The organism is Rhizobium sp. G187 (assembly GCF_051549525.1).
Classification (GTDB): Bacteria; Pseudomonadota; Alphaproteobacteria; order Rhizobiales; family Rhizobiaceae; genus Allorhizobium.
Map to the genome: position 1 here is coordinate 454,230 of NZ_JBPUGM010000003.1, position 224,266 is coordinate 678,495.

The following is a 224,266-nucleotide window of genomic DNA, read 5'->3' on the forward strand; positions in this document are numbered from 1 at the left end:
TGACGCACTTCGAGAAGCGCGTGCGGGATGCCTTTGATCATGCAGTGACGGTACATGGTGTCGCCCTTCAAGGCGCCGTCATAAGGTTCGTTGTCACCCACAAGAAGCTCGCCCGACGCGGACAGCTGGTCGATCAGGGGGCGAACGGCGCGTTCATCGGTGTCCCAGAGAACAGCCGCGTGCCAGGGGCGGGGGATGCCTTTCCAGGCCGGAGTGTAGGAGTGCAGTGACAGCACCAGCGGAGCCTTGCCCGAGGCGTCAGCCGTACGCGCAATCACGTCCGATACAGCTTCATGATAGGGCCGATGATAGGTGGCGATACGGTGCTGCCATTCATCGGCTGTGATCGGGTGGTTGCCGGGAATGATCGCGCCGTCGGAAATCCGCATGATGATCGTCGGATCATCCTCGCCGCGATTCGGATCGATCAGCAGGCGGGAGAAGCGCGACATCACGGCTGGCGCCTGAAGCCGGGCTGAGAGGCGACGCGTGAGGGGCTCGATGCCGATGTCGTAAGCGATATGCCGCGCAAAGGCGCTGTCAGCGAGGCCGAGCCGCGCATAGGCCTCCGGCACGAGATTGGTCGCATGATCGGCCAGCAGCACCAAACCGCTGTCATATCGGCCGTCCAGTATCTCGAAAACGGGTGGGTTATTCATCGTCGGGATGTCATTCCATGCTGCAAAGGCTTGATCGCATGGGGAATGCAGGAGCGCAAGCTTTCAAGGCCGTCACGTTTGTGCCAAGATCAGACACGAAGGTCCCGGGACTGGCCGGGGGCGGAAATTACAATCGATTAGAGTTGCGTTGACATTCTCTGGCCAGCATCGCAAGAAGGCATCCCATGCGTATTTTTGGAGTTCCGGCACCAACCGTGCAGAAGCAAATCCGACAGACTTGCGACCGCGCTGCCGCGCGTTTTCTGAAGCCCATCCTGATCGCGGGCGCATTGTTTGCACCCGTTCTCGCGGCTGATGCTGCTCATGCCGAGTTTCGGGTCTGCAATGGCACCCAGAACCTCGTCGGGGTCGCGATTGGCTACCGGGCGGAAGAGGGCTGGATCACCGAGGGTTGGTGGCAGGTTCCCGCCGGCACCTGCGCCACGTTGATCGAGGGTGAACTCCAATCGCGCTACTACTATCTCTATGCTGAGGATGCTGCCCGCGGTGGGCGTTGGGCCGGCGACATCAACATGTGCGCAGCCGAAAACGAGTTCAAGATCGTGGGCGTGAAGGATTGCTTCGCACGCGGCTATCAGCAGATGGGATTCAAGGAATATGACACCGGCAGGCAGGGGAGCTGGATGGTCCAGCTGTCCGATTCGTCGGGCACCCAGGAAAGCCAGAACTGATGAAGCGCAACCGCAAAGTAAAGATCCTTGCCACGCTTGGTCCCGCCTCCTCCGACGAGGCAATGATCCGCAAGCTCCACGAAGCCGGCGCTGATCTTTTCCGCATCAACATGAGCCATGCGAGCCATGACACGATGCGCACGCTTGTGCAGCGTATCCGCAATGTCGAAGCGGCTTGTGGCCGTCCGATCGGCATCCTCGCCGACCTTCAGGGTCCGAAGCTGCGCGTCGGCAAGTTCGCAGAGACCACGGTGGAACTGAAGCCGGGCCAGACCTTTACCCTCGACAGCAAGGATGAGCCTGGCGACCAGAACCGCGTGTTCCTGCCGCATCCGGAGATCCTCGAATCCGTCAAGCCGGGCGACCGACTGCTGATCGACGACGGCAAGCTGCATCTGAAGGCTGAAAAGTGCGATGGCAAGAGCATCGTCACGACGGTCGTGTCCGGCACCAAGATCTCCGACCGCAAGGGCGTCAGCCTGCCTGACACCATTCTCGCAACTGGCGTTCTGACCGACAAGGACCGCGCCGACCTCGACGCCGTGCTTGCCGTGAACGATGTCGATTGGGTCGCGCTCTCCTTCATCCAGCGTCCGGAAGATCTCTCCGAAGTGCGCAAGATTGCCAAGGGCCGCGTTGGCCTGATGTCGAAGATCGAGAAGCCGCAGGCTATCGAGCGCATCGACGAAATCATCGCTCTGTCTGACGCCCTGATGGTTGCCCGTGGCGACCTCGGCGTGGAAATGCCGCTCGAGCGCGTCCCTGGCATCCAGAAGCAGCTGATCCGTGCCTGCCGCCGCGAAGGCAAGCCTGTCGTCGTGGCTACCCAGATGCTGGAATCGATGATCACGGCGCCAGTTCCGACCCGCGCCGAAGTCTCCGACGTCGCGACCGCCGTCTTCGAAGGCGCCGACGCCATCATGCTCTCGGCCGAATCCGCTTCGGGCCAGTATCCGGTGGAAGCCGTGGCCACCATGGCATCGATCGCGCATACGGTTGAACGCGAGCCGCACTATCCGGGCATCATCTACGCGCAGCGCGCCCAGCCGGAAGCAACGGGTGCCGACGCGATTTCGCTCGCTGCCCGCCAGATTGCCGAGACGCTAAAGCTGCAGGCGATCGTCTGTTATACCTCATCCGGCAATACCGGCCTGCGCGCCTCGCGCGAGCGTCCGGAAGTGCCGATCATCGCATTGTCGCCGGTCATTCAGACGGCACGCCGCCTGTCTGTCGTCTGGGGCCTGCATTGCGTCGTCTCGTCCGAGCCGACCGACCTCGACGAAATGGTCAATGGCGCCTGCCGCATCGTGGTCGACGAAGGCTTTGGCAAGCCTGGCGACCGGATCATCATTTCGGCCGGTGTTCCGCTCGGCACCCCGGGTTCAACGAACATGCTGCGCATCGCCTATATCGGCTCCGACGGCCAGACGGGTATCTGACGCCTTCGTCCATGACGGGGTGATTGAACGTTACGACAAGCCGCCTTCGGGCGGCTTTTTCGTTTTGGCCGTTCGCCTTATTGTCCTGCCTGTAGAGACCCTTATTGGCCTGCCTGTAGAGACATCGTCGAGCCGCTTGATGGAACGCGGTTGGCAGCGAGGCGAGGTTCCGCCGCACGGGCCATGGTCTGAAGGTCGCGTGGGTTGCCTGCGACCTTCTCGATTGCGGCTATCGCAATCTCTGTCACCACATAGTCCGGCTTATGGCCGAGGCCTTCGATCCAGACCAATTCGGAGCCCGCAATATCGCGGGCGAGGCCTTTTGAGTGGATCTCTTCCAGCACGATTTCATCACTGTCTCCGGTGATGACCACCGTCGGACGCGTGATTTCCCTGTATCGTGGCGAAAAGCGGGTGACGTAGTCCAGGAGGCCCGCGACATCGGTTGCATTGGCGCGGAATGTCTGTGGCCGCAGCACAAGCGCAGGGCCGGTGTCTTCGACATAGGTTTGCGGAAGCGGATTGGGTGCGAAGACGTGGTGCGTTGCCGGCTCCAGCCGGGCCATGCCGGCATGGAGTGCAATCGTGTTGCAGAAGATCGGCCCGATGATCGGTGCCGATGCCACATGATAATACCAGTCGACGCCGCCGGGCCAGGGATGAGTGGCCGCGGCCAGGAAGACGAGACCCTCGACCTTGTCGGAATGCAGCACCCCGAAGCTTGCTGCAATCGCGCCACCAAAGGAGTGGCCAACGATGACCGCACGCTTGATCCCCTTCTTCTCCATCAGTCTGGCAATCGCATTGGCCTGGCCGTCCGGCGTATCGTTTTCTGGCCCGCCGCGCTCCGAATAGCCGTGTCCCGGCCGGTCGACAAACAGGAGTTCGGCGCGACCGCGCAGCGGTTCCAGAAAGGCCCCCACCTGGTCACGCAGATTGCCGGAGGCACCGTGGATGAAGACAACAGGCGGAAGGTCAGCATTCTCGCCTGCCGGCAGATGCAGCGCGTTGAGCCCGTAGCCGCCGATATCCGTCAGCGTGCCTGTATTGGGATACCGAGCCTCGATTGCGCGGGCGCGCAGATGGGTGGCAATCGCAAGTGCCACCAGAATGAGGGCGAGCAGTGCTAGAAAACCGAGGAGCACGAGGCCGAGGCGGGAGGCGATGAACAAGAGTGGGATCTTTCAGGCAAGGACTGTCTGCGCCAAGAGATCGTGCTGTGGAGCCATTCGTCAAGGGCCACGAAACGGGTGACCGTTTACGTCCTCTGCCCGGCGATTTCCTCAGACAGCTTTGCCACCAGTTCCTGTGCCTCACGGTCGGCCGGGAAGACCTCGAGGTAGCGTTCCCAGGCGGCAAGGGCCGCATCCTTGCTGCCACGTTCGGTGAGGATGCCGGCAAGGCCTGCAATGGCGCCGAAATGGCGGGGCTCGAGTTTCAGCACACGCTCTATGTCCGAGACGGACATGCGGTAATTGCCCATTGAGAAATGCAGGGTGGCTCGCTGGTTCCAGGCACCGGCGAAATCAGGCTTCAGGACAATCGCCTGGTCAAGGAAATCAAGGGCGGCGGCATTGCGCTTTTCAGCGGCTGCCTTGGCGGACCATTGCATGAGGAGGTCGACGGTCGGGCTGGACGACTCGCTCCAGCGTGCCATGACACTGTTGGCGATCTGGCGTGCGGCGTCCGGATTGCGCTCGCGCTTGAGCTCGACGAGCATCTCATCGATGCTCTTTACTTTCTGCGGCGGTGCCTTGACGGGGATGCGCTCGACCCCGGCTGCCGGTGGTGCTGCTTGAGGTGTTGCGGGCGCAGCAGGCCGCGTTTCCGGCACGATCGTGCCTGGAGCCTCCGGTGGTGCCGGCATGGGCTGATCCGGCGCTTGCGCCAGCGAGGAGCCGGTCATGAGCAAGGCGGAGACAAACAGCGGAGAAAGGGTGAGTCGCAAAGAAAAACGGCGCATTCAGGGAAGGTAGTCCCTCAGCGCCGTCTTTCAAACTCAATTTTTCGAAATCAACACGCCAGTGAATGGCGCGCAGACCAGCAGCGCGTCGGGATCCGGAGATCCCGAAGCATCAGCCCTGGCGGGCCTTGAAGCGCGGGTTCTGCTTGTTGATGATGTAGATACGGCCCTTGCGGCGAACCAGACGGTTGTCGCGATGACGGGCCTTAAGCGCTTTCAGCGAGTTCTTGATCTTCATTTTTCTGGTCCACAACGATTGTCGGGGAATGTGTCATTCACCCACTGTCTGAAACAATCAAAAGCGCGCCGCTGGGCGCGCCCCTGAAGAGTTGGGCGCAATTAGCCCGAGGGAGGCCTGCCTGTCAACCGGTTGGGCGGCATTTGCCCAGCCCAAAAGGCTAAAAAACGGGAGTTATCAGTCCCGGAACGGCAGGATTTGCGTAACATGACCCATCTTGCGACCGGGCCGGGCTTCCGTCTTGCCGTAGAGATGGACGAGCACGTTCGGCTTTGCGAGCCAGGCCGGCACAGAATCGATGTCGTCACCAATCAGATTCGTCATCACGCAATCGGAGTGGCGTACGGGATCGCCAAGAGTGAGGCCCGCAACGGCACGGATGTGCTGCTCGAACTGCGAAACGATGCAGGCGGCTTCCGTCCAGTGCCCGGAATTGTGAACGCGGGGCGCGATCTCATTGGCAATCAGGGAGCCGTCTTCAAGCACGAAGAATTCCATGCCGACCACGCCGACATAGCCGAGGCCATCAAGCAATTTGGTTGCGGCCTCGCGTGCGGCCTGAGCTGTCTCGTTGGCGATCGCGGCCGGCAGTGTCGAGGTGTGCAGGATGCCGTTGCGATGCACGTTTTCCGTCGGATCGTAGCAACGCACGTCGCCGTCGATGCCGCGGGCAGCGATGATCGAGATCTCGCGGACAAAGGGCACGAAGCTTTCGAGGATGAGCGGCACGCCGCCGAGTTCGGCAAAGGCACCGGTGGATGGATCTCCCTTGCGGAAGACCTTCTGGCCCTTGCCGTCGTAACCGAAACGGCGGGTCTTCAAGACACCTTCGCCGCCGAAATCGGCGAGTGCGGCGTCGAGACCCGCCTGGCTGTCGATGGCATGGAAGCGGGCGGTCTCAATCCCTGAGGCATTGAGGAAGCGTTTTTCCGTCACGCGATCCTGGGCGACTTCCAGCGCTTTTGGCGGCGGATAGACTGGAACATTGTGCGCCAGTGTTTCGGCGGCGGAGACGGGCACGTTCTCGAATTCGTAGGTCACGACGTCGCAGATTTTGGCGAGTTCGGCCAGGGCCTCTGCATCGTCGTAGGCAGCTGTGATCTGCCGATTGGCGAGCTGGGCGGCGGGGCTGTTTGCCTGCGGCTCGAGAATCACGGTCTGGAAATTCATGCGGGCGGCTGCCATGGCCAGCATGCGACCGAGTTGGCCGCCGCCGATAATGCCGATCGTACGAACGGTCATGGCGCTTCGTCCACCGGATAATCGGCAACAGAGCCTGTTTGGCGGGCAATCCACTCGTCCAGGCGGTCGGCAAGCTCGTCGTCGTAGATGGCAAGGACACGGGCGGCGAGCAGGCCTGCATTAACGGCGCCTGCCCGGCCGATGGCGAGTGTGCCGACCGGAATGCCGGCGGGCATCTGGACGATGGAATAGAGGCTGTCGAGACCGGACATGGATTTCGACTGGACCGGTACGCCGAAGACCGGAAGCGGGGTGAGTGAAGCCACCATGCCGGGCAGGTGGGCGGCACCGCCGGCGCCGGCGATGATCACCTTGAAGCCCTCGTCGCGGGCGCCTTTGGCGAAGGCCACCATACGGTCAGGCGTTCGGTGTGCCGAAACGATCCGAGCCTCGTAGTCGACGCCGAGTGCGTCCAGGGTGTCGGCGGCATTCTTCATGGTTTCCCAGTCGGACTGGCTTCCCATGATGATGGCGACGGGCGGGCACTCAGCTGTCATCAGGCTATCCTTCTGCCTTCATGCGATGATATCGGGGATGATCTGGTCTTCGATGGAGGTGATCTTGTCCTTGATCGCCAGCTTCTTCTTCTTCATTCGCTGGATTCTCAAGGCGTCGCATCCGGTCGCGATCATGGCGTTGATCGCCGCATCGTAATCCTCGTGCTCCTGGCGAAGCCGTGCCAGCGAGAGCCGAATGTCAGCCTGTTCCTGATCGGCCATCGTTTTTCCCCATTTTTGCGCCTCGAGCCCATCCTATACGAAGGCCCCGGAGATTCGCGCAAGCTCCTATCACCAAATACCGGTAACGGGAAGTTATCCTTCTGCGCGATTATCGACGCCGGAATTTGCCCTTTCGCCTTCGACAAACCGCATTTCTCGTGTCACATTACTTTCGCAAAGCCTGAAACTCCAGCGGATGAGGGCTGGAGGTAGGCGACAAGGAAGGACGTATCAAATGACCATACAGGCTCATCTTGACTCGCTGCAGAAGAAGCATGGCGCTATCGAGGAAAAGCTCCATGATGCGCTCGCATCTCCCTCCACCGACGATCAGCAGATCGCCGAACTTAAGCGCCTGAAATTGCGACTCAAGGATGAAATGGAACGCCTGAGGGCTTCGACACGCCACTGATCCATACCCTTTCCGGGCTGTGCCGGGAGACGATCCTAAGGTCGCTCCCGCCGTACTGATGAAGCAGCCCACATCAACCCGCCCCGGAGTTCCCCCGAGCTTCGGGGCTTTTGTTTGCTTATACGGGGGCTGTGGCTCAGGACCAGAATTGGTCGAGCCAGAGGTTCATCCGGTCAAAGCCGGGGCGTCGGATGAAATATATGCGACGTGTGCCTTCGGCGCGCACATCGACGAGACCGGAATCAAGCAGGGCTTTCAGGTGCTGTGAGACCGCAGGGCGACTGATCGGCATCTGGCTGGCAAGGTCGTTGACGGTTCTCGGTCCGCGACGGAGATCCTCCAGGATCTGCCGGCGGTTGGGATCTGCAATCGCCATGAAAGGATCCACGTTCGTCATGGGCAAACGTTAGGCGAAAGGCCGCTTCCCGGCAAGCGGGAATGTGCGCTGCAGCACTCGTCAAAAAGTCAAAGGCCGAGGGCGCCACTTGCGCCGTCGTAGAAGAGCTTTCCGCCGGCCACCAGCACCATGCCGTACATCAGCGGATAGAAGAGGGAGGGCCTCAGATGATGGACGAGTTTCGCGCCGATCAGCGTGGAAATCAGGGCGACCGGCAGAAGGCCGATCGACAATTTCAGATTTGTCGCATCGAGTTCTCCGAGGGCGAAATATGGGATCACCTTGATGGCGTTCAGGATGGCGAAGAAGCGGGTAGACGCGCCGGTATAGGTCTTGGGGTCGAGTTTCAGCGGCAGTGTGTAAACCTGGAATGGCGGGCCGCCCGCATGGGCGACGAAACTGCCATAACCGGAAAGCAATCCCCAGATCGAGCCTGCAAGTGGGCGCTGGGGGGCCGGCAGTGCCGCCGGACTGTTGCGCGCCGTCCAGATATCGATGAAGTAGCGCAGTGCAAAGACAACCGAAATCCCGCCCAAAACCAGCCGCATGGCGTCAGCCGAGACGTAGCTCGATGTAGCCCAGCCGAGACCGAGGCCTATCAATGCGCCCGGCATCATGGCGGTGAGGGTGCTCGCACTGTTGTACTTGCGCCAGGACCAGAGCGCTGCCGCATCCATGACCAGAAGGATCGGCAAGAAGATTGCCGCTGCCTGCATGGGCGGGACGGCAAAGGCCATCAGTGGTACACCGATCAGCGCAAGCGCTCCGCCAAGGCCGCCTTTGGACAGGCCGACCAGCGCTACTGCGGGGATTGCGACAGCATAGAAGTTCGGGTCGGTCAGCATTGTGCGGTTGATCCTTTCGGTCGAGCGGTCTATCGGATTTAAACAGACATTACGAGGACCATTTCCGCAGGGTGCGGAGCCGTCCCATCACCGGATTGACCCCGCATGACCGAAGATCGCTGCCGTCTCGTTCTCATCGTTCCCGATATTGCCGATCCGGCCGAATGCGCAAGGATCGTTGGCGATGCGCTGCGCGGCGGCGACGTGGCTTCGGTGATTATCCCCTCCTATGGCCGCGACGACGCGACCTTCCAGAAAGCGGCGGAAGCGCTGGTGCCGGTTATCCAGGCCGCGGGTGCCGCGGCACTGGTCGTCGACGACAGCCGGACTGCGGGACGAGTGAAGGCGGATGGCCTGCATGTGACCGGCAATGCCGCAGCGCTTGCGGAAGCCGTCGAAAAGCATGCGCCCAAGCTGATCGTCGGTGGTGGCAATGCCATGGACCGCGATCATGCGCTGCAGATCGGCGAGGCGCAGCCCGACTATGTCTTCTTCGGCAAGCTCGACGGCGACATCAAGCCTGAAGCACATTCGAAGAATGTGGCACTCGGCGAGTGGTGGTCGGCGATGATCGAGATCCCCTGCATCGTCATGGGCGGAACAGACCCGGCCTCTGCCGTCGTCGTGGCAGCGAGCGGGGTGGAATTTGTGGCCCTCGGCAAGGCCGTTTTCGAAGATCCTGCAAACGCCGCTGTGATCGTTGCACGCGTGAATGCGGAACTTGACGAAAAAGCGCCACGGTTTGAAGCTTAGACCGCGTCATGCGCCAAACCTCGCCAATCCTTCGCCTGATTTGTACAGCCCTTGCCGGGGTCGTGCTTTCGTTGTCTGTGGCCCAGGCCCAGGAGGAAGAAGGCCTCGATATCGGTGATGCGCCGGTCATTATGCCCGCAGATCCAGCGGATGCCGGAACCATCGAGCGAGGACTGGATGGCGGCGGACCGGACAATTCGGGCGATGCCAGAGCGCTCGACCGCAATGCGCGTGATTCGGCCCCTCCGGTCGTCAAGGGTGCGAAGGTCTCTCCTGATGGCGGGAAAGAAGAGCTGCAGGGCATCAATATCTTCCTGCGCATGGGAACGCCGTTGCCCGAGCTTCCACTGGAGCGGCCTTTCGCCGACGAACCGGACGAGGCTTATGGCGCGTTCCAGCGCGGCCTGTTCCTGACGGCGGTCGACAAGGCGCTGCCGCGCGCTCAACTCGGCGATCCGGCGGCACAAACGCTGCTGGCTGAAATCATGTCGCGAGGCTTGGGCGTCAAGCGCGATCCGAAGGGAGCCGCTTTCTGGTATGCGCAGGCAGCCCAGGGCGGCGATCCGGCCGCGATGTTCAAATACGCGCTGCTGATGATGGAGGGCCGTGTCGTCGAGCAGGACAAGGCCAAGGCCGACGACTATATGCGCCGTGCCGCCGAAGCCGGAAACGCTTCGGCGCAGTTCAACTGGGCGCAGATCCTGGTCTCTGAAAATCCCGGCGTGCGCGGCCTCACCATGGCCATGCCCTTTTACGAGAAAGCAGCCGAGCAGGGGATCGCCGATGCGCAATATGCGCTGGCTCAGGTCTATTCGGCGCTGAAGGAAATCCCGCAGGAAAAGAAGAACCGCGCCCGCGAATGGATGGAGCGCGCCGCGCGGGCCGGTTTTGATACCGCACAGCTCGATATGGGCCTGTGGCAGGTGAACGGCTATAATGGTCCGCGCGACTACGAGAAGGGCTATCGCTGGCTGAGCATCGCGGCCAAGCGCGGCAATGTCGTTGCGCAGAACCGGCTGGCGCATCTCTATATCAATGCGCTCGGCACGGCACCCAATCCCGTCGAAGCGGCGAAGTGGTATGTGCTGTCGCGCCGCGCGGGTCTCAAGGATGTCGGGCTTGAAGATTTCTATCTTGGCCTGAACGAGGACCAGCAGAAGCAGGCCATTGACCAGGCCAACCGGTTCCGGAGGGGCTAAGGTCACACACCGCCGATCGCCGCCTGGGGGAGGGCGGAAGAGATGGACCTGATTGACCTGTTCCAGAGACTGGGCCTTGCGATTGCAATTGGCGCTGCCATTGGCGTCGAGCGGCACTGGCGCGAGCGCGAGGAGCCAGACGGGGCGCGGATCGCCGGGATCCGGACCTTCACTCTGATTGGCATGACCGGCGGCCTTGCGGGCCTGATCGAGACATCGCTCGGATCATCTGCTTTGCCAGGTCTTGTTGTTGCGGCGTTTCTCATTGCCGTCAGTTCGGCGTTGCTGCGATTTGCTTTGCTGGAAGCGGAGGGGCAGAACCGTTTCAGCGCAACGACCGTGATTGCGGCCATAGCCGCCTTTGCGCTGGGCGTGCTGGCCGTGCTGGGCGACATGGTGATTGCTTCGGCGGCAGGAGCGGCGACGGTTGTCGTGCTTTCCAGTCGCGAGTTCCTGCATCAGTCGATCCGGCGGCTGACCTGGCCCGAGTTGCGTTCCGCTGTCCTGCTGCTCGCCATGGGTTTCCTGCTGCTGCCGCTGATCCCATCGCAGCCTTACGGCCCCTTTGGCGGCGTCTCGCCCCGTAGTCTGGTCGTTCTGGTGATCATCCTCGCATCGATTTCCTTCATCGGCTATGTCGCGGTCCGTTTGCTTGGGCCGGGTCAGGGCAATCTCGTCGCCGGTGCAGTTGGTGGGCTGGTGTCTTCGACAGCAACGACACTCGCTTTCGCCCAGCGCAGCGTCGCAGAAGGGTCAGCCGCGGGGCTCGCAGCCGGTGCCGTGGCTGCAGGTGGCGTATCATTGATCCGCACCGGATTTCTGGTGGTCGCCCTTGCGCCATCGCTTGCCTCCGAACTTCTGCCCTCACTCCTCTTGGCCGGGGTGGCGATGGGTGGTGCAGCTTTGCTGCTTGCCAGGCGTGGCGGGGCGGTGGTCGAGGGGGAGAACAAGGCAGACCCGCCGGCCAATCCGTTCGAACTGGTCCAAGTGGTCCGCATGGCGCTGCTGATTGCGGTGATTGCTTTTCTTGCGCGGGCCGGAAGCAGTGTCTTTGGCGATCGGGGGCTATATGTGGTCTCAGCACTCTCGGCGCTTGCGGATGTCGATGCCGCAACGGTCACCGTGTCTGGCATGCTCGACCGGGTCTCCGGTCCTGTTGCGAGCCATGCCATCGGGATTGCGGTCATCGCCAACATGCTGGCCAAAGCGGGCTATGCTGTCGTGGCTGGCAGCCGGCCCTTCGCCGTGATCGTCTGTGTGGTCTCGGCAATCGCGCTTGGCGTCGGGCTCCTGGCGCCGCTTACGACAGGGCTGCTCTGAGCTCCCGCGTCGTTCGCGAAGGCTTTGCCCCTTGAATTCCGGCGCTATTTGTGGTCTTGAACCCGCCAATCATCGCCGCCCCATGCGCTACAACCCAGCGCCGCTTCCGGCGAGCGTCAGTCTCAAGGATTTCGTTTCATGGCCCGTTCAGCCCTTCTCAATGTCATGGTTCAGGCCGCGCTCAAGGCCGGCAAGTCGCTGTCGCGCGATTTCGGTGAGGTGCAGAACCTCCAGGTGTCGGTGAAGGGGCCCGGCGACTTTGTTTCGCAGGCCGATTTTCGCGCAGAGAAGATCGTGCGCGAGGAGCTTATGAAAGCCCGCCCAACCTATGGCTTCCTCGGTGAAGAGGGCGACGAGATCAAGGGTAGCGATGGTGCGCATCGCTGGATCGTCGATCCGCTCGATGGCACGACCAACTTCCTGCACGGCATTCCACAGTTCGCCGTCTCGATCGCGCTTGAGCGCAATGGCGACATCGTCGCCGGCGTCATCTTCAACCCGGCGACCGACGAGCTCTACACGACCGAAAAGGGCGGCGGTGCCTTCCTTAATGATCGCCGCATTCGTGTCGGCGCCCGCAAGGTGCTGTCGGATTGCGTCATCGGCTGTGGTGTGCCGCATCTCGGCCGCGGCCAGCACGGCAAGTTCCTCGTCGAACTGCGCCACGTGATGGGTGAAGTCTCCGGCGTGCGCCGCATGGGTGCGGCTGCGCTCGACCTCGCCTATGTCGCGGCCGGGCGTCTCGACGGCTTCTGGGAAGCGCAGCTCAATGCCTGGGACATCGCAGCCGGCCTGCTTTTGATCCGCGAAGCCGGCGGCTTTGTCTCCGATATGAAGGGCGGCCAGGATATGTTCGAAAACGGTACCGTGCTTGCCGGCAACGAATATATCCGCAAGGCTCTGGAAGAGGTTGTCAACCGGCCGGTCCCGCAGGCCTGACGCCTGAAAATTCAGGTGAAATTCCCCCGTCTTCTCGGCTTCAATTCGTCTCAATTTTCCACTAGCCTCCGGCTCAAGATTCCAGGAGGTTGAAGACGACATGGTAAAAGTGAAGCTGGAGGACGTGGAAGCGGTCGAGGTCCGGACGGGAGATCACGGCCAGAAGCTCTCCAGCCCGATGCCCTTCTTCACGACGATGGTCATCTTCCTGATCATCGTCGGGTTCATCGCGGCGATCCTCTACAGACAGGCCCAGGCCGCCTTTGTGACCAATCCGGGCCTGAATGGCCTGATCCTTGGCGTTCTCGTCATCGGCATCATCCTGGTGTTCAACCAGGTCTGGGCGCTTCGCCCCGAAGTGCGCTGGTTCAACTCCTTCCGGGCAGCCGGCGACAATGCCGATCGCGTCGGTCGCGATCCGCGCCTTCTGGCGCCGATGCGGGCGCTGATCGGCCGTCGTCGCTCCATGGCGATCTCGACGACGGCGCTCCGTTCGATTCTCGATTCCATCGGTACGCGTCTTGACGAGTCGCGCGACACCACCCGCTATCTGATTGGCCTTCTGGTCTTTCTCGGGCTGCTCGGCACGTTCTGGGGTCTGCTCGGGACGATCGGTTCGATCAACGAGGTGATCCAGGCGCTCAATCCGACGTCCGGTGACAGCAATGACATTCTGCAATCACTGAAATCTGGCCTGACGGCCCCGCTTGCCGGCATGGGGACGGCGTTTTCGTCATCGCTGCTCGGCCTGTCCGGTTCGCTGATCCTCGGCTTTCTCGACCTCCAGGCCGGCCGTGCGCAGAACCGCTTCTACACGGAACTGGAAAACTGGCTCTCCGGTATGACCGATCTTGATTCCGAGCGCGGTCCGATCGACGGGGCGAGCGCTATTGGCGGCGACGAGATGCGGGTGCTGATTGCCGAACTGCAGAAGATCGCCGGTCGCGATGGCAATGGCGGCAATGACCGCTCGATTGCGGCCATTGCCGGACTTGCCGAAAGCATTCAGGGCCTCGTCAAGAACATGCGCAATGAGCAGCAGATGCTGCGCGACTGGATCGAGGCACAGCAGGAAGATGCCCGCGCCATGCGCAAGACGCTGGATCGCCTGAACGACAAGATGAGTGGGAGCAAGTAATGGCGCTCGGCCGTAACCGGCGCAAGGAACGTGCGGTCGACTACTGGCCCGGCTTCGTCGATGCCCTGTCGACGCTGTTGCTTGCCATCATGTTTCTGCTCACGGTCTTCGTGCTGGCCCAGTTCATCCTCAGCCGCGAGATTTCCGGCAAGGACGAGGTGATGAACCGGCTCAACAGCCAGATCGCCGAACTCACGCAGCTGCTCGCCCTTGAAAAGGGCGGAAAGCAGGATCTCGAGGATACGCTTGCGCAACTGCAATCCTCGCTCTCCACCTCGGAGTCCGAGCGGTCACGGCTGCAGATGCTGCTGGAGAGCGGTGCCGGGTCTGCGGGGGAGGCGGCAGTGCGCGTTGGCGAACTGACCTCGGAACTTAATAATGAGCGCCAGGTCAGTGCTCGCGCCATGAGCCAGATCGAGCTTCTGAACCAGCAGATCGCCGCGTTGCGGGCGCAAATTGCTGCCATTGAAGGCGCGTTGCAGGCGTCTGAAGCGAAGGATGAGGCATCGCAGACGCGCATTGCCGATCTCGGTCGCCGTCTCAATGTGGCGCTTGCCCAGCGCGTGCAGGAGCTCAATCGTTATCGCTCTGACTTCTTCGGACGCTTGCGCGAGATTCTCTCTGACCGCGAAAACATCCGTATTGTCGGCGACCGCTTTGTGTTTCAGTCGGAAGTCCTGTTTCCGGTCGGTGGAGCTGACCTGGATGATGCCGGTCGTGCGGAGATGGACAAGCTCGCCAGCGCTATCCTTGAGCTTGCCCGGGAGATCCCCTCGGAGATCAACTGGGTTCTGCGCGTAGACGGGCATACGGATGCCTCGCCACTGTCGGGCACGGGCCGTTACCGCGACAACTGGGAGCTTTCCTCGGCGCGTGCGACCTCGGTCGTCAAGCATCTGATCGGACGCGGTGTTCCGGCCAATCGGCTCGTCGCTGCCGGCTTCGGCGAATACCAGCCGATTACCGAGGGCAATACGCCCGACATTCTGGCACAAAACCGGCGCATCGAATTGAAACTCACAGAGCGCTAACGGAAACGAACGTCCCGCAGGTTGCGGGATGTTTTTATCCGGTTGAGTTACGTGCGCGTAAAGGTAAGATCGATCCCGCTGCGTAACGGAGGAGGGGCCGATGCGAGAGTTTGATATCGTGGTGATCGGCGGCGGGCTTGCGGGCCTTGTGGCCGCAACGGAAGCCGTCGAGCGGGGCCTGTCAGTCGGGCTGATCGATCAGGAGGGCGAGCAGAACCTCGGTGGCCAGGCCTTCTGGTCGCTGGGCGGATTGTTCCTCGTCGACAGCCCTGAACAGCGCCGTATGGGCATTCGCGACAGTCTTGATCTCGCCCGGCAGGACTGGTTCGGGTCAGCTGGTTTCGACCGGCCCGAAGATTTCTGGCCGCGCCAATGGGCGGAGGCCTATCTCCAATTTGCAGCGGGCGAGAAGCGCCAATGGCTCCGGCAAAGAGGCATGCGCTGGTTTCCGGTTGTCGGTTGGGCCGAGCGCGGCGGACTGCTGGCCGATGGACATGGCAATTCGGTGCCACGCTTCCACCTGACCTGGGGCACAGGCCCTGCGGTGATCGAGCCTTTCGTCAAGGCAGCGCAGGCGGGAGAGGAAGCCGGCAGCCTGGTCTTTCTGTTTCGCCATCGCGTTGACCGGTTGATCGTGACCAATGGTGCCGTGGTCGGCGTGTCCGGCTCTGTCCTTGCCCCGGATGCGGTTTCGCGTGGAGCTTCGAGTTCGCGTGCCGTGGTCGGTGAATTCGAGGTGCGGGCGGGTGCCGTGATCGTGGCTTCGGGCGGGATCGGCGGCAATCATGATCTCGTGCGCAAGCATTGGCCGGTGGACCGGCTTGGTGCACCGCCAGGCTCGATGGTATCAGGCGTGCCTGTCCATGTTGACGGACGCATGCTGTCCGTTGCGACGGAGGCCGGCGGAACCGTGATCAATGGTGACCGCATGTGGCACTATGCCGAGGGGCTCAAGAACTGGGACCCGATCTGGCCCAACCACGGTATCCGCATTCTGCCCGGGCCCTCATCCTTCTGGTGCGATGCCGACGGCAATCGGTTTGCGCCACCAGCGCTTCCCGGTTTTGATACGCTTGCCACCGTCAAGGCGATCCGCAGTCGGGGCGATGATTATTCCTGGTTCATCCTCAATCGGGCCATCATCAAGAAGGAGTTCGCGCTTTCCGGTTCGGAGCAGAACCCTGACCTGACGGGCAAGGATATACCGCTTCTGATGAAACGGTTCGGCCGGAATCCGCCGGGGCCGGTGCAAGCGTTCATGGACAAAGGCGAGGATTTCGTCGTTCGCGATACGCTGGAAGACCTGGTCGTTGGCATGAACGAGCTCTCCGGCGAGCACCGCCTTGGCATTCACCATCTGCGCCGGCAAATTGAAGCACGCGACAGGCAACTCGCCAACCCGTTCAGCAAGGACATCCAGGTTACCGCGATCAACGGCGGACGCCGCTATCTCGGCGACCGGTTGCTGCGGACAGCGAAGCCGAAGCCGCTGCTGGATCCTTCCGCCGGGCCGCTGATCGGCGTGCGTCTACATATCCTCACCCGCAAGACGCTAGGCGGTTTACACACGGATCTGCAGAGCAGGGTGCTCGGCGCAGATAATGCGCCGGTGCCGGGGCTCTACGCTGCCGGCGAAGTCTCGGGCTTCGGCGGCGGCGGCATGCATGGTTACAATGCGCTTGAAGGCACGTTCCTTGGTGGCTGCCTGTTCTCAGGTCGCGTTGCCGGGAGACATGCGGGTCTCTAACGCCAGGGTTGAGGCTGGCAGGGCGTGGATGCCCTGCCAATGCATGCGCCGCCGGAGCCGTTACTGCGCCGCTGCCGTAAAGTCCCGGCCGCCGGTTTCGAACTGCAGGCGGGCGAGCTTGGCATAGAGCCCGCCATCGCGGATCAGACTTTGATGTGTGCCTTCCTCAACGATGACACCCTGGTCGAGCACGAGAATGCGGTCGGCCTTCAGCACGGTTGCCAGACGGTGGGCAATGACGATGGTTGTGCGGTCGCGCATCAGGGTTTCCAGTGCCTTCTGCACCAGCGTTTCGCTTTCGGCGTCGAGCGCTGAGGTTGCCTCGTCGAGCAGCAAGAGGGGCGCGTCGCGCAGGATGGCGCGGGCAATGGCGATGCGCTGGCGCTGGCCGCCTGAGAGCGTGATGCCACGTTCGCCGACCATGGTGTCGAAGCCGTGTTCGAGGCGTCCGATGAACTCGCTGGCCTGGGCAGCCTCGGCTGCAGCTTCGACCATGGCGCGGCTGGCATTTGGGCTGCCGAAGGCGATGTTATCGTGGATGGTCGAGGCAAAGATCGTCGTGTCCTGAGGGACGATGGCGATGCGGGCGCGCACGTCCTCAGGGTCTGCGTCGCGCAGGTCGACACCGTCCAGCCGGATGGTGCCGGAAGCGGGGTCGTAGAAGCGCAGGATGAGCGAGAAGATCGTGCTTTTGCCGGCGCCTGAGGGGCCGACGATCGCAATGGTTTCACCCGGGGCGACGGAGAAGGTAAGGCCGTTCAATGCCGATTTACTCGGGCTCGAGGGATAGGCGAACTGCACATTTTCGAAATGGACGGCACCCTTGGCCGGCTTTGGCAGTACCACCGGATTGGCGGGCGCAGAGATTGCCGGATGTTCGGCAAGAAGCTCGGTCAGTCGCTCGGCGGCGCCGGCTGCCTGAGAGAGTTCGCCCCAGACTTCCGAGAGCGTGCCGAGTGAGCCTGCGGCAATCAACGAATAGAGGAGGAATTGGCCAAGCGTTCCCGCGGTCATGGTGCCGGCCAGCACGCTATGGGCGCCGTACCAGAGAACGCCGACCACGCTGCCGAAAACCAGCGTAATTGCAACGCCGGTCAAAAGCGAGCGGGACTTGATCGCGGCACGGGCTGCCTCATAGGCGCTTTCGACGGCGGACATATAGCGGTTGCGGGCTGTCTGCTCGCCGTTGAAGGCCTGAAGCGTGCGGGCGGCACCGATCATTTCGCCGGCGAAGGTGGAGGCCTCTGCCAGCGTGTCCTGCGCTGCGCGGGAGCGGCGGCGCACGGAGCGACCGAAACCGACGAGCGGAAAGACGATGACCGGGATCGCGGCCAGCACCATGACCGAGAGCTTCGGGCTCGTCGCGATCATCATGGCGATGGCACCGAGACACAGGATGGAGTTGCGCAGGGCAAGCGATGCGGTGGCGCCGACGGCAGACTTGAGCTGAGTCGTATCCGCCGTCAGCCGCGACACGATCTCGCCAGACTGGTTGACGTCGAAGAAGGAGGGCGAGAGGCGGGTCACCTGGGCGAAGACATCGCCGCGCAGATCGGCAACGACGCGCTCGCCGATGGTGATGACGAAATAGTAGCGAAGTGCGCTGGCGACGGCGAGAACCAGTGCCATGACGATCATCATGGCGAAGTACTTGTCGACGAAGCCGGTATCGGTGCCGGAAAAGCCATGGTCGAGCATACGGCGGATCGCGATCGGCAAGGCCAGCGTCGTTGCTGCGGCAAGGCCGAGGAAGATCACGGCACCGGCAACGAGGCCGCGATAGCGCTTGAGATAGGGAAGAAGCGAGGCGAGCGGCTTCAGCGAGGCGCGCTTCCTGTCATTGGTCTCGGCTTGCGACGTCACTCTTTAATGCTCCTGCTCATGCTTCCGACAAGGACCCAAGGCTTTCGCGCCATGGTACTTGTTATCCCTGCGCCCTTCATGTATAGGCACGGCATCGAATTGGGAAGCCGTAGCCCATAAGGACTGCGGCTTCATCTATTGAATAGGTCTTGCCGAGACAATTGCGGCAAATGGACCGCACGGCACAGCAGGAATAGAACCATGAAGGCTGATATCCATCCCGACTACCACGTCATCAAGGTCGTCATGACCGATGGCACCGAGTACGAAACCCGCTCGACCTGGGGTTCTGAAGGCGCCGTGATGAACCTCGAAATCGACCCGACTTCGCACCCGGCCTGGACCGGCGGCAACCAGCAGCTGCTGGACCGCGGCGGCCGCGTTTCGAAGTTCAACAAGCGTTTCGGCGGCCTCGGCCTCTGATCTCAGTCGACTTCGTCTGCATGCAAAGCCCGGCCTCGCGCCGGGCTTTTTGCGTTTGGCTTTGTCTCGTCTTCGTTTGATCGATCTCTCGTCGTGCAGACTGACGCGCGGACAGAAAAAAGCCCGGTCCTGCAAAAGCAGGCCGGGCATAAGGTGGTGCTGTCGGCCGGCTGATCAGCCGGCGTTGAATGCGGTACGAAGAAGATTGAGCTGCGCCTGGACGCTGTTCTCATTGTCCGGAAGAAACTCTTCTTCCGACGGACGGTAGATTTCGCGGTCGAGCAGGGCGATGCGGTTCTGCAGGCGCAGCGAGCGCTCAACGAGATCGCGGAAGGCTTCCGGCAGATCGTTCCAGCCGGGGGCCGTGCGGTCGACATTGAAGCCGTCGAGACGAACCTTGCTCTTTTCCGAAAGAACCTGATCGCGGCTCATTTCGCCGTTGTTGACGGCGCGCTGAAGGAGGAGCCAGGAGGCCATCTGCATCAGGCGGGTGGTGAGGCGCATCGACTCGGCTGCGTAGAGCACCGACGCCTGACGCGGAAGAACCTTTGCCGCTGCGCGGCCGGGGCCATCAAGATAGGCTGCCGTTTCTTCAACGAGGCCCATGCCTTCGGCATAAGTCGACTTGAACTGTGTGGAGGCTGCTGCGCGTCCTGCGAAGCTGACCGTATTCACCCCGAGTTCCGACATGAGTGTTTCCCTGTAAAACGCATCGCTGAAGTATGTAACGACAGCGGTGTGGACTTGTTCCTGCCGCTTTTGGTGATCGCAAGATGCTACCATTACCGAAAATCCGCAAGACGTATCTTAAGGAAGGGTTAATTCCCACAAGTTCGGGGTAACAGGGTCGTAATAAGCAAAAAAAGAGCCGCAAATGCGGCTCTGAAGGTAAAACAGGGAGAAAATCAGACCTTAACCCGAGAGGAGAACCGTCTGAATCCAGGAGACTGGATGAACGTAGTTAACAGGAAAAGGATTAATGCCAGGTAAATACGAAAGCCTCTTGTGAATTCTTGTGGATCATTCACAAGCGCTTCACCTGATTTTGACCCCTATAGCTTTTGGTTGAAGAGGCTGTCTGCGGCCTTTCGGCCTGCGTCTTTCCTAAGAATCTCCGCCCGGATTCTGTCTATTTCGCTTTCCAGCAGGGTGATTCGCGCCTGCAGCTCGCCGGCGGAGATGGCGGAAAGGTCACAACCCAGCTCATGGTGAGCCGGTTTCGAGCGCGAGTCTTCTTCGTTCATCAAGCCTTTGCTCCTTCCAGATTGGTTTCATCGCCCGGCTCTTGTGTCTCGTCCAGGGGCGTGGAGCGTGGATCAAGCGTCAGGCTTTCCGGGGTCGAGAGTGGTGAGGCGGAGATCGGCAGGTTTGGCATGTTCTCGCGGTCGGCTGCCGGGATCGCGGCGCGCAGACGGCTGCGGTAGAGCGCATAGGCAAAGATCGACAGATGGGCGAGGGCGGTCACCGCGAAGAGCGCGTAAGGCCCCGCCGCTGTCATGACAGGACCCCCGATGGTGGGGCCAATGATCGTGCCGATCCCGAAGAGCAGCAGCAGGCCGCCGGATACTTTGACGAACTCATCCGCCTTGGCGAAGTCGTTGGCATGGGCGACGGCGATTGGATAGAGCGCGTTGGCCGCCGCGCCATAGATGCCGACCAGGATGAAGATGTGCAGGGGATCGGTCGGGCCGAAGGCGAAAATGACAAAGGCGGCGAGAGCTGCGATCAACGAGAGGGCGGCCAGCACGTAGCGACGGTCGATCCGGTCGGAGAGCTTGCCTGCCGGAAACTGCATGATTGCGCCAAGGAAGATTGTCGTCGACAGGAGGAGCGCGATGGTGCCGGCGTCAAGTCCGGCGCGGGTGCCGAAGACGGCGCCGAGCGTGCCATAGGCGCCATTGGCAATGCCGATCATCAGGATACCGATAAAGGAAACCGGCGAATTCCGGTAAAGCAGCGGCAGGTCGAGCTTCAACGATTTTAGCGGCTGTGGCGACGCTGCCGTCGACATCAGCGTCGGCAGCACGGCAATGCCGTAGACGATGCCGCAGATCATGAAGAGGGTCGCCGTTTCCGGATCAAGCGGACCCACCATCATCTGGCCGCCGACGACACCGATCAGCGTGATCGAGATGTAGAACGAGAAGATCATGCCGCGGCTCTCGTTCGTCGCCCGCTCGTTCAGCCAGCTTTCGATGATCATCGAGGTTCCAGCCGTGCAAAAGCCCGTGACGATGCGGAGCGCCACCCACCAATAGGAATCGACGAAAATCCCGGTGAGGAGTGCGGTGACCGATATCAGTGAGACGAATGTCGAGAAGGCGCGAACATGGCCGACGCGCATGACGAGCTGGGGGGCCACGAAGCAACCGAGCACGAAGCCGGAGGCCCATGAGGTGCCGAGCAGGCCAAGCACCTCGTTGGAATAGCCTTCGGCGGCACCCCGCACAGGCAGGAGAAGACCATGCAGGCCGTTTCCGAGAAACAGGAAGAGAGTGCCCAGCAGAAGGGACATCACAGGAAGAAGATTACGGCTCATGGCATTCGTCATCAATGGAGGTTTGCGGGCCTGCGCAGCGTGGCTGCATCGTCACAGTAGGCGGATCTTCCTACGTTTGTCTGAACAGCAATGCGGGCGGATGATTTTCTCTGAAGTGTAAAAGTGACGCGCGTATGACTTGCATTGCGTTTGATAACGCGGTTCAAGCTCCCCTCAACACCGCGCCCCGCCTACGGGTTCCCTGCGCATGCCACCTGGAAGGGGAAGACGATGAACAAGGCGATCTCCGCCTTCCTGCTGTTGGCTATGGTCATTCAGCTGATCAAGCCTCTCGGGCTACCCGGCTTCAGACGACGGGGTGATTTCTGGAAGATCGCCGTCGTCGCCTTCGTGCTCTGGTCAGCCACGCTGCTTTTGCGGCCTTGAGCCGATCGGTTCAGGGCGCCGTGTTTGCCTGAGCCTGCTGCGCATTTTTCCATTCCGGCAAGGGAAAGAGACGATCGTAGCTCCAGTTGAAGACGAAGGCATAGGCCATATAAAAAAGCGCGAATGCCGCATCCATGACGAAGGCATGCCAGAGGCTGACGCCGAGATACCAGGCGATAAAGGGCATGAGGATCATCAGCAGGCCGACTTCGAACAGGACGGCATGCGCGACGCGCTGCGGCCAGGACTTGAGGGTCGTGCCTTTCCAGGCGGTCAGGGCGTGATCGAAGCCGAGATTGTAGAGATAGTTCCAGGCTGTCGCCAAGGTGGCGCTGACCAGACCAACGATGCCGATATCGGTCATCGGCATGGAGAAGACCCAGGCGCCGAGCGGGGTGATCATGGCAAGCCCGAGGATCTCGAAGCTCACGGCGTGGCGAATGCGGTCTGCGACAGTGCGCATGTTCTTCCCTCCGGGGAAAACAGGCGGGTCGTCCCGCAATTTAGGCATGGGGAGGTCGTCCTCTCGAGCGCTGATATAGGCCGGGCGGATGGAGCGGGCAAGACGCCTTACAAGGTCTTTTGCCCGGTCGAGGCGCTAGAGCCCTTCCGGCTGCCACTGTGTCGCCGAACGTCTCCAGTCTTTGTGTTCATGCAATTGCGCACGCAAAACCGCTGCACAGTTTTGCCAGACTTTCTCTAGACACTCAGACACCCGCGCATGACCTCCACAGAGGCGCCGCTCACCGTGACGTGGTCGAACCCGTTGTCCGCGGCGAAGACATCAAGATGGATGAGGCTGCGGCGTCCCATCTCCACACCCTGCTCGACCAGCAGTTGGCGGTGCGGTTTTGGGTTTGCGAGCGTGGTGAGGAAAGCGCCGAGGGCGGCCGAGGCGCTGCCGGTTGCCGGGTCTTCGGCCACGTTGTCGAAGGGCGCGAAAACGCGGGCCCGCACATGATCCTCGCCGACCCAGGTATAAAGGAAGGTGGCACAGTCGCAATCCTCACTGGCATGGGCGGCACGCAGGGCTCGAAGGGGTTCGATCCGCGATGTCGCCCTTCCAAGCGCATCAAGATCCGTGACCTCAATCAGAATGAATTTGAGGCCAACCGAGGCAAAGACGGGCAGGTGGCGTGCGGTTTCTATATCCTGGGGTGCCAAGCCCAGGCACCGGGCCATCTCATCAGGCGTGACGGTAGCGCCGATTATCAGCGGCCCTGGTGCGCCAATCGTGGTCCGGGAGACCGCACCCGTATCGTCACGCGATACTGCAATCGTCACGAGGCCTGCTTTTTCCTCGAACCGCAGCTCGTCGGTCAACGCCTTGCCGAAAACTGAGCCCTGGGTTGCGAGCACGTGGGCCGTGCCGACATTGGGATGGCCGGCAAAGGGGACTTCCGTGGTCGGGGTAAAGATGCGCAGTGCGATGGTATTGGCGGGATCGCTGGGCGGCAGGACGAAGGTTGTTTCGGAATAGCCGAACTCGGTGGCGATCTTTTGCATCTCCCGATCGCTCAGGCTGCGGGCATCGGTGATGACGGCGAGCGGATTGCCGGAAAAGCGGGTGTCGGTGAAGACGTCGACAGTGACGAAGGGGACGGATGTCATGCTCTGCTCCGATATTACCTTCCTTCCGCATAAACAAAAAACCCGGCGCGAGGCCGGGTTTTCGTGTCACGGTGACAAGCTCGAGGCCGAGGCTTCATGCCATGCCTTCAAGCCAGACGACGCAGGTTTTCGGTGCCGGTCTCAACCTTGTTCACGCTGGCGGCATAGATCTGGTCGATTGTCTCGCCGATGCTGGTATTGAAGTCGGCGTCGCTCATCGAGACCCGCAGCTTTTCCGTCAGGGCGCGCGAGAAGCTCGCGATCATGCCGTGGTTGTGGCTGAGCTTTTCGCAGGCGTCCACGGTGCTGTAACCGCCGGAGAGCGCAACGACGCGGATGACCTTTTCATGTGCGACAAGAGGCGCGTAGAAGTCATCGATTGTCGGGATGGTCAATTTGAGGATCACGGCCTCATCGGCGGTGAGCGTGTCCAGCTGCTCGGCGATGGCGTCGCGCAACATGGCTTCGGCCTCCACCTTGGTCGGGCTGTTGATCGAGACTTCCGGCTCGACAATCGGAACGAGGCCCTGGCCGATGATCTGGCGGGCGACTTCGAACTGTTGGCTGACCACGGCGGCAATGCCGGCCTTGTCGGCATGGGCGATGACCGAGCGCATCTTGGTTCCGAAAATGCCCTTGTTCCGGGCGCGGATCAGGAGGGCGTCAAGATCGGGCATCGGCTTCATCAACTGAACGCCATTTTCCTCGTCCAGAAGGCCCTTGTCGATCTTCAGGAGCGGGACGACGCCGCGCTTTTCCCAGAGATAGGAGGGCACCGGCTGGCCATCGACATCGCCATCCATCGTCCGTTCGAAGAGGATGGCGCCGACAACCTTTTCGCCGGTGAAGGCCGGGGCCTTCATGATGCGGACGCGCATGGCGTGCATCAGGCGAAACATGTCTTCCTCGCCCTCGTAGTCGGTCTCGGAAATGCCATACAGGCTCAACGCTTTCGGTGTCGAACCACCGCTCTGATCCAGTGCCGCAATAAAGCCGGGGGCCGAGCCGATCGTCTTCAACATCTTCGCGTCTACCATATTTCACTCCTATCCCTAAAACATGGCGCGCTACGCGCTCACGTTGTTTTCACGCTCAAGAAACCAAGGTGACTTCGGCGATAACAGAACTTCCATGATGGGAAAATGGCAGCCTAACCTATTGAAACGATTGAAATCATTTCAATCGTTTGAAAATCCAATATTTTTTTAAATGAATTTCAATCGCGCTGGCATCTGCCCGGTTTCAGCTTCTTTTTCACTCCGGCTACAAAGCGCCGAACGCTGTTGGGTTCCCAAGCCTGAGGCTGGCGGTGAGCGATCCCGCATAGAAAAAACCGCGCACCTTTCGGTACGCGGTTCACGTTATGGAGACAGGGCTTGGAGAAAAGGCGGTTTGCGCCTCGGCTCAGCCCTTGGTCAGGACTGCAACGCCTGGCAGTTCCTTGCCTTCCATCCATTCGAGGAAGGCGCCACCTGCGGTCGACACATAGGAGAAGTCGTCTGCAACGCCTGCATGGTTAAGCGCTGAGACTGTGTCGCCACCGCCAGCAACCGAAACCAGCTTGCCAGCGCGTGTCTGCGCAGCGGCATGCTTGGCCGCGGACACGGTTGCCGTGTCGAAGGGTGCTATTTCAAATGCGCCGAGCGGTCCGTTCCAGACGAGCGTCGAGGCCTTCTCGATCCAGCCATTGATCAGTTCAACCGACTTCGGGCCGACATCCAGCATCATGGCATCGGCAGGGATCGCGCCGATATCGACCGTTTCATTGGCGGCATTGGCCTTGAACTCGCGGGCAACGACGCCGTCAACCGGCAGCACGATGGCGCAGCCGGCGGTCTTTGCCGTTTCCATGATCGCGCGGGCGGTGTCTGCGAGGTCGTGCTCGCACAGCGACTTGCCGACATCGATGCCTTGGGCGGCGACGAAGGTGTTGGCCATGCCGCCGCCGATCACGAGTGCATCGACCTTGGTGACGAGGTTGGACAGCAGGTCGATCTTGGTCGAGACCTTGGCGCCACCGACGATGGCTACGACCGGGCGCTCAGGCTGGCCGAGACCCTTCTCCAGGGCTTCGAGCTCGGCCTGCATGGTGCGGCCGGCATAGGCGGGCAGGTGGTGGGCGAGGCCCTCTGTCGAGGCATGGGCGCGGTGTGCAGCCGAGAAGGCGTCGTTGACGTAAAGGTCGCCGTTCTTCGCCAGTTCGGCGGTGAATTCGGGCGTGTTCTTTTCTTCGCCCTTGTGGAAGCGGGTGTTTTCCAGAAGCAGGATGTTACCGTTTGCCATCTTGGCGATGGCGTCGGCAGCCGGGGCGCCGATGCAATCTGCAGCGAAAGCGACGGGCTGTCCGAGCACGGCTTCGACGGATGGCGCAATCAGCGAGAGCGACTGGTCGGCAACCGGCTCACCCTTCGGACGACCGAAATGGGCAAGAAGAATGACCTTTGCGCCCTTTTCCGAGAGTTCCTTGATGGTTGGTGCGACGCGTTCGATGCGGGTTGTGTCCGAGACCTTGCCGTCTGTCATGGGAACATTGAGGTCTACGCGGACAAGGACGCGCTTGCCTGCGATGTCGGTGAGGTCGTCGAGTGTCTTGAAAGCCGGCATGGATATACCCGTCGTGAAAAGCTGTTGAATGGGGCTGACGGGCCGGACCTTACACCGCTGATGTGACGGCGCAAGGCGCGGCTTCTCATTTTTCGGCCTGACGGGCCGCGCGTGCCAGCGCCCGTTTCTGGCGCAGGTGGTCGCGCACCGCATGGGCGAGTTCGCGGATGTTGAGGAAGATCGGCCAGGTGGTTGCCGGTTCCACCGGTTCGAGCGAGACACCAACCGACGAGATGTGGCCGTTCTCGTCGATATCGCGCACGATCAGAACGATGGGGCCAAGACGGACGCGGTCGGCATAGTCTGCCCGTCCCCCGACGCGCTGGGTCATCATTTCCGTCACCGTCTTGCCGCGCTCGGCATCGGAGATCGAGAGCGGGCCATAGGCTTCGTCGAGATTCTTGACCAGAGTGGAGGGTGAGATGGCAAATGTGCCGAAGAATTCGCCGTCGTCTTCTTCCACCGGCACTTCCGAGGCGAAGAGCCGGTCGAGCAGTTTCGAATAGCTCGGCGCGATGAAGAGATAGACCTGGTCATTCTCGCGCAGGCGGCCGGCATATTGGTAGCGCATCGACTTGCCGTCGCGAATAACCAGCGAGGGCATGGCCCAGCGGGGAATGCGCTCACCGCGCAAGACGGGGCTGCCGGCCACGACACGGTAGGCAAGGAGTTCGTGATTTGCGCTGCCGGGCAGATCGAGCTCGACCTTGTCGATGGCACCGATACGGGGTGGGATGATGAGGCCGAGACGCTTGGCCAGCGGCTTGATCGTCCAGCCCTGCAGGACAAGCGAGATCATCACCACGATGAAGGCCGTGTTGAAGAAGACTTCGCCATTTTCCATCTTGCCGATGACCGGCACGATGCCGAGGAGGATCGACACAGCGCCGCGCAGGCCGACCCAGGCGATGAAGCCCGTCTCGCGCTGGGTGAAGTCGTAAGGCAGCAGGCAGAGCCAGATGGCAAGCGGCCGGGCGATGAACATCAGGAAAAGCGCGAGAAGGATCGCCGGCAGAAGGATGGCCGGAAACTGCGATGGTGTCGCCAGCAAGCCGAGCACGAGAAACATGACGATCTGAGCAAGCCAGGTCATGCCATCCTGAAAGCGGCTGATCGCGACGGTGGACGGCAGCTTGCGCGAGCCGGCATAGATGCCCGCGACATAGACGGCGAGAAAGCCACTGCCGCCGATGAGGCCGGTAAAGGAAAAGATCATCAGCGATAGCGCCAGCATGAAGATCGGGGCCAGACCTTGCTCGATATGCATGCGGCGCAGAATGAAGACGATCAGCACGCCACCAGCAAGGCCCATGACCATGCCGATGCCCATATGCTCGACAAAGAGCAGGAGAAGGTTGAGTGACAGGCCTTCCGTGCCGTTGCCGCTGGCAATCAGGTCGACCAGCGCAATGGCGAGGAAGATCGCCATCGGGTCGTTGGTGCCCGATTCGACCTCAAGGGCCGAGCGCACCCGGTCGCGGATATTGATGCCGCCGATGCGCAAGAGGAAGAAGACGGCGGCTGCATCGGTCGAGGCCAGGATCGCGCCCAGCAGAAAGCCTTCCGGATATGTGAAGCCGAACAGCAGCGCAGCTGCGACCCCGACAAGACCGGTCGTCAGTAGAACGCCGAGGGTTGCCATGGTGAGGGCAGGGGCCGCCGAGAGCCGGAAGGACTGCAGTGACGTGCCATAGCCCGAATCGAAAAGAACTACCGCGAGCGCCAGGGAACCGATGACATAGGCAAGGCCGAAATTGTCGAAACGGATGCCAAGACCATCGACGCCGGCACCCAGGCCGATGCTCAGAAAGAGAAGAAGAAGAGGTGCACCGAAGCGAAAAGCAATGAGGCTCGAAAAGGCGGCCAGAAGCACGAGTGCTGTGGCCACTAGTGTGACTGCATAAAACGCATCCAATCCCTTGCCCTCATACCCTGATGCCGAAGAATGGCACCCATGCCTCACCACTCACTCCGGCCGCCGAGCCGGAATACCCACATGCCTCACTGGAGGCGCTACAAGATGGCGGTGTCATTTACCCCTGCCGAATGGCTTGGAGACTATCAGAGACGATCGTGATGATACTTGGGCGAAACTAAAATTTTTAATCGGCGTTTGAAAAATAATAGGGGCGACGCCGGGTCCCGTTTGTTCCGCGACAAGCGCGACGCAGAAACAGAAAAGCCGCCCGGAAGGGCGGCTTTTCGCAGGTCTTGTCGATCGAACCGATCAGATGAGCTTGGCCAGCGCTACTGCCGTGTCCGACATGCGGTTGGAGAAGCCCCACTCGTTGTCATACCAGGTCAGGATGCGGACGAAATTGCCTTCGAGCACCTTGGTCTGGTCGAGGGCGAAGATCGACGAGTGGCTGTCGTGGTTGAAATCACGGGAGACCAGCGGCTCGTCGGTGTAGCCGAGGATGCCCTTCAGAGCGCCGTTCGAGGCAGCGATGATGGCGTCGTTGATTTCCTGTGCGGTGGTGTTCTTCTTGGCGACGAACTTGAAGTCGACAACCGAGACGTTCGGGGTCGGAACGCGGATCGAGGTGCCGTCCAGCTTGCCCTTCAGGTGCGGCAGGACGAGGCCGACGGCCTTGGCGGCACCGGTCGATGTCGGGATCATGGAGAGCGCTGCCGCGCGGGCGCGGTAGAGATCCTTGTGCATGGTGTCGAGCGTCGGCTGATCACCCGTGTAGGAGTGGATCGTGGTCATGAAGCCGTGGTCAATGCCAACGGCATCGTCGAGCGTCTTGACGACCGGAGCCAGGCAGTTCGTCGTGCAGGAGGCGTTGGAGATGACCAGGTGATCCTTGGTCAGCTTGTCGTGGTTGACACCGAAGACGACGGTGAGGTCGGCGCCGTCGGCCGGGGCCGAGACGATGACGCGCTTGGCGCCGGCCGTCAGGTGAGCGGCAGCCTTGTCGCGAGCGGTGAAGATGCCGGTGCATTCCATGGCGATGTCGACTCCGAGTTCGCCATGCGGAAGCGTTGCCGGATCCTTGATCGCGGTGACCTTGATCGGCTTGCCGCCGCCAACGATGATGGTGTCACCGGAGACTTCAACCGATGCCGGGAACTTGCCGTGGATCGAGTCGTAGCGCAGCAGGTGCGCATTGGTCTCGACCGGGCCGAGATCGTTGATCGCGACGACTTCGATGTCGGTGCGGCCGGATTCGACGATGGCGCGCAGAACGTTACGTCCGATACGGCCAAAGCCGTTGATGGCAACTTTCACAGTCATGAATACACTCCCGAATTGAATAGATGGCTAAAGAGGCAGGTCAGGGCGTCCCGGGGGACGCCCTGGCGGGATGGTGTCAGGCGAGCTTCGCTTCGGCTGCCGCAACGACAGCGTCCGAGGTGATGCCGAAATGCTTGTAGAGCTCCTTGGCCGGGCCAGAAGCACCGAAGGACTTCATACCGATGAATGTGCCGGTGGAACCGATGATCGCATCCCAGCCCATGCGGATGCCGGCTTCAACGGCGATCTTGACCGGTGCTTTGCCGATGATCGCTTCTTGATAGGCTGCATCCTGCTCGAAGAAGAGCTCAAAGCAGGGCACGGAAACCACGCGGGCGGAAATACCCTTGGCTTCCAGCTGCTGCTGGGCCTTGATCGCGATTTCCACTTCGGAGCCTGAGGCGAAGATCGAGACCTTGGCGTCGCTGGCCGAGATCAGCTCATAGGCGCCCTTGGCGCAGAGGTTGCTTTCTTCGTATTCCGTGCGGGCCGGGATCAGGTTCTGGCGGGTCAGGGCGATGCCGGATGGGCGATCCTTATGTTCGAGCGCAACCTGCCAGCACTCGACGGTTTCCGTGGCGTCTGCCGGTCGGAACATCATCAGGTTCGGGATGGCACGTAGCGCTGCCATGTGCTCGACCGGCTGGTGGGTCGGGCCGTCTTCGCCAAGACCGATGGAATCATGGGTCAGGACGTGGATGACGCGGATGCCCATGAGGGCCGCCAGACGGATCGACGGACGGCAATAGTCCGAGAAGATCAGGAAGCCGCCGGAATACGGGATCAGACCGCCATGCAGGGCGATGCCGTTCATGGCGGCTGCCATGCCGTGCTCGCGGATCCCGTAATGGAGGTAGCGGCCGGAGAAGTCGGTCGGGGTGATCGACTTGGTCTGGCTCGTCTTGGTGTTGTTCGAGCCGGTCAGGTCGGCAGAACCGCCGAGCGTTTCGGCAACAACGCCGTTGATCACTTCCAGCGCATCCTCGGAGGCCTTGCGGGTGGCGATGTTCGGCTTGGTGTCGGCGAGCTTCTTCTTGTAGGCGTCGATCGCACCGGACAGGGTGCCAGGCAGATCACCGGCGAAGCGGCGGTTGAATTCCGTGCGCTTGTCGGCATCGGCGGCAGCGAGGCGCGCTTCCCAGTCCTTCCGGATCTTGGTGGAGCGCAGACCGGACAGGCGCCAGGCATCGAGCACGTCGGCCGGGATCGAGAAAGCTTCGTCGGCCCAGCCGAGCGCCTTGCGGGTCGCAGCGATTTCATCGGCGCCGAGCGGCGAGCCGTGAACCTTGTGGGTGCCGGCCTTGTTCGGCGAACCGAAGCCGATCACGGTCTTGGCCGCGATCATCGTCGGCTTGTCGGAGGCCTTGGCGGTTTCGATGGCAGCGGCAATGGCCTCCGGATCGTGACCATCGATGGCAATGGTGTTCCAGCCGGCCGAACGGAAGCGGGCATGCTGGTCGGTCGAGTCGGCGAGCGAGACGGCACCGTCGATCGAAATGCCGTTGTCATCCCAGAAGACGATCAGCTTGTTGAGCTTAAGGTGGCCGGCAAGCGTGATCGCTTCCTGGCTGATGCCTTCCATGAGGCAACCGTCACCGGCAAGCACATAGGTGTAATGGTTCTGCAGCTCGGAGCCGAATTCATTGGCGAGCTTCTTTTCTGCGAGGGCCATGCCGACGGCTGTCGCAATGCCCTGGCCGAGCGGACCGGTGGTCGTCTCGATGCCGGAGGCGTGACCATATTCCGGGTGGCCGGCGGTCTTGGCGCCCAGCTGGCGGAAGGCCTTGATGTCGTCGATCGTCATGTCCTCATATCCCGTAAGATAGAGGAGCGAATAGATCAGCATCGAACCATGGCCGGCCGACAGCACGAAACGATCGCGGTCAGGCCAGAGCGGGTTCTTCGGGTCGAAGCTCAGATAGCGGGTGAAGAGGACAGTCGCGACATCGGCGCAGCCCATCGGCATGCCGGGGTGACCAGAATTGGCCTTTTCCACTGCATCCATGGCAAGGAAACGGATCGCATTTGCCATCCGCTGATGTTTTTCGGGAGAAATCATGGCTTTTCCGCTTGTTCCGGGGCTGCGAGACACGGCCTGTCATGGCAGGCCGTCTGAACGGGGCTGATCCTTATCAGGTGCATCGCGCAAGTCAACAAAAGCCCCAGCGTGTGGGCATTTGTGAGGCGCAAAAAGCATGAACTGCCTCTTCTCTGTGCATGGCGAGATTTCTTTCACCGATCAGATGATCCACCCAAATATTCCACAGAATTGGCTGGTATCGCAGACGGGCGGTTTATTGACGCACGGCAATCACGGGGCTTACTGTCCCGGCAAGATCGACGCCTGGGGCGACAACGATTCGTCTGGCGCAACAAGAATAACGGGACTGGGGCGAGACAATGCCGACGGACAATCCGGTCGATGCCGCGCTGAACGCGCTTCGTCAGGCGGTGGCCGGGCTAGAGAATGCCGTGGACATGCGTTTCGAAGCCGAGCGCGAGGGCCGCGAAGTCGAGGGTGAAGTGCGCCGGGTGCATGCGGATCGCTCGCAGCTGGCGCATGAGCTGGATGAGTCCCAGTTCCGGGCGAACCGGCTGGAAGAAGTCAATCGCGAGGTTTCGCGCCGTCTCGTGACGGCCATGGAAACGATCCGGGCCGTGTTGGACCGGTGATCCGCGACTGCCATATGTGCGGCAGTCAGTGTTGGAGGGGCGGTGCCACGGTGCCGCTTTTGATTGAAGAGTTGGATTGCCGATGGCCCAGGTAACAGTCACGATAGACGGCAAGGCCTATCGCATGGCCTGTGAAGAGGGGCAGGAAGAGCACCTCACGACACTGGCCGGACAGTTCGATCGTTATGTCAGCCATCTGAAGGGGCAGTTCGGGGAGATCGGTGACCTCAGGCTGACGGTGATGTCCGGCATAATGGTCATGGACGAATTGTCCGAGGTCAATCGGCGGTTGGCAGCGGCTGAGGCCGAGCTTGCCGCTTTCCGCGACGGTCGAGATACCGTGTTGACCGGTGCTGTGCAGCGTGACCAGCAGGTGGCGCGTGCGGTCGCCGAACTTGCGGACAGATTGAACGGCATCACCCGCAAGCTCACCCAGCGTCCTGTCGCGACCGCTCAAGAAAACTGATCAAGGAATTGTCACGCGGGTCTGGCGCGACGCAGGCGAAGCGCCTATATCTCTGAAGCGGTCTGCGCCTCTCGACAGGAACCACAATCCCTGGGGCCATACTCGATCCAAAGGGAGCTGTCCCTGACCAGGCCCGTGGGCTTGGACATATGGCGCCCACCTACGTTTGTAGGCACCCAGGATCGTAAATCTCCATCGGTTGCCGTGGATCGCACTTTTACCTCTTCATCCGAATTCAACGAAAAAGCCGCCGCGATTGCTCGCGACGGCTTTTCGTTTTTCAGGGCCAGAAAGGCTCAGAATTCTTCCCAGCTGTCCGGGCTGCTGGTCGCTGCCGCCGCTCCGCCGCCGCCAAAGGCCTTGGCAAGTGTGCCGACCATCTTGCGGGCAGGGGAGTTGACCGGGCGGGCGGCACTTTCTGCAGCGCGTGGCGCGGACGTGGGGCGAACCGGCTGGCTGACCGGAGTAGGGGCACGGGCCGGAGCCTGCGCTGCCGGCATCTGGCGGAAACCGGCGTCCTGCATGCGGAACTGGGTGACGAGGCCGGAAAGGTTGCGGGCGCTTTCGGCGAGACGATGCGTGACTGCCGTCGCTTCTTCCACCATGGCGGCGTTCTTCTGGGTGAACTGGTCCATGTGGTTCACCGAGCCATTGATCTCGTGCAGCGCCGTCGACTGCTCGCGGGCGGCAGATGCGATGGCCGAGATGTGCTCGTTGATCGAGGCAACCTGACCGGAGATCTCGCTGAGTGCCGAGCCCGTCTGTTGGACGAGCGAAACGCCGCCGGCAACGGCCTCACCGGACTTGGTGATCAGCGTCTTGATGTCCTTTGCGGCATTCGCCGAACGTTGTGCCAGTTCGCGAACTTCCTGGGCAACGACCGCAAAGCCCTTGCCGGCTTCACCGGCGCGTGCGGCCTCAACGCCGGCATTCAGCGCCAGCAGGTTGGTCTGGAAGGCGATTTCATCGATGACGTTGATGATCTTCGAGATTTCGCTCGAAGCCTGCTCGATCCGGCTCATGGCTTCGATCGCGTCGGACACGACCTTGCTCGAGCTTTCGGTGCTCTTGCGGGCCAGCGCGGCGATCTGTGCGGCCTGATCAGCCTTGGTGGACGAGCCACGGACGGTCGAGGTGATCTCTTCGAGTGCTGCTGAGGTCTCTTCCAGCGAGGCGGCCTGCTGCTCGGTGCGCTTGGACAGGTCGTCATTGGCCGAGCGCATTTCCGAAGAACTCGCCTCGATGCCCATGGTCTCCGTGCGGATATCGGAGAGGGTGGTGGACAGTTTTTCGACCGAGTTGTTGAAGTCGAGACGCAGCTTGTCGAGATTGCCGGTAAAGGTCTGGTTGATGCGAACCGTGAGGTCGCCATCGCTCAGTTTGTGCAGGCCGCTGGCCAGCGCTTCAACGGCTTCCTGCAGCAGGCGTGCGTCTTCGGCCTTGGCGCGCTCGCGCTCGATGCGCTCCTGTTCGCCATGGGCTGTCGCTTCAGCGGCGCGACGCTCGATTTCGATCTTCTGGATCGCACTTTCGCGGAACACGTCGATCGAGCGGGCGAGATCACCAATTTCGTTCTTCAGGTTCGTGTCCGGGACAACCGTATCGAGTTGGCCACCGGCCAGGCGATTGGCAACCGCCGTCAGACGCGGGAGAGCGCCGACGATCTGGCGGACAAAGAGCGAGATAAGGACAGCAGCGAAAATCAGAACAATCAGCGCCGTGATGGCGATGGCATTCGTCATCTGGGTCGCAATGCTGTTGATGTCAGCAGAACGGACACCGGCGTAAAGAATGCCGAGGACGTCGCCCTTCGGCGAGAAGATCGGCTGATAGATGGTGTAGTAGGGAACATCGAGGATCACGGCTTCGCCGCGATAGGTCTCGCCCTTGGTGGCAAACGGATAGACCGCGCCGGTCTGGCCAAGCGCCGTGCCGACAGCGCGCTTGCCGTCCGGCTTGATGATGTTCGTGGTCCGGCGCCAGAAGTCCTTGCTGGCAGCGTCCCAGGCAAAGATCGTCGCCGTCTGACCCGTCATGCGGCCGATGGTGTCGATCATCGTGTGATCGGTGAACTCGGCGGGAATGCTGTCCATCACGATGCGCGTGACATTGCCGTCGCTGCCCCAGGTGATCTGGGCGCCGGGCAGGTCACGGCTGATGATGGTGGCTGCCACACGCAGGCTGGTGTCCTGGTTGGCGATTGCATCTTCCTTGATGCGCTGCTGAATATGACCGGAGATGACCCAGGAGACGGCGCCGAGCGATGCGACCAGGATCATCACGGTCGTGACGGCGATCGTCTTGGTGATGCCGAAACGGGAGAATAGTGTCATATGACGTGGTCCTCATGAGGATGAATTCTCCCTTAGTTTAGAGGGGTGCTGTTAATCGTTGGTTTTCAAGAGGCTGCCGGCCAAACTTGATAAACGGCATTTTCTGATATTTTGGTGTTTTGGCCTCCCTAGATATGGGGGTTATGGGGTTTGCGGAGAGAGGAATGAACGAAAAACGTGTTTTGAAGGCTGCCATCCGCAAGGAACGGTTGGCCCTGCGTGACGCAATTGACGCGACATCACGGCTCGAGTTGAGCCTTGGCATGGCAGAACGCGCCGGTGATGCGATCCGGCTTGAACCGGGTCTTGTCGTCTCAGGTTTTTTCCCGATCCGCTCTGAAGCCGACATTCGCCCCCTGATGGCGCGTCTGCAGGCGCGGGGTGCGCGCCTCTGCCTTCCTGTGGTGATTGATAAGGAAACGATTGTCTTCCGCGAACTTGTGGCCGGTGCGGAACTGGTCGATACCGGGTTCGGAACCCGGGGCCCGGGTGCCGAGGCAGCTGTCCTTGACCCGGATCTGCTCTTCGTTCCGCTTTCGGCATTCGATGCCTCGGGGCATCGGATCGGCTATGGCGCGGGACATTATGACCGTGCAATCGCCCGTTTGAGGGAAAAAGGCCGGCATCCGCGGCTGATCGGCATTGCATTCGACTGTCAGGAGGTGGCAGAAGTGCCGGCGGAAGCGCATGACGTCCGGCTTGAGGCCGTGCTGACGGAAAGCGGCCTCAGAACATTCAAGGTGTGATTGGACGAACGATGCGACTGCTTTTTCTCGGTGACATGGTGGGCAAGACCGGACGGACGGCTGTCTGGGAGCGACTGCCAGGCTTGATCTCCGACCTCAAGCTGGATTTCGTCATCGTCAACGGGGAAAATGCCGCCGGCGGGTTCGGCATTACCGAGGACATCTATCTCGAAACGATCAATGCCGGCGCCGATGTGGTGACGACCGGCAATCACGTCTGGGACCAGAAGGAAGCGGTCAGCTTCTGTACGCGCCACGACCAGTTCCTGCGGCCGGCGAACTATCCGGCCGGCACGCCCGGCAAGGGGTCCGGCCTTTTTTATGCGCGCAATGGCGCGCGCGTGCTCGTTGCCAACATCATGGGCCGGGTGTTCATGCATCCCGAACTCGACGATCCCTTCAAGTCGGCGGAGAGCATTCTTGCGGCCGCCCCGCTGAAGGAGCAGGCCGACGTGATCGTCTTCGACTTCCACGCGGAAGCGACCAGTGAGAAGCAGTGTTTTGGCCATTTCGTCGATGGCCGTGCCAGCTTCGTTGTTGGCACGCATACGCATGTGCCGACGGCCGACCACCAGATCCTGAACGGCGGCACGGCCTATATGTCGGATGCCGGCATGTGCGGCGATTACGACTCCTCGCTCGGCATGGAAAAGGAAGAACCACTCAACCGGTTCATCTCCAAGATGCCGAAGGGACGTTTCGAAGCGGCAAGCGGGCCTGCAACCATTTGCGGCGTGGGTGTCGAAATCTCCGACAGCACCGGTCTTGCCGAAAAGATTGCGCCGCTTCGCATTGGGCCGCGGCTGGCTGAAACCATTCCGGATTTCTGGGCCTGATTGGCCCGCACATCCGGCAGAAGACCGTTTCTCAATAACGCCAAAGTGACGACCGCGCGTGCTGCGGGCGGTTTACGCCTTCGTCCGGCTGGCTCATGCTCCATGCCATCGACACAGACGGTTCGGGAGCGGCATGATGCTGAGACTGGTGCTGAGTGGCTTGAGTTTGCTGATGGCGGCGGGTGGCGTCGGGGCGCAGGAGGCGCGGCCTCAGGTCAGCCAGTGTCAATTGATCGCGGAACGCCTACCGTCGGTCCAGTATGCCAATTTCACGCCGCCGCCCTCAGGCAGCCCCGTTTTCGCCACGCCCGTGCAATTGCAGGAAGACGTGGTCATCACCTTCGTCGGTCATTCAACCTTCCAGATCGATACACCGGGCGGCATCTCCATCGCCACAGATTTCAACGGATGGCTTCGAACGTCTCGCACGCCTGATGTCGTGACGATGAACAAGGCGCATTCCAGCCACTACACGATGAACCCCGATCCCGCGATCACGAATGTGCTGCAGGGGTGGAATGAGGCGCAGCCGGGTGAACCGGCTAAACATGCGCTGGTTGTCGGTGATGCCTATGTTCGCAATGTCGCGACGGACATCCGCAGTTGGGGCGGTGCCTTCGAGCCGAATGGCAATTCCATCTTCATCTTCGAAGTGGCGGGGCTCTGCATCGGGCATCTCGGGCATTTGCATCACGAATTGACCGACGCGCATTACGGTGAGATCGGCCGCCTTGATATCGTGATGGTGCCCGTGGATGGCGGGCTCACCATGGGGGCCGAGAGCATGAGCCGGACGATCGAGCGGCTGCGCTCATCGCTTGTGCTGCCTATGCATCGGCGCGGAGCGATCATCGACAGCTTCCTTGGCATGTTCGATGACCGCTACGACAAGCAGGTGTCTCAGAACAGCGGCTTCACGGTATCCATGCGGACCTTGCCGAAGAAGCCGATGATCCTGGTGCTGGCCGGAAACTAAAGAGCGCCCCTGTCGTGGAAGACTATGGGACGCTCTTCTGTCAGACATAGCTGAGGCAACAGGTCTCAGGCGAACCGCAGTTGGCGATGGACGCCCACATCGGGGGTCTTCTCTGGATCGAGATTGGCCTTGGCGATTTCCCATCCGAACTTGAGCGTGCTTCCGGTCGAGGCCCAGATTTCACCATCATCGAGCGAGAGTGCGATCATGGTGAGTGTCGGGTCTGACTTGCCGCCCTCATACCATGCGGCAACGACGGAGTTCCAGTATTCGTCGATCTTGGCCGGATCCTTGATCTCGGTGAGCGTGCCGGACAGGCAGGCGTGGTAATCGTGGTTTTTGCCGACGACGCAGAAATGGGCGCGGCTCCCCGGCTTGAGGGATTGCACAAGGTGGCTATCGGTCTTGGTGTAGAACCAGATCATGTTGCGCTTCCGATCGGCATTCGGGGCCATCGGCTGCATATGCATGTCAGTTCCCATCAAGCCGAGCATGCCGGCATGGATGTGGTCGATTTCGTCCCAGAGCTGTTCTGCAGGGTTTTCGCGAGCGTCGCTGAAGCTGGCCATGTGTTATCTCCTTCACGTCAGTCGGAGAGGCAACGAGTTTTGCCGGGACTTGTTCCGGCCCCTCGATCACGCGCCGTTCGGTTGCACATGGGGCGCGCGAGGTTAGCTTGGTCTTGAACAGGGCTGCTTTCGCCCGTATAAGGCGCCAATTCCAACATAAGACCTGATCAGGGGTGCCATGGCTGGCCATTCACAGTTCAAAAACATCATGCACCGCAAGGGCAAGCAGGACGGCATCCGTTCGAAGATGTTCTCCAAGCTCGCGCGCGAAATCACGGTTGCGGCCAAGTCTGGCTTGCCCGATCCATCCATGAACGCTGCTCTGCGCCTCGCCGTCCAGAACGCCAAGGCGCAGTCGATGCCGAAGGACAATATCGACCGCGCCATCAAGAAGGCCTCTGGCGCCGATGCCGAGAGCTATGACGCGATCCGTTACGAGGGCTATGGTCCGGGCGGCGTTGCCGTGATCGTCGAGACGCTGACCGACAACCGCAATCGTACGGCTTCGGTTGTCCGCTCGACCTTCTCCAAGGCTGGCGGCGCTCTTGGCGAAACGGGATCAGTATCCTTCTCCTTCGATCACGTCGGCGAGATCACCTACAAGGCCTCTGTCGGCAGTGCCGATTCCGTCATGGAAGCCGCGATCGAAGCCGGCGCCGAGGACGTTGTTTCGGATGAAGACGGCCACACCATCTATTGCGCGTTTGAGGACATGAACGACGTGTCCAAGGCGCTGGAAGCGGTGCTTGGCGGGGCGGAATCGGTCAAGGCGATCTGGAAGCCGCAGAACACGGTGCCGGTCGACGAAGACAAGGCGCAGTCGCTGATGAAGCTGATCGATACGCTGGAAGACGATGACGACGTGCAGAACGTCTATTCGAACTTCGAAGTCTCTGACGAAGTCATGGCGAAACTCTCCGCCTGATTTCATCAATCCTGCCTGAAACAAGAAGCCCGGCTGCGTTGAGCGGCCGGGCTTCTTGCATTTCGCCTCATGGATGCGGCGGTGGATTTCGGATCTGTCAGGCGGCGGCGCTGCGGACGCTGCCGATCACGTCGACGAGTTCATTGACGATGCGCTCGACCTGTTCGCGGTCGTCGCCTTCCGCCATGACGCGGATCAGCGGCTCGGTGCCGGAGGGGCGAATGACGAGGCGGCCGGAATTGGCGAGCTCACTCTCGGCATCGGCAATCGCCTGCTTGACGGTCGCGTCTTCGAGCGGCTTGCCGCCGGAGAAGCGGACATTGCGCAGAAGCTGCGGCACGGGTTCAAACCGGTTGCACAATTCGCTGACCGTCTTTCCGGTGCGCTTCACAGCCGCGAGGATCTGCAGGGCAGCAACGAGGCCGTCGCCGGTCGTGCCGTGGTCGGACAGCACGATATGGCCGGACTGTTCGCCGCCAATGTTGAAGTCGTTGTGGCGCATGTGCTCGACGACATAGCGGTCGCCGACCTTGGTGCGGGCCAGCGTCAGGCCCTTGCCGGTGAGGAAGCGCTCGAGGCCGAGATTGGACATGACGGTCGCGACGATGCCGCCGCCGCGCAGCATCTGGTCCTGCGCCCAGGTCTCGGCAATCAGCGCCATCAACTGGTCGCCATCGATCACCTTGCCATTTTCGTCGACGATGATGACGCGGTCGGCGTCGCCGTCGAGGGCGATGCCAATGTCAGCGCGTACTTCATGCACCTTCTTCTGCAGCGCGTCCGGGTGGGTGGAGCCGCATTCGAGATTGATGTTGGTGCCGTTCGGCTCGTTGCCGATGGTAATGACCTCGGCGCCGAGTTCCCAAAGGGCGAGCGGCGCCACCTTGTAGGCCGCGCCGTTGGCGCAGTCGATGGCGACGCGCAGACCCTTGAGTGTGACGTCGCGGGGCAGGGTGCGCTTGGCGAACTCGACATAGCGGTCCTGCACGCCGTCAATACGCTTGGCCCGGCCGATGTCGTTGGGCGCTGCGAGCTGGCCGTAGATATCCTTTTCGAGCATATCCTCGATCTGGAGCTCCAGTTCGTCGGAGAGCTTGTAGCCGTCAGGGCCGAAAAGCTTGATGCCGTTGTCGGCGAAGGGATTGTGGGACGCCGAGATCATCACGCCGATGTCGCAGCGAAGCGACCGGGTGAGCATGGCGACAGCCGGTGTCGGGATCGGGCCCAGAACGAAGGCATCGAGGCCAGCGGCTGTAAAGCCCGCGACCATGGCGTTTTCGAGCATATAGCCGGAGAGGCGCGTGTCCTTGCCGATCACCACCCGATGACGATGGCCCCCGCGGCGGAAAAGGGTGCCGGCGGCGATGCCGACGCGCATGGCAAGATCCGGCGTCATCGGGAAGCGGTTGGACAATCCGCGAATGCCGTCTGTGCCAAAATACCGACGTGTCATGTCAACTCCGTATCAATGCCGTTTCGCGGCGAACCTGTCTCGCGGGGAGGGCTGGCGACCCGAATCGGCTGCCTCGCTGGTGGCTCTTCACCCGCACTTTTCGCTCCCATGCCACGAAATGCGGCGCTGATCACGTAAATTAGCGTCAAACTTGATTACATGTCGTGAGCGGAAGCGAGCCGGCTCGAGATTTCGGCGGCCAGTGTGCGGGCGTTTCGTCCGATGATCATGCTCAGGTGATTGCCCCGGATCGCGACCCATTCCGCCTGGGGCAGATAGGGGCGCCAGAGGGCGCGCGCGTCGCAGTCGACGGGCGAACCTTGCATTGAGAAGAAGAAGGTCACCGGGCCATCATATCTGCGGGGGCGGTATAAACCCTTCATCCGCAGGAGTTCGCAGGCGCGGGCGGTATAGCCCGGTGTGTTGCCGCCGAGCCATTGCGGTGCTCGATACGGATAGTCCGGCTGTTTAGGGTTGAGAAAGCGAAATGCCAGTTGGTGACCGCGCTTGGGCGCGCTCATCCGTTGCAGATCGTCCGGCGTCAGGATTGCCTGAGCTTCGCGCCGGGCTGGCATGCCTGCCAGAACGCCCTTTGCAACTCTCTGCAATTTTGCGGCGAGACGCGCCAGGATGAAGCCCGTCCAGCGATGCAGAGGCCAGACGTGATCGTTTTGCGGCGTATCGATCAATCCGCAAAACGCGACAGACCTGCCTTCAGCGGTCAGCGCGCGCGCAATTTCAAGCGCCAGTACTCCCCCAAAGGAATAACCGAGAAGATGCACCGGCCCTTCGGGCTGATGATGCCGGATCGTATCAAGGGCGTGTTGTACCTCGTCTGCCACCGTCGCCGGGTTGTCGAAAGGGCGGTCCGTCCAGGAGATCGAGACCCCGTAGATAGGGCCCGGCTGTTCGATTGCGCGGGTGAGGTCGTCAAGCTCGAGGAAGACGCTGACGCCCCCGGCGTAGACGAAGAGCGGTGGGCTCTCGTCCTTGCCTTCACGGAGAAGGATTAGCTTGCCATCCGGACCTGTCTTGCCGCAGCCAAGCATTTGCCCGAGGCGTGCGAGGTTTGGGTATTCGAGAAACGCATTGACGTCGAGTTCGATGCCTGTCTGCAGGTAGAACAGCCTGATGATGTTGAGTGCGCGATTGGCGTTGAGGCCCGCATCGACGAAATTATCATCGGGAGAAAGGGGCTTGCGGAGGATCTGCTCGCAGATCGCCTTCAGTCGCTCCATGCTTGCCGCGTTCGTCCCTGCCTGCACGAATTGCCCTTCGCCCGTTGTCCTGGTGCGGCATATTAGAACGAGCGGGGGCAAAATGCGTTAACGGCAGGCCACTCTCGCGTTGAAAGATCAAGTTTGGTTACCGGCTGTCGATCACGCTTCGTGGTCTGCTGTCATGCACTGACGCCACAAACAACAAAGCCCTCCCGAAAGGGGAGGGCTTTGCAATCGTTTGGTCTTTGCGACCGGCGTTCCTTAGTGCGGCTGAGGCTCAAGGCCCGCTTCCGGCTCGCCACCCTTCGGCAGGTCCTTACGGCCGGTCGAGGGAACGGCAGAGCCGCGGCTCGGTGTGCTGTCGTCGCCGCTGTCGCGGGACGGCTTTTCGCCGCGGATCAGCGCCTTGATCTCTTCGCCGGACAGGGTTTCGTATTCCAGCAGACCCTCGGCGATCGCAACAAAGGCGTCGTGATGGTCGGTCAGAATACGGCGGGCTTCGGTATAGGCTTCGTCGATCAGGCGACGCACTTCCGTGTCGATCTTCTGAGCGGTTGATTCCGAAACATTCTTCGACTGCGAAACGGAGTGGCCGAGGAAGACTTCCTGCTGGTTTTCGCCGTAAGCGACCTGGCCGAGCACGTCGGAGAAGCCCCACTGCGTGACCATGGCGCGGGCAAGCTTGGTGGCCTGCTCAATGTCGGAGGAGGCGCCAGAGGTGATGTTCTCCTTGCCGAAGGTCAGCTCTTCCGCAACGCGGCCACCCATCATGATGACGAGGCGCGAGACCATCCACTTGTAGCTCATCGAATAGCGGTCGCCCTCGGGCAACTGCATGACCATGCCAAGTGCGCGGCCGCGCGGGATGATCGTCGCCTTGTGCAAGGGATCAGCAACCGGCACCTGCAGAGCGGTGATGGCGTGGCCGGCTTCGTGATAGGCGGTCAGCTTCTTTTCCGCTTCGGTCATGGCAGACGAGCGGCGTTCCGCGCCCATCATGATCTTGTCCTTGGCGTCCTCGAACTCGGCCATGGTGACGACACGCTTGTTGCGGCGTGCGGCCATCAGGGCAGCTTCGTTCACGAGGTTCATCAGATCCGCACCGGAGAAGCCGGGCGTCCCGCGGGCGAGAACCTTCAGATCGACATTCGGTGCCAGCGGCACGTTGCGGGCGTGAACCTTGAGGATGCGCTCGCGGCCGATGATGTCGGGGTTCGGAACGACGACCTGGCGGTCAAAACGGCCCGGACGCAGAAGGGCGGGATCGAGAACGTCGGGGCGGTTGGTCGCGGCGATCAGGATGATGCCTTCATTGGCTTCGAAGCCGTCCATCTCGACGAGCAACTGGTTGAGCGTCTGCTCGCGTTCGTCATTGCCGCCGCCGAGGCCTGCGCCACGATGGCGACCGACGGCGTCGATTTCGTCGATGAAGATGATGCAGGGTGCGTTCTTCTTGGCCTGCTCAAACATGTCACGGACGCGGCTTGCACCGACGCCGACGAACATTTCAACGAAGTCCGAACCGGAGATGGTGAAGAAGGGCACATTGGCTTCGCCGGCAACCGAGCGAGCGAGCAGCGTCTTACCCGTGCCCGGAGGGCCGACGAGCAGCACGCCGCGCGGGATCTTGCCGCCAAGACGCTGGAACTTCTGCGGGTCACGCAGGAATTCGACGATTTCTTCCAGGTCCTGCTTGGCTTCGTCCACGCCGGCAACATCGTCAAAGGTGACTCGGCCATGCGCTTCGGTCAAAAGTTTGGCCTTGGACTTGCCAAAGCCCATGGCGCCGCCACGACCGCCGCCCTGCATCTGGCGCATGAAGAACAGCCAGACGCCGAGGATCAGCAGCATCGGCAGAAGCGTGCCGATATAGCTCAGGAAGCCGGAGGAACCGTCCGTTTCCGGCCGGGCGACAATCATCACGTTCCGCTGTTCAAGCTTGTTCAGCAGGTTGTCGTCGATCACGGGCGCATAGGTCTGGAAGGCCGTGCCATTCTCGACATAGGTTCCAAGGACGCGGTTTCCGGTGATTGTTGCGTCACGAACGCGACCCGAATCCACTTCCCGGAGGAACTGCGAATAGGGGATCTCGCGCGAGCTCGTCTGAGACGGCGACGTCTGGAACATGCTGAACAATGCGATCAGCAGGAGGGCTATGATTGCCCAGAGCGCGAAATTCCGAAAATTTGGGTTCATTGAACTCCCCGAACACCTGTAGGCGGGCCGAACCCGCAGAATTACCAGATAACATAGGAGCGCTCCGCCCGGTTGCCAAGGCAAACCGACCTTCCCCCGACGTTTTCCGTCAATAACTCCTAAATTGGACAGAAAGGCGTCTCGTCGCGGCCGACCAGGCGATCGATCGCCCGAGCAAGTGGCAGATCGAAATCCGGCAGCATGTGGTCGAGAAGCGCGATGTGGAGATTGGACCGGACCTGACCGGGTTCGGCCAGCGGATTGCCTTGAAAATCATGGAAAAACGGGTGGGTGCCGGCCAATGCGGCCTTAACCGTGCCGGGCAGGCTCGGGTCATTGATCGGGGCGTTGCCGGCTGCGATGTGCAGATCGACCGCGCCCAGATTGTCGAGCTTATACCGGCCGTCCCAGAGGACCGAAGTGCCGGCGGGGAGGGGGAGCGGCAAAAGACCGCGCCTCTCGCGCAGACAAAAGAGGTCGTTTCGGCGTCTGACAAAGAGCGCACCGGCCAGTGTGAGGCGAAAGTCCTGTCCCGCATCCAGCGCTGTCATCAGCCGATCCATGCTGTCGGCCTGTGGACGATGCGAACGTCCGCCGGCGATGGCTGCCAGTGTCGACAGGGCATGGCGGCGGGCTGGGTCGTCAGCGATCCCGGCGGCGGGCGGCGAGGGGAGGCCTATACGAAAGACATAATCGCCGAGCCTCTCGACTGTCTCCTGCAGCCAGTCAGCTGTGGCCCTGCACAGTGCCCGGCGGCTTGCGGCTGCGCTGGCAATGATGGTCTCATCGAAGGGGAGAGCATCGCGCCGGACGCGCACGCGCTCATAGCGGGGATCTTCATTCGTGGGGTCATCCAGCCATTCCGCAGCTTGTTGGCGAAGCGCAACACGGATGGCTTCGCGGCGGACTCCGAGAAGTGGTCTCAGAATCCAGTGTCGGCGGCCGTAGAGGGTGGCCGGTGCCATTCCGGCAAGGCCGAGGCCTGATGTTGCAGCGCGTTCGGCGCGCATGCGCACAGTCTCGATTTGGTCATCCAGGGTATGGCCGGTGAGGATTGCGTCGGCTCCCATCCGCTCGGCGGCTTCCGAAAGCAGGCGATAGCGTGCGTCACGGGCGGCGGCGGGAATGCCTGTTTTCGGCTTGGCACCGGTCCAGTCGAGGATGTCGTGGGGGATGTCGAGGCTTTTGCAGAGATCCGCGACCCAGCGGGCCTCTTCGGTCGAGCCCTGGCGGAGACGATGGTCGACAGTGGCGGCGACGAGGCGGTGGTCTCGATGTGACGTGCGCAGGAGGTTTTTGAGAAGGATCAGCAGCCCGGTCGAGTCACTGCCACCGGAAATGGCGACCAGCAGCGTGGCTGGTGTCTTCAGAGACGAAAGGAAGGCCGAAAGGGCGGCCTCGGGTGAAGATGGTCTGCCGGTCGTGGCCGTCTCTGCGGCCGCGGCAGACATCAGCAGCCGAGCCGCTTCTGCTCGCTCGCGACCTTGGAAACAACGGCACGGGAGGCTTTGGGGTAACGCTTGCTGACCTCGCGAAGCGTGGCGCAGGCGGTTTCATTGTTGTCGAGGGCGGCCAGCGACATGCCGAGCTTGAGCAGCATTTCCGGTGCCTTGGGCGAGGAACTGTAGGTCTGGTGGGCGTTCAGGAAGGTCTTTGCGGCTTCACTGAAATTGCCTTGCGAATACAGGGCTTCGCCGAGCCAGAAGTTTGCGTCTGCAACCTTGGCGCTGCTTGGATAAGCATTGATGAAATCGCGGAATTCGCTTTCGGCCAGCGAGTAATCACCGGAGAGCACGTGGGCATAGGCGACCTGGTAGACGTCGTCTTCTGCGCCGAGCGAGGCTGACTGGGTGTTGCGGGTTGAAGGAGCAACCGTGGTCCCCGAATCAACACCGGGCAAAGCCGCGGAATTGCTGCCGGCATCGCCATTCAGGATTGCCGTCTTCGGCATGCCGTTGGCGTCGAGCTCGATCGAGCCAAGCGTCTGCTCGGCCGGCGCGCCTGTTGATGGGGTGGCGGCGCCGGCGGATGCGCCGGCGTCGGGGGTGTCGGTGATGATTTCAGCGACCGAATCCTGATCGCTGCCCGGATTGACCGGTCGGGTCAGCGAGCCGCTCTTCTTCTCCAGATCCTGGAAGCGGAATTCATTGTCTTCCTGCTGCTTGCGGATCTGTTCCTGCATCTGCAGCAGCTGGAAGCTCATCTCTTCGATGCGGCCGTTGAGGCTGCGGATTTCCTCTTCGAGCTGCTGGACGCGGATCGATGGGTCGGAGACCTGTGCCATCTGGACTTCTGCGCGTGGTGCAGATTTCGGCTCAGCCTTCTGCTCGCCGACGGAGAGACCCGGAAACAGCTGGAACGCGAACGCTCCCCCGCCCGATCCCGCCAAAGCGGCCGACGCGAGCAGTGCGGCCATCACAAGTTTCTTCATATTCCTTTTCCTGTTTTCTCGATCAAGGGCGCCGAACCGGCGCAGACAGGAGTTTTTCCAATTGGCTGCAAAAAGCAACCGAGTTCGGCCAAAGTAAGGTGAAAAGAAAAAGGCGCCGCACGCGGCGACGCCTTTGATTTTGTCGAAGGCTTTAAGCCTTACATTCCGGCGCCACCGAGAACGGTGACCGCGCGACGGTTCTGCGACCAGCACGAGATGTCGTCGCAGACGGCGACCGGGCGTTCCTTGCCGTAGGAGATCGTCTTCAGACGCTGTGCCGGCACGCCGCGCTGAGCGAGATAATCGCGGGTCGCTGCTGCACGGCGAGCACCGAGGGCGAGGTTGTATTCGCGGGTGCCGCGTTCGTCGGCATGGCCTTCGATCGTGATCGCGTAGTTGGGGTAACGAGCCAGCCACTGGGCCTGACGGTCGAGCGTCTGGGCAGCGTCCGCGCGGATCGAAGTCGAGTCGGTGTCGAAGAAGATGCGGTCACCGACATTGACCGTGAAGTCCTGTGCGGAACCCGGGGTCGCGGCACCTGCGCCGCCGGCGCCGAGGCCGAGTTCACCGGCGCTGTTGGGCAGGTTCTTCTTGTTGGCGCAGCCAGCCAGGGCGAGCGTCATCATGAGAGCGACCATCGCAGGATTGGTGGCCAGCTTCTGCAGACGGCTCTTGGCCGGGGTGTCGATACGGCTCATCGCCAGTCTCCTTGAATTCTTGGTTAGGGTTGCCGGACGATAACCAATCGCGGTTAAGCGGCTCCAAACAATCATGGTTAACAAAGCGTGAAATCACTGCAAAGTCAGGTCGATTGAGACCCGTTTAAGGCAAGAAAGAGGCGCAAATGCGCCTCTTTTAGAACTTGCTACTCCATGAGCGGGGACCATGCCGGGTCTGACGCGAAGGAGGGGGTCTTGATCGCCTGCTCGTTGTATCCGGTCAGGTCGATCGAGTAGAGCTGCGGCCCGCCGGCGCCGGCATTCTGCCGGAAGAACATCAACACGCGACCGTTTGGCGCCCAGGTCGGGCCTTCGTTGTGGAAGCCGGTGGTGAGGATACGCTCGCCCGATCCGTCGGTCTTCATCACGCCGATCGAGAACTTGCCGCCCGACTGCTTTGTGAAGGCGATCAAATCACCGCGAGGAGACCAGACCGGGGTCGAATAGGACCCGTCGCCGAAGGAGATGCGGCGCTGCCCGGATCCATCTGCACTCATGACGTAAAGCTGCTGACGTCCGCCGCGGTCGCTTTCAAAGGCGATCTGGCTTCCATCGGGCGAGTAAGAGGGCGAGGTGTCGATGGCGGCGGTCGAGGTCAGGCGGGTGGTCGTGCGCGAGCGCAGGTCCATCGTGTAGATGTTGGCATTGCCGTCCTGCTGCAGACTCATGATGACGCGCTGGCCATCGGGCGAGAAGCGTGGGGCAAAGGTCATGCCGGGGAAATTGCCGACCACTTCACGCGAACCGGTTTCCAGCTGCAGAAGATAGACGCGCGGCTGGTCGCCCTCGAAGGACATGTAGGTGATTTCCTGACGGTTCGGCGAGAAGCGCGGCGTCAGCACCAGATCCTTGGAATTGGTCAGCGGACGCATGTTTTCGCCGTCCTGGTCCATGATCGCAAGCTGACGCTTGCGGTCTGTCTTCGGGCCGCTTTCGGAGACGAAGACGATGCGCGTGTCGAAATAGCCCTTTTCACCGGTGATGCGCTCATAGATCGCATCCGAGATGATGTGGGCAACGCGACGCCAGTTCTTCGGATCCGTATAGAACTGCTGTCCGAGCATCTGCTGGCCGCCAAAAACGTCCCAGAGGCGGACTTCGGCGCGAAGGCGGCCGTCGGCTTCCTTGGTGATGCGGCCGACGACGAGGGCTTCGGTCTTGAGGACCTTCCAGTCCTCGAAGCGCGGCGGCTGGTCGGGATTGGAGATCTTTTCGATGAATGCCGCACGGTTGACCGGCGCAAAGAGGCCCGAACGCTTCAGGTTCGCCTCGATGACCTGCGAGATCTGCGCACCGACGCCGTCATTGGAGACGAAGTCCGATACGGCGATCGGGAGCGGCTGGACATTGCCGCGGTTGATGTTGATTTCGACGGCGGCATAGGCTGGTGCAACGAAGGCACCGGCAAGGCCGGCACAGACCAGCAGAAGTCCGAGTAGATTTTTTTTCATGCTATCCAAGCCTTTTTTCAGCTCTTACATCAATTCGCTGGGATCGAAGTTGACCACAACTTCGGACCAGGCATCGTATTTGTCCCGTGGCAGATTGGAGAACGGGGCAGACTTGCGAACGGCACGCACAGCGCCGCTCATGAGAACCTGTTGTGCCGTCGGCGAGCCGCCGGTGGCTGTCGCTTCCGGTTCGCCGATCAACTCGCCATTCTGATCGAGGCGGAAGGACACGCGAATCTGCACATCCTCAGCATCTGCCATGCCGGGTGTGATCAGCCAGTTTTCCTGGATCACGCCGCGCAGGGCGTCGAGTTCACTCTGGCTCAGCGTCGAGCCGCCGGTGTCCGTCTCGCCGCCGAGTGCGGCCTGATCGGTCGAGCGTTTCGCGCCGCCGCCGGAGGCATCGGTCTTGTTCAGGAGGGCTGCGACTTCGTCGGCATTGAAATCGCTCTCCATCTGCTTCTTGGCAGAGGCGGTTTCCTGCTTCTTGTCAGCCTTCTTGGCGTCAGACTTTGCCGTCTCTTTCTTTTCCGGCTTCTTTTCAGCCGGCTTGGCAAGTTCCGGCTCGGGGCGTGCGGCTGGTACCGGCGCCTTCTCGGGCAGGGGAATTTCTTCCGCAGCGGCCTGTTCGACAGGCACGGGCTCTTCCGGCTTGGGCTCCGGCGGTGGTGTTTCGGCGGGCTTGGCCTCAGGCGTTGGCGGCGGCGCCGTTTCTTCCGGCACCACTTCCTTCACTTCGTTCGGCTTGGCATCATTCGGCGGCACAGGGGCTTCGACGGATTTCGGCGCGGCCGCGACTTCCTTCTCGACGGGACGCTGTGTTGGCGTCGGCGGTGATTTCAGATCAACCTGGTTGTCGCCGAAGTTCTCAGCCGGCTCTGCGATCGGCGGCTTTTCGGTCGGAACCGGTGCCGATTTCTCCGCCATCGGGGCTTCCTTGTCGCCCTTCTGGATCTGGGTGAATTCCTCGATCGGAACGATGCTGACCGGAAGCGTCTCCATGTTCACCATGTCCAGCTTTTCCGGCGAGCCTAGTGTCACCAGCGTCGCTGCGAGCGCCACTCCATGCAGAAAAGTCGATGTGAAGAGACTCGCCTTCATGTCGCCCGATCAGTTCTTCTGTTCCTGCGAAGTGACAAGGCCGATATTGGTGTAACCGGCGGCGGAAATGCGTGCCATGACCTGCATGACGATGCCATAGGTCGCGGCGGTGTCGGCGCGGACGAAGATGCGTTCGCTATAGCCTGTGGTGGCGATGGCCTGCAGTTTCGGCACGACTTCGTCGATGGCGATGGCCGATTCCTGAAGATAGATCTCGCCGGCCGGATTAACCGAAACCGTGATCGGCTGGGTATCTGTATTGAGAGCGCCTGCCTGCGTCTGCGGCAGGTCGATCGGCACGCCGACGGTCATCATCGGGGCAGCAACCATGAAGATGATGAGCAGAACGAGGACGACGTCGACGAAAGGCGTGACGTTGATTTCGCTGACGAGGGCCTTTCGACCGCCGCGGCGTCCGCGGCGTCCGCCGCCCTTGCCCCCTGATCCGACTGACATACCCATGTTAAGTCTCCTGTCGCCGAGCCGTTACTGCGCCGCCTGGCGCGGCTGCAGCTTCTCGTCGATCTGGCGCGAAAGAATGGCAGAGAATTCGTCGGCGAAGCCTTCCATGCGGGCGGTCAGCTTGCCGGCTTCTCCGGAGAACTTGTTGTAGGCGATGACGGCCGGGATAGCGGCAACCAGACCGATGGCGGTGGCGAGCAGCGCTTCGGCAATACCCGGTGCAACAACTGCGAGGCTGGCGCTGTTCGAGCCGGCAATGGCCTGGAAGGAGGTCATGATACCGACAACGGTACCGAAAAGGCCGATGAACGGTGCGGCAGAGCCGATGGTGGCGAGCGAGGACAGACGTGCTTCCAGTGTTTCGGTTTCACGCGCCAGCGTCACATCCATGGCGCGGTCGATACGCATCTGAAGGCCGATCGGCGAGCGGGCGCCGCGTTCGAAGCTCTTCTTCCATTCGCGCATGGCAGCGACGAACATGGAGGCGAGACCGGTATTGCTGCGCTCGGAAAGGGTCCGGTACAGTTCTTCGAGGGACTGGCCGGACCAGAAGATCTGCTCGAACTGGTCGAACTGGCGGCGGGCACGGGCATAGCTCAGATACTTGTCGATGACGATCGCCCAGGTCCAGATAGAGGCCGAAATCAGCCCGAGCATGACAAACTTCACGATCAGGCCAGCCTGCATGAACAGGCCCCACAGGCTCACGTCATGGGCTGCTGCCATTCCAACTTGTTCCATCGCCTTCACTTTCCCGAAATCCAAACGCCCGGTGGGTGAAACCGGGCGGTGACTGAGCTGTTACTGGTGGAAGAACGCGGCAGCCGCCGCCGAAACCCTTTTTCCGCCTTAGCTCCCCAGAATGCCTTCTGAGATGAAAATTTGGTCAAAGGAAGGCGTGCAGCGCACAAACTTCCAGTGCGCGAGTAAGACCCCATTATGGTTAAAACTGTGTTACGAAACGGGAGTTTCAATCCCCGTGCGGAACTGTTCTGCCAGCCCCTCCGGCAAACGTCTCGGTTTGCCATGACGGTTGACAACGGCAATGACCACTTTCGCAGCAATCAGCAGGCGGTCATCGCGCCCGATCTGCTGGGCGAGAATCATCTTCGCGCCGCCGGCCCTTTCGGTTCGTGTCGTGACGGTGATGAGGTCATCCATGCGGGCAGGGGCCTTGAAATCGATCTCCATGCGATGAACCATGAAGGCGAGGCCTTCGTCCGATGTCTCATAGAGTGCTGATTGCTCGACGCCGACGCAGCGGAGATAATCGGTGCGGGCGCGTTCCATGAAATGCAGATAGCGCGCATGATACACCGCACCGGAGAAGTCGGTGTCTTCGTAGTAAACCCGCTGCACCAGATGGTGCACGCCGTTGATGATCTCGCCGGAGAGGGGAAATCTCGGGATTGTCATGGATTTCTCCTGTCGAGGGTTTGCGCGCGGGCGAGGGGCTAACCGATCCGACCCTTACCTGTCCAGCATCATGAGGGTGGTTTCGTCGATACCAAGTCGCTGCATCACGTCCAAACGATTGGCAGCATCATCTGCGACGATGAATTCATCGAGTTGAGGCGGGGCCACCGATGTGCCGGACAGCATGGCATGGGCCTGGCCGCGATGATGAGTCTGATGCTGGAAGAGATGCGACAGGACGTCGTCCAGGCGTTCGATCTGGATACGGTCTGTCCTGTGAATGCGCACAGGCTCTCTCAGATTTGCGGCTCCGAGGGCCAAACAGAAGTCGAGCAGGTGCCGGTCCGACTTCACCTGTGCCGCCCGCAATTCGCCCTGCGTGTTGAACGGGATCTCGTTCGCCCAGGCTTTCGGTCCCAGATCGCCGCCCAGAAGGGCGTCAATATAGAACCAGTCGATGATCAGGATATGATTGAGTGTTGCGCAGAGCGACGGGAAGAAGCCGGTCCTCGGCGCTTCGAAGTCTTCACCGGAGAGCTTGGCGACCGCGTCATGCAGCCTGTCATTGGCGAACAGGTTGTTATAGGCCAGCTTTCTGAAACTCCGGGTCGGATCGGTCATTTCAGGTCAAGATCTCCATCGTGCCAGATGATGTGTTTTGGCGATTGCGGCAGGGTCTCGATTTCGTCGGCAATGAAGTATGGCGGAATATCGAGCCGCTTCAGAGCCTCACCGGTCGCCGGCACCCATTTGAACTCGAGTGCGTTTTTGCCATCCTGGATATGATGCACGATGTCAGTGGGATGGAAAGGAAAACGATCCGGAATTTCCATCAGGTAGTAGAGGCCGAGTTCGTGCCAGGCCTTGCCTTCGTAATCGAAGAAGTTCTCGACGATCCAGAGCAGGCGCTCGATCTTCGCTTCGACCTGCAGTTCTTCCATCATCTCGCGGCGGAGCGTCTCCTGCGAGGTCTCGCCGATCTCGGCCCGACCGCCAGGGAATGTCCAGAAGGCCTCATGGGTTGCGCGATGCACCAGAACATGGCCATCCCGAAAGGCCAGGCCCGCAATGCGGTGATTGAACCGGCGCTTGCCATCCTTGATGGTGATCAGGGTTCGGGAGGTCATGCGGTGTCTCCAAGCTCGATAGCCAAGATCTCCGGCCATGTGCCGACGCGCACCGGAAGGACCGAACATCCGAGGCCGCCCGATACGATCAGGTCACGGCCCTCTTCGCGGAAGTGGCCGCGTGGGTAACGCGCCGACCCCTTCGACGCGGAAATCGGGCGCCAGCCGAAGATGTTGACCTGGCCGTTATGGGTGTGGCCGGACAGGGTGAGGCTGACGCGATCGTCGACCTCCGGGAAAATGTCGGGTTCATGGGCCATCAGGATGACCGGGGCATCGTCGTTGATCGAAGCAAGGGTGGCGGGGAGGTCGTGAATGCCGATGGCCTCAGGGCGCTTGTAGCGGGAGCCCGGTCTGAGTGCGAGCTGATCGCCAAGCCCCGCAAGCCAGAAGCGCTGGCCATCCTTTTCGAGAAAAATGGCGCCGTTGACCAGGACATTGATGCCGACATTTTCCAGAGCGCTTTGCGCAATGGTCTTGCCGGTACCTTCCTTTTGAAAGCGCAAATCCTCCCAGTAATCGTGGTTGCCGAGAACTGCATGCACGCCAAGGGGTGCCTTGAGGCTTGAAAGCGCCCGTGCCCAGTCCCCGGAGTGTACCTCGTCGGTCATCATGTTCATACCACGCGCATAGTCGCCGAGCAGCAGCACGATGTCGGCTTCAAGCGCATTGGCCTGGCTGCAGATGCTCCCGATCCGCTCCGGCGTCATCCAAGGATCGCAGGCATGGAAATCGGCCAGAACCGCTATCTTCAGTCGCAAGCCCTTTGGCCAGCGTGCAGGCGTCAGGCGGTAGGGTGTTACCTTTGGCTTGCCAAAAACCTCGACAAAGGGATAGGCCGCTGTCGCCATCGCTGCGGATAAACCGGCAATGGCGAGCTTGAGAAACATGCGTCGTCCCAGCACTCAATCATCCTCAAGCGTCAGGCGAAACTGGGCGGCTTCGAGATCCTTGGGCGGGGTCATGCCGAGATGCTTCCATGCGGTCGCGGTCAAGACGCGGCCACGCGGCGTGCGCTGGATAAAGCCCTGCTGGATCATGTAGGGCTCGATGATGTCTTCGATGGCATCACGCGGTTCGGAGAGACCGGCGGCAATCGTTTCGATACCAACAGGCCCGCCGCCGAAATTGACGGCGATCATTTTGAGATAGCGCATGTCGAGCTGGTCGAGGCCCATATTGTCGACGTTAAGGCGTGTCAGTGCTTCGTCTGCAATCACCTTTGTGACGGCTTCGGCACGCGCAACTTCGGCGAAATCGCGCACACGCCGCAGAAGGCGGCCGGCGATGCGGGGCGTGCCGCGGGCGCGGCGGGCAACTTCGCGGGCGCCGTCATCGGTCATCGGCAGGTTGAGCAGGCGGGCGCCGCGGCGGACAATCGATTCCAGTTCCTCGACGGTATAGAAATTCAGGCGAACCGGAATGCCGAAACGGTCACGCAGCGGCGTGGTCAGGAGGCCGAGACGGGTGGTGGCAGCCACGAGCGTGAACTTCGACAGGTCGATCTTGACCGATCGCGCAGCCGGGCCTTCGCCAATGATCAGGTCGAGCTGAAAATCTTCCATCGCCGGATAGAGGATTTCCTCGACGGCGGGGCTCAAGCGGTGGATTTCGTCGATGAAGAGCACGTCGCGCTCTTCAAGATTGGTGAGGAGGGCTGCAAGGTCGCCAGCCTTGGCGATAACGGGGCCGGAGGTTGAGCGGAAATTGACTCCGAGTTCCTTGGCCATGATCTGGGCAAGCGTGGTCTTGCCAAGGCCGGGCGGGCCGACAAAGAGCACATGATCCAGCGCCTCGCCGCGGTTCTTCGCCGCCTCGATGAAGATCTTCAGGTTGGCGCGTGCCTCTGCCTGGCCGGTAAAATCGTCGAGCGTTTGCGGGCGCAGTGCCGCATCGAGATCTTCGCCACGCTTTTCTGGCGTCAGGATGGGGTTATTGGTGATCATGCGAGGATTTCCATGCGGATCGAGCCGGACTGCTTCGTTTTCTTATACCGACATTGCTGCCGCAGACCAATTCTCACCGTGAAAGCTCCTTCAGCCCCAACCGGATCAGCTTCGCGCTGTCGGCGCCTTCGCCGCCATTCTTCAATGCAGCCGCTACGGCGTTTGCGGCCTGATCGCGGGAATAGCCAAGATTGGTGAGTGCCGAGACGGCATCGGCGACGGGGGCGGAGGCGACGCCTTCGCCGATCTCCTGCTTGAGGCCAATCGTGCCGGAGGCCTCGCCGGCAAAGGCGGGCGCCTTGTTCTTGAGTTCAGTGACGAGCCGCAACGCAACCTTGGGGCCAACGCCGGGGGCGCGGGAAATGGCAGCCTTGTCCTGCAGGGCAATGGCATTGGCGAGGTCCGACGGGGGAAGGGTGGAGAGGACGGCAAGCGCCACCTTCGCGCCGACGCCCTGCACGCTTTGCAACAGGTTGAACCATTCGCGCTCCAGCGCGCTCATGAAGCCGAAGAGCTTCAACTGATCCTCGCGCACATAGGTCTCGATGAAAAGCACTACGGCCTCACCGGCCGAGCCAATGCGCGAAAGCGTGCGGGCCGAACAATGCGCGACGTAGCAGACGCCATGGACGTCGACGAGCACATAGTCGTCGCCGATTTCGTCAATGGTGCCTTTGAGTTTGCCGATCATGGGAGGTCCGCGTCGAAAGAGTTACAGGGGATGGGTTTCAGGCGAGATGATGTCGAGGTCGGGGAAGTAGGTGCGGTAGCCTTTCGGGTCGCGGGTCAGGACCTTGTGGCCCCGAATGGCTGCATGCGCACCGATCAGAAAATCCGGCAGCACACGATCGCGCCCACCACCGGCCAGTTTGTAGATCCGGAATGCACGACCGGCGGCGAAGGCGGCGGCCCAGGGGAGGTTCTCGCGGCGGAATTCACTTTCGGGCAGCAGTTCGTCGACTTCCTCGCGGTTGGTATAGCGCACGGAAAATTCGGAATAGATGATGGGGTTGATCAGAAGCGGTTCGGCCCGCCCCAGTTTCAAAAGCTGGTTCCTGGACCAGGTCAGCCATGCGGGATCGCGCACCGCTATATCCACCAGCACGTTGGTATCGACCAGAACGGCCATGTCAACGATCCCGGGTCATGTGCATCAGCGTATCTGCGTCGATGTCTGCGGCGCCTGTTCCTTCCAGCGCTTCGAGGGTCTTCAGTAGGCCTGCCAAGCGGACGCGTTCCTGAATAGCCTCCGGGCTGTTCTTGGCGGATAGCATCAGACGCCCGTCTTCCACGGTGAAGACCACTTCCGAATTCGGTTCGATGCCGACGAGCTCGCGCAGGTCGCGGGGAATGGTCACTTGACCCTTGGATGATACGCGCATGGCCTTGCTCCTTCGCAGGTAAGAATAATTCCTACCGGCAGAACAAGTCAAGAACAAATCAGGCGGAGGCCAGCACCTTGCGCATGCGGTCACCGCCGCGATTGTGGGCGTGGCAGATGGCGATGGCGAGCGCGTCGGCGGCGTCATTGCCCTTGAATTCGGCCTTGGGCATCAGGATTTTCAGCATCATGTGGATCTGTTGCTTTTCGCCATGGCCGACGCCAATCACGGCTTTCTTCACCGCATTCGGGGCGTATTCTGCCACCGGCAATCCGGCGCGGGCTGGCACCAGCATTGCGATGCCACGGGCCTGGCCGAGCTTCAGCGTCGCCACTGCATCCTTGTTGACGAAGGTCTGTTCGACAGCGGCCTCATCCGGCTTGTAGGTATGCACGACTTCGGAAAGCCCGTCATGCAGCTGGCAGAGGCGCGATGCGAGATCCATGTCACCGTCCGAGGTCACGGTGCCCGAGCCGACAAAACGGAGCGAGTTGCCGAGCGTCTCGATCACGCCCCAGCCGCAGCGGCGCAGGCCCGGATCGATACCAATGATGCGAATCGTGGAGGTCATGGGCTATCCTAGTGCAATCGTTGCGATCTGTGCCAGCCAAATGTGAACAAACCAAAAACATCCGAAGTGATTATAATTTAATATCATCACCTCTTGGGTGCGGCGTCCGCACTGCCTACATGAGTGGAAACGACACGCAGGACCGATGCCATGATCCCCTTTTCCATTCTCGACCTCTCGCCGATTTCCGAAGGTCACAGCGCTTCCGAAGCGCTCGATGCCTCGCTGAAGCTGGCGCAGACGGCGGAGGCGCGTGGATACAATCGCTTCTGGCTGGCCGAGCATCACGGCATGCCTGGCATTGCCAGTGCGGCGACTGCCGTGGTGATCGGGCATGTCGGTGCGGGCACCAAGACGATCCGGATCGGGTCCGGCGGCATCATGCTGCCCAATCATTCTCCGCTGGTCATCGCAGAGCAGTTCGGCACGCTGGAGGCGCTGTTTCCCGGCCGTGTCGATCTCGGCCTTGGCCGCGCGCCGGGGACCGACATGCGCACGGCGCAGGCGTTGAGGCGCAATCTGGATGCCGGAGCGGAGAGCTTCCCGCATGATATTCTGGAATTGCAAAAGTTGCTGGGCGAGCCGGACGAGGGGCAGGCCCTGCTCGCTGTTCCCGGTATGCGCAGCCATGTCCCGATCTGGCTTCTCGGGTCCAGTCTCTATAGCGCGCATCTCGCTGCCGCATTGGGGCTGCCTTATGCCTTCGCCTCGCATTTTGCGCCCGATCAATTGCTGGATGCCGTTGAGATCTACCGCGAGCGCTTCCAGCCGTCCGCGACGCTTGAAAAGCCGCATGTGATGGTTGGGGTCATGGCAGCCCTTGCCGAAGACGACGAGACGGCCCGTCATTATTTCACCTCGGCGCAGCAGCAATTCGTCAATCTGAGGCGCAATATCCGGCGCGCCTTCCCGCGACCGGTGGACAGTATGGACGGCGTCTGGACGGATATTGAGCGTGTCAATGTGGAGCACACCTTGCGCTATGCGCTCGTTGGCTCGCGCCAGACGGTGGCTGGCAAGCTGGATACGTTCCTGAAGGCGGTGCAGCCGGATGAGTTGATCGTCTCGATGCCGATCCACGATGTCGCAGCGCGGCTGAGATCCGTCGAGTTGCTTGCGGATGTGCGCCAAGGGGTTCAGTTGGCCGCCTGAGGGTGCATTTCGCTGGCGGCATGCCCGAATGAAAAAGCGTCATGGTAAGTAAATCGCCAATGGTCACAGTTAACACGCGTAGTTAAGCGGGACTTAACTTTTCATCTTCATGATCCAGGCAATTCAGAAGGTCGGGCGGGTGCTCGCCTGATGCAACCACGCTGGGATTTTTGGAGTATCCTGCCATGAAGATGAAACTTCTCGCCATTGCTGTGGCTTGCCTTTCGGCCGGCACGGCATCCTATGCCGCAGACCTTTACCAGCCCGAGCCGCAACCGCAGCCCGTCTATGACGCCCCGGAAGTTGAAGTGTCCGAGGCGTCCGGGTGGTATCTGCGTGGCGATCTGGGCTACAATTTCCAGAAGCTTCGCGGCGCGGAATACTTCCAGGGTTCGAATGGCAACCTTGTTGACTTCACCACGGCATCCATCAAGGACAGCTTCTCTGTCGGCGGCGGTGTCGGTTACCAGGTCAACAGATATCTGCGCACCGATCTGACCTTCGACTACATGGCCAAGGCTGACTTCAATGGCTCGACGACCGGTTCCTGCGGTGTCGCCGTCGCTTGTACATCAACGGATGTCGCGGCGATGAGGGCCTATAGCCTGATGGCCAACGCCTACCTGGATCTGGGCTCCTATGCCTATTTCACGCCGTATGTCGGTGCCGGTGTCGGTGGCTCCTACGTGAAGTGGGACAAGCTGAACAACACCTCCTGCGAAACAGCGGATCCGACGAATTGCGACCCGACCGAAGAGCATAGCGGCCGCGGCAGCTGGCGCTTTGCCTATCAGCTGATGGCTGGTGCCTCGATCGACGTCACCTGCAACGTCAAGGCCGATGTCGGTTATCGTTTCCGCCACACGCTGGGCGGCGATATGTTCGGCTTCCAGAACAGCGGCGGTCCTGGCTATGACAAGGGCTTCTACAGCCATGGTCTGCATGCCGGTGCTCGCTACGTCTTCGGCGGCTGCGAAGAGCCGGTGGCCTATGAGCCGCCGCAGCAGCTCGTCTACAAATAATCTCTCGACAACGATCCAGACAAAGGGCTGCCTCCGGGCAGCCCTTTTTCGTTTCAGGCGCTATCGTTCTGATTTTACAGCATTGTCCGACGCGGAAGCGATCCCGCTTCGGCTGGAAATGCTCTAGAGAATGCCTGTTCGCCTGAGAATGAGCCAGGAGAGGAAAATCGATATCAGGATGAAGCCGAAGGCAGAGAGCGTGCCGTGTGCGCCATCCGAGAAGGGAAGGGCCGTGGTGTTCATGCCAAAGAAGCCCGTCACCAGCGACGGCGGCAGCAGCAGGGCGGTCATTAGGGACAGGATATAGAGATGTCGGTTCGTCTCGGCGCTCTGCTTGGAATCGAGTTCTTCATGCAGAAGCCTTGCGCGATCCGCGAGCGCGGAGACGTCCTGATCCACCGTCTCCAGGCGCCCCGCGAGGCGGACGAGACTGTCTTCGACGCCATCTGGCATTTCGTCGTCGTCGGTCGCTGCGGCCCGGCGCATGATCAGCAGCATGGTTCGAAGATGGCGATGCAGCCGCACGATCAGCCGCCGGATCGGGGTCAATCGACGGCGCTCATCGCGCATTTCGCTGCCATAGACATGGTCTTCAATCTGGTTCAGTTCTTCCGTCAGCTCCAGCACCACGGCGATCATTCCGCGTTGGAACTCCGCGACCAGCACCTCAAAGATCTGCAGTGGCGCTGCATAGCGGCTGGTGTTCTTTTCGACCGCCGCACGAACCTTGTCCACCGATCGGATCGGTTGCAGCCGTGTGGTGATGATGAAGGTGTCCGAGAGCGCAAAATGCAGCCAGCCGATGTCGCGGGTCGCTGCGTCGAACTCGCGTTGGAAGTCGATCAGCGTTCCGAAGATCAGCTTTTCGTCCACGGCAAGCGCTGCATGGGTGTCATGGGTCGTCAGTGCGGCGATGGCCTGTGGCGTCAGGCCCGGGAATTGCTCCAGAAATCCGGCAACGCGACCATCTGCTAGGTTGAGGTGGATCCAGACGAAGCCGCCGCCCGTCATGACGTCCGCCATGCGGCATTCGGGCGAAAGTCGCTCTCCTCTTGAGCCAGGTTTGATGCGGTAGGCCCAGACGAGGCCGGGAATGGGGCTGCTCAACGGAAACATCGGTCTATGAACTTTCTACCCGTGCGCGGGCCTCAACAGCACCAGCGTCGAAAATCGCAGATGCGCTTTCCACATGACGGCTTGATGACGCCGGATGCCGCGCTTGGGATGCTGCGTCGCGTCTGGCGCGGACGGGATAAAAATTTTTCTTATCGCGACGCGACCCCGCTTGACTGGGATCGGCGACAAGAGTAGTTCCGACGGCGGGACACCTCTCCCCAACGAGAGGCTAATTACCTGGAAGGGTATCTATATGGCTGATATCGTCGCCCCCGCCGCGCGTCCGGCAAACACGCATTTTTCGTCTGGCCCTTGCTCGAAGCGCCCCGGTTGGTCGCTCGACGCTCTCTCCGATGCCCCGCTCGGTCGTTCGCACCGCGCCAAGGTTGGCAAGGAAAAGCTGAAACTGGCCATCGACCTGACCCGCGAAATTCTGAACGTTCCCGCTGACTACCGCATCGGCATTGTTCCGGCCTCCGACACGGGCGCCGTTGAAATGGCCATGTGGTCGCTGCTCGGCGAGCGTGGCGTGGACATGCTCTCCTGGGAAAGCTTCGGCGCCGGCTGGGTCACCGATGTGGTGAAGCAGCTGAAGCTTGCCGATGTCCGCAAGTTCAACGCCGATTACGGTCTTCTTCCTGATCTCGCCGCCGTCGATTTCGACCGCGACGTCGTCTTCACCTGGAACGGCACGACGTCTGGCGTGCGCGTTCCGAACGCCGACTTCATCCCTGCCGATCGCAAGGGCCTGACCATCTGCGATGCCACCTCGGCAGCCTTCGCACAGGACCTCGACTTCTCCAAGCTCGATGTCACGACCTTCTCCTGGCAGAAGGTTCTGGGCGGCGAGGGCGGTCATGGCGTGATCATCCTCAGCCCCCGCGCTGTCGAGCGTCTGACGACCTATGTTCCGGCCTGGCCGCTGCCGAAGATCTTCCGCATGACTTCGGGCGGCAAGCTGATCGAAGGCATCTTTGTTGGTGAGACGATCAACACCCCGTCGATGCTGTGCGTCGAAGACTATGTCGATGCACTGAAGTGGGCAAAGTCGATCGGTGGCCTCGAAGCCTTGATCGCCCGTGCCGATGCCAATGCCAAGGTGATCTTCGACTTCATCGAGAAGAACGACTGGATTGCCAATCTGGCTGTCGATGATGCGACACGTTCGAACACGTCCGTTTGCGTCAAGATCGTCGATCCCGAGGTGACCGCGCTCGATGCCGATGCCCAGGCAGCCTTTGCCAAGGGCATTGCCAGCATTCTCGAAAAGCAGGGTGTCGCCTTTGACATCGGCGCTTACCGCGATGCGCCGGCCGGCCTTCGCATCTGGGCCGGTGCAACCATCGAGACCGCAGACATGGCGGCGCTGATGCCGTGGCTTTCCTTCGCCTATGAGACGCAGAAGGCGTCTCTGGCCAAGGCTGCCGCCTGATCCATGCCGATACCGGCTCCGCCCTTTTGGCGGAGCCCGCAATTCCCTCATCATTTCTGAAACGAACTCTTTGAAGGAGGCCTCGTCATGGCACCTCGCGTTCTCGTATCCGACGAACTGTCTGAAACCGCCGTCCAGATCTTCCGCGACCGTGGCGTGGAAGTGGATTTCCAGCCGAAGCTCGGCAAGGACAAGGAAAAGCTCGCCGAAATCATCGGCAATTACGATGGTCTGGCCATCCGTTCCGCCACCAAGGCGACGGAAAAGCTGATCGCCGCTGCGACCAACCTGAAGGTCATCGGTCGCGCCGGTATCGGCGTCGACAATGTCGATATCCCGGCTGCCTCCAAGCGCGGTATCATCGTGATGAACACGCCGTTTGGCAATTCGATCACGACGGCTGAACACGCCATTGCCCTGATGTTCGCCGTTGCCCGCCAGCTGCCGCAGGCCGATGCCTCGACCCAGGCCGGCAAGTGGGAAAAGTCGAAGTTCATGGGTGTCGAAATCACCGGCAAGACGCTCGGCGTCATCGGTGCCGGCAATATCGGCGGCATCGTCTGCAAGAAGGCGATCGGCCTTGGCATGCATGTCATCGCTTACGACCCCTTCCTGTCGGTTGAGCGCGCTCAGGAAATGGGCGTTGAGAAGGTCGAACTCGACGACCTGCTCGCCCGCGCTGATTTCATCACGCTGCACGTGCCGATGACCGACAAGACCCGCGGCATTCTTGGCCGTGACAACATCGCCAAGACCAAGAAGGGCGTTCGCATCATCAACTGCGCCCGTGGCGGTCTGGTCGATGAGGCAGCCCTTGCCGACGCCATCAAGTCCGGCCATGTCGCCGGTGCCGGCTTCGACGTCTTCGAAGTCGAGCCAGCAACGGAAAGCCCGCTGTTCGGCCTCGACAATGTTGTCTGCACGCCGCATCTGGGCGCCTCCACCACGGAAGCCCAGGAGAATGTCGCGCTGCAGGTGGCCGAGCAGATGTCGGACTATCTGATCAAGGGTGCCGTTTCGAACGCGATCAACATGCCGTCGATCACGGCTGAAGAGGCCCCGATCCTGAAGCCCTTCATCCGTCTCGCCGACGTGCTGGGTTCGTTCGCCGGCCAGATGACCGAAGACCCGATCAAGGAAATCGAAATCCTTTATGACGGCGTGACCTCGACCATGAACACCAAGGCACTGACGTCGGCGCTGCTGGCCGGCCTCATCCGCCCTCAGGTGTCGGACGTCAACATGGTTTCGGCACCGGTCATGGTGAAGGAAAAGGGCGTCATCGTTGCCGAGGTCAAGCGCGACAAGACGGGTGTCTATGATGGCTACATCAAGCTCACCGTCACCACCGACAAGCAAACGCGTTCGGTCGCCGGTACGGTCTTCTCGGATGGCAAGCCGCGCTTCATCCAGATCAAGGGCATCAACATGGACGCCGATGTCGGCGCCAACATGATCTACATTTCCAACACCGACGTTCCCGGCATGATCGGCTTCATGGGCACGACGCTCGGCAATGCCAAGGTCAACATTGCCAACTTCCAGCTCGGTCGCGACCAAGAAGGTGGCGACGCCATCGCGCTTCTTTACGTCGACGGCCCGGTCGAACAGGCCGTGCTCGACCAGCTGACCGCAAACCCTGCCATCAAGCAGGCGAAGCCGCTGGTGTTCAACGTCGACTGATCTTGTCTCAGGACAGGGAAATTCCAAACGGCGCGGGATCAAACCCGCGCCGTTTGCGTTTGGCTGCCTGAGAGCAAACCGGCCTATCGCCATATCAGAAAACCCATATGCGTTGACTTGCCGCATGGCGGGTTGACGCATGGCGGGTTGTCGCATTGTCTTGGCGCCAGCACGCTATAATTGATCGTTGTCATCTCGGGAGGAAGAAAGGGACTTCGAACCATGTTCGAAAATTTCGATGCACAACTCCTGGCGCGCATTCAGTTCGCCTTCACCGTCTCCTTCCACATCATCTTTCCGGCCTTTTCCATCGGGCTTGCCAGTTATCTGGCTGTGCTCGAAGGCCTTTATCTGTGGAAGAAGGACAAGGTCTATCTGGAGCTTTTCGATTTCTGGAAGACGATCTTTGCCGTGGCCTTCGGCATGGGTGTCGTCTCCGGCATCGTGATGTCCTATCAATTCGGCACCAACTGGTCGGTCTTCTCCGACAAGGCGGGCCCGGTCATCGGTCCCTTGATGGGGTATGAAGTGCTGACCGCCTTCTTCCTGGAGGCCGGCTTCCTCGGCGTCATGCTGTTTGGCCGCCACCGCGTCGGGCCGGGGCTGCATTTCTTTTCGACCCTCATGGTCGCCATCGGTACATTGATCTCGGCCACCTGGATCCTTTCGGTCAATTCGTGGATGCAGACACCGGATGGTTTTGCGATGAACGAGGTCGGCCAGTTCGTGCCGGTCGACTGGTGGAAGATCGTCTTCAATCCGTCCTTCCCCTATCGTCTGACGCATATGGTGATCGCGGCCTATCTCACCACCGCCTTCGTCGTCGGTGCGGTCGGCGCCTGGCATCTGCTGCGCGGCACGGCACCCCGTCGTGCGGGCGTCATGTTCTCCATGGCCATGTGGATGGCGGCGATTGTTGCGCCGATCCAGATCGCAGCCGGCGATGCGCATGGTCTCAACACTCTGGAGTATCAGCCGGTCAAGGTCATGGCCATGGAAGGCCATTTCGATAGTCATCCGGAAGGCGCCCCGCTCATCCTGTTTGGCATTCCGAACACCGAGGAAAAGCGGATCGACTATGCGATCCAGATCCCGAAGCTGTCGAGCCTGATCCTGAAGCATGATCTCAATGCCCCGCTCGACGGCCTCGACACCATTCCCGACGACAAGGAGCCACCGGTTGCCATCGTCTTCTGGTCCTTCCGCGTCATGGTGGCGATCGGCTTTGCCATGCTTGGGGTTGGTGTGTTCAGCCTCTGGTGTCGCTGGAAGGGCTCTCTCTACGAGAACCCCTGGCTGCACCGTGTCGCGCTGATCATGGGCCCCTCAGGTTTTGTCGCGGTGCTTGCCGGCTGGATCACCACGGAGGTCGGCCGCCAGCCCTACACGGTCTATGGCCACCTGCTGACGGCGGACTCGATCTCGCCGATTGCGGCACCGGCCGTCGCGGCTTCGCTGATTGCCTTTATCATCGTCTATTTCATCGTCTTCGGGGCAGGGACCTTCTACATCCTGCGGCTGATGGCACGTTTGCCGCGCGATCCGATGCCGGATCTCGACGACGGCCCGATCCGCACATCCGGCATCACGCCGGCAGCGCAGACCGGACATCATGGAGGCCAGCATGGTCATTGATCTTCCCTTCGTCTGGGCCGGCATCATTGCCTTTGCGGTGCTCGCCTATGTCATCCTTGACGGCTTCGATCTCGGCGTCGGCATTCTCTTCCCGTTCTTCCCGGAGAAGCACGACAAGGATCTGATGATGAACTCGGTCGCCCCGGTCTGGGACGGCAATGAGACCTGGCTGGTGCTGGGGGGCGGCGGGTTGCTTGCCGTCTTTCCGCTTGCCTATGCGACCATCCTGCCGGCGCTTTATGCGCCCCTGATCCTCATGCTGCTCGGGCTGATCTTCCGGGGCGTCGCGTTCGAATACCGCTGGCGGACGCAAAGGGCTGAATATTTGTGGAACTGGGCCTTTGCCGGCGGCTCCATGATCGCGGCCTTCTTTCAAGGCGTGGCGCTCGGTGCCCTGGTGCAGGGCATTCCAGTCACCGACCGTGCCTATTCCGGCGGCTGGTGGGACTGGCTGACGCCTTTCTCGCTGGCGACAGGCGCTGCCCTTCTCGTCGGTTACGGCCTGCTTGGTGCCACCTGGCTGGTGATGAAAACCAGTGGCGAGCTTGCGGAACGGGCCAAGGTCTTTGCCTACTGGCTTGCCTTCGGCACGGTGGGCGCGATGGGGATCTTCAGCCTGTGGACGCCCTTCCTCGAGCCGCTCTATCTGGAGCGCTGGTTCGGCTATCCGACCATGGTCTTCTCGGTCATCGTGCCGGTTCTGGTCCTCGGTTGCCTCTGGATCATCGTCTCCGGCCTTAAGAGCGGGCGCGACATCCAGCCGTTCCTCGCCGCACTCGGCCTGTTCGTGCTCGGTTATCTCGGCATCGGCATCAGCTTCTATCCCTATATCGTGCCGACATCGCTGACGATCTGGGAGGCGGCAGCCCCTGACGAGAGCCTGTCCTTCCTGCTCTATGGCGCGGTGGTGCTGGTGCCGATGATCCTCTGCTACACGGCCTATGCCTATTGGGTTTTCCGCGGCAAGCTCAACCCGGATGAGGGGTATCACTGATGGATCAGAAGCCGCTCGCCAACCGGCTCCTGTGGTTCTTCGGTCTCTGGGTCGCCGGTGTTGCCACGATCACGGTGGTTGGTCTGATCATCAAGTTCTGGCTCGGCGCCTGACCCGGAAATTCTCCGGTCACCGGAAATTCAATGGAAAAGTGACCGCCCTGCCTTCAAAAGAGGCCGGGCGGTTTCCATATGGATACCATCTGCCTTTCAAAGGCACAGACAAAGTCTCGAGGAGGACAACGATCCCAATGCGGCAATACGGCAAGATATTCGCGACACTCGCGCTCGGCATGATGGTCACGCTGACGGCGGTTGATTTCGCCGAAGCGCGGCGCGCCAGCGGCGGTTTCGGCAGCCGCGGTACGCGCACCTTCAACCAGCCGGCCGTGACGCGGACGGCACCGACACCGGCCGCACCAATCGAGCGGACCATGACGCCGCGCACCAACACCAATCAGCCAGGCGCCACCTCGACGGCAGCGAACCAGGCAAGCCGTCCCGGCGGCCTTTTCGGTGGTCTGGCCGGCGGCCTGATGGGCGGCCTTCTCGTCGGCGGCCTCTTCGGCATGCTGATGGGCACCGGCTTTGGCGGCGGCTTCGGCTTCCTGGGTCTGTTGCTGCAGGGCTTGCTGATCTTCTTCCTGATCCGCTTTGCCATGCGCATGTTTGCCAATCGACAGCCGGCCGCTTCCGGGGCCGGCAACGCGCCCGGCATGGGCGGCTTGGGTGGTTTCGGCGGCTTGTCGCGTGACAATCAGGCGGGCGGCACTGGTCGCCCAAGCTTCCAGATCCCCAGGATCGGCGGCGGGTCTGCTGCGTCCGCGTCCACTGCTCGTGCGGGCCAGACCGACGAACTCGGCATCGGCCAGCCGGATCTCGAGCGTTTCGAGCAGTTGCTGAAAGAGATGCAGGCGGCCTATGCGGCGGAAGATTATGCCGGTTTGCGGCGGATCACCACGCCGGAAGCCATGTCCTATCTTGCCGAGGAATTGAGCGAGAATGCCACCAAGGGCGTCAAGAACGTGGTGCGTGATGTGCATCTCGTACAGGGTGACGTTTCGGAAAGCTGGCGCGAGGACAAGGCGGATTATGCGACCGTTGCCATGCGCTACGAGGCGGTGGACTACCTCGTCGATCGGCAGACCAATGCGCTGATCAAGGGGAGCGACCAGACGCCGGGCGAGTCCGTCGAGCTCTGGACCTTTGTTCGCCGTCCGGGCACGCAGTGGCAGATTTCTGCAATCCAGGGTTTGAACGACGCTGAATAAGCGACTGTTTAGCCAAGCATATCAGGCATGAATTGAAGAAGCCGGCCCGCAAGGGCCGGCTTCATCCATTTTCTCAAGAGAGCAGGCAGTGCCTGAGGCGATCAGCCCGGGCACTGCTGCAATTGCTTGGCATAGGTATAGGTGATTTCGTTGAAGCGCTTGGCGCCACGCAGTGCTTCCGGGCGGTTCTTGTAAGCGCCGCGCAGATATCCGGTCAGGCCTGAATGATAGGCCAGATAGAGATTGTAGGGGTCGTTCAGCGGGATCTTCAGCTTGTCCGCCGTCTCGCGGTGATACCAGCCGATGAAGCGGATGGCGTCGGCAAAATCGGTGCGGCGGGCGCTCCAGCGGCCGGTCTCGCGCTGGTAGCGATCCCAGGTGCCATCGAGCGCCTGGGAGTAGCCATAGGCCGACGACTGGCGCTTGCCGGGAATGAAGCCGAGGATCATCTTGCGCGGCGGCTTGGCGTTGTGGCGGAAACTCGATTCCGTATAGATCGTCGCCATCAGGATCGGTACCGGCACGCCATATTCGCGCTCGGCGGCAATGGCGGCTTTGCGCCAGTTGTCGAAGAACCCGTCACGCTGCTCGAAGATCGCGCAGGCATTGCGGGTCTGGGATGGTGGTTTGGCACAGGCCGACAGCATCAGCATGACGCCGAGCGTGGAAACTAGAGCGGTACGCATAACAAAACCTCGCTTCTCGACCGCCATCCTATTCACTAAAATTTAACGAAAGGTTGTCCGATCGGGGGTGATCTTTCATCCCCATGAATGGGGCCTATGAATGGGGCCATGAATGGGGTGACCCCTCGACTTTCACTCCTCCACAATGAGGCGTTGACCTCGCACCGATTTGCACCCAGTCTGCCCGCGATCGATGAGCAGCGAGGAGGGGCGGTTTCGCCTTTGCCCATCGGTCATTCTGGCTCAAAGCCTGGGAGAGAGGTTTTTCATTCATGCAGCGGATTGGCATTGGCATCATTGGATGCGGCAATATTTCAAGCACTTATCTTAAAGGCCTCGCGCATTTTCCGATTCTGAAGATCTGCGGCATCGCCGATCTCAATCCAGACCTGGCACAGGCGCGTGCGGCCGAGTTCGGGGTCCCGGCCTGCTCGATCGACGCGCTTCATGCCGATCCCGACGTCGCCATCATCGTCAACCTGACGGTCCCAAAAGCGCATGTCGAAGTGGGGTTGAAGGCGCTCGACGCGGGCAAACATGTTTATTCGGAAAAGCCGCTGGGCGTCACATTTGGGGAGGGAAAACGCCTGCTTGACCGGGCAAATGCACGCGGGCTTCGCGTTGGTTCCGCGCCGGATACATTTCTCGGTGGGGCGCACCAGACGGCCCGCGCTGTGGTCGATGCAGGGGCCATCGGCCAGCCGATCGGCGGTACGGCCTTCTTCATGTGCCCGGGCCATGAGCGATGGCATCCCAATCCGGATTTCTACTACGAGGCAGGCGGCGGGCCGATGCTCGATATGGGCCCCTATTACATCACCGACCTCGTCAACCTGCTCGGTCCCGTCGAAAAGGTGGCGGGCTTTGCCACGAAGGTGCGCGACACGCGCCGCATCGGCAGCGAGCCGCGCCGGGGCGAGGTGATCCCTGTTGATGTGCCGACCCATGTCACCGGGCTGATGTCCTTCGTCAACGGTGCTGTCGTGCAGATCACGATGAGCTTTGACGTTGCTGGACATCGCCACACGCCGCTCGAAATCTATGGAACGGATGCGACGCTGATCGTGCCCGACCCCAACCACTTTGGCGGTGACCTCTTCCTTTTGCCGCTGGTCGGTGAGGCGCAAGGCAAGCCGGTCACGCTGCCCTATGCCGAGGGCAACTGGCGCTCGCTCGGCGTTGCCGACATGGCCTTCGCCATCGCCAACAATCGTCCGCACCGGGCCAATGGCGATCTGGCGCTGCATGTGCTGGAAGTCATGGAAGCCTTCCAGACGGCCTCCGACCGAGGCGAAACGGTTGCGATGACGACCCGCGTCGAGCGGCCTGCGCCACTTGCCGCATCGCTTGTCGACGGCAGCCTCGGCCGCTGATCCTCATCATGAACAGGGATACACACATGCGTCAGGCTTTGATTTGCTGGGGCGGCTGGGATGGACACCAGCCGCAGGAATGCGCCACCCTCGTTTCCGCCATGCTGGAGGCTGAGGGTTTCTCCGTACGCGTCGAGCCGGGAACGGAAGCCTTTGCCGACCCCGTCATTCGCGACTACAGCCTCATCGTGCCGATGCTGACGATGACCAAGATCGAGAAGGCCGAGATCGAGAACCTCGAACTGGCGATCCGCGGCGGCGTGGGCCTCGGCGGCTTCCACGGCCAGGCCGGAGACAGTTTTCGCGACTGCGTGCAATACCAATACATGATCGGCGGCCAGTGGGTCGCCCATCCCGGCAATATCTATGATTACACGGTCAATATCGTGAAGCCCGACGATCCGCTCGTATCAGGCATTGGCGATTTCCCTTATCGCTCCGAGCAGTATTACATGCATGTCGACCCGAACAACGAGGTGCTGGCGACGACCACCTTTACCGGCGAGCATGATGCCTGGATCGACGGGCATGTGATCCCGGTGGTGTGGAAGCGTCGCCACGGGCAGGGCAGGGTGTTCTACTCCTCGCTCGGTCACCAGGCGGCGGAGTTCGAGGTGCCGCAGATGCGGGAGATTGTGAGGCGGGGATTGGTATGGGCGGCTAGATGAGGGTAGTTCGACGAATTTGACCGCTCACTTCCGTTTGCGTGTCAATCGTGTAGCATCACTGCAACCGAAGAGGGTTGGAGATCATCCATCACAGTATGTATGCTGTGTAGGCAAGCGCTCCACAGGAGCCGCATCAGGGGGCCACTAGCGAGAGCGGCAATGCGCAAATGAAATGGTTGTCCGAGAATCTCTCTCATATCTACGCAGTGGTGTTTGGCTTGATCGCGGTGCTGTTTCTCGGCCTGTTTGCCTACCTTTTGGTGAACGGTCGTGACGGACAGATTTTGTCACTGGTGGCGGCTCTGGTCTGCGTTCTAGCCGCCAGATTCGCCGATATCGTTAGCTTCAGCATTGGAACAGACGGACTGAAGGCTGATCTTACGAAGCGAATTAGGGAGGCCGAGGTTTCACTTGAACAATTTCAGAAATTGTCTGTGACGTGGGCTCGCATCGCTTTGGAGCATCTACACGGCTCACGGTACACGAACAAAATTCGGTACCGCGATATCGCGGGCTTTACCGAAGAAATACGGCAGGCACTGCAGGGCGACGCCGACGGACTTAATCTTGTAAATGAAACGACTTATAGATGGGATTGCTTTCACTACAGCCAAGAACTCATTCAGCCGGCAATAAGGGAGATGGACTCAAATGTTGTCTTTGCCTTCCTCAAGCCGTTTCAAGACGCTGGCAATAACCCCGCATCAAGTGAATGGCAGGAGTTCGTGAGGCAACAAGCGCTCGGTGGCACCGATTTGCTTGAGGCGCTCGAGGACCTGCGATTCTATGAGCAGAACCGGCGCCATCGGCGCGGCGGCATGATGTGGTAACGATCTCAATTCAATGAATGAGGACTAGCTACTTTCACGATGAATTTTGGTAGCGGGAGGCGGACTTGAACCGCCGACCTTGGGGTTATGAATCCCACGCTCTAACCACCTGAGCTATCCCGCCACACATCGGAGCATCTGGGCCCTGAGGCCGTCGCCGTCCGAAGCGATGGGCGGCTTATAAGGCGAGGGTCCGATCAAAGTCAAGCGCGGTTCTGTCAAAATCCGCGCGGGTTTTCGCAGGTTTGCCCAGCAGTCTGGAGGCAGGGCAAAAAGCGTGTGTCTTCAGGCGGCCACCGGGCTCGCGAGAAGGGCCTTCAGCGAGGCCTCGGCTTCGCTTGAGCGCTCGGAGCGCTCGATGAAGCCGCCGCCATAGACGCGGGCGTCGGCACCGGTCGCCGAATAGAGCACGCAGGCCTGGCCAGGTGCGACGCCGGCTTCGCCGATCTCGAGATCGACATAGACGCCGCGCTCATCGGCATGCAGGACGGCAGGCGTTGGCGGGCGGGTGGAACGCACCTTGGCGAAGCAGGGCATGCCGTCGGCGGCATCTTCGGCGAGCGTCCGGTCGCCCAGCCAGTTGATGTCGCGCAGATAGACGCGGTGGGTTTCCAGCGCTTCCTTCGGGCCGACGATGACGCGGCGCGAGCGGGCGTCGAGATAGATGACGTAGAGGGGCTCGCCTGTGGCGACGCCCAATCCCTTCCGCTGGCCGATCGTGTAATGCAGGATGCCTTCGTGGTTGCCGAGAACGCGGCCATCGAGGTGCACGATATCGCCAGCCAGAGCCGCATTCGGCTTCAGCTTGTTGATCACGTCGGCATATTTGCCCTGCGGCACGAAACAGATGTCCTGGCTATCGGCTTTCTGGGCCACGACGAGGCCCATGTCTTCAGCAAGCACGCGGACTTCCGCCTTCGACATGGCGCCGAGCGGAAAGCGCAGATAGTCGATCTGCTCCTGCGTGGTGGCAAAGAGGAAGTAGCTCTGGTCGCGTTCCGAATCGATCGGGCGGAAGAGGGCGCGGTGGCCGGGGTCATTGGCGAGCGGTACGGACTTCGAGCGGATGTAATGGCCGGTTGCCAGCGCATCGGCGCCCAGTTCCCTGGCTGTCGCCAGAAGGTCGGCGAACTTGACCGTCTGGTTGCAGGCAACGCAGGGGATCGGCGTTTCGCCGGCGACATAGCTTTCCATGAACGGGTTGATCACGGTGTCGCGAAAACGCTGTTCGTAATCGAGCACGTAATGGGGAATGCCGAGCGTTTCGCAGACACGGCGGGCATCGTCGATGTCCTGGCCGGCGCAGCAGGAGCCGGCCCGGTGAACGGCGGCGCCATGATCGTAGAGCTGCAAGGTGATGCCGAGGACATCATAGCCCTCGCGCTTCAGAATGCCGGCGACGACAGACGAATCCACGCCGCCCGACATGGCGACGACAACGCGCGTATCTTCCGGTCTCTTGTCAAAATCCAGCGTGTTCAAGGGCTTCGTCTCTGTGCTTCATGTGACCGTTTCGTGATCCCCGAGTGGGAGGGATCTGGGCAAGGTTTCCTGGCGTTTCCGCCTGCTGCCGGTACTGGTCCTGTTGTTGACGGATATAGAAAGGATTGCTTGTTCGTGCAAGAGCAGCGATTCGCGCGGGCACGTGCCGCAAAGGAGGTTTCGATATGCCGGTTGAGATGATTGTCACGCCTGAGAGCTTTCCGATTGCCGGCAGCTTCACCATCTCGCGCGGCTCGAAAAGCGAGGCGAAGGTGGTCACTGTGCGTCTCACGGATGGGGTGCATGTGGGGCAGGGCGAATGCGTGCCCTATGCGCGCTATGGCGAAACCGTGGAGAGCGTCGTCGAGGTGCTCCGGGCGCTGGTGCCGGAGGTGGCGCAGGGGCTGGACCGGGCGGGACTGCAGACGCGGCTGAAACCCGGTGCTGCACGCAATGCGCTCGACTGCGCTTTCCATGATCTCGAAGCCAAGCGGGCGGGTGTGCCGGTCTGGCAACTTCTGAAGTTACAAGAGCCGAAGCCGCTGTCGGTCACCTACACGCTGTCGCTCGGCACGGCTGACAGCATGAAGGCTGCGGCGCAAAAGGAGGCCCATAGACCTCTGTTGAAGGTGAAGCTCGGCGGCGAGGGCGATGTGGATCGGATAAAGGCGGTCCGATCCGGTGCGCCGCGCTCGGCGATCATTGTCGATGCCAATGAGGGCTGGACGCTTGATCAATACAAGGCGCTGGCACCGGTGTTTCTCGATCTTGGCGTGCAGCTGGTCGAGCAGCCGTTCCCGGCAGGCGCGGATGACGCGCTTCTGGGGCTGGACCGCGTGCTGCCCGTCTGTGCCGATGAGAGCTGTCACGACACGGCATCGCTCGCCGCCCTCAAGGGCAAGTATGATGCCGTCAACATCAAGCTCGACAAGACCGGCGGGCTGACGGAAGCGCTTGCCATGCGCGATGCGGCTGTTGAGGCTGGCTTCGAGATCATGGTCGGCTGCATGGTCGGCACATCGCTGGCCATGGCTCCGGCTTTCCTGATTGGCCAGGGGGCGGCTTTCGTTGATCTCGACGGGCCGCTGCTTCTGGCGCGCGACCGCGAGCCGGCGATTGCCTATGACGGCGCGGTGATGCCGCTGCCGCCGCGTGGGTTGTGGGGGTGAGATTACAGCGCTGTCTTGTGCCGTGAAAGCCCCCCTCTGCCCTGCCGGGCATCTCCCCCACAAGGGGGGGAGAGTGGATGAGGCGCCGGCCTGGTGCTCGGCTCTGCGGCTGAAAAGAGGCTACACGCGCGACGCCCGCTCTCCCCCCTTGTGGGGGAGATGTCACGCAGTGACAGAGGGGGTGATGATCAAGCCGCAGCGGGACAACCAGCCGCAACCTCACGCCTTCGCCATCCAGATCATGTGCTTCATGCCGCGTCCGGTTTTTCCCGCACGGGTCGGGATCTCCTCTGTCGTCAATCCGCAGTCCCTGAGGCGTCGGGTGAAGCGCGGATCGGGGCCGGAAGACCAGATGCCGAGTATGCCGCCGCGGGTGAGTGCTGTCTTGGATTTGCGAATCCCGTCATGGGAATAGAGGCTGTCGTTCTCTTCGCGGGTGAGGCCATCAGGGCCATTGTCGACGTCGAGCAGGATGGCGTCGAACTGGCCTTTTGACGTTGCGATCAGGGCGCCGACATCGCCGACATGGACTGTCACCCTTGGATCGTCGAGGCTGCCCTTATGGATCTCGGCCATCGGCCCGCGCGCCCAGTCGACGACGGCGGGCACGAGTTCGGCAATGGTGATCCTGCCGTCAGCGGGGAGGATGGCGAGGGCGGCGCGGAGCGTAAAGCCCATGCCGAGGCCACCGATCAGGATGTGCGGGCGCTTGTGAGTAGAGATCCGCTCGAAGGCCAGCGTGGCCAAGGCCTCTTCCGAGCCGCTCAGGCGGCTGTTCATCAGCTCGTTGGTACCGAGCATGATGGAAAACTCGGTGCCGCGGCTTTTCAGGCGCAGTTCGCCGCCGCCGGGAATGGCGGCCGTGTCGAGCTGGATCCAGGGAAGCATGGCAGACCTCTGAGGGGTGAAAGACGTGTCCCCGTATCACGAGGCCTCATGCCGCTTCAACCAGCGACGACGCGGAGCACGTACCGAAGCGTGACGATCGGGCCTTGCGGGATAGGATACCGGCGGCGCATCTTGCGGGCGACCGAGTCTATGCAAGTCCAAGTCCGTGCAGGAGAGTGCCGATGCCCGCCCCGAAAAACACCTTCAAGTCCGCGCTGAGCGAAACCGATGATCTGCTTGTCGGGTTATGGGTGGCGCTGGCGAGCCCCCATGTGGCGGAAGTCTGTGCCGGTGCAGGTTTCGACTGGATCCTGATCGACGGCGAGCACGGGCCGAATGACATTCCGCTGATTGCCGCACAACTCGCAGCCGTCGCCCGCCAGCCGGCCCATCCGGTCGTGCGGCTTGCCGTTGGCGAAACCTGGCTGATCAAGCAGGCGCTTGATATCGGCGCGCAGACGCTGATGATCCCGATGGTGGAGACGGCGGATCAGGCCGAGCAACTGGTCCGCGCGCTGCGCTATCCGCCCGAGGGTGTGCGGGGCATGGGTGCGAGCCTGGGGCGCGCCTCCGATTTCGGCCGCATTGCTGATTATGCCGAGACGGCCAATGCCGAAGTCTGCCTGATCGCCCAGATCGAAAGTGCACTCGGTATCGAAAACGCCGATGCCATTCTGGCCACGCCCGGTGTCGATGCCGTGCTGATCGGCCCTGCCGATCTTGCCGCCGACATGGGCTATCGCGGGAACCCGACGCATCCGGTTGTCATGGAAGCGGTCGAAGCGCTGATCGGCAAGATCGTGGCCGCGGGCAAGCCTGCCGGCATCATGTCCGGCGATGCTGCCATGCTTGCCATGGCGCGGCGCGCCGGTATCCGTTTCTTTGCCCAGGCGAGCGATGTCGGCCTGCTCGCCAAGGCCGCATCCCAGCTCGCGCAGTCCATGCGCGATTGATTAGGCGCGATTGACGTTTTTCCCGATATTTCAAATGGATTTGCAATGAAGCTCACACTTGATGAAGCCGAGGCCTTGGTTCTCGGCGCCCTTTGCCGTTCCGGCGTGACGGAGACCAATGCCGCCTCCGTTGCCCGTGCACTGATTGCGGCGGAAGCCGCCGGACAAGGCGGGCATGGCTTGCGCCGGGTTGAGGCCTACTCGGCCCAGGCGCGTGCCGGCAAGGTCGATGGCCGCACCGCGCCCGTGGCGCAACGGCCGAGGCCCGGCGTGCTGACCATCGATGCGATGAACGGCTATGCTTATCCGGCGCTTGATCTTGCTGTCGAAATGCTCCCCGCGATTGCCCGCGCTCAGGGGATTGCGATTGCCACCATCCATCGCTCGCACCATGCCGGCGTGATGGGGCTAACCGTCGGGCGGTTTGCCGATCAGGGGCTGGCGGCGATGATGTTTGCCAATGCGCCAGCCTCGATGGCGCCCTGGGGCGGCAACAAGGCGCTTTACGGCACCAACCCGATTGCCTTTGCGGTGCCGGTCGAAGGCGATGATCCAATCGTGGTCGATCTGGCGCTCTCCAAGGTGGCGCGCGGCAAGATCATGGCCGCCCGGCAAAAGGGCGAGGCGATCCCGGATGACTGGGCTTTCGATGTCGATGGTCAGCCGACGACGGATGCGAACCGTGCGATGGATGGCTTCATGGCCCCGCTTGGTGGCGCCAAGGGGGCAGCCCTTGCGATGATGGTCGAGATCCTTTCGGCGGGTCTGATTGGCGCCAACTACGCGTTCGAGGCCTCGTCATTGTTTGATGACAAGGGGCCGCCGGTCGGGCTCGGCCAGACGATCATTGCGATTGATCCGGTGGCGACGGGTGGTTCCGGTGTCTTCGGCCGGCTCGCACTGTTGGCGGAGGAAATCGGTGCGCAGGAGGGTGCGCGCATTCCGGGCCGTCGCGGCCAGGGGCTGGCGAAAACGGCTGAGGCCTCAGGCCTCGAGATCGAGGACGATGTGATCGCAGCGATCAAGGCGATCGGCTGACCCATTGTTTCGGCGCCTGCGCATAAGGCGAGGGCGGGGAGTCCGCCATCAGCCCTGATCGGCATAGTCGTTGCGGGTAATGCCGTGGCGCTGGAGCTTGTCGTAGAAGGTCTTGCGCGGGATGCCCAACGCCTCCAGCGTCCGGCGCACGTCACCGTCATTGTCGCGCAGGGCGTTGCGGATGACGGTGCCTTCAAAGCGCTCCACCCGTTCCGGCAAGGTGCCCTGCTGATCGAGACTTTGCGTGTCGGAGGCGGGCTGCGGTGGCGGGGTGATGCCAAGCACGGTGCGTTCGGCATAATGGGCGAGCTCGCGGACATTGCCCGGCCAGGCATGGTTGTCGAGATGGCGCCGGATTGCATCGGTCAGCGCCGGCGGCTCTCGCTTGAAGCGTTCGGCGGCGCGGGTGGCGAAATGGGCAAAGAGCAGCGGGATATCGGCGCGGCGTTCGCGAAGCGGCGGGATCGAGACCGTCACCACGTTGAGGCGGTAATAGAGATCCTCGCGGAAATCGCCGCGTTCGGCCGGATTGCCGAGATCGATTTTGGCGGCTGCGACGACACGCAGGTCAACCGGGCGGATCTCGTTGGTGCCGAGCGGGCTCACTTCGCGCATTTCCAGAACGCGCAGCATCTTCACCTGGGTGGCGAGCGGCATGCTCTCGATCTCGTCCAGAAACAGCGTGCCGCCGCTTGCATGTTCTATTCTGCCGATGCGCTTCTTCTGGGCGCCGGTAAAGGCGCCGGCCTCATGGCCGAAGAGTTCGCTCTCGATGACTGTCTCGGGCAGCGCCCCGCAATTGAGCGCGACGAAGTTGCCGCTTCGGCGTCGGCTCCATCGATGCAGGAGCGTGGCGACGACTTCCTTGCCGCTGCCGGTCTCGCCCGCGACCAGCACGTCGATATCGGTGTCGGCAATCTGACGCAGCGTCTGGCGCAGATGCTCCATGGCCGGCGTCTGGCCAATCAGCGGCAGGTCGTCCCGGCTTGCCTCGGCCGTCTGGCGCAGGCGGCGGTTCTCGATCACCAGCCGGCGCTTTTCTATGGCGCGGGCGACGCTCTGCACCAACCGGTCGGCGGCAAAAGGCTTGGCGATGAAGTCATAGGCGCCGTCCTGCATGGCGCGAACCGCCATGGTTATGTCGCCATGGCCGGTGATCAGCAGGACGGGTAAGTCCGGGTCGAGGGCACGGATGCGGGCGAAGAGTTCCAGCCCGTCCATGCCGGCCATGCGGATATCGCTGATGACGACCGCTTCGAGATCGGCGGAGAGCACCGCGAGCGCTTCGCCGGCGGAGGCAAAGTCGCGCACCGGAAAGCCGGCGAGTTCCAGTGTCTGGCGCGTGGCGCGGCGAAGGGCGGCATCATCGTCGACGAGGATGATTTCGATGGCATTGCTCATGATAGGGCCCGCTTGAGGGTAACGGTGAAGGTGGTGCCGGCGGGCGAGCTGTCGACCGCGATGCGGCCGCCATAATCACTGACAATGTCCTTGCAGATGACAAGGCCGAGGCCGAGGCCGGCTTCCTTCGATGTGTTGAACGGGGTGAAGAGGTTGTCGAGGATTGTGGGTGGGATGCCGGGGCCGTTGTCCGCGACGATAACCGTCACTTCGTCCGGGCCACCGGTTCCGACCTGGACCGTGATGCGGCCGTCGGCCTGCGGCTCCAGCGCTTCCAGCGCATTCTGCAAAAGGTTGATCAGAACCTGTTCCAGCCGGATCCGGTTGGCCATGACACGGATCTCCGGGGAAATGGCATCGATCGCCAGCATGTCGAGGCTGCCTGAAAAGCGGCTGCGCAGGAGGAGAAGCGCACCGTCGACGGCGGTCTTCAGGTCTACCGGTTCGGCGGCGGCGCGGCCCTTGCGGGCAAAGCCGCGCAACTCATTGGTGATGGCGCCGATGCGATCGGTGAGGTCGCCGATCAAGCCAAGGTTTTCGGCGGCTGGCGCGCTTTGTCCCCGGTCGAGGAAGGTGCGGGCATTGTCGGCATAGGCGCGGATGGTCGCGACGGGTTGGTTGATTTCATGCGCGACGCCGGCCGCGACCTGGCCGAGAATGGCCAGACGATTGGCCTGGACCAGGTCATGCTGCACGGTCTGCAGCCGGGTTTCCGTGGCGCGGTGTTCGCCGATTTCCGTTTGCAGCCGGTCGCGGGCGATGGTCAGTTCGCGCGTCCGGGCCGTCACCTCGCGCTCCAGTTCGTCGCGGGCTGCCTGATCGGCGGCCTGCCGGCGCAGCATGCGGTTTCTGCGATAAAGCAGCAGGGCGGCCAGGGCGAAGAGCGGCAGCATGACCAAGAGTGCGGCCAGGCGGGCCTGCCACATGCCTGTTTCGAGAACGCTGCCGGCTGGCGCCAGCACATGCATCTGCCAGGGTGTTCCCGGCACATCGAGCACCAGGGCGAGATGGGCTTGTGCCGGTACGTCATCCGTGACCTGCGCCAGTGCCATGGACCGGCCGTCACGTTCGGGCAGGGGGCGGATGGGAAGCCGCTCCAGCGAGGCTTCGCCGAATTGCAGGCTTTCGCGGAGGGCGGCGCGCTCCGGCGGCGGAATGTCCGTGGTGCTGAAAAAGCGCCAGGGTGGACGACTGGTGATCAGTACGATGCCGCGCTGATCGGTGACGAAGGTGGTTCTGTCAGACCGTCCCCAGTCCCGCTCCAGCCCGTCGAACTCGACCTTGACGACTACGACGCCAAGGGCCGCGCCGCTGTCGTCAACAACGCGTTGCGACAGATAGAGGCCGGGCCGTTTGCTGACGCTGCCCAGTGCGTAGTGCTCGGCGCTTCCAACCGCCATGCCACGCTTGAAGTATTCGCGGAACGTATAGTCGTTGCCAACAAAGCTGTCCGCTTCGCGCCAGTTGCTGGCGGCAATCGCACTGCCGTTGCGGCCCACGACATAGATGACGGATGTCTTGGTGCCGAGCACCAGTGCTTCAAGTTTCCGGTTCAAGCTATCAAGCGCTTCTGGCGTCGGATTGCCAAGCGTTGCGCTCACCTGCCGGTCGGCAGCGAGCACCAGCGGCAAGGCACGCGGGCGTTCCAGAGTGGCCTGGAGCAGGGCGCGCTTGAGGGCTGCGTCCTCGTCGAGATCGTCGGCCAGCGTCGACAGCGCGTTGCGCATGCCCGCTTCGCCAGCAAGGAACAGGCCGGCCGCCAAAGTGGCGAGGGCAATGACCAGATAGATCAGCCAGGAGACGCCCAGGCCGGTCCGGCGTTTTGCAGTCTGGTCGAAGGCGGGAGAGGGCGAGGTTGCGATCATTTCCTATTGTGCGACTTTTCGCACGAACTTCCAAGGGGCGTGTGCGGATAATTGCACATTCATGATGGATGTGAATTGGAACGCAAGATTTTATTCATTGAGTTCAATCGCTTGTGCCGGTTCGCTGTGTTTGGCACGCAGCTTGCTGATATGCACGTGACGGGGCTTGCTCCGTGTTTCCATTCACAAGCGCTTCAGCCCGGGAGGTCGGAACCATGTTCCGTCAGGGCGAAAACGGAGGAAATCATGCATATCGATACCGCGGGTCACGCGCCCGAGGGCAAGCAGCCCTTCTACAAGCATCTCTATTTCCAGGTTCTGGCCGCGATCATCGCCGGCATCCTGCTTGGCCATTTCTATCCGGAAATCGGCGCGCAGTTGAAGCCACTTGGTGATGCCTTCATCAAACTCGTCAAGATGATCATCGCACCGGTCATCTTCCTGACGGTCGCAACCGGCATTGCCGGCATGACCGACCTGAAGAAGGTCGGCCGTGTTGCCGGCAAGGCGATGCTCTACTTCCTGACCTTCTCGACGCTGGCCCTGGTTGTCGGCCTTATCGTGGCAAACGTCGTGCAGCCCGGTGCCGGCATGCATATCGACCCGGCTACCCTCGATGCCAAGGCTGTCGCGACCTATACCGAAAAGGCGCATGACACGACCATTGTCGGCTTCCTGATGAACATCATCCCGACGACCATTGTCGGTGCCTTTGCAGATGGTGATATCCTCCAGGTTCTGTTCTTCTCGATCCTGTTCGGCATTTCGCTGGCGATGGTCGGTGAGCGTGGCAAGCCGGTCACCGACTTCCTGCAGGCGGTCATTGCCCCGGTTTTCAAGCTCGTTGCCATCCTGATGAAGGCGGCACCGATCGGTGCCTTCGGCGCCATGGCCTTCACCATCGGCAAATATGGCATCGGCTCGGTGACCAATCTCGCCATGCTGATCGGCACGTTCTACCTGACCTCCTTCCTGTTCGTTGTCGTCGTGCTTGGCGCGGTTGCTCGCTATAACGGCTTCTCGATCCTGGCGCTGATCCGCTACATCAAGGAAGAGCTGCTGCTGGTGCTGGGTACCTCGTCATCGGAAGCCGCCCTGCCGGGCCTGATGAACAAGATGGAAAAGGCCGGCTGCAAGCGCTCGGTCGTCGGTCTTGTCATTCCGACGGGCTATTCCTTCAACCTCGACGGCACGAATATCTACATGACGCTGGCAGCGCTGTTCATCGCCCAGGCGACAGACATTCCGCTGTCGCTCGGTGATCAGATCCTGCTGCTCGCCGTTGCCATGCTGAGCTCGAAGGGGGCGGCCGGCATTACCGGTGCGGGCTTCATCACGCTCGCCGCAACGCTCTCGGTCGTGCCCTCGGTGCCGGTGGCCGGCATGGCGCTGATCCTCGGGATCGACCGCTTCATGTCGGAATGCCGGGCGCTCACCAACTTCATCGGCAATGCTGTTGCGACCGTGGTCGTTGCGCGCTGGGAAGGCGAACTCGACGAGAGCCTCTTCCACGCTGCGCTAGGCGGCAAGGTGCTTGAGGACGCCGATATCCAGCCGGAGCTTCAGCCGGCTGAGTGATTTTCCGCGCCGACCCAAGACGGCGATCGGAACAGAAGCGCGGCCCGGTTCTCCTCGGGCCGCGCTTTTTGCATTCTCACCGCAGGAGCGCCCGGTCGCGTCACTCAGCGGCGATGATGTGGAACTCCTGTGGGGCGTTCGGATTTTGAGCCTTGCCCATCAGGTAGATCAGACAGCTCGTTCTGAGCAGTGAAGCGAAGTTCGATACCGATCCGTTAATCTCCAGCGCCTCGTCGTAGAGCGTGGAGAGGAAGCGGGACGTCGAAAAGTTCTGGCTGGCGGCAATCTCGTCGATCAGCACCCAGAAGGCCGCTTCCAGCTGGATGCTGGTTGAATGGCCGGCGATACGGACAGAGCGGTTGACCGCTCGGTAGCGGGCCGGATCCTGTCCTGCGAAGACTTCACACATGGCATATTCCTCCCGATTTCTATTGTTTTCTTTGCACTATGGATCGGCACTTATCGGAGGTCAATTTCCGTATTGGCTAAAGTGCATCTCCTCTGCTGCCATGGTTCGATGGCGGTGCGCGGTTCAAAAAAATCGATGCGGTAGCCGGCTGCTACCCTGCTTTTCACAACTGGAGCATGATCGCAGCATCATGCATGCCCTGAAGACGAGGACGACACATTGGCGAAGATGATCCATTCCATGATCCGGGTGCTGGACGAGGCAAAATCAGTCTCTTTCTATTCCCAAGCTTTCGGCCTTGAGATTGCGGAGCGCCTGGATTTCGAGACCTTCACGCTGATCTACATGAGCAATGCCGAGTGCGAATTTGAGCTGGAACTCACCGTCAACAAGGGACGGGAAGAGGCCTATACTCTCGGTGATGGCTACGGCCATCTTGCGCTCAGCGTATCTGATCTCGATGCCGAGCACAGCCGCATGACAGATCTTGGGCTCTCGCCGAACAAGATCGTCGAATTCAACCGCGATGGCCATCTGCTTGCGCGGTTCTTCTTCATCACCGATCCGGACGGCTACAAGATTGAGGTCCTGCAGCGTCACGGACGTTACAAGTGATCGTGGGGCCGGACGGTTGGAGGACCGTCCGGCCCCATTTGTTTCAGCAGTCGGCAGATGCGGTTTGAGCGTCGGCCATCGCAGACGGCGCATTGCCGTCCGCACCATCACGGGAGGAGATTGACGTGGTTACGATACTCGACAAGACGGGCAACATGTCTCGTCGGCAGCTCCTGAAGACAGGTGCTGCCAGTGCGGTGCTGGTCATTACCGGCACGGCGGTGATCTGTCCGGAGCAGGCCTGGGGGCTTGAAGCAACGACCCTCAAGCCGGACAGCCTTGCAACGCTGATCAAGCTTGCGCGTGACATCTATCCACATGACCAGCTCGCCGACCGCTTCTATGCGGCGGCTGTCAAGGGCCAGGACACGATGGCGGGCAAGGACGAAAAGCACAAGGCGCTGATCGAGGACGGCATTGCCGATCTCGACAAACGCGCCGGTGCCGGCGGTTATCGCGGCCTCGGCTGGGAGGATGACCGGCTCGCAATCCTGCGGGAGATTGAGACGACCCCCTTTTTCCAGGCGGTGCGCGGCGACCTCGTGGTCAGCCTTTATAACCAGAAAGAGATCTGGCCGATCTTCGGCTACGAGGGCGAGTCCTATTCCAAGGGCGGCTATATCGAGCGCGGGTTCAACGACATCGCCTGGCTCTGAGCCTTACCCCCAAGACACGCCATTCATCGTCGCCGGAGGAGGCCCATCGCGGATGGGACGGCGGCGCTTACGCAAATTGACCGATTTCCCGGGAGGAAAACATGGCAGCGCCCTATGATCTCAACGACGACAGTGTGGTCGTCATCATCGGTTCCGGTGCAGGCGGTGGTACACTTGCCAACGAGCTTGCCCAGAAGGGCATCGACGTGGTCGTGCTCGAAGCCGGTGCCCGCATCGAACACGAGGAATTCATCAATGACGAATGGGACAGTTTTGCCCAACTCGCCTGGCTCGACCACCGAACGACCGGCGGCGGCTGGCGGGTGTCGAAGGACTTCCCTAATCTGCCGGCCTGGATCGTCAAGGCTGTTGGCGGCACGACGACCCACTGGGCTGGCGCCTCGCTGCGCTTCCAGGAGCACGAGTTCAAGACGCTGACCCATTACGGCAAGGTTGAGGGTGCCAATCTTCTCGACTGGCCGATCACGCTTGCCGATCTCGAGCCTTACTACGCCAAGGCTGAGGACAAGATGGGCGTTACCCGCACCAATGGCATCGAGGGGCTGCCGGGCAACAACAACTTCAAGATCCTGAAGGCCGGTGCCGACAAGCTCGGCTACAAGGACTGTCACACCGGCAACATGGCAATCAACTCGGCCGAGCGCGACGACCGGATGAGCTGTCAGCAGACAGGCTTCTGTTTCCAGGGCTGTAAATGGGGTGCCAAGTGGTCGACGCTCTACACGGAAATTCCGAAGGGCGAGGCGACCGGCAAACTTGAAGTGCGGCCGCAGTCGCATGTCATCAAGATCGAGCATGATGCCAATGGCAAGGTGAATGCCGTCGTCTATGCCGACAAGGACGGCAACATGAAGAGCCAGAAGGCGCGCATCGTCTGCGTTGCCGGCAATTCCATCGAAAGCCCACGCCTGCTGTTGAACTCCGCTTCCTCAAAGTATCCGGATGGTCTGGCCAACTCCTCCGGTCAGGTGGGCAAGAACTACATGCGCCACACGACCGGCTCGGTCTATGCCGTGTTCGACAAGCCGGTGCATTTCTATCGCGGCACGACCATGGCCGGGATCATCCGCGACGAGGCCCGGCACGATCCGTCACGCGGCTTCGTCGGTGGTTATGAGCTTGAAACGCTCGCACTTGGTCTGCCCTTCATGGCGGCCTTCCTCGATCCGGGTGGTTGGGGCCGTTCGTTCACCTCGGCGCTCGACAACTACGCGAACATGGCGGGGCTGTGGATCGTCGGCGAAGACATGCCGCAGGAGCAGAATGCGGTGAAGCTGCATGCCGAGCTCAAGGATAAATACGGCATGCCGATCCCGGATGTCTGGTTCACCGATCATCCGAATGACGAGGCGATGCGCAATCACGCCTACAAACAGGGTGTGGCGCTCTATGAGGCGGTCGGTGCCAACAGGGCCTTCCCGACACCACCCTATCCGTCGACCCACAATCTCGGCACCAATCGCATGAGCGAGAAAGCGCAGGACGGTGTCGTCAACAAGTGGGGTCAGACCCACGATATCCAGAACCTCTTCGTTTCAGACGGCAGCCAGTTCACCACGGGTGCTGCGGAAAATCCGACCTTGACGATCGTGTCTCTCGCGATCCGACAGGCGGATTACATCGCCGAGCAGATGGGCCAAGGCACGATCTGACCGGCAAGCATACCTCCCTCTTTGCGGGCGGCGTTGTCTAAAGGCAGCTCCGCCCGCCTTTTCGTGGGCGGATGTCAGTGGCTGCGGGCCGCGACCAGAGCACGGGCCTTGTCGCGGGTGCGGGCCACCGCGCGGCGCAGGCGGGCCGGGCGAGGTTCGCCATCGGCCACGGTCATCGCATTGCCGCGCCAGACAAAGCCGTTGCCGAACCAGGCGGAAATGAAGAGGGCCGGCAAGGCGAGGTCGCGCATCACCATCGCCGGCAGCATGCGCCAGCCGGAAGGCCAGCCATAGGCGCGCGCAAGCAGCATTTCTGCTGCATACCACAGACCGAGATAGGCCATGGGGGCTGCGGGATGGATATGGCCTGTTGCGGCCAAAGCCGCGACTGTGATCGCGGGCAGGGCGGCGCCGACCAGGATTTCCGGCAGGAAGCAGAGCGGGAAGGACACGCGCCGCAGCCGGGCCCAGCGCAGCTGGCGTTTCCACACGGCGGCAAGGCTGCGTTTGCCGAGTGGCTGGGCGAAGGGCTGGGGGACGAGGTGAACATTGAGGCCGGCGCCGCGGACAAGGCGGGTTGCGGCCGCGTCTTCAGCCACTTGTTCGCCGAGGCGCTCGAAGCCGCCCATATCGGCCATCAGGTTTCGGTTGAACAGCATGGCCTTGCCCTGAGCAAAGCCAAAACCGGCTTCATCCGCCAGGAGCTGGAAGCGCGCCTGGAAACTGTTGAGCCAGGCACTCTCGACATAGGCGCCGAGGTTGGCCGGTTCCGTGCCGATTGGCGGGGCGCAGACGAGGCCGGTTTCGTCGTCCCAGCGATCCAGCATCCGGGTGATCAGATCCGGTGGCATCAGGACATTGCTGTCGACCATGACGATCCAGTCATGCCGTGCTGAGCGCCAGCCCTTGATGACGTTGTTCATCTTGGGATTGACGCTGAGCCTGTCCTCGCCGACGAGCAATTGGGCCGGGATGGACGGGTGCTCGGTCATGATCCGGCGGGCAACCGCAGCTGCCGGATCGTCTGGATCGGCAATGCAGAGGATGACCTCATAATCCGGCCAGTCGAGCTCGAAAGTGGTGGTGAGGCAGCGCTCGAGATTGTTCTCCAGTCCGCAGAGAGGCCGCAGCACCGTGACAGGCGGGCGAAAGGCAGGTCTGCCAGTCTCTACATTGGTACCATGGCGGTGCCTCAGAGCCAGCAGCAGGCCGACGCTTACGGTCTGGACGGCAAGGGCAGTGGTGGCGAACAATATCGACAGACTCATCCCAGTCCTCGGGCGGATCATTCAACGGTGGCCACCGGATAGCACCGCTGCATGACAGTTCAGCGACTGCGCCTGAGGATGGTGACAATCTTCAAGCCCAGATAGACGGCGAGCCCGCCCGTGACGATCAGGCCGCTGACATTGCCGCTGATTTCGGCGATCTGGGTGACGTTGTCGCTGAAGGTGGCGCCGAGGCCGGTATAGACGCCAACCCACACGCCTTCGCCGGCGATGCCGGCCAGGGTAAAGCGCAGCCAGGAAAACCGCGCAGCCCCTGCAAGCAGATTGAGATAGGGGCCAAGTGGTGACAGGAGCCAGCGCGTCAGGAAGACGGCTGCGGCGCCCCGCGCCGCCATTTGCTGCTCGGCCCTGTCGAGAGCGGCCTTGCGCGCGGGGTTTGCGGCCAGCCATTCGACCAGGCGGCGGCCGCCGGTCTGGCCGATGAGATATCCCATCTGATCGCCGCCGACGGCGGCACCCAGGGCCACGGCCAAAACGGCCCAGAGCGTGAAATCGCCCGCGGCGGCGAAGGCCCCCATCAGCATCATGACAATGGAACCGGGCAAGGGGGCACCCAGACAACTGATGAAGATGACGCCGGCCAGGAGAGGCAGGCCATAGATCGGAAGCGACGCCAGAAGCGTTTCCGTCAAGCTCATCGCTTGTCCTTTTCGGCGCGCAGCCGGGCGATGGCTGCCTCAAGCTCGGTCCTGAAATCGGAGAATGTCTGTCCGCGTTCTTTGGCAAGCCGTTCGAGTGAGGGACGCGGTGCGTTGCGCGGCGGCGGCGCCACATCCAGATCCCTCGCAAGGCGTTCGACCGGCACATGCCAGGAATGGGCCACGTAACCCAGCGTCATCCAGGCTTCGACCGGCTGATTTCGATGCGCAGGATCATTCCAATAACTCACGAACAGGGCGGTGCGGATGGCGAAGAACAGGACCAGCCCGAGAACAAGCACAAAGCCCGAGACAAGCAGTCGGTTCTGCCGCCACAACCGGATCAATCTGTTCACGTCGTTCTCCCGAACCCATATCTTGGTTGACAGACGTTGCCGTCACGCTTCAATCCGTGCCGGCATCTAACGCGACCGGGAGAGTGACGGCAATGGCGGCGGGCGATATCCGACTGGATGATAGCTGGAAAGCGGTGCTGGGCGACGAGTTTTCAAAGTCCTACATGCGCGACTTGAAAGCCTTTCTCAGCCAGGAGAAAGCCGAGGGCAAGCATATCTTCCCGGCCGGATCCGAATATTTCCGGGCGCTGGATCTGACGCCGCTCGATCAGGTGCGGGTCGTCATCCTTGGGCAGGATCCTTATCATGGAGCCGGTCAGGCCCATGGCCTCTGCTTTAGCGTGCGGCCGGGTGTCCGGGTGCCGCCGTCGCTCGTCAATATCTACAAGGAGCTGAAAAGCGATCTCGACGTCGAGCCACCCGGTCATGGATTTCTCGAGCATTGGGCCCGGCAGGGCGTTCTTTTGCTCAACAGCGTGCTGACCGTTGAGGAGGCTCGGGCCGCCTCGCATCAGGGACGCGGTTGGGAGACCTTCACGGATGCCGTCATCCGGTCCGTCAACGAACAATGCGAGCATGTGGTCTTTCTGCTCTGGGGGGCTTATGCGCAGAAGAAGGCCGCCTTCGTGGATCGTAGCCGGCATCTGGTGTTGAAGGCACCACATCCGTCGCCGCTCTCCGCCCATGCCGGATTTCTCGGCTGCCGGCATTTCTCGCAGGCCAACCGCTATCTCGAGGAAAAGGGGCGGGCGCCGATTGACTGGCAATTGCCGTCGCTCGAGCAGGTCTGACCTCAGGACGCCCGATTTGCCCGACATCCTGCATTGACGCGTCTTGCAGTCAAAAATTTGCTGATCGATAGTAGACGCCCCTCAACCGAATCTCTTCCCGGAGCCTGAATGTCCCAGCATCTGAAATTCTACATCGACGGCGCCTGGGTCGACCCCATGGTTCCGGCCCTGCTCGATGTCGAAGATCCGTCGAAGGAAGAACCTTTCGCCACCATCGCGATCGGCAGCAAGGGGGATGTGGATCGTGCCGTCGCGGCGGCAAAGGTGGCGTTTCCGTCTTTCTCAGTCACTGAGCCTGCGGAACGGCTGGCATTGCTGCGCCGAATCCTCGACGCATACAACGCCCGGTTCGACGATATCGCCGATGCTGTCAGCCGCGAAATGGGGGCGCCTCTGCATTTTGCGCGCGATTCTCAGGCCGCAGCCGGCCGTGCTCATCTCGAAGCGACGATTGCGGCGATGGAGCAGTTTTCCTTCAGCGAATTGCGCGGTTCCACCATGATCGTTCGGGAAGCGATCGGTGTCTGCGCGCTGATCACGCCGTGGAACTGGCCGCTCAACCAGATCGTCTGCAAGGTGGCACCGGCGATTGCCGCCGGTTGCACCATGGTTTTGAAACCTTCGGAGATCGCGCCGATCTCCGGGCTCATCTTTGCCGAAGTGATGGAGGCCGCGGGCACGCCGAAGGGCGTGTTCAATCTGGTCAACGGGCGGGGCCCGGATGTCGGCCAGGTCATGGCCTCGCATCCTGACGTCGACATGGTCTCGTTTACCGGTTCGACCCGGGCCGGCGTCATCGTCGCCAAGGTCGCTGCCGACACCGTCAAGCGGGTTGCGCAGGAGCTGGGCGGCAAGTCAGCCAATATCATCCTGGCCGATGCCGATCTCGAATCCGCGGTGCGCGAGGGTGTTGAGGCCTGTTTCGGCAATTCCGGCCAGTCCTGCGATGCACCGACGCGTATGCTCGTGCCGGCGGAATGGCATGACGAGGCGTTGCACATTGCCCGCGAAGCAGCCGAGAGCCTTGCCGTTGGCAATCCGCGCGATCCCGACACCGATCTCGGGCCTGTGGTCAGCCTCACCCAGTTCAACAAGATCCAGCAGCTGATCGAAATGGGGATCGAAGAAGGGGCGCTTCTGGTTGCCGGTGGCCCGGGGCGGCCGGAGGGGCTGACGCGGGGGTATTATGTCCGCCCGACCGTGTTCGGCCATGTGTCGCCCGATATGACCATCGCGCGGGAGGAAATCTTCGGGCCGGTGCTGTCGATCATCCCGTATCAGACGGAAGAAGAGGCGATCGCCATCGCCAATGACACCGTCTACGGGCTCGCCGCCTATATCCAGTCAAATGATATCAATCATGCCCGTCGGGTGGCATCGCGCATGCGGGCAGGTTCCGTCTATCTCAACTACCCCGCATGGGACACCGCCGCCCCCTTTGGCGGATACAAGCAATCCGGCAATGGTCGCGAATATGCCGATTGGGGAATCCACGACTTCCTTGAGGTCAAGGGTATTGTCGGCTGGCAGGGTACGCCCGCCAGCGAATGACCCCCGCATCGCAAGCTTTGTCAGGGTCTGTGGCCATCGCCACGGACCTTTTGCCTTCTTTGCAGGTTCTACCCAACGGTGACTCGAACGGACCCTGACGGCCAGGGTCTCCTGGAGTAATTTTGTCGTCTGAAATATAGAATCGGCAATATCGCCAGACTTTGCGCATGGTTCAGCCCTATTCGAGCTCATTTCTCCCCGTATTAGAATATTTCCCGGTCGATATCTCCTGGTCGACCCCGCTCATGGAACAATTCCGTTTCTCTGGTGTTCTTATCCCCAGTATCAAAGACGGAAAGGACGAAACCATGCGTACGAAGACATTTGTTGTTGCTTCCCTGCTTCTTGGTGCCGCTTGTGCACCTGTCATGGCTCAGGAAGGCACTGTCACTGGCGCTGCCGGCGGTGCCGTCACCGGTGCCATCGTCGGTGGTCCCGTTGGCGCAGCAGTCGGCGGCGTCGTTGGTGCGATCGCCGGTACGGCCGTTGCCCCGCCGCCGGAAACGGTGGTGACTTATGTTCGCCAGCAGCCTGTTGCCACCGCGCCAGTGGTGATCGAGCAGCGTGTGGTCGTCGGTGAAGCCCTGCCGCGGCAGGTCGTACTGACGCCTGTGCCTGACAACCCGACCTATGCCTATGCCATCGTCAATGACCAGCGCGTCATCGTCGACCCTGAGACCTATGTCGTCGTCGGTGTCGTCCAGTAAGACCCGGCGCTTGAATCCACCATAAACAATGGCCGGAAACGACAGTGTTCCGGCCGATAACCTGGAGGTTACACCATGGACCAGAGACCAGATCCGCGCCTCGACCAGCGCCCGCCTGTCACCCCGCCGCTTGCGCCGCATGTGACGCAGCAGAATTCCAGCATGGGCGGAACCGGTTGGGCCGTTGCCATCCTGCTGGTTGTCGTCATCGCCGCCGGTGCCTTCTTCCTCTATGGCGGAAACGGCACAGTGGACACGACGGCACCAGCCACCACTGCAACGGAGTCCGCGACCCCGCCAGCTACCGCGCCGACGCCGCCGGCCGCATCGGATGCTGCCCCGGCCGCTCCTGCTGACCCGGCTCCGGCCGCTCCGGCCCCGGCTGATCCGGCTGCACCTGCTCCGGCTCCTGCCGCGCCCGGTAGCGCTCCGACCACCCCGTAAGGCACAGCGGGCCGGGAGGGCGTCAGAGCCCGCCACCAACAGACAAAAGGCCAGCCTTGAAAAGGGCTGGTCTTTTCGCGTCTGGTGTCTTGGAGGCTGCACGATATCTGGTGCATAAGGTTGTGCATTCCATTCGGAGACTGAAGAACACATGTTCCTCGAACAAGGCAGGATGCCGCGGCTCGAACTGCCGACGGATCGCTACGCTGCCATATACGCCATCGGTGACGTGCATGGCTGTCATGATTCCTTGCTGGCGCTTGAAGAGAAAATCCGGCTCGATGCCGAAGCTCTCGATGGTCGCAAGCTGATTGTCATGCTCGGGGACTATATTGATCGCGGTCCCCGGTCGGCGACCGTGCTTTATCACCTGACGGCCTCTCCACCGGCGGGCTTTGATCGTATCTGCCTGCGCGGCAATCACGACGACGCCTTTCTCGATTATCTGGAGGGCGATCCGGCGGGCGACTGGTTCCTCGATCACGGGGCCATGGAGACCATGGCGTCCTATGGTGTCGAACTTGCCTCGGCGGGGCCTGTCACGGGCTCCAACCACAAGCTGCGCGAACTTGTACGGTCGGCGGTGCCGTCCTCGCATCTCGAATTTCTGCGGGCTTTGCCGGTCATGCTGACAATTGGCGGTGATGTCTTCGTCCATGCCGGCATCCGGCCGGGGCGGCCGCTGGTCGATCAGACCGACGAAGACCTGATGTGGATCCGGCGATCCTTCCTCGATCTCGGCCCCGGATTGCCGGTCAGGGTGGTCCACGGCCATTCGCCGATGCGGCAGGCACATGTCGGAGCTGACCGCGTCAGCCTGGACACGCATTGTCACAAGACCGGGCGCCTGACGGCGGCGCGGTTTCATCAGGGTGACGTTGTCATCTTCGATACAGCAGCCGGCTGATCAGCAGCTCGACTGCCGACGTCTCAGGCCCGGGCTTTTTTCGAAGCTGTCTGCACAGGCTTGCCCCATTCGGCGATTGCTATGCCCCCAAGGACGAGGGCGAGCGCCAGAATGTGGAAGCTTTCAAGCGTCTCGCCAAGCAGGGTGACGGAGAGCAACGTGCCGAAGACGGGCACGAGATTGATGAACAGGCCGGCCCTGTTGGCGCCGATGACTTCTACGCCCTTGATGTAGAGCACCTGCGAAATCAGTGAGGGCAGCAGTCCGGCATAGAGGATCAGCAGCCAGCCGGTGGTGTCGGGCATAATCATCTGGCCTTTGCTCGCCTCCCACCAGACGAGCGGCAGACAGGTCACCGTGGCCGCGAGCGCCGGCACCGCCATGAGGCTCTTCCAGTGGACCTGCGGTTTCCAGCGCAGCGAGATCGTGTAGATCGCATAGGAGAGGCCGGCAAAGACCATCAGCAGGTCGCCAGCATTCAGTGTCAGCGATAGCAGCCGGTGGATGTCGCCATGCGAGGCGGTGACGGCCGCACCAACGAAGCTGATCAGGAAGCCGAGAATCTGGACCGGTGCTACCGGGATGCGGAAGATGGCGAAATTGATGACGAAGATCAGAACCGGGATGGCGCCCTGTTCGATCGTTGCATTGACGGCGGTGGTGTATTTGAGGGCGGTGTAGAGAAAGCCGTTGAAGGCTGCGTAGCCTATGGCCCCGTAGAAGGCGAGGAGCTTCCAGTTGGCCTTCAGCACATCCCAGTCCTTGCGGATCTGTGGCACCGAGATTGCGAAGATGATCAGGCTCGCCAGGCCCCAGCGGCCAAAGCTCAGGATCATCGGGCTGACGTGGCCGAGTGCCAGCTTGCCGGCGACTGCGTTGCCGCCCCAGAGCAAGGTGGTGATGACGAGAAAAGTATAGGCGCGAACCGGCAAAGTATGGCTTCCTTGCATGCGTCGGCCCCGGTCATACCGGCAAAACCTGCCGTCCCGATGGGCGCGATTGCACCGGAAATAGGTCAGGGGTCTCGCTTTGTCACGCAAAAAGCCGATTCAATGGTCAAGACGGGTCGATTTCCCGAAAACAACACAGTATAGATGCGCGGGTTTGAGTAGGCGCAACGACTGCGCGATATACAGGATTTCGAAATGACGAATGTCGTGGTGATCGGTTCGCAATGGGGTGATGAGGGCAAGGGCAAGATTGTCGATTGGCTGTCCGAGCGCGCCGATATCGTCGTGCGCTTCCAGGGTGGGCACAATGCCGGCCATACGCTCGTCATTGACGGCGTTTCCTATAAGCTCTCGCTTCTGCCATCGGGCGTGGTGCGTCCGGGCAAGCGGGCCGTCATTGGCAATGGCGTCGTTGTCGATCCGCATGCGCTGATTGCTGAAATTGGCCGATTGAAGGATCAGGGCGTCGAAGTGACGCCGGACAATCTGCGGATTGCGGAAAACGCAACACTGATCCTGTCCCTGCACCGCGAACTGGACGGCATGCGCGAAGACGCGGCCTCCAACAGCGGCACCAAGATTGGCACCACGCGCCGCGGTATCGGCCCGGCCTATGAAGACAAGGTCGGCCGCCGTGCGATTCGCGTCATGGACCTTGCCGATCTCGATGCGCTTGAAGGCAAGGTCGATCGCATCCTGACGCATCACAATGCGCTTCGTCGTGGTTTTGGCGCGCCGGAAGTCGAGCATCAGGCGATCATGGAAGAACTGACCTCCGTTGCCGATCGCGTGCTGCCTTTCATGGATTCGGTCTGGAGCCTGCTCGACAAGGAGCGCCGCAAGGGCTCGCGTATTCTGTTTGAAGGCGCTCAGGGCTCGCTGCTCGACATCGACCACGGCACCTATCCCTTCGTCACCTCGTCCAATACGGTCGCCGGTCAGGCCGCTGCCGGTTCCGGCATGGGTCCGGGTGCGCTCGGCTATATCCTCGGCATCACCAAGGCCTACACGACCCGCGTTGGCGAAGGTCCGTTTCCGACCGAACTGCATGATGAAATCGGCCAGTTCCTCGGCGAGAAGGGGCATGAATTCGGCACCGTCACGGGACGCAAGCGGCGCTGCGGCTGGTTCGACGCGGCGCTTGTGCGCCAGTCGGTCGCGACCAACGGCATTACTGGTATCGCGCTGACAAAGCTCGACGTTCTTGATGGCCTGGAAGAGTTGAAGATCTGCGTCGGCTACAAGCTCGACGGCCAGGAAATCGACTATCTGCCCGCCGCTCAGGCCGCCCAGGCGCGGGTCGAGCCGATCTATATTACGCTGGAAGGCTGGAAGGAATCGACTGTTGGTGCCCGCAAATGGGCCGATCTTCCGGCGCAGGCCATCAAGTATGTCCGTCAGGTCGAAGAGCTGATCGGCGCACCGGTTGCCCTGTTGTCGACGAGCCCGGAGCGGGACGACACGATACTTGTGACGGACCCTTTCGAGGATTAAGTTAACCATTTACCAGAGTTTTGCCGATTCCATATCGAATCGGCAACGAAGAGAAAGTGCGTATGGCTGACTTTATCGCCGTCATTCGACGGGCCGTGGACGGGCTGTCGAACAACACTCCGGAAATGCGTGTGCGGGTCTATGAAAAGGCCCGCGCTGCCGTCGTGCGGCAGCTTGAGAACATGCAGCCAAGGCCGCCCGAGCACATGTTGCAGCGGCAGTTGGAAAAGCTCGACGCTGCAATCCGCGAGGTGGAGGCAGAACACGCCGAGGCTCTGCCGGCTTATGAGGAAGAAGCGCCAACCCAGGAATGGGCGCCCGAACCGGAACCCATGGCGCCAGAACCGGCGCCTGTGGAAGCCTATGTCGAGCCGGTCCAGGCAGCGCCCGCACCGGCGGTGACCGGTGATGACTGGGCCGATGCGTATATGGCGGAAAACGAGCCACGCGCACCCGTCGAAGCGGCTATACCGGAACGCCAGGCACCTGTCGAACAGTTTGCCCCCTGGGAAACGCCTGCTGCGGCTGAGGTGTTGCCTGCCGAACCGGAATATACGTCACCGGTTCCCGTCGGGAACGATTTCGATGAGGGCCGCCATCCGGCCGAGCCGGACCTGCCCGATCACTACGCCGAGCCTGAACCTGCCGCGCCTGTGGAGACTTGGTCGCCCGTGACGACGCCGGCGGTCCCGCTCTGGGAGCATCGCGAAGCGGCGAACAAGCCGGTCGAGCCGGCGGCTGCCGCGCGCATGGACCTTGTCGATGACTGGCTGCAGGAGCGTCAGGCCGATGCTGCTCCGGCATCCTTGCCCGAAGCGACGTGGGATGTGCCGGCGGCGACTGAGCCTGCTGCGAACCGCGTGCCCGAACTGCCGGAAATCGGCTATGAAACCACACAGGTTTCCCATACGCCGACCGACGAGTTCCCGGCCTTTTCCGAGCCAGCCCGGATTGATACCGCAGCACAGTTCGAGGTTCAGGACGGTTACCGGCTGCCCGCCGAAACGGCTACAGATTACGCGGGTCTTGCCCCGAATCCGGCCCAGTTGCCGACCGAACCGGATGATTTCAGCCGCTGGTTCCAGGAACATGCCGGTGATGTCAGTCCGCAGCCCGATCAGCCCGTGGGGCAGGTGGGTGTCGATCCATACGTGACCGGCGTGTCCGGTGCGATGGTGCTGGACCCGTTTGACGCCGTTCCGAGCGACGCGGTTGCTGTTTCGCCGAAGAAGAACGAGGCCATGGACGCGCTGATGGGCGGCTATGACCAGCCGGCCTATCGTCTGGAACCGCAAAGGCGTCGCAACTACGCGCCGGTTATCCTGGCCGTTGTCGGCTTTACCATTGCGGCTGGTGCTGGCCTTGCCGGCTGGATCTATCGCGACGACATCAGTTCGCTGGTGGCCAATGTTGCCGGCGCACCGGTGCCGGCTGATGAAACAGCGACACAGGCGCCTGCTGCGACCACTCCGCCAGCCAATCCGGCTGAAGATCAAACGGCGGAAGCGGCAAATGGCGGTGCCCCGGCCGAGGCGGCAGGGTCCGAGAAGTTCACACAGCGCTTGCGCGCCGACGGATCCGAGGTTGACGACGGTGCTGCTGCGGCCCCGAGCATCGGAACGCCACCCGAAGGCCGCTCGGTCTCGGCGCAGACCGTTGCGTCCAACATCGAACCCACGGATGGTGCAACACCACCGGCCCAGACGTCGGCACCAGCCGCAGCTGCAGCCGCAGCCGGTGGCGACAAGCTGTTCCTCTATGAAGAGCAGATCGGCCAGGCAACGCCGGTTGCCGTTCCCGGTGGCGTGACCTGGACCGCGCTGCGCGAAAACGGACCGGATGGTCGTCCCGATCCGCAGATCCAGGGTCGTCTGTCAGTTCCGGATCGCGGTCTGACCGCGCTGCTGACGATCAAGCGCAACACCGATGACTCGCTGCCTGCCAGCCATATCATCGAGGTCGTGTTCTCGGTTCCGGCCACCTTTGAAGGTGGTGCAATCGAGAACCTGCAGCGGATCGCGATGAAGCGGACGGAACAGGATCGCGGTGATCCGCTGGTTGCCGTCACCGCCAAGGTGACCGATGACACCTATCTGGTGGCGCTCAATGACTTCGAGGATGTGATTGCCCGCAATCTCGAACTCCTGTCGACACGCGGTTGGATCGACATTCCGGTCATTTATCGCAATGGTCGCCGCGCGCTGATCACCATGGACAAGGGCACTGATGGCGCACGCGTCTTCGAACAGGTGATCAACGAGTGGAAGGCGCTGGGTCCGGGCAACTGACCGGACAAGTCTCCTGGCGCGTTGTGACAACCGCCACGCTTGGTTGCATTCTTGAGATCCGCAGGACTTGCGTCCTGCGGATTTTTCATTTCCGGTGCCAATGCCACACGACAAGATGAACGATCGGGGATCAGAGATGGGATTGGCGAACACGAAAAGAGCCGAGGCGGCTGATGACCGTTCGGGTGAGGCCATCGAGATCGTATCGGTGCACAAGCGCTATGGGCGCGGACCGCGCGCCGTTCAGGCACTTGATGGCCTGTCACTTGCTGTTCCCAGAGGCGAGGTTTTCGGCCTTCTCGGCCCGAATGGCGCCGGCAAGAGTACCTTGCTGCGGATCGTCGCCGGCCTGATCACGCCCGATGCCGGCGAGGTGCGCGTCTTCGGTGCGCCGGCCAGGCCTCAGTCCCGGCAGCGCCTCGGCATGCTGGTCGAGGCGCCCGGTCTCTATCCGTTTCTCACCGCACGTGAGCATCTTGACATGCTGGCCCGTTCGTCCGGCACCATGGCGCTGGTTGAACCCGTGCTGCGCCGCGTTGGCCTGGTCGGGGCTGCCGATAAGGCGGTTTCCGGTTTTTCAATTGGCATGAAGCAAAGGCTCGGAATCGGCTGCGCACTCGTGGGGCAGCCAGAGGCGGTGATCCTTGATGAGCCCACCAACGGGCTCGACCCGGACGGTATTTTGGAAATTCGATCTCTGATCCAGGAGCTTGCCCATCGCGACGGTCTCGCCGTACTGCTGTCGAGCCATCTGCTCGCCGAGGTCGAGCGGGTGTGCAGCCGCGTGGCGATCATCAATCGGGGGCGTCTGGCTGCCGAAGGTGTGGTTGCCGACCTGATCGGGGGTGAGGGGCGGTTCTTCCTCAGGGTGGACGCGCCAGCGGATGTGCTGATCGGGCTTGGCCATGAGGCTGAACTGGTCGATGGTGGCGTCAGTCTGCGGATCGGGGAGGCTGAAGTTCCCGAGTTGATCCGGTCTCTCGTCCTGTCCGGTGCGCGTATCCACGAGGCAAAACGGATCAAGGCGGATCTTGAATCTGTCTTTCTCTCGGAAACGCGGGAGGGCCGCGCATGAAGGCGCTTGTCACAGCCGAGATCGTCAAGCTTGTCCGTCAACCAGCGCTTCTGTTCTTCGGCTTCCTGTCGGTTGCCTTTCTATCGATCCTGCTCAAGTTCGGCATGGAAGGCTTCGTCTATCTTCGCACCGGGCGTCAGTCGGCGGGTGATCTCGACATCTTTCTGTCGGCCGCCAACAGTCTTGGCATTTCTGGAAATTCGATGGGTCACCTGCTGCATGCGATCGGCATCGGGTCCATTTTTTATCTCGACTATCGCTATCAGACCTGGCGGCTGCTTGTGCCACGTCATTCACGCGCTGAGCTCTATGCGGCGAAGTTCTTCGTCTGCATCGGGTTTCTGGCAGCCGGCCTGCTTCTCGCGGTTGCCGGGGATCTCGTCCTGACCGTGATCCGCGCCCTTGCCAGCGAGGCCGGCATGAGCGGGCTTACTGTCTCTGCATCGTCTTTCCTGGTTCTTCTAACTGCTTATTCGGTCGCGCTTCTGGAACTGGCCGTGCTGACGGCGTTCGTGGCGGTGGTCGTGGTCATCACCCGAACCATGGTAACGGCGGCCATCTCCGCCTTTTTGCTCGCCATCGGTTCGTCGATCCTGCAGATCTACTTGGGTCGAGACGCCGACAGTCTGCCGCTGCCGAGCTATGCGGCACAAGCGGCGCGAGATTGGCTGCTTTCGGGCGGATCGACGATGGCAGGTGGATTGGGTGTGATTGTTCTGGTGCTTTGGCTTGCCGTTTTGCTGGCCCTTGGCATGGCGATCTTTTCGCGTCAGCAACTGGCCACGGAATAGGGCTCTCAAACAGAAAAGCCGCCCGGGATCCGGGCAGCTTTCGACTTGTTGGAATGGGCTTTCAGATCAAGCTTCAACGACCCGCAGGGCGCGCGCGCGCTCGAGCGCATCCTTTTGAACGGCTTCCTGAACCTTTTCGAAGGCGCGGACCTCAATCTGGCGGACGCGTTCGCGGCTGATGTCGAACTCGGCAGAGAGGTCCTCCAGCGTGATCGGATCGTCGGCCAGACGGCGGGCTTCAAAGATGCGACGCTCGCGATCATTGAGGACAGCCATGGCGCGCTTCAGCATGCTGCGGCGCGTTTCCAGCTCGTCCTGTTCGATGAGAACGGCTTCCTGACTGTCATGGTCATCGACAAGCCAGTCCTGCCACTGTCCACCTTCGCCTTCGCTGGCGCGCAGCGGGGCGTTCAGGGAGGCGTCGCCGGAGAGGCGGCGGTTCATCGAGATGACTTCTTCCTCGGAGACCTTCAGCTTGGTCGCGATTTCCGTGACCTGGTCTGGCTTAAGGTCGCCTTCCTCGATCGCCTGGATCTTGCCCTTGAGGCGGCGCAGGTTGAAGAACAGACGCTTCTGGTTGGCCGTCGTGCCCATTTTGACCAGCGACCAAGAACGCAGGATGTATTCCTGGATCGAGGCCTTGATCCACCACATGGCATAGGTTGCCAGACGGAAGCCGCGTTCCGGATCGAATTTCTTGACCGCTTGCATCAGGCCGACATTGCCCTCAGACACGACTTCGCCGATCGGCAGGCCGTAGCCGCGATAGCCCATGGCAATCTTGGCCACGAGCCGCAGATGGCTCGTTACCATGCGGTGGGCCGCGTCGCGGTCGCCGTGCTCGGCGTAACGCTTGGCGAGCATGTACTCTTCCTGCGGTTCCAGCATGGGGAACTTGCGGATTTCATCCAGATAACGATTGAGACCGGCCTCGCCGGCTGCAATACTAGGCAAACTGTTGCGGGCCATAATGCACCCCTCTTCTTCCTGGGCTCCCATAGGACGGCGAGCCCGATGTCCGTGGATCTCTCTATCCCACAGAAATCCGATTAGCAGATAAGTATGGCAAAACGCCGATACAAGAGATGCGTTCCGTCACGAGGCCGTGAGAGCCAAAATAATTTGCGCGCAATTGAATTGCGAGCAAGATCTGAAGGGGCTTCCACTCCGATGGGAATTGATGTCTGTTCCTGGAACAATCCTGGCGTGTTCCGATCGAGGGTCACATGAGCCTATCACCCTATTTCCGCGGGCTTGCAGCCGTTACCGTTGCAACTGTTGCATTGAGTACGGCCGGCCTGATGACGCGCCTTGTCAGCATTGATGCTCCAACGCTTCTCTTCCTGCGTGGGACGATTGCGGGAAGCTTCCTCTTCGTTTGTCTGTTCGCGGTTACCCGGGGGCGGGTCGGTGCCGATTTCGCGCGGCTTGGTCGCGCTGGTCTGCTGATCTGTGCGACATCGGCCGTCTGTGCGGTTCTCTTCATCGGCGCGCTCTACACAACGTCGGTTGCGCATGTGGCGATCATCTTTGCGACATGTCCATTTGTTGCGGCGGGACTGGGACGTCTTCTTCTCGGCGAGAAGCCGACACGCTCGGCACTTGTTGCCAGTGGCGTTGCGATGGGGGGAGTGTTGCTGATGATCGGCAGCGGTGAAGAGGGCAGCTTGTTCGGCGATGCGCTCGCCTTTGCCATGACGGTAATGGTGGCCTTCTGGACTGTGCTTTTACGCCGCTTCCCGGATAAGCCGGCGCTACCCTGCACTGTGGTTTCCTGCTTGCTGAGCGCCTTGATCGCCTTGCCCTTTGCCAGCCCACTCGTGGCGTCCATGCATGACCTGCTGGTGGTGCTTGGCTTCGGCGTTCTTGTCTTTTCCGTCGGCTTCCTGCTGCTGACCATCGGTGCGCGGGATGTCCCGCCGGTGGAGGCGGCCCTGATCGGCGCACTGGATGCCCCGCTTGCGCCCTTGTGGGTCCTGATCTTTCTCGGCGATCAGCCGTCTGGCTCAACGGTGATTGGCGGCACAATCGTGCTTGTCGCCGTGTGCCTCCATATTCTGTCGGCTCATCGCATGGCGACGACGTCTGCGGCAAAGAGCTGATGAGGCTGCGGCCTCCTACATGGCTTTCAGCGCGTCGATCACCGTTTGCAGGTCGGCCGGGATCGGCGCTTCGAAGCGCAGTGTCTTGCCGGTCGTCGGGTGCTCGAAGGCCAAGAGATAGGCGTGCAGCGCCTGGCGGTGGAACTTGTTGACGGCGCGCTTGGCGTCTTCCGGCAACAGGTTCGACTTGGTCTTGAATGCGGCGCCATATTCCTGGTCGCCTATCAGCGGATTGCCGATATGGGCCATGTGAACGCGGATCTGGTGGGTGCGGCCCGTTTCCAGGCGGCATTCGACCAGCGAGGCGAGGCATGTGGCGTCCGGCTTTTCGCCGTAACGTTCGAGCACGGTATAGTGGGTGATCGCCTCGCGGGCGTCGTCGGTATCCTCGCGCTTGACGGTGCGCTTGGTGCGATCGGCGCCGGAGCGGCCAAGGGCTGCGTCGATCGTGCCAGCAAGGGTCCGCGGGCGGCCCCACACGACGGCGCGGTAAGCGCGTTCCAGCGGGCCGGTGCGGCCATGGTCGGCGAACTGGTCGGAGAGGTGGCGGTGGGCAATGTCGTTCTTCGCGACGACCATGACACCGGACGTGTCCTTGTCGAGACGGTGCACGATGCCGGGCCGCTTGACGCCGCCAATGCCCGACAGGCTGTCGCCGCAATGGTAGATGAGGGCGTTGACCAGCGTTCCATGCCAGTTGCCGGCACCTGGATGCACAACGAGGCCCGGCGGCTTGGCAATGACGATCAAGTCGGAATCCTCGTAGAGGATCTCGAGCGGAATGTTTTCGCCCTTGGGCTGGGGGTCTTCGGGCGCAGGCAGGTCGATGACGACGTTATCGCCGAGCTTGATTTTGCGATTGGGACTGTCGAGCAGAACCCCATTCAACTGCACGGCGCCCTGTTCGATCAGCGCCTTGACGCGGTTGCGCGAGAACTCCTTGCCGAGGGCGGCCGTCAGCCAGGCATCGATGCGGCCTTCGGCATCGTCGCCGGCAATCAGCTCTTTCCTTGACGCAGCGGCTTCGTTAAAGGGGTCGGTCATCATGTCATCCCGTCTGAAAACGACCGGCGGCGCGGCCTCGTTCTGCAGCCATGTCGCACAGACCGGGGATTTCGACAATCGACAGCCGGGTCTGCCGGCCGATTTTCTCCGATCGTTCGCTTCGGAGAAAGGGTCTTTCAAAGCCTGGCGGACGAGTGAAGGTGAAACTGCTGCCATGACGCATATCGATGACGACCAGGAAGACAAGCCGCTTGATCCGGTGATGGAAGGCGTTCGCCGCAAGATGATCAAGCTGCAGCTGATCTCGGGCGGTATCATGGCGATCCTGTTTCTCGCCGTGCTCGTTGCGATCGTCTACAAACTTACCCGCAGCGACGGCAAGGCACCGCCTGTCGCCGCAACCGGTCAGCAGCCCTTCGTCGTGCCGTCGGACCAGCCGCTCGCACTGACGGCCAACCTGCCGGCCGGTTTCCGTATCCTGTCGATGTCGCTCTCCGGCAGCCAGATCCTGGTGGACGGCGAGAATGCAGCCGGACGCCGCACGGCGCTGGTCTATGATCTCGGGCTCGGACGCTTCATCGCCGAGGTCGGCTTCAGCGGAAACTGATAGAGTGAGCCCGCCTGTCTCCCGGTCCACGCCTGCGATCGAGATCACCGATCCCGGCGATCCGCGCATCGCCGAGTTCACCGGTATTCGCGAACGCGATCTCACTGGCCGGCATGGCCAGTTCATTGCGGAAGGCACGGTGGTGATCTCGATGCTTGCAAAGGCGCATCGTGCAGGTGGACCGGTCCGGGCGGAAAAGCTTCTGATCCTCAAGAACCGGCAGGCCGGGCTTGACGATATCGTCGCCCAGTTTCCCGACGAAGTTCCGCTCTATGTGGCAGAGGGGCCGGTTCTCGATCAGATTGCGGGCTTTCACCTGCATCGTGGTGTCCTGGCGCTCGGCTCGCGCCGTGCGCCGCCGGATGCCCTGGACCTCATCGGAGCCCTGCCGGAAACCTCGCTGGTGCTGGTCGCTTGCGGCATTTCCAACCATGACAATGTCGGTTCGCTGTTTCGCAACGCGGCCGGCTTCCGTGCTGATGCCGTGCTGCTCGATGAAACCTGCTGCGATCCGCTTTACCGCAAGGCGCTCCGGGTCTCGGTCGGTGCTGTGCTGACCACACCCTATGCGCGGGGCGGGGCACCAGATGCGCTACTCTCGTCGCTTGCCGATCAGGGTTTCGAAATCTGGGCGCTGTCGCCGGCCGGAACGGTCGAGATCGGTGAGGTGAAACCCGGTCGCCGTGTCGCGCTGGTGATGGGCACCGAGGGGGAGGGGCTGCCGGCTGATATCCTCAATCGGTTCAACACGGCGCGAATTGCCCAGGCGCCCGAATTGGACAGCCTGAATGTTGGGACAGCGAGCGGGATTGCGCTTCACGCCATTGCGCGCGGCATGGGTCGTCTCGGTTAAGGCTCCGACGCTCTAAGGCCTGGACAGGAAAGCGCTGCAAGCAGGGCACGCCTGTGGTTGACGACGCAAGCTTATTCAGCGGCTGTCTGCAGACCCTCGCGCGAGCGCTCGAGGCTCGGCTGAAGCTCGACAACGCGGTCGACCAGGCTCAGCGAAGGTGCGGCTTGGCGGGTTGGTGCGGAGAGGAGTGACGGGATTGGTGAATTGTTACCTTCCCGAAGCGCCGTCAGCACGACCATGCGCGCTGCGACATCTCCCAAAGCATCGCGCAGGACCCCATCATCTGCTGAAGACGTGGTATTGAGCAGACGTTCAGTGAGCGTCGACTGGCGATGGCGGATCGTCTGTTCCATCTCGGTTGCGGTCAGCGCGGAAGCTTCCTCGTGGTCGTCTGCAGCCATGGCGACCTCCTTGATGGACGGCAGTGCGATATTCGCCTCGCGCAAGGCCCGATGGGCGTGGCGAAGTTCAGTGCTGTTGCGCTTCAGCTTGGCCTTCGTATCGGTGATCTCGCGCAGACGGCGTTCCAGTGCGGAGGCCAAATCGGCCTTCTCCGCAGCATCACGGGCAATGTGATCCTCAAGCCGAAGCACTTTGTGTTCTTCCTGCGTGAGGCGGAACTCTGCGTCCTTCGCCCGCTTGGCAAGCAGCTTGTGCTCGCGGCGCAGGTCCTCGCGCTCGTCGCGCAGGGCATAGAGACGGCTCTTGAGGGATTCGATCTCGGTCTCGCGGTTGCTTGCCTCGATGCGCATGTGATCGATCTCGGTGATCAGGCGACCAATGCGGGACGAGCGCTCATCCAGCTCGACGTCCTTTTCTACGATGGCCACTTCCAGGCGCTTGATCGTTTCGCGTGCCGTGGTGACGTCCACATCGGCCCGGCGCAGGCGAGAGCGCACGTCGGCGGCCTCGGTGCTCATGTCCTCGATCTGCGCCTTCAGTTCCTTGTTTTCGGAGAGAAGGCGGCCTGCTTCGCGACCGGTGGACGCGGTCTGCAAGGTGAGCGCCACAGTCTTTTCCCGCTCGCGGGTCAGATCATGCAGAGTGCGGGCGTTTTCAGCGGCGTAAAGCGCACGAACCATATCCTTCTGCGCCCGGATTTCCTGCGGGCTCAGCGGCATCGTCGCCTTCAGACGGTTCTCGGTGTAGGCGACGACGCGATTATGGATCGCCGGCGCAAGCAACATCACCAGAAGTGCCGCTGCCATAAATCCCATTGCAAAAATAAGGGCATATTCAATCACGACAGGGCCACGGCGTTCGCGTTCAGGTATTAGCGATTATTTAATCATGCGGCGGGGCAGGTCGCAAGGTCGACCATCACACCCAACCCTGATTCACATATTATGCCTAACGACAGAGCAGAGCGAACTTGCGCGAGGCCTGCAACTCATTGGCGCATGCAGGCCCCGGAGGATCAGAAGGGGTTCCAGGTCGGTGTCCGGGTGAGCTTGAGGTAGCCTACATTGACCCCAAGGCGGGCACCGACACCCGTGCGGATCGGCACGAGAAGGACGTCGCGGCTTTTCAGCACGGTCATTCCGACGCCGGCGACGATATAGGCCGAGCCGCTGACGCCGCCGTAGCGGGCATAGAGCGTTTCGACATTTGGCAGGTCGTAGACCAGCATCATGGCGCGGGTTCCGTTGCCGCCATAGTCAATGCCGAGAGACGGGCCCTGCCAGAAGACATCGTGCTGGCCGACATTCTTGGTATAGAGCATGCCTTCGCCATAGGTGAGGCCCGCGATCAGGGCGCCGGAGCCTTCCTGGCCGAGAATGTAGCCATTGGGCAGGCCGTAGCGCTCAAAGGCCTGCTCCAGAACCTTTGCGAGTGCGCCACTCGTTTCGCCGAAGAAACCGTGGCCGGCATCGACGACTTCCTGGACGGTGTATTCACCGGCGGCTTCGGCCGGGCGCTCGGACATGAAGAGGCCGGTGACGAGCAGGGCGGCCGCGATCAACATATGCGGGACCCGGTAAGAGCGGCGTGGCTTCTGGCGCATGGTGCCTCCTTTTGGCGCAGCCGAAGACGTTCGGCATCTCGTTTGGGGGTAATCGACCCTAGCGAAGATCATCTTAATAATCGGTTTACCAAATATGGTGTCATTATGGCCGAAGCGAACTCGCTCCGGCCACGATCATGCGCGACAAAGCCGCCGCTCCGCGTTGCCGGGTAAACTTCTGGAGAAGCCTATGGCGAAGAATCCCACTCTCACACTCGCGGGTCCCGACCTTGCAGCCCTGTTGTGCAGCCGCGTCTGCCATGATGTGATCTCGCCGGTCGGCGCGATCAACAACGGTCTCGAACTGCTGGACGAGGGCGGCGCCGACAGCGACGCCATGGACCTTATCCGAACCAGTGCGATGAATGCCTCGGTCCGGCTGAAATTTGCCCGCCTGGCATTTGGTGCTTCTGGCTCCGTCGGTGCGTCGATCGATACGGGCGAAGCCGAAAAGGCCGCCAAGGACTTTGCCGCAGCAGAAAAGAAGACCGAGGTCACCTGGGAAGGGCCGAGGGCCATCATCCCGAAGAACCGGGTGAAGTTGCTGCTCAATCTCTTCCTTGTCGCCTACGGCGCCATTCCGCGCGGCGGTTCGCTCGATATCACGCTGGAAAACCCTGAGACAGAGGCGAAGTTCAAGATCGTCGCCAAGGGGCGCATGCTGCGCGTCCCGCCGAAATATCAAGAAATTCTGAACGGCCATCTGGAAGAGGCGGTCGATGCGCATTCGATCCAGCCCTATTATACGGTTCTCTTGGCCGATGAATGCGGCATGGAGCTCAAATGCGTCCAAGGCGAAGGTGAAATCGCCTTCACGGCGGATGTCGTCTGATCATCGTGCCATTCCGGGACTGTAAGACCGCGACGCAGGTAACTTTTCCTTAGTTGCGGTGCCTTACACTTGGGGCGCGAAGTTATATTTGAGAATTTTTCCAGGAGGAGCAGATCATGAAGCGCTTGATGATCGCAGATGGTTCCGACATCGTCCGCAAGGTCGGTCGCAAGATCCTGACTGAACTCGGTTTCGACGTGACCGAAGCCTCCTCCGGCCGTGACGCTTTGGGGCGTTGCGAGCGCGAATTGCCAGACATCATTATCGTCGATGCCGGCATGGACGATGCCCTGGACTTGATCAGCAATGTTCGCGCCCTGCCGGGCGGCAAGGAAGTCCTGATCTACTATTGCGTGGTTGAGGCCGAACTGAAGATCATGATGGCGGGCAAGCGTGCTGGCGCCAACGACTTCCTTCTCAAGCCCTTCGACCGGGCCATCCTGACCCGCACCTTTGCCGACAAGGCGATTGCGGCCTGAAGACAGGCGACGAGACGTTCCTAGTTTCAGAAGGGCGGTGCTTCGGCATCGCCCTTTTTCATTGTGAGCGACGCATGTCTCCGGCTTGGGCGGTCTTTCTCGTCTCCTGAAACGGAAAAACCCGCGCAGGGCGCGGGCTATCCAGATCGGCAGGGGAAAATGCGGTCAGGCCGTTTCCATATATTCCGAGCTATCCGGCTCGCGCAGCACGTAACCTCTGCCCCAGACCGTTTCGATGTAGTTTGCGCCGCCGGCTGCGTTTGCGAGCTTCTTGCGAAGCTTACAGATGAAGACGTCGATGATCTTGAGTTCAGGTTCGTCCATGCCACCGTACAGATGGTTCAGGAACATTTCCTTGGTCAGTGTCGTGCCCTTGCGCAGCGAAAGCAGCTCGAGCATCTGGTATTCCTTGCCGGTCAGATGGACCCGCTGGCCACCCACTTCGACGGTCTTGGCGTCGAGGTTGACGATCAGTTCACCGGTGATGATGATCGACTGGGCATGGCCCTTGGAGCGGCGCACGATCGCATGAATGCGGGCTACGAGCTCGTCCTTGTGGAACGGCTTGGTCATGTAGTCGTCAGCGCCGAAGCCCAGGCCGCGAACCTTGTCCTCGATGCCGGCCATGCCGGAGAGGATGAGGATCGGTGTCTTTACCTTCGACAGGCGGAGTGTGCGCAGCACCTCGTAGCCGGACATGTCGGGCAGGTTCAGATCGAGCAGAATAATATCGTAATCGTAGAGCTTTCCGAGATCGACGCCTTCTTCACCAAGGTCGGTCGTATAGACGTTGAAGCTCTCCGACTTCAGCATCAATTCGATGCTCTGAGCCGTCGCGCTATCGTCTTCAATGAGTAGAACCCGCATATTTATCCCCTTTACCGCCGCCAAAAAAGGTCGAGTTGGCCCCCTACGCGATACGGATCCAGTCGTTGCCTGATTTGAAGGCTGCCATCAATTGGTTAACAAATTCTAATTCCCTCTGGCAAGGGCACTGAACTTATTAAGCAAAGATTTTAGCCTCCTGATTCTCAATGTCTTTTGGTCATCGCCACAGCTGAATCAGTGTCTCAGGGAAACCCCGTAACCGATTCATTTGACTCGTCATTGTCATGAGCTCTTTTGGGGCTCTGGCATTTACTGACCCTTAAGTGATCGGCTTTATCATTAACGATGCCCGTAAACGAAAGGTTACCAAAGGTAGGTTTTCGTTAACGCCGCGGACTTTTTTTGGACGAATCGGTTGGCGGGTGTGTTGAGTAGCAAGTGTGGCGGGGGGTCTCGCATCACGGGAGTATTGCGTATGAAGTCGCGTGAGAGCCTGGTACGCCTGAAGGGTTTTCAGGTAACCGAAAAGCGTCGGCAGTTGCAGCAGTTGCAGTCTATGATGGCGGAATTCGAACGGATGGCGGGTGAGCTTGAAGCTCAGATCGGCATCGAGGAGAAAAAATCCGGCATTACCGATCAGAACCATTTCGCCTATCCGACCTTCGCAAAGGCAGCACGCCAGCGCGCAGACAATCTCCAGGTCTCGATCCGGGAATTGAAGGTCCAGCAGGAAGCCGCCGAGCTTGCGCTGGAAGAGGCGGAATCCGAATACCAGAAGGCAGCAGCGCTCGAAGAGCGTGATGGAAACATGCGCGCCCGGGCCTGATCGCCCGGACCTGCAGACTGAAAGTCTATAGAACAAGGTGGTCGCGGAGGTCCTGCGACCACCTTGATTTGTTTTGAGGCAGCCTCTCTTCCCCGATTTATTGGCTCAGCACATCCTGCCAGTCGGCATTGCGAGCCATCTGCGCCTTCATGAAGGGGCAGAGGGGAATGATCTTCCAGCCGCCTTCACGTGCCTTGTCCACCGCGTGCCGGGCCAGGGCCTGGCCGACACCCAGACCGCGCAACGTATCGGGTACGCCGGTGTGGTCGATGATGATAAGGGTGGCAGAGGCGCGGGAATAGGTCATTTCAGCGATCCCATCCTTGCCGTCGACGCTGGCCAGATAACGGCCGCCGGATGGGCCGATTTCTTCGGTGATCTGCATGTGACGTTCTCCTGTTGTCCGCGGGCCTTGCTGTGCTTAGCATTGCCCGAACGCCGACAACAATTCCGCGATCGCATGACAATGCGTCAACGCCGGAGGCGGTAATCCCACGGAGATCCGGTTTGAATATCTGGCTGAAGGCAATCCTTCTCGTTCTCGCGAGCATGTTTCTGGCGCTCGGGATCGTTCTGCCGCTGATGCGTTTTCAAAGTTTCTATGTGTTTTCCACAGATGCGTCGCTGGCCGAGATCATCAGCAGTCTTTGGCGCGACGGGGATCCGGTTCTGGCTTTGGTTGTCGGGCTGGTTTCGGTCGTTTTTCCCCTGATGAAACTGCTGCTTGTCTCGGCAGAGCATCTCGCCGGGCCGGAGCCGGGGAGGGTGCATAGCGCGGGGCTGGCGCGGATTGTGCCGATCCTGTCGCGATGGTCGATGATGGATGTGCTGCTGGTGGCGATCGTTATCTTTGCGGCGAAAACCGGTGGTTTCGCCGAAGCATTCACCCAGCCCGGCTTGTGGTTCTATGCCGCTTCAAGCCTGATCGTCGTGTGGCTTCATCACATGCCGCGCTAATCGTCGGAGCTGGTTCACCTGGAACGGCATAGCCAAAAGAGACCGGCGGACAAAGGTCTGCCGATCCCTCAAAACCTGTGGGTCTTGCTGAAATAATTTGCCGGTGCCCGAGGGCGGCCGTCTATCAATTAATGGCGGTATTGCTGAATTCTGGTGGTGCGCAGGCCGGGCAGGCCGTGATCGTTGATGGAGGACTGCCAGGAGAGGAACTCTTCGACCGTCAACGTGTAGCGTTCGCAGGCTTCTTCCAAGCTCAAAAGGCCACCGCGCACAGCCGCGACAACCTCAGCCTTCCGGCGGATCACCCAGCGGCGCGTATTGGCCGGCGGAAGATCGGCAATCGTAAGGGGGCTGCCATCGGGGCCGATGACATATTTTACTCGGGGTCGGATCATTTCGGTCATTGGACTCTCTATACATACTCAAGACCACACTCCCTCATGCTACCCCCGATGCTTTAAAATTTGCCTAAGCCCATTGTAAGCATTTGATAATACTTTTCCGTTCTAGCACATACGCATATTCGCCCTCAGCCCATGCCACGGCTGCCTTCCTTTGCGTAAAGTTGCGGCATTTGCATAGGAGTTATGCTCGGTTGCAGGCTACTCGCGCCTTTGGTTTTGTGCGATTTGGCGCCCAGCATTTTCGGAGTTGCTGAAGCAAGCGCCGATTTTTTATCCGGGCAGTGGCGTTAACTTGGTCGTGTCGCAAGATCGGCGACAGGCCCGGTTGTTATCTGTCCCGATGTGGAACGATACCGTATTCACGCGAAGCATTGTCCGCCCGGGTGTTAACCCGGTCGAAAGGAGTCCCATGTTCAGGCCGACAGACGTCATTCGTCAGCGCATTCATTCGGATATCGACGAGGCTTCGCTGCCAGAGCGGGCGGCCACTGCCGAGTGGCTGGAAGGCGAGTTGGCAGCGCTCGGACGCCGTTTTGGCTTCGATCACTGTCTTCTGACGCAGTTTCCGCAGGGTGATGGACCCGAGTTTTCGGCAAATCTGATCGCGACCACTTGGCCTGAAGCGTTAAAGCTCGCCTATGCCGAAGCCGAGGTTTTTGCCGTTTCGCATCTGGTAACGACGTTTCGGCAGACGATACTGCCCGTCTTTTTCGCAGCCAATCCTCTCTTCGGCTCTGCCAATGCAGAAACGCGTGGTCAATTGCTGTCGCTGTTCATCGAAAACGGCATTGCCGAGAGTTTCGGGCTTTTGCTGCGCGATCGTCATTTGACGCAGTATATCCTTCTCCTTTCTGGTCGGGTGACCGCGCCAGCGCGCGACGACATCGCGCTGCTGCAGTTGTCGGCGATGGAGCTGATTGAAGCACGGGCCGAATTGCTTGTGCCTCAGCTCGGGCCGAAGGAAAAACTCTCTGCACGCGAACTGGAATGTCTGCGCTGGTCGGCTGCCGGCAAAAGCAGCGATGAAATTGCCATTATCCTCGATATTTCGAGCCATACCGTGATCAGCTATCTGAAGAGCGCGATGCGCAAGCTGGAAGCAGTCAACCGCATGCAGGCCGTCGCGCGCGCCTGCCGCTACAATCTGCTTTGATGGGCGCGTGGAGCCCGTGTTGCTGGACGGGCTCCGATCGTGTCACAGCATGACGATGGCGAGCTCCGTTTTGCCATAGCCGAACTGATACTGTGTGGCGCTTGCATGCCTCAGCGACAGGCTGTCACCAGCGTCGAGCCAGGCGATCCCGCAAGCGCTCGACGTGCCGGCACCCCCGACATGGCTGATGATATCGGTGGTCTGATTGCGGCTGACATGCAGCGTATGGGTCGCGGTGCTCACAGCGGCTGCGCTCAAAGAGATCCAATAGAAACCTGAGACCGGCACAATGACCGGTTTCCCGTAGCCGGAGGCGAGTGTCGCACCAAGCGACAGGTCTCCTTGCGCATGAAGCAGCTGGTCGAATCCGCTGAAGCTTCCACTGCCAGGGGTCAGGGTGACGTCGGTGCGCGCTGCGCGGACAAGGGGCCGATGGTTTTCCCGAACATAGCCTTGCGGCGCAATCGTCAATGCCTGGCGCCAGCCGGTCGTGTTCCCATAAACCTTGATCGAAAACTGGTCCTCGCCGGCAAGGCCGAATTCGGCCAGGCCCTGCCAGTTGGACTGGAAGATCAGGCTTGCGGTTTCAGGTGTGCCCGCTTTGTTGATGGTCAGCCGATGACCGCTCCCCGCATGGTTGAACAGGCTGGCGGGAGAGGCAAGCGCGAGGCGGTTCGTCGCGTCGGCTGAGGTCGAAATGCCGAGCGTTTCGACGCTTGCGTCGGGCGGAAGGTGAGGGATGACCCAGGCCGTACCGTCGAAGACCATTATGCTACCGTTCGAGAGGGTATAGGCGCGCCAACCTGTCCTTGGTGAGATGTAGATCCAGGCGCCGTCTCGCCAGACGGCCAGTTTGCCCGAGCGATTGGCCCAGACGCCTGATGCGCCTGCGGATACGGCATAGACATCACTTTCCGATGGCGTCTCGGGTGGACTTGCCTGGTCCGCAATGATCACGAGTTGAACCACCGCATCGAGACGCTGCAAGGCCTCGTTATGGGTTACGTGTTTCTGCGCCTGGGCAGGCAGGATGAAGGGGAGTTCAAGATGGGCAGTGGTGCTGTCGGGCATATGTGATCTCCTCGCGCTTATTGGCCCACGCCATGCAGGCCAGTTGCGGAAGAGTCTGCTTCAGCATTTCAGAGCGGGGAGGATTCGAAGGGGGATCCGTTGAAAAACCGAGCTATTTTTCCGTTTTCATCCCCGCCTTCTGGCGGTCTCCCCAGGCAATGAAGTCAGGATTTTCAAAGGCACGCAGACCGGGCAGGTGCTTTCCATAGGTCAGCGGCGCGCCGTCTTCGGTCGTCACCATGCCACCTGCGGCCCGCAGGACGGCGTCTCCTGCGGCGGTGTCCCATTCCATGGTGGGGCTGAACCGCGGATAGACGTCTGCCACACCTTCAGCGACCAGGCAGAATTTCAGCGAAGATCCGACCGCCTTGCGCTCCAGGATTTTCGACTTCTTGATGTAGGCGTCTGTGGCGTCGCAATTGTGCGAACGGGACACGAGAGCCGAGGGTGTCGCGTGTTTCGTCCGGACGGCGATCGGGTGACGCGCGCGCACGCGGTCCAGATCATCGATCTCGAGCTTTTCGGCCTTGCCGCCGCCTCCCAGATAGAGAGAGCCAAGGGCCGGGGCGTGGACAACGCCGAGGACGGGTGCACCGTTTTCAATCAGCGCGATGTTGACGGTGAAATCGTCGTGGCCGCCGATGAATTCTCGCGTGCCGTCGAGCGGGTCGACCAGGATGAAGCGGTGACCGGAAACATCTGGAATGCGGCCAGCCGCTGCCTCTTCCTCTGCGACCACCGGAATGTCCGGCAGATGGCGCGACAGTGCCTCGATGATAAGTCGTTCGGCTGCCTCGTCCGCTTCCGTGACCGGTGATTTGTCGCCTTTCAGGCGCACAGACGCACCGGCGCGGTAGATATCCAATATGACGCGGCCGGCCGCGATCGCGCTTTCCTCGAAGAGTTTCAGAATATCTGTCGACTTATGCACCTGACCGGCCTCCCGAGCCTCGCCTTTTCGGTTTACCCGCCGTGCTGGGCTTAGGGAAGCGCCGATTGCCGTAAGGCCTCGAAGCGGCCTGATGTTTCTGTGCTGCACCGCGTTTAAAGCTGTGTTCCATGTCGCGAACAGTATGGTTTTTGTCCTGATCGCGCTTGCTCTTTGTGACGCCTGTGCGAATGTGCGGGGATATTTCAGAGGATGTTCGATGCGTTATTCCGCCCTTTCGATCTTCCGGCAAGCGCTTTCCGGAAACCGGAACTGGACGCCGATGTGGCGTGAGCCGGAGCCCAAGCCCCATTACGATGTGATCATCGTCGGTGGCGGTGGGCATGGGCTTTCAACGGCCTATTACCTCGCCAAGGAATTCGGCATCACCAATGTCGCGGTTCTGGAAAAGGGCTATCTCGGCTCGGGCAATGTCGGGCGCAACACGACGATCGTGCGCTCTAACTACATGCTCGAGGGCAATGAGCCTTTCTATGAGTTCTCGATGAAGCTCTGGGAAGGGCTTGAGCAGGACTTCAACTACAATGCGATGATGTCGCAGCGCGGCGTCCTCAATCTCTTCCATTCCGACGGGCAGCGCGATGCCTATGCTCGGCGTGGCAATGCCATGATGATGCATGGCGTTGCCGCCGAACTTCTCGACCGCGAGCAGGTTCGCGCGATGATGCCCTACCTCAACTTCGATCATGCCCGCTTCCCGATCATGGGCGGCTTGCTGCAAAGGCGCGGCGGCACGGCTCGTCATGACGCTGTGGCCTGGGGTTATGGTCGCGGGGCCGATGAGCGCGGCGTTGATCTCATCCAGCATTGCGAAGTCACCGGTATCCGCCGCGACGAGCTCGGACAGATCACAGGCGTCGAGACGACCAAGGGGTTCATCGGCTGCAACAAGCTGGCGCTGGCGACGGCCGGCCACACCTCGGTGACGGGCAAGATGGCCGGGCTGGATCTGCCGATCGAAACGCATGTGCTGCAGGCCTTCGTGTCGGAAGGCATCAAGCCGGTGATTGACAATGTCATCACCTATGGTGCGGGACACTTCTACATTTCGCAGTCGGACAAGGGCGGCTTGGTTTTCGGGGCCGATATCGATTACTACTCGTCTTATGCCCAGCGCGGCAATCTGGCCACTGTCGAACATACGATCGAGGAGGGCGTCTCGCTTATTCCGGGCCTCTCGCGTGTGCGCGTATTGCGTGCCTGGGGTGGGGCGATGGACATGTCGATGGATGGCTCGCCGATCATCGACCGGACCACAATCGACAATCTCTACCTCAATTGCGGTTGGTGCTATGGCGGCTTCAAGGCGACGCCGGCCTCCGGTTTCTGCTTTGCCCATCTGATTGCCAAGAACGAACCTCATCCCGTGGCCCGCCTCTTGCGCCTCGACCGTTTCGAGCGCGGCTTTGCCGTCGACGAAGGCGGCAAGGGCCCACAACCGAACCTGCATTGAGACATCGCCATGGCCAGTCTGATTACATGTCCGCATTGCGGCGTTCGCCCCAAGGAAGAGTTCAGCATTCGCGGCAGCGCAAGCCCGGTGCGACCGGCCGCCGGTGCCTCCGATGAGGCGTGGCATGCCTATGTCTTTCTGCGCGATAATCCAAAGGGGCGCATTTTCGAGCACTGGCACCACACGTCCGGCTGTCGCCGTTTTCTCGTGGTCGAGCGTGACAATGCGGCAAGCCATGAGGTCTATAGGGTGACCGATGCCCAGGACTTTGTGAGGGAGACGAGCCGATGACCGGTTATCGCCTGTCCTCCGGGGGCCTGATCAACCGGGCCCGCACGCTGTCCTTCACCTTTGACGGCCAGACCTTTACGGGCTTCGAAGGCGATACGCTGGCCTCGGCGCTGATTGCCAATGACCAGATGCTGGTTGGTCGTTCGTTCAAATATCACCGTCCGCGCGGCATCGTCACGGCGGGTTCCGCCGAGCCGAATGCGCTGGTGACCATCGGCACCGAAGGCCGTACAGAGCCAAACACCCGGGCAACCGTGGCCGAACTCTATCACGGGCTGGAAGCCGTCAGCCAGAACCGCTGGCCATCGCTGAAATACGATATCGGTTCGGTCAACAGCCTCTTGTCGCCGTTTCTGTCGGCCGGTTTCTACTACAAGACCTTCATGTGGCCGAAAGCTTTCTGGGAAAAGCTTTACGAGCCGATCATTCGCCATGCGGCGGGGCTCGGAAAGACGCCGTTCCTGCCGGATCCTGATCGCTATGAGAAGGCCTGGGCGCATTGCGACCTGCTGGTCATCGGGGCCGGTCCCGCCGGCTTGATGGCGGCGCGTGCGGCGGCCCGAGCAGGCCTGCGGGTGATCCTCGCGGATGAAGGCTTCCGCATGGGCGGATCGCTGCTCAGCGAGCGCGTGACGGTTGGCGACATGCCGGCTGCGGATTATGCGGCCTCGGTGGTCGAGGAGCTTAAGGGCAATCCGAATGTCACGCTGATGGCCCGAACCACCGTTTTCGGCTGGTATGACGACAATGTCTTCGGCGCCGTCGAAAAGGTGCAGAAGCACGTGGCCCAGCCGACATCCGAACTTCCCGTCGAGCGCGTCTGGCGCATTATTGCCAAGCGGGCGATCCTTGCCTCGGGCGCGGAAGAGCGGCCGCTGGTCTTCGGTGGTAATGACCGGCCGGGTGTCATGACGTCTGGCGCGGTGAGCACCTATCTCAATCGCTACGGCGTGGGCGTAGGTCAGAGCATTGCCATCTTCACCAATGGTGGAGCTGGCTATCGCACGGCAGCCGATCTCGTGGCCGCTGGTGTGGGCGTTGCCGCCATCATTGACGGGCGGACACAGTCTTCTGATGTTGCGCCCGCCGGCATTCGTGTCATTCGCGGTGGTTCCGTCGTTGATACCAAGGGCTATCATCGCATCAAGGGTCTGATTGCAGAGCGCGTCGGCCATCAGGAGGAGATCGCCTGCGATGCGCTGGCGATGAGCGGCGGCTATAGCCCGATCGTGCATCTGGCCTGCCAGCGGGGCGCCAAGCCTTACTGGTCGGAAGAGCATCAGGCCTTTCTGGCGCCTGATGTGGGCGCGGGTCTGCGCATCGCCGGTTCCGCTGCCGGTCTCTCCTCGCTTGTTGCTACCCTGCGCGATGGGGCAGAAAAGGCACATGAGGCGATCGGCGATCTCGGCCGCCTCGTCGGCACGGTCGAGGTGCCCGAGGTCGAGGGCGAACACGATGCTTCCTTCGCTCCGCTCTGGTATGTGCCGGGTGCCAAATCCAAGGCCTTTGTCGATTTCCAGAACGACGTGCATGTGAAGGACCTGAGCCTTGCCCAGCGCGAGGCCATGGGTCATGTCGAGCACACCAAGCGCTACACGACCGGCGGCATGGCGACCGATCAGGGCAAGCTCGGCAATATAGCTACGATCGGCATCATGGCCGGCATGCGTGGCGTCTCGCCGGCCGAAATCGGCACCACGACCTTCCGACCCTTCTACACGCCGGTATCCTTCGGCGCTCTCGCCGGCACGGCGCGGGATGAGCATTCCCGCCCCGTCCGCACCTCGCCGCTGCATGGTTGGGCAAAGAGAAACGGCGCCGTCTTTGTCGAATCCGGGGCCTGGTATCGGTCCTCCTGGTTTCCGCGCGACGGCGAAAAGACCTGGCGCGAGGCAGTCGACCGCGAGGTCTTGAATGTCCGGGCCAATGCTGGCCTTTGCGATGTCTCGACCCTGGGCAAAATCGAGGTTTTCGGTCCGGATGCGGCGGAGTTTCTCAACCGGATCTATTCCAACGCCTTCCTCAAGCTCCCCGTTGGCAAGGCGCGCTATGGCCTGATGCTGCGCGAGGACGGGATGATCTTCGACGACGGCACGACAAGCCGGCTTTCGGACGAACATTTCTTCGTCACCACCACCACCGCCTATGCGGCCGAGGTGATGACCCATATGGAGTTCTGTTCCCAGGTTCTCTGGCCCGATCTCGGCGTGCGTTTCGTCTCTTCCTCCGACCAGTGGGCGCAGATGTCGCTGGCCGGCCCGAAGGCGCGCATCATTCTCGAGCAAATCGTCGACGAGGATATTTCCGACGAGGCGCTGCCCTATCTGTCTGCCCGCGAAGTGCTGTTGAAGGGCGGGTTGAAGGCCCGGCTGTTCCGCATTTCCTTCTCGGGCGAACTGGCCTTCGAAGTGGCGGTGCCGGCGAACCTCGGCGAGGCGGTTGCAGATGCGATCATGGCGGCGGGCAAGCCGCACGGCATCTGCGCCTATGGCGTCGAGGCGCTCAACGTGCTGCGCATCGAGAAGGGCTTCATCACCCATAGCGAGATCGACGGGCGCACAACGCCTGACGATGTGGGCCTCGGCAAGATGTTCTCGACCCAGAAGGCAGATTTCATCGGCAAGCGGCTTTCGACGCGCTTCGGCCTGACCGCTGCCGACCGGCCTCAGCTCGTTGGTCTGAGGCCCGTCGAGCGGGACAAGAGCTTCAAGGCGGGCGCGCACCTGCTGCGCGAGGGCATCAAGCCGTCGACGCTGAACGATCAGGGCTGGGTGTCCTCCGTCTGCCACTCGCCGACGCTTGGGCATACGATCGGGCTTGGCTTCCTGAAATCCGGCCGTGAGCGGCTGGGCGAGAAGATCCTGGTCTGGGATGGTTTGCGCGGCGAGGAGACCCTGGCCGAGGTGGTGAGCCCCGTCTTCTACGATCCCGATAACAAGAAGCTGAAGCTGTGAGGACCCTGCTATGCCGGTGACCTATGCTGCCCGTCACGTGCTCGAGGACCACATTTCCGGTTTCGAGGCGGCTCCCAATCCGCACCATCTGTCCATTCTGCGTTCGCCCGTCGTCTTTTCTGTGCTGGCCCATGCCGGACATGAGGCCGATATCGATGAGGCGCTGACGAATTTTGAGGATGTGCATGTCCGCCTTTGCGGCCCCGGCGAATGGCTGGTGGTCAGCGAGACCGTGGCCGCGGATACGATCGAGCGGCAACTGCTTGATCTCGGCCAAGCTCGCGTATCCTTCGTCGATCAGAGCGATGGACGGGTGGTGCTTTCGATCCGTGGCCCGAGGGTGCGCTCGATCCTGGCCAAATGTACCGCAGTTGATCTCCATCCTGATCTGTTCGAGATCGGCCAGTCTAGCAATTGCCAGATCTGCCATGTCGCCGGCAATCTGGCGCGCACCGGCGAGGATGTCTTCGAGATCGTCGTGATGCGTTCGTTTGCCGGTTACGTCTTCGATGCGATTTCCGAAATGGGCCGTGAATTCGCGCTGACCGCGGGCTTTGCGTGAGGGGCATTGCCTAGCCTGTGACGCCTGACCTTGAGAGGTGCTGGCGACGACACTACACCTCGGACCGGTGAAATACCGGGACGGGGAGGGAATGGTTTTGCAGCAGGTTTCGAAAACAATCGTGCTCGAGACCGACGTCGCCCATCTTGTGCTCTTTCATCCCGACGATCTTATTCACGCCGAGCATTGGCCGATTGCCTGGTATGCCGAGACCTTCATCTATCCCGCCGAGAGCGCTGCCCAGCGGCTGATCGCCTGGTCCACTGGATTTGACGGTGTCTTCAAGCTGCGCCTGACCACGGGTGAGATCACAGCCCAGGAGCAAGCGTTTTCCGGGCCGAGTTGGGTCTTTGCCTATCGCGTTCGTCATGGCCGCGTCCTTGTCGACAATTCTGATGCTTTGCCTGGCGTCGAGCAGATGACGGACCCGTCGGAGCGCCCTGATCTCTGGTTCGAGCTTGCCGATGGTGACTATGCCGTGACAGTGACGGCTGTGGAGTGGGAGGCAGAGCCGGGAGCCCGTGAAGAGGGGCACGAGACCTTGCCCAATTATGTGGTCGCGTTCTCGCCGCTTGACGGTCGCTTGATCGATCCGGCACGACGACCGCCAGATCTGATCGGATCGCGCAGTGCGGTGGCCAACGATCAGCCCTTCGTCTCTCGACCCTATCCGCCTGATCCGATCGATTTTGGCAGGCTCTATCCGGCTTTTGTCGCCGGCGATATCGCCCCCGTTGGTCGTTCATTCGACAGTTGCGGCGAAGCGCCGATCATGGCCGCCGTTCCGCCGGGTGGTGACGATTTCGCGATCTTCGACATTCCCTTCGTCATCGCCTCCGATCTTGTGCCCGGTGCGGCTGCGGTCATCGCCACCTGCCATGGGGTGCGTGGACGTCCGCAGGAGCAAAAACTCTACAGTCTCAAGGCCGAGCACGCAGTCGAAATCGCGGCAGTCGAGGGCTTTTGTCGGGATGGGGCATTCATGTGCGCGCAGACGCAAGACTCCCACGCGCATCTTCCGCAGTCGATGCGGGAGAATGCCCTGGTGGCTGTAAGGATTGCCCCACTTGCCACGGCCAAGGATGGCCCGGCATGCGTCGATCTCCGCGTTTTCAAGGCCGAGATCCTGGCAGACCTTCGTGGTGGCGGCGTTCTCGGTGCGCGGCTTGGCGGGCTTGCGGGCTATGAGGCTCTGCGGCTTTCCGCTTCAGACGCCCCCGCATTCTTTGCCGATTGGCTGCTCGACCATCTTCCGCTGGCCGGCCGTGATCGACTGAGGACCAGCCTACTGCCGGTCAATAATCGGTTCGCGGCGCTGGAGCGGACCTATAGCGCGCTCTGCGGTGGCAAATAGGGCCTGGTAACCCGCAGCGCGGAGTGGACAGGCGACGTCAAAACGGCATCTGCTCTTGTCGTGGGCGCCCAGGCTCCCATATGCGAAAGCCTGCCTCCCTGTGACCAACAGTATCCGGGCCTCCCGGTCCTTCTGATCAATCGCTCCAATCTCCGGTCTCCCTGATGTTTCATCTCATATTGACGCTGCCCTGGCTGGTCGTTGCGACCCGCTTTATTCTGCCGCTGCAATGGCCTTGGCCGGCGAAGCTGGCGCTGGCGCTTGTCCTGCTGGTCGCCTCGCAATATCACTTCTTCAGCCGCCTTTCCTCGGGTTCGGTCTTCGCGCCGGAGTTTCCGCGCGAGCTTGTGATCGCTTTTAACTTGCTGTTCGGTGCTCTGGTATTCCTCGCGGTCATGCAGCTGGTGGCTGATCTCGTCAGCCTTGTGCTGTTTGCCGTGAAGGGTGGCTTTCCGGTGCTGCCAAGTGGCCTGCGCTATGCCATGGGGGTGGCGGCTCTCGGGCTTGCTGGTCTGGGTGTCGCACAGGCGATCATCGTGCCTCCAGTGAAGCGGATCGAGGTTTCGATCCCGGGCCTTGCGGCGGAATTCGATGGCTACCGTATGGTGCAACTGACCGACATGCATATCAGCCGGCTATTTCCGGCCAAGTGGACCGAGGCTGTCGTGGCGCGGACCAATGCGCTTGATGCGGATCTGGTGGTGATCACCGGCGACCTGATCGATGGCGATATCGAGATGCGACGTGACGATGTGCGTCCGCTTGCCGGATTGCGGGCGAGGGACGGCGTGCTCACCGTTCCCGGCAATCACGAATATTTCTTCGATGTCGACCGCTGGATGAACTATTTCGCCGGCCAGAACATGCAGGTGCTCTCGAATGCGCATCAGGTGATCACCCGCGGTGAGGGCCGGCTCGTGATTGCCGGCGTCACGGATCTTTCAGCATCGCAGAGCGGGGCGCCGGCACCTGACGTCGCCGGTGCCATCCGCAATGCACCCGATGGTGTGCCAATCATCCTCCTCGATCATCAGCCGATGATGGCCGATGGCGCTGCAAAGCTTGGTATCGCCCTTCAGCTCTCTGGCCATACGCATGGCGGCATGGTGCGCGGTCTCGACCGGATCGTGGCGAACGCCAATAACGGCTATGTCTCGGGCTTCTACCGGATCGGCGCCATGCAGCTCTATGTCAACAATGGTACCGGCCTGTGGCCCGGCTTTGCGCTGCGCCTTGGCGTTCCGGCGGAGCTCACGGAGTTTACACTCCGGCGGGGGTAAGGGAGCACCCGGCGCAAGCTCCGTGTTCCGGCGCCGGCGTTGTGGACGGCGTCCAGAGAACACTGACTTTGGCTGATGCGACATCTTTCGTCGCAGCATGGTCTTCTGGCTTTCACGTGCGCGATCTAGCTTTGGCAGAAATTCATTTGCTGCCAAGGGAGCGTCTTTCCATGAAAAGCCATGCGCGTGTCGTCGTGATCGGCGGAGGTGTCGTCGGGTGTTCGGTGCTCTATCACCTGACCAAGTTCGGCTGGACCGATGTCGTGCTCATCGAGCGTTCCGAGCTTACCTCTGGTTCCACATGGCATGCGGCGGGCGGGATGCACACGATCAATGGCGACCCGAACGTTGCCAAGCTGCAGAAGTACACGGTCGAGCTCTACAAGGAGATCGAGGAGTATTCCGGCCAGGATATCGGTCTGCACATGACATCGGGCCTGATGCTGGCGGCCACCAAGGAGCGATTCGACTGGATGAAGTCGTTGCTTGCCAAGGGCAAGTATGCCGGCGGCGAGGCGACGCTGATTTCCGCGCAGGAAGCCTATGAAATGATGCCGCTGCTTGATCCCAAGCAGTTTGTCGGCGCGGTCTTTGATCCCCATGAAGGCCATCTTGACCCCTATGGCACCACCCATGCCTATGCGAAGTCGGCCAAGAAGAACGGGGCGGAGATCTATCTGCACACCAAGGTCGAGGATCTGGTGCAGCTGGAAGACGGCACCTGGCGGGTGATCACCGACAAGGGCGAGATCCGCTGCGAACACGTCGTCAACGCCGCCGGCCTCTGGGCGCGCGAGGTGGGGCGCATGGTCGGGCTGGAACTGCCGGTGCTCGCCATGGAGCACATGTATCTGATCACCGAGGACATGCCCGAGGTCATCGAGTTCAACAAGACCACTGGCAAGGAGCTGATGCATTGCGTCGATTTCGATGGCGAGATCTATATCCGTCAGGAGCGCAACGGCATGCTGATGGGGACCTATGAAAAGGACTGCCGTCCCTGGTCGCCGATCGAGACGCCCTGGACCTTTGGCCATGAGCTTCTCGCAGAAGACCTGGAGCGCATCACGGGCGAGCTCGAAGTCGGGTTCCGCCATTTCCCGGCCTTCAACAATGCTGGCATCAAGAAGATCATCAACGGCCCCTTCACCTTCTCGCCGGACGGTAACCCGCTGGTCGGGCCTGTGCGTGGCATGACGAATTTCTGGTCGGCCTGCGCGGTCATGGCGGGCTTCAGCCAAGGCGGTGGCGTTGGTCTGACGCTTGCCAACTGGATCATCGAGGGCGATCCTGGCTTTGATGTCTTTGCCATGGATGTCTGCCGCTACGGCGATTACGCGACACTTGCCTATACCAATGCCAAGGTACGCGAAAACTATTCCCGCCGCTTCTCGATCCGTTATCCCAATGAGGAGCTGCCGGCTGGTCGGCCGCTGCTGACCACGCCGATCTACGACAAGCTGAAATCGGCGGGTGCCGTCTTCGGGGCTTCCTATGGGCTTGAGACGGCGCTGTGGTTTGCGCCAGATGGCGTGGAGGACGCGTTTTCGTGGCGCCGCTCGACCGATTTCGAAGCCGTGGGTCGTGAAGCCAAGGCCGTGCGCGAGAGCGTCGGCCTGATGGAAACCTCGGGCTTTGCCAAATACATGGTGAGCGGGGAGGGATCTCGCGCCTGGCTTGATCAGATGCTCGCCTGCAAGCTGCCGGAAGTGGGCCGCATGGCCCTTGCCCCGATGCTGAACGACGCCGGCAAGCTGATCGGCGACTTCACGGTCGCCAATCTCGACGACGAGGACTTTCTGATCATCGGTTCAGGCATTGCCGAGGACTACCACATGCGCTGGTTCGAGGAGCATCTGCCGGAGGACGGTTCTGTCGATGTCGAAGCGCTTGGCCTCAGCCTTCTCGGCCTCGCCATTGCCGGACCGAAGGCGCGCGACGTGCTGGCAAAGCTGACGCATCTCGATGTCTCCGACGAGGCGATGCCGTTCATGACCATGCGCGAGATGGATCTCGGCATGGCGCCTGTCTTCGTCGGACGCGTCAGTTATACCGGCGATCTCGGCTACGAGATCTGGATGCGGCCGGAATATCAGCGCCATGTCTTCGAGGCGCTGATGGAGGCGGGCGCTGAGTTTGGCATCGCGCTTTTCGGCCTCAGGGCCTTGAATGCACTCCGGCTGGAAAAGGGTTTTGGCAGCTGGTCGCGCGAGTACCGGCCGCTCTACGGGCCGCTCGAAGCGGGGCTGTCGCGTTTCGTGGCCTTGAAGAAGCCGGCTGACTTCATCGGCAAGAAGGCGGCGATGGAGGAGAAGCTGGCGGGCGGTACGCTTCGCCTGCGGACCTTCGTCGTCGATGCCAAGGATGCAGACGTACTGGGCGACGAGCCGATTTCCTACAATGGCGAAGTGCGCGGCTGGGTAACGTCAGGTGGCTATGCGCATGCGAGTGGCGTTTCGGTTGCCCTCGGCTATGTGCCGAAGGAAATCGCGGACGAGATCGAGGGCTGGTCTGTGGAAATCCTCGGGGAAACCCTCTCCGCAAGATTGCAGCCGCAGTCGCTTTTCGACGCGAACGGGTCGCGAATGAGAAACTGAACTGATTTCGGCAAAAGTGGCCTTGCATTCATTCCATTAAGTATTCTGGCGGGCCACCCCTGGTGGCCTGCTGATTTCATAAGCTTTTTCTGCCTCGTTCTCGCCATGGTTGACCGGATTTGCGTCAAACTGTTGGTTAACAGTAACATTTTGTCTCGCTAATGCCTTTTTGGCTTCACATTTTCGGACAAAACGATATGGAATCCCCCAACGCCTACGCCCGCAAGGGACAACAAAAAATGAGACGCGACATACAGGAGCGTCCGGGGGATAATATATGGAGTACTTTATCCAGCAGCTCATCAACGGGCTGACTCTTGGATCCATCTATGGCCTCGTGGCTATCGGCTATACGATGGTTTACGGTATCATCGGCATGATCAACTTCGCCCATGGCGATATATTCATGCTTGGCGGCTTTGCTGCTCTGATCGTCTTCCTCATCCTGACCTCTTTCTTTGCCGGTATCCCGGTGGCACTCGCGCTTCTGATCATGTTGGTCATCGCGATGCTGATGACAGGTTTGTGGAACTGGACGATCGAACGCGTTGCCTATCGTCCGCTGCGCGGCTCGTTCCGCCTTGCGCCGCTGATCACTGCGATCGGCATGTCGATCGTTTTGTCGAACTTCATCCAGATCTCTCAAGGGCCGCGCAACAAGCCGATCCCGCCGCTGGTCAGTGATGTCTTGCATATCGGCAATGTCACGATTGCGCTCAAGCAGGTGATCATCGTCGTCATCACTGCAGTCCTGCTCGCCGCTTTCTGGTACATCGTCAATAAGACTCCGCTTGGACGGGCGCAGCGCGCGACCGAGCAGGATCGCAAGATGGCCGCGTTGCTCGGCGTCGATGTCGACCGCACGATCTCGGTCACCTTCGTCATGGGTGCTGCCCTCGCATCGGTGGCCGGCACCATGTACCTGATGTATTACGGCGTTGCCTCGTTCAACGACGGCTTCATTCCCGGCGTGAAGGCCTTCACGGCTGCGGTTCTGGGTGGCATCGGCTCGCTGCCGGGTGCCGTTCTCGGTGGCCTGCTGATCGGCCTCATCGAGTCGCTCTGGTCGGCTTATTTCAGCATCGCTTACAAGGACGTCGCCACTTTCGGCATCCTGGCTTTCGTGCTGATCTTCAAGCCCACCGGCATCCTCGGACGTCCGGAAGTCGAGAAGGTTTGATCCCATGACCACATCTGCAAACGTCACCGGTGCCGCTTCGTCCGGCACGCTCACGCGCGCCCTCAAGGAAGGCCTGTTCGCCGGCATCCTCTCTCTCGGCCTGTTCGCGCTCTACATCGGCATCAAGACCGATCAGAACATGTCGAACGAACTGATCTGGTATACGCGCTGGGGCCTTCTGGCATCCTTTGTCGCCATCGCCGCTGTCGGCCGCTTTGCCATGGTTGCCTTCGTTGCGCCCTGGTTCCAGGCCCGTAAGGAGAAGAACTCCGCCTCGATGCCGGTTCACGACATCGATGCCAAGCCGAGCTTCTTCAAGACGCATTTTCTGAAGATCGCACTGCTTGCGCTCATCCTCTATCCGCCGGTCATCCTCGCGCTGACGGGTGTGCAGGGGTCGCTGAAATATGTCGACAACTTCGGCATTCAGATCCTGATCTACGTCATGCTCGCCTGGGGTCTGAACATCGTCGTTGGCCTCGCTGGTCTGCTCGATCTCGGTTATGTCGCCTTCTATGCGGTCGGCGCCTATTCCTACGCGCTGCTCGCCCAGAATTTCGGCCTGTCCTTCTGGCTGCTGCTACCGCTTGCCGGCATTCTGGCTGCCTTCTGGGGCATCATCCTCGGCTTCCCGGTCCTGCGCCTGAGAGGCGACTATCTTGCCATCGTGACGCTCGCCTTCGGTGAAATCATCCGACTGGTGCTGATCAACTGGCAGGACGTCACCAAGGGCACGTTCGGCATCTCGAGCATTCCGAAGGCCACTTTCTTCGGCATCGAGTTCAATGCCTCGGCTGACGGTTTTGCCAAGACCTTTGGTCTGCCGATGTCCTCGGCATACTACAAGATCTACCTGTTCTACGTCATCCTGGCGCTCTGCTGCCTGACGGCCTATGTCACAATCCGCTTGCGCAGCATGCCGATCGGCCGTGCCTGGGAAGCCTTGCGTGAGGATGAAATCGCCTGCCGTTCGCTCGGCATCAATACCGTCACGACCAAGCTGACTGCGTTTTCGATCGGTGCGATGTTCGGCGGCTTCGCGGGCTCCTTCTTCGCCGCTCGTCAGGGCTTCGTCTCGCCGGAAAGCTTCGTCTTCCTCGAGTCGGCTGTCATCCTCGCCATCGTCGTTCTCGGCGGCATGGGATCCCTGACCGGTATTGCGATTGCGGCGATCGTGATGATCGGCGGCACGGAAGCGCTCCGCGAGATGGAGTTCCTGAAGCACATCTTCGGTGACGATTTCACGCCGGAACTCTACCGCATGCTGCTCTTCGGCCTGGCCATGGTTGTGGTCATGCTGTTTAAGCCGCGCGGTTTCGTGGGCAGCAGAGAGCCGACGGCCTTCCTCAAGGAGCGCAAGGCCGTCTCGGGCAGCTTTACCAAGGAAGGTCACGGCTGATGATCTCCGGGAACACGACAATGAACCAAGACACGATCCTGAAGGTCGAGCATCTGTCGATGCGTTTTGGTGGCCTCATGGCCATCAACGACTTCTCCTTCGAAGCCAAGCGCGGCGAAATCACCGCGCTGATCGGGCCGAACGGTGCGGGCAAGACCACGGTCTTCAACTGCATCACCGGTTTCTACAAGCCGACGATGGGCATGATCACGATGAACCAGAGGTCGGGCCAGCAGCATCTGCTGGAGCGCCTTCCGGATTTCGAGATCACCAAGAAGGCGAAGGTCGCGCGTACTTTCCAGAATATTCGGCTGTTCTCCGGCCTGACGGTTCTCGAAAACCTGCTGGTTGCCCAGCACAATGCGCTGATGCGGGCCTCGGGTTATACCGTGCTCGGCCTGCTCGGCATGCCGGCCTACAAGAAGGCCGCTGCCGAGGCGATCGAAAAGGCACGTTACTGGCTCGAAAAGGCCGATCTGATCGATCGCGCCGACGATCCGGCCGGCGACCTTTCCTATGGTGCCCAGCGGCGCCTGGAAATCTGCCGTGCCATGTGCACCGGGCCGGAACTGCTTTGCCTGGATGAACCGGCTGCCGGTCTCAACCCCAAGGAATCGCTGGTGCTCAACGCGCTTCTGCGCGGCATCCGCGACGAAGGCGCGTCGCTGCTTCTGATCGAGCATGACATGTCTGTGGTCATGGAGATTTCCGACCATGTCGTCGTTCTGGAATATGGCCAGAAGATTTCCGATGGTACGCCGGATCACGTGAAGAACGACCCGAAGGTCATCGCGGCCTATCTGGGCGTCGAGGATGAAGAATTGGATGAAGCTATCCAGGAAGTCGAAGCAGTTGCCGGGGGAGAAGCCTGATGTCCTCTGAACCGCTTCTGAAAGTCGAAGCCGTCGAAACCTATTACGGCAATATCCGTGCGCTCTCGGGCGTCGACGTCGAAGTCCACAAAGGTGAGATCGTGTCGCTGATCGGTGCCAATGGCGCCGGCAAGTCGACGCTGATGATGACGATCTGCGGCAGCCCGCAGGCGCGCTCCGGCAAGGTGATCTTCGACGGCGAAGACATCACCAGCGTGCCGACGCACCTGATCGCGCGCAAGCGCATCGCGCAGTCGCCGGAAGGGCGCCGGATCTTCCCGCGCATGACCGTGCTTGAAAACCTGCAGATGGGGGCCGGGCTCGACAACCTGAAATACTTCAAGGAAGACGTGGAGAAGGTGTTCGACATGTTCCCGCGCCTGAAGGAGCGTCAGACCCAGCGCGGCGGCACGCTGTCCGGTGGTGAGCAGCAGATGCTGTCGATCGGCCGTGCGCTGATGTCGCGGCCGAAGCTCCTCTTGCTGGACGAGCCGTCACTGGGTCTCGCACCGCTGATCGTCAAGGGCATTTTCGAGCAGATCAAGCGCCTCAACAAGGAAGAAGGTCTGACCGTTTTCCTCGTCGAGCAGAATGCCTTTGCCGCATTGAAACTGTCTGACCGCGCCTATGTCATGGTCAATGGCCGCGTCACCATGAGCGGCACGGGCAAGGAACTGCTCGCCGATCCGTCCGTCCGGGCGGCCTATCTCGAAGGCGGCCATCATTGAGCGCGGGGGAGTACTGACATGCAAGGACTGTTTTTCGAATCTGATACGACCGTGCGCGTCGTTCTGCGCTTCCTCGTGCTGATCCTGGGTTTCTGGACGGCCTGGCGCAGCGGCAAGGCTGTTGCCGAGAACTGGCAGAGCTACGGTACCGTGTTTCTCTACATCCTCGGGTTGGCAGTGGCGATGCGGTTTCTGCATTACTCGCTGTTCGCCGGCCCCTTCATCAGCCCCTTCTACTACGTCATCGACGTGGTGCTGCTGCTGGCCTGGGCAATTGCCGGTTTCCAGTCCCGCAGAACGACCCAGATGGTCGACAACTACTACTGGCTCTATGAGAGAACCTCGTATTTCTCGTGGAAGAACAAAGATTGACAAGCTGTTGTTTTCTGTCACAGATTGGCGACAGAAGGCTCCAGCTTGAGACTTTCAGGGCTCCGGCCTCAACTAAGCAAGGCCTCGGCCTGAAACAAAAAGTGGAACAGCTTTCCGGCGCAGTCTGAGCGGGGATTGCGCAGGGTTTAAAAAACGGACCCGCAATAAAAACTTGGGAGTTACACTATGAAGAAGTCTCTTCTTTCGGCGGTTGCGCTGACGGCCCTGGTTGCCTTCAGCGGCAATGCCTATGCCGAAATCCTGGTCGGCGTTGCCGGCCCGCTGACCGGTCCGAACGCCGCTTTCGGCGCGCAGCTCCAGAAGGGTGCCGAGCAGGCAGCCGCCGACATCAACGCAGCTGGCGGCATCAACGGCGAACAGATCAAGATCGTTCTCGGCGATGACGTTTCCGACGCCAAGCAGGGTGTTTCGGTTGCCAACAAGTTCGTTGCTGATGGCGTCAAGTTCGTCGTCGGTCACTTCAACTCTGGCGTCTCGATCCCGGCTTCTGAAGTTTATGCCGAAAACGGCATCCTGCAGATCACGCCTGCTTCGACCAACCCGAACTTCACCGAGCGCGGCCTGTGGAACACCTTCCGCACCTGCGGCCGTGACGACCAGCAGGGCGAAGTCGCCGGCAAGTACATTGCCGACAACTTCAAGGATGCCAAGGTTGCTGTCGTTCACGACAAGACGCCTTACGGCCAGGGTCTCGCTGACGAAACGAAGAAGGCCATGAATGGTCTCGGCGTTACCGAAGTGATCTACGAAGGCATCACCCCCGGTGAAAAGGACTACTCGGCGCTGATCGCCAAGATGAAGGAAGCCGGCGTTTCCGTCGTCTACTTCGGCGGTCTGCACACCGAAGCCGGCCTCATCCTGCGCCAGATGGCGTCGCAGGGCCTGACCGCAACCATGATGTCGGGCGACGGTATCACCTCGAACGAACTGGCTTCGATCGCTGGCGACGCAGTTAACGGCACGCTGATGACCTTCCCGCCGGATCCGCGCCAGAACCCGAACGCTGCTGACGCTGTGAAGAAGTTCCGCGACGCTGGCTTCGAACCGGAAGCCTACACGCTGTACTCCTACGCTGCCCTGCAGGTTATCGCAGAAGCTGCGAAGGCTGCTGCAACCAATGACTCGGAAGCTGTTGCGACCGCGCTCAAGGAAAAGGGTCCGTACACGACCGTTATCGGCGAACTCGGCTTCGACGCCAAGGGCGACATCACCCGTCCGGACTACGTCATGTACACCTGGAAGAAGGGCGACGACGGCAAGTACTCGTACTTCCAGAACAAGTAATCGATCCGCATCGCGGTTTGATGGAAAGCCCGGCCTCGCGCCGGGCTTTCTGCGTTTCGGGGATGAGGGATTTTGGATTTCACCTATTGGCAGCCGGCATAGAGTTTCGTCGGCGCGCGTGATGGCGGGCCTGCAAATTCCACCTTGCAGGCTCGCATGGGCTGGCGCATTTTCGACGGGCGACGGGCGACGGGCGACGGGCGACGGGCGACGGGCGACGGGCGACGGGCGACGGGCGACGGGCGACGGGCGACGGGCGACGGGCGACGGGCGACGGGCGACGGGCGACGGGCTTACGGCTCCCGGAGTGCATGCGCAGCCTTCACGGCGGCGGAGGCACGGTTTTCGACGCCGAGTTTGGCGTAGATCTGTTCTAGATGCTTGTTCACCGTGCGGGACGACAGTCCGAGGATTTCGCCGATATCGCGATTTGCCTTGCCTTTCGCGATCCAGAGCAGCACTTCGCTCTCGCGCTGTGTGAGGCCGAAATGTTCGCGCAGCAATTCGTCTTCGCTCTGGCGATTGGCCGAGGTCAGGCGGAAGAGATATTCGTCGGCGCCAATCGTGCCGAGGAGGGAGAGCGCGAGCGGCAGGCTATCAGCCTGGAAGGTGAAGCCGTTTTCAGATGAGAGCGCAGACGATGGCGTCGAGCGTCTTTTAGCAAGCCAGGCAGCAGCGGCTTTTGCCACTTCGCCAATCCCATCGGCTGTCGTGGTGGCGGTTTCAATCAGTCGGTTCGCCTGGGGTGTCGTCCAGTGGACCTGCCCGTTGCCTCGGATGGCCAGCAGATGGCGGCCTGCCGCGTCGAGTGCCACGCGTGCGCTCTGGGCGGAGCGGGCATTTGACAGGTGGACCCGGATGCGGGCGCGCAATTCGTCGATGTTGATCGGCTTGGTCAGGTAGTCAACGCCGCCGGATTCGAGCGCCTTCACCACGTGTTCGGTCTCGGTCAGGCCGGTCATGAAAATCACCGGCACCTGCGCCGCCGCCGGATCGGCTTTCAGCGCGCGGCATGTCTCAAAACCATCCATTCCGGGCATCATGGCGTCAAGCAGAACAAGGTCGGGGCTGATGCGGTTGACGATCGAAAGGGCAGCATGGCCGGAGGTGGCGATCAGCACGGAATAGCCTGCCGCCTCCAGCGCTTCCGTGAGGAAGCCGAGTGTGTCGGGGCTGTCATCGATCAGGAGAACGATGTCGCGGCGGGCTGCTTCAGCCATTGATCGTCTCCTTGCCAGTTTCGAACGAGGTCAGGAAACCGCGCAGTCCGGCGAGATCGAAGGCCTGCAGATATGTGCGGGCCGTCTCTAAAAAGGCTGGGTTGCTGCCGGTCTCGCCGAGTTCGGCGAGCTTGGCCTCGATGCCGCGGACATAGCCGATGTCGCAGAGGCTGAGCAACTCCTCGATATGGGCAGGCCCCGGAGAGATCGGTTTTTCCCGCTGATTTATCCGCTGAACTGGTCGTTGGTCGTCAGCATAGATCCAGTCGAGGCCGAGGAAGCGGGCAAGCTTGTCGCGCAGACGCGTGATGTCGACCGGCTTGGTGATCGCATCGTCATGGCCCTCGCCGCCGGGGGCAGGGGCGTCGCCGACATTGGCGGAGAGCATGAGAATCGGCGCCTTCTGGCCGGCATCGCGGAGTTTCTCCACCAGTTGCCAGCCATTCATGCCGGGCATGGAAATGTCGACGAGGAAGAGATCTGGACGCACGCCATCGATCAAGGTGAGGCATTCCGGTCCGCCGGCTGCCGTCAGAACGACGAAGTCAAGCGGTGCCAGAACCTCCCGCATCAGTTCGCGGTGGTCCTCATTGTCATCGACCACGACGATGGTGCGTTGCGGGCCGGTATAAGAAACGATCTTCCGCTCCGGCGCGGGGGCTGTGTTCGGCCGGTCGATCGCCGACAGCATCAGCCGGACCTTGAAACTCGATCCCTTGTCGTGCTCGCTGGTGACGGCGATTTCGCCACCCAGCGTATTGGTCAAGAGTTTGGTGATCGTCAGGCCGAGGCCGAGGCCGGGCAGGGGGCGCACACTCTCGGCCTCCCCGCGCTGGAAGGGTTCGAAGATCCGGTTGATGTCCTTGTCCGCAATTCCACGGCCGGTGTCTGCCACGGTGAAGGTTGCCACCTGGCTGCGATAGGCAACGTCAAAACGGATCGTGCCCTTGTCGGTGAACTTGATCGCGTTGGAGAGGAGGTTCACCAGGATCTGGCGCAAACGGCGCTCGTCGGTGCGCACATAGAGCGGCAGGTTCTTTGACCGCTGATGCTCGAAGAGCAGACCTTTGGCAGCTGCTTGCGGTGCGAACATGTCGGTCAGCTGGTCGAGGAAATCCTGGATGTTGACCTCGTTGGAAAAGACCTGCAGGCGGCCCGCCTCGATCTTTGAAATGTCGAGCAGTCCGTCGATCAGACCGGACAGGTGATCGGCCGAGCGCCGGATGACCTTGATCGCCGACTGCCGTGGTGCAGGGATGGTCTCGTCACGTTCGAGGATCTGGGCGTAGCCGAGCACGGCATTGAGCGGCGTGCGCAGTTCGTGGGAGAGGCCGACGACATAGCGGCTCTTGGCGCGGTTGGCCGATTCGGCCGTTTCCTTTGCATTCTGCAGGGCGGCATCGGTCTTGCGGTGAGCCGCGATCTCCTTCAGCAGCAGCGTGTTCTGGCGCGAGGATTCTTCTTCCGCCACGACCCGGCTGTCATGGGCGAGTACATAGAACCAGGAGACGATGCCGGCAATGATGGCGAAGATGAAGAAGACAACGGTTACCGTCTGGTTCACCACCGTTGCCATTTGTGGTGTTGCCGCATTCACCTGATGGGCAATCAAGGCGAGGATACCGCCGATCACGGAAATCGACAGCATGGCCGTGAAGGCGTAGCGCCCGAGACGTGTCGAGAGCTTTGCCAGGATCGTTTCGGAAAGGAAGGTGCGGGCCACCGCGCCGGCCTGGGCGTTGATTTTGGCCTTGGGCTTGCACATGTCGTGGCAGCGGCTGTCCAGTGTGCAGCATAGCGAGCAGATCGGCGCGGCATAGGCGGGACACCAGGCCATGTCCTCGGGCTCGAACGGATGTTCACAGATCGAACATGTGATCTCGGTCAGGTTCTTCCAGCTCTGGCGCGGCTTGCGGGCAAGGTAGAATTTGCCGCCCGTGCTCCAGGCGATCAGGGGAGAGATGACGAAGGCGACGAGGGTGACATAGGTCGAAAGAGAGGCGGCGAGGGGCCCGAAGGCGCCGAAATGGGCGGCGAGCGACAGTGTTGCCGACAGGGCCATGGTGCCGCAGCCGACCGGATTGATGTCGTAGAGATGGGCGCGCTTGAACTCGATACCTGGCGGCGAGAGGCCGAGCTTCTTGTTGATGAAGAGGTCGGCGGAGATGGCGCAGAGCCAGCTCATGGCGATGATCGAGAAGATGCCGAGTGTCTGCTCCAGCAGGCGGTAGATGCCAAGTTCCATCAGCAGGAGCGCGATGGCAACGTTGAACACCAGCCAGACGACGCGGCCCGGATGGCTGTGGGTGAGGCGCGAGAAGAAGTTCGACCAGGCGAGCGAACCGGCATAGGCGTTCATCACGTTGATCTTCAGCTGCGAGATCACCACGAAACCGGCCATCAGCAGAAGCGCTGCCGTCTCGTTCGGTAGCATGTAGCCGAAGGCCGCCACATACATGTGAGCCGGGTCTGCGGCTTCCCCGATCGGTACGCCGGTTGACAGTGTCAGCACCGCGAGAAAAGAGCCGGCGAGCAGCTTTGGTACGCCAAGCACCACCCAGCCGGCGCCGGCAAGAAAGATCGCAATGCGGTGATGCAGGCGGCGTGCGCCTTCCGGCGGCAGGAAGCGGAGGAAGTCGACTTGTTCGCCGATCTGCGGCATCAAAGCCAGGATCACCGCTGACGCCGCACCGAACTCCAGAAGATCGAAGGGGGCTGCCTGGCCAAGGCCTGCATTGGAGTGATTGACGCCGGCAAAGGCGCGCCAGAGGTCGATCTTTTCCCAGTCGAGAAAGGCGATGAAGATGAAGGGCAGGATATTGAGGATGATCCAGACGGGTTGCGTGATGAGCTGGAACTTTGAGATCATCCGCACGCCATAGGTGACCAGCGGCAGAACGACGACGGCGGAGATGATGTAGCCCAACCAGAGCTGTATGCCGAAGGTCAGCTCCAGCGCCTTGGTCATGATCGAGGCCTCGATGGCAAAGAGCATGAAGGTGAAGCTGGCATAGATCAGCGAGGTGATGGTTGAGCCGATATAGCCAAAGCCGGCACCGCGGGTCAGGAGATCGATGTCGACGCCGTGGCGGATCGCATATTTGCTGATCGGAATGCCAACCAGCAGCATCAGGATGGCGGCAACGATGATGGCGAAGAAGGCGTTGGTGGTGCCATAGGCAATCGTGATCGTGCCGCCGATCGCTTCCAGTGCCAGGAAGGAGATCGCGCCGATGGCTGTCTGTGAAATCCGGCTCGACGAAAACTGCCGCGCGCTCTTTGCCGTGAAGCGCAGCGCATAGTCTTCGAGCGTCTGGTTCGCGACCCAGCGATTGTAGTCACGGCGAACAGGGATGATGCGTTGGCGGGCCGGCATGCCTAAAATCTGGCGCTCTCTATGGAGTGATAGTGATTTAGGCATTGTCATGGGATTGCCCCGAATAGCAAGGGGTGATCAGGGTTTGATGCTGCCGTCGTGGTCGTCCAGTTGATGCGCGAGAACGCCGTCAACGAGGATGCGCTCGACACCGAGGAAGCTTCTGTGGTCGCCGACTGCCTCGTTGGTATCGTCGCCATGCGGATGGGGATCGCTACAGCCGCCGAGGAGGCGACCTTAGGCGTAAAGCACGACGCCGTGCTTACCGCACGCGGGCCGGAGGGGGCGCTTGAGATGTTGAGATATCTCTACAATACCTCGGCACGGCAATTTGCCTCGCCGGTTCACAGAGAGCGGGTCTATGCCGGCTTTGCGTCGCAAGTCGAGCGCAAGTTCGGGGTTCGGTTCATTCCCCCGGAACGTGCGGGCGCCTAGCGGCGCACCGGTCGGGGCCCTTTCAGCGATCTTGCAGACGGTCAGACAGAGCCCGGACGAGTGCTGCCGCATCATAGGGCTTGCGCACGACCGGGACGTCGAGGAATTCCTCGGGCACGATCGAGCGGTCGTCATAGCCGGTGGCGAAGAGGAAGGGGATGCCGAGCCGGGCGAGTTCGATGGCGACCGGGACAGAGGTGTCGCGACCGAGATTGATGTCGAGGATGGCGATTGCCGGCCGGAACGTCTTCAACCTGTTGAGTGCATCGGTGCTGGAACTTGCCGTGACGACGGTGTCGATGCCGGCATCTGCCAGCATCATCTCCGCATCCATGGCGATCAGGACCTGATCCTCGACGAGAAGGACCGGTACGTTGACGTCGCGCAGCGTCATGTCTGTGGGACCCTCGATGTCCATTTCTCTCTGTTCCACCGGTTGTCCTTCCGTGTCCCAATTGAGGAAGCGGCCCGGCAGGCTGAATGTAGCCGTCAGACCCTCGGGTCGATAGTCCAGGTGGCTCGTCCCGCCGAGGTCGTAGGGGATACTACGCTCAATAAGAGCGGTTCCGAAACCCTTGCGGCCGATGTCGCCGAGCCTCGGGCCGCCATTTTCCTGCCAGTGTATCCGGCATTCGCCCTCGTCACCGACGGTCCAGGAGATCGTCAGGCTGCCGCCGGGGCGCGAGAGCGCCCCATATTTTGCGGCATTTGTGCAAAGCTCATGGATCACCAGTGCTGCGACCGCATGGGCGCGCGCGTCCAGTGTCACGGCCGGGCCATTCAGCGAAAAGCGTGTCGCTCCGGCGCGGTAGGGCAGAAGCTCTGCTTCGATCAGATCGGCCAGCGTTCCGCCGCCACCGCCGCGCGTCACCTGGTCATGGGCGTGCGACAGTGCGTGTATGCGGCCCCTGAGGGAGCCGATATAGTCATTGATCCCGATCTCGTCCGTGCTGGGGGCCGCGACCAGCGACTTGATTACGGCGAGGATATTCTTAACGCGGTGGTTCAGTTCCTCGTTCAGCATGCGCTGGCGGACATCAGCCTTGCTGCGCTCCTCCTCCATCACCTCGTTGTGGCGGAGGACGATTTCGACGGTCGCTGCCCTGATTGCCTCGGCAATTTCCAGATCGGTCTCGCGCCAGGGTTCGGCCTGCCGCTGCACGGTTTCCTTCCAGATCGCGAAACTCTTGCGCGGTGTCAGCCGGTCGCCCAAAGGGCCTGTTTCGTATGACTTTTCCGGGTTTCCTGCCCAGTTCAGTGTCTGCAGGCGTTCCTTGCGGAAGAACAGCAGGTAGTCCCGCGGCAATTGTGACAACGGCACGGCCATGACCCCGGAGACATCCTTGTAGTAGGCCTCGGCCGGAAGGAAGAGTTTCGACAAGGTGTCCGTGGCCCAGATCTGGCCGGACGCCACGCTGCCGATGAACTTTACCAGATCAGCCTCCTGGCCAAGTGGTGGTGTCGTGCCGTAGGTCTTCCAGTTGCCGTTCATCCGCAGTCCGACACCATCACAGGCAAACAGCTTCTGGAATTCGGGCAGGGCCTCGGTGAGGATCTCCTCGATATCGATGCGGCTCGATGCGGCCTGCAGGAAGCGATCAAGTGAGCGGCGGGCTTCGGTCGCGATGTCGAGCTTGCGCTTTTGTTTCAGTGCCAGGAGATGGAGGGAAAAGAACTCGCCGAACATTTCGGCGGCGATCCGCTCCGACATGGTCAGGGTCTTCGGCGCATAGTGATGGCAGGCGATCAATCCCCAAAGACGGTCATTCAGAATGATCGAGATCGACATGGAGGCAGAGACCCCCATGTTGCGGAGATATTCGCAGTGGATGGGGGAGACGCTGCGCAGATGGGCGAAGGAGAGGTCCAGCGGCTCGCGCTGCTCTTCCTCGGTCGGGAGGAGCGGCACGCGGGCGCCGCTTGCGTCTGCGATTACCCGGATCGGATTTTGCATGTAAAGCGTTCGGGCCTGGCGCGGAATGTCGGTTGCGGGGAAATACTGCCCGAGGAAGCTTTCAAGATCGGGGCGCTTGGCTTCAGAGGCGACCTTGCCCGAGCCATCATCCTCAAAGCGGTAGACCATCACGCGGTCATAGCCGAGCACGCTGCGCACCAGACGCGCCGAGGCATGGATCAAGGCTTCGATATCGGCGATATCTTTCACCCGGCCGATCATTTCGCGCGCCAGCTGCAGGGGCTGTGTGCGGCGCAGGGACGGTTCGAATTCGAGAATGGCCTCGGCCTTTTGCCGATGGACCGCAATGTCGAAATAATCGCCGTTCGGCAGACGCAGATGCGCAATGACTGCGGGCCGGCTGGCATCGGGCGCCATGGCGATCGCGTTGCGCAGATCGTGCACGGCCTCTTCCCCGATCAGATCGACGAGCAGCGCTCCTCCGATTTCATGATCTGTGCGGAGCATGCTCGCTACGTTGGCGGAGTGGCGCTTGACCCTCGTAATGCCGGGATCGGACGCGATCAGGCAGCCATGCGGCTGGATGGCGCCGGGAATGTGGATGGGTTCGCGGTCACAATTTGACAGATCAACGGTAGCGGAGGGCTGCATCTAGGGACTTTCGAAGGCTCGGCGGGCATAGTCGAAGGCGGTGTTGGCCCATGCCGCAGCTGCCTGCTGGTCATATACGCACACTCTCTCCATACGTGATGAAAACGCGGGCCAGTTCGAAAGGTTCCGTGCCTGGGAAAAAAGATGTCTGGCTGCGAAGCAGTCGGTGTAGCCGAGTTTTTCCGCCCGTTTGGCAAGCAGGCGGGCGCCAAGCGCCGAGCCTTCCAGAACATAGAGCAGTCCGAGCAGGCCGTTGCCGGGCGGCGGTGCAAATGGATGCATCGGTTCCGGAATGTCCAGGTCGAGATCGGCGAGGTCCTGGCGCATTTCCCGGTCATAGATCCCGGGGCGCCAGTCTTCCAGTTCAACCGGCATTGCCTGGGTGCCGAGCCAGGCATCGATTGGCAGGCGAAAACGGGCCATGCCGACGAGATAGCGGCGATAGGCCTGCTCGCTATCGAAATCGCCGATGAGATCGTCAAGCGATTGGTGCGCTGCAGCGGTGGCCTGTTTCAACTGGTTGCGACGAGAAGGGAGGTCCATGGGCGTCCTTGCTTTGGGACGCCATGTTACGCGCTATCGGGCCTGCAATACAACCGTCTCAAAAAGAGGGGAGATCCGAACCCTGGTGCGCCGGGTCGCTTTTACCCCTGCCGCCTACGTCAAACGACGTATACGGTTTTGCGACGCAGCATCCGATAGTCCCCTTCAGCAACGGTTAACTCTCATTAACCGACCGGTTGCAAACAAGAAGAGGGGTTCACGACAATGACTTTGAAGATGAAGCTCACAGGCGCGCTGCTGGGCGCCATGCTGTCGACGACAGCCTTCCACGGCGCGCTTGCCGCTGATGACACGATCAAGATCGGCGTTCTCCACTCGCTGTCCGGCACGATGGCGATTTCCGAGACGACGCTTAAAGACGCCATGCTGATGCTCATTGAAGAGCAGAACAAGAAGGGTGGCGTTCTCGGCAAAAAGCTTGAAGCTGTCGTCGTCGACCCGGCTTCCGACTGGCCGCTCTTTGCCGAAAAGGCGCGCGAGCTGATCGAAAAGGACAAGGTTGCGGCCGTCTTCGGTTGCTGGACCTCGTCTTCGCGCAAGTCCGTTCTGCCGGTGTTCGAAGAGCTGAACTCGATCCTCTTCTACCCGGTCCAGTACGAGGGTGAAGAATCCTCGCGCAACATCTTCTACACGGGTGCCGCTCCGAACCAGCAGGCCATCCCGGCCGTCGACTACCTGGCTGAAAACGAAGGCGTCGAGCGCTGGGTTCTCGCCGGTACCGACTATGTCTACCCGCAGACCACGAACAAGATCCTCAAAGCCTATCTGATGTCCAAGGGCGTTGCCGAAGAAGACATCATGATCAACTACACGCCGTTCGGTCATTCCGACTGGCAGACCATCGTTTCCGACATCAAGAAGTTTGGCTCGGCAGGCAAGAAGACCGCCGTCGTCTCGACCATCAATGGCGACGCGAACGTGCCGTTCTACAAGGAACTCGGCAACCAGGGCATCAAGGCTGAAGACATTCCGGTCGTCGCCTTCTCCGTCGGTGAAGAAGAACTCGCCGGTCTCGACACGGCACCGCTGGTCGGCCATCTCGCTGCCTGGAACTACTTCCAGTCCGTCGATGCCGACGTCAATGCCGAGTTCATCGAAACCTGGCACGCCTTCACCAAGAACGACAAGCGCGTGACCAACGACCCGATGGAAGCCGCCTATATCGGCTTCAACGCCTGGGTTAAGGCCGTAGAAGCTGCCGGCACCACCGACACCGACGCCGTGCTCGACTCGATCATCGGCGTTTCTGTTCCGAACCTCTCGGGCGGCACCTCCACCGTCATGCCGAACCACCACATCACCAAGCCGGTGCTGATCGGTGAAATCCAGGCCGACGGCCAGTTCGAAATCGTCCAGCAGACCCCGGCTGTCGTCGGTGACGAATGGTCGGATTACCTGCCTGACTCGAAGGACCTGATCTCCGATTGGCGCAAGCCGATGGAATGCGGCAACTTCAACGTTGCCACCGGCAAGTGCGGCGGCAAGGGTAGCTGATAATCCCCTTCTCCCTTCAGGGAGAAGGTGGTCCGAAGGACACAGTGCAACACGTTGCGCTCGTGATGAGGGGGAGGCGAAGCCTTACGGCTCCCCCTCATCGCCTTGCATCCGCTCGACACTTCTCCCCGCGAGGGAGAAGAGGGAGCAAGCCGCAATCACCGATTTCCTGGTGGGCGACGGGGGACTGCCATCATGATACATCGAATTCTCACACTGCTTTTCATCCTCCTTGCCTTCGCCGCGCCCTCTATGGCGCAGAGCGACCCGCGCGAACTTCTCAACGCGCTCGGCAAGGCCAATTTCAAGCAGGCCGAAGAGCTGCTCGGGCAGATCGCGGCAACCGCCGATCCGCGAGTCGTGCCAGCCCTTGAGGCCTTTGCCGAGGGCGATCTCTACGCCCGCAAATCCGACGGCGCCGTCTTCATCACCAAGGCTGCCGGTCGCAACCTTTCGGTCATCGATCCGCTCTCGGGCGAAACGGTGGGCGAGGAGCCGAAGGGCGCTCTCACCAAGGTCAAGGTCAACAATACCCTGCGCCGGGCCATCCGTTCTGCGCTCGGCGGTCTGACATTGCTCAGCCCTGACCGCACCGTCCGCTTGACGGCGGCCCAGTCCGTCCTGCAGTCGCCAAGCGCGGAAAATCTCGACCTGGTCGAGGCAGCCCTTGCCAAGGAAACAGACAAGGAAGTGAAGGCACGCATGGAAGAGGCGAGGGCCGTCTCGGTGCTTGCTTCGGATCGCTCGGCAGACGAGAAGCGCGCCGCGATCGAGACGGTTGCTTCGCTCGGCGGTCGGGAAGCGATCGGCATCCTGATGTCGGTATCTGCGACCATCGATGAGAGCCTGAAGCCCGATCTCGATGCGGCCATCGAGGGCATCGAAAGCAGTCTGCTGTTTTGGGATATGGGCCAGAATGTCTGGTATGGCGTCTCGCTCGGCTCCGTCCTTCTGCTCGCCGCCATCGGTCTTGCCATCACCTTTGGTGTGATGGGCATCATCAACATGGCGCATGGCGAGATGGTGATGATCGGGGCCTATTCCACCTTCATGGTGCAGCAGGTGATCCGCACGAACTATCCCGGCCTGTTCGACTGGTCGCTGGCGATTGCACTGCCGGTCGCCTTTCTGGTCACTGCAGCCGTCGGCCTCGTGATCGAACGCGGCGTCATCCGTTTCCTCTATGGCCGGCCACTCGAAACCCTGCTCGCCACCTGGGGGATTTCGCTGATCCTGCAGCAGACGATCCGTTCGATCTTCGGCCCGACCAACCAGGAAGTCGGCAATCCCTCCTGGATGTCCGGTTCCTTTGCGCTTGGTGGCCTCACCATCACCTGGAACCGCATGTGGATCGTGCTGTTCTCGCTCACCATCTTCTTTGCGCTTCTTGCCCTGATGAAAAAGTCGTCCTTCGGTCTGCAGATGCGCGCCGTCACCCAGAACCGGCGGATGGCTTCCTCGATGGGCATCCGCACGCCCTGGGTCGATGCCTTCACCTTCGCGCTCGGCTCAGGCATTGCCGGCATTGCCGGTGTGGCGCTCAGCCAGATCGATAATGTCAGCCCGAACCTTGGTCAGTCCTACATCATCGACAGTTTCATGGTCGTGGTCTTTGGCGGGGTGGGCAATCTCTGGGGTACCTTTGTCGGCGCGCTGTCGCTCGGCATCCTCAACAAGTTCCTCGAACCCTCGGTCGGGGCCGTGCTTGGCAAGATCCTCGTGCTCGTCCTGATCATTCTCTTCATCCAGAAACGTCCGCGCGGCCTGTTCGCGCTCAAGGGAAGGGCGGTGGAAGCATGATTAGCGGTTTCATCCTGCGTGCACTCGAAGGCAAGATCCTCATCGCTGCCGGTCTTCTCCTCGCCTTTGCGCTGCTCGTTCCGGCTCTCAACCTGCTGACGCCGGTCGACAGCCCGCTGCATGTGCCGACCTACATCATGTCGCTGCTTGGCAAGTATCTTTGCTATGCGCTGCTCGCGCTCGCCCTCGATCTTGTCTGGGGCTATTGCGGCATTCTCTCGCTCGGCCACGGCGCCTTCTTCGCGCTCGGCGGTTATGCCATGGGCATGTATCTCATGCGCCAGATCGGTTCGCGCGGCGTCTATGGCGATCCCGTTCTGCCCGACTTCATGGTCTTCCTGAACTGGAAGGAACTGCCGTGGTTCTGGCATGGCATGGACATGTTCCCTGTCGCCATGGCCATGGTCCTGATCGTGCCGGGGCTGCTCGCCTTCGTCTTCGGCTGGTTCGCCTTTCGCTCCCGCGTCAACGGCGTCTATCTCTCGATCATCACCCAGGCGATGACCTATGCGCTGCTTCTTGCCTTCTTCCGCAATGATATGGGTTTCGGCGGCAATAATGGTCTGACCGACTACAAGGAAATCCTCGGCTTCTCCGTCCAGGCGGATGGAACGCGGGCGGTGCTCTTTGCCCTCTCGGCGATCTTCCTCGCGCTTTGCCTGGTCATCGCCTCGGCGATCACCCGGTCCAAGTTCGGCAAGGTGCTGGTCGGGGTGCGCGATGCGGAAAGCCGCGTGCGCTTCCTCGGCTACCGAGTCGAGAACATCAAGCTCTTCACCTTCGTCGTTTCTGCGATGATGGCGGGCATTGCCGGTGCGCTCTTCGTGCCGCAGGTCGGCATCATCAATCCCGGCGAATTTGCGCCGGCAAATTCCATCGAAGTCGTCGTCTGGACGGCCGTCGGCGGGCGCGGGACGCTGATCGGGCCGATCATCGGCGCGATCCTGGTGAATGTTGGCAAAAGCTATTTCACCGGCGCCTTTCCGGATCTCTGGCTGTTTGCGCTCGGCGCCCTCTTCATCGGCGTCACGCTCTTCCTGCCCAAGGGCATCGTCGGCACGGTGCAGCAGTATCTTGCCCGTCGGAAGGATTATGCGGCTGCCGCAAAGGCGGATGCCGCCAATGACGCCGACCCAAAGGCAACCCCGGTAGCGGCGGAGTGATCAGATGAGCGACCAGACCACCACAAGCCTGCTCTATCTCAACGGTGTCTCCGTCTCGTTCGATGGCTTCAAGGCGCTGAATTCGCTGTCCTTCATCGTCGAGCCCGGCGAATTGCGTGCCATCATCGGCCCGAACGGGGCCGGCAAGACGACGATGATGGACATCATCACCGGCAAGACCCGACCCGACAGCGGCGAGGTGTTCTTCGACGGCGGCAAGATCGATCTCACAAGCAAAGACGAGGCGGAGATTGCCCAACTCGGCATTGGCCGGAAGTTCCAGAAGCCGACCGTGTTTGAGAGCCACACTGTCTGGGACAATCTCGAACTCGCGCTCAATCGCAAGCGCGGCGTCTTCGCCACCCTGTTCTACAGCCTGACCGCTGCCGACAAGGCCCGGATCGAGGAAATCCTCGATACGATCCGCCTGACCTCTCGCGCCCAGGATCTCGCTGCCAATCTCAGCCATGGCCAGAAGCAGTGGCTGGAGATCGGCATGCTGCTCGCCCAGGAGCCGAAGCTTCTGCTTGTCGACGAGCCGGTCGCCGGCATGACCGATGCGGAGACGGCCGAGACGGCCATCCTGCTCAAGGAAATCGCCAAGACCCGCTCGGTGGTCGTTGTCGAACACGACATGGGCTTCATCCGCGAACTTGGCGTCAAGGTCACGTGCCTCGCGGAAGGCTCGGTGCTGGCTGAAGGTTCAATCGATTTCGTCTCGAATGACCAGAAGGTCATCGAGAACTATCTGGGGCGGTGATGGCCAAGTGTCCTTTTCCCCTCCCCAACCCCTCCCCACAAGGGGGAGGGGCTGTCTCCGCCTTCGACCTCGGAGATTGGAGCAAGCGCTATCGGTTCGGTCTCTCCCCCCTTGTGGGGGAGATGGCCGGTAGGCCAGAGGGGGTATTTTTCTTGCTCATTCGGGGGACAAACCCATGCTGACAGTCGACACCATCAACCTCCACTACGGCGCGGCGCAAGCTCTCCGCGGGGTCTCGATCAATGCCGAAATGGGCAAGATCACCTGCGTGCTCGGTCGAAACGGCGTCGGCAAGTCGTCGCTGCTCCGCGCCATCACCGGCCAGCATGCGGTGTCGGCGGGCACCATCACCTTCAACGGCACGAAGCTCAATGGCATGGCGCCGTTCAACCGGGCGCGCAACGGCGTTGGTTACGTGCCGCAGGGCCGAGAAATCTTTCCGCTGTTGACGGTGAAGGAAAACCTCGAGACTGGTTATGCGCCGCTCGACCGCAAGGACCGCTATATCCCCGACGACATCTTCAGCCTGTTTCCGGTGCTGGATTCGATGCTGTCGCGGCGCGGCGGGGATCTCTCTGGCGGCCAGCAGCAACAGCTCGCCATCGGTCGTGCCATGGTCACGCGGCCGAAGATCCTTGTGCTCGACGAACCGACCGAGGGTATCCAGCCATCGATCATCAAGGATATCGGCCGGGCGATCCGTTACTTGCGCGACACCACCGGCATGGCGATCCTGCTGGTCGAGCAATATCTCGATTTCTGCCGGGAGCTTGCCGATCACGTCTACATTATGGATCGCGGCGAAATCGTGCATCAGGGGGCGGCCGAAACACTGGATACGCCGGAAGCGCGGCGGCATCTCACAGTGTGATCACAGTGCAAGGCTGTGTTGACCATTTGTTAAGCCTGACGGGTTGAAGCTGAAGGAGGGCGTGATAGTTTTCGCGCATCTGCTAACCGAAGGCACATCCATGACAACCAGCACGGTCTCTCCCAACGTGCGGGCACGCGGCGTCGTTCGCGTGGTCGCGGGTCTCTTTCTTTTCGGCTTGTCCTCTGTCGCAGCACAGGCGTCGACAGGCTGTGGTGTCGCGATCGAACCCGGTCGCCACGCGCTCACTTTCCAGTCCGGCGGGCGCGAGCGTCAGGCCGTCTATGTCATCCCGTCGAGCTATACGGGGAAGAAGAAGCTTCCGCTGGTCTTTGATTTTCACGGCTCAAACAGCAATCCGGATGTGCAACTGAAGCGCAGCCATTGGGATGAGGTGGCCGAGCGTGAAGGTTTTATCGTCATGGCGCTGGCCGGAAGCCTGAAGGGCGAGCTTCCGAACACGTATGCCTGGAACGTGCCCGGTGTGACCCAGGCCGAGGGGGCTGACGACATCGCCTTCATTCGCGATGCGTTGACGCTCGCCAAGGAAAGCTTCTGCGTCGACAATGCCAAGGTCTTTGCCTCGGGTTATTCGGGCGGCGGACGCATGCTGTCGCAGTATATCTGCAACGGCTTTGCCGACTTTGCCGCAGCCGGCTTCGTCATGGGGCTTCGGGCCGGCACGCCGGAGCAGGAAAACGGCGTATGGCGGCCCCGGCGCGAAAGCTGCAAGCCGACCAAGCCTGTGTCGATCATCGCATTTTCCGGCATGAAGGATCACGTCAATCCGTTTGATGGTGGTGGCAAGGACTATTGGCGCTATGGCGGCGAAGTGGCGCTTGCGCGATGGGCGGAACTCAACGGCTGTGACCGCCGTCCGGTCGCGGACGAGGGCGAACAGGTGAATGTGTCGAGTTATGTCGGTTGCCGCGCCGGAACGAGTGTTGTGTCCTATGAGATCGCCAATGCGGATCATGCCTGGCCGGCACGCTCGGTGCTCTTCCGGCTCGCGGCGGCCAGTGGTACGGAAACCATTCGCGAGGTTGATGCGACCGACCTGATGTGGGACTTCTTCCATGGTTCGGGTGGCGAGCTGATGGCCGGCAAGGCCAAGCCGACCGCTTGCGGCAATGACAAGAACACGGCTTCGACGCTTGAAGCCGGACAGGGGAATGCGTGCAGCCAGTCCATCAAACCAGACAACAGCGTGCCCACGGTATCGGGCGCCTTGTGACAAAATCGCTCGGCGGGCGCACGCGCATCGCCGAGCTCTATCAGGAAGGGGCGGCAAAGATCCGCTTGCCTGAGAGCTTTACCGATGAACTTGAGGCGGTGACGATCAACACCGCTGGCGGTATCACCGGCGGTGACCGCTTCGACTGGAGCTTTCGCGCCGGCCCCGGCTGTTTCATGACCGCAGCGACCCAGGCCTGCGAGAAAATCTACAAGGCATCCGCCGGCACCGGCGCCATCACCACCCGGATCGAAGTCGGGGCCGGTGCCAAGTTCCATTGGCTGCCGCAGGAAAGCATTCTCTTCGACAAGGCATCGCTCACCCGTCGACTCGAGGTGGACCTTGCGGCCGATGCCGAGTTCCTCGCCGTCGAGGCGATCCTGCTTGGACGCAAGGCGATGGGCGAGGCGATGGTGGAAGGTTTTGTCGGTGACCGCTGGCGCATTCGCCGCGATGGCCGCCTACTCCATGCCGAAGATCTGAAGCTGTCTGGAGACGTGGCCGCACTCACGGCTGAGGCGGGTGTGCTCGCGGGTCGCGTCGCCTTCGCCACGGTCTTTTATGCGGGTCCTCGGGCTGAAGCGATGCTCTGCCCAATCCGTGATCTGATCGGTGAAAATTTGGGCGGCGTAAGCCATTGGAATGGCAAGCTTGTTGCAAGGTTGAGCGCCGATGACGGCTTTGCATTGCGAAAAATCCTGATCCCGATCATTTCGGTCTTGCGCGGAGGCGCGTCTGTGCCAAAAGTCTGGAATCTCTGACGTCACGTCCATTGGAGCGAACATGAATCTCACCCCGCGGGAAAAGGACAAACTGCTGATCGCCATGGCTGCCATGGTGGCCCGGCGCCGGCTGGAGCGGGGCGTGAAGCTCAACTATCCCGAAGCGATCGCGCTGATCTCCGATTTCGTCGTCGAGGGCGCACGCGACGGTCGCTCGGTTGCCGAGTTGATGTCGGCCGGTGCGGCTGTCATCACGCGTGATCAGGTGATGGAGGGGATCGCCGAAATGATCCACGACGTGCAGGTCGAGGCGACCTTCCCCGATGGCACCAAGCTGGTAACCGTCCACGAACCGATCCGCTGAGGAGCCAATCATGGCGCTGGAGCTTCGACCGAATTGCGAATGTTGCGATACCGATCTGCCGCCGGATAGCGTGGCGATGATCTGCAGCTTCGAATGCACCTATTGCGCCGATTGCGCCTCGACGACACTGGCCGGCATCTGCCCCAATTGCGGTGGAGAACTGGTGCGGCGGCCGGTGCGCCCTGCTGCCAAGCTTGCCAACAATCCGCCATCCACCAAACGTGTGCTGAAGGCGGAAGGCTGCCCGCCTTCGCGCGCCGCCTGAGAAAAGGGAGAGGTCCATGATCCCCGGTGAAATCATTGCCGCCAGTGGCGATATAGAACTCAATGCCGGTCTGCCGACCGTGACGCTTGAGGTCTCGAACAGTGGCGACCGGCCGGTGCAGGTCGGCAGCCACTATCATTTCTATGAATCAAATGGTGGTCTGGTCTTTGATCGCGAGCAGGCGCGCGGCATGCGGCTTGATATTCCGGCGGGAACGGCTGTCCGTTTCGAACCGGGGCAGACGCGGCAGGTGACGCTGATCCCGCTCTCCGGCAAGCGCGAGGTCTATGGCTTCCGTCAGCTGGTCATGGGTGGTCTTTGAACATGCAAGAGGTGGCAGGATGGCCAAGCCGATGACCTGGGGCGCGATCCTCTTTCTGTGCGGCTGCGTGCTCCTCAAGGATGCGCCGGCTTTCAGCGAGGATGTTGCTGATGTCGACTGCAAGAATCCGGTCACGCAGGCGGACATGAACCAGTGTGCTGCCGAAAGCTATCAAAAGGCTGATGCGGCGTTGAACGCGCAGTGGAGCAAGACCCGTGCGGTCATGCTGGGCTGGGACAAGAGCGTGCCACCTGCAGACAAGAATGGTGCGGCCAAGCGCATTCTCGATTCCCAGCGCGCCTGGCTTGCCTATCGCGATGCCAGCTGCGAACTCGAAGCCTATTCGGCGCATGGCGGCAGCATGGAGCCATTGCTCAACATGTCCTGCATGCAGGAGATGACCGAAAAACGTGTCGAGGAATTGAAGTCCCTCGCCGAATTCTTCGCGAATTGAGGCGCTGAATGACACGCGCTCGGCGGATCATGATCGTGGGTAATGGCGATGTCAGGGCCGAGGCTGCCGCTGTCATCGATGCCGGCGACCTCGTGATCCGCTTCAACGGTAGTCGCAATTTTGGCCCTGCCGGCAAGCGTACCGATGTTGTTGCCGTCTGCAATACCGGCAGGCCAGGCGCGCAGATGCTTGCCGATCCGCAGTGGCGCGACAGCGAAGCGGTCAGTGCCGCCAGGGAAATCTGGTCGATCCGCGACCCTGAAAAATTCGCCCGGCTCCAACCGGTTCTTGCCGTGTCGCATCCCGAGCTGGATGACTTTTGCGATGACTACACAATCGGATTTGCGCAGTTTGCGGCGGCTCGGGACAAGCAGCATCGGGTCATTCCCGGTGCTGTTCACGAGGCACTGGATGCGGCGTTGTCCACGTATCGGCCCGCCCCCTATGTCGTGCCGTCCAGTGGCATGCTGGTGATCCAGGCGCTGCTCAGCGATCCCAAGTTTGACGACGCCCTGTTGGTGCTTGCCGGTTTCGGCCATGGCGGCTGGGAATGGCATCCCTTCGATGCAGAACGCCAGTTCGCAGACCATCTCGTTCAGAGCGGCCGGTTGGTCCGGCTCGACACTCTGCTTCAATCCTCCCTTTCCCAAGGAGCCTGATCCCATGTCCTACAAGATGTCCCGCGCGGCCTATGCCTCGATGTTCGGCCCGACCACCGGCGACAAGGTGCGACTTGCCGATACGGAGCTTTTTGTCGAGGTGGAGAAGGATTTCACCACCTATGGCGAAGAGGTGAAGTTCGGCGGCGGCAAGGTCATCCGAGACGGCATGGGGCAGAGCCAGGTCACGCGGGCCAATGGCGCTGTCGACACCGTCATCACCAACGCGCTGATCATCGATCACTGGGGTATCGTCAAGGCCGATATCGGCCTCAAGGACGGCCGCATCGTTGCCATCGGCAAGGCCGGCAATCCGGATACGCAGCCGGGCGTCAACATCATCGTCGGTCCCGGCACGGAAGCGATTGCGGGCGAAGGCAAGATCGTCACTGCCGGCGGCATGGATGCGCATATCCATTTCATCTGCCCGCAGCAGATCGAAGAAGCGCTGATGTCCGGCCTCACCACCATGCTTGGCGGCGGCACAGGACCGGCACATGGCACACTTGCCACCACCTGCACACCGGGCCCCTGGCACATCGCCCGAATGATCGAAGCGGCAGATGCCTTCCCGATGAACCTTGCCTTTGCAGGCAAGGGCAATGCCTCGCTGCCGGGAGCGCTTGAGGAAATGGTGCTTGGCGGAGCGACCTCCCTCAAGCTGCATGAAGACTGGGGTACGACACCAGGCGCCATCGACTGCTGCCTGTCGGTTGCCGATCAATACGACGTGCAGGTCATGATCCATACGGATACGCTGAACGAGAGCGGCTTTGTCGAGGATACAATCGGCGCCATCAGGGGCCGGACCATCCACGCCTTCCACACGGAAGGGGCGGGCGGTGGTCACGCGCCTGACATCATCAAGATCTGCGGCCAACTCAATGTCATCCCGTCCTCGACCAATCCGACACGGCCTTACACGGTCAATACGATTGCGGAGCATCTGGATATGTTGATGGTCTGCCATCACCTGTCCTCGTCGATCCCGGAAGACATTGCCTTTGCCGAAAGCCGCATTCGCAAGGAAACGATTGCGGCGGAAGACATCCTGCATGATATCGGTGCCTTCTCGATCATCTCGTCCGATAGCCAGGCCATGGGCCGCGTCGGCGAAGTGGCGATCCGCACCTGGCAGACGGCGGACAAGATGAAGCGCCAGCGCGGGGCCCTGCCGCAGGAAACCGGCAATAACGACAATTTCCGCGTCAAGCGCTATATCGCCAAATACACGATCAACCCGGCGATTGCCCATGGTCTGTCCCATGAGATCGGCTCCGTCGAAATCGGCAAACGTGCCGACCTCGTCATCTGGAACCCGGCCTTCTTCGGCGTGAAGCCGGATATGGTGCTGCTTGGCGGCATGATTGCAGCGGCCCCGATGGGTGATCCGAATGCCTCGATCCCGACGCCGCAGCCGGTGCATTACCGCCCGATGTTCGGATCCTTCGGCAAGGCCCGCACCAATACCTCCGTTACCTTTGTCAGCCAAGCTGCACTTGATGCGGGGCTTTCCAGTCGCTTGGGCACCGCAAAGCAGATGGTTGCGGTCAAGAACACGCGTGGCGGAATTTCGAAGAAGTCGATGATCCACAATGACTTGACGCCGCATATTGAAGTTGATCCGGAAACCTATGAAGTTCGCGCAGATGGTGAACTGCTGACCTGCGAACCGGCGACAAAGCTGCCGATGGCGCAGCGCTACTTCCTGTTCTGAACGGGTTGGGGCGCGTTCTGCGTTGGATGGCCGGCGGTGTCGCCGGCCTCATGGTTCTGGTTTGCCTCGGCGTGCTCCTGCCGCGCCCATTCTTTGCGCCGGTTGACGATACAGCCCCCCTTTCGCGCAAGATCCTCATTCTTTCCAATCCGATCCATACCGATATCGCGCTTCCGCTTGATGCAGAGGTGCGTGCCGCCTTTGCCGATCTTGCCGGTGATGGTTTTCCGCTGGATGCGCCCGATGCCGCTTATCTCGTGATCGGCTGGGGCGGGCGGTCCTTCTATCTGGAAACGCCGCAATGGGCGGATCTGAAGCCGCTGCCGGTGTTTCGCTCGCTCACCGTCGACCGGGCTGTCATGCATGTCGATATCGCGTCGGCGATCTCGCTCGATCACCCGCAGGTGCGGGCCTTGGAGATCAGCGAGGACGGGCATCGGCGCCTGCTGGCCGCGATCCGGGAGAGTTTCACCCGAAAGGAAGGACTGCCGCTGATGATCGAAGGTGCGGGCTACGGGGCCGTTGATCGATTTTATGAGGCGGAAGGGGCCTTCAATGCGCTGATCGGCTGCAACACGTGGACGGCGGCCATGTTACGCGTTGCAGGCGTCACCACCGGTTTCTGGACGCCGATGCCGCAACTGCTCGACCTGTCTCTCGACCTGCACGATCAATAGATCAACCCGATCGCTCCTGCGGCCCAACCCTCACGGCATGTCCGGTTTCGGTGCCGACCAGCCTATACGTTGTTGCGTTTTATCAAGTCAGGTGAGGTGGTTTGGGGCCAATTTCGGGTGGCTTTAAATCATCTGTGATTCCGACCTCAGTTTAACGAATGCGTTAAGGATTGGCGAAGGCTTGACCCTTAAGCCGGAAGCGCACTCAGGAGAAATTTCGTGGCGTTCGGACGGATTTGGATGGCGCTGAAAGTTGAGCCACGGGCCTTTGACAGCCCGGCGGCGATCTGGCGCGTCGCCCTTAAAGTTGGTTTCCGTGCGGTCATCCTCGGCTGTCTTTCGGCGCTGGTCATCTTGCCGGCGCTCTATTGGGTCGGCCTCCTGCAATCCCCGCTCGTGGAAGTGGTTACGTTGACAGTCGTGCTTTCCTGGCTGTTTGCCGGCGTCATGTCGGGCGCCTGCGCGCTGTCGATGGGCGAAATGATCCGCGATCTTGCCCAGTCGCGCGCTGAATTCGAACGCCTTAGCCGAACGGATACGCTGTCGGGGCTGGCGAATCGGCGAGCCTTTAACGAAGCGCTGGCCGAGGCCTATGAAGATGCGTCGCTGGCGATCCTGGATGTGGACCGCTTCAAGGCGATTAATGATCGCTTCGGACATCAGGCCGGAGACGAGGTTATCCGAGACGTTGCCGGTATTTTGCGCGGCGTCGTGGGCGACCGGGGACTTGTGGCCCGGCTCGGCGGTGAAGAATTTGGTCTCATCCTCACAGGTGGTGGTCTTGCGCAGCGGCTCGCCCTCGTTGAGCGCGCCCGTAACATGGTCTCGGCGCAGAACCTGCGGGCGGCCGGTGTCGGCCTGACGGTCACCGTCTCGGCGGGTGTTGCGGAATTCTATCCGGGTCAGCGATCGGAACTTGTCTATGCACGTGCCGACAGGGCGCTGTACCAGGCCAAGGACGAAGGGCGGAACCGGGTGGTGCATGAGCAAAACCTTCCGCTTTCGGAGCGCGATCTTGCCCGGTCTCCAAAGGGCGACGATCTCGTTTTCGGTGGGATGTAGCCAGCCGGAGCAAGAACGACCTTGCGGCCTGCCTCATCCTTATGCATGGTTTAAAAAAACAGCCATTGCCGGAGAGATCATGCTGCGTGCCACTGCCTTTCATCCTGCCGGGTCGTTCAGCGACCCGCCGCGTGGCACTGTTGTCCTTGCGCATGATGCTCGGCATTTGCGCCGCAAGCTGCTTCATCTTGATGATGGCGAAATGGTCATGCTGGATCTCAAGGAACCAGTCCTTTTTTCCCACGGTGATCGGCTGCTGCTCGAAGACGGGGATACGATCGAAATCCGTGCGGCGGAGGAGCGCCTGTTCGAAGTGTTGGCGAAGAACGGCCTCCATCTGATCGAGCTAGCCTGGCATCTCGGCAACCGCCATCTGCCGGCGCAGATCGAAGAGACTCGCATCCTGATCCTTCGGGACCACGTCATCCGCGACATGCTCACCGGCCTCGGTGCAGACGTGAACGAGGTGGTCGAGCCCTTCCAGCCTGTGCGCGGGGCCTATCACGCCCATGGCAATGGAAGCGGGCATGCCCACGGCCATGGCTGAGAGTGTGATGCCTTCGTCCAGCCAGAGGCAGGCGCTCCTGCGACTGCTGGCCTGGCTGTCGCCGGCCTTCCCGATTGGCGCCTTCAGCTATTCGGCCGGGCTCGAAAGTGCTGTTGTCGAGGGGCACATCGCCGATGGCAATGGGCTTTCGGCCTGGATGCGTCTGCTCTTGCGTGACGGGGGCTTGCGCAATGACGCCATCCTGCTCATCGAGGCTCATCGGCGGCAAAGCGCCGGTGGTGAGCTGACCGACTTGCTGGAAATGGCGTCTGCCCTTGCCGGTTCCATGGAGCGCTATCAGGAAAGCACCCGGCTTGGCGAGGCTTTCGTCAAGGCGGCGTCCGCCTGGCCGCATCCGGTGCTGCAAAGACTGAATGGCCCCGTTGCCTATAGCGTGGTGGTCGGCGCTATCGCGGCCGCCCATGGGGTCGATGCGGGCGACACAGTCTCGGCCTTCCTCCATGCGCAGGTGCAGCAGGCGATCTCTGTTGGCATCCGTCTCGGCTTGATCGGCCAGACGGCGGGCCTCGAGCTTCTGGCGGGGCTCGAAGGCGAGGTGCTTGATATCGCGTTGGAGATGCAGAGCCTCGGCCTCGATGATCTGGGCTCTGCCTCGATCATTGCCGAAACGCTCTCCATGCGTCACGAGGCGCAGTATTCGCGCCTGTTCCAATCCTGAGGCATTTGCCTGGTTCGATAAGAGGAAACACCTGATGAGATCTCAGAACGGGCCCTTGCGGGTCGGCATCGGCGGGCCGGTGGGCTCCGGCAAGACGGCGTTGACGGAAAAGCTCTGCAAGGCGATGCGCGACGACTACTCGATCGCCGTCGTCACCAACGACATCTACACACGGGAGGATGCGGATGCGCTCATTCGCATGCAGGCGCTGTCGTCGGACCGGGTTGTCGGCGTTGAAACCGGCGGCTGCCCCCATACGGCCATTCGGGAAGACGCCTCGATCAATCTGAGGGCCATTGCCGATCTCAATCAGCGCATTCCGGATCTCGACATCGTCTTCATCGAATCGGGTGGAGACAATCTCGCGGCGACCTTCTCGCCTGATCTCGCCGATATCACGCTCTATGTTATCTCGGTCTGCCAGGGCGAGGAAATCCCGCGCAAGGGTGGGCCTGGCATTACGCGCTCCGACTTGCTGGTGATCAACAAGAAGGATCTTGCGCCGCATGTCGGTGTCGATCTTACCGTCATGGAGCGGGATGCGGATCGGATGCGCCAGACGCGCCCCTTTGTCTTCACCGATCTGAAGCGTGGCGATGGCGTGGCAGAGATTGTCGCCTATCTTCAGGAGAGCGGCGGGCTCTGAGGACATGGCGAGTGGCCCAAACCGCTCGCCGATACCTAGATCTGCTTCAGGGCGCTGACATCGGTGACATGGATGCTGCGGCCGCGGACGCTGACGCCGACACGTTTCAACGATGAAAAGGCGCGCGAGAGTGCTTCCGGTGCAAGGCCAAGTTTTCCGGCCAGCAGGCTTTTCTGAAAAGGCAGCCGGATCGAGGCAGGGCCGTCTTGCACATTGCAGGCAGCGAGCAGATAGCTTGCAACCCTTTGTGGTGCGGTCTGCAGACGGTCATTGGCGATGCAGTCCATCGTGTCCAGCAGATGGTTCGACAAGCAGCGGATGACAGCTTTGGCGACATCAGGCTGCACTTCCGCCAGTTGGCGTACGCGCTGAAGGTCGAAACGCGCCAGCGTTACCGGCTCGGCCGCCTGTGCGTTGTAGAGATAGGTATCGCCGAGGGCGAGCAGGCATTCTGCAAAGGTGTCTCCCGGACCGCAAATGCGGATGTCGGCTTCGCGACCGTCCTTGTTCAGGCGGTATAGCCTCACATAGCCAACGAGCACACTGTAGAAAAACTCCGCGTGTTCACCCTCGCGAAACAGCACGTCCCGCGCCTCGAAATTGGCGACGGTGACGATCTCCATCATTGCGGGCATGGCCGTCGGGCCCATCTGGGCCAGAAACGACGAACGCAGCAGTGTGGTCTTGTCTCGCGTGTTCAGTCTCAAGATCTTGTTCACGGTTTCCCGGCTCCCCATCCATGGACGCTGAGTGGTGCGATTGAGCTGTGTCACCAGTCGGTTCGATCCTTTCAGCCCTTGAAGCATAAGATGGGTCAGGCAATGCATGTTTGATCGAAATCAATCGACGCTCAAATGTTTGTCAGCATTTGCTGAAATGGCCAGGCACACATGACAACGGGCACATCGCGTCCGATGTGCCCGTTCAAGATCGCAGATTATGCGTGTGATCAGAACTTGATGCCCAGGCCGACCTTGATCGCGTGCTGGGTCAGATCCGCATCGGCAACTGCACCGCCGAAATTGAGATCCTTGCTGCCAAAGTCGTTGTAGCGATAGTCGAGGCGCCCGAAGATCCGGTCGGTGACCGCATAGTCGACGCCGGCGCCGACGGTGTAACCGTGGAAGGTTTCGGTCGCGCTGCCGACGCCCGCGATGCTGGCCTCGGCATGGGCCGCCGCATAACCGGCAGCAACGTAAATCAGAGCGCGGTCGGCTGCATAGCCGAGGCGTCCGCGAACGGAGCCTTGCCAGTCGGTTTTGCCTTCGACGGCACCCATGGCTGACGTCAGCTGCTCGTCATTCCAGTTGTAATCGAGGTCGCCGTCGAGGCCGAGCACGACATTGTTGGAGAACTGCTTGTTGTAGCCAACGAACAGACCGAGGGCAGGGCCATCGAAGTTTGCGTCGAGAGGGTCAAGGCCAGTCGTTTCGAAATGCCCGTCAAGCCAGCTATGACCAGCCTGGACGCCAACGTAGCCGCCGGTCCAGTCGAATCCGACAGCGGCGGTGTCTGCCGCGACGGGCGGAGCGGGATCTGCGGTGACCGCGTCAGCGGCCATGGCCGTACCGGCGAACAGAAGCGCGGCGACGGCGGTCAGAAGAGTTTTCATCATCGAATCCCTTGGAACAGTTTGGTTCTGCTATCGGGCTCGGGCCTATCAACCTTCATCGCACCCAACCAGTGCGAGCAATCTGCTAAAACTGGGCGAGTCGACTGCTTGTGCCGATCCGCCCAGTTTTAGCTCCTTCAACAGCGGCTGACAGCGAATGAGCGCTGTGCCGCATGGCTTACTCCGCCGCCAGCGGCGGCAGGTTGATCACATTGCCATTGGTGTCGTTCTTGCGGTTCGCCGGCTGGCTGCGCTCCACGGCGGATACGCGTTTTTCCATCGCTTGAAGCGCCTCTACGCTCTGTCGGGTCAGATAGGAGAGATCCTCTGGAGACAGGACCTCCGCTTCCTCTTCCTTCTTGCCGACGAAACGGCTGAAGGCCCAACCAAGCAACCGGGACACATCATCCAGAATGAGGAAGAAGGCCGGCACCACGATGAGGCTGAGCACGGTCGAGACAATGATGCCACCGATCACCGCGATTGCCATCGGCGAGCGGAACGAGCCGCCTTCGCCAACGCCAAGTGCGGATGGCAGCATGCCCGCGGACATGGCGATCGAGGTCATGATGATCGGGCGGGCGCGTTTGCGTCCGGCTTCTACCATTGCCTCAAGGCGGTGCATGCCTTGGCGGCGCATTTCGATGGCGAAATCGACGAGCAGGATGGCGTTCTTGGTGACAATGCCCATCAGCATCAGGATGCCGATCAGGACAGGCATGGACAGTGCATTGTTCGTCACGATCAGGCCGACCGCGACACCGCCGATGGCGAGCGGCAGCGACAGCAGGATCGTGAAGGGCTGGATCACATCCTTGAACAGCAGGATGAGAACCGTCAGCACGAGGAGAAGGCCGAGGATCATCGCGTTGACAAAGCCTTGCTGCATCTCGGCCTGGACCTTGGCGTCACCGCTTTCGGCGAGGCGAACGCTTGCGGGCATATCGACCTCGGCGACAGCCGCGCGGAATGCGCTGGTCGCGGTATCGAGTGCGACGCCTTGTGGCAGACCGGCACCGATGGTGACAACACGGTTGCGGTCGTTGCGCTTGATCGACGACACACCTTCCGAATAGCTGATCTCGGCCACGCTCGACAAAGGCACGGTTGCGCCGCTTGCTGTCCGGATTTTCAGCGCTCCGAGGGCGGCAAAGTCACGGCGCAGATCAAGCGAGGCCTGAACCCGAATCGGGATCTGGCGATTGTCGAGCGAGATTTTCGGCAGGGCCGCGTCGACATCGCCGATGGTGGCGACACGGATCGTCTGGGCGATCTGCTGTGCAGTGATGCCAAGACGAGCAGCTTCATCAGCGCGCGGCCGGATCTGCAGTTCGGGCCGGGGCAGGGCGCCCTCCGAGCTGACATTGGCCAGTTCCGGTACGGTTCTGAGCTTGGCTTCCAGCATGCCGACAGCCGTGTTCAGCTCCGCCTCGTTTGCCGAGAGGAAGTTGAAGGAAATGTCGCGCTCGCCACGGTCATTCAGTTTCAGAACGCGGATATCGGCGATTGGCGCCAGCTTGGCGAAGACTTCCTCTTCGATATCCCATTGCGGCCGTGTACGGCCGTTTTCCGGCATCTTCGGCAGATACTGGCCGATCAGCGGGATGCCGCCGAGACCCTTGTTGACCAAGGTCTTGGTCAGCGAGTGCTCAATGCGGTCGAGGTTCATCGTCACGCTGGCGCGACGAAGCTCGAGATCACCCTTGGGAGATGCGCCGCCGAGAATAAAGATGCTGGCGACATCGGGCACATCCGAAATTGCGGCATAGATTTCATCGGTTTTGCGTTGGGTCTCCGCCAGTGTGGCATTGGGCGGCAGCTCGACGGACAGCACGATACGACCGGCGTCTTCCGGCGGCAGGAAGCTGCCGGGAACCTGCGCGAGGAGCGCAAGCGAACCGATGAGGAAAGCGATAGCCGCAACCATCGTCCCGATACGGGAATACCAGCGGCGCGTGGTGAAGCGCACGATCCGCGTATAGCCCTTGAGGAAAAGGCTGTCATTGTCGTGGTGGTCGTCCATCGCGTCTTCGGCGCGCATCAGGTAGGCGGCCATCATCGGGGTGATGAGGCGAGCGACCAGAAGGGAGAAGAAGACGGAGAAGGCAACCGTCAGCCCGAACTGGATGAAGTACTGTCCCGGAATGCCGGGCATGAACGACACCGGTACAAAGACCGCGATGATGGTGAAGGTCGTTGCAATGACGGCAAGGCCGATTTCGTCGGCGGCCTCGATGGCGGCGCGGTAAGGCGTCTTGCCCATCTTGATGTGGCGGGCAATGTTTTCCACCTCGACGATCGCGTCATCGACCAGGATACCGGTCGCCAGCGTCAGCGCAAGGAAGCTGACCAGATTGAGCGAGAAGCCCATCAGGTCCATGACAAGGAATGTCGGGATGGCCGAGAGCGGCAGGGCAACCGCCGAGATCAGCGTGGCGCGCCAGTTGCGCAGGAAGAGGAAAACCACGACGACGGCCAGCAAAGCGCCTTCGATCAGCGTATGCATCGCTGCTTCGTAGTTGCCGTAGGTAAAGTAGACGGAGTCGTCGATCATCTCGATCGCGACGTCGGGATGGGCCGCGCGCACTTCATCCAACGAAGTGGCGACGGTTTCGGCCACCGTCACTTCGCTCGCACCCTTGGCGCGGAAAACCGCGAAGGACACGACCGGCTTGCCGTCGTGGCGGGCGAAGGATTTCTGCTCCTCATAAGTGTCGGTAACAGTTCCGAGGTCGGAGAGCTTGACGAAGCGTCCGCCATTCAGCGCAATCGCGGTATTGGCAAGGTCCGTGACGTCCCTGTTGTCACCGAGCGTGCGGATCGACTGTTCGGCGCCGGCCACCTGGCCGCGGCCGGAACCGAGATCGACATTGGTGCCCTTCAGCTGGCTCGAGATATCGGAGGCGGTGACACCCAGCGCGTCGAGGCGGTTCGGGTCGAGCTCGACCCGGACTTCGCGGTCGGAGCCGCCGTAACGGTCGACCCGGCCAATTCCCGGCTGGCCCTGAAGCGCGCGCTTGATCGTGTCATCGACGAACCAGGACAGTTCGGCCAGGTTCATGTTGGGCGCGGAGACGGCAAAGCTCTGGATGGCCTGACCCTCGACATCGATCTTCGTGACGATCGGCTCTTCGACAGAGGCTGGAAGATCGCCGCGGATCTGGTCGATCGCGTCCTTGACGTCCTGCACCGCCTGTTCGGTCGGCACTTCCATGCGGAACATGATGACGGTCTGGGACTGGCCATCCGTGACCGTCGAGTTGATTTCATCGACGCCGGTGATCGAGGCGACCGCGTCTTCGACTTCCTTGGTGACCTGGCTTTCCAGTTCCGCCGGGGACGCGCCGCTCTGGCCAACCGTGACCGCCACGAGCGGAACATCGATATTGGGGAAGCGGGTGATCGGCAGCGCGTTGAACGACTGGATGCCCATCACGAGCAGCAGGAAAAAGGCCAGGATCGGCGCAATCGGATTGCGAATGGACCATGCGGAGAAATTCATGGCGCTTGTCTTTCCTCAGTTCGACACGCTGCCGGTGTCTTCCACCGGATTGATCTTGTCACCGTCGCGCACGAAGACACCGGCCTTGGCCACCACGAGGGCACCGTCTTCCAGGCCTTTTGTCACCTGCACATAGGCACCGTCCTGAATGCCCATTTCGATCGTGACCACTTTGACGACATCCTTGTCGACCAGGCGCACGGTGGAGCTGTTGCCTTCGCTCGTCACCGCCGAAAGCGGCAGGGCGATGGCTTCCTCCTCAGAGATCGTGATCGACGCGCTGCCGAACATGCCGGCGCGTGCCGCCTTATCGTCATCGATGGCAATGTGGACCGAGCCCAGACGGGTCTCGGCGTCGATCACCGGGGAAACCAGACGGATGGAACCGGAGAGCGTGGTGCTGCTGCCGGCGACTGTGATCGTGGCTTTCTGGCCTTCCTTGAGACGCAGTATAGCGCCTTCCGGTACATCCGCCACCAATTCGATCTGTCCGTCACGAATGATCGTGAAAAGCGGTGTTCCTGCACCGGAACCGATGGCGCCAATGCGGGCGCTGCGGGCCGAAACGGTGCCGGATACCGGCGATTTGATTTCGGTGCGGGCGAGGCGCAGATCGACATCGGCAATCTGGCTTTCGACGACCTTGATGTCTGACTGGGCCACCGCAATGGCCTGGCGGGCGGTGATCAACCGCGCATCGGCACTTGCAAGCGCGCTTTCGGCCTGCTCGCGCTGGGCGGTGGAGACCGTGCCCGCCTCGGCAAGACGGGTGGAGCGGTCGAACTGGCGTTTCGCCTCGTTCTGTCCTGCCTCGGCTTCGGTTACCTGTGCTTCATACTGGGCCAATGCGGCTTCCGCCTTGGCAAGGTTTGCCACGAGCTGGCTGCGCTGCAGAAGAAGGGTATCGTCGTTAAGACGCGCCATGACGGCGTCAGCGGCAACCGTATCGCCGACATCGGCTTCCAGTGACTTCACCTGAAGCCCGTCCACGAGCGGCTGGACATAGACTTCCTCGACCGGGCGGATGGTGCCGGTTGCGAGAATGCGGTCGACGATGGTTCTGGTTTTGGCAGGGGTGACGACGATGGTCGGGAGTCGCGGTTCGGCCACCGGCTTTGCTGCATCCTGCGCCAGGGCTGTCGTTGCGGCGAGCGCTACGGCTGCTGCCAGGAGCATGGTTTTGTTGCGATGAAAGCCAGGCATGTATTGTTCCCCGATCGACTGTTCGTACGTCATCAACACTACGCAACTGGAGGCGCTTTGGCTCACCGTGCCCGGCGCCTGTTTTGCCCGTCATGCTTCGTCTCGCGACGCCCTCTGCGCATGTGCTGGAAGTTGCGTGGCTAGAGGTGGGGGATAATAAAATGGCTTGCAAGACCCAAGGCCCGGATTCATCGGCGCATTGACGAAAAACAAAGTGCACTGCGGCAGACTGTTGCCAGATTGCCAGTCTACCCCCTCGAAATTGAAGGTGTTGCAAATAAAAAGCGCGGAGGAAACCTCCGCGCTTCTGTTTTTTGTTTCTAATGTTCTTCAGAGAGCGGCGTCGGTGATCTCTGTCGTGAAGGCGCCAGCCGGCTCCTTCGTGATCACAGGATCGGAACCACCGCCGAGCAGCGTCTTCACTGTGCGCTCGTAGTCGGCCTTGTCGAGTGCGCCGTTGGAGCCGGCGGTCAGCTTGGCGACTTCGCTCATCATACGCTTCTGATGGGCTTCGGTCTGGGCGCCGGAGGCATCATTTTCGAGCACGATGTCGGCGGCTTCATCCGGGTTCTGTTCGGCATATTTCCAGCCCTTCATCGAAGCGCGGACGAACTTGACCATCTTGTCCTTGAAGGCTGCGTCCTTGAGCTTGTCTTCGAGGACGTAGAGGCCGTCTTCGAGGGTGGCCACACCTTCATCTTCATATTTGAAGGTGACCAGATCTTCCGCCTTGATGCCGGCGTCGATGACCTGCCAGTATTCGTTGTAGGTCATGGTGGAGATGCAGGCGGCCTGCTTCTGGAGGAGCGGATCGACGTTGAAGCCCTGCTTCAGGACCGTTACGCCGCCTTCCGAACCATCGGTCTTGATGCCGAGCGTCGCCATCCAGGAAAGGAACGGATATTCATTGCCGAAGAACCAGACGCCGAGGGTCTTGCCCTTGAAATCCTCAGGCTTGGTGATGCCGGTTTCCTTGAGGCAGGTCAGCATCATGCCAGACGACTTGAAGGGCTGGGCGATGTTGACGAGTGGCACGCCCTTTTCGCGGGTGGCGAGGGCCGACGGCATCCAGTCGACGATCACGTCAGCGCCACCGCCGGCGAGAACCTGCGGCGGTGCAATGTCAGGGCCGCCCGGCTTGATTTCGACGTCGAGGCCTTCTTCCTCGTAAAAGCCCTTGTCCTTGGCGACGTAATAGCCGGCGAACTGGGCCTGGGTTACCCATTTCAGCTGCAGCGTCACCTTCTCGGCGGCGGCAGCCTGCATCGCAGTCAGCGATACAGCAGCAGCGAGCAACAGGGATGCGATTTTGATAGTCATGTCAGTTCCCTCTTTTTTGTTATGGTCTTGCGTTTACGCCCGTCCACCACGGACGGACGGATGCCAGAAGGTGACCCGGCGTTCTGCCAGTGCCACCAAGCCGTAGAAGACCGAGCCGGCGAGTGCGGCAACCGCAATCTCGGCCCAGACCATGTCGACATTCGAGCGCCCCACTTCGGTTGAAATGCGGAAGCCCATGCCGACAATCGGGGTGCCGAAGAACTCTGCCACGATCGCACCGATAAGCGCGAGCGTGGAGTTGATCTTCAGCGCATTGAAGATGAAAGGCCATGCGGCGGGCAGCCGCAAGCGGACCAGCGTCTGCCACCAGGAGGCGGCGTAGGTGTGCATCAGGTCGCGTTCCATGTGGCTTGCAGCGGCCAGTCCCTGCACCGTGTTCACCAGCATGGGGAAGAAGGTCATGATGACCACCACGGCCACTTTGGACTGCCAGTCGAAGCCGAACCACATGACCATGATCGGAGCCACGCCCACGACAGGGAGGGCGGAGACAAAATTGCCGATTGGCAGCAGGCCTTTTTGCAGAAAGGGTGAGCGGTCAATGAGGATGGCGGCGATGAAGCCCAGACCGCAGCCGGCCACATAACCTGTAATCACCGACTTGAGGAAGGTCTGCTGGAAATCCGCCCAGAGGATATGGGTGGAGGACAGGATGCGGGCCCAGATCATCGACGGGGCGGGCAAGAGGATCGAGGGGATCTGGAAGCCGCGCACCATACATTCCCAGATCACCAGCAGGGTTACGCCGAAGATCAGGGGGACTGCGATGCCGATGGCGCGGCGGGTGGATGGATCCTTCGGACGACGGCGGACAAGCCATTCGTTGAGACCCCAGGCACCAAGCCAGAAGACAAAGGCGAAGACGAGGTAACCGGTCATGGCTTCACCCCCATGCGTGCGAGGACCCGTGTGTGCGCCATGCCCACGATGGTCACGAGGAGGGCGGCGAGGCCTGCCGCCATGAAGAGGGCGGCCCAGATCTGGATGGTCTGGCCGTAGTAGGAGCCCGAGAGCAGGCGGGCGCCGAGACCGGCGACGGCCCCGGTCGGCAGTTCACCGACGATTGCGCCGACGAGCGAGATCGCGATTGCCACCTTCAGCGAGGTGAAGAGATAGGGCATTGATGCCGGCCAGCGCAGTTTCCAGAATGTCTGGGACGGGCTGGCATTATAGGTGTGCATCAGGTCGAGCAGCAGGATGTCAGGGCTGCGCAGGCCCTTCACCATGCCGACGACAATCGGGAAGAACGAAAGATAGGTCGAAATCAGTGCCTTGGGCATCAATCCGGAGATCCCGATCGAATTCAAGACGACGATGATCATCGGCGCAATCGCAAGGATCGGGATCGTCTGGGAGGCGATCACCCATGGCATCAGCGACTTGTCCATGGCGCGATTATGGACAATCGCGATGGCGAGCACCACGCCAAGAACCGTGCCCATGCCAAAGCCCATAAGCGTTGCCGAGAGCGTGATCCAGGCATGGTAGACGAGGCTGCGCTTGGAGGTGACGGCCTTGTTGATCGTGGTGTCCCAGAGTTCGACAACGATCTGGTGTGGTGCGGGCAGGATCGGGCGTTCCTGGGCGAACGTGCGTTCGACCACCTGGGAGAAGGTGATGTCTTCATTGGCACGGGCGGCCTGATCGCGGACGAAGGGCGCATTCAGATAGACGACGAAGACATGCCAGATGACCAGGATCGCCAGGATGACGGTCAGCACAGGGAGAATTCGGTCGCGGAAGACAGAGGGCTGATTCATGGCTCAGACTCCTCCCTTTGCCGGATAGAGCATGAGAGCCATGGAGATCACGCCGAGCGCCACACCAGCCATCTGGATCGAGCTCAGCCTTTCGCCGAAAAGGAAAAAGGCGATGACGTTGATCAGGAGCAGTTGGGCGATAGCGGAGGCCGAGATCGCCAGGCCAAGCCCACCTTCGCGCATTAGCTTCACCATCATCAGATTGCCGAGGCAGTAGAGGGCGAGCGAGGCTGCGAGCACCCAGAGCTTGCCATTGTCGACATAGGCGCGGGAGACAGTTGCGGCACCCAGGAAGGTCGCCATGGCACCCCCGAGCCAGAGGAGGAAGGTGGGGTTCATGGGGTGGATGCCTCCTTCAGAAGATGGGCGATGGAGGCTTCGATCGTCAGGAAAACATGATCAGGATTATCGATCACCAAATCGTTGTCGAAGCGAAGCACGTTGAAGCCCTGTGACGTCATGAAGGCGTCCCGACGGATATCGTGGCTGCGCCCTTCATCCGTTTCGTGGCTGTGTCCATCGACCTCGACTATGACGCGCGCCGCGAGCCAGGCGAAATCAGCAATGTATGGGCCGATAGGTGTTTCCCTGCGGAAGCGTGCACCACGCGGGCGGAAATCACGGAGAATGTCCCACATTTCGCGCTCCGCCTTTGTGAGTTCGAAGCGCAACGTGCGGGCGCGTTTGCGGGTCTTCGGGTCGATGTTGGAATGCGCCATTTTCTGGTGCCTTCCATCGATCATGGAGCGAGCAATTTCCCCTCCCCAACCCCTCCCCACAAGGGGGAGGGGCTTTCCCGCCACCCTCGTGCTGAAAGAGATTCTCCGCTCACGACCGTCATAAGACCGAGGAGATACCAAGCATATTCTGCGCTCGGCTTTGGGCATGATGCGGAGATTTGCAACGCCGTGATGCGTTGCCGACCGGGTGATAGCGGTGCCCCGGGCACCAAAGCCCCTCCCCCTTGTGGGGAGGGGTTGGGGAGGGGCCTTCATCCCAAACGAAGCACTATTCCTCATATGAATGCCCCGCCTTCAGACCCTCGCGCACCCGGTGCGCGATCTCGAGAAACTCTGGAGTTTCGCGGATGTCGAGCGGGCGCTCCTTCGGCAGTGTCGACTCGATGATGTCTGTCACCCGGCCGGGACGTGGGCTCATGACGACGATCTTGGTCGAGAGGTAGACGGCTTCGGGGATCGAATGGGTGACGAAGCAGATGGTCTTGTTGGTGCGGGCCCAGAGCTTCAGGAGTTCCGAATTCAGGTGGTCGCGGACGATTTCGTCCAGCGCGCCGAAGGGTTCGTCCATCAGGAGAAGGTCGGCGTCGAAGGCGAGCGCGCGGGCGATCGAGGCGCGTTGCTGCATGCCACCCGACAGTTGCCAGGGATATTTCTTGGCAAAGCCCGAGAGGTTGACCAGCTCCAGCGTCTGCTCGATCCGCCTCTTCTTTTCCGCCGCGCTGTAACCCATGATTTCGAGCGGGAGCGCGATGTTGTTTTCGATCGTTCGCCAGGGATAAAGAGCCGCCGCCTGGAAGACATAGCCATAGGAGCGCGCCTTTCGCGCCTCTTCCGGCGTCATGCCGTTCACGGTGATCTCGCCGCCCGTGTGCTTCTCAAGATCTGCGATGACGCGCAGAAAGGTGGTCTTGCCGCAGCCGGAGGGGCCGATGAAGGAGACGAAGTCGCCTTTCTTCACCTCGAGGTTCACGTTGGACAGGGCATGGACTGGTCCATCACCTGTCTCGAAGGTGAGGCTCAAGTCCCTGGCCGAGACGACGGAGTAGGGTGCATTCATGCGTTAGGACCAATCGGGTTAGTTGCAAAGACAGTTTGCCTCTTGCACTCTCTTGACATACGGCCGCTCGGGAGCAGCGGACCGGGAAAGGCGCGTTTGCCGCCATACGGATGAGGATCAGACCATGGATGCATCATCGAAGCCCACCTGCCACATCGTCAAGCCGGGGCATGCCTATGATGGCAAGCAGGGGCTGAGCTACTTCCAGGGCATTTCTGCCGAAACAGTCGGGGCGAAGGGCATTTGCATGCATCTTCTGACCATGCCGCCCGGCGCAAAGGCCAAGGCCCATCTGCATGAAAACCATGAGACGGCGATCTATTGCCTCTCGGGCCAGGCGCATACGTGGTACGGCGACAGGCTGGAGCATCACGTCATCCTGCATGCCGGCGAGATGATGTACATTCCGGCGGGCGTGCCGCATCTGCCGGCCAATCTGTCGAACGCGCCGTGTTCGGCGATTATTGCCCGCACCGATCCGAACGAACAGGAAAGCGTGGTCTTGCTGCCGGAGCTGGATGGGTTGGTCGCGGTCTAATATCGAGCGCATCAGGCGGCCACCTCGCTTGAGCGAAAGGCGATCAGCCAATAGACGAGGGCGGAGATCATGCCCGTCGGCATCAGCAACAGCGCGATTGCGGCCTCGTTGTGGTGGAAGAAGCGCCCCCATGTTGCCAATTGCAGCAGGACGATGCCGGTGAGGGGACAGGCGGCGCCAGCGATTGCGAAATGCCACCAGCGGTTCCAGCGCTGTCGGACCAGGATCCAGGTTGCAAGCAGAGTAAAGGGTGCCGCAAGCAGAAGAGCTGCCGGCAGGACATCCAGCGTCAATCGCAGTGTCGTCAGGATGGACTCCGGAAAGACCAGGATAAACAGCGGCAAGCGACCATAGGTCAGGGCATCCGAGATCTCCATGGTCGCCCAGATGCCCATGACACCGGCAAACACGGCAGCTGCATAGCCCACGCCGAAGCGGGCTATCTTCAACAGTGCTGTCGCCTTTGCCAGTCTCACGCTTATACTCCCGTCGCCGGAATACCCGAGCGTTCCACCTTGCGGGGGGCCACGAGTTCCTTCCAGGTCGACAGCGCCTTGGAGACGGCCGGGAAGGGCTCGCGCTTGACGAACTTGCCGTGACCCTCGCGGGTCTTCACCGCGCTTTCTTCGATCGCGACGTATCCGCGGGTGAGCGTGTAGCGCGGCAGGCCCGTCACTTCCTTGCCCTCGAAGACATTGTAGTCGATCGACGACTGCTGGGTCTTGGCGGAGATGGTCTTGGAGCGCTTGGGATCCCAGACCACGAGGTCAGCATCGGCGCCGACGAGGACGGCGCCCTTCTTGGGGTAGATGTTGAGGATCTTGGCGATGTTGGTCGAGGTCACCGCAACGAACTCGTTCATCGTCAGGCGACCGGTCGCGACACCATAGGTCCAGAGCATCGGCATGCGGTCCTCAAGCCCGCCGGTGCCGTTCGGGATCTTGGCGAAGTTGCCGACGCCAAAACGCTTCTGTTCGCTGGTGAAGGCGCAGTGGTCGGTGGCGACGACCGAGAGCGAGCCCGACTGCAGCCCCGCCCAGAGCGAGTCCTGGTGCTGCTTGTTGCGGAAGGGGGGCGACATGACGCGGCGGGCGGCATGGTCCCAGTCCTTGTTGAAATATTCGCTCTCGTCGAGCGTCAGGTGCTGGATCAGCGGCTCGCCATAGACGCGCATGCCCTTCTGGCGGGCGCGGCGGATGGCTTCATGCGCCTGTTCGCAGGAGGTGTGCACGACATAGAGCGGAACGCCCGCCATGTCGGCCAGCATGATGGCGCGGTTGGTGGCCTCGCCCTCGACCTCGGGCGGGCGCGAATAGGCGTGCGCCTCCGGACCGTTATTGCCTTCGGCCAAGAGCTTGGCCGTCATCGAGGCAACGACGTCGCCGTTTTCGGCATGGACCATCGGCAGCGCGCCGAGTTCGGCACAGCGCTGGAAGGAGGCGAACATCTCGTCGTCGTTCACCATCAGGGCGCCCTTGTAGGCCATGAAGTGCTTGAACGAGTTGATGCCCTTGTCCTGCACGACGGTCTTCATCTCGTCAAAGACGCGTTCGTTCCAGCCGGTGATTGCCATGTGGAAGGAGTAGTCGGCCGTGGCGCGCGAGGTCTTGTTGTCCCACATCTGCAGCGCTTCGAGCAGCGACTGGTCGGGGCCGGGCAGGCAGAAATCGACCACCATGGTCGTGCCGCCGGAGAGGCCGGCGCGGGTGCCGCTTTCAAAGTCGTCGGCGGAATAGGTGCCCATGAAGGGCATTTCGAGATGCACATGCGGATCGATACCGCCCGGCATGACATAACAGCCCGCCGCATCCAGCACGGTGTCGCCGGAGAGGTTGGGCCCGATCTCGACGATCACACCGCCCTCGATCTTGACGTCAGCCTTGTAGGTCAGATCGGCGGTGACAATGGTGCCGCCCTTGATGACTGTGGTGGTCATTTGCTCTCTCCCCGTGCCTTGTTCTTGATGGTTTGTGTCCCGATCCGCGCACTATGGCTCGCCATGTAGTGCGCTGCGTTCGCCCGCGGCGCCCCCTCATCCGGCGTTGCGCGCCACCTTCTCCCCGCCGGGGAGAAGAGGTGACGCCCGCGTTGTGCGCCCCGATTCCCTGCTGCTACGTTGCTGCAACCAGAGTTCTTCCTGTGGTACGGCGCGGTCGCGGCGCGCTCCCTCTTCTCCCCAGCGGGGAGAAGGTGGCGCGTAGCGCCGGATGAGGGGGCGCGGAGCGAAAGCCGTATCAGCATGACGGTTACAGGCCCTCTCGAATTGCTGGCGAAAACCGGATCGCGTCGCAACGCTCGACGATCTGGCCCTGAAGAACGGCCAGAATCGTGTCGAGGACTGCGCTGCGCTCCTGCAGGACCTCGGCGTTCCAGAACCGCAGGACCGAATAAGCCTGTTGATTGAGCCATTCGGTTCGACGGTCATCATGCGCGCTCTCCACATGCTGGCTGCCATCGAGCTCGACCACAAGCCGCTGTTCGCGGCAAAGAAAATCAACGATGTAGGGCCCCAGCGGGATCTGGCGGCTGAACTTGAAGCCGTTCAGTTGGCGATTGCGGATGTCGCCCCACAGACGATATTCGGCGTCGGTGTCGTTGGTGCGCAGGCTGCGGGCCTGGACCGTTTTTCCGGGCAGCCGTTTTGTCGGATCGTGTGGGTGTGTCATGGCCGTCCGGCCCCCCTCATCCGGCGCTACGCGCCACCTTCTCCCCGATGGGGAGAAGAGGTCACGCTGACGTCGTGTGCTCCATCCAGCGAATGCTGCGGTTCGGCAAATGGTGATGTCAACCTTGTGCTGTGCGGTCGCAACGCGCTCCCTCTTCTCCCCATCAGGGAGAAGGTGGCGCGTAGCGCCGGATGAGGGGGCGCGGAGCGAGCGTGTCACCCGACAATCTCCGCCGTCTCCAGAACTGCCCTCAGCAGCACGTCGCAGCCGGCGCTGGCCCATTCCTTGGAGATCTCCTCCGCCTCGTTGTGGCTGAGGCCGCCGACGCAGGGGCACATGATCATGGTCGAGGGTGCGACCTTGGCTGTCCAGCAGGCATCGTGGCCGGCGCCGGAGATGATGTTCATGTGGCTGTAGCCGAGATCTTCCGCCGCCTTGCGGACAGAGGCGACGAGCGTCGGGTCGAAAGTGACCGGATCGAAATGGCCGACGGCCTCGATCGAACAGCCGACATCGAGGGCTGCACAGATTTCGGCGGCTTCCTTTTCGATGCGGGCGCGCATGCCGTCGAGCTTGGCCTGTTCCGGCGAGCGAATGTCGACGGTGAAGATCACCGTGCCGGGGAGCACGTTGCGGGAATTCGGCGAGAACTTCACCTGGCCGACACCGCCGACGCAGCCCGGCTGATTATCCATGGCGACCGTCTGCACCATCTCCATGATGCGCGCCATGGCAAGGCCGGCATTGACGCGGTGGTTCATCGGGGTGGAGCCGGTATGGGCTTCCTTGCCGGTCAGCGTGAATTCCAGCCACCACAGGCCCTGACAGTGGGTGACCACACCGATCTGCTTCTCCTCGGCTTCGAGGATCGGGCCCTGTTCGATGTGATATTCGAAATAGGCGTGCATCTTGCGGTCGCCGACCTTTTCGTCACCCACCCAGCCGATGCGCTTCAGTTCCTCGCCGAAACTCTTGCCTTCCATGTCCTTGCGGCCATAGGCGTAATCCTGGGTCAGCACGCCGGCGAAGACGCCGGAGGCGAGCATGGCAGGCGCAAAGCGTGCGCCTTCCTCGTTGGTCCAGTTGGTGACGACAATGGGGTGCTTGGTCTTGATATTGAGGTCGTTCATCGACCTGACAACTTCGAGGCCGGCGAGCACGCCGAGCACGCCGTCATATTTGCCGCCGGTGGGCTGGGTGTCGAGATGGCTGCCGATATAGACGGGCAGGGCGTCCGGATCGGTGCCAGCGCGGGTCATGAACATGTTGCCCATGGTGTCGACGCCCATGGTCAGGCCTGCATCCTCGCACCAGCGCTGGAAGAGGCGACGGCCTTCGGCATCCTCGTCCGTCAGGGTCTGGCGATTATTTCCGCCGGCAATGCCGGGGCCGATCTTCGCCATGTCCATCAGCATGTCCCACAGCCGATCGCCGTTCACGCGCAGGTTCGTGCCGGGTTGAGCCGTCATTTCGAAATCCTCACCTGTTTTGGAAGCCAGATCCTCTGTGACTGGCTTCCCGTTCCCCGGGTCAACGTCAGCGGTTGCTTGTTGCTTTTTTCCGCTGCCGATCGGTAGTTGCCTTTATTTGGCATCTGTCCAATAATTTGACCGACTGGTAAAACATTACAGCTTCCAACGGCACACTCAAGACGTAAAAGGCAAAAATCCGCGACAAAAAACCGGGCAAATGCCCATAAATTGTGCGGTGTTATTTGCGATAGACTTCAATGGCTTAGGGAGAGAGCCGAGACATGGCAATACCAAGAGCGGCGCAGACTCAGAGGCGAACCCGCATTCAGGAAGAGAAAGAGGAGCAGATCCTCGAGGCGGCGCTTGAAGTCTTTTCCCAGCGTGGCTTTCACGGATCGACGATCGATCAGATCGCCGAGGTCGCCGGCATGTCCAAACCCAATCTCCTTTACTATTTCCGCACCAAGGAGGCGATGCATCGGGCGCTGATCGACCGGGTGCTGGAGAACTGGCTCGAACCGCTGCAGGCCTTCGACGCCGAGGGAGATCCGGAAGAGGAGATCCGCTCCTATATTCGCCGCAAACTCGAAATGGCGCGGGACTTTCCGCGTGAAAGCCGGCTCTTCGCCAATGAGATCCTGCAGGGCGCGCCGCATATCATGGCGGTGCTGGAAGGCCCGCTGAAGGAACTGGTCGACGAGAAGGCTGAGGTCATCCGGGTCTGGATTTCGGCAGGCAAAGTGCGGGACTGCGATCCGCATCACATGATCTTCTCGATCTGGTCGACGACTCAGCACTATGCGGACTTCGACGTGCAGGTGAAGGCCGTGCTCGGGCCCCAGCGCGACGGTGCTGACCGTTTCGAGGCCGCAGCGGTTTTCCTCGAGGGGCTGTTCGTCAGCGGCCTGATCTTGCGACCTGCCGGGTCCGCAGTCAGTCCCTGAGCAGGCCCATGACCAAAAGGCCGGCGGCTGTCACGAGGGCGCCCAGAAAGACGGCAGGGCTTGCCCAGCCATGGCCAAGCAGGCCTTCGAGCAGGATGATGAAGGTCGGCGTCAGGTAGCCGTAACCGAGCACTTTCGGGGCAGGCAGGCGCATCGAGGCATATTGCAGCAGCATGAAGGTGAGCGCCGTGGTGATCACCGAGAGATAGGCAATCGTTGCCCAGACGCTTGCCGGCAGGCTGGCAAAATCCGTGGTCGCAAGTGGCACAGCGCCAGTGGGCAGCAGCCACGGGATGGTGAAGACGATAATCCAGAAACCGAAGGCGACTGGGTTTTCGTCCTGATTATACTTGCGGATCAGCGGCACATAGGCGCCGTGGCAGATGACGCCGATGAAGAAGATCAACTCGCCGCGTCCGACATCAAAGGACAGGATAGCGTCCAGATCAGCACGGAAAATCACCCAGATTGCCCCTGATGCGGCAATGACGAGTGCGACGAGAACGTCGGGACGCGTGCGCTGGCCGATGAAGATCAGGGCGAAGCCGGCGCTGATCAGCGGCATCAGTGTGAAAACTGCACCCGTCTGGACGGGGCTGGTGAACTTCAGCGCCGCAAACATGGTCAGCATGTAGATTGCGATCAGTCCGCCGAGCAGGGCATAACGCCAGATGCGCCTTGGCCGACTGAAGGGCACGCGCAGGATGCCGAAGGAGAGTACGCCCATGACGGCCATGGTCATGAGATAGCGCCAGAGTGTCAGCGGTCCGGCGTCCAGATGTCGCGCCGCCATGCCGCCGAAGGAGAAGGAGCCCGCAATCAGCGCCGCAAACAGAAGCATGGCGGCATGGGCGAGAAGTTTTTCCCGTCCGGTGGCATGCTGGCTGTGGCGATTGGCGGACGGGGCGGGCGAGGGGCGGTGTTCTGTCATGGACTTTCCCGCAGGCTTCCGGAGGCGGGTTTGCGCCGAGGCTTTGACTTGACCGGGCCTGCATTCTCATTCATCTGCGGCGGGTCGCGACGATGGTAGTGTGTCGACGACACTCCGGCAGTTAATCGAAAGCGGGCTTGATGACAACGATGATCGGCTTCAATGATACCGAGAAGAGCACCAGTGCTGTGCTCCAGGACGCCATCGATTCGATGGGAGACGATCACGTGACCTTGCGGCAGATCCTGGAGCGCATGGGCGAAAGTGGCCTGCTGCTGCTTTGTGGGCTTCTGTCGTTGCCATTCCTGGTGCCGGTTTCCATTCCGGGCGTGTCGACGGTCTTCGGCGCCGGCATCGTGTTGATCGGGGTTGCGATCACCTTCAACCGTTTTCCCTGGCTGCCTCAGAAGCTGGCGGACCGGAAGCTCGACAGCGGCAAGCTGAAGCCGGTTCTGATGCGCGGCCTGACCATTCTGCGCAAGCTCGATCGCTACGTGCGGCCGCGCATGCCATGGCTGACGACCGGTGGCCTGGTGAACCGTTTCAATGGTGCGATCCTCACCTTTGCGGGCATCCTGCTGATGCTGCCGCTTGGCCTCATTCCGTTTTCCAACACCTTGCCGGGTGTGGCGATCCTGCTCTTGTCGACCGGCATTTCCCAGCGCGACGGCACGGTGGTTGCCGCCGGTCATGCGATGGTGGTGCTCACGCTCGTCTACTTTGCCATCCTCGCCTATCTTGCCTTTGCAGCGGGCCAAAGCCTCAGCCTGATGGGCTGAAAGCCGCGGGCCCTTGCTTCAGGCGCTAAGCTTGAGCAGGCTTTCCCGGCGGGCACGGTGCGCCAACGCAAAGTCCATCAGTGCGTCGGCGGTCATCGGGCGGGCAAGCGCATAGCCTTGCAGCGTCTGGCAGCCGAGATCGCGCAAGATCGACACGTGTTCCATGGTCTCCACGCCTTCCGCCACGATGCCGATGCCGAAAGATCGGCCGATATCGACGATGGACGCGATCAGGCGTCTCTGTGCCGGGGTGTCGACAATCGGCCCGATCAGCTCGCGATCGATCTTCAGACGGCTCGGGGAGAGTTTGAGCAGCGACAGGATCGAGGCATAGCCGGTGCCGAAATCATCGATCTCAATCTCTATCCCAAGGTTGCGAAGACGCGAGAGGCTTGCCGTCACCGCATCGGTCTTGTCGTCGAAGGAGATCGATTCCAGAAGTTCGAAGGAGACGCTGCCGGGCTTGATGTCCAGTTGCTCCAGCCGTCCGACCAGGTTTTCATCGAACAGGCGCTGAGCGGAGATGTTGACCGACACGCGATCGATGCCGAGTGCAGCAGACTGCCAGCGGGAGAGCTGGGACAGTGCCTGTTCGAGGATGCGCGCATCGATCTGGGAAACGACACTCAAGCTGTCGGCGATGTCGAGGAACCTGTCGGGCGTGAGGATGCCCATTTCAGGATGGTTCCACCGTGCGAGCGCCTCGACCCCGCTGATTTCCAGCGTATGGGCATCGAATTGCGGCTGGTAGTAGCCGATAAACTCGTCGGCCGCGAGTGACCGCAGAATGGCGTCCGCCGTCTTCTTGATGTTGAGTGTGCGTGCCTTCAGAAGCTCGGTATAGCGCTCGAAACGATTGCGACCCAGCCGCTTGGCCTCGTAAAGGGCGATGTCGGCGTTGACCAGCAGCTGTGGCGCATCGACGGACGCGTCTGTTCGCGTTGCGATCCCGACAGAGGCGCCGACCCGACATTCGTGGCCGGCATAGGAGGTTGGTGTGTTCACCGCAGCGATCAGGCGCTGGCCCATTTCGCCGAATTGATCATCTGCATCGGCACCGAGGCAGACGACAACGAATTCATCGCCACCGATCCGGGCGACGAAATCTTCACCTCGGACATTGTCGCGCAGCGCCCTTGCGACGTGACGCAGCATGGCGTCGCCGGCGCCATGGCCGAGCGTATCGTTGATTTCCTTGAAGCGGTCGAGGTCAACATGCAGGACTGCCAGCCCCTGACCGGGGGGATCTGCTTCGATGTCGGACAGGTGCTGGTCCAGGTAGCGTCGGTTGGGGAGGCCTGTCAGTGCGTCATGCAGCGCATTGTATTCCATGCGGCGGCGCGCGGTATCCAGTGCCGTGTTCTGCTGCTCGGCGCGTTGGCGAGCCTCGACCAGTTCTTCGTGAAGGCTGACATCTTCCGTGACGTCCCAACTCACACCGAGGACAGAGGCCGTGCCCTTCGCGTTGGGATAGTATGTCCCGAAGCTGCGGAGGTGCCGGTGGCCACCTCCGGGCAAGAGAACCCGGAACTGTGCGGACTGAGACATCTGGGTGCGGATGGCAAGTTTGACCTTGGCGGATACATCGGCCTGATCTTCCGGATGGATAAGAGCGAGCCAGTTATCGCTCGTCATCGCTTGCGCTCCGTCGAGCCCGTACATTTCATACATGCGCGCGTCCCAGGCGTTTTCGCCGCTGTCGACGTCGAGTTCCCAAACGCCGATCTTCGACGCCTCCAGGGCGAGGCCCAGCCGGTGCGACAGCGCTTTCAGCTTTTCCTCACGCTGACGCAGCGCTGCGTCGTGCTTCTGGCGGTCGAGCATCAGCAGGCCGACCCAGATGGAGGCACCTGCTACCGTGGCTGCAACAGATCCGACGACGAGGCGGAATGCCATCGAGGGTGTGCCCGAATTCTCCCACCCTCCGACAGGAATGGCAGCGATGGTCCAGCGATCATTGCCAAAGTCGATCGCCATATGCACCGGATTCTGCTGCATGATGTTGCCGTCACCGTAAATCACGGCGGTACGGCCTGCGTCCTGCACCTTGGAGATGACGACCGATATCGGCAATTCGAATGTCATCAGACCGCTTTGATCATAGAGGCGTGCAAGGTCGATCACGCCGGTCACCGCGCCCCAGAAGACCGGTTCGGCGGTTGCATTGACCGAACGCACCGGCAGGATGATCGACAATCCGTATCCGCCGGAGGAGAGAGGCAGGGGGCCGCGAACGACGGAGCGGCTCTGTTCCCTCAGCTTGCGCGTGAGCGCCAGTTCCTCATCTTCAGTGAATATTCTCGTCCCGATCTGATCGTCGGTGAGATTTTCCGGGTAAGCGAAGGCTGTGACCAGATTGGGTGCCGCCTGGATGGAGCGCAGCTGTGCCTCGTGCAGCAGAAGATTGGCGGCGAGTGCAGAGAAGCGTTCCTGCGTCAGATCCGGTTCGGCGCCGATGACCGATACCAACCCCTGCAAAAGGCGAATATTGGCATTGATCTGGCCCTGGAGCTTGGTGCGCACAAGGTCGAGACGTTCCTCGACCATGTGCCGGTTGTTTTCGTGCGTGATCCGGCTTTGCTGCCAGTCTGCATAGATGACGGCAGCGACGGCGGCGCAGACAATTGCCACCACCGGAATGACGATTGCCCATCGTGACCCCACGCCCAAAAAGCGGATGCTCTTGCCAGTCATGGGTTTGGTCCCGTCGCCGATCGGTCATCGGCGACCGGATGCTTTCCGTGACCGCCGTCTAGAGCGTCAAGGTTGAATTAGAGCTCTGAAAATTTCCTAAATGGAACACAATAAATCATCTGTGCTTTATTAGATAAGCCCACGCTAAAATGCGTGGGCTTATCCCAGGTTTTACTCCGCAGCCTGCACGGCCATCGGGTTGTTCGGATGGGTGGTCCAGTTGGCATAATGCGGGTCTACGGGCTTGCCCGTGCGCTGGTCCAGCGTCCCTGCATCAAGACCAACCATGGTAATGCAGTTCTCGACCGGACAGACGTTAACGCAAAGGTTGCAGCCGACGCATTCGTCTTCCATCACCTCAAACTTCCTGACGCCATCGACCATGCTGGTAATCGCCTGGTGCGAGGTGTCCTCGCAGGCGATGTGACAGCGGCCGCACTTGATGCAGGCATCCTGATCGATGCGGGCCTTGGCGATGTAGTTGAGGTTGAGATACTGCCAGTCGGTGACATTGGGCACCGCGCGACCGCAGATGTCGTCGAGGCTCCGGTGGCCCTTGGCGTCCATCCAGTCGTTGAGGCCGGAGATCATTTCCTGGACGATCTTGAAGCCATAGGTCATGGCCGCCGTACAGACCTGGACATTGCCAGCGCCGAGCACGAGGAATTCGGCCGCATCGCGCCAGGTGGTGACGCCGCCGATGCCCGAGATCGGCAGGCCATAAGTTTCCGGATCGCGGGCGATCTCGGCCACCATGTTAAGCGCGATCGGCTTGACGGCCGGGCCGCAATAGCCGCCATGGGTGCCCTTGCCGCCAACGGTGGGCGAGGGGGCGAAGCTGTCGAGATCCACCGAAACGATCGAGTTGATCGTGTTGATCAGCGAGACCGCATCCGTACCGCCGGCTTTTGCCGCGCGGGCGGGCTTGCGGATGTCGGCGATATTCGGCGTCAGCTTGGTGATCACAGGCATGCGGGTGTATTGCTTGCACCAGCGCACGACCATTTCGATATATTCCGGCACCTGACCGACAGCGGCACCCATGCCACGCTCGGACATGCCGTGCGGACAGCCGAAGTTGAGTTCGATGCCGTCTGCGCCCGTCTCTTCGACGAGCGGCAGGATCGCCTTCCACTCTTCCTCGACGCAAGGGACCATGATCGAGGCGACCAGCGCCCGGTCCGGCCAGTTCATCTTCACCTGCTTCATCTCCTGCAGATTGATCTGCAGGGGACGGTCGGTGATCAGCTCGATGTTGTTCAAGCCGAGGAGGCGGCGGTCAGCGCCCCAGATCGCGCCATAGCGCGGGCCGTTGACGTTCACGACCGGCGGGCCTTCGGAGCCGAGCGTCTTCCAGACGACGCCGCCCCAGCCCGCCTTGAAGGCGCGCTCGACATTGTAGGCCTTGTCGGTCGGCGGGGCCGAGGCCAGCCAGAAGGGGTTGGGCGACTTGATGCCGACGAAGTTATTGCGAAGATCAGCCATTGTTCAAATCCTCTCGAAGCGGGTGCGTCATGCGACGGCGGATGCGCCCGCCGTCATGACGGCGAGAGAGCGGTTGATGCTTTCGGCCGCGTCGCGGCCCATGGCGACGGCAGAGACCGTCAGGTCCTGGCCTCCGAAGGCGCAGTCGCCGCCGGCCCAGACGCCGGGAAGCGAGGTGCGGCCCTCGCCGTCGATGGCGATCTTGCCACCTTCGATCTTGAGGCCGTCCAGACCCTGGGCGTCTAGCTTCTGGCCGATGGCGACCAGAATCTGGTCCGCCTTGATCTCCGTCGTGTGACCGGTGCCCTTCATCATGCCGTTTTCGAGGTGAGTGTATTCAAAGGTAATCGCCGAACAGTGCCCGCTGTGATGGGCCACTTCCTTGGGCTGCAGCCAGTGGCGGATGTGCACACCCTTGGAGGTCGCAAGATCCTGTTCGAACACCGAGGCGTTCATGTGCTCCTTGCCGCGGCGGTAGCAGATGGTGACGTTTTCGGCGCCGAGGAGCTTGGCCTGCACGGCGGCGTCGATCGCAGTCATGCCGCCGCCGATGACGACGACGTCGCGGCCGACTGGTACGTCGGCCTTGCTTTCGGCCTGGCGCAGATTGGCGATGAACTCAACGGCGTCGAGAACTCCGTTGATGCCGGCGCCTGGGATATTCAGCCCGTTGACGTTGCCTAGACCTGCGCCGATGAAAACGGCGTCGTGCTTGGCCTTGAGGTCGGCGAGCTTGAAGTCGACGCCCAGCTCCTGACCGTCCAGCACATCGATATTGCCAAGCGAGAGGATATAGTCGACTTCCTTCTGGGCGAAGTCGTTGGGCGTCTTGTAGGCAGCAATGCCATATTCGTTGAGGCCGCCGGCCTTTTCGCGGGCTTCATAGATGGTGACCTGGTGGCCGTGCATGGCCAGCCGATGGGCGGCTGCAAGACCGGCAGGACCGGCGCCGACGACACCGATCGTTCGACCGGTCGCGGCGGCCGGCCGGTAGAACTGGCGGCCTTCCTCAATTGCGATGTCGGTGGCGTAACGCTGCAGACGGCCGATCTCGACGGGGCGTTCCTCGGCCGTGTTGCGCACGCAGGCCTCTTCGCAGAGCGTTTCGGTGGGACAGACGCGGGCACACATGCCGCCGAGGATGTTCTGGTCGAAGATTGTCTTTGCTGCGCCCAGCGGATTGCCAGTCGATATCTGCCGGATGAACATCGGGATATCGATGGCGGTGGGACAGGCCGTCATGCACGGCGCGTCATAACAGAAGTAGCAGCGGTCGGAGGCGACGAGTGCCTCGTGATCGCCGAAACGTGGGTGGAGATCGGAAAAGTTTTTCGAATAATCGGCAGCGTCAAGCCGCCCGGCTTTAAGGCCCGGTTCCAGTCTTCGCATCGCAGTTCCCTCTTTTATATTCGAAGCGATGGATGGAGCGTAACGCAGCTTCAAACTTTTATCAAACGGTAAAAAAATGAGGGGCAAAGTTCTAGAGGCGCTGCCGCACAAGGCTTTTGCTCATGGATGGAGTTGGGTGCGAGGGCAGATATCGCCGCCCGGATTCTCCCGGTTTCGCCTTAAAGGGACGATGCTTTGCTGCGTCAGCCGTTGCGTGACACTTAATGTTCGGTTATCCTGCTAACATATTGTTAATTCGTTATTTTAGCGGTTTGTTAAAGCTTGATGGCAGCGCGGCGACCAGCGGATGCGCCGCCCTTGCGTCAAGCGCATGATCTATCGTCATGCCAAGCATTCCGCCTGCTGACGACCGCGGCAGCACCTGCCGCGGACCGCCTTCCCGAGACTTTCGATTTCAAGACCAGTTTTTCTATTCATTCTTAAAGGGATTTGACCGCATGAGCGAAGCTTTGGGTAGACGCTCTTTCCCGGCTGATCGGCTTGAGCTTCCGATGGAGGATCGGACCTCCGGGCGAAGCGGGATTGCCGACAACCGGCCCGTCGAAGCAAAAGGGGCGGTGCCGGCGGCACGGGGGCAGGCGGCGACGGTTGCCGGCGCGCAGCCGTCCCGCGGGGATGTGGACATTCGTGAGATTCCAGTTGAGATCGTGGCTGTCCTGGGGCGGACAACCTTGCCACTCGGCAAGCTGATGGGCGCGAGCAAGGGCGAGCGTCTGCGACTCGACAGTCAATTTGGCCAGCCTGTGGAGCTGCAACTCAATGGGCGACTGATCGGTTTTGGCGAGATATTCGCGGATCCCGAAGATGGGGCGATTGGTATTCAGCTTCTATCCATTGCGCCACCTTCCGTTTGATGATGGCGCAGCTCGGCTGCTTGCTCCTGCGGATCCGTCAGTTGCGATCTGTTGAAATATGAGTGTGTCGCTCATATTTAATCTTTACTCCTTTTGTCATGTTTACTAGTGTCGCCTTCGGTTCAGTAGGCGGTTGCATTTCCTGCGGCCCGACCTCAGGAGGGATTATGGCCAAGAAGGGCAAAAAGGCGCAGAAGCAAGTGCAGGAGAAGTCGGGGGGCAAGGGCTCAGCGACAACATCCAAGCGCGACCCGATCCAGAGCTTCCTCTATGTTGGGGGGCGCGACTGTCAGGTTGCGCATCTCCGTCAAATCGCCACCAATTTCGGTGCGGAACTTATTCATCACGATGGGGGACTGCGCGAGGCCGTTTCCCGCATCGACACGGTACTGCCCTCGGTCGACTGTGTCTTCTGCCCCATCGACTGTATCAGCCATGACGCGTGTCTCAGGGTAAAGAGCGGCTGCAAGAAATTCGGCAAGACCTTTATTCCGTTGCGCAACGGTTCGAAGTCGAGCCTCGAGCGGGCCCTGCAGAGCTTGAATGACAGAGGCACTGAGGGATGAGCGAGGAACGGGCGCCAGATGGGGTGGAAATGCGCGAAATGAGTGCCGAAACAGGGCCGGAATTGCCTGAGGTTGCGGCTGTGGAAAACATGAGCACGCATTTGTGTTTCAATAAAGTGACGGTTTGCGAAATCATCACTTTACCGGGCTTGCATAAACGAAAGCATGGAACCATGTATCGAGGATACCTGGGGGCCAGTGCCCTCGTCATCGACTTCCCCGTGCCCCGGTGGCGCAGAAACGCTGAAGGTCGCCGCTAGGCTGCCTTGGTGTTGATCGTTCACCGGCGCGGGAAACAGGAACCCAAGGCATGAACGCTCCCGATACCATTGCCAGACCGACACTGAACGCTGTACCGATCCTTCCCTCGCTCGATTTTTCCCAGACCCGAGACTTTTACGTCGGCAACCTCGGCTTTGAGGAAGTCGCCGCTGCCTGTGACGACTATCTTGTTGTCCAACGGGACGGTCTGGAACTACACTTCTGGTTAAGTGACGACCCCCTGCAATGCGAAAGCACTTCGGTTTTCTTCCGAACCGGCGCGCCGGCGGATTTCTACCGTGATCTCCGCGAGCGCGGGATCGATGCGATCATGCCGCAAAGCGACAAGGAGCATCCCGTCCGCTTCCATGTCCGGGATCCGCATGGCAATCTGCTGATGTTTGCCGATGCCGTTGGCATTTCTCACTGATACGCCTGAGGCTTGAGCCCTCGACCCTCTCTGCCTGGAGCGCGTTAACCGCGCCGGGAGAGCAGGCCGGAGAGTGTCAGGGCAAGCCACGACAAGATAAGGGTGATGCCGCCGGTTGGGGCGGCCATCGGGAACAGGCCGCTGCCGAGAAAATGGCGTGCGACCAGATCACCGGAGAAGAGAAGCGTGCCGGCGGCGATGCCCAGTCCTGCGGCAAATCCGAGCTTCAACCTCAAACCGATCAGCCCGAGCGCCAGGAGTGCCGGCGCATGGGTGAGGCAGATGATCGAGGCGGGCCGGAGCAAGGCTTCGCCACCAGCGTGGCTTGCCAGAGCCGCCAGAGCGACGCCCAGCGCTCCGACCAATCCCGCAAGGCTGACGAGAAGACCCGATCCGCTTTCCTGTTTGCTCTGCATTCTCATTCCTTGTTCTGCATGTGGTGGGCAAGTTTTTCGATGGCCGGCAAGATGAGCTCGCGCAGCTTCGGATGGTGCACCGTTTCTTCCAGTGCCTGACGGAAGCATAGCAGCCACTCGTCGCGCTCAGCCGGACCGATCTCCGCCACGAAATGCCGTCGCCTCAGCATAGGGTGGCCGCGCTTTTCCATGTAGACCGGGGGACCACCCAGATAGCCGGTCATGTAGTCGTAGAATTTCTGCGCGCTGCCGGAGAGGTCCGGTGGATGGATCGCGCGGCATCGTGCGGCTTCCGGCAGTGTGTCCATCAACTCGTAAAAGCGGTCGGTGAGAGCCTTCACCGTCGCGTCGCCGCCGATGGCCTGGTAAAGAGTGATCGTTTCTTCGCTCATGCTCATTTCCGCGCTGTGATCGGGCTTCTTTGGAGCCAACCGAGCTTTCGCGCAATCGGTCATTTTCCCAATGTGGCAATCCGGCGCATGCAGGGGGCGATGTCACCGTGTGCCCACCAAGCCGGCGTAGCATCAGGCCGACGGTGACCAGCTACCGTGTGGCACGCTTACTGATTGCTTTCGGCAACTGCGCCCTATGCAGCAAGACGGCACTCACCTCGGCTTTACTGTTCCACCCAAAATTGGTTGCAGTTGAAATCATCCCATTATGGGTCATGTACTCGGCTTTGCATGTCCTCGCGTCTCCGATCAAAGTTGCTGCGGCCCGCTTCGCGCTATGATCCGGATTTCATCACGAATTCTGAGATTTGACCTTGCCTGAACAATAAAGGAAACGGCGACGCCTCGGCGATTGGCCCATTCTGAACCGTTAATGTCATATGAAGACTGCCCCAGCGGTTTCCTATTATTGGCGATTAAGAAAAAATTATCAAATCAGGCCCTAGATTGCAGCAGATACGAGTGTCGCCTGCTGCTTCGAACGCGGAGGGCGACAGAGACCGGATGGCGGATTGGCTGACGGTCAGGTGAGGGGAGCGGGACCTGGTCCCGCATGCATGATGCGTTCCCGGTTGGGCTCGAGCGAGCCATGTCTTTCTTTCAAAGCTGTGTCCAGCAGTGGGACTGTGCGGCAGAGAGTGCCCCAGTCTGAGCCGTTTACAGGTGCAGGATGCGCCTGAGCCCGTGAAGGTCCTTCGGGATCGCACGCGGCGCACGGCAGGAGAGTCAATCGAAAATTGGTCAACGCTAAAAGGCGGCTTCCTAATGACGACGATCATTCCCTCGCTCTCGGTCAACCAGATCAAGGCCATGTCCACCACCGCGATCACAAATCTCGTCGAGGAGGATGTGAAGGCGCTGTCCGCCGCACAGATCGCCGTCCTCAGCGCGAACCAGATCGGTGCTTTGGAGGCTGATGTTGAGTTTCTCGATGAAACTCAGCTGAAGGCAATTTCCGTAACCGGCATCAAGGGTCTGACGACCACACAGATCGCTGCCATCGATGCGGGCAAGATCGACGATCTGACGACCAAGCAGATCGCAGCTCTCACGGCGACCCAGGTCGGCGCGCTCGACACAGACCAGTTCTCCGCACTCACCGGCGACCAGATCGGCGCGATGACCGCAGCCCAGGTCGCAGTTTTCGATGCCACTGACATTGCAGACCTCGATACGGGTGAAGTCGCGAAGATCAGCGCCAAGGTTATCGGCGCGCTGTCCAATGCTGCGATTCAGGCCCTGAGCGAAGACCAGATCGGCGAACTGACCGTCGCCCAGATCGCCGGTATGAAGACGACCCAGATTGCCGCCTTGACGGCCGACCAGCTCGGTGCATTCACCGCCGATCAGATGGGCGCGCTGACCTCTGCCCAGGTCAAGGTGCTGTCGACCACCCAGATCGCTGGCCTTGATGCAACTCAGATCGGCGCCATTGCCACGAAGGCTGTGGCTGGTCTGACTGCTGCCCAGATCACCGGCATGGACGAAACCCAGACAGCCGGCTTTACGGAAGCTCAGGTTGCTGCCCTGAGCGCCGCCCAGGTTGCCGGCTTCGAGGCCGCCGACATCGCTGATATGGATGCCGCGGTTGTCTCGAAGATCTCCGCCAAGGCCATCAGCGGTCTCACCAACGACGCCGTTGCTGCTCTCACCGATGACCAGATCGACCTCTTGAGCGCTGCCCAGATCGGCGCCATGAAGACCACCCAGATCGCCGTCCTGACGACGACCCAGCTCGAAGGCCTGTCGACCGACCAGATGGCAGGCCTGACGGCGGTCCAGGTCAAGGCGCTGACCACGACGCAGATCGGTGCGCTTGATGGTACGCAGCTTGCCGCCATCAGCCCCAAGGCTGTCACCGGTCTGACCGCTGACCAGATCGGCGCCCTGACCACCGACCAGAGCGACGCACTCCTGCCCACCCAGATCGCGGCACTGACAGCTGTGCAGATCGCCGGCTTCGAAGACGCGAATATTGCGACCTTCAGCGTCGACCAGATCGCCGCCATCAGCCCGAAGTCGATCACCGGCCTGTCCGATGCTGCCATCGCAGCACTTGAGGACGATCAGCTGGGCGCCCTGACCGCAACGCAGATTGCAGCCATGAAGCCCACCCAGGTCGCTGCCCTGACGACAGACCAGGTCAGCAAGCTCACGGATGACCAGATCGGCGCCCTGACCGCTCTGCAGATTAAGGCGATGTCCGTCGCTCAGATTCAGGCGATCCCGGATACGCAGATCGACAAGATCAACGTCAAGTCCATTGCCGGCCTTACGGCAGCGCAGATCACCGGTATGAGCACCGATCAGACCGGCGCGTTTTCGACGGCACAGGTCGCGGCTCTCTCCGCCCTTCAGGTAGCAGGCCTCGAGTCGGGCGACATCGACGCATTCAGCCCGGACCAGATCGCGGCGATCAGTGTCAAGGCGATCGCATCTGTGGTCGATGCAGGCATCGCGGTCCTCGACCAGGACCAGGTCGAAGCCCTGACGGCCAAGCAGATCGCAGCGATGAAGACGACGCAGATCGCGGCCTTCACCACGACGCAGATCCCCTTCCTGTCGGAAGAGCAGATCGGTGCCCTTTCGGCCGTTCAGGTCAAGGCTCTGACCGATGATCAACTCGGTGCCATGACCGCCGACCAGATCGGTGCGATTTCGGTCAAGTCGATCAGCGGCCTGACGGCTGCCCAGATCGGCGTGCTTGCGCCGGAGATTGTTGCGGGCTTTACGGAAGACCAGCTGGGTGCACTTTCGGCAGCACAGGCGGCCGGCTTCGAAGCTGACGATGTTGACGAATTGAGTGCTGACAAAATCGGTGCCATCAGCTCGAAGGCTGTGAGCGGTCTTTCCACCGCATTCATCGCCGATCTTGACGGTGCACAGGTCGCGGCCCTCAAGGTGGCCCAGATTGCCGCTCTGAAGGCAGACCAGATCGCGGCACTTGCGGTCGACACGATTGCTTCGCTGACGAGCGACCAGCTGGGAGCTCTGAGCGCGGCTCAGGTCGGTGCTTTCACCGATGCACAGCTTGCTGAACTGACGGATGTTCAGGTCGGCGAACTCAGCACCAAGGGTGTGACTGGCCTGACGGCCGCCCAGCTCGGGACTTTGGAAGACGACCAGCTCAGTGGCTTGACCGTCGAGCAGGTCGGTGCGCTCAGCAGCGCCCAGGTCGGCGCGCTGACGACCGATGACATCGCACTCTTCACTGATGAGGAAGTGGGGGCCATCAGCGCCAAGGCAATCGCTTCGCTCGATACGGCGGTGATCACGGCCCTGACTGCCGGGCAGCTCGCAGAACTCAAGCCGACCCAGATCGCGGCCATGACCGCGGCACAGGTTGCGGCCTTCGATCCGGACAACATCGACCTTCTCACCACGGATCAGATCGGCGCCCTGACTTCGACCCAGGTTGCTGCTCTGACAGGCCCGCAGATCCAGGCTCTGACGAATGACCAGGTCGGCGCCATCAGCGTCAAGGCCATTCCGGGTCTCACGGCGGCACAGGTAGACACGTTCAATGAGAACATTGAAGGCCTGACAGCTACGCAGTTCGCGGCATTCTCATCCGCTCAGGTCGGTGCCTTGATGGCCGATGACCTCGACTCGATCTTGCCTGCGGAAATTGCCGCGATCAGCCCCAAGGCGATCACTGGCATGGACGATCTGGTTATCGCGGCCCTTGACGAGGACCAGGTAAAGGCCCTGACCCCCGGTCAGATCGGCGCGATGACGGCAGCGCAGGTTGGCAACTTCACCACGACGCAGCTGGAGTTCTTCGACACTGCCCAGATGGGTGCCCTGACCTCGGCCCAGATCGCCGGTATGTCGACGACGCAGACGGACGCATTTGATGCCACACAGATCGCGGCTATCAGCGTCAAGGCGGTAACCGGCCTCACGGCCGCCCAGATCACGGCCTGGGGCGATGACCAGACCGCTGCCCTGACGGAACCGCAGATCGCGGCCTTGAGCACAGCCCAGATCGGGGCGCTTGAAGTGGCAGACATCGAAGCGTTCAGCGACGCACAGGTGACTGCGATCAGCGCCAAGGCGATCGGTGGCCTTGTCACGGGCGCCGTTGCGGCTCTGAGCCAGTCGCAGGTTGAGGCGCTGACGACTGCCCAGGTCGCCGCCCTTACGGGCACGCAGTCTGCCGCATTGACGGAAGATCAGGTTGGCTATCTCAGCGCGGATCAGGTCGGTGTCCTCACGGCAACCCAGATCAAGGCCATGTCGACAGACCAGATCGCGGCAATCGGCGTCGCCAATATCCCGAGCCTCAGCAAGACCGCCGTCGCGGCCTTGTCGGCAGCCCAGATCACGGCCATGTCGGCTGACCAGATCGAGGCCTTCACCGCAGATCAGACGGCCAGCCTGACGGCAGCCCAGATCGATGCGATGGAAGACGAAGACCTGGAGAAGTTCGACACGGACGATATGGCGGCAATCTCCAACTCCGCGCTTGCCGGCCTGTCCGTCAATGACATCACCAGCGTGCTCGTGCAGGCCCAGCTTGAGGCCCTGACGGATCCGCAGGTCCAGGCGCTGAGCCAGGAGCAGGCCGAAGCTCTCATCACGGCCTATCAGAACTTCTGATCGAGCCCGGATCACCATCCACGTGAACGGCGCCCCATGGGGCGCCGTTTTCCTTTGTGTTCGTGTTCGCAGATGCAAAAACCCTGCGACAGATGATGCCAGTCATGACATAAGGGCCGCCGACTTCCATCAGGCGCCGTTCCATGATCCGTATCGAAAACATCAGCAAGCAGCTTAGCCACCGCATCCTCTTCATCGAGGCGTCTGCGGCGCTCAATCGTGGCGAGAAGATCGGTCTCGTTGGTCCGAATGGGGCTGGCAAAACCTCGCTCTTCCGGATGATCATCGGGCAGGAACAGCCGGATGAAGGTCAGGTGTCCGTCGATAAGGGCGTCACCATTGGCTATTTCAATCAGGATGTCGGTGAGATGTCCGGTCGTCCCGCCGTGGCCGAGGTCATGGACGGGGCAGGGCCGGTGAGCGAAATCGCTGCCGAGCTGCGCTCCCTTGAGGCGGCGATGGTCGATCCCGACCGTATGGACGAGATGGATGCGATCATCGAACGTTACGGCGAGGTGCAGGCGCGCTACGAGGAGCTCGACGGCTACGGGCTCGAAGGGCGGGCGCGCGAGGTGCTGGCCGGATTGTCCTTCTCCGAAGCGATGATGGATGGCGACGTCGGCGCGCTTTCGGGTGGCTGGAAGATGCGCGTGGCGCTGGCGCGTATCCTTCTGATGCGGCCAGACGTGATGCTGCTCGACGAACCCTCGAACCACCTTGATCTCGAAAGCCTGATCTGGCTCGAGCAGTTCCTCAAAGGCTATGAGGGCGCCCTGTTGATGACCTCGCATGACCGCGAGTTCATGAACCGTATCGTCACCAAGATCATCGAGATCGATGCCGGTCAGTTGAACAGCTATTCCGGCGACTATGTCTTCTATGAGGGGCAGCGCGCCCTGAACGAGAAGCATCAGCAGTCGCAATTCGAGCGTCAGCAGGCGATGCTGGCCAAGGAAATCAAGTTTATCGAGCGTTTCAAGGCGCGTGCATCCCATGCTTCCCAGGTGCAGAGCCGGGTGAAGAAGCTGGAGAAGATCGACCGTGTCGAGCCGCCGAAGCGCCGCCAGGTTGTTGCCTTCGAATTCCAGCCGGCACCGCGTTCCGGCGATGACGTGATCAACGTCAAGGGTGTGTCCAAGCGTTACGGCGACAAGGTCATCTATGACGGTTTCGACTTCATGGTGAAGCGCCGCGAACGCTGGTGCATCATGGGCATCAACGGGGCGGGAAAATCGACGCTTCTGAAGCTTGTAGCCGGCGATTCGAAGCCGGATACGGGCACGGTTACCATTGGGGCCAGCGTCAAGATGGGCTATTTCGCCCAGCATGCGATGGACGTTCTGGATGGCGATATGACCATCTTCGAAATGCTGGAAACGACCTTCCCGCGCGCGGGCCAGGCGCCGCTTCGCGCGCTTGCAGGCTGCTTCGGCTTTTCCGGTGACGATATCGACAAGCGGGTGCGGGTACTGTCGGGTGGCGAGAAGGCGCGTCTTGTCATGGCCATCATGCTGTTTGATCCGCCAAACCTGCTCGTGCTCGACGAGCCGACCAACCACCTCGACCTCGACACCAAGGAAATGCTGATCAAGGCGCTGTCACAGTATGAGGGCACGATGCTCTTCGTCAGCCACGACCGCCACTTCCTGGCTGCCCTATCGAACCGGGTGCTGGAGCTGACGCCGGAAGGGGTGTTCCAATACGGCGGCGGCTATACGGAATATGTGGAGCGCAGCGGGCACGAGGCCCCCGGTCTCAGAAGCTGAGCGGGGTGCGCGCAGGAACCGGTTCTGTCTTTGCCAGTGATAGGCAGAAGTCAGTTATAGCGTGATTCCTGGGCATGCGGCATCAACAGGCCGCCGAGGCGCACGACGAGCTTGCGGTCAAACAGCTGCGGCCGCTCGAACATCCAGTCGAGCGCCTGCTCGACCGGCCAACCCGCCTTGTAGGGGCGGGCCGAGGTCAGCGCCTCGAAGACGTCGCAGACGGTGCTGATCCGGACCGGTAGCGTCAGCTGCGATGCTTTCAGCCCAAGCGGATAGCCGCTGCCGTCCAGCACTTCGTGATGCAGTCGGCAAATATCGAGCACCAGAGGTGGAATTTCGCCGTACTGGCTGAGCAGCTGGAAGCCGTTTTCCGGATGGTCGCGAATGATCTGCCGCTCTTCGTCTGTCAGTCGGCCGGGTTTGTTCAGGATGTCGCTCGGGATCTGCAGTTTGCCGATGTCATGCAGGAGGCCGGCGACGCCGAGCAAGGTTGCTGTCTCATCGTCGAGGCCGGAAGCGTCTGCAAGCTGGGTCATCATGGTGGCGACCGCCAGCGAATGGACATAGGTCCCTTCGTCCTTGCTTTTAAGCCGGGTCATTTCCAGCGCGACGGTCGGGGTTGCGTGCCAGACATTGGCCATGGACTGAACAAGCGGAGCCAGCTTGTCAAAGTCGGGTCGCTCACCGGCGCCAATGGCGTCGAGATTGCCGCGCAACTCGACGGTGGCCGTTTCCACCTTCTCCTGCACGCGTTCGATCCGGGCGAGTTCGCTCTTTGTGGACGCGCCGGGGACTGGCCTGCCATTCTGGTCGAGGCCCAGGGCCGTATTGACCAGAACCCGTTCGGCTGATGTCGCGGCAATGGCCTTCTGATCGCGGTCGCTGGTCAGCAAGAACCGCCTTTTGCCGAATTCGGAGTGCGGGCATTCCACCAATTCGATGAACATGCCCTTGCGGATGCGATCTTTGGGTACGTGAACGAGCAAGCTCAATGCTCCGATGGTTGTTTCAACCATTCCTACATCGGCCCAGCCTAATAAAGCGGTAAATCTCCTGTTATTCGGTTGCAGAGGCTGTGGGCGTGGTGACGTTTCGACGTTCGTGTGGCGGACAAATTCTTGTGATGAAGAATCTGGACATGACGCTTTTGCAGCCTTTGAGTGTAGCGCGTGGGGGAAACCAGTAGCTTGTTGTTACTCCCCTCCCACGCCTTCAACCAGCATCATCGTTGCATCGACGACTATCTGGCCTCCTACATTCCTCGCGTCGAAAACGCCCGTTCCATGCGTGCCAAACCCAGGCTCAGGAGCGCGCGAGGGCAACCGAAATCGACGCGGATAAAGCCTTCATAGCCGGCACCGAACTTTGCACCGGCGCTGAAGCCGACCTTGGCTTGCGCCGAGAACCAGTGCGGTCTTGCCGGAAATATAAAAAAATTCATAAAATCAATGCCTTATAAGGTTGGCTTGAGAGCTTCGAGCTTGGCTGTCTGGCGCAGGATCAGCCGTTCGACTTCGGCCATCGCACGCGCATTGAGGGAGGCGCCCGGGCGGCGCTGGGCAGCACTTGCAATCGCGCCACGCTTGGCCAGCACATATTTGCGGATGGCGAGGCCCAAGCCCGGTTGCTGCTCGTAGCGCATGAGCGGCAGATAAGCGTCGAACAGGTCCTGCGCGTCATCGTGCCTGTTTGCGTTGGCGAGGCGGCAGACCTCGACCATCATTTCGGGATAGGCAAAGCCGGTCATTGCGCCATCGGCACCGCGCTGCATTTCCTCAGGCAGGAAGACGCCGGCATTGCCGCAGAGGATCGAGACGCGTCGGCGGCCCTTGGCCTCGGCCTCGCGCAGGTCGGTGATCTTCTGCAGGCCCGGCCAGTCTTCATGCTTGAGCATGACGATATTGTCGTGGGCCTCAAAGATGACGCCGAGGGTCTTTGAGGAGATCTGCACGCCAGTTACAAGGGGGAAGTCCTGCAGCACGATTGGAACGTCGGTGCCGACCGTCTCGACGACATTGCGGTAGTAGCCGATGATCTGCTCGTCGGTGCGCAGGCTGGAGGGCGGGGCGACCATGACGCCGGCAGCGCCCATGTCCATCACCGCTTTCGTCAGTTCGCCAATGGCTGCCAGCCCCGGAGCCGAGACGCCGACGATGACCGGCTTGTCACCGGACCGCTTGAGCGTCTGGCGGGTGATTTCGATCGATTCCGCCTGGGTGAGCTTGGGCGCTTCGCCCATCATGCCGAGAATGGTCAGGCCATCGGCGCCTTTTTCGTAGTAGAAGTCGACCATGCTGTCGATGCTTCCGGTATCGACGGCGCCGGTGTCCGTGAAGGGTGTGCAGGCGATGACGTAAACGCCTGACGTGTCGGTCGTGATATGGGCCATGTCATGCTCCTCAGCAATATTTTCAATCAGAACCAAGTGGAATTGCCACGGGCGGCATAACGGCCGTCGCCGGGGGCGTTGACGACGTTGCTGCCGTCAAAAGCAAGCTTGCCGCCGACATAGGTGCGGGCCACGCGGACGGAGAATTCCCGACCGTCAAAGGGGCTCCAGCAGAGGTCGTCATGCGCCCTCGATGAGTCCCAGACCTGCGGCTCGGCCTTCAGGATGGTGATATCGGCATCGGCGCCCACTTGCAGGCTGCCCTTTTGCGGCCAGAGACCGAAGAATTTCGCCGGTCGCTCGCAGAGCTGCTCGACGGTCATCTGCAGGGCATCGAAGCCGCGCATTTCTGCGCCGGTGTAGAAGGCCGGCAGCAGCGTTTCGAGGCCGGGCACGCCGGCACCGGCTTCGAAGATCGAGGGCGTGAACTTGTTGTCGATCGGCCAGCTGGAATGGTCGGAACTGACAAAGGCAACACGCCCGGCGGCGACGTCGTCCCAGAGCGCCTCGATCTGACCTGGGCGGATGGGCGGGTTGACCTTCATCTTTGCGCCGAGTTCCGGACCGTCGATGTCGGGATCGAACCACAGATAATGGACGCAGAGCTCGCCGGTGGCGCGGTATCCGTCGTTTAAGTAATTCTCGACCAAGTCGAAGCCGCGCGTCGTCGTCAGATGAACGATGTGGGCATGGGCGCCCGCTGCGGCCCCGAGTTCCAGGAACTGCGCTGTCGCGGCGTGTTCGGCGGCCGGGGGACGACTTTCCGAATGCGCTTCGATGCCGTCACGCCCGGCAGCTTTTGCGGCTGCGATCCGGGCTCGCACGATTTCCTGGTCCTCATTGTGAACGCCAAGTGGAATGTCCGTTGGCGCAAGCGCATCGAAGACTTCGAGGATCTGGTTGGCGGAAATGCGGGGGAAGCGCGTCGGGCTGCTTTCGAAGGTGGAGATCTTGAAGGCGACGATGCCGGCTGCAATCAGGGGCTCGATATCATCCGTCGACTGGCCGGGCATCACGGTGCCGTAGAGCGCGACATTGGCATGGGCATGTTCCTCGATGGCGGCGATCTTGGCGTCCAGCCGGGCGAGGGTGTTCAGCGGATCGGGATTGTCATAGGGCATATCGACGATGGTGGTGATGCCACCGGCAACCGCCGAGCGCGTCGTCGAGCGGATGCCGGGCAGGCCGCCATAGCTGCAGGCATGGGTCTGGCCATCGATGACGCCCGGAATGATGAGGTCGCTGCCGGCATCGAAGGCTTCGGCGGCGGTGGGGGCCTCGCCTGTGCCGATCGCGGCGATACGGCCGTCGCGGATGGTGATCCAGGCGTGGTCCAACGGGCCGTCGGCAAGAACGAGTGTTCCGCGGATCACTGTGTCATAGGGCGTCATGCGGTTTGTCCCTGAGGTTTGGCGATGGCGTAGCGCAGGTCGAGTGTGGTGCAGGCGAGCGCAGCGCCGGCCTGGACCGGATCGACGACGGGAATGCCGAGCGCCTCCTGCATGGCCTGGCGGTAACCGCCAAGGCCGGCGCAGCCGAGGATGATCACGTCCGCACCGTCTTCGTCGCGCAGCCGTTTTGCCGTGCGCGCCACCGTCTCCACGACGTCGGTTTGCATGAGCTGCACCACCGTCCTGTCGATCGAGCGGTCACCAGCCATGCGGCTGTCGAGACCCAGCGCCTTCAGGTAGCGCAGATGGCGGTCGATGGAGGATTGGCCGAGCGAGACGATGCCGAATTTCGGGCCGAGCCCAAGTGCTGCGAGATAGGCCGCCTCGGCAATGCCGATCACCGGTCGTCGCGTTGCCTTGCGGACTGCTTGAATGCCGGGGTCGGAGAAGCAGGCAAGCACGATGGCGTCGGCCTCGCTTTCCGTCACGGCTTCCAGGATATTGGGGATCACGTCTGCGACATGCGCATCGCTCTCGATGCCCGGCGGCGATTTGGCCAGTTCCGTGCAGCGGATCTCGTGCCGGGTGGCGTCACGCACTGGTTCTAGGCAGGCCTGCATGGACTGGGTGACGGATACCGAACTGTTCGGGTTGATGACGAGGATTTCTGACACGATGACACCTGGACTGTGACAGCTATTTCGAGCGGGCCGCGCCGATTGCATCACTAAAATATATTACGTAGTATATCAGTTGATATGGGCTGTCAAAATCTCTGGTGGCACCCGATCCGGCGATCGGCTGTACGTGTAGAGATAGCTGTTCAATGGGCATAAGCTGGCTAAATTGGGGTGAGGGGCGCATCGGTGAAATGCGAAACTGGAGATCGGCTTTGAACGAGGCAGGCATTGGGGGCATGGCGGATGTGCCGGGCGAAAAGCGTGGAAAATCGCTGACGGAAAAAGCCTATGCGGTTTTGCGCAATCGCATCATCACAGGCGCGATGCCGCCCGGGATGGAGGTCTCCGAGCCGGAGCTGGCCGAGCAACTTGAGGTCAGCAAGACGCCTGTGCGTGAGGCGATGGCGCGGCTTTGCGTCGAAGGGTTTATGGAGGCTTTTCCGCGCCGCGGCTACCGGGTCACGCCTGTCACGGTCAAGGACATGAACGACCTGTTTGCGGTCCGTGGCATGCTGGAAGGCACGGCGGCGGCGCTGGCGGCCAAGAACCTGACGGATGACGAGCTCGACGCGCTCGACCGGTTGGCAGATGTCACCTATGTGATCGGCGAGGAGGTCAGTACCAAGACCTTTGTCGATTCCAACCAGGAATTCCATTCGGCAATCGCCCGTGGCTCGCGCAATCCGCGTCTTTATGCGCTGGTGATGAGCCATCTGGAGGAATGCGCCCGCCTGTTTTATATGGGCGCCAGAGTGCGCGACATCAATCCCGAAACCAATGACGACCATCACCGCATCGTGGCCATGCTGCGGGCCCGTGACCCCGAGGGCGCACGTGATGCGATCTTAACTCACAACGAAAACACGCGGGCCGGCATTCTCGGCGCGCTGGTGGCCAGCGGGCAGGGCTGGTTGACGCTCTGATCTTCCGCCTCCGCGCATCGTCCGGATGATTTTTCTGTCCGCATCCTTCGGGCGGCGGTCGGGTGCCGATTTTTCGAGCCAGGCATGGATGGGCGAGCCGAGCTCTCGTCAGCTGGTGACGCCTATCGGCATGCTAGGGATCGCGATGATTGCTGCGTTGCTGGAAATCTGGGCTATCAAGTTAAGATGGCGCACCCGACAGGATTCGAACCTGTGACCTTTGGAATCGGAATCCAACACTCTATCCAGCTGAGCTACGGGTGCATCCGCGGCGGTATGACTCGCCGTTCCGAGAGCGGTCATAGCGCAGTCGGATGCGGGCTTCAATCGTAAAAACAGGCCGCGGCTGCATATTCGCGAAGGTCTTGCCGAGCTGTTTTGTCGTTCCTTGCGAGCTCGCTGTGAGCGCTGATCGGAAACAGTGGCTTTTATTGGTTGGAAACCAGTCAAATTCTAGGAAATAGACTAAAATCGCAGGCTGCTGTGCGCTCGTACCCTTGAGGTCCGGTTGCAGATCGGTAAGATCAAACTGTATTGGAGGGGAAGGTTTTTCCTTCAGGGGTGAACATAATAAAAGGCGAATAAATGCCTGATACTGGGGCTGACGATTTTACTCCGAATGTGTCGAGACTCGACTTTTCGGTTATGGACGATGCTGTAGGATACCGACTGCGGCGGGCGCAATTGGCGGTTTTTCAGCATTTTAACGAGGCGTTCTCCTCGAAGGGCTTGCGGCCTACCGACTTTGCCGTGCTTCTGCTGCTGACCCGCAATGAGGGATCGAAACAGAGCGAAGTTGCCGAAGCGCTCGGCATTCAGCGGGCGAATTTCGTCGCCATCGTTGATGGCCTGGAAAACAAGGGGTTCATCGAACGCCGCAAGTCCGAATCGGACCGGCGCGTGCAGTCGCTCTACATGACGCCGGCCGGACAAGCCTATCTCGAGGAGCTGATGCCGATCTGGCTCGGGCATGAGCAATGGGTGCTGAACCAGCTGGGCGGTGTCGCCGAGCGCGATATGGTCAACAAGCTTCTTGCCCGCCTTTACGAATGAACCCGTCGGCTGGCCAGCGGAGGCCCGGCTGCGGATCTGATCTATCGGAGTGATCAGCGGCTGGCGCGGCGTAGGGCTTCGTCGACCAGCAAATTGGCCGTCTTCATGCGTATCGTGGCTGCTCGTGCGAACTGTGCGTGGACACGGTCGGGATGGTTGTCTCTGGCGAAGCGCCGCCGCTTGTCCTGAAGTGTTTCCCGGTCATCGTCGGGCAGGATCGCCAGATCGGCGGCAATGTCTTCGGCTGACAGGCGATCGAGCCAAGCGGGTGGCTCGGGTTCGGCGGGCGGCTGGTGAGGGGTGACAGCCAGACGCGCTTCCTCGATCTCGCGCAAATCCTCTATGACGTCCAGATAGGCGCTGCGGCTCACGGTCGCCGTTTCCTGGCCGGTATCGCGTGTGTCCGGCACGAAACCGCTGCCAAGCCCCCGGATGCGGAAGGCGTCAGGCTGTCGTGATTGTGCCGCTGTATCTTCATGGCCAATGGCATCATCGGTGGCCTCGTCGGCCAGTCGGTCGACCACGGACTGGAAGAGTGACTTTCCAAACAACATGCGCTCGGCTCTGATTGCGTTTGTCCGCCAACCCCTGGCAGCCGGGTGAGTTGAGCATCCCAGCATGGTGTCGAGCTTGCGTAGCGTCCGCCCGTTTAATGAGGGCGGGGCGCCTGAATTTGGTCTATGCGTATCGTGTCAGCTCTGGCTCTGGCTCTGGCTTTGTCCCTGCTGCTCTACCACGAGTGTCACTTCCAGATCCTCGCCGGCCAGGCCGATGCGCATGCCGGAAACAGGCGCGACGTCGGCGTAGCAGAGACCCGTGCCGATCCGGACATAGCGTTCGTCGGGGCAGTGATTGTTGGCGGCGTCGAAGCCGACCCAACCGAGGCCGGGAAGATGGACTTCGGCCCAGGCATGGGTCGCCGTCTGCTCTGTCCTGTCATCCATCATCAGGTAGCCGGAGACATAGCGGGCCGGCATGCCCAGGAGGCGAGCTGCCGAAATCATCGCATGGGTGTGGTCCTGGCAGACGCCGCGACCGGCTCCCAGCGCCTGTTCCGCCGTCGTTTCCGTATCGGTGGTGCCTGGCTCATAGGCGATCTGCTCGTTGAGCTTGCCCATGAGGTCATGCATGCGGGCAAGGTCCGATTCGCCGCTCAGGCTCTTTGCCAGTTCTTCGATCAATGGACCGGCTTTGGTGCTCTCCGTCTCGCGCAGATAGAGCCAGAGCGGAACATAGCCCTGATGCGGACCGAAGACGCCGGCGCGATCCTGCGTCACCACCACGCCGGAGGCGACGATGTGGACGCTGTGGCTGTCGCCTTCGGTCGAGACAAGATGCGTCTTGTTGCCGAACTGGTCTGAAAAACCGGCCTCCACCTTTGCGCCGTCGACGACGACGTCCCAGCTTTCGACGGTTTGGCCGGGGCCGCTCAGCGGCGTCAGCCGGAGGCGCTGCAGGGAATACTGCACCGGATCGTCATAGCGGTATTCGGTGGTGTGGGTGATCCGCAAGCGCATGGGCTCGATTTCCTGCTCAGCTGTAGAACCTGTAGCCCTCGGTGATCTCGCTGCCCAGCCTGTTATTCTGGGCAATGAAAGTATCGAGGAATTCGTGCAGTCCCTGGTCCATGATCGTTGCGATGGTCGTCGATTTGAGCGAGGCGAGAACGTCATCGGCCGTTTCGTGGGCGGCCAGGCGTTCGCCGTATTCCTTGCCCAGATAGGTCAGGTTGGAGGCGATCTTCTCGTAACAATAGGCAAGCGATCGCGGCATCTGGCCGTTCAGGATCAGAAAGTCGGCAATGTTCGTCGCCTTGTATTCGCCGTCATAGACCCAGCGATAGGAGCGATGGGCGGAAACGGAGCGCAGGATGGATTCCCACTGCATGTTGTCGAGCGACGAGCCGACGTGGGTGATCGCCGGCAGAAGCACGTAATATTTCACGTCGAGGATGCGGCTGGTATTGTCGGCCCGCTCGATAAAGGTGCCGATGCGGGCGAAATTGTAGATTTCGTTTCGCAGCATCGAGCCGTGGAAGGCGCCGCGGATCAGGCCTGCACGCCGCTTTATCGTGTCGATCACCTCCGGCAGGTCGGCGGATTTCAGCTTGCCGGCCAGCATCTGCTTGAGTTCGATCCAGCATTCGTTGGTTGCTTCCCAGGTCTCGCGGGTCAGCGCCGTGCGCACCATGCGGGCATTGTTGCGGCCAGCCTCGATGCAGGACATCACGCTCGATGGATTGGCCGTGTCGCGCAGCAGGAAGTCGATGGCATCCTGGGATGTCAGCTTGCCAAAGTTTTCCGTGTACAGAGCGCGGACATCCGCGCTCTGCAGCACGGCATCCCAATCGTCATCCGAGGCGCCTGTACGGGTCAGCGACATGCGCAAGCCCGCATCGACGAGGCGGGCAATGTTCTCGGCTCTCTCGATGTAGCGGAACATCCAATAGAGGCCGTTGGCAGTTCTTCCGAGCATGACCATGTCAGTCCTCCAATACCCAGGTGTCCTTGGTGCCGCCGCCCTGGCTGGAATTGACCACGAGCGAGCCCTCCTTCAGGGCCACGCGGGTCAAGCCGCCAGGGATGATCTGCACCTTGTCGGAGACGAGGACATAGGGGCGAAGGTCGACATGGCGCGGCGCGATCCCCTTGTCGACGAGGATCGGGACGGTCGACAGCGAGAGTGTCGGCTGGGCAATGTAGTTGGAGGGCCGGGCTTTGAGCTTTTCGGCGAAGTCGGCGCATTCCTGCTTGGTGGCGGTCGGGCCGACCAGCATGCCGTAGCCGCCCGAGCCATGCACTTCCTTGACCACGAGCTCGTCCAGATGTTCGAGCACATATTTCAGGCTGTCGGCCTCCGAACAGCGCCAGGTGGGCACATTTTCGAGGATCGCCTTGCGGCCGGTGTAGAATTCCACGATCTCCGGCATGTAGCTGTAGATCGCCTTGTCGTCGGAAATGCCGGTGCCGGGGGCATTGGCAATGGTGATGTGGCCGGCGCGGTAGACGTCCATGATGCCGGGAATGCCCAGCGCCGAATCCGGCCGGAAGGTGAGGGGGTCGAGGAAGTCGTCATCGACGCGGCGATAGAGCACATCGATCGCCTCGTAACCGCGCGTCGTGCGCATCTTCACCTTGCCGTCGATCACCCGCAGATCCGAACCCTCAACGAGCTCGACACCCATCATGTCGGCGAGGAAGGAGTGTTCGTAATAAGCGGAATTGTAGATGCCCGGGGTGAGTACGGCGACGCGTGGCTTGCCACTGCAGCCCGGAGGGGCAAGCGAGGCGAGCGACTGGCGCAGCAGATGCGGATAATCCTCGACGCGCTGAACCTTGTTGAGCTGGAAGAGCTCGGGGAACATCTGCATCATGGTTTCCCGGTTTTCCAGCATGTAGCTGACACCGGAGGGCGTGCGGGCATTGTCTTCCAGAACGTAGAACTGGTCCTCGCCGGTGCGCACGATGTCGGTGCCGACGATATGGGTATAGACGCCGCCGGGCGGGCGAAAGCCGATCATTTCCGGAATGAAGGCGACGTTCTTTTCGATCAGCTCGCGCGGGATGCGGCCGGCCTTGATGATTTCCTGCTTGTGATAGATGTCGTCCAGGAAGGCATTGAGGGCCAGGACACGCTGCTCGATGCCCTGGGCGAGCTTGCGCCATTCGCGCGCCGAGATGATGCGCGGGATGATGTCGAAGGGGATCAGCTTTTCCGAGGAATCTTCGTGCCCGTAGACCGCAAAGGTGATGCCGGTCTTGCGGAAGATGTTTTCCGCATCATGCGATTTCGCCAGAAGCCTTGCCGGATCCTGGCTCGAATACCAGTCGTGATAGTTCTTGTAGGGCGCTCGCGGAGTGTTCTCCGCCGTGATCATTTCATCGAATGCCAATGCCGCCATCCCCCTTTTTTCTCATTTGAATACAACCATTTTAGCAATGCAAGCGGGCTGGCTGGCCGTGGTGCAAGAATTTGTAGACGGTACTGTCGCCTTATAATTATGCAAGTGCATTAGTTTAGTGCAGGCAACGCTCCGATAGTTTGAGTTGTATGCCGGAATATCGCCCAGTCGGTGACGAAGTTGGCCCGGTCCAGGGTGCCGATGTCCTGCGCGTTGCCTCATATTTAGGCTTTCTATTTGCGTAAAAAAATATTCCAGTCGGTTTTGGTCCCCTGGCTCAAGCGATTTGATCGTCCCGTGCAGGAAAACTGCTTTGACCTCGTGGCGCATGACGCCTAACGAGCGGGGACGCGGCAAATGGGCCTTTGTCCCCTACCATTTGCCAATCCTTGATTAGCTCGAAAGCCATCATGACCCTGACCCGTCTCGCCCCCGTTCTTTTCGTTCTCCTGTGGTCGACTGGCTGGGTCAGTGCGAAATATGCGGATTTCTATGCAGATCCGCTGACGTTCCTCGTCATTCGCTATGCGTCGGCGATCGTGCTGTTTTACGCCGTCTGTCGGTTTGCCGGGGTGTCATGGCCGAAGGAGCGAAGTGGCTGGCTGCATGCGATCGCTTCGGGCGTGCTGCTACACGGGCTCTATCTCGGCATGGTCTGGTGGGCGATCGGGGAGGGCGTGCCGGCGGCCATGTCCGGGATCATTGCCGGCCTGCAGCCGCTGATGACAGCCGTTGCTGCCGGCTTTCTGGTTGGCGAAGATCTCAGCCTCACGCAGAAGATCGGTCTGGTTCTCGGCTTTTGCGGCATCGCCGTTGCTGTCCTGCCGAACGTGCTGGTGCTCGATGCGTCGGCGATCCCCGCTTATGCGGTGGCGGTCAATGTGCTGGCCATGACAGCCGTGACGGCCGGTACGATCTACCAGAAGCGTTTCCTCAAGCAGGGCGATCTTCGGGCGGTCGCAACCCTTCAATATGTGGGCGCGCTGCTCGTGACCCTGCCGGTGGCCTTTGTGCTGGAGGATATGCATGTCCAATGGGGGCTCGGCTTCTTCGCCGTGCTTGGATGGTCGGTGATCGGCATTTCGATGGGTGCGATCGCGCTCCTCTTGCATCTCATCCGCAAGGGCGATGTGTCGAAAGCCGCTTCGCTGATCTATCTCGTGCCGCCACTTGCGGCGATCGAGGCCGCACTGGTCTTCGGCGAGGCTCTGACGATGCCGATGATGATCGGCACCGTGATCGTCATGCTTGGGGTCTATCTCACCAATCGGGCTGGAGCAAAGCCGCAGGCTTGAGTGGCATGCTGGCCAGCCTGGTTCAGCATCCGGTGGATTACTGGCCGGACTGGGCCACGCGGCGGCGGTCGTTAGCCATCATGGCCAGCGCCTCGCCATAGGTGACGCAGGCGACGTCCGGCAGGTGGCAAACCTCAGACACCAGGCGCTCCATGGCGGTCCAGTAGGCGCCGCCGTTCATCTCGACGAAATGCAGGCCGATCTGGAGCGGAATGCGGTCACCGTCATACTGGTTGTCGAATGCGGCGCGGAAGGCCTTGTAGCTGCGCTCGGCAAACTCGTCGGACTTGCTTGGATGATCCATGCCGGCCGAATGACGGATGAAGAGATTGTAGTCCATGGCGATGATCTTGCGGCCTTTCGGTCCCTCGGGGATCAGTGGCAGGCCAAAGCGCGCGAGGCCCTTCTTGTCCTTCGGCATCAGCGGTGCATCGGTGACCGTGCTTGCATCGTAGCGATAGCCATGGGCCCGCTCGGCTTCGAACAGGCTCTCGGGGGCGGAGAGGTAGGGTGCGCGAAAGCCGGTAATGTCCGTGCGGACGAAATCGGCCCAGCCCTCCGGTTCACGATCAGTCAGGCCATTGTCCTTCCAGGCGTTGAGCATGACACGGTCGAAGCTGTCGAATTCCTTCAGCCAGTCCTCGCGGCTCCAGTCCTTGCCATCGAAATGGCCGCAGGTGTGGCTGGCGATCTCATGACCTTCGTTGTGGGCCGACCAGATGTGGTCAAGGCGGGTCGCGACGTCCTGAACGGTTGGGGCAAAGCCGATATTGGAGCGGGCCGCCTTCTTGCCCGGGGCCTTGTAGTCGCCGGCGCGCTCCCGTGGGATCAGCGTCGTGCAGGAGACGAAATAGGTGAATTTCGCGTCGCTGCGACGGGCAAAATCACGGCTTCGCTGCCAAAGGCGGTTGTCATGGGCGCCATCAAAGGAGACGAGCAGGATCTGTCGCGGCCGTGCCGCCGGCTTGCCGCCATCCGGTGCCGTCGTTTCGGCCAGGGCCGGCAGAGGCGACACGACCATGGGCGACAGGGCGAGAAAGAGGGCGAGGATACGCTTGAACATGAAAGACGGTCCCTACTCGAAATCGCGGCCAGCCCTGTCATTCAAATGCGGCGAAGCTTTGAACGCGCTGGAAATTCCAGTCGTGGGGCAGTAAGGCTTAGGCGCATTTCCACGAAAGGTTTTCGCAATGGCTCTTCTGATCCTCGGACTTATTCTCTTTCTCGCCACGCACCTGATCCGTGTCGTCGCCCCCGGCTTTCGGCTTTCGATGATCGATCGGTTCGGCGAGATGGGCTGGAGGATCATCAACTCGGTTCTCAGCCTGGTTTCGCTGATCGTGTTGATCTGGGGCTATGCCACAGCGCCCGTCGTCAATCTCTGGTTCCCGCCCATGGGCATGAACCATCTGACGACGACGCTGATGCTGTTTGCGATGATCTGTCTCGTGTCCGGTTTTCTGCCGGCCGGCTATATTGCCACCAAGACCAAGCATCCGATCGTGCTGGCGATCAAGATCTGGGCTGCCGCGCATCTGCTGGCCAATGGCGATCTGGCGTCGGTCCTGCTTTTCGTCGCGATCCTCGCTTGGGGCGTGGTCCTGCGCATCAGCTACAAGCGCCGGATGCGGGCTGGTGAAATCACGCCACGGCCCTTTGTTTCGGCTCGCTGGGATGCGATCTCTGTGGTGGTTGGAGTGGCCGTCTGGGCGCTGATCACCTTCTGGCTGCACGAAGTCTTGATCGGGGTTGCACCGCTTGCGATGTGATGGCTTGGCCTTTTGGCGGTTTTCCCCTTACAAGCGGGCAAAAATCGGCTAGAAGGCCGGCAATCACAAGACTGCATGTCAATGAGGGCCGGACGGTCAAGTCCGGGAATATGTATGGTTGACCAGAACGACAGCTTCATCCGCGAAGTGAACGAAGAACTCCGCTCGGACCAGGTGCGCAATGCCTGGAAGCGTTACAGCCGCATCATCATCGGCATTGCCGCACTGATCGTGCTTGGCACGGCCGGCCATCGGCTCTGGGACCATTGGGACACGACACAGGCATCCGGTGCCGGTGACAAGTTCATCGCGGCGCTGACGCTGGCCGAGCAGGGCAAGCGCGACGAAGCCGAGGCGGCCCTCAAGGCGCTGGAGCAGGAGGGTTTCGGAGCCTATGGCATTCTCGCCCGTTTCCGCGTTGCCTCGCTTGAGGCCGAAAAGGGCCAGCCTGCCGAAGCGATTGCCTCGTTCCGGACGATCAGCGACGACGCAAGCGTTCCGGTTGCCGTGCGTGACGCCGCCAAGATGCGTGCTGCATGGCTCTTGATCGACACCGGGTCCTATGCCGACGTTTCGGCCTTGGTCGAAGTGATGGCAACGCCGGCGCATGCCATGCGCAATAGCGCGCGCGAAGCACTCGGACTTGCCGCCTACAAGGCCGATGACATGCCGCGTGCGCGTGAATGGTTTGAACAGATCACTGAAGACGCGGAAGCCCCGCGCAATGTCGCCAACCGCGCCCAGATGTTGCTCGACAACATCAAGGCATCCGGCAAGGCGCCCTGAGACAACAAGGCCTGAAGGGCCGGAAAGCTAAGTTCCATGAGTTTCACAGTCGCCATCGTCGGGCGCCCGAATGTCGGCAAGTCCACGCTCTTCAACCGTCTCGTCGGTAAGAAGCTGGCGCTGGTCGATGACACGCCGGGTGTCACCCGCGACCGTCGCCCCGGCGACGCCAAGCTCGTGGACCTGCGCTTCACCATCATCGATACGGCCGGCCTGGAAGAAGCGGGCCCCGAGACGCTGGAAGGCCGCATGCGCGCCCAGACGGAAGCGGCGATTGACGAGGCGGACCTGTCGCTCTTCGTCGTCGATGCCAAGTTCGGCCTGACGCCGGTCGACAAGACGCTCGGCGAAATGCTGCGCCGTCGTGGCAAGCCCGTGGTGCTCGTCGCCAACAAGTCGGAAGCCAAGGGCTCTGATGGCGGCTTTTATGACGCCTATACGCTGGGTCTCGGCGAACCGGTTCCGATTTCCGCCGAACATGGCCAGGGCATGATCGACCTGCGCAATGCCATCGTTGAGGCGATCGGTGAGGATGTGGCGTTTCCGGAACCGGAAGACGTTGCGGAAACCGACGTGGTTCTGCATCCGACAGACGAGGACGGCGAAGACGACGAAGTCGAGCCCGAATATGACGACACCAAGCCGCTGCGCGTGGCCATTGTCGGTCGTCCGAATGCCGGCAAGTCGACACTGATCAACCGCTTCTTGGGCGAGGACCGGCTTTTGACCGGGCCTGAGGCCGGTATCACCCGCGATTCCATCTCGGTCGAATGGGACTGGCGCGGCCGGACCATCAAGATGTTCGACACGGCCGGCATGCGCCGCAAGGCCCGCGTTCAGGAGAAGCTCGAAAAGCTCTCTGTTGCCGATACGCTGCGCGCCATCCGCTTTGCCGAAACTGTGGTCATCGTCTTCGATGCGACCATTCCCTTCGAAAAGCAGGACATTCAGATCGTCGATCTCTGCCTTCGCGAAGGCCGTGCCGCCGTGCTCGCCTTCAACAAGTGGGATCTCGTCGAGGATCAGCAGGCGGTGCTGGCCGACCTGCGTGAAAAGACCGAGCGGCTCCTGCCGCAGGCTCGCGGCATCCGCGCCGTGCCGATTTCCGGCCAGACCGGTTACGGCCTCGAGAAGCTGATGCAGAACATCATCGACACCGACATGGTGTGGAACAAGCGCATCTCGACGTCGAAGCTCAACCGCTGGCTCGATTCGGTGACGACGCAGCATCCGCCACCGGCCGTGTCCGGTCGCCGTCTGAAGCTGAAATACATGACGCAGGTCAAGGCCCGTCCGCCAGCCTTCATGATCTCCTGCACGCGCCCCGATGCGCTGCCGGAAAGCTATGTGCGCTATCTGACCAATGGTTTGCGCGCCGATTTCCAGATGCCGGGCGTTCCGATCCGTATCCATTTCAAGGCGGGCGAGAACCCGTTCGAGGGACGGAAGAGGAAGCGCTAAAGCCTTCCATGCAACGTGTTGTCGCGGTTTTCCGTTTGGAGATGCGTCTTAACACAAGGTTTGAGATTATCCAGTGAACCCGCCTTCGCCGGATTTTCTTTTGGGTCTCGTCGGCTATTCCGCGGCCGGTGTGCCGCGGATCTCCGCTTCTGCCGGGCGAATGCCGAAGCGTTGCCGAAGGCCCCGCTTGCGGCGCTGCTCCTTGGCCTCCACGACATTGTCGAAGAACTGCTGTGTGGCCGCTTCCCAGGAATAGGTTTCGGCGAGGCGCCGTGCCGCCTGCGGCGAGGCTTCAAGCGCGGCGAGACAGGCCGTCTTCAGGTCGCGGTCCAGCACCCCGGCGGTCGAGCCGGCCGGGATGATGTCGATCGGGCCGGTCACCGGATAGGCGGCAACGGGAACGCCGGAGGCCAGCGCCTCAAGAATGGTATTGCCGAATGTGTCGGTCTTCGACGGAAAGACGAAGACATCGGCCTGTGCATAGGTGTTGGCCAGATCCTCGCCATGTTTGACGCCAGTAAACAGGATATGCGGATAGCGGGCCTGAAGCTCGGCGCGGGCAGGGCCGTCGCCGACCACGACTTTCGAGCCTGGCAGATCGAGATCCAGAAATGCGGGCAGGTTCTTTTCCAGCGCCACGCGGCCGACCGTCATGAAGATTGGCCGAGGCAGGCCAAACGGATTCTCCGCCTTTTCGCGTGGATGAAACAGGCCGGTGTCGATGCCGCGGCTCCACAGGCAGAGATTGTTGATGCCTTTGGCGGAGAGTTCCCGCCGCAGGCTTTCCGTTGCCACCATGCAGGCGCCGCCGCGATTGTGGAACCAGCGGACGAAGGCATAGAGCCAGCGGATCGGCAGGGGCAGGCGGGCGGCGACATATTCGGGAAAACGGGTGTGGTAGCTGGTTGAGAAGGGTTGGCCATTGCGGATGCACCAGCGCCTGGCCATGAGCCCGAGCGGGCCTTCGGTGGCGATATGCACATAGTCGGGCTTCTCAGCCTCGATCATCCGGCCGACCGTGCCCGGCCAGGCGAGCGACAGACGGATTTCCGGATAGGTTGGCATCGGAACGCTGGCAAAGGGCTCGGGCGTGATCATCGACACGTCGACACCCATCGCCTTCAATTCACGATTGGTGGTTTCGATCGATCGCACGACCCCGTTCACCTGCGGGTGCCAGGCATCGGTCACAATGGTCAGCTTCGGCATGACGTCTCCGCCTTCGTCCGAAACGCCGCTTGTGCGGCGATTCTGCCTGAAAATGGCTGTATCCCGCTTATGCGAGGGGAACATTACAGCTTCATGTCAGTCTCCCCGCCGGGCATGTTTGACATTCGTTGCGCAAGGCGCTTGCCTAGGGCGATGTTGGAACATGCCTCCCCGATTCCAGAGGAAGGAACTGCGCATGACGAAGAAATCCACGGTTGCCACCAAGACGAGCAATCCCGACTGGTGGCGCGGTGCCGTGATCTACCAGGTCTATCCGCGCTCGTTCCAGGATACGGATGGCGACGGGATCGGCGACATCAGGGGCATCATCCAGCGGCTCCCCTATATCGCCTCGCTCGGGGTCGACGCGATCTGGCTCTCGCCGTTCTTCACCTCACCCCAGGCCGATATGGGCTATGACGTCTCCGACTACTGCGATGTCGATCCGATGTTCGGCACGCTTGCCGATTTCGACGCGATGATGGCTGAGGCGCACCGGCTCGGTCTGAAGGTGATCATCGACCAGGTGATCTCGCATACCTCCGACCAGCATCCGTGGTTCAAGGAGAGCCGTACCAGTCGCGACAATGCCAAGGCTGACTGGTATGTCTGGGCGGCCGCGAAGCCCGACGGCACGGCGCCGAACAACTGGTTGTCTGTCTTTGGCGGCCCGGCCTGGGAATGGGACGGCGTGCGCAAGCAGTATTACATGCACAATTTCCTCGCCTCCCAGCCGGACCTCAACTTCCACAACAGGGACGTCCAGGATGCCGTTCTGGCGGCGACGAAATTCTGGCTCGACCGGGGCGTTGACGGGTTCCGCCTGGATACGGTGAACTACTATTTCCACGACAAGGAACTGCGGGATAACCCGCCGCATATGCCCGATAGCGAAGACGCCGGCCTCGATGCGCCTGACGTCAATCCTTACGGCATGCAGAGCCATCTCTACGACAAGACGCAGCCGGAAAACGTCGAATTCCTCAAGCGCTTCCGGGCACTGCTCGAGGAATATCCCGACCGCACGACGGTTGGGGAAGTCGGTGACGGCGCGCGTTCGCTGAAGACGGTTGCCGCCTACACATCCGGCGGCGACAAGCTGCACATGTGCTACACCTTCGACCTTCTCGGGCCGGATTTCACGCCAAGCCATATCCGCCACTGCGTCGACAGCTTCCAGAGACAGGTCAAGGACGGATGGGTCTGCTGGGCGTTTTCCAATCATGACGTGACGCGCCATGTCAGCCGCTTTATCGACAAGCCGGAAGAGCGCGGCCCGGTGGCCAAGCTTGCGATCAATGTGCTGGCCAGCCTGCGCGGCTCGATCTGCCTCTATCAGGGCGAGGAGTTGGGTCTACCAGAGGCGGAACTGACTTTCGAGGATCTGCGCGACCCCTATGGCATCCGGTTCTGGCCGGCCTTCAAGGGGCGCGATGGATGCCGGACGCCGATGGTTTGGGCAGCGGGCGAGCCGCAGGCGAGCTTCTCGACAGGAAAGCCCTGGTTGCCGGTGCCGGCAGACCATCTGCCGCTGTCAGCCGAGGCGCAGGAGGGGGACGAGAGCTCGGTTCTGTCGCACTACCGGGCGGTGCTTGCCTTCCGCAAGGCGCATCCGGCGCTGATCCAGGGCGACATCGAATTCCTTGCCACCAATGAGGACGTGCTCGCCTTTACCCGCTGCCTTGGCGAGGAGCGGCTGCTCTTTGTCTTCAACCTGCGCCGTGGCCCGCAGGATATTGCGCTGCCCCTCGGCAATCCGGTCAAGGATCGTATCGCCATGCCGGGACTGGCCGGAACCCTGGTTGACGGCGAAATCCAGCTCGGCCCGCTCGACGGTTTTTGCGCGCGGTTCTGATCGATTCAGGTGGCGGGGGCGGCTCAGGCGCCCTCGTCCGGGATGTTCAAGACATGGCCACAGGCCTTGCAGTGCACGGCGTCGGCGTCGTGCCGCTGGAGCCCGCATTCGGGGCAGGGAAAGGTCACCTTGTAGGGCCGGACGATCGCCTGGGCGAGGCGCACGAAGAGCGAGATGCCGATGATCATGGTGACGATCGAGGTTAGCTTGCCGAATGTGCCGGGAAGCGTGATGTCGCCAAAGCCGGTCGTCGTCACCGTGGCCACCGTGAAGTAGAGCGCATCGATGAAGCCGGTGCCGGCGTCTTCGGCATAGAAGAAGAAGGTGTAGACGAAGCCGGTTACCAGGAAGAGGAAGACGAAGAGGTTGATGAAGGCGGTGACCACGTCTCCCTGTTCGCGAAGGCCGAGCCGCCGCAACATCAGCTTGAAGACCGGCCTTTGCGCCACGGCCCAGATCCGGGCCACCCGCAGGAAGGCGAAGTTGAACAGCCATTGGGGAAACAGCAGCGTGGCAAGCACAAAGATGTCCAGCCAGGTCATGGGCCGGGAGAAATAGCGGCGAACCGAGCCTGAAGCTGCCCCTTGCGCTACCAGCTCAAGCGCGATCCAGGCGGCGATCAGATAATCTAGGACAAGATAGCTTGGCCGATCCCGCAGATAGGGGCCTGCGAGAAAGAAGGCGATGATCGCAAGATCGATTACCATCAAGGCAAACTGGAAGCGGATGGCCGCCAGGCCTTGTCCGTTGTAAAGGCGAGCAAGCCGCAGGCGAAGCGGCAGAGGGCGCGACGTCATGTCTTCTGGCATGGATCCTCTGATCTTGTCGGCATGCGGAATTTCCCCTGTCGGGGACACAGGGACGGTGGGTGATCGCGGGAACGTTTTGGTCTCCTTCAGGTTCCCGCAACCAGAATGATCCGGTCGATGGTGCATGTCCATCGGCCTTCTTTTTGCATCCTGTCCATTCGCCGAACATCAATTAGAGCGCGTAAACGGCGATAGACCCAGATATTGCCGATTGAAAGCGGCGCTGGTGGGCCGCGAAATGGCGCCTCTCCACGTGGACTGACAGGTTCGCCCCAATCCTCAGCCGATCAGGCGAAACTGATCGACATCCACCATGCCCTTGTCGGAAATCTTCAGGTGCGGGATGACCGGCAATGGCAAGAAGGCGACTTGCAGGAAGGGTTCTTCGAGAGTCGTTCCAAGGGCATAGGCCGCTTGTCTCAAGTGATGCAGCGTGTCGCGCACGCTCTCGTAGGGCTCGAGGCTCATCAGGCCTGCGACGGGGAGCGGGATCTCGCCCGTGACCTTGCCGTTTTCGACCACGACGAAGCCGCCCTTGATGTCTCCCAGCCGGTTGGCGGCGAGCGCCATGTCTTCTTCCGAGACCCCGACGACGCAGATGTTGTGGCTGTCATGGCCGACGGTCGAGGCGATTGCGCCCTTCTTCAGGCCGAAACCCTGGACGAAGCCGTTGGCATGATTGCCGTTCTTGCCGTGGCGTTCGATGACGGCGACCTTGATGAGATCGTTGTCCAGATCGACCGAGGTCTGGTTGCCGGAGGTCGGTAGGCGAAAGCGGCGGTGCTCGGTGATGATCTTGCCGGGCATCACGCCGATCACGGGTGTTTCGCCTTCGGCCACCGGCACGGCGAAATCGGCGGCCTTGACGATCCGTGCCTTGACGCTGTCGAGACCAACAGGGGCGACAGACTTGCGGGTCGCGAACAGTGCGTCGGTCACGCGACGCCCGGCCGAGAACACCATCTCGGCCTTGCAGTTTTCAAGGCTATCGATCACGACTAGGTCGGCCCGCCAGCCGGGGGCGACGAGGCCGCGGTCAAGCAGCCCAAATGCCCGGGCGGCAGAAATCGATGCGGCGCGATAGACGGCGAGCGGTTCGACGCCATGTCTGATCGCCTCGCGGATCAGATAGTCGAGATGTCCCTGTTCGGCGATGTCGAGCGGGTTGCGGTCGTCGGTGCAGAGCGCCAGGAAGGGCGAGAGCCGCTCGGTGAGGATGGGCATCAGCGCGTGCAGATCCTTCGAGACCGAGCCCTCGCGCACGAGGATGTGCATGCCCTTGCGGATCTTCTCCAGCGCCTCGGCTGCCGTCGTGCATTCGTGGTCGGTACGGATGCGGGCGGAGAGATAGCCATTCAGGTCGCGGCCCGAGAGCAGCGGCGAATGGCCGTCGATATGTCCGTCCTGGAAGGCTTCGAGTTTCGCCATGCAGATCGGATCCTTGTGGATCACCCCTGGGAAATTCATGAATTCTGCAAGGCCGATCACCTTGGGATGGTGGCGGAAGGGCAGGAGGCGCTCGATGGGCAGATCGGCGCCCGCCGTTTCGAGATGGGTGGCGGGCACGCAGGACGAAAGCTGGACGCGGATGTCCATGATCGTCTGTTCGGCCGAGTCGAGGAAAAACTGGATGCCTTCGGTGCCCAGAACATTGGCGATTTCATGCGGATCGCAGATCACGGTCGTCACGCCATAGGGCAAAACGCAGCGGTCGAATTCATGCGGGGTGACCAGCGAGCTTTCGATATGCAGATGCGTGTCGATGAAGCCGGGCACGACGATCTTGCCGGTGATGTCGATGACTTCGCGGCCTTCGTAACTCTCGACCGTGCCGACAATCGTGTCGCCGCAAATCGCGATGTCGGAGGCAACAAGTTCACCAGTGACCAGGTCGAAGAAGCGGCCGCCTTTCAAGACGATATCAGCCGGTTCGCGGCCTGTGCCCTGGTCGATGCGGCGTTCGAGGTTGGTCATGCGGCTCTCCGATTCTGTTGTTCCGTCCCACTGTAGCGAGTGCCGCCGGCAGAGGGGAAGGGCTGCACTCTCCGGGAGCCCGCCTCTTACACAGAAGACCCCTTCGCCGTAACCTCTGCCTCGAAGCGTTCATCAGTCGGTACGCCGAGGGCGACAGCCAATGCATTGGTCCGGCTTGCCATAGCAATGACCTGCAGGAGTTCGGCATGCATTGCCGGGGTCATGCCCTTGGCCTTGGCCGACGCCGTGTGGGAGTGAACGCAATAGGTACAGCCATTCGTCGCGGAAACTGCAATATAGAGCAGTTCCTTGACCAGCGGATCGAGTGCGCCAGGCGCCATAACGGTTTGCAGTCTGTCCCAGACGCTACGAAGCTCGTCCGGGTCATGGGCCAGCGCCCGCCAGAAGTTGTTGACGTAGTCGGTACCGCGCTTTTCGCGGATGTCGTTGAAGACGGCGAGCGCGTTCGCGCTCGCCTCCTCATCGCTCAGAAGGGGAAGAACGGCCATCGGGCGCCTTCCTTCAAACGAGGGCCAGGACGCGCGCCGGGCCGCCGGTGCCGCCCTTGTGCTTTGGCGCGCCGACAATGATGGTCGCGCCCTTGACCGGCAGTTCTTCGAGGTTGTTCAGGCATTCGATGCCGTAACGCCCCCCCGGAAGCCAGCTGTTATGCACGGCAAAATCTGCCGAATTGCCCGGGTCGAGGGACAGCGTGTCGACGCCGATCGCGGCCACGTCGAGCGTGGCGAGCAGGTCGGTCGCCGACTTGCCGAAGCCGGGGAAGGCGAATTTGCCGGCACTGTCATTGCGGAAGGAGGGATCCGCTACCTTCTTCGCCCAGCCGGAGCGCAAGGCGACGACCGCGCCCTTGGGGATCTCCCCATTGGCGCTGATCCAGGCCTCGACGTCTGCGGCTTCCAGGGTCGTGTTGGCCTCTTCCTTCGCCCGGTCGGTGATATCGATAATGGCAAGGGGGGCCACAAGTTTTTCCGGCTCGATCTCGTCGACGCTCTGGCCGTCGGCGCTGAAGTGGAGCGGCGCGTCGATATGCGTGCCGGTATGTTCGAAGATCGTCAGCTTATGCAGCTGGTAGCCGTTCTTGGCGAATTCCACGGCCCATTCATATTCGATCCCGGGCGTCCCGTCGAAGGTTGGGAAGGCGCCGTCATAGGCATGGGTGAGGTCGATCACCTTGCTCGGGCTCTGCTCGGCGAGCACCGGCTTTGCGATGCCGCCGGCGGTGACTGCGGCGCCGGCAACGGCCATGCCCTTGAACAGCGAGCGACGCGACAGCATGGTCTGCTTTACATTTTCCATCACGCAATGATTGCACATCCGATATTGCCCTCTCCATGTGGTTTGCACTTCAAGAGAGTATCGGATGGCGACGCGCCGACAAGCGGAAAGGTGGTCGCCGGATTGCGGGCGACAGCCGTCCCTCTGCGGCGATCCGCTCAGCGCTTGATTTGAACCGTTAAGCCGAAGCGCATGGCATCGCCCGCCGCCAGCGCCACCGTGTACGGCCGCTCGACGAGTTCCGCCGTGCCGCCGGCATGCGCCGCCATGCCGTGCCAGGGCTCGACGCAGAGGAATGGGGCACCGGGCTTCTGCCAGAGCGCAATATTCGGCAGGTTGTCAAAGGTGAAATGCAGGGTCGGGCCGCCCTCCGCACCGAAGCGCAGGCCGGTGCCGGCACCTTCGGGGAAGATCAGGGCATCCTTGTCGAACAGGGCATGGGTGAGCTCAAGCCTGCCCTTGCTGAAAGGCGAGTTCGGCAGGGTCTGGCCAATCAGGCCATCTTCCAGTTGCACGACACCCGGCTCGGCACCGTTATCCAGAATGATGTGATGCGTCCGGCCGTCGGCGCCCGGCAATGGCCAGAGAAAGGCCGGGTGAAAGCCGATGCCGAAAGGGAGCGGCGTGTCGCCGGTGTTTTCCACCGTCGCCATGACCGTAAGGCTGTCGTTTTCCAGGCGGTGCTCGAGCGTCAGGCGGAAATCGAAGGGATAGACCTCGCGCGTTTCCGCGGAGGAGGAGAGTTCATGGCGGCAGCTGGTCGCGCTCTGTTCCACCAGTTCAAACTCCCGGCGCCGGGCAATTCCGTGCTGCGCCATTGGATATGTCGTGCCGTTCACGGCCAGACGGTCGCCGGGCGCCTTGCCGACGATCGGAAAGAGGATCGGCGAGCGACCCGTCCACCAGGCGGCGTCGCCATTCCACAACCAGTCGCTGCCATCTGCCGACTTCAGTGACTGCATTTCGGCACCCAGTGTCGAGACTTCTACGGCAAGCGTTTCGTTGGCGATGCGAATCGTCTGGGGCATGGAAGATCCTTATTTGTTTGGCGCCATCCTAGTGTGCTTGCGCGTGGATCGCGACGGAAAATGGCAGCAACCTTGCGCTTGCTCCCTTATCCTTTGAGCTTCAACGCTTCCACCGGCAGTCCGGCCTCACGCCAGGCGGTGAAGCCGCCGTCCAGATGGCAGACGTGTTCCAGCCCCATTTCCAGTGCCGTCTTCGTCGCCAGCGCCGAGCGCCAGCCGCTGGCGCAGAAGAAAACGAAGCGCTTGTCTTCGGCAAAGACCGGCTTGTGATAGGGGCTTTCAGGGTCGATCCAGAATTCGAGCATGCCGCGCGGGCAGGCGAAAGCACCGGGGATCGTGCCTTCGCGCTCGCGTTCGCGTGGATCACGCAGGTCAACGAAGACCGTGTCAGCCTCTGCGTGCAGCGGGGCTGCGTCGTGCGGTGCAATGGCCTGCACCAGCGCATTTGCCTCGGCCAGCAAGTCCTTGTAGCCCTTTTTCATTTCGCGCTCCGCAGGTTCCTGTTTGCAGCAAGTCTAGCACGGGCGCCCCACCTGTCACGAAGGGGGGGGCTATCACAGCAGGATCGTTGACAGATCAATAGCTCGCTGGTTATAAGTAATCCATAGCTGTCGGGTTATGGATGTTTGGATGAACTCTTCGCCGGAATTCCTCTTTGTGGCGCTCGCCGATCCGACACGGCGAGCGCTGTTCGAGCGGCTCTGCCGCGACGGTACCCAGACAGTCGGCGTGCTCACCGCCGGTGCCGGAGTGTCGCAGCCAGCTGTCTCGAAGCATCTCGCCGTCCTGAAAAGGGCAGGTCTGGTGGAAGACCGCGTCAGCGGACGTCTGCGTCATTATAGCGTTCGTCATGGGGGACTTGATCCGCTGACCGCCTGGGCTCGCCAGATGGAGGGTTTCTGGACTGCGCGTTTCGATGCCCTTGATGATCTCCTCGACAGGATGGACCAATGAAAAATAGCAACACTGAAAATCTCTCCGTGGTGGTCGAACGTGAGTTTCGCCATGCGCCGGACAAGATCTGGCGGGCCCTAACCCAACCTGATCTGATCGCAGAATGGCTGATGCAGAATGCCTTCGCGCCGGAAGTCGGCCACCGCTTCACACTGGCTGCCGACTGGGGGTCTGTCGATTGCGAGGTGCTTGTGGTCGAACCGGCCCGGTGTCTTGCCTATAGCTGGAACTCTGGAGCGCTGAAGAGCCTTGTGACGTGGACCATCACACCGAGTGGCGCGGGCACGCGTCTGCGAATGGAGCAGACCGGCTTTGGTCGGGATCAACCGCAATATTACGGAGGCGCCAAAATGGGGTGGCCGCGTTATTTCGACGGTCTCGAACTGGTCCTCGACCGGATCACATGAGTGCCATTCATCGGTCTATCAACGCATATAGGCAAAGGGGTCTCGCCATGTCTTTCAGTCATCGCATGCGCCAATGGCATCGGGTCCTGTCACTCGCCTTCACCCTGGCGGTCGTCGCCAATCTGGGGGCAATGATGATCCCTGGGTCGCCACAGTGGATCGGTTTCCTGGCTCTGGCGCCCTTGCTGCCGCTTCTGGCAACGGGGATCTACCTCTTCATCCTTCCCCACCGGCGGCGCGGGCTTGCTGCGCGCGAAACAAAGGATCCCATGACGCAGGAAGGTTTTCAGACGACCGGTCGGTCCAAGAGGAGAGGGGCCATCGGCTCTCGCCGCCCGGGTTGACCTGATGAAGTTCTGTGCAGTCAGGTGGTCAGACCTTGTCGCGCAAAGAAGAAAGGCGACCCGAGGGCCGCCTCCCACAATGGTTTAATCGGAGGCGCCTTACTCAGCCGAAACCGTCTTGCCGCCTTCCCATTTGTAAACGGCAAAGCTCTGCGAGGTCAGGTCGCCCGTCTCGCCATAGGTCAGCTTGCCGATGGCGGTCGGGATTTCCGAGCCGTCCTTGAGGGCTGCGGCCACGGCTTCGGCGTCGTCGGCGCTTCCGGCCTTGGTGATGCCGGCAGCCAGCACTTCAACCGCGGCATAGGCGTTGAGCGTGAAGGCTTCAGCCGGAACGGACTTTGCGGTCAGGGCAGCAACGGCAGCCTTGCTGTCGTCGTTCTTCAGCGCATCGGCAGCATTGGTGAAGATCGTGCCTTCGGCAGCGTCTCCGCCGATCGTCACGAATTCATTGTTCGACAGGCCGTCACCGGCGATCAGCTGGGCGGAAAGACCGGCGTCCTTCATCTGACGGACCATCAGACCGGCTTCCGGGTGGTAGCCACCGAAATAGATGACTTCGACGCCTTCCGCCTTCAGGCGGGTGATAAGCGCGCCGTAATCCTTCTCGCCGGCCGTCAGTGCGTCGTTGAAGACTTCGGTCACGCCGCCCGCGTTGAGGGCAGCCTTGAAGGCATCGGCGAGGCCCTTGCCGTACTGACCCTTGTCATTGATGATGGCGATCTTCTTGTCCTTGAACTTTTCAAGCACGAGCTTGGCAGCCACATCGGCCTGCTGGTCGTCGCGGCCGCAGGTGCGCAGCACGGTTGTGAGGCCGCGTGCGGTGAGGTCAGGGGCGGTGGCCGTCGGGGTGACCATCAGCGTGCCGTTTTCGGCAAGTACGCTGGAGGCAGGCACGGCAACGCCCGACGTGACGGGGCCGACGACGAAGCGTACGCCTTCGCCGACCAGCTGGTTGGCGGCCGAGACGCCCTGCTTCGGTTCGCCGGCATCGTCGGCAACCTTGATGACAAGCTGTTCGCCGTTGACGCCACCCTTCTTGTTGATTTCCTCAACGGCGGTCTCGGCGCCATTCTTGATCTGCGCGCCGACGGCGGCCAGCGGACCTGTGAGCGGTGCCATCAGACCGATGACGATGTCTGCGCGCGCGGCAGGGGCGGCAGCGATCAGGGCCGCAAGGGCGGTCGCTGCGAGTAGGTGAAATTTCATGTCGTGCTCCTTGGGTGGCGCAACCGATCTTTGTCGATTTTAGCGCCGGCTGGGTTCTTTTGTTTCGTTCCCCAGACCAGCTTTAGCCAAAATCGGAAGGAGACAAAAGACCGCGAGCAGCGGTCATCTGTCACGCCCAGGAGTTTACCACGATGATTGTTGTCGTTTGGGCCGATCAGCGGATGGCGATCAGAGGATGGCGACGCGCTGACCGTATGGCGTGTCGCCATCGAAATCGCTGTGTCCGATTGTGTCTGCCTGGGCGAGCATGCCGTTGCCGGCTGCCGCCGCTTCCTGCTGCTTGCGCAGTGCCAGCTCTGCCATTGCGATCTGCTGCAATTCCATCAGGTCATTGGCGATCTGGGCGCGGCGGGCGGCAAGCTGCATTTCTTGCCGCTCGGGAGCGGCGACCGGAGCCTTGACGGTGCTGGCTTCGGAAGAGGGATCCTTGCGGAACATGCGTTTGAAAAGGTCGACCACGGGTTTTCCTGCCGGGACGTGCTCCGGGCCGGTTGCCGGCGACCTGATGTCGATAGCGAGGCGGCTGGATGCTGCTGTACTCGTCGGCTGAACCTTGCGCTGTCATTCGCGTCGGGTTCGGCTGGGCGAATCTCTTGTCGCAGGATAAGGGGCGATTCGCTGTCAGACAAGATGGTCTGCGGTCCAGTCAGGAAAGATCCGTCGTGATCGGGTTTTCAAGGCGAGCGGCGCAAGAAAAAGCGGCCACTCGGACCGCTTTTTCCCAACTTATCGGTGGCTGGTCTCAGATGTTCTTTTCCAGCACCTTGCGGAGCTTGTCGAAGAGTTCGTCGATCTGCTCCCTGGTGATGATCAGCGGCGGCGACAGCGCGATGATATCACCCGTGGTGCGGATCAGCAGACCATCGGCATAGGCGTTGAGGAAGGCGTTGAAGGCGCGCTTGGTCGGCTCGCCGTCAATGGGCTTCAGTTCGATTGCGCCGATCAGGCCGAGATTTCTGATGTCGATGACATTCGGGCAATCGCGGAGAGAATGCAGCTTTTCTTCCCAGTAGGGTGCGATCTCGGCGGCACGGGTGAGCAGGCCCTCGTCACGGTAAGTGTCGAGCGTGCCGAGCGCTGCGGCCGATGCGATCGGATTGCCGGAATAGGTGTAGCCGTGGAAGAACTCGATCATATGCTCGGGGCCGGCCATGAAGGCGTCATGGATTTCGGCGGTGACGAAGACAGCGCCCATCGGAATGACGCCGTTGGTCAGGCCCTTGGCGGTGACCATGATGTCAGGCTTCACGTCGAAATACTGCGAAGCAAAGGGCGTTCCGAGACGACCGAAGCCGGTGATGACTTCGTCGAAGATCAACAGGATGCCGTGCTTGGTGCAGAGTTCGCGCAGGCGCTGCAGATAGCCCTTTGGCGGGATCAGGACGCCCGTCGAGCCGGCGACGGGTTCGACGATGACGGCCGCGATCGTCGAGGCGTCATGCAGGGTGACGATCCGTTCCAGTTCGTCGGCCAGATCGCCGCCATGTTCGGGCATGCCCTTGGTGAAAGCGTTTTTGGCCGGCTGATGGGTGTGGGGCATGTGGTCGACGCCGGTGAGCAGCGTGCCGAACATCTTGCGGTTGGAGACAATGCCGCCGACTGAAATGCCGCCGAAGTTGACGCCGTGATAACCGCGCTCGCGGCCGATCAGACGGGTGCGCGACCCTTGCCCCTTTACGCGCTGATAGGCGAGCGCGACCTTGAGGGCAGTCTCGACCGATTCAGAGCCGGAATTGGTATAGAGCACATGCGCCATGTTGTCGGGCGCGATGTCGATCAGGCGGTTGGCGAGTTCAAAGGCTTTCGGGTGGCCGAGCTGGAAGGCAGGAGCGTAGTCCAGTTCGCCGGCCTGCTCGCGGATCGCTTCGGTGATCAGCGGGCGGCAGTGGCCGGCATTGACGCACCAGAGGCCTGCCGTGCCGTCAAGCACCTGGCGGCCGTCATGGGTGGTGTAGTGCATGTCCTTGGCGCCGACGAAAAGGCGCGGTTCCTTCTTGTACTGGCGGTTCGCAGTGAACGGCATCCAGAAGGCGCGCAGATCGTTGGGCGTGGAATTGAGGCGGTTCGACATCGTGTTCTCCATGGCCTTGTCATCACGGGCGGCCACTGCCCGGCCCCGGTTGATGCGCCGGTGGCTTTGCTTGCGTCGTCACGTTAGCAGTGATCGAAACACCGTCAAGGCGGCATCACGAAAGGTCATGGATCCCTGAATTTAAGTGATGCGCCTCGCGGGTTGCGCGATCGCCCCACCGCCATCGAGAATGGCCTGGGAGGGGGCATCGTTTCCTCCCTGCATGTTTGCAGATGGCGGCGGACATGAAAAAGCCCCGGCCGGTCATTCGGGACGGGGCTCGATCGGTTCCGGATCGTGACCGGATATCTTCAACGCAGTTATCCCACGGGATGGTCGGGCTCTACGCCGCGTTCCATCCGCTTGGGAGCGCTGTCATCAAGCGGCGTTCTTCGCGGCCGCAGGGGCGCAATAGATGCTTTCCAGTGTCGACAGGATCTTAATGACCGATTCCGACGTGGAGGAGTAATAGATGGTCTGGGCGTCGCGGCGGGTCTTAACCAGCTTCTGCGCGCGCAGCTTGGACAGGTGCTGAGACAGTGCCGATTGGCTGAGGCCGACCTGGTTGGCGAGCACGCCGACCGGAACCTCACCTTCAACGAGGCTGCAGAGGATCATCAAGCGCTTCGGGTTCGCCATGGCCGACAGCAGGCTTGCTGCTACGTTGGATTGCTCCGACAAATCTCTTGTTTTCATCTGTTCAACTTTCCTATCTCGATTGCCTGATGGGGGAGGGGCAGTCGTTGAAAATCCGTGCCTTAGCTATGACACGAAATGTAGCAGGGGCTCCAAATTTGTATATGCCTAAATTTAAGGTACTGCGTATACTGAATTAGGTAACTCTAAAATCATATGTGTTTTTGTTCGGATTGGCTCTAAAAACTCATGCCGAATTAATAAGTCCTTGTAAGATATATCGATTCCGGAAGAATCAATACCAGTGAAAGTCCACTCTCCAGGTGGTGCGCCATAGGTAGTGGTGGCGATCTTTTCTGCAAGCCCCGGAAACAGCACCCCCAATTCTAGCAGTAGGTCTGCTTCGCACCCCCAGAAATCACAGTGGGTCGTCTCGATGCGAAAATCCGCTCCCGAGAGGTGATAGGCGCGGCCGAAGCCGCCATTCAGACTGCCACGCTCCGCCACGAGGCGGAAAAAGCGGAAGTCGGGAAAGTCGATATAGAGCTTCGATTTCGGGTGGCGTGCGAGGAAGCGCTCACGCAGCCGCGCATGATCTGAGCTGCCGCGTTCAACCGCCTGCGCGCTGCATTGCAGGCTGAGCCTGGGATAGGCGAGCGGGTCCCCCTTGCCTGGCTCACCGACGAGAAGGCTCGTGCGTGGATCGGTCGTCAGTGCCCTGGTATGGGCGGAGAGCTCAGAGACAAGAATGACGGCAGCGCCATCGCTATCGCTGCCGATAAGGACCCGGCTGACGGCGGGGAAATGCGTGTCCGGATCGATCACGCCGATGGCTGCATAGCGCGCGCCACGCAGGAGGACGCGTGCCTGTCGGCGCGCATCCTCGTCCGTCTCGCGAATCACCTGGGGCCGGTCGGCGGGTTTTTCCGTCGGCTGGCCAGCGGGCTCGCCCGCTGGCTGCTGCCTGGGATCTGTCTCGGGCGTCGTCATCATTCATCCTGTTTCGGACGAGGCGACGCGCCCAAGGTTCAAGCCTTGCGGCGGTGCCGCGTCAGTCCGGTGATCACATCCTGTGCATTGATCGTGCCGATGACGGCGCCGTTGTCAACGACCCCGATTGTGCCTGGTCGCTGCGACAGGGCGTCAAGCACCTCGACCAGCGCCGTTCCGGGCGCTGTGGTGCCGCTGACCATGGCGTCCTGTGGCGAAGCGCCGGGGCGCATGACGTCGGCAGCGGTCAGCATGTTGATCGGGTTCATGTTCTGAACGAAGTCCGCGACATACTGATTCGTCGGGTTCTGGACGATCTCCTGTGGCGTTCCACACTGGATGATCCGCCCGCCTTCCATGATGGCGATCCGATTGCCGATGCGGAAGGCTTCGTCCAGGTCGTGGCTGACGAAGAGAATAGTCTTCTTCAGGCGGGCCTGGAATTCGAGGAGCTCGTCCTGCAGACGGGTGCGGATCAACGGATCGAGTGCCGAGAAGGGCTCGTCCATCAGAAGGATCGGGGCGCCTGTGGCAAAGGCGCGAGCGAGACCAACACGCTGCTGCATGCCGCCCGAGAGTTCATTGACCTTGCGGTGCGCCCATTGGCCGAGATTGACCAGTTCCAGCTGCTGGGCAACAGTCTTCTGGCGCTCGGCATCTGGCACGCCCGCCAGCTCGAGGCCAAAGCCGACATTTTCCGCGACGGTCCGCCAGGGCAGGAGGCCGAACTGCTGGAAGACCATGGAGACGGTGTGCATGCGCAGGTCGCGCAGATGTGCCGCCGGGGTCTTGTAGGGGTCGACATAGCCCTCCGCGGTCTTGACGCCCACGGAGCCGCGGACCACTGGGGCGAGGCCATTGACGGCCCGCAGCAGGGTCGACTTGCCAGAGCCGGAGAGGCCCATCAGCACGAGGATCTCGCCTTCCTTGACCGTGAGCGAGGCCTCGGCGACGCCAAGGACGAGGCCGGTTTCTCGGCCGATTTCGTCGCGGGTCTTGCCTTCGTCGATCATTTCGATGGCGCGGGCCGGATTGTCGCCGAAGACGATGTCGACATTTTTAAAGATGACTGCGTCGGTCATGCGTCTTCTCCTGGAATGCGGAAGATCCGGTCGAGGATGATCGCCAGGATGACGATGCACAGGCCCGCCTCGAAGCCGCGGGCAATATTGACGGTGTTGAGCGCACGCACCACCGGCACGCCGAGGCCGCTTGCACCAACGAGTGCTGCGATCACCACCATCGACAGCGACAGCATGATGGTCTGGGTGAGGCCGGCCATGATCTGCGGCATGGCGAAGGGTAGTTCCACCTTGCGCAGCACCTGCATCGGCGTTGCACCGAAGGCGACAGCCGCTTCGACGAGCGAAGGCGGCGTCGAGATGATGCCAAGGCGCGTCAGGCGGATCGGGGCGGGAATGGCAAAGATGACCGTTGCGATCAGACCGGGCACCATACCAAGTCCGAAGAGGATCAGCGCCGGGATCAGATAGACGAAGGTCGGAATGGTCTGCATCAGGTCGAGCACGGGGCGAACGCCTGCATAGAGCCAGGGGCGACGGGCGCAGGCAATGCCGACGGGCACGCCGATCACCATCGAGACCCCGGTTGCGGCCAGCACCAGAGCCAGCGTTTCCATCGTCTCTTTCCAGTAGCCCTGATTGTAGATGAGGAGCAGGCCGAGGAAAGTGAAGGCGACGACGCCGAGCGAACGGCGTATGGCCCAGGCGACCAGCGAAAAGACGAGGATCATCAGGATCGGATAAAAGCTCTCTGCCGCCGTGCCCTTCACGAAGGTGCCTTGCAGCACAAAGAGCATGGCGTTGATCGACGCGCTCAAAATGGTGGCGATGAAGTCGAAAACGAAATCGACATTGGCGGTGAGCCAGTCGACGAAGCTCTTCGAGCCGGGGCCGATGGGCAGTTTGTAGTCAGTCAGGAAATCCATGCGTGTCCCCGAATAGGCTTATGATCATTGCCTGGAGGCCGCGCGGCAGGGTCCTCCCTCCCGGCCGCGCGGTTCCACATTCGATGAACGAAGATTAGAGGCCGAGGGCCGTCTTCACTGCAGCAAGACCATCGCTGCCGTCCTTGGTCGTGACGCCGGCGAGCCATGGCTCGATTGCTGCCGGGTTGGCCTTCAGCCAGGTGCTGGCGGCGGCTTCCGCATCTTCACCGTCATTCAGGATCTTGCCCATGATCTCGTTTTCCATCTGGAGCGAGAACTTGAGGTTGGTGACGAACTTGCCGACATTCGGGCACTCGGTCGTGTAGCCGGCGCGTGTGTTGGTGAAGATGGTCGCGCCACCGAAGTTCGCGCCGAAGATCTCGTCGCCGCCGGACAGATAGGTCAGCTTGAAGTTGGCGTTCATCGGATGCGGTTCCCAGCCGAGGAAGACGACGGGTTCGCCATCCTTTTCGGCACGAGCAACCTGGGCCAGCATGCCCTGTTCGGAGGATTCAACCACTTCGAACCCGTCGAGGCCGAACTTGCCGCCGTCGATCATGTCGAGGATCAGGCGATTGCCGTCATTGCCGGGCTCGATGCCGTAGATCTTGCCGCCGAGCGCGTCCTTGTTCTTGGCAATATCGGCGAAGTCCTTGATGCCGAGTTCAGCGCCCTTGGCGTTGGTCGCGAGCGTGTATTTTGCGCCTTCAAGGTTCGGTCCGAAGATTTCGACCGATTTGTCGTCGCGATACGGCGCAATATCGGCTTCCATGGTCGGCATCCAGTTGCCGAGGAAGACGTCAATGTCCTTGTTCTTCAGCGACGAGTAAGTGACCGGTACGGAGAGAACAGTGGTCGTCGGCTCGTAGCCGAGCGCCTTCAGGAGCACCGAAGCGGTTGCCGTGGTGGCCGTGATGTCGGTCCAGCCGACATCGGAGAAGCGAACGGTCGAGCAGCTTTCGGCTTCGGCAGCGGAGAGCGGTGCCGCGCTGACGGCGATCAGCGATACGGTGGCTGCGAGAAGGCGACGACAAGTGGTGAGGCTATTCATAGTGAAGACTCCCGGTTCTTTTTTTGAGGTTCCCAACTCAACATTCAATACCCGAAATTGCAAGGAGGCCCGCGCATTTGCGTCGCAGGAGCGGCCCCGTTTGCGACTCTGACAAATTTTGTGTGTGAGATGCGGTGTTCGTCGCCCTGGACGCCGATCTTGCCCGGATTGATCCGCGTCAAAGCGCGGACTTGTGGAACCGGTCCATCATGCTTCTTATCAGCGATGCTGCATCGGCAGCGCGTGAAGGGAATATAGGAGTGTTCATGAAGACGTCGTCCAAATTCGTGTTGCTTTCCGGTGCCATGGCCATGCTGGCCGCGCCGGTGTCGGCGATTGCGGCCGGGGATCCGGTTGCCGGCGCCAAGGCCTTCAAAGTCTGTCAGGCCTGTCATGTCGCCACCGAGGCGAAGAACAAGGTGGGCCCGCATCTCTCTGGCGTCGTTGGCCGCGCCGTGGGTACGGCCGAAGGCTACAAATACTCGCCGGCCATGACTGAATTCGGCCAGGGAAAAGTGTGGGACGAAGCGCTTCTCACCGAATATCTCAAGGCGCCGAAGGCCATGGTCAAAGGGACAAAGATGGCCTTTGCCGGCGTCAAGAAAGACGAGGATATCGCCAACATCATCGCCTATCTCAAGGATCCAGCGGCTGGCGGTCAGTAAGGCCTGTATTTCGACCCTGAATTGCGACGGTGTTGCTCCGCTGTCGCAATTTTCCACCAGAAGATCTTGTAGCGTCATCAACACCCTCCATATCGGTAGGGTGTAACGCATGTGTGCGATGCGATACTTTTTCGTGTCTGGAAACGCGTTATGGTGGCCACGACAAGGGTCCGGCGCTTTGCCGGTGGGACGACAGGGAGACGACATGGCGAGTTTGCAATCCTTCGACAGTGAAATCGAGAAGACGCGGGCGATCGTTGCGGAGATGCGTGGCAAGATCGAGCAGTCGGGCAGTGTGCTCGATACGCTGGCGAAGAGCGACAGCAAGCTCACCGATCCGAATTTCGACATCGAAAACGCCCGGATTTCGGATGTGCTCAATCAGCAGAAGGTGATGGAATCGAACATCGCCGACCTGATCATCGGGCTCGAGGATGCGACCAATGTCTTCGGCTCCGAATTCGAGAGCATGAAGAGCTTCTCCGGCTTTGAAAAATTCATCGGTGTCTTTTCGAGGCAGCGGGCGCAACGGATGCGCACCGAGCGCGTGCGCAACATGTCGCTTGCCGGCAATCTGCAGGAACTGCTGGCCAAGTCGGATAGCATTGTCGGCATCCTGAAGGACCAGAAGGCTGTGCTTGAGCAGCGTTATGCGAGTTCGGAACAGAGCCTGATCCAGGTCATCGAACGGCGCAAGCAGACCATTGCCAATCTGGAGACGACGCAAACCCGGATCGAGCAGCTGAACCCGATGTTGCTCGACATCGAGAACAAGATCGCCGCCTCGACCGACACCGGCCAGCGGACCGATCTGGAGGCCGAGCGTTCCAAGCTTGCGACCGAATACAATCAGGCCCAGGCGCGCGAGCAGGAACTCTTGGCGGAAAGCCAGACGCTGGAGCGCTACACCTCGATGTTCCAGACCTTCGTCGATTCGCTCAACAACCAGATCGCGGCGCAGAACACGCTGATCAACAAGCTGACCATCGATACCGAGCAGCGCATCGTGCTCTACAAGGCGCTTGAGGATTCGTTGAAGACCGCTGCCCAGCAGGAGGTTGCTCACCGGATCAACACGCTCGGTTCCCAGGTCGATACGGCGGCCGAGGAAACCATGGCGGGCATTGGTGCTGCCGCCCAGCGCCATATCGGCGATCTCCTGGAGCTGCACGAGAAGAACATGCTCTCGACCGCGGATATCCAGCGCCGCAAGAAGCTCGCCGACGATGCATTTTCCCGCCGCTTCCAGACGGTGATCGAAAAGCACAATTCGGCCAATTACGTGAAGCCTTGAAGCGGGCCGGAGCCGCCCGCTGTTTCAGGAGAAAGATAGCATGAGTAATAATGCGGTGCCTGCGCAATCCGGCGTGGGCAGCTCGGTTCTGCGTGGCCTCATTCTGGCCGGTGTTGCGGGTATCGCCGTCCTGATGGTCGTCACCGGCAGTTTCTACACGGTTGACGAAGGTGAGCGCGGGGTCATCCTGCGCACCGGCGCCGTGGTCGGGACAGCCGAGCCGGGCCTTGGCTTCAAGCTTCCTTTCCTTGACCGGGTGGTCATGGTGAGCACGCAAAGCCGCGCCCAGATCTATGACGAAGTGGCCACCTATTCCCGCGACCAGCAGGCGGCAAACCTGAAGCTCTCGGTGAACTATCGTCTGCCGCCCGACCAGGTGGAGCGGATCTATGCCGATTACGGCGGCGAGGATGGTCTCGTCAGCCGCCTGGTTGACCGGCGGGTCTATGAGCAGACGAAGACGGTCTTCGGGCGGTTCAATGCGGCGACCGCCATTCAGGAGCGCGCGCGCCTCAATGCCGAGATCGAGCAGGCAATCCGCGAATCGGTCATCGGGCCTGTGATCATCGACAGCGTGCAGGTCGAGAACATCGATTTCTCCGAAGCCTATGAGCAGTCGATCGAAAACCGCATGCTGGCGGAGGTCGAGGTACAGAAACTGCGCCAGAATGCCGAGCGCGAGAAGGTTCAGGCCGAGATCACCGTCACCCAGGCTAATGCCCAGGCGGCATCGATCCGGGCGGAAGCCGAGGCGCGAGCCGAAGCCACCCGTCTTGCCGGCGACGCCGAGGCCGATGCGATCCGCGCCAAGGGTGCGGCCTTGCGCGACAATCCGGAACTGATCAACCTGACCGCTGCCGAGCGTTGGGATGGGCAACTTCCGACGACGATGATCCCGGGAGCGGCCGTGCCCTTTATCGGCACGAAGTAAGGGCGCAGAGAGATAGCGTCGGGGGACGAGGGAGATGACGCGATGATCCATGCAACCGAAACGGCGGTTTCGCCCTATTTCAACGCCATTCGCTCGGCGCTTGGCGGACTGGAGACATTTTTCTCCGGTCCGCAGCCGGCGGACGCGCTGCTTGGGCAATCAGCGCTTCACATGCTTCCCTATCTGGACCGGCTGCGCAATTCCTTCGCCTGCTGGCAGAACCGCATCGACTTTACCGGGCAGTTCCGCATCGCCCGGGCTGAGAGCGGTTTTCCCGTCTTTCAGAACGTTCTGGAACTGGAAAACGATCGGGCAGGTTCAGCCCAGCGGCTCGCCGCCATTCCGGCTGCCGATGCGCTGAAGCAGGACATGGTGGATTTTATCCTGCGCCAGCGTGCCTTTCCGTCAGCCCTGCAGCAGCAGATCGCCGAGCGGCTCTATCTGGAGCGTGTCAGTGCCGGCGAAATTTTCTCGCCTCTGGTCTTGCCGACGACCGTGGGGGTCGCGGTCAATCCGAAGTCGCGTCGGCCGAGCTATCTCGTCAGCTGGGCAGCGTTTGATGGCACGAGCACGCTGCCGATGATCTATCTGGCCACCGTCGAGGACAGTTCCGAGAATGTCGGCCGTATCCTGGTGACGGAGGAAGGCAGGCTGAACGCCGAGGTCGAGATTCCGCTGCCGGTGGGCGGCCTGCTCAATCCGGACCTTGCACGGGCCTTTGATGATTTCTGCGGCAAGAATTCGTCCTATTCGCTGACGCCGGCGACGATCGCCACAAACATGGATCGGGATTTCGAGATGCTGCATCCGAAATCGCTCGGCCGTGTCGTGCTTGGTCCCTTTTATTCCGCCGGGATTACCGAGAATACCGGGCGTGTGAACGACATCCTCAGCCGGGTGCGCAAGCCTGAGAATGCCTGGGTCATGACCTGGACCGTGCAGGAGGTGTTTTCCAAACGCGAGCAGCCGGCGGTGAAGGGCTTCTTTTCCTCGACGCCGGCATCGCAGGAATTCCACATCGAGACCCATGATCTCGAAGCGGCGCGCATGGGCGTCTCGGCTTACGAGAAGCACGCGCTTGTGCCGCATGATGCCTATCAGGCGCTGTATGCAGCCGGCGAGACCAAGGCGGTCTTCGAGAATTTCAAGGTACACGTGATTTCCGGCGACCAGATCGTCAGCGAGGTTTGAGAGATGAGCGAATTGACCGCAGGCCTGACCACGCTGCACGAAGCCGATATTGCCAAACACCTGACCATTGCCCAGGGGCTCGTCACCCGTTTCATCATGCTCGACAGCGGTGATGGCGAGGGTGCAGGCAGCGCCATTGCTGGCACGGGGCGGCGCTTCGTCTCGACCGTTTCGACGGGCGCGGTGCGCAAGACCCGCGAGGTCGAGCTTGTAAAGACCATCCAGGCAACGGGGCAGGGCGATCCGCTGATGACGCCTGCCCAGCATACGGTGCTTTACCGTATCAGGCGCGGCGTTCAGATTGCGCTTGCCGTCGGCGAGGTCTTTGCCCGCCAGACCGAGCTTGAGAGCCTGCAGGCCCGCAATATCACCGCCCCTTTGCAGGGCGAGGAGGCGGCCCGGTTCAAGGGGCTGCTAGCCTCGGCATCCTATGTCTGCGCCTTCGCCTTTTCAGCCTATCTGCTGGCAACGGTTGCGGGCGAGAGCGCGCAGCTTGACGGCTTGCGCGAGCCGGATTTCCTGTTCGATACGCCCCAGGACGGGTTGAAAAGTCTGATCGGCGGACTGGACGCAGCCTTGAAGGGGGCGGGCGACGACACGACGGTGATCGGCCGAAGCCGCGCCTTTGCCGAACTTGCGCTGCAGGGGCTGCTGACGCGCAAGGCCCGCTTCGAGCATCTCGGAGCCTTCGAGAACGCCCATATCCGCGTCGACCAGGATGACTTTACCCTTGATGGCTTCGACGCCGTGCCGAGCGCCAAATCCAAACCGCTGTCGATGAGCTTCAAGAAGCCTGAAGAGATCATCGGCAATCACATCGCCAAGTATCAGGCGCTGAAGCTTGCCAAGATGCTGATGGCCTATGATTTCGACCGGCAGATGAACCCCTTTGTCGAACTCGGCGGCTTTCTCTTCACCTTCATCGGCGATGGCATGCCGGGCACCGGCAAGACGATCCTGATCCAGATGCTGGCGGGTCTCTTGAACGACTATTGCCGGATGGCGGGTTACGCCTTCCATTACGAAAATTTCGGCGTCGATCAGATCTCGTCCTATCAGGGCAAGTCGGGCCAGAATGCCAAGAGTTTCGTCAACAACGTGCTCAACCCGCGCGTCATCGGCTTCGGCACGATCGACGACGTCGACCAGGTCACGGCCAGGCGCTCCGACGATCGGGCATCATCAGGCCAGCATGAGGTAACCGCCGTGCTGATGGAGAGCTTTGCCGGCGCCTCGACCGTCGTGCGCGGCAATGCCACCTTCGGCATGTTCTCCAACTATCCGGAAAATGTCGACGATGCGCTTCGCCAGCGCGCCGGCGCCCGGTGGCTGGTCGATGGACCGCAGACGCGCGAGGATTATATCGACATCTTCTCGCTGCTGGTCGGCAAGAACCACGACATTCCGCTGGGCGAGCATCAGCTCTTTGCCGGTCAGGAGATCCAGAAGGCGGTCAGCCGGTCCTATGGCGAGCACGACAGGCCGAAGGAAGAGGGGCTTGTGGCGGTCTGGGAGCGTCATGAAGCGGCGAACGGCAAGATCGAGACGCTGGCCGATGTCGGCGCCTATCTGCACGCAATCAAGCTTGCCGAGCCTCGCTTCACTGGCCGCGCCATCAAGAACATCACCGACGCCGTGAAGATGCGAGCCATGGATGTCGAGCTGCCCGATGCCTGGTTCGAGAGCCCTGATGTCTTCCTGCACAAGCCCTATGACGAGAAGAAAGCCATGATCTCCGAGCTGCGCGGCCCGGTAACGATGGCGATGATCCTGCAGGAGATCAACCGCTACGCCGACAGCGAATTCCGCTATGCCGACAAGTCGGATGAAGCGGCGGTCAACGAGATCATTCGACGGGAAAGGCAGCGGGAGCGGGCGATTGGCGAGATCGGGAGGCTGAAGGCGGAGGGGACGTGGTGAGCGGCTGATGTTGCGCTTGCCCCTCATCTGCCCTTCGGGCACCTTCTCCCCGTAAA

General features: G+C 61.2%; 216 protein-coding genes, 2 tRNA genes and 1 other RNA gene (1 of these 219 running past the window's edge). 108 read left to right on the plus strand and 111 right to left on the minus strand.

What is annotated here, in order from left to right:
- Window positions 1–659, minus strand: the 5' portion of a protein-coding gene (locus tag ACSV9I_RS11325) for an N-formylglutamate amidohydrolase (protein WP_438328959.1). Its footprint begins 151 nt before the window's first position; only the first 659 of its 810 coding nucleotides appear in the window; its start codon is at window positions 657–659; its stop codon lies off the left edge, out of view.
- A 185-nt stretch (window positions 660–844) separates the two neighbouring features.
- Here ACSV9I_RS11325 and ACSV9I_RS11330 point away from each other — a divergent pair, with 185 nt between their 5' ends.
- Both ACSV9I_RS11330 and pyk read left to right on the plus strand, forming a co-directional pair.
- Window positions 845–1,351, plus strand: coding sequence for a DUF1036 domain-containing protein (locus tag ACSV9I_RS11330; protein ID WP_054157134.1), 507 nt, complete (start codon window positions 845–847; stop codon window positions 1,349–1,351).
- A complete protein-coding gene (gene pyk, locus ACSV9I_RS11335) occupies window positions 1,351–2,790 on the plus strand; it encodes a pyruvate kinase (RefSeq protein ID WP_054157135.1) in 1,440 nt (479 codons plus the stop codon). The genes ACSV9I_RS11330 and pyk overlap by 1 nt, the downstream gene beginning before the upstream one ends.
- Window positions 2,791–2,891: 101 nt before the next feature.
- Here pyk and ACSV9I_RS11340 read toward each other — a convergent pair whose 3' ends face one another.
- From ACSV9I_RS11340 to ACSV9I_RS11365, 6 genes are all read right to left on the minus strand, one after another.
- Window positions 2,892–3,935, minus strand: a complete 1,044-nt coding sequence (locus tag ACSV9I_RS11340; RefSeq protein ID WP_438329141.1) for an alpha/beta fold hydrolase — start codon at window positions 3,933–3,935, stop codon at window positions 2,892–2,894.
- 113 nt (window positions 3,936–4,048) lie between these two features.
- Window positions 4,049–4,753, minus strand: a complete 705-nt coding sequence (locus ACSV9I_RS11345) for a tetratricopeptide repeat protein (RefSeq protein WP_438328960.1) — start codon at window positions 4,751–4,753, stop codon at window positions 4,049–4,051.
- A 112-nt stretch (window positions 4,754–4,865) separates the two neighbouring features.
- A complete protein-coding gene (gene ykgO, locus ACSV9I_RS11350; RefSeq protein ID WP_006726873.1) occupies window positions 4,866–4,991 on the minus strand; it encodes a type B 50S ribosomal protein L36 in 126 nt (41 codons plus the stop codon).
- A 177-nt stretch (window positions 4,992–5,168) separates the two neighbouring features.
- Window positions 5,169–6,233 (minus strand): 5-(carboxyamino)imidazole ribonucleotide synthase, encoded by a 1,065-nt coding sequence (locus tag ACSV9I_RS11355; RefSeq protein ID WP_438328961.1) that lies wholly within the window; start codon window positions 6,231–6,233, stop codon window positions 5,169–5,171.
- On the minus strand, window positions 6,230–6,730 hold the full coding sequence (gene purE / locus ACSV9I_RS11360; RefSeq protein WP_438328962.1) for a 5-(carboxyamino)imidazole ribonucleotide mutase: 501 nt from the start codon (window positions 6,728–6,730) through the stop codon (window positions 6,230–6,232). The genes ACSV9I_RS11355 and purE overlap by 4 nt, the downstream gene beginning before the upstream one ends.
- Window positions 6,731–6,748: 18 nt before the next feature.
- Window positions 6,749–6,952 (minus strand): YdcH family protein, encoded by a 204-nt coding sequence (locus ACSV9I_RS11365; protein WP_054157139.1) that lies wholly within the window; start codon window positions 6,950–6,952, stop codon window positions 6,749–6,751.
- Between the two features lie 235 nt (window positions 6,953–7,187).
- On the opposite strand from ACSV9I_RS11365, the gene ACSV9I_RS11370 reads away from it, so the two are divergent.
- Window positions 7,188–7,364 carry a YdcH family protein gene (locus ACSV9I_RS11370; RefSeq protein ID WP_082352413.1) on the plus strand — a complete coding sequence of 59 codons (177 nt, stop codon included), beginning with the start codon at window positions 7,188–7,190 and terminating at the stop codon, window positions 7,362–7,364.
- Window positions 7,365–7,500: 136 nt separating this feature from the next.
- On the opposite strand, the gene ACSV9I_RS11375 is transcribed toward ACSV9I_RS11370, so the two are convergent.
- A complete protein-coding gene (locus ACSV9I_RS11375) occupies window positions 7,501–7,761 on the minus strand; it encodes an ArsR/SmtB family transcription factor (RefSeq protein WP_054157140.1) in 261 nt (86 codons plus the stop codon).
- 68 nt (window positions 7,762–7,829) lie between these two features.
- A complete protein-coding gene (locus ACSV9I_RS11380; RefSeq protein WP_438328963.1) occupies window positions 7,830–8,606 on the minus strand; it encodes a sulfite exporter TauE/SafE family protein in 777 nt (258 codons plus the stop codon).
- Window positions 8,607–8,711: 105 nt separating this feature from the next.
- Between ACSV9I_RS11380 and ACSV9I_RS11385 the strand changes: the two genes are divergently transcribed.
- The 7 genes from ACSV9I_RS11385 to ACSV9I_RS11415 all read left to right on the plus strand — a co-directional run bounded on the left by ACSV9I_RS11385 (window position 8,712) and on the right by ACSV9I_RS11415 (window position 16,733).
- Entirely contained in the window at window positions 8,712–9,359 is a 648-nt protein-coding gene (locus tag ACSV9I_RS11385) for a thiamine phosphate synthase (RefSeq protein WP_054157142.1), read from the plus strand.
- Window positions 9,360–9,367: 8 nt separating this feature from the next.
- Complete coding sequence (locus ACSV9I_RS11390) at window positions 9,368–10,558, plus strand: tetratricopeptide repeat protein (protein ID WP_438328964.1); 1,191 nt, start codon at window positions 9,368–9,370, stop codon at window positions 10,556–10,558.
- Between the two features lie 42 nt (window positions 10,559–10,600).
- Window positions 10,601–11,878 carry an MgtC/SapB family protein gene (locus tag ACSV9I_RS11395; RefSeq protein WP_438328965.1) on the plus strand — a complete coding sequence of 426 codons (1,278 nt, stop codon included), beginning with the start codon at window positions 10,601–10,603 and terminating at the stop codon, window positions 11,876–11,878.
- Window positions 11,879–12,016: 138 nt separating this feature from the next.
- Window positions 12,017–12,817 carry an inositol monophosphatase family protein gene (locus ACSV9I_RS11400; protein ID WP_438328966.1) on the plus strand — a complete coding sequence of 267 codons (801 nt, stop codon included), beginning with the start codon at window positions 12,017–12,019 and terminating at the stop codon, window positions 12,815–12,817.
- Window positions 12,818–12,917: 100 nt separating this feature from the next.
- Window positions 12,918–13,955 (plus strand): flagellar motor protein MotA, encoded by a 1,038-nt coding sequence (locus ACSV9I_RS11405; protein ID WP_438328967.1) that lies wholly within the window; start codon window positions 12,918–12,920, stop codon window positions 13,953–13,955.
- A complete protein-coding gene (locus ACSV9I_RS11410; RefSeq protein ID WP_438328968.1) occupies window positions 13,955–14,986 on the plus strand; it encodes a peptidoglycan -binding protein in 1,032 nt (343 codons plus the stop codon). The genes ACSV9I_RS11405 and ACSV9I_RS11410 overlap by 1 nt, the downstream gene beginning before the upstream one ends.
- A 100-nt stretch (window positions 14,987–15,086) precedes the next feature.
- The gene (locus ACSV9I_RS11415; protein ID WP_438328969.1) at window positions 15,087–16,733 is read left to right on the plus strand and encodes an FAD-binding dehydrogenase; all 1,647 of its coding nucleotides are present in this window, start codon (window positions 15,087–15,089) and stop codon (window positions 16,731–16,733) included.
- A gap of 60 nt (window positions 16,734–16,793) precedes the next feature.
- Here ACSV9I_RS11415 and ACSV9I_RS11420 read toward each other — a convergent pair whose 3' ends face one another.
- Window positions 16,794–18,596 (minus strand): ABC transporter transmembrane domain-containing protein, encoded by a 1,803-nt coding sequence (locus ACSV9I_RS11420; RefSeq protein ID WP_438328970.1) that lies wholly within the window; start codon window positions 18,594–18,596, stop codon window positions 16,794–16,796.
- A gap of 201 nt (window positions 18,597–18,797) precedes the next feature.
- On the opposite strand from ACSV9I_RS11420, the gene rpmE reads away from it, so the two are divergent.
- On the plus strand, window positions 18,798–19,019 hold the full coding sequence (gene rpmE, locus ACSV9I_RS11425) for a 50S ribosomal protein L31 (protein ID WP_006726858.1): 222 nt from the start codon (window positions 18,798–18,800) through the stop codon (window positions 19,017–19,019).
- A gap of 174 nt (window positions 19,020–19,193) precedes the next feature.
- Here the strand turns inward: rpmE and rcdA are convergent, their stop codons facing one another.
- The 3 genes from rcdA to ACSV9I_RS11440 all read right to left on the minus strand — a co-directional run bounded on the left by rcdA (window position 19,194) and on the right by ACSV9I_RS11440 (window position 21,558).
- The gene (rcdA, locus tag ACSV9I_RS11430; protein ID WP_054157151.1) at window positions 19,194–19,709 is read right to left on the minus strand and encodes a protease adaptor protein RcdA; all 516 of its coding nucleotides are present in this window, start codon (window positions 19,707–19,709) and stop codon (window positions 19,194–19,196) included.
- Between the two features lie 362 nt (window positions 19,710–20,071).
- Window positions 20,072–20,263 carry a DUF1192 domain-containing protein gene (locus tag ACSV9I_RS11435; protein WP_438328971.1) on the minus strand — a complete coding sequence of 64 codons (192 nt, stop codon included), beginning with the start codon at window positions 20,261–20,263 and terminating at the stop codon, window positions 20,072–20,074.
- On the minus strand, window positions 20,263–21,558 hold the full coding sequence (locus ACSV9I_RS11440; protein WP_438328972.1) for an MFS transporter: 1,296 nt from the start codon (window positions 21,556–21,558) through the stop codon (window positions 20,263–20,265). Before ACSV9I_RS11440 ends, ACSV9I_RS11435 begins: the two co-directional genes overlap by 1 nt.
- A gap of 231 nt (window positions 21,559–21,789) precedes the next feature.
- Between ACSV9I_RS11440 and ACSV9I_RS11445 the strand changes: the two genes are divergently transcribed.
- A complete protein-coding gene (locus ACSV9I_RS11445; protein WP_197278307.1) occupies window positions 21,790–21,945 on the plus strand; it encodes a hypothetical protein in 156 nt (51 codons plus the stop codon).
- 10 nt (window positions 21,946–21,955) lie between these two features.
- On the opposite strand, the gene ACSV9I_RS11450 is transcribed toward ACSV9I_RS11445, so the two are convergent.
- The 7 genes from ACSV9I_RS11450 to tkt all read right to left on the minus strand — a co-directional run bounded on the left by ACSV9I_RS11450 (window position 21,956) and on the right by tkt (window position 31,457).
- The gene (locus ACSV9I_RS11450) at window positions 21,956–22,408 is read right to left on the minus strand and encodes a PACE efflux transporter (RefSeq protein WP_438328973.1); all 453 of its coding nucleotides are present in this window, start codon (window positions 22,406–22,408) and stop codon (window positions 21,956–21,958) included.
- Window positions 22,409–22,644: 236 nt separating this feature from the next.
- Window positions 22,645–23,556 carry a PhzF family phenazine biosynthesis protein gene (locus ACSV9I_RS11455; protein WP_438328974.1) on the minus strand — a complete coding sequence of 304 codons (912 nt, stop codon included), beginning with the start codon at window positions 23,554–23,556 and terminating at the stop codon, window positions 22,645–22,647.
- Window positions 23,557–23,663: 107 nt separating this feature from the next.
- On the minus strand, window positions 23,664–24,593 hold the full coding sequence (locus ACSV9I_RS11460) for a fructose bisphosphate aldolase (RefSeq protein WP_438328975.1): 930 nt from the start codon (window positions 24,591–24,593) through the stop codon (window positions 23,664–23,666).
- 367 nt (window positions 24,594–24,960) lie between these two features.
- Complete coding sequence (locus ACSV9I_RS11465; RefSeq protein WP_438328976.1) at window positions 24,961–26,160, minus strand: phosphoglycerate kinase; 1,200 nt, start codon at window positions 26,158–26,160, stop codon at window positions 24,961–24,963.
- Window positions 26,161–26,245: 85 nt separating this feature from the next.
- Window positions 26,246–28,075 carry a potassium/proton antiporter gene (locus ACSV9I_RS11470; RefSeq protein WP_438328977.1) on the minus strand — a complete coding sequence of 610 codons (1,830 nt, stop codon included), beginning with the start codon at window positions 28,073–28,075 and terminating at the stop codon, window positions 26,246–26,248.
- Between the two features lie 312 nt (window positions 28,076–28,387).
- Complete coding sequence (gene gap / locus ACSV9I_RS11475; protein WP_438328978.1) at window positions 28,388–29,398, minus strand: type I glyceraldehyde-3-phosphate dehydrogenase; 1,011 nt, start codon at window positions 29,396–29,398, stop codon at window positions 28,388–28,390.
- 76 nt (window positions 29,399–29,474) lie between these two features.
- Window positions 29,475–31,457, minus strand: a complete 1,983-nt coding sequence (gene tkt / locus ACSV9I_RS11480; RefSeq protein ID WP_438328979.1) for a transketolase — start codon at window positions 31,455–31,457, stop codon at window positions 29,475–29,477.
- A 341-nt stretch (window positions 31,458–31,798) separates the two neighbouring features.
- Here tkt and ACSV9I_RS11485 point away from each other — a divergent pair, with 341 nt between their 5' ends.
- The 3 genes from ACSV9I_RS11485 to ssrS all read left to right on the plus strand — a co-directional run bounded on the left by ACSV9I_RS11485 (window position 31,799) and on the right by ssrS (window position 32,752).
- Window positions 31,799–32,071, plus strand: a complete 273-nt coding sequence (locus ACSV9I_RS11485) for a DUF4164 domain-containing protein (protein WP_054157161.1) — start codon at window positions 31,799–31,801, stop codon at window positions 32,069–32,071.
- Between the two features lie 82 nt (window positions 32,072–32,153).
- Window positions 32,154–32,537, plus strand: coding sequence for a cell division protein ZapA (locus ACSV9I_RS11490; RefSeq protein WP_054157162.1), 384 nt, complete (start codon window positions 32,154–32,156; stop codon window positions 32,535–32,537).
- A 56-nt stretch (window positions 32,538–32,593) separates the two neighbouring features.
- Window positions 32,594–32,752, plus strand: a non-coding RNA gene (gene ssrS / locus ACSV9I_RS11495) — 6S RNA.
- Window positions 32,753–32,833: 81 nt separating this feature from the next.
- Here the strand turns inward: ssrS and ACSV9I_RS11500 are convergent.
- Complete coding sequence (locus ACSV9I_RS11500) at window positions 32,834–34,870, minus strand: methyl-accepting chemotaxis protein (protein WP_438328980.1); 2,037 nt, start codon at window positions 34,868–34,870, stop codon at window positions 32,834–32,836.
- 164 nt (window positions 34,871–35,034) lie between these two features.
- Between ACSV9I_RS11500 and ACSV9I_RS11505 the strand changes: the two genes are divergently transcribed.
- The 3 genes from ACSV9I_RS11505 to ACSV9I_RS11515 all read left to right on the plus strand — a co-directional run bounded on the left by ACSV9I_RS11505 (window position 35,035) and on the right by ACSV9I_RS11515 (window position 37,428).
- Window positions 35,035–35,616, plus strand: a complete 582-nt coding sequence (locus tag ACSV9I_RS11505) for a 5-formyltetrahydrofolate cyclo-ligase (protein ID WP_438328981.1) — start codon at window positions 35,035–35,037, stop codon at window positions 35,614–35,616.
- An 11-nt stretch (window positions 35,617–35,627) separates the two neighbouring features.
- Complete coding sequence (locus tag ACSV9I_RS11510) at window positions 35,628–36,452, plus strand: TIGR00282 family metallophosphoesterase (protein ID WP_054157165.1); 825 nt, start codon at window positions 35,628–35,630, stop codon at window positions 36,450–36,452.
- Window positions 36,453–36,585: 133 nt separating this feature from the next.
- Window positions 36,586–37,428, plus strand: a complete 843-nt coding sequence (locus ACSV9I_RS11515; protein ID WP_438328982.1) for an MBL fold metallo-hydrolase — start codon at window positions 36,586–36,588, stop codon at window positions 37,426–37,428.
- Between the two features lie 65 nt (window positions 37,429–37,493).
- On the opposite strand, the gene ACSV9I_RS11520 is transcribed toward ACSV9I_RS11515, so the two are convergent.
- Window positions 37,494–37,997, minus strand: coding sequence for a pyridoxamine 5'-phosphate oxidase family protein (locus ACSV9I_RS11520; RefSeq protein WP_438328983.1), 504 nt, complete (start codon window positions 37,995–37,997; stop codon window positions 37,494–37,496).
- A 178-nt stretch (window positions 37,998–38,175) separates the two neighbouring features.
- Here ACSV9I_RS11520 and ACSV9I_RS11525 point away from each other — a divergent pair, with 178 nt between their 5' ends.
- Complete coding sequence (locus ACSV9I_RS11525) at window positions 38,176–38,922, plus strand: YebC/PmpR family DNA-binding transcriptional regulator (protein ID WP_054157168.1); 747 nt, start codon at window positions 38,176–38,178, stop codon at window positions 38,920–38,922.
- A gap of 97 nt (window positions 38,923–39,019) precedes the next feature.
- Here the strand turns inward: ACSV9I_RS11525 and glmM are convergent, their stop codons facing one another.
- The 19 genes from glmM to ruvC form a co-directional block, all read right to left on the minus strand.
- Entirely contained in the window at window positions 39,020–40,375 is a 1,356-nt protein-coding gene (gene glmM, locus ACSV9I_RS11530; RefSeq protein ID WP_438328984.1) for a phosphoglucosamine mutase, read from the minus strand.
- Window positions 40,376–40,530: 155 nt separating this feature from the next.
- The gene (locus tag ACSV9I_RS11535; RefSeq protein WP_438328985.1) at window positions 40,531–41,613 is read right to left on the minus strand and encodes a thioesterase domain-containing protein; all 1,083 of its coding nucleotides are present in this window, start codon (window positions 41,611–41,613) and stop codon (window positions 40,531–40,533) included.
- Window positions 41,614–41,856: 243 nt separating this feature from the next.
- Window positions 41,857–43,791 carry an ATP-dependent zinc metalloprotease FtsH gene (ftsH, locus tag ACSV9I_RS11540; protein ID WP_438328986.1) on the minus strand — a complete coding sequence of 645 codons (1,935 nt, stop codon included), beginning with the start codon at window positions 43,789–43,791 and terminating at the stop codon, window positions 41,857–41,859.
- Between the two features lie 119 nt (window positions 43,792–43,910).
- Complete coding sequence (gene tilS, locus ACSV9I_RS11545) at window positions 43,911–45,242, minus strand: tRNA lysidine(34) synthetase TilS (protein ID WP_438328987.1); 1,332 nt, start codon at window positions 45,240–45,242, stop codon at window positions 43,911–43,913.
- Window positions 45,242–46,222, minus strand: a complete 981-nt coding sequence (gene ybgF, locus ACSV9I_RS11550) for a tol-pal system protein YbgF (protein WP_054157173.1) — start codon at window positions 46,220–46,222, stop codon at window positions 45,242–45,244. The genes tilS and ybgF overlap by 1 nt, the downstream gene beginning before the upstream one ends.
- A 158-nt stretch (window positions 46,223–46,380) precedes the next feature.
- Window positions 46,381–46,920, minus strand: a complete 540-nt coding sequence (pal, locus tag ACSV9I_RS11555) for a peptidoglycan-associated lipoprotein Pal (protein WP_054157174.1) — start codon at window positions 46,918–46,920, stop codon at window positions 46,381–46,383.
- Between the two features lie 167 nt (window positions 46,921–47,087).
- Window positions 47,088–48,392 (minus strand): Tol-Pal system beta propeller repeat protein TolB, encoded by a 1,305-nt coding sequence (gene tolB / locus ACSV9I_RS11560; protein WP_438328988.1) that lies wholly within the window; start codon window positions 48,390–48,392, stop codon window positions 47,088–47,090.
- A 24-nt stretch (window positions 48,393–48,416) separates the two neighbouring features.
- A complete protein-coding gene (locus ACSV9I_RS11565; protein ID WP_054157176.1) occupies window positions 48,417–49,493 on the minus strand; it encodes a hypothetical protein in 1,077 nt (358 codons plus the stop codon).
- 9 nt (window positions 49,494–49,502) lie between these two features.
- A complete protein-coding gene (gene tolR, locus ACSV9I_RS11570; protein WP_054157177.1) occupies window positions 49,503–49,955 on the minus strand; it encodes a protein TolR in 453 nt (150 codons plus the stop codon).
- Window positions 49,956–49,979: 24 nt separating this feature from the next.
- Window positions 49,980–50,696, minus strand: coding sequence for a protein TolQ (gene tolQ / locus ACSV9I_RS11575; RefSeq protein WP_054157178.1), 717 nt, complete (start codon window positions 50,694–50,696; stop codon window positions 49,980–49,982).
- Between the two features lie 213 nt (window positions 50,697–50,909).
- Window positions 50,910–51,371 (minus strand): tol-pal system-associated acyl-CoA thioesterase, encoded by a 462-nt coding sequence (ybgC, locus tag ACSV9I_RS11580; RefSeq protein ID WP_438328989.1) that lies wholly within the window; start codon window positions 51,369–51,371, stop codon window positions 50,910–50,912.
- A gap of 54 nt (window positions 51,372–51,425) precedes the next feature.
- A complete protein-coding gene (locus tag ACSV9I_RS11585; protein ID WP_438328990.1) occupies window positions 51,426–51,992 on the minus strand; it encodes a DinB family protein in 567 nt (188 codons plus the stop codon).
- The gene (locus ACSV9I_RS11590) at window positions 51,989–52,498 is read right to left on the minus strand and encodes an NUDIX hydrolase (RefSeq protein ID WP_438328991.1); all 510 of its coding nucleotides are present in this window, start codon (window positions 52,496–52,498) and stop codon (window positions 51,989–51,991) included. The genes ACSV9I_RS11585 and ACSV9I_RS11590 overlap by 4 nt, the downstream gene beginning before the upstream one ends.
- A complete protein-coding gene (locus ACSV9I_RS11595) occupies window positions 52,495–53,403 on the minus strand; it encodes a metallophosphoesterase (RefSeq protein WP_438328992.1) in 909 nt (302 codons plus the stop codon). Before ACSV9I_RS11595 ends, ACSV9I_RS11590 begins: the two co-directional genes overlap by 4 nt.
- On the minus strand, window positions 53,404–54,444 hold the full coding sequence (gene ruvB, locus ACSV9I_RS11600; protein WP_438328993.1) for a Holliday junction branch migration DNA helicase RuvB: 1,041 nt from the start codon (window positions 54,442–54,444) through the stop codon (window positions 53,404–53,406). It lies immediately after the preceding gene.
- Between the two features lie 73 nt (window positions 54,445–54,517).
- A complete protein-coding gene (ruvA, locus tag ACSV9I_RS11605; protein ID WP_054157184.1) occupies window positions 54,518–55,135 on the minus strand; it encodes a Holliday junction branch migration protein RuvA in 618 nt (205 codons plus the stop codon).
- Window positions 55,136–55,156: 21 nt separating this feature from the next.
- Window positions 55,157–55,573: a type II toxin-antitoxin system VapC family toxin gene (locus tag ACSV9I_RS11610; RefSeq protein WP_054157185.1), complete on the minus strand. Its 417-nt coding sequence runs from the start codon at window positions 55,571–55,573 to the stop codon at window positions 55,157–55,159.
- Between the two features lies 1 nt (window position 55,574).
- On the minus strand, window positions 55,575–55,826 hold the full coding sequence (locus tag ACSV9I_RS11615; protein ID WP_438328994.1) for an AbrB/MazE/SpoVT family DNA-binding domain-containing protein: 252 nt from the start codon (window positions 55,824–55,826) through the stop codon (window positions 55,575–55,577).
- A gap of 58 nt (window positions 55,827–55,884) precedes the next feature.
- Window positions 55,885–56,397: a crossover junction endodeoxyribonuclease RuvC gene (gene ruvC / locus ACSV9I_RS11620; protein ID WP_438328995.1), complete on the minus strand. Its 513-nt coding sequence runs from the start codon at window positions 56,395–56,397 to the stop codon at window positions 55,885–55,887.
- Window positions 56,398–56,547: 150 nt separating this feature from the next.
- Between ruvC and ACSV9I_RS11625 the strand changes: the two genes are divergently transcribed.
- The gene (locus ACSV9I_RS11625; RefSeq protein ID WP_438328996.1) at window positions 56,548–57,549 is read left to right on the plus strand and encodes an LLM class flavin-dependent oxidoreductase; all 1,002 of its coding nucleotides are present in this window, start codon (window positions 56,548–56,550) and stop codon (window positions 57,547–57,549) included.
- Between the two features lie 185 nt (window positions 57,550–57,734).
- Entirely contained in the window at window positions 57,735–58,571 is an 837-nt protein-coding gene (locus ACSV9I_RS11630) for an outer membrane protein (protein WP_054157189.1), read from the plus strand.
- A gap of 123 nt (window positions 58,572–58,694) precedes the next feature.
- Here ACSV9I_RS11630 and ACSV9I_RS11635 read toward each other — a convergent pair whose 3' ends face one another.
- Complete coding sequence (locus ACSV9I_RS11635; RefSeq protein WP_438328997.1) at window positions 58,695–59,687, minus strand: transporter; 993 nt, start codon at window positions 59,685–59,687, stop codon at window positions 58,695–58,697.
- Window positions 59,688–59,940: 253 nt separating this feature from the next.
- Here ACSV9I_RS11635 and ACSV9I_RS11640 point away from each other — a divergent pair, with 253 nt between their 5' ends.
- The 5 genes from ACSV9I_RS11640 (at window position 59,941) to ACSV9I_RS11660 (ending at window position 66,701) form a co-directional block, all read left to right on the plus strand.
- Window positions 59,941–61,119, plus strand: coding sequence for a phosphoserine transaminase (locus ACSV9I_RS11640; protein ID WP_438328998.1), 1,179 nt, complete (start codon window positions 59,941–59,943; stop codon window positions 61,117–61,119).
- 87 nt (window positions 61,120–61,206) lie between these two features.
- On the plus strand, window positions 61,207–62,802 hold the full coding sequence (serA, locus tag ACSV9I_RS11645; RefSeq protein WP_054157192.1) for a phosphoglycerate dehydrogenase: 1,596 nt from the start codon (window positions 61,207–61,209) through the stop codon (window positions 62,800–62,802).
- Window positions 62,803–63,024: 222 nt separating this feature from the next.
- Window positions 63,025–64,437 (plus strand): cytochrome ubiquinol oxidase subunit I, encoded by a 1,413-nt coding sequence (locus ACSV9I_RS11650; RefSeq protein WP_438328999.1) that lies wholly within the window; start codon window positions 63,025–63,027, stop codon window positions 64,435–64,437.
- The gene (gene cydB / locus ACSV9I_RS11655) at window positions 64,427–65,431 is read left to right on the plus strand and encodes a cytochrome d ubiquinol oxidase subunit II (RefSeq protein WP_054157402.1); all 1,005 of its coding nucleotides are present in this window, start codon (window positions 64,427–64,429) and stop codon (window positions 65,429–65,431) included. The genes ACSV9I_RS11650 and cydB overlap by 11 nt, the downstream gene beginning before the upstream one ends.
- Before the next feature lie 250 nt (window positions 65,432–65,681).
- Window positions 65,682–66,701: a TIM44-like domain-containing protein gene (locus ACSV9I_RS11660; protein WP_438329000.1), complete on the plus strand. Its 1,020-nt coding sequence runs from the start codon at window positions 65,682–65,684 to the stop codon at window positions 66,699–66,701.
- 101 nt (window positions 66,702–66,802) lie between these two features.
- Here the strand turns inward: ACSV9I_RS11660 and ACSV9I_RS11665 are convergent, their stop codons facing one another.
- Window positions 66,803–67,387, minus strand: coding sequence for a transglycosylase SLT domain-containing protein (locus ACSV9I_RS11665; protein WP_054157195.1), 585 nt, complete (start codon window positions 67,385–67,387; stop codon window positions 66,803–66,805).
- Window positions 67,388–67,659: 272 nt separating this feature from the next.
- On the opposite strand from ACSV9I_RS11665, the gene ACSV9I_RS11670 reads away from it, so the two are divergent.
- The 3 genes from ACSV9I_RS11670 to ACSV9I_RS11680 all read left to right on the plus strand — a co-directional run bounded on the left by ACSV9I_RS11670 (window position 67,660) and on the right by ACSV9I_RS11680 (window position 70,258).
- Complete coding sequence (locus tag ACSV9I_RS11670) at window positions 67,660–68,760, plus strand: Gfo/Idh/MocA family protein (RefSeq protein ID WP_438329001.1); 1,101 nt, start codon at window positions 67,660–67,662, stop codon at window positions 68,758–68,760.
- Between the two features lie 26 nt (window positions 68,761–68,786).
- The gene (locus ACSV9I_RS11675) at window positions 68,787–69,428 is read left to right on the plus strand and encodes a ThuA domain-containing protein (protein WP_438329002.1); all 642 of its coding nucleotides are present in this window, start codon (window positions 68,787–68,789) and stop codon (window positions 69,426–69,428) included.
- Window positions 69,429–69,595: 167 nt separating this feature from the next.
- Window positions 69,596–70,258 carry a hypothetical protein gene (locus tag ACSV9I_RS11680; RefSeq protein ID WP_438329003.1) on the plus strand — a complete coding sequence of 221 codons (663 nt, stop codon included), beginning with the start codon at window positions 69,596–69,598 and terminating at the stop codon, window positions 70,256–70,258.
- Between the two features lie 47 nt (window positions 70,259–70,305).
- Here the strand turns inward: ACSV9I_RS11680 and ACSV9I_RS11685 are convergent.
- Window positions 70,306–70,382: transfer RNA gene (locus ACSV9I_RS11685), tRNA-Met, on the minus strand.
- 161 nt (window positions 70,383–70,543) lie between these two features.
- A complete protein-coding gene (gene mnmA, locus ACSV9I_RS11690; RefSeq protein ID WP_438329004.1) occupies window positions 70,544–71,740 on the minus strand; it encodes a tRNA 2-thiouridine(34) synthase MnmA in 1,197 nt (398 codons plus the stop codon).
- A 185-nt stretch (window positions 71,741–71,925) separates the two neighbouring features.
- Between mnmA and dgcA the strand changes: the two genes are divergently transcribed.
- A complete protein-coding gene (gene dgcA / locus ACSV9I_RS11695) occupies window positions 71,926–72,909 on the plus strand; it encodes an N-acetyl-D-Glu racemase DgcA (protein ID WP_438329005.1) in 984 nt (327 codons plus the stop codon).
- 219 nt (window positions 72,910–73,128) lie between these two features.
- Here dgcA and ACSV9I_RS11700 read toward each other — a convergent pair whose 3' ends face one another.
- Window positions 73,129–73,797, minus strand: a complete 669-nt coding sequence (locus ACSV9I_RS11700; protein ID WP_438329006.1) for a hypothetical protein — start codon at window positions 73,795–73,797, stop codon at window positions 73,129–73,131.
- Window positions 73,798–73,979: 182 nt separating this feature from the next.
- Between ACSV9I_RS11700 and ACSV9I_RS11705 the strand changes: the two genes are divergently transcribed.
- Window positions 73,980–74,750 carry an HpcH/HpaI aldolase family protein gene (locus ACSV9I_RS11705; protein ID WP_438329007.1) on the plus strand — a complete coding sequence of 257 codons (771 nt, stop codon included), beginning with the start codon at window positions 73,980–73,982 and terminating at the stop codon, window positions 74,748–74,750.
- Window positions 74,751–74,795: 45 nt separating this feature from the next.
- Window positions 74,796–75,788: an Ldh family oxidoreductase gene (locus tag ACSV9I_RS11710; RefSeq protein WP_438329008.1), complete on the plus strand. Its 993-nt coding sequence runs from the start codon at window positions 74,796–74,798 to the stop codon at window positions 75,786–75,788.
- Between the two features lie 48 nt (window positions 75,789–75,836).
- Here ACSV9I_RS11710 and ACSV9I_RS11715 read toward each other — a convergent pair whose 3' ends face one another.
- Entirely contained in the window at window positions 75,837–77,189 is a 1,353-nt protein-coding gene (locus ACSV9I_RS11715; protein ID WP_438329009.1) for a sigma-54-dependent transcriptional regulator, read from the minus strand.
- A complete protein-coding gene (locus tag ACSV9I_RS11720) occupies window positions 77,186–79,054 on the minus strand; it encodes a sensor histidine kinase (RefSeq protein ID WP_438329010.1) in 1,869 nt (622 codons plus the stop codon). Before ACSV9I_RS11720 ends, ACSV9I_RS11715 begins: the two co-directional genes overlap by 4 nt.
- 246 nt (window positions 79,055–79,300) lie before the next feature.
- Here ACSV9I_RS11720 and ACSV9I_RS11725 point away from each other — a divergent pair, with 246 nt between their 5' ends.
- Complete coding sequence (locus tag ACSV9I_RS11725; RefSeq protein ID WP_438329011.1) at window positions 79,301–80,632, plus strand: dicarboxylate/amino acid:cation symporter; 1,332 nt, start codon at window positions 79,301–79,303, stop codon at window positions 80,630–80,632.
- Between the two features lie 100 nt (window positions 80,633–80,732).
- Here ACSV9I_RS11725 and ACSV9I_RS11730 read toward each other — a convergent pair whose 3' ends face one another.
- Window positions 80,733–81,041: a ribbon-helix-helix domain-containing protein gene (locus tag ACSV9I_RS11730; RefSeq protein ID WP_438329012.1), complete on the minus strand. Its 309-nt coding sequence runs from the start codon at window positions 81,039–81,041 to the stop codon at window positions 80,733–80,735.
- Window positions 81,042–81,260: 219 nt separating this feature from the next.
- Between ACSV9I_RS11730 and ACSV9I_RS11735 the strand changes: the two genes are divergently transcribed.
- From ACSV9I_RS11735 to ACSV9I_RS11745, 3 genes are all read left to right on the plus strand, one after another.
- Complete coding sequence (locus ACSV9I_RS11735) at window positions 81,261–81,656, plus strand: VOC family protein (RefSeq protein ID WP_054157211.1); 396 nt, start codon at window positions 81,261–81,263, stop codon at window positions 81,654–81,656.
- Between the two features lie 125 nt (window positions 81,657–81,781).
- Entirely contained in the window at window positions 81,782–82,312 is a 531-nt protein-coding gene (locus tag ACSV9I_RS11740; RefSeq protein ID WP_438329013.1) for a gluconate 2-dehydrogenase subunit 3 family protein, read from the plus strand.
- A gap of 101 nt (window positions 82,313–82,413) precedes the next feature.
- A complete protein-coding gene (locus ACSV9I_RS11745; protein WP_438329014.1) occupies window positions 82,414–83,985 on the plus strand; it encodes a GMC family oxidoreductase in 1,572 nt (523 codons plus the stop codon).
- A 74-nt stretch (window positions 83,986–84,059) separates the two neighbouring features.
- Here ACSV9I_RS11745 and ACSV9I_RS11750 read toward each other — a convergent pair whose 3' ends face one another.
- The 3 genes from ACSV9I_RS11750 to ACSV9I_RS11760 are packed head-to-tail and all read right to left on the minus strand — an operon-like array spanning window position 84,060 to window position 86,268.
- Window positions 84,060–85,253 carry a ceramide glucosyltransferase gene (locus tag ACSV9I_RS11750; RefSeq protein ID WP_438329015.1) on the minus strand — a complete coding sequence of 398 codons (1,194 nt, stop codon included), beginning with the start codon at window positions 85,251–85,253 and terminating at the stop codon, window positions 84,060–84,062.
- A 59-nt stretch (window positions 85,254–85,312) separates the two neighbouring features.
- Entirely contained in the window at window positions 85,313–85,912 is a 600-nt protein-coding gene (locus tag ACSV9I_RS11755) for a DedA family protein (protein ID WP_438329016.1), read from the minus strand.
- A complete protein-coding gene (locus tag ACSV9I_RS11760; protein ID WP_156318480.1) occupies window positions 85,909–86,268 on the minus strand; it encodes a hypothetical protein in 360 nt (119 codons plus the stop codon). Before ACSV9I_RS11760 ends, ACSV9I_RS11755 begins: the two co-directional genes overlap by 4 nt.
- A gap of 92 nt (window positions 86,269–86,360) precedes the next feature.
- Between ACSV9I_RS11760 and ung the strand changes: the two genes are divergently transcribed.
- The 5 genes from ung to ACSV9I_RS11785 all read left to right on the plus strand — a co-directional run bounded on the left by ung (window position 86,361) and on the right by ACSV9I_RS11785 (window position 90,668).
- The gene (gene ung / locus ACSV9I_RS11765) at window positions 86,361–87,059 is read left to right on the plus strand and encodes a uracil-DNA glycosylase (protein WP_438329017.1); all 699 of its coding nucleotides are present in this window, start codon (window positions 86,361–86,363) and stop codon (window positions 87,057–87,059) included.
- A 108-nt stretch (window positions 87,060–87,167) separates the two neighbouring features.
- The gene (locus ACSV9I_RS11770) at window positions 87,168–88,610 is read left to right on the plus strand and encodes an aldehyde dehydrogenase family protein (RefSeq protein WP_438329018.1); all 1,443 of its coding nucleotides are present in this window, start codon (window positions 87,168–87,170) and stop codon (window positions 88,608–88,610) included.
- A gap of 308 nt (window positions 88,611–88,918) precedes the next feature.
- Window positions 88,919–89,317, plus strand: coding sequence for a DUF1236 domain-containing protein (locus ACSV9I_RS11775; RefSeq protein ID WP_438329019.1), 399 nt, complete (start codon window positions 88,919–88,921; stop codon window positions 89,315–89,317).
- A 75-nt stretch (window positions 89,318–89,392) separates the two neighbouring features.
- Window positions 89,393–89,761, plus strand: coding sequence for a hypothetical protein (locus tag ACSV9I_RS11780; protein WP_438329020.1), 369 nt, complete (start codon window positions 89,393–89,395; stop codon window positions 89,759–89,761).
- A gap of 151 nt (window positions 89,762–89,912) precedes the next feature.
- Window positions 89,913–90,668, plus strand: coding sequence for a metallophosphoesterase family protein (locus ACSV9I_RS11785; RefSeq protein ID WP_438329021.1), 756 nt, complete (start codon window positions 89,913–89,915; stop codon window positions 90,666–90,668).
- 23 nt (window positions 90,669–90,691) lie between these two features.
- Here the strand turns inward: ACSV9I_RS11785 and ACSV9I_RS11790 are convergent, their stop codons facing one another.
- Window positions 90,692–91,600 (minus strand): DMT family transporter, encoded by a 909-nt coding sequence (locus ACSV9I_RS11790; RefSeq protein ID WP_438329142.1) that lies wholly within the window; start codon window positions 91,598–91,600, stop codon window positions 90,692–90,694.
- A gap of 213 nt (window positions 91,601–91,813) precedes the next feature.
- On the opposite strand from ACSV9I_RS11790, the gene ACSV9I_RS11795 reads away from it, so the two are divergent.
- The 4 genes from ACSV9I_RS11795 (at window position 91,814) to ACSV9I_RS11810 (ending at window position 97,266) form a co-directional block, all read left to right on the plus strand.
- Window positions 91,814–93,112 (plus strand): adenylosuccinate synthase, encoded by a 1,299-nt coding sequence (locus tag ACSV9I_RS11795; RefSeq protein WP_054157222.1) that lies wholly within the window; start codon window positions 91,814–91,816, stop codon window positions 93,110–93,112.
- Window positions 93,113–93,174: 62 nt separating this feature from the next.
- Complete coding sequence (locus tag ACSV9I_RS11800; protein ID WP_438329022.1) at window positions 93,175–95,400, plus strand: hypothetical protein; 2,226 nt, start codon at window positions 93,175–93,177, stop codon at window positions 95,398–95,400.
- Window positions 95,401–95,542: 142 nt separating this feature from the next.
- Window positions 95,543–96,475, plus strand: coding sequence for an ABC transporter ATP-binding protein (locus ACSV9I_RS11805; protein WP_438329023.1), 933 nt, complete (start codon window positions 95,543–95,545; stop codon window positions 96,473–96,475).
- Complete coding sequence (locus tag ACSV9I_RS11810; RefSeq protein WP_438329024.1) at window positions 96,472–97,266, plus strand: hypothetical protein; 795 nt, start codon at window positions 96,472–96,474, stop codon at window positions 97,264–97,266. The genes ACSV9I_RS11805 and ACSV9I_RS11810 overlap by 4 nt, the downstream gene beginning before the upstream one ends.
- Before the next feature lie 66 nt (window positions 97,267–97,332).
- Here ACSV9I_RS11810 and rpoH read toward each other — a convergent pair whose 3' ends face one another.
- The gene (gene rpoH / locus ACSV9I_RS11815) at window positions 97,333–98,235 is read right to left on the minus strand and encodes an RNA polymerase sigma factor RpoH (RefSeq protein WP_438329025.1); all 903 of its coding nucleotides are present in this window, start codon (window positions 98,233–98,235) and stop codon (window positions 97,333–97,335) included.
- A gap of 257 nt (window positions 98,236–98,492) precedes the next feature.
- Between rpoH and ACSV9I_RS11820 the strand changes: the two genes are divergently transcribed.
- Window positions 98,493–99,368 (plus strand): DMT family transporter, encoded by an 876-nt coding sequence (locus ACSV9I_RS11820; protein ID WP_438329026.1) that lies wholly within the window; start codon window positions 98,493–98,495, stop codon window positions 99,366–99,368.
- Between the two features lie 15 nt (window positions 99,369–99,383).
- Here ACSV9I_RS11820 and ACSV9I_RS11825 read toward each other — a convergent pair whose 3' ends face one another.
- Window positions 99,384–100,412, minus strand: a complete 1,029-nt coding sequence (locus tag ACSV9I_RS11825) for an RluA family pseudouridine synthase (protein WP_054157405.1) — start codon at window positions 100,410–100,412, stop codon at window positions 99,384–99,386.
- Between the two features lie 175 nt (window positions 100,413–100,587).
- On the opposite strand from ACSV9I_RS11825, the gene ACSV9I_RS11830 reads away from it, so the two are divergent.
- Both ACSV9I_RS11830 and ACSV9I_RS11835 read left to right on the plus strand, forming a co-directional pair.
- The gene (locus ACSV9I_RS11830; RefSeq protein WP_054157406.1) at window positions 100,588–100,980 is read left to right on the plus strand and encodes a hypothetical protein; all 393 of its coding nucleotides are present in this window, start codon (window positions 100,588–100,590) and stop codon (window positions 100,978–100,980) included.
- Window positions 100,981–100,984: 4 nt separating this feature from the next.
- A complete protein-coding gene (locus tag ACSV9I_RS11835; protein WP_438329027.1) occupies window positions 100,985–101,833 on the plus strand; it encodes a TrmH family RNA methyltransferase in 849 nt (282 codons plus the stop codon).
- A gap of 71 nt (window positions 101,834–101,904) precedes the next feature.
- Here the strand turns inward: ACSV9I_RS11835 and ACSV9I_RS11840 are convergent, their stop codons facing one another.
- Window positions 101,905–103,041 carry a hypothetical protein gene (locus ACSV9I_RS11840; protein ID WP_438329028.1) on the minus strand — a complete coding sequence of 379 codons (1,137 nt, stop codon included), beginning with the start codon at window positions 103,039–103,041 and terminating at the stop codon, window positions 101,905–101,907.
- Window positions 103,042–103,250: 209 nt separating this feature from the next.
- Window positions 103,251–103,838 (minus strand): EipA family protein, encoded by a 588-nt coding sequence (locus ACSV9I_RS11845; RefSeq protein ID WP_082352419.1) that lies wholly within the window; start codon window positions 103,836–103,838, stop codon window positions 103,251–103,253.
- Between the two features lie 190 nt (window positions 103,839–104,028).
- On the opposite strand from ACSV9I_RS11845, the gene chpT reads away from it, so the two are divergent.
- A complete protein-coding gene (chpT, locus tag ACSV9I_RS11850; RefSeq protein WP_054157229.1) occupies window positions 104,029–104,670 on the plus strand; it encodes a histidine phosphotransferase ChpT in 642 nt (213 codons plus the stop codon).
- Window positions 104,671–104,786: 116 nt separating this feature from the next.
- Window positions 104,787–105,149 (plus strand): response regulator, encoded by a 363-nt coding sequence (locus ACSV9I_RS11855; RefSeq protein ID WP_054157230.1) that lies wholly within the window; start codon window positions 104,787–104,789, stop codon window positions 105,147–105,149.
- Between the two features lie 165 nt (window positions 105,150–105,314).
- Here ACSV9I_RS11855 and ctrA read toward each other — a convergent pair whose 3' ends face one another.
- The gene (gene ctrA / locus ACSV9I_RS11860) at window positions 105,315–106,016 is read right to left on the minus strand and encodes a response regulator transcription factor CtrA (protein WP_054157231.1); all 702 of its coding nucleotides are present in this window, start codon (window positions 106,014–106,016) and stop codon (window positions 105,315–105,317) included.
- Between the two features lie 436 nt (window positions 106,017–106,452).
- Between ctrA and ACSV9I_RS11865 the strand changes: the two genes are divergently transcribed.
- Window positions 106,453–106,803 (plus strand): flagellar export protein FliJ, encoded by a 351-nt coding sequence (locus ACSV9I_RS11865; protein WP_054157232.1) that lies wholly within the window; start codon window positions 106,453–106,455, stop codon window positions 106,801–106,803.
- Between the two features lie 97 nt (window positions 106,804–106,900).
- On the opposite strand, the gene ACSV9I_RS11870 is transcribed toward ACSV9I_RS11865, so the two are convergent.
- Window positions 106,901–107,188: a GNAT family N-acetyltransferase gene (locus ACSV9I_RS11870; RefSeq protein WP_438329029.1), complete on the minus strand. Its 288-nt coding sequence runs from the start codon at window positions 107,186–107,188 to the stop codon at window positions 106,901–106,903.
- Between the two features lie 122 nt (window positions 107,189–107,310).
- On the opposite strand from ACSV9I_RS11870, the gene ACSV9I_RS11875 reads away from it, so the two are divergent.
- Window positions 107,311–107,760 carry a paraquat-inducible protein A gene (locus ACSV9I_RS11875; RefSeq protein ID WP_082352420.1) on the plus strand — a complete coding sequence of 150 codons (450 nt, stop codon included), beginning with the start codon at window positions 107,311–107,313 and terminating at the stop codon, window positions 107,758–107,760.
- Between the two features lie 128 nt (window positions 107,761–107,888).
- On the opposite strand, the gene sciP is transcribed toward ACSV9I_RS11875, so the two are convergent.
- On the minus strand, window positions 107,889–108,164 hold the full coding sequence (gene sciP / locus ACSV9I_RS11880) for a CtrA inhibitor SciP (RefSeq protein ID WP_006725852.1): 276 nt from the start codon (window positions 108,162–108,164) through the stop codon (window positions 107,889–107,891).
- A 409-nt stretch (window positions 108,165–108,573) separates the two neighbouring features.
- On the opposite strand from sciP, the gene ACSV9I_RS11885 reads away from it, so the two are divergent.
- Window positions 108,574–109,317 carry a helix-turn-helix transcriptional regulator gene (locus ACSV9I_RS11885; protein ID WP_438329030.1) on the plus strand — a complete coding sequence of 248 codons (744 nt, stop codon included), beginning with the start codon at window positions 108,574–108,576 and terminating at the stop codon, window positions 109,315–109,317.
- Window positions 109,318–109,359: 42 nt separating this feature from the next.
- On the opposite strand, the gene ACSV9I_RS11890 is transcribed toward ACSV9I_RS11885, so the two are convergent.
- Both ACSV9I_RS11890 and cysQ read right to left on the minus strand, forming a co-directional pair.
- Window positions 109,360–110,388, minus strand: coding sequence for a DUF2793 domain-containing protein (locus ACSV9I_RS11890; RefSeq protein WP_438329031.1), 1,029 nt, complete (start codon window positions 110,386–110,388; stop codon window positions 109,360–109,362).
- 112 nt (window positions 110,389–110,500) lie between these two features.
- On the minus strand, window positions 110,501–111,301 hold the full coding sequence (cysQ, locus tag ACSV9I_RS11895; RefSeq protein WP_438329143.1) for a 3'(2'),5'-bisphosphate nucleotidase CysQ: 801 nt from the start codon (window positions 111,299–111,301) through the stop codon (window positions 110,501–110,503).
- A 235-nt stretch (window positions 111,302–111,536) separates the two neighbouring features.
- Between cysQ and ACSV9I_RS11900 the strand changes: the two genes are divergently transcribed.
- From ACSV9I_RS11900 to ACSV9I_RS11960, 13 genes are all read left to right on the plus strand, one after another.
- Window positions 111,537–112,790, plus strand: a complete 1,254-nt coding sequence (locus ACSV9I_RS11900; RefSeq protein WP_438329032.1) for a sarcosine oxidase subunit beta family protein — start codon at window positions 111,537–111,539, stop codon at window positions 112,788–112,790.
- 9 nt (window positions 112,791–112,799) lie between these two features.
- Complete coding sequence (locus ACSV9I_RS11905) at window positions 112,800–113,081, plus strand: sarcosine oxidase subunit delta (RefSeq protein ID WP_438329033.1); 282 nt, start codon at window positions 112,800–112,802, stop codon at window positions 113,079–113,081.
- Window positions 113,078–116,035: a sarcosine oxidase subunit alpha family protein gene (locus tag ACSV9I_RS11910; RefSeq protein WP_438329034.1), complete on the plus strand. Its 2,958-nt coding sequence runs from the start codon at window positions 113,078–113,080 to the stop codon at window positions 116,033–116,035. The genes ACSV9I_RS11905 and ACSV9I_RS11910 overlap by 4 nt, the downstream gene beginning before the upstream one ends.
- Before the next feature lie 10 nt (window positions 116,036–116,045).
- Window positions 116,046–116,597, plus strand: a complete 552-nt coding sequence (locus tag ACSV9I_RS11915; protein WP_054157239.1) for a sarcosine oxidase subunit gamma — start codon at window positions 116,046–116,048, stop codon at window positions 116,595–116,597.
- A gap of 91 nt (window positions 116,598–116,688) precedes the next feature.
- Complete coding sequence (locus ACSV9I_RS11920) at window positions 116,689–117,951, plus strand: hypothetical protein (RefSeq protein ID WP_438329035.1); 1,263 nt, start codon at window positions 116,689–116,691, stop codon at window positions 117,949–117,951.
- Window positions 117,952–118,115: 164 nt separating this feature from the next.
- Window positions 118,116–119,231 carry a metallophosphoesterase gene (locus ACSV9I_RS11925; protein WP_438329036.1) on the plus strand — a complete coding sequence of 372 codons (1,116 nt, stop codon included), beginning with the start codon at window positions 118,116–118,118 and terminating at the stop codon, window positions 119,229–119,231.
- 170 nt (window positions 119,232–119,401) lie between these two features.
- Window positions 119,402–121,828 (plus strand): GcvT family protein, encoded by a 2,427-nt coding sequence (locus tag ACSV9I_RS11930; RefSeq protein WP_438329037.1) that lies wholly within the window; start codon window positions 119,402–119,404, stop codon window positions 121,826–121,828.
- Window positions 121,829–122,105: 277 nt separating this feature from the next.
- Window positions 122,106–123,008 (plus strand): branched-chain amino acid ABC transporter permease, encoded by a 903-nt coding sequence (locus tag ACSV9I_RS11935; RefSeq protein ID WP_054157243.1) that lies wholly within the window; start codon window positions 122,106–122,108, stop codon window positions 123,006–123,008.
- Between the two features lie 4 nt (window positions 123,009–123,012).
- A complete protein-coding gene (livM, locus tag ACSV9I_RS11940; RefSeq protein WP_438329038.1) occupies window positions 123,013–124,407 on the plus strand; it encodes a high-affinity branched-chain amino acid ABC transporter permease LivM in 1,395 nt (464 codons plus the stop codon).
- Window positions 124,407–125,279: an ABC transporter ATP-binding protein gene (locus tag ACSV9I_RS11945; RefSeq protein WP_438329039.1), complete on the plus strand. Its 873-nt coding sequence runs from the start codon at window positions 124,407–124,409 to the stop codon at window positions 125,277–125,279. Before livM ends, ACSV9I_RS11945 begins: the two co-directional genes overlap by 1 nt.
- Window positions 125,279–126,007 (plus strand): ABC transporter ATP-binding protein, encoded by a 729-nt coding sequence (locus ACSV9I_RS11950; RefSeq protein ID WP_054157246.1) that lies wholly within the window; start codon window positions 125,279–125,281, stop codon window positions 126,005–126,007. The genes ACSV9I_RS11945 and ACSV9I_RS11950 overlap by 1 nt, the downstream gene beginning before the upstream one ends.
- A gap of 18 nt (window positions 126,008–126,025) precedes the next feature.
- Window positions 126,026–126,379, plus strand: a complete 354-nt coding sequence (locus ACSV9I_RS11955) for a DUF6867 family protein (RefSeq protein WP_438329040.1) — start codon at window positions 126,026–126,028, stop codon at window positions 126,377–126,379.
- Window positions 126,380–126,565: 186 nt separating this feature from the next.
- Window positions 126,566–127,684, plus strand: a complete 1,119-nt coding sequence (locus ACSV9I_RS11960; RefSeq protein WP_438329041.1) for a branched-chain amino acid ABC transporter substrate-binding protein — start codon at window positions 126,566–126,568, stop codon at window positions 127,682–127,684.
- Window positions 127,685–127,977: 293 nt separating this feature from the next.
- Here ACSV9I_RS11960 and ACSV9I_RS11965 read toward each other — a convergent pair whose 3' ends face one another.
- Window positions 127,978–128,904, minus strand: coding sequence for a response regulator (locus tag ACSV9I_RS11965; protein WP_438329042.1), 927 nt, complete (start codon window positions 128,902–128,904; stop codon window positions 127,978–127,980).
- Window positions 128,897–132,280, minus strand: a complete 3,384-nt coding sequence (locus ACSV9I_RS11970; RefSeq protein WP_438329043.1) for a hybrid sensor histidine kinase/response regulator — start codon at window positions 132,278–132,280, stop codon at window positions 128,897–128,899. The genes ACSV9I_RS11965 and ACSV9I_RS11970 overlap by 8 nt, the downstream gene beginning before the upstream one ends.
- 114 nt (window positions 132,281–132,394) lie before the next feature.
- Here ACSV9I_RS11970 and ACSV9I_RS11975 point away from each other — a divergent pair, with 114 nt between their 5' ends.
- Window positions 132,395–132,715, plus strand: a complete 321-nt coding sequence (locus ACSV9I_RS11975) for a hypothetical protein (protein WP_438329044.1) — start codon at window positions 132,395–132,397, stop codon at window positions 132,713–132,715.
- Window positions 132,716–132,737: 22 nt separating this feature from the next.
- Here ACSV9I_RS11975 and ACSV9I_RS11980 read toward each other — a convergent pair whose 3' ends face one another.
- Window positions 132,738–135,281 (minus strand): HWE histidine kinase domain-containing protein, encoded by a 2,544-nt coding sequence (locus ACSV9I_RS11980; protein WP_438329045.1) that lies wholly within the window; start codon window positions 135,279–135,281, stop codon window positions 132,738–132,740.
- Entirely contained in the window at window positions 135,282–135,824 is a 543-nt protein-coding gene (locus tag ACSV9I_RS11985; protein WP_438329046.1) for a biliverdin-producing heme oxygenase, read from the minus strand.
- 225 nt (window positions 135,825–136,049) lie between these two features.
- Here ACSV9I_RS11985 and urtA point away from each other — a divergent pair, with 225 nt between their 5' ends.
- From urtA to ureG, 18 genes are all read left to right on the plus strand, one after another.
- Window positions 136,050–137,339 (plus strand): urea ABC transporter substrate-binding protein, encoded by a 1,290-nt coding sequence (urtA, locus tag ACSV9I_RS11990; RefSeq protein WP_054157256.1) that lies wholly within the window; start codon window positions 136,050–136,052, stop codon window positions 137,337–137,339.
- A gap of 195 nt (window positions 137,340–137,534) precedes the next feature.
- Window positions 137,535–139,139 (plus strand): urea ABC transporter permease subunit UrtB, encoded by a 1,605-nt coding sequence (urtB, locus tag ACSV9I_RS11995; protein ID WP_438329047.1) that lies wholly within the window; start codon window positions 137,535–137,537, stop codon window positions 139,137–139,139.
- Window positions 139,136–140,302: an urea ABC transporter permease subunit UrtC gene (gene urtC / locus ACSV9I_RS12000; RefSeq protein WP_438329048.1), complete on the plus strand. Its 1,167-nt coding sequence runs from the start codon at window positions 139,136–139,138 to the stop codon at window positions 140,300–140,302. Before urtB ends, urtC begins: the two co-directional genes overlap by 4 nt.
- Before the next feature lie 4 nt (window positions 140,303–140,306).
- On the plus strand, window positions 140,307–141,062 hold the full coding sequence (gene urtD, locus ACSV9I_RS12005; protein ID WP_438329049.1) for an urea ABC transporter ATP-binding protein UrtD: 756 nt from the start codon (window positions 140,307–140,309) through the stop codon (window positions 141,060–141,062).
- Between the two features lie 175 nt (window positions 141,063–141,237).
- Window positions 141,238–141,933 carry an urea ABC transporter ATP-binding subunit UrtE gene (urtE, locus tag ACSV9I_RS12010; protein WP_054157260.1) on the plus strand — a complete coding sequence of 232 codons (696 nt, stop codon included), beginning with the start codon at window positions 141,238–141,240 and terminating at the stop codon, window positions 141,931–141,933.
- A 100-nt stretch (window positions 141,934–142,033) separates the two neighbouring features.
- Complete coding sequence (locus ACSV9I_RS12015; protein WP_438329050.1) at window positions 142,034–143,167, plus strand: alpha/beta hydrolase family esterase; 1,134 nt, start codon at window positions 142,034–142,036, stop codon at window positions 143,165–143,167.
- Window positions 143,110–143,928, plus strand: a complete 819-nt coding sequence (locus tag ACSV9I_RS12020) for an urease accessory protein UreD (RefSeq protein ID WP_438329051.1) — start codon at window positions 143,110–143,112, stop codon at window positions 143,926–143,928. The genes ACSV9I_RS12015 and ACSV9I_RS12020 overlap by 58 nt, the downstream gene beginning before the upstream one ends.
- Before the next feature lie 22 nt (window positions 143,929–143,950).
- Window positions 143,951–144,253, plus strand: coding sequence for an urease subunit gamma (locus ACSV9I_RS12025; RefSeq protein WP_054157262.1), 303 nt, complete (start codon window positions 143,951–143,953; stop codon window positions 144,251–144,253).
- Window positions 144,254–144,263: 10 nt separating this feature from the next.
- Window positions 144,264–144,518 carry a DUF1272 domain-containing protein gene (locus tag ACSV9I_RS12030; RefSeq protein ID WP_438329052.1) on the plus strand — a complete coding sequence of 85 codons (255 nt, stop codon included), beginning with the start codon at window positions 144,264–144,266 and terminating at the stop codon, window positions 144,516–144,518.
- 16 nt (window positions 144,519–144,534) lie between these two features.
- The gene (locus tag ACSV9I_RS12035) at window positions 144,535–144,840 is read left to right on the plus strand and encodes an urease subunit beta (RefSeq protein ID WP_438329053.1); all 306 of its coding nucleotides are present in this window, start codon (window positions 144,535–144,537) and stop codon (window positions 144,838–144,840) included.
- A gap of 19 nt (window positions 144,841–144,859) precedes the next feature.
- Complete coding sequence (locus ACSV9I_RS12040) at window positions 144,860–145,294, plus strand: lysozyme inhibitor LprI family protein (RefSeq protein ID WP_054157265.1); 435 nt, start codon at window positions 144,860–144,862, stop codon at window positions 145,292–145,294.
- Window positions 145,295–145,302: 8 nt separating this feature from the next.
- Window positions 145,303–145,953 carry a Urease operon accessory protein gene (locus ACSV9I_RS12045; RefSeq protein ID WP_438329054.1) on the plus strand — a complete coding sequence of 217 codons (651 nt, stop codon included), beginning with the start codon at window positions 145,303–145,305 and terminating at the stop codon, window positions 145,951–145,953.
- Between the two features lie 4 nt (window positions 145,954–145,957).
- Window positions 145,958–147,670 carry an urease subunit alpha gene (gene ureC, locus ACSV9I_RS12050; protein WP_054157267.1) on the plus strand — a complete coding sequence of 571 codons (1,713 nt, stop codon included), beginning with the start codon at window positions 145,958–145,960 and terminating at the stop codon, window positions 147,668–147,670.
- A gap of 26 nt (window positions 147,671–147,696) precedes the next feature.
- Window positions 147,697–148,347, plus strand: a complete 651-nt coding sequence (locus ACSV9I_RS12055; RefSeq protein ID WP_438329055.1) for a TIGR02117 family protein — start codon at window positions 147,697–147,699, stop codon at window positions 148,345–148,347.
- A gap of 240 nt (window positions 148,348–148,587) precedes the next feature.
- Window positions 148,588–149,409: a GGDEF domain-containing protein gene (locus ACSV9I_RS12060; protein WP_438329056.1), complete on the plus strand. Its 822-nt coding sequence runs from the start codon at window positions 148,588–148,590 to the stop codon at window positions 149,407–149,409.
- Between the two features lie 79 nt (window positions 149,410–149,488).
- Window positions 149,489–149,956: an urease accessory protein UreE gene (ureE, locus tag ACSV9I_RS12065; RefSeq protein ID WP_438329057.1), complete on the plus strand. Its 468-nt coding sequence runs from the start codon at window positions 149,489–149,491 to the stop codon at window positions 149,954–149,956.
- Between the two features lie 7 nt (window positions 149,957–149,963).
- Window positions 149,964–150,635, plus strand: coding sequence for an urease accessory protein UreF (locus ACSV9I_RS12070; RefSeq protein ID WP_438329144.1), 672 nt, complete (start codon window positions 149,964–149,966; stop codon window positions 150,633–150,635).
- 34 nt (window positions 150,636–150,669) lie between these two features.
- Window positions 150,670–151,281 carry an urease accessory protein UreG gene (gene ureG / locus ACSV9I_RS12075; protein WP_054157271.1) on the plus strand — a complete coding sequence of 204 codons (612 nt, stop codon included), beginning with the start codon at window positions 150,670–150,672 and terminating at the stop codon, window positions 151,279–151,281.
- 35 nt (window positions 151,282–151,316) lie between these two features.
- On the opposite strand, the gene ACSV9I_RS12080 is transcribed toward ureG, so the two are convergent.
- The 10 genes from ACSV9I_RS12080 to ACSV9I_RS12125 form a co-directional block, all read right to left on the minus strand.
- On the minus strand, window positions 151,317–152,018 hold the full coding sequence (locus tag ACSV9I_RS12080; RefSeq protein ID WP_438329145.1) for a Crp/Fnr family transcriptional regulator: 702 nt from the start codon (window positions 152,016–152,018) through the stop codon (window positions 151,317–151,319).
- Between the two features lie 212 nt (window positions 152,019–152,230).
- Window positions 152,231–152,893, minus strand: coding sequence for an outer membrane protein (locus ACSV9I_RS12085; RefSeq protein WP_438329146.1), 663 nt, complete (start codon window positions 152,891–152,893; stop codon window positions 152,231–152,233).
- 178 nt (window positions 152,894–153,071) lie between these two features.
- The gene (locus ACSV9I_RS12090) at window positions 153,072–156,395 is read right to left on the minus strand and encodes an efflux RND transporter permease subunit (RefSeq protein ID WP_438329058.1); all 3,324 of its coding nucleotides are present in this window, start codon (window positions 156,393–156,395) and stop codon (window positions 153,072–153,074) included.
- A 15-nt stretch (window positions 156,396–156,410) separates the two neighbouring features.
- Window positions 156,411–157,598, minus strand: a complete 1,188-nt coding sequence (locus ACSV9I_RS12095) for an efflux RND transporter periplasmic adaptor subunit (protein WP_054157273.1) — start codon at window positions 157,596–157,598, stop codon at window positions 156,411–156,413.
- Window positions 157,599–157,928: 330 nt separating this feature from the next.
- Window positions 157,929–158,918, minus strand: a complete 990-nt coding sequence (locus ACSV9I_RS12100; protein ID WP_438329059.1) for an ABC transporter substrate-binding protein — start codon at window positions 158,916–158,918, stop codon at window positions 157,929–157,931.
- Window positions 158,919–158,951: 33 nt separating this feature from the next.
- Complete coding sequence (locus tag ACSV9I_RS12105) at window positions 158,952–159,818, minus strand: ABC transporter permease (protein WP_438329060.1); 867 nt, start codon at window positions 159,816–159,818, stop codon at window positions 158,952–158,954.
- A complete protein-coding gene (locus ACSV9I_RS12110; RefSeq protein ID WP_054157276.1) occupies window positions 159,815–160,699 on the minus strand; it encodes an ABC transporter permease in 885 nt (294 codons plus the stop codon). Before ACSV9I_RS12110 ends, ACSV9I_RS12105 begins: the two co-directional genes overlap by 4 nt.
- 3 nt (window positions 160,700–160,702) lie before the next feature.
- A complete protein-coding gene (locus ACSV9I_RS12115; RefSeq protein WP_438329061.1) occupies window positions 160,703–161,038 on the minus strand; it encodes a hypothetical protein in 336 nt (111 codons plus the stop codon).
- On the minus strand, window positions 161,035–161,442 hold the full coding sequence (locus tag ACSV9I_RS12120) for an endonuclease domain-containing protein (RefSeq protein ID WP_438329062.1): 408 nt from the start codon (window positions 161,440–161,442) through the stop codon (window positions 161,035–161,037). The genes ACSV9I_RS12115 and ACSV9I_RS12120 overlap by 4 nt, the downstream gene beginning before the upstream one ends.
- Before the next feature lie 265 nt (window positions 161,443–161,707).
- Window positions 161,708–162,496 (minus strand): ABC transporter ATP-binding protein, encoded by a 789-nt coding sequence (locus ACSV9I_RS12125; protein WP_054157278.1) that lies wholly within the window; start codon window positions 162,494–162,496, stop codon window positions 161,708–161,710.
- 124 nt (window positions 162,497–162,620) lie between these two features.
- On the opposite strand from ACSV9I_RS12125, the gene ACSV9I_RS12130 reads away from it, so the two are divergent.
- Window positions 162,621–163,034, plus strand: a complete 414-nt coding sequence (locus tag ACSV9I_RS12130; protein ID WP_438329063.1) for a cupin domain-containing protein — start codon at window positions 162,621–162,623, stop codon at window positions 163,032–163,034.
- A gap of 11 nt (window positions 163,035–163,045) precedes the next feature.
- Here ACSV9I_RS12130 and ACSV9I_RS12135 read toward each other — a convergent pair whose 3' ends face one another.
- From ACSV9I_RS12135 to ACSV9I_RS12150, 4 genes are all read right to left on the minus strand, one after another.
- Window positions 163,046–163,510: a hypothetical protein gene (locus ACSV9I_RS12135; protein WP_438329064.1), complete on the minus strand. Its 465-nt coding sequence runs from the start codon at window positions 163,508–163,510 to the stop codon at window positions 163,046–163,048.
- 2 nt (window positions 163,511–163,512) lie between these two features.
- Window positions 163,513–164,970 (minus strand): dihydropyrimidinase, encoded by a 1,458-nt coding sequence (gene hydA / locus ACSV9I_RS12140; RefSeq protein ID WP_438329065.1) that lies wholly within the window; start codon window positions 164,968–164,970, stop codon window positions 163,513–163,515.
- Window positions 164,971–165,280: 310 nt separating this feature from the next.
- Window positions 165,281–165,700 carry an endonuclease domain-containing protein gene (locus tag ACSV9I_RS12145; protein WP_245281398.1) on the minus strand — a complete coding sequence of 140 codons (420 nt, stop codon included), beginning with the start codon at window positions 165,698–165,700 and terminating at the stop codon, window positions 165,281–165,283.
- 215 nt (window positions 165,701–165,915) lie between these two features.
- Window positions 165,916–167,169: a Zn-dependent hydrolase gene (locus ACSV9I_RS12150; protein WP_438329066.1), complete on the minus strand. Its 1,254-nt coding sequence runs from the start codon at window positions 167,167–167,169 to the stop codon at window positions 165,916–165,918.
- Between the two features lie 284 nt (window positions 167,170–167,453).
- Here ACSV9I_RS12150 and ACSV9I_RS12155 point away from each other — a divergent pair, with 284 nt between their 5' ends.
- Window positions 167,454–168,116: a TetR family transcriptional regulator C-terminal domain-containing protein gene (locus tag ACSV9I_RS12155; protein ID WP_054157284.1), complete on the plus strand. Its 663-nt coding sequence runs from the start codon at window positions 167,454–167,456 to the stop codon at window positions 168,114–168,116.
- On the opposite strand, the gene ACSV9I_RS12160 is transcribed toward ACSV9I_RS12155, so the two are convergent.
- Entirely contained in the window at window positions 168,106–169,047 is a 942-nt protein-coding gene (locus tag ACSV9I_RS12160; protein WP_438329067.1) for a DMT family transporter, read from the minus strand. The genes ACSV9I_RS12155 and ACSV9I_RS12160 overlap by 11 nt on opposite strands.
- A gap of 140 nt (window positions 169,048–169,187) precedes the next feature.
- Here ACSV9I_RS12160 and ACSV9I_RS12165 point away from each other — a divergent pair, with 140 nt between their 5' ends.
- Window positions 169,188–169,826 (plus strand): exopolysaccharide biosynthesis protein, encoded by a 639-nt coding sequence (locus ACSV9I_RS12165; RefSeq protein ID WP_054157286.1) that lies wholly within the window; start codon window positions 169,188–169,190, stop codon window positions 169,824–169,826.
- An 18-nt stretch (window positions 169,827–169,844) separates the two neighbouring features.
- Here the strand turns inward: ACSV9I_RS12165 and ACSV9I_RS12170 are convergent, their stop codons facing one another.
- The 3 genes from ACSV9I_RS12170 to ACSV9I_RS12180 all read right to left on the minus strand — a co-directional run bounded on the left by ACSV9I_RS12170 (window position 169,845) and on the right by ACSV9I_RS12180 (window position 175,394).
- Window positions 169,845–172,520, minus strand: a complete 2,676-nt coding sequence (locus tag ACSV9I_RS12170; RefSeq protein ID WP_438329068.1) for a bifunctional diguanylate cyclase/phosphodiesterase — start codon at window positions 172,518–172,520, stop codon at window positions 169,845–169,847.
- Window positions 172,521–172,691: 171 nt separating this feature from the next.
- On the minus strand, window positions 172,692–174,005 hold the full coding sequence (preA, locus tag ACSV9I_RS12175; RefSeq protein ID WP_438329069.1) for an NAD-dependent dihydropyrimidine dehydrogenase subunit PreA: 1,314 nt from the start codon (window positions 174,003–174,005) through the stop codon (window positions 172,692–172,694).
- A 27-nt stretch (window positions 174,006–174,032) separates the two neighbouring features.
- Window positions 174,033–175,394, minus strand: a complete 1,362-nt coding sequence (locus ACSV9I_RS12180; RefSeq protein WP_438329070.1) for an NAD(P)-dependent oxidoreductase — start codon at window positions 175,392–175,394, stop codon at window positions 174,033–174,035.
- A gap of 458 nt (window positions 175,395–175,852) precedes the next feature.
- Between ACSV9I_RS12180 and ACSV9I_RS12185 the strand changes: the two genes are divergently transcribed.
- The 3 genes from ACSV9I_RS12185 (at window position 175,853) to ACSV9I_RS12195 (ending at window position 177,526) form a co-directional block, all read left to right on the plus strand.
- Window positions 175,853–176,269, plus strand: a complete 417-nt coding sequence (locus ACSV9I_RS12185; RefSeq protein ID WP_438329071.1) for a FliM/FliN family flagellar motor switch protein — start codon at window positions 175,853–175,855, stop codon at window positions 176,267–176,269.
- A gap of 167 nt (window positions 176,270–176,436) precedes the next feature.
- On the plus strand, window positions 176,437–176,835 hold the full coding sequence (locus ACSV9I_RS12190) for a DUF2325 domain-containing protein (protein WP_054157291.1): 399 nt from the start codon (window positions 176,437–176,439) through the stop codon (window positions 176,833–176,835).
- 310 nt (window positions 176,836–177,145) lie between these two features.
- On the plus strand, window positions 177,146–177,526 hold the full coding sequence (locus ACSV9I_RS12195) for a glyoxalase (RefSeq protein WP_438329072.1): 381 nt from the start codon (window positions 177,146–177,148) through the stop codon (window positions 177,524–177,526).
- A gap of 44 nt (window positions 177,527–177,570) precedes the next feature.
- Here the strand turns inward: ACSV9I_RS12195 and ACSV9I_RS12200 are convergent, their stop codons facing one another.
- On the minus strand, window positions 177,571–177,942 hold the full coding sequence (locus ACSV9I_RS12200) for a DUF423 domain-containing protein (RefSeq protein WP_438329073.1): 372 nt from the start codon (window positions 177,940–177,942) through the stop codon (window positions 177,571–177,573).
- Between the two features lie 2 nt (window positions 177,943–177,944).
- A complete protein-coding gene (locus ACSV9I_RS12205; protein WP_438329074.1) occupies window positions 177,945–178,334 on the minus strand; it encodes a group II truncated hemoglobin in 390 nt (129 codons plus the stop codon).
- Between the two features lie 825 nt (window positions 178,335–179,159).
- Between ACSV9I_RS12205 and ACSV9I_RS12210 the strand changes: the two genes are divergently transcribed.
- Together ACSV9I_RS12210 and ACSV9I_RS12215 are read left to right on the plus strand one after the other, a co-directional pair.
- Window positions 179,160–182,996 carry a beta strand repeat-containing protein gene (locus ACSV9I_RS12210; RefSeq protein WP_438329075.1) on the plus strand — a complete coding sequence of 1,279 codons (3,837 nt, stop codon included), beginning with the start codon at window positions 179,160–179,162 and terminating at the stop codon, window positions 182,994–182,996.
- Window positions 182,997–183,139: 143 nt separating this feature from the next.
- Window positions 183,140–184,762 (plus strand): ABC-F family ATP-binding cassette domain-containing protein, encoded by a 1,623-nt coding sequence (locus ACSV9I_RS12215; protein WP_438329076.1) that lies wholly within the window; start codon window positions 183,140–183,142, stop codon window positions 184,760–184,762.
- A gap of 50 nt (window positions 184,763–184,812) precedes the next feature.
- Here the strand turns inward: ACSV9I_RS12215 and ACSV9I_RS12220 are convergent, their stop codons facing one another.
- From ACSV9I_RS12220 to ACSV9I_RS12235, 4 genes are all read right to left on the minus strand, one after another.
- Window positions 184,813–185,778 carry an HD-GYP domain-containing protein gene (locus ACSV9I_RS12220; RefSeq protein ID WP_054157297.1) on the minus strand — a complete coding sequence of 322 codons (966 nt, stop codon included), beginning with the start codon at window positions 185,776–185,778 and terminating at the stop codon, window positions 184,813–184,815.
- Window positions 185,779–186,215: 437 nt separating this feature from the next.
- Complete coding sequence (locus tag ACSV9I_RS12225; RefSeq protein WP_438329077.1) at window positions 186,216–187,151, minus strand: dihydrodipicolinate synthase family protein; 936 nt, start codon at window positions 187,149–187,151, stop codon at window positions 186,216–186,218.
- A gap of 26 nt (window positions 187,152–187,177) precedes the next feature.
- Window positions 187,178–188,542, minus strand: coding sequence for a dihydroorotase (locus tag ACSV9I_RS12230; RefSeq protein WP_438329078.1), 1,365 nt, complete (start codon window positions 188,540–188,542; stop codon window positions 187,178–187,180).
- Window positions 188,539–189,216 carry an aspartate/glutamate racemase family protein gene (locus tag ACSV9I_RS12235; RefSeq protein ID WP_438329079.1) on the minus strand — a complete coding sequence of 226 codons (678 nt, stop codon included), beginning with the start codon at window positions 189,214–189,216 and terminating at the stop codon, window positions 188,539–188,541. The genes ACSV9I_RS12230 and ACSV9I_RS12235 overlap by 4 nt, the downstream gene beginning before the upstream one ends.
- A 218-nt stretch (window positions 189,217–189,434) precedes the next feature.
- On the opposite strand from ACSV9I_RS12235, the gene ACSV9I_RS12240 reads away from it, so the two are divergent.
- Window positions 189,435–190,145, plus strand: coding sequence for a GntR family transcriptional regulator (locus ACSV9I_RS12240; protein WP_438329080.1), 711 nt, complete (start codon window positions 189,435–189,437; stop codon window positions 190,143–190,145).
- Window positions 190,146–190,332: 187 nt separating this feature from the next.
- Here the strand turns inward: ACSV9I_RS12240 and ACSV9I_RS12245 are convergent.
- Window positions 190,333–190,409, minus strand: a tRNA-Arg gene (locus ACSV9I_RS12245).
- A 321-nt stretch (window positions 190,410–190,730) separates the two neighbouring features.
- Here ACSV9I_RS12245 and ACSV9I_RS12250 point away from each other — a divergent pair.
- Window positions 190,731–191,198 carry a MarR family winged helix-turn-helix transcriptional regulator gene (locus ACSV9I_RS12250; RefSeq protein WP_245281400.1) on the plus strand — a complete coding sequence of 156 codons (468 nt, stop codon included), beginning with the start codon at window positions 190,731–190,733 and terminating at the stop codon, window positions 191,196–191,198.
- Window positions 191,199–191,251: 53 nt separating this feature from the next.
- On the opposite strand, the gene ACSV9I_RS12255 is transcribed toward ACSV9I_RS12250, so the two are convergent.
- The 4 genes from ACSV9I_RS12255 to ACSV9I_RS12270 form a co-directional block, all read right to left on the minus strand.
- Window positions 191,252–191,752, minus strand: coding sequence for a hypothetical protein (locus ACSV9I_RS12255; protein WP_438329081.1), 501 nt, complete (start codon window positions 191,750–191,752; stop codon window positions 191,252–191,254).
- A 138-nt stretch (window positions 191,753–191,890) separates the two neighbouring features.
- On the minus strand, window positions 191,891–192,715 hold the full coding sequence (locus ACSV9I_RS12260) for a transglutaminase family protein (RefSeq protein WP_438329082.1): 825 nt from the start codon (window positions 192,713–192,715) through the stop codon (window positions 191,891–191,893).
- Window positions 192,716–192,731: 16 nt separating this feature from the next.
- Window positions 192,732–193,673, minus strand: a complete 942-nt coding sequence (locus ACSV9I_RS12265; protein ID WP_438329147.1) for an alpha-E domain-containing protein — start codon at window positions 193,671–193,673, stop codon at window positions 192,732–192,734.
- A 7-nt stretch (window positions 193,674–193,680) separates the two neighbouring features.
- Window positions 193,681–195,090, minus strand: coding sequence for a circularly permuted type 2 ATP-grasp protein (locus ACSV9I_RS12270; RefSeq protein WP_054157417.1), 1,410 nt, complete (start codon window positions 195,088–195,090; stop codon window positions 193,681–193,683).
- Window positions 195,091–195,509: 419 nt separating this feature from the next.
- On the opposite strand from ACSV9I_RS12270, the gene ACSV9I_RS12275 reads away from it, so the two are divergent.
- Window positions 195,510–196,394, plus strand: coding sequence for a DMT family transporter (locus tag ACSV9I_RS12275; RefSeq protein WP_438329083.1), 885 nt, complete (start codon window positions 195,510–195,512; stop codon window positions 196,392–196,394).
- Between the two features lie 37 nt (window positions 196,395–196,431).
- Here ACSV9I_RS12275 and ACSV9I_RS12280 read toward each other — a convergent pair whose 3' ends face one another.
- The gene (locus tag ACSV9I_RS12280) at window positions 196,432–197,457 is read right to left on the minus strand and encodes a polysaccharide deacetylase (protein ID WP_438329084.1); all 1,026 of its coding nucleotides are present in this window, start codon (window positions 197,455–197,457) and stop codon (window positions 196,432–196,434) included.
- Between the two features lie 127 nt (window positions 197,458–197,584).
- Here ACSV9I_RS12280 and ACSV9I_RS12285 point away from each other — a divergent pair, with 127 nt between their 5' ends.
- The 3 genes from ACSV9I_RS12285 (at window position 197,585) to der (ending at window position 200,410) form a co-directional block, all read left to right on the plus strand.
- Entirely contained in the window at window positions 197,585–198,163 is a 579-nt protein-coding gene (locus ACSV9I_RS12285) for an NnrU family protein (RefSeq protein ID WP_438329085.1), read from the plus strand.
- A 114-nt stretch (window positions 198,164–198,277) separates the two neighbouring features.
- Window positions 198,278–198,949 (plus strand): tetratricopeptide repeat protein, encoded by a 672-nt coding sequence (locus ACSV9I_RS12290; protein WP_054157307.1) that lies wholly within the window; start codon window positions 198,278–198,280, stop codon window positions 198,947–198,949.
- A gap of 36 nt (window positions 198,950–198,985) precedes the next feature.
- Window positions 198,986–200,410 carry a ribosome biogenesis GTPase Der gene (der, locus tag ACSV9I_RS12295; RefSeq protein WP_438329086.1) on the plus strand — a complete coding sequence of 475 codons (1,425 nt, stop codon included), beginning with the start codon at window positions 198,986–198,988 and terminating at the stop codon, window positions 200,408–200,410.
- Between the two features lie 114 nt (window positions 200,411–200,524).
- Here the strand turns inward: der and ACSV9I_RS12300 are convergent, their stop codons facing one another.
- Window positions 200,525–201,619, minus strand: coding sequence for a glycosyltransferase family 4 protein (locus ACSV9I_RS12300; protein ID WP_438329087.1), 1,095 nt, complete (start codon window positions 201,617–201,619; stop codon window positions 200,525–200,527).
- A 196-nt stretch (window positions 201,620–201,815) separates the two neighbouring features.
- On the opposite strand from ACSV9I_RS12300, the gene ACSV9I_RS12305 reads away from it, so the two are divergent.
- Entirely contained in the window at window positions 201,816–203,474 is a 1,659-nt protein-coding gene (locus ACSV9I_RS12305; RefSeq protein ID WP_438329088.1) for an alpha-glucosidase family protein, read from the plus strand.
- 23 nt (window positions 203,475–203,497) lie between these two features.
- Here the strand turns inward: ACSV9I_RS12305 and ACSV9I_RS12310 are convergent, their stop codons facing one another.
- The 6 genes from ACSV9I_RS12310 to ACSV9I_RS12335 form a co-directional block, all read right to left on the minus strand.
- The gene (locus ACSV9I_RS12310) at window positions 203,498–204,271 is read right to left on the minus strand and encodes a potassium channel family protein (protein WP_438329089.1); all 774 of its coding nucleotides are present in this window, start codon (window positions 204,269–204,271) and stop codon (window positions 203,498–203,500) included.
- Between the two features lie 291 nt (window positions 204,272–204,562).
- A complete protein-coding gene (ade, locus tag ACSV9I_RS12315) occupies window positions 204,563–206,257 on the minus strand; it encodes an adenine deaminase (RefSeq protein ID WP_438329090.1) in 1,695 nt (564 codons plus the stop codon).
- Between the two features lie 86 nt (window positions 206,258–206,343).
- Window positions 206,344–206,766: a carboxymuconolactone decarboxylase family protein gene (locus tag ACSV9I_RS12320; protein ID WP_438329091.1), complete on the minus strand. Its 423-nt coding sequence runs from the start codon at window positions 206,764–206,766 to the stop codon at window positions 206,344–206,346.
- Between the two features lie 13 nt (window positions 206,767–206,779).
- Window positions 206,780–207,592, minus strand: a complete 813-nt coding sequence (locus ACSV9I_RS12325) for a cyclase family protein (RefSeq protein WP_438329092.1) — start codon at window positions 207,590–207,592, stop codon at window positions 206,780–206,782.
- 119 nt (window positions 207,593–207,711) lie between these two features.
- On the minus strand, window positions 207,712–208,581 hold the full coding sequence (locus ACSV9I_RS12330; RefSeq protein WP_438329093.1) for an aldose 1-epimerase family protein: 870 nt from the start codon (window positions 208,579–208,581) through the stop codon (window positions 207,712–207,714).
- An 86-nt stretch (window positions 208,582–208,667) separates the two neighbouring features.
- The gene (locus ACSV9I_RS12335) at window positions 208,668–209,063 is read right to left on the minus strand and encodes a rhodanese-like domain-containing protein (protein WP_438329094.1); all 396 of its coding nucleotides are present in this window, start codon (window positions 209,061–209,063) and stop codon (window positions 208,668–208,670) included.
- Window positions 209,064–209,211: 148 nt separating this feature from the next.
- On the opposite strand from ACSV9I_RS12335, the gene ACSV9I_RS12340 reads away from it, so the two are divergent.
- The 3 genes from ACSV9I_RS12340 to ACSV9I_RS12350 are packed head-to-tail and all read left to right on the plus strand — an operon-like array spanning window position 209,212 to window position 210,286.
- Complete coding sequence (locus tag ACSV9I_RS12340) at window positions 209,212–209,535, plus strand: ArsR/SmtB family transcription factor (RefSeq protein ID WP_438329095.1); 324 nt, start codon at window positions 209,212–209,214, stop codon at window positions 209,533–209,535.
- Window positions 209,532–209,942, plus strand: coding sequence for an SRPBCC family protein (locus tag ACSV9I_RS12345; protein ID WP_438329096.1), 411 nt, complete (start codon window positions 209,532–209,534; stop codon window positions 209,940–209,942). The genes ACSV9I_RS12340 and ACSV9I_RS12345 overlap by 4 nt, the downstream gene beginning before the upstream one ends.
- Before the next feature lie 47 nt (window positions 209,943–209,989).
- Entirely contained in the window at window positions 209,990–210,286 is a 297-nt protein-coding gene (locus tag ACSV9I_RS12350; RefSeq protein ID WP_438329097.1) for a hypothetical protein, read from the plus strand.
- 99 nt (window positions 210,287–210,385) lie between these two features.
- On the opposite strand, the gene ACSV9I_RS12355 is transcribed toward ACSV9I_RS12350, so the two are convergent.
- The 8 genes from ACSV9I_RS12355 to ACSV9I_RS12390 form a co-directional block, all read right to left on the minus strand.
- Complete coding sequence (locus ACSV9I_RS12355; protein ID WP_438329098.1) at window positions 210,386–211,492, minus strand: branched-chain amino acid ABC transporter substrate-binding protein; 1,107 nt, start codon at window positions 211,490–211,492, stop codon at window positions 210,386–210,388.
- A 189-nt stretch (window positions 211,493–211,681) separates the two neighbouring features.
- On the minus strand, window positions 211,682–211,972 hold the full coding sequence (locus ACSV9I_RS12360; RefSeq protein ID WP_438329099.1) for a hypothetical protein: 291 nt from the start codon (window positions 211,970–211,972) through the stop codon (window positions 211,682–211,684).
- Window positions 211,973–212,255: 283 nt separating this feature from the next.
- Window positions 212,256–213,584 carry an aspartate aminotransferase family protein gene (locus ACSV9I_RS12365; RefSeq protein ID WP_438329100.1) on the minus strand — a complete coding sequence of 443 codons (1,329 nt, stop codon included), beginning with the start codon at window positions 213,582–213,584 and terminating at the stop codon, window positions 212,256–212,258.
- A 378-nt stretch (window positions 213,585–213,962) separates the two neighbouring features.
- Window positions 213,963–214,280: an ArsR/SmtB family transcription factor gene (locus ACSV9I_RS12370; protein ID WP_054157322.1), complete on the minus strand. Its 318-nt coding sequence runs from the start codon at window positions 214,278–214,280 to the stop codon at window positions 213,963–213,965.
- A 114-nt stretch (window positions 214,281–214,394) separates the two neighbouring features.
- Window positions 214,395–215,213, minus strand: coding sequence for a HugZ family protein (locus tag ACSV9I_RS12375; protein WP_438329101.1), 819 nt, complete (start codon window positions 215,211–215,213; stop codon window positions 214,395–214,397).
- Window positions 215,214–215,248: 35 nt separating this feature from the next.
- Window positions 215,249–216,292 carry a choline ABC transporter ATP-binding protein gene (gene choV, locus ACSV9I_RS12380; protein ID WP_438329102.1) on the minus strand — a complete coding sequence of 348 codons (1,044 nt, stop codon included), beginning with the start codon at window positions 216,290–216,292 and terminating at the stop codon, window positions 215,249–215,251.
- The gene (gene choW / locus ACSV9I_RS12385) at window positions 216,289–217,158 is read right to left on the minus strand and encodes a choline ABC transporter permease subunit (RefSeq protein ID WP_438329103.1); all 870 of its coding nucleotides are present in this window, start codon (window positions 217,156–217,158) and stop codon (window positions 216,289–216,291) included. The genes choV and choW overlap by 4 nt, the downstream gene beginning before the upstream one ends.
- A 94-nt stretch (window positions 217,159–217,252) precedes the next feature.
- Window positions 217,253–218,209, minus strand: coding sequence for a choline ABC transporter substrate-binding protein (locus ACSV9I_RS12390; protein ID WP_438329104.1), 957 nt, complete (start codon window positions 218,207–218,209; stop codon window positions 217,253–217,255).
- Between the two features lie 266 nt (window positions 218,210–218,475).
- On the opposite strand from ACSV9I_RS12390, the gene ACSV9I_RS12395 reads away from it, so the two are divergent.
- The 5 genes from ACSV9I_RS12395 (at window position 218,476) to ACSV9I_RS12415 (ending at window position 224,210) form a co-directional block, all read left to right on the plus strand.
- Entirely contained in the window at window positions 218,476–218,874 is a 399-nt protein-coding gene (locus ACSV9I_RS12395; RefSeq protein ID WP_054157420.1) for a c-type cytochrome, read from the plus strand.
- Window positions 218,875–219,079: 205 nt separating this feature from the next.
- Window positions 219,080–220,168 (plus strand): hypothetical protein, encoded by a 1,089-nt coding sequence (locus tag ACSV9I_RS12400; RefSeq protein WP_438329105.1) that lies wholly within the window; start codon window positions 219,080–219,082, stop codon window positions 220,166–220,168.
- Window positions 220,169–220,208: 40 nt separating this feature from the next.
- Window positions 220,209–221,099, plus strand: coding sequence for a prohibitin family protein (locus ACSV9I_RS12405; RefSeq protein WP_054157327.1), 891 nt, complete (start codon window positions 220,209–220,211; stop codon window positions 221,097–221,099).
- 42 nt (window positions 221,100–221,141) lie between these two features.
- Window positions 221,142–222,290, plus strand: a complete 1,149-nt coding sequence (locus tag ACSV9I_RS12410) for a hypothetical protein (protein WP_082352427.1) — start codon at window positions 221,142–221,144, stop codon at window positions 222,288–222,290.
- Window positions 222,291–222,293: 3 nt separating this feature from the next.
- A complete protein-coding gene (locus ACSV9I_RS12415) occupies window positions 222,294–224,210 on the plus strand; it encodes an AAA family ATPase (protein WP_438329106.1) in 1,917 nt (638 codons plus the stop codon).
- The last annotated feature ends 56 nt before the right edge of the window (window positions 224,211–224,266 follow it).

Coding starts and splice junctions, on each gene's coding strand:
- ACSV9I_RS11330 (WP_054157134.1), top strand. CDS start 845: ATGCGTATTTTTGGAGTTCCGGCACCAACCGTGCAGAAGCAAATCCGA.
- pyk (WP_054157135.1), top strand. CDS start 1,351: ATGAAGCGCAACCGCAAAGTAAAGATCCTTGCCACGCTTGGTCCCGCC.
- ACSV9I_RS11345 (WP_438328960.1), bottom strand. CDS start 4,753: ATGCGCCGTTTTTCTTTGCGACTCACCCTTTCTCCGCTGTTTGTCTCC.
- ykgO (WP_006726873.1), bottom strand. CDS start 4,991: ATGAAGATCAAGAACTCGCTGAAAGCGCTTAAGGCCCGTCATCGCGAC.
- ACSV9I_RS11355 (WP_438328961.1), bottom strand. CDS start 6,233: ATGACCGTTCGTACGATCGGCATTATCGGCGGCGGCCAACTCGGTCGC.
- purE (WP_438328962.1), bottom strand. CDS start 6,730: ATGACAGCTGAGTGCCCGCCCGTCGCCATCATCATGGGAAGCCAGTCC.
- ACSV9I_RS11365 (WP_054157139.1), bottom strand. CDS start 6,952: ATGGCCGATCAGGAACAGGCTGACATTCGGCTCTCGCTGGCACGGCTT.
- ACSV9I_RS11370 (WP_082352413.1), top strand. CDS start 7,188: ATGACCATACAGGCTCATCTTGACTCGCTGCAGAAGAAGCATGGCGCT.
- ACSV9I_RS11375 (WP_054157140.1), bottom strand. CDS start 7,761: ATGACGAACGTGGATCCTTTCATGGCGATTGCAGATCCCAACCGCCGG.
- ACSV9I_RS11380 (WP_438328963.1), bottom strand. CDS start 8,606: ATGCTGACCGACCCGAACTTCTATGCTGTCGCAATCCCCGCAGTAGCG.
- ACSV9I_RS11385 (WP_054157142.1), top strand. CDS start 8,712: ATGACCGAAGATCGCTGCCGTCTCGTTCTCATCGTTCCCGATATTGCC.
- ACSV9I_RS11390 (WP_438328964.1), top strand. CDS start 9,368: ATGCGCCAAACCTCGCCAATCCTTCGCCTGATTTGTACAGCCCTTGCC.
- ACSV9I_RS11395 (WP_438328965.1), top strand. CDS start 10,601: ATGGACCTGATTGACCTGTTCCAGAGACTGGGCCTTGCGATTGCAATT.
- ACSV9I_RS11400 (WP_438328966.1), top strand. CDS start 12,017: ATGGCCCGTTCAGCCCTTCTCAATGTCATGGTTCAGGCCGCGCTCAAG.
- ACSV9I_RS11405 (WP_438328967.1), top strand. CDS start 12,918: ATGGTAAAAGTGAAGCTGGAGGACGTGGAAGCGGTCGAGGTCCGGACG.
- ACSV9I_RS11410 (WP_438328968.1), top strand. CDS start 13,955: ATGGCGCTCGGCCGTAACCGGCGCAAGGAACGTGCGGTCGACTACTGG.
- ACSV9I_RS11415 (WP_438328969.1), top strand. CDS start 15,087: ATGCGAGAGTTTGATATCGTGGTGATCGGCGGCGGGCTTGCGGGCCTT.
- rpmE (WP_006726858.1), top strand. CDS start 18,798: ATGAAGGCTGATATCCATCCCGACTACCACGTCATCAAGGTCGTCATG.
- rcdA (WP_054157151.1), bottom strand. CDS start 19,709: ATGTCGGAACTCGGGGTGAATACGGTCAGCTTCGCAGGACGCGCAGCA.
- ACSV9I_RS11435 (WP_438328971.1), bottom strand. CDS start 20,263: ATGAACGAAGAAGACTCGCGCTCGAAACCGGCTCACCATGAGCTGGGT.
- ACSV9I_RS11440 (WP_438328972.1), bottom strand. CDS start 21,558: ATGAGCCGTAATCTTCTTCCTGTGATGTCCCTTCTGCTGGGCACTCTC.
- ACSV9I_RS11445 (WP_197278307.1), top strand. CDS start 21,790: ATGAACAAGGCGATCTCCGCCTTCCTGCTGTTGGCTATGGTCATTCAG.
- ACSV9I_RS11450 (WP_438328973.1), bottom strand. CDS start 22,408: ATGCGCACTGTCGCAGACCGCATTCGCCACGCCGTGAGCTTCGAGATC.
- ACSV9I_RS11455 (WP_438328974.1), bottom strand. CDS start 23,556: ATGACATCCGTCCCCTTCGTCACTGTCGACGTCTTCACCGACACCCGC.
- ACSV9I_RS11460 (WP_438328975.1), bottom strand. CDS start 24,593: ATGGTAGACGCGAAGATGTTGAAGACGATCGGCTCGGCCCCCGGCTTT.
- ACSV9I_RS11465 (WP_438328976.1), bottom strand. CDS start 26,160: ATGCCGGCTTTCAAGACACTCGACGACCTCACCGACATCGCAGGCAAG.
- gap (WP_438328978.1), bottom strand. CDS start 29,398: ATGACTGTGAAAGTTGCCATCAACGGCTTTGGCCGTATCGGACGTAAC.
- tkt (WP_438328979.1), bottom strand. CDS start 31,457: ATGATTTCTCCCGAAAAACATCAGCGGATGGCAAATGCGATCCGTTTC.
- ACSV9I_RS11485 (WP_054157161.1), top strand. CDS start 31,799: ATGCCGACGGACAATCCGGTCGATGCCGCGCTGAACGCGCTTCGTCAG.
- ACSV9I_RS11490 (WP_054157162.1), top strand. CDS start 32,154: ATGGCCCAGGTAACAGTCACGATAGACGGCAAGGCCTATCGCATGGCC.
- ACSV9I_RS11500 (WP_438328980.1), bottom strand. CDS start 34,870: ATGACACTATTCTCCCGTTTCGGCATCACCAAGACGATCGCCGTCACG.
- ACSV9I_RS11505 (WP_438328981.1), top strand. CDS start 35,035: ATGAACGAAAAACGTGTTTTGAAGGCTGCCATCCGCAAGGAACGGTTG.
- ACSV9I_RS11510 (WP_054157165.1), top strand. CDS start 35,628: ATGCGACTGCTTTTTCTCGGTGACATGGTGGGCAAGACCGGACGGACG.
- ACSV9I_RS11515 (WP_438328982.1), top strand. CDS start 36,586: ATGATGCTGAGACTGGTGCTGAGTGGCTTGAGTTTGCTGATGGCGGCG.
- ACSV9I_RS11520 (WP_438328983.1), bottom strand. CDS start 37,997: ATGGCCAGCTTCAGCGACGCTCGCGAAAACCCTGCAGAACAGCTCTGG.
- ACSV9I_RS11525 (WP_054157168.1), top strand. CDS start 38,176: ATGGCTGGCCATTCACAGTTCAAAAACATCATGCACCGCAAGGGCAAG.
- glmM (WP_438328984.1), bottom strand. CDS start 40,375: ATGACACGTCGGTATTTTGGCACAGACGGCATTCGCGGATTGTCCAAC.
- ACSV9I_RS11535 (WP_438328985.1), bottom strand. CDS start 41,613: ATGGAGCGACTGAAGGCGATCTGCGAGCAGATCCTCCGCAAGCCCCTT.
- ftsH (WP_438328986.1), bottom strand. CDS start 43,791: ATGAACCCAAATTTTCGGAATTTCGCGCTCTGGGCAATCATAGCCCTC.
- tilS (WP_438328987.1), bottom strand. CDS start 45,242: ATGTCTGCCGCGGCCGCAGAGACGGCCACGACCGGCAGACCATCTTCA.
- ybgF (WP_054157173.1), bottom strand. CDS start 46,222: ATGAAGAAACTTGTGATGGCCGCACTGCTCGCGTCGGCCGCTTTGGCG.
- pal (WP_054157174.1), bottom strand. CDS start 46,920: ATGAGCCGTATCGACACCCCGGCCAAGAGCCGTCTGCAGAAGCTGGCC.
- tolB (WP_438328988.1), bottom strand. CDS start 48,392: ATGAAAAAAAATCTACTCGGACTTCTGCTGGTCTGTGCCGGCCTTGCC.
- ACSV9I_RS11565 (WP_054157176.1), bottom strand. CDS start 49,493: ATGAAGGCGAGTCTCTTCACATCGACTTTTCTGCATGGAGTGGCGCTC.
- tolR (WP_054157177.1), bottom strand. CDS start 49,955: ATGGGTATGTCAGTCGGATCAGGGGGCAAGGGCGGCGGACGCCGCGGA.
- tolQ (WP_054157178.1), bottom strand. CDS start 50,696: ATGGAACAAGTTGGAATGGCAGCAGCCCATGACGTGAGCCTGTGGGGC.
- ybgC (WP_438328989.1), bottom strand. CDS start 51,371: ATGACAATCCCGAGATTTCCCCTCTCCGGCGAGATCATCAACGGCGTG.
- ACSV9I_RS11585 (WP_438328990.1), bottom strand. CDS start 51,992: ATGACCGATCCGACCCGGAGTTTCAGAAAGCTGGCCTATAACAACCTG.
- ACSV9I_RS11590 (WP_438328991.1), bottom strand. CDS start 52,498: ATGACCTCCCGAACCCTGATCACCATCAAGGATGGCAAGCGCCGGTTC.
- ruvB (WP_438328993.1), bottom strand. CDS start 54,444: ATGATCACCAATAACCCCATCCTGACGCCAGAAAAGCGTGGCGAAGAT.
- ruvA (WP_054157184.1), bottom strand. CDS start 55,135: ATGATCGGCAAACTCAAAGGCACCATTGACGAAATCGGCGACGACTAT.
- ACSV9I_RS11610 (WP_054157185.1), bottom strand. CDS start 55,573: ATGGCCGTTCTGGTCGATACCAACGTGCTGGTGGATATAGCGGTGCGC.
- ACSV9I_RS11615 (WP_438328994.1), bottom strand. CDS start 55,826: ATGCGCGTATCATCCAAGGGTCAAGTGACCATTCCCCGCGACCTGCGC.
- ruvC (WP_438328995.1), bottom strand. CDS start 56,397: ATGACCTCCACGATTCGCATCATTGGTATCGATCCGGGCCTGCGCCGC.
- ACSV9I_RS11625 (WP_438328996.1), top strand. CDS start 56,548: ATGATCCCCTTTTCCATTCTCGACCTCTCGCCGATTTCCGAAGGTCAC.
- ACSV9I_RS11630 (WP_054157189.1), top strand. CDS start 57,735: ATGAAGATGAAACTTCTCGCCATTGCTGTGGCTTGCCTTTCGGCCGGC.
- ACSV9I_RS11635 (WP_438328997.1), bottom strand. CDS start 59,687: ATGTTTCCGTTGAGCAGCCCCATTCCCGGCCTCGTCTGGGCCTACCGC.
- ACSV9I_RS11640 (WP_438328998.1), top strand. CDS start 59,941: ATGGCTGATATCGTCGCCCCCGCCGCGCGTCCGGCAAACACGCATTTT.
- serA (WP_054157192.1), top strand. CDS start 61,207: ATGGCACCTCGCGTTCTCGTATCCGACGAACTGTCTGAAACCGCCGTC.
- ACSV9I_RS11650 (WP_438328999.1), top strand. CDS start 63,025: ATGTTCGAAAATTTCGATGCACAACTCCTGGCGCGCATTCAGTTCGCC.
- cydB (WP_054157402.1), top strand. CDS start 64,427: ATGGTCATTGATCTTCCCTTCGTCTGGGCCGGCATCATTGCCTTTGCG.
- ACSV9I_RS11660 (WP_438329000.1), top strand. CDS start 65,682: ATGCGGCAATACGGCAAGATATTCGCGACACTCGCGCTCGGCATGATG.
- ACSV9I_RS11665 (WP_054157195.1), bottom strand. CDS start 67,387: ATGCGTACCGCTCTAGTTTCCACGCTCGGCGTCATGCTGATGCTGTCG.
- ACSV9I_RS11670 (WP_438329001.1), top strand. CDS start 67,660: ATGCAGCGGATTGGCATTGGCATCATTGGATGCGGCAATATTTCAAGC.
- ACSV9I_RS11675 (WP_438329002.1), top strand. CDS start 68,787: ATGCGTCAGGCTTTGATTTGCTGGGGCGGCTGGGATGGACACCAGCCG.
- ACSV9I_RS11680 (WP_438329003.1), top strand. CDS start 69,596: ATGAAATGGTTGTCCGAGAATCTCTCTCATATCTACGCAGTGGTGTTT.
- dgcA (WP_438329005.1), top strand. CDS start 71,926: ATGCCGGTTGAGATGATTGTCACGCCTGAGAGCTTTCCGATTGCCGGC.
- ACSV9I_RS11700 (WP_438329006.1), bottom strand. CDS start 73,797: ATGCTTCCCTGGATCCAGCTCGACACGGCCGCCATTCCCGGCGGCGGC.
- ACSV9I_RS11705 (WP_438329007.1), top strand. CDS start 73,980: ATGCCCGCCCCGAAAAACACCTTCAAGTCCGCGCTGAGCGAAACCGAT.
- ACSV9I_RS11710 (WP_438329008.1), top strand. CDS start 74,796: ATGAAGCTCACACTTGATGAAGCCGAGGCCTTGGTTCTCGGCGCCCTT.
- ACSV9I_RS11715 (WP_438329009.1), bottom strand. CDS start 77,189: ATGAGCAATGCCATCGAAATCATCCTCGTCGACGATGATGCCGCCCTT.
- ACSV9I_RS11720 (WP_438329010.1), bottom strand. CDS start 79,054: ATGATCGCAACCTCGCCCTCTCCCGCCTTCGACCAGACTGCAAAACGC.
- ACSV9I_RS11725 (WP_438329011.1), top strand. CDS start 79,301: ATGCATATCGATACCGCGGGTCACGCGCCCGAGGGCAAGCAGCCCTTC.
- ACSV9I_RS11730 (WP_438329012.1), bottom strand. CDS start 81,041: ATGTGTGAAGTCTTCGCAGGACAGGATCCGGCCCGCTACCGAGCGGTC.
- ACSV9I_RS11745 (WP_438329014.1), top strand. CDS start 82,414: ATGGCAGCGCCCTATGATCTCAACGACGACAGTGTGGTCGTCATCATC.
- ACSV9I_RS11750 (WP_438329015.1), bottom strand. CDS start 85,253: ATGAGTCTGTCGATATTGTTCGCCACCACTGCCCTTGCCGTCCAGACC.
- ACSV9I_RS11755 (WP_438329016.1), bottom strand. CDS start 85,912: ATGAGCTTGACGGAAACGCTTCTGGCGTCGCTTCCGATCTATGGCCTG.
- ung (WP_438329017.1), top strand. CDS start 86,361: ATGGCGGCGGGCGATATCCGACTGGATGATAGCTGGAAAGCGGTGCTG.
- ACSV9I_RS11770 (WP_438329018.1), top strand. CDS start 87,168: ATGTCCCAGCATCTGAAATTCTACATCGACGGCGCCTGGGTCGACCCC.
- ACSV9I_RS11775 (WP_438329019.1), top strand. CDS start 88,919: ATGCGTACGAAGACATTTGTTGTTGCTTCCCTGCTTCTTGGTGCCGCT.
- ACSV9I_RS11780 (WP_438329020.1), top strand. CDS start 89,393: ATGGACCAGAGACCAGATCCGCGCCTCGACCAGCGCCCGCCTGTCACC.
- ACSV9I_RS11785 (WP_438329021.1), top strand. CDS start 89,913: ATGTTCCTCGAACAAGGCAGGATGCCGCGGCTCGAACTGCCGACGGAT.
- ACSV9I_RS11795 (WP_054157222.1), top strand. CDS start 91,814: ATGACGAATGTCGTGGTGATCGGTTCGCAATGGGGTGATGAGGGCAAG.
- ACSV9I_RS11800 (WP_438329022.1), top strand. CDS start 93,175: ATGGCTGACTTTATCGCCGTCATTCGACGGGCCGTGGACGGGCTGTCG.
- ACSV9I_RS11810 (WP_438329024.1), top strand. CDS start 96,472: ATGAAGGCGCTTGTCACAGCCGAGATCGTCAAGCTTGTCCGTCAACCA.
- rpoH (WP_438329025.1), bottom strand. CDS start 98,235: ATGGCCCGCAACAGTTTGCCTAGTATTGCAGCCGGCGAGGCCGGTCTC.
- ACSV9I_RS11820 (WP_438329026.1), top strand. CDS start 98,493: ATGAGCCTATCACCCTATTTCCGCGGGCTTGCAGCCGTTACCGTTGCA.
- ACSV9I_RS11825 (WP_054157405.1), bottom strand. CDS start 100,412: ATGACCGACCCCTTTAACGAAGCCGCTGCGTCAAGGAAAGAGCTGATT.
- ACSV9I_RS11830 (WP_054157406.1), top strand. CDS start 100,588: ATGACGCATATCGATGACGACCAGGAAGACAAGCCGCTTGATCCGGTG.
- ACSV9I_RS11840 (WP_438329028.1), bottom strand. CDS start 103,041: ATGGCAGCGGCACTTCTGGTGATGTTGCTTGCGCCGGCGATCCATAAT.
- ACSV9I_RS11845 (WP_082352419.1), bottom strand. CDS start 103,838: ATGCGCCAGAAGCCACGCCGCTCTTACCGGGTCCCGCATATGTTGATC.
- chpT (WP_054157229.1), top strand. CDS start 104,029: ATGGCGAAGAATCCCACTCTCACACTCGCGGGTCCCGACCTTGCAGCC.
- ACSV9I_RS11855 (WP_054157230.1), top strand. CDS start 104,787: ATGAAGCGCTTGATGATCGCAGATGGTTCCGACATCGTCCGCAAGGTC.
- ctrA (WP_054157231.1), bottom strand. CDS start 106,016: ATGCGGGTTCTACTCATTGAAGACGATAGCGCGACGGCTCAGAGCATC.
- ACSV9I_RS11865 (WP_054157232.1), top strand. CDS start 106,453: ATGAAGTCGCGTGAGAGCCTGGTACGCCTGAAGGGTTTTCAGGTAACC.
- ACSV9I_RS11870 (WP_438329029.1), bottom strand. CDS start 107,188: ATGCAGATCACCGAAGAAATCGGCCCATCCGGCGGCCGTTATCTGGCC.
- sciP (WP_006725852.1), bottom strand. CDS start 108,164: ATGACCGAAATGATCCGACCCCGAGTAAAATATGTCATCGGCCCCGAT.
- ACSV9I_RS11885 (WP_438329030.1), top strand. CDS start 108,574: ATGTTCAGGCCGACAGACGTCATTCGTCAGCGCATTCATTCGGATATC.
- ACSV9I_RS11890 (WP_438329031.1), bottom strand. CDS start 110,388: ATGCCCGACAGCACCACTGCCCATCTTGAACTCCCCTTCATCCTGCCT.
- ACSV9I_RS11900 (WP_438329032.1), top strand. CDS start 111,537: ATGCGTTATTCCGCCCTTTCGATCTTCCGGCAAGCGCTTTCCGGAAAC.
- ACSV9I_RS11905 (WP_438329033.1), top strand. CDS start 112,800: ATGGCCAGTCTGATTACATGTCCGCATTGCGGCGTTCGCCCCAAGGAA.
- ACSV9I_RS11910 (WP_438329034.1), top strand. CDS start 113,078: ATGACCGGTTATCGCCTGTCCTCCGGGGGCCTGATCAACCGGGCCCGC.
- ACSV9I_RS11915 (WP_054157239.1), top strand. CDS start 116,046: ATGCCGGTGACCTATGCTGCCCGTCACGTGCTCGAGGACCACATTTCC.
- ACSV9I_RS11920 (WP_438329035.1), top strand. CDS start 116,689: ATGGTTTTGCAGCAGGTTTCGAAAACAATCGTGCTCGAGACCGACGTC.
- ACSV9I_RS11925 (WP_438329036.1), top strand. CDS start 118,116: ATGTTTCATCTCATATTGACGCTGCCCTGGCTGGTCGTTGCGACCCGC.
- ACSV9I_RS11930 (WP_438329037.1), top strand. CDS start 119,402: ATGAAAAGCCATGCGCGTGTCGTCGTGATCGGCGGAGGTGTCGTCGGG.
- ACSV9I_RS11935 (WP_054157243.1), top strand. CDS start 122,106: ATGGAGTACTTTATCCAGCAGCTCATCAACGGGCTGACTCTTGGATCC.
- livM (WP_438329038.1), top strand. CDS start 123,013: ATGACCACATCTGCAAACGTCACCGGTGCCGCTTCGTCCGGCACGCTC.
- ACSV9I_RS11945 (WP_438329039.1), top strand. CDS start 124,407: ATGATCTCCGGGAACACGACAATGAACCAAGACACGATCCTGAAGGTC.
- ACSV9I_RS11950 (WP_054157246.1), top strand. CDS start 125,279: ATGTCCTCTGAACCGCTTCTGAAAGTCGAAGCCGTCGAAACCTATTAC.
- ACSV9I_RS11955 (WP_438329040.1), top strand. CDS start 126,026: ATGCAAGGACTGTTTTTCGAATCTGATACGACCGTGCGCGTCGTTCTG.
- ACSV9I_RS11960 (WP_438329041.1), top strand. CDS start 126,566: ATGAAGAAGTCTCTTCTTTCGGCGGTTGCGCTGACGGCCCTGGTTGCC.
- ACSV9I_RS11965 (WP_438329042.1), bottom strand. CDS start 128,904: ATGGCTGAAGCAGCCCGCCGCGACATCGTTCTCCTGATCGATGACAGC.
- ACSV9I_RS11970 (WP_438329043.1), bottom strand. CDS start 132,280: ATGCCGGCCCGCCAACGCATCATCCCTGTTCGCCGTGACTACAATCGC.
- ACSV9I_RS11975 (WP_438329044.1), top strand. CDS start 132,395: ATGCGCGAGAACGCCGTCAACGAGGATGCGCTCGACACCGAGGAAGCT.
- ACSV9I_RS11980 (WP_438329045.1), bottom strand. CDS start 135,281: ATGCAGCCCTCCGCTACCGTTGATCTGTCAAATTGTGACCGCGAACCC.
- ACSV9I_RS11985 (WP_438329046.1), bottom strand. CDS start 135,824: ATGGACCTCCCTTCTCGTCGCAACCAGTTGAAACAGGCCACCGCTGCA.
- urtA (WP_054157256.1), top strand. CDS start 136,050: ATGACTTTGAAGATGAAGCTCACAGGCGCGCTGCTGGGCGCCATGCTG.
- urtB (WP_438329047.1), top strand. CDS start 137,535: ATGATACATCGAATTCTCACACTGCTTTTCATCCTCCTTGCCTTCGCC.
- urtC (WP_438329048.1), top strand. CDS start 139,136: ATGATTAGCGGTTTCATCCTGCGTGCACTCGAAGGCAAGATCCTCATC.
- urtD (WP_438329049.1), top strand. CDS start 140,307: ATGAGCGACCAGACCACCACAAGCCTGCTCTATCTCAACGGTGTCTCC.
- urtE (WP_054157260.1), top strand. CDS start 141,238: ATGCTGACAGTCGACACCATCAACCTCCACTACGGCGCGGCGCAAGCT.
- ACSV9I_RS12015 (WP_438329050.1), top strand. CDS start 142,034: ATGACAACCAGCACGGTCTCTCCCAACGTGCGGGCACGCGGCGTCGTT.
- ACSV9I_RS12025 (WP_054157262.1), top strand. CDS start 143,951: ATGAATCTCACCCCGCGGGAAAAGGACAAACTGCTGATCGCCATGGCT.
- ACSV9I_RS12030 (WP_438329052.1), top strand. CDS start 144,264: ATGGCGCTGGAGCTTCGACCGAATTGCGAATGTTGCGATACCGATCTG.
- ACSV9I_RS12035 (WP_438329053.1), top strand. CDS start 144,535: ATGATCCCCGGTGAAATCATTGCCGCCAGTGGCGATATAGAACTCAAT.
- ACSV9I_RS12040 (WP_054157265.1), top strand. CDS start 144,860: ATGGCCAAGCCGATGACCTGGGGCGCGATCCTCTTTCTGTGCGGCTGC.
- ACSV9I_RS12045 (WP_438329054.1), top strand. CDS start 145,303: ATGACACGCGCTCGGCGGATCATGATCGTGGGTAATGGCGATGTCAGG.
- ureC (WP_054157267.1), top strand. CDS start 145,958: ATGTCCTACAAGATGTCCCGCGCGGCCTATGCCTCGATGTTCGGCCCG.
- ACSV9I_RS12055 (WP_438329055.1), top strand. CDS start 147,697: ATGGCCGGCGGTGTCGCCGGCCTCATGGTTCTGGTTTGCCTCGGCGTG.
- ACSV9I_RS12060 (WP_438329056.1), top strand. CDS start 148,588: ATGGCGCTGAAAGTTGAGCCACGGGCCTTTGACAGCCCGGCGGCGATC.
- ureE (WP_438329057.1), top strand. CDS start 149,489: ATGCTGCGTGCCACTGCCTTTCATCCTGCCGGGTCGTTCAGCGACCCG.
- ACSV9I_RS12070 (WP_438329144.1), top strand. CDS start 149,964: ATGCCTTCGTCCAGCCAGAGGCAGGCGCTCCTGCGACTGCTGGCCTGG.
- ureG (WP_054157271.1), top strand. CDS start 150,670: ATGAGATCTCAGAACGGGCCCTTGCGGGTCGGCATCGGCGGGCCGGTG.
- ACSV9I_RS12080 (WP_438329145.1), bottom strand. CDS start 152,018: ATGGGGAGCCGGGAAACCGTGAACAAGATCTTGAGACTGAACACGCGA.
- ACSV9I_RS12085 (WP_438329146.1), bottom strand. CDS start 152,893: ATGAAAACTCTTCTGACCGCCGTCGCCGCGCTTCTGTTCGCCGGTACG.
- ACSV9I_RS12090 (WP_438329058.1), bottom strand. CDS start 156,395: ATGAATTTCTCCGCATGGTCCATTCGCAATCCGATTGCGCCGATCCTG.
- ACSV9I_RS12095 (WP_054157273.1), bottom strand. CDS start 157,598: ATGCCTGGCTTTCATCGCAACAAAACCATGCTCCTGGCAGCAGCCGTA.
- ACSV9I_RS12100 (WP_438329059.1), bottom strand. CDS start 158,918: ATGACTATCAAAATCGCATCCCTGTTGCTCGCTGCTGCTGTATCGCTG.
- ACSV9I_RS12105 (WP_438329060.1), bottom strand. CDS start 159,818: ATGACCGGTTACCTCGTCTTCGCCTTTGTCTTCTGGCTTGGTGCCTGG.
- ACSV9I_RS12110 (WP_054157276.1), bottom strand. CDS start 160,699: ATGAATCAGCCCTCTGTCTTCCGCGACCGAATTCTCCCTGTGCTGACC.
- ACSV9I_RS12115 (WP_438329061.1), bottom strand. CDS start 161,038: ATGAACCCCACCTTCCTCCTCTGGCTCGGGGGTGCCATGGCGACCTTC.
- ACSV9I_RS12120 (WP_438329062.1), bottom strand. CDS start 161,442: ATGATCGATGGAAGGCACCAGAAAATGGCGCATTCCAACATCGACCCG.
- ACSV9I_RS12125 (WP_054157278.1), bottom strand. CDS start 162,496: ATGAATGCACCCTACTCCGTCGTCTCGGCCAGGGACTTGAGCCTCACC.
- ACSV9I_RS12130 (WP_438329063.1), top strand. CDS start 162,621: ATGGATGCATCATCGAAGCCCACCTGCCACATCGTCAAGCCGGGGCAT.
- hydA (WP_438329065.1), bottom strand. CDS start 164,970: ATGACCACCACAGTCATCAAGGGCGGCACCATTGTCACCGCCGATCTG.
- ACSV9I_RS12145 (WP_245281398.1), bottom strand. CDS start 165,700: ATGACACACCCACACGATCCGACAAAACGGCTGCCCGGAAAAACGGTC.
- ACSV9I_RS12150 (WP_438329066.1), bottom strand. CDS start 167,169: ATGACGGCTCAACCCGGCACGAACCTGCGCGTGAACGGCGATCGGCTG.
- ACSV9I_RS12155 (WP_054157284.1), top strand. CDS start 167,454: ATGGCAATACCAAGAGCGGCGCAGACTCAGAGGCGAACCCGCATTCAG.
- ACSV9I_RS12160 (WP_438329067.1), bottom strand. CDS start 169,047: ATGACAGAACACCGCCCCTCGCCCGCCCCGTCCGCCAATCGCCACAGC.
- ACSV9I_RS12165 (WP_054157286.1), top strand. CDS start 169,188: ATGACAACGATGATCGGCTTCAATGATACCGAGAAGAGCACCAGTGCT.
- ACSV9I_RS12170 (WP_438329068.1), bottom strand. CDS start 172,520: ATGACTGGCAAGAGCATCCGCTTTTTGGGCGTGGGGTCACGATGGGCA.
- preA (WP_438329069.1), bottom strand. CDS start 174,005: ATGGCTGATCTTCGCAATAACTTCGTCGGCATCAAGTCGCCCAACCCC.
- ACSV9I_RS12180 (WP_438329070.1), bottom strand. CDS start 175,394: ATGCGAAGACTGGAACCGGGCCTTAAAGCCGGGCGGCTTGACGCTGCC.
- ACSV9I_RS12185 (WP_438329071.1), top strand. CDS start 175,853: ATGAGCGAAGCTTTGGGTAGACGCTCTTTCCCGGCTGATCGGCTTGAG.
- ACSV9I_RS12190 (WP_054157291.1), top strand. CDS start 176,437: ATGGCCAAGAAGGGCAAAAAGGCGCAGAAGCAAGTGCAGGAGAAGTCG.
- ACSV9I_RS12195 (WP_438329072.1), top strand. CDS start 177,146: ATGAACGCTCCCGATACCATTGCCAGACCGACACTGAACGCTGTACCG.
- ACSV9I_RS12200 (WP_438329073.1), bottom strand. CDS start 177,942: ATGCAGAGCAAACAGGAAAGCGGATCGGGTCTTCTCGTCAGCCTTGCG.
- ACSV9I_RS12205 (WP_438329074.1), bottom strand. CDS start 178,334: ATGAGCGAAGAAACGATCACTCTTTACCAGGCCATCGGCGGCGACGCG.
- ACSV9I_RS12210 (WP_438329075.1), top strand. CDS start 179,160: ATGACGACGATCATTCCCTCGCTCTCGGTCAACCAGATCAAGGCCATG.
- ACSV9I_RS12215 (WP_438329076.1), top strand. CDS start 183,140: ATGATCCGTATCGAAAACATCAGCAAGCAGCTTAGCCACCGCATCCTC.
- ACSV9I_RS12220 (WP_054157297.1), bottom strand. CDS start 185,778: ATGGTTGAAACAACCATCGGAGCATTGAGCTTGCTCGTTCACGTACCC.
- ACSV9I_RS12225 (WP_438329077.1), bottom strand. CDS start 187,151: ATGGCCCATATCACGACCGACACGTCAGGCGTTTACGTCATCGCCTGC.
- ACSV9I_RS12230 (WP_438329078.1), bottom strand. CDS start 188,542: ATGACGCCCTATGACACAGTGATCCGCGGAACACTCGTTCTTGCCGAC.
- ACSV9I_RS12250 (WP_245281400.1), top strand. CDS start 190,731: ATGCCTGATACTGGGGCTGACGATTTTACTCCGAATGTGTCGAGACTC.
- ACSV9I_RS12255 (WP_438329081.1), bottom strand. CDS start 191,752: ATGTTGTTTGGAAAGTCACTCTTCCAGTCCGTGGTCGACCGACTGGCC.
- ACSV9I_RS12260 (WP_438329082.1), bottom strand. CDS start 192,715: ATGCGCTTGCGGATCACCCACACCACCGAATACCGCTATGACGATCCG.
- ACSV9I_RS12265 (WP_438329147.1), bottom strand. CDS start 193,673: ATGCTCGGAAGAACTGCCAACGGCCTCTATTGGATGTTCCGCTACATC.
- ACSV9I_RS12275 (WP_438329083.1), top strand. CDS start 195,510: ATGACCCTGACCCGTCTCGCCCCCGTTCTTTTCGTTCTCCTGTGGTCG.
- ACSV9I_RS12280 (WP_438329084.1), bottom strand. CDS start 197,457: ATGTTCAAGCGTATCCTCGCCCTCTTTCTCGCCCTGTCGCCCATGGTC.
- ACSV9I_RS12285 (WP_438329085.1), top strand. CDS start 197,585: ATGGCTCTTCTGATCCTCGGACTTATTCTCTTTCTCGCCACGCACCTG.
- ACSV9I_RS12290 (WP_054157307.1), top strand. CDS start 198,278: ATGGTTGACCAGAACGACAGCTTCATCCGCGAAGTGAACGAAGAACTC.
- der (WP_438329086.1), top strand. CDS start 198,986: ATGAGTTTCACAGTCGCCATCGTCGGGCGCCCGAATGTCGGCAAGTCC.
- ACSV9I_RS12300 (WP_438329087.1), bottom strand. CDS start 201,619: ATGCCGAAGCTGACCATTGTGACCGATGCCTGGCACCCGCAGGTGAAC.
- ACSV9I_RS12305 (WP_438329088.1), top strand. CDS start 201,816: ATGACGAAGAAATCCACGGTTGCCACCAAGACGAGCAATCCCGACTGG.
- ACSV9I_RS12310 (WP_438329089.1), bottom strand. CDS start 204,271: ATGACGTCGCGCCCTCTGCCGCTTCGCCTGCGGCTTGCTCGCCTTTAC.
- ade (WP_438329090.1), bottom strand. CDS start 206,257: ATGACCAACCTCGAACGCCGCATCGACCAGGGCACAGGCCGCGAACCG.
- ACSV9I_RS12320 (WP_438329091.1), bottom strand. CDS start 206,766: ATGGCCGTTCTTCCCCTTCTGAGCGATGAGGAGGCGAGCGCGAACGCG.
- ACSV9I_RS12325 (WP_438329092.1), bottom strand. CDS start 207,592: ATGTGCAATCATTGCGTGATGGAAAATGTAAAGCAGACCATGCTGTCG.
- ACSV9I_RS12330 (WP_438329093.1), bottom strand. CDS start 208,581: ATGCCCCAGACGATTCGCATCGCCAACGAAACGCTTGCCGTAGAAGTC.
- ACSV9I_RS12335 (WP_438329094.1), bottom strand. CDS start 209,063: ATGAAAAAGGGCTACAAGGACTTGCTGGCCGAGGCAAATGCGCTGGTG.
- ACSV9I_RS12340 (WP_438329095.1), top strand. CDS start 209,212: ATGAACTCTTCGCCGGAATTCCTCTTTGTGGCGCTCGCCGATCCGACA.
- ACSV9I_RS12345 (WP_438329096.1), top strand. CDS start 209,532: ATGAAAAATAGCAACACTGAAAATCTCTCCGTGGTGGTCGAACGTGAG.
- ACSV9I_RS12350 (WP_438329097.1), top strand. CDS start 209,990: ATGTCTTTCAGTCATCGCATGCGCCAATGGCATCGGGTCCTGTCACTC.
- ACSV9I_RS12355 (WP_438329098.1), bottom strand. CDS start 211,492: ATGAAATTTCACCTACTCGCAGCGACCGCCCTTGCGGCCCTGATCGCT.
- ACSV9I_RS12365 (WP_438329100.1), bottom strand. CDS start 213,584: ATGTCGAACCGCCTCAATTCCACGCCCAACGATCTGCGCGCCTTCTGG.
- ACSV9I_RS12370 (WP_054157322.1), bottom strand. CDS start 214,280: ATGAAAACAAGAGATTTGTCGGAGCAATCCAACGTAGCAGCAAGCCTG.
- ACSV9I_RS12375 (WP_438329101.1), bottom strand. CDS start 215,213: ATGATGACGACGCCCGAGACAGATCCCAGGCAGCAGCCAGCGGGCGAG.
- choV (WP_438329102.1), bottom strand. CDS start 216,292: ATGACCGACGCAGTCATCTTTAAAAATGTCGACATCGTCTTCGGCGAC.
- choW (WP_438329103.1), bottom strand. CDS start 217,158: ATGGATTTCCTGACTGACTACAAACTGCCCATCGGCCCCGGCTCGAAG.
- ACSV9I_RS12390 (WP_438329104.1), bottom strand. CDS start 218,209: ATGAATAGCCTCACCACTTGTCGTCGCCTTCTCGCAGCCACCGTATCG.
- ACSV9I_RS12395 (WP_054157420.1), top strand. CDS start 218,476: ATGAAGACGTCGTCCAAATTCGTGTTGCTTTCCGGTGCCATGGCCATG.
- ACSV9I_RS12400 (WP_438329105.1), top strand. CDS start 219,080: ATGGCGAGTTTGCAATCCTTCGACAGTGAAATCGAGAAGACGCGGGCG.
- ACSV9I_RS12405 (WP_054157327.1), top strand. CDS start 220,209: ATGAGTAATAATGCGGTGCCTGCGCAATCCGGCGTGGGCAGCTCGGTT.
- ACSV9I_RS12410 (WP_082352427.1), top strand. CDS start 221,142: ATGATCCATGCAACCGAAACGGCGGTTTCGCCCTATTTCAACGCCATT.
- ACSV9I_RS12415 (WP_438329106.1), top strand. CDS start 222,294: ATGAGCGAATTGACCGCAGGCCTGACCACGCTGCACGAAGCCGATATT.